Here is a 230,686-nt window from a genome sequence, read left to right as displayed (position 1 = left end):
TTCATTCAGGTTCACGCCAAGATAATCAGTCAAGGCATCGTTAAAATATTGCAGATGTTTTTTGTTGCTGACCCACAAGGGTTGCGGTAAGGCATCGATCAGATTTTTTAACAAAACCGATTCAGACAAGTGAACGTGGGGTGCAATCAGTGATGATGACGTCAGTGGCTTAGACCGACTCACAGCTCCCTGTTCAAATTTATCATGCTTCATGCATTCACCACTACAACCCAAAAGTGCCCAAGGGGCGAGATAAGTTTCTTTTAATTAGAATAAACAATATGAAAATTACACTGTAATTAATTCACAATTAATCATGTTCAAATTATTCGCTTTTATAGAGATTAATTCATTCAGAATTAAAAAAATAGAGGATATCTACATAAATTAATTTTTTATGCTTGATGTTTGCATTCTTGGAATCAAAACTGCTGATGTTAGAATGAGATCAGAATTTAGTTTGAGCCAATAATAACATGTCAGATAGTCATATCCCGCTTCCAGAACGCTTACGGCCACGCGACCTTACACAGATTATCGGGCAGGAACATTTGCTGGGAGAACATGCGCCCTTACGCCAGATGATTGATCAGGGGCATCTGCCTTCGATCATTTTTTGGGGACCTCCCGGGGTCGGCAAAACTACCATTGCCTTATTATTGGCTCAAGCGGTAGACCGGCCTTTTATCAGTCTGTCTGCCCTGAATACCGGCGTGAAAGAGCTACGTGAAATCATTGCCGAAGGTGGCGATTTGCTGACGCCAGTGGTGTTTATTGACGAAATTCACCGTTTTAATAAATCCCAGCAGGATGCATTATTAAATGCGGTCGAGAAAGGCAAAATTACCCTGATTGGCGCCACCACCGAAAACCCGTCTTTCGAAGTGAATAGTGCTTTGTTATCACGTTGTCAGGTGTATAGCCTGAATGCATTGAGTGCTGAATCGATTCAGACTTTGTTGACGCAAGCCTTGCAAAATGACTCTTTCTTACAGGAAAGACATATCCTGATTGAAGAATTTGATGCCCTGATCCAGTTCGCGGCAGGAGATGCCCGCAAGGCGCTGAATTTACTGGATCTGATTGCCAGTACCTTTGAAGCGGATATGGAAAATATCATTACCAATGCGGTGGTGGTGAAAGTGGCACAGCAAAATATTGCCCGCTATGACAAGTCTGGTGAGCAGCACTATGATTTAGTTTCGGCCTTTATTAAATCAATTCGCGGCAGTGACCCAGATGCGGCCCTGTACTGGATGGCACGCATGCTCAAAGGCGGTGAAGATCCGGTATTCATTGCACGGCGCATGTTGATTGCCGCATCCGAAGATATCGGCAACTCCAATCCAAATGCTTTGCTATTGGCTGGTGAATGTTTCCGTTCTGTGCAAGCCGTAGGCATGCCGGAATGCAGGATTATTTTGGGACAATGTACGGTTTATCTAGCGACCAGTGCCAAAAGTAATAGTACCTATCTGGCGATTAACAAGGCGATGGAACTCGCAGATAAAACCTCAAATCTGCCAGTGCCTTTGCACTTAAGGAATGCACCGACCAAACTGATGAAAGAACAGGGCTATGGCGTGGATTATCTGTATCCGCATAATTATCCTGAGCATTTTGTGCTGCAAGAATATATGCCGCCAGAATTGAAAAATACCAAACTGTATGAATCAGCACGTAATAAACGTGAAGTTGAAGGGGAGCGTTTACAGCAACGCCGTTGGCAACAGCAACAACAGTAGCAATAAAGCTGGGTATCTCAACTAATTGAACAGAGTAAAAAAAGCCCAATTCAAGGTGAATTGGGCTGAAAGTAGGATGTTTTTTGAGGGAGATAACATCCTAGAGGGTAGAGGAAAAATCTGGTCGGCAAATATGGAGCTAAGTGCATCAATTCACTGATTTGCCTGGTATGAGATAATATTAATGCAGATAGTTTTTGATGTAAAAACGATCATTTTAATAATAAAAATTTATTTTTCCGATTAAAAACCGGAAATAAAAAAACCGAGCTAAAAAGCTCGGTTTTTTCGAATCTGCGCATTTCCAGATTAGATGTTGTCCAGGTTGATACCTAAACGGCCAGCCACTTCTTCATAGGCTTCAACCACGCCGCCTAAACCTTGACGGAAACGGTCTTTATCCAGTTTTTTCTTGGTGTCTTTGTCCCATAGACGGCAACCGTCTGGAGAGAATTCATCACCAAGTACGATACGGTCGTGGAACACACCAAATTCAAGTTTGAAATCGACCAGAATCATGTTACCTGCGTCAAACAATGCTTTAAGCACGTCGTTCACTTGGTAAGTCAATTCTTTCATTTTCGCCAATTGTTCAGCAGTTGCCCAACCTAAAGCAATGGCTTGTGATTCATTGACCATTGGATCGCCAAGCGCATCATCTTTAAAGAACAATTCAAATGTTGGAGGAGTCAGTTCCTTGCCTTCTTCCACACCCAGGCGGCGGCATAAAGAACCTGCTGCATAGTTACGGATCACACATTCAACCGGGATCATATCCAGTTTTTTCACCAGCACTTCATTTGGAGTCAGTAGCTTTTCAAAGTGGGTCTCAATTCCCGCTTCTGCCAGTTTTTCCATGATGAAGGCGTTAAAACGGTTGTTCACCTTGCCTTTACGATCTAGTTGCTCAATTTTTTCGCCATTGAATGCTGAGGCATCATCGCGAAAGACTAAAATCAGATGGTCTGAACTGTCTGTGGTGTAGACAGATTTCGCTTTACCAGTATAGAGCAAGGTTTGTTTTAACATGAGGGAACCTTTTACAAAAAAAAATGCCTAGAAATGTCTAGGCTGGCCAATTTTGGTAAATCTGGTTGAGCAGTTCTGCAGCTTTTTCACGGTCGGCAAAACTGTTATCGGCATTGAACACAGCAAGGTTATTACTCGAACCGACAGAAGATAATCTTAATACATAGGTCTGCTGGTCGACCTTAATCGTGACTTCGTAACGATTTTTGCTCTGCGCAACGATGCTATGATTCAGACTGCTGAGGGTGGCAAGTGTATATTGCCAAATTGTAGCAGAATTTCCCTCAATTTTAAGCAGCGGATTAAGATTTCCGTCAGTGACCAACTGTGGTTGACCCACTGTATTGGTTTCGGTTAGATCAGCTGTATTTGAGTTTTCAGTCTGGGCTTGTGGGCGTGGCAAGGCAAAACGGTTGCCACGCTGGTTTTCAAGCTTCGGTGCATGTTCAATTGCAAGCGGATCAACTGTTGGAGCAGGATACAATGGCGTTGCAGGACGAACCATGGCGCCTTCAGGATATTGTAAAGCTTCCAGGGTAGTAGTCTCTTTATAGTCTAAAGTGCCGTTATTAAAGGCCATTGAACTACAACCTGCCAAACTGAATACTGAAAGTGTAAGGCTAAGTCCTAAACGTAATTGCATAATCTTGTGCTCTTTTATTTAATAACGCCCGCTTCGACCAGTGCTTCATGAAGCGGAGCGCGATATTGTTCTGCAAGTGGTGTTAATGGAAGGCGAATACCCGTACCAATTAAGCCCATGTCATGGAGTGCCCATTTCACAGGAATTGGGTTCGATTCGCAAAATAAAATATTGTGTAAATTTGCAACCTGAGCATTTAACTGTTCAGCTGTGGTTGCATCACCGGCAATGGCGGCAGCACACACTTCGCTCATAGCTTTCGGAGCCACATTCGCTGTGACCGAGATATTACCTTTGGCACCATGACCGATCAGCTGATATGCAGTGGCATCATCACCCGAATAAACAGTCATGTCTTTGCCTACAAGACCTTGTAGCAGTTCAGCACCGCGCGGTACATCGCCAGTCGCATCTTTAATACCGATAATTTGTGGAATATCCGCCAGGCGAATCACGGTTTCATTGGCCATATCCACACCGGTACGGCCTGGAACATTATAAAGAATCTGTGGCAGGTCAACAGCTTCAGCAATAGCTTTATAATGCTGATACAAGCCTTCCTGAGTCGGTTTGTTATAATATGGCGTTACCAGTAAAGCGGCATCTGCCCCTAGCTCTTTGGCTTCGCGGGTCAGTTCGATCGCTTCACGGGTCGAGTTCGCACCTGTGCCGGCAATAATAGGAATACGTTTGTTGGCCACACGAATGATTTCTTTGATCACCTGGGTGTGTTCACTCATACTGAGAGTAGAGGCTTCGCCTGTTGTTCCAACGGCGACAATACTGTTGGTGCCCTCTGCAATGTGCCATTCAACCAGCTTCTCGAGACCCTTCCAATCTACGCTGCCATCTTCAAACATAGGGGTGACGATTGCGACTATGGAACCTTGAATGGTCTGTGCTTGCTGAGTCATTTTAAAAAACTATCCTATTTGTCCATCCGAAAGGAATGAGAAAACATAAATTGGGATGGATTTGTATTTTGATTTATAGCAAATTCAATAGATTTGCATTGAATTGAATATTGCTTATGCAAATTATGACTGATCAAACGCATAAGAACAATATGCTTTAGTAAAAGCTACTGAATTCTTTATACAAAGCCTTTTGGAAACAATCAAGTAATAAATAAGATGATTTATAAAGCAAAATCCTGAGACCAAAGTTATGTCTCCAGTCTAGACAATGGAGGAGATTACCCCAAATGAACCCAATAATGATAAGGCTTGTGCAAAAAGATCAGCTGAAAACTGCCATTTTTATGCCTTTTAATTTTTGATTAATAGGGTCTGTTGACATTTACTGTTCAAAAAAATAGCGAGAAAGTAAAATTTAATCGCCAAACTAAATTTACTTCTCGCTATGCCTCGTACAATGCTGAATGATCAACACTGGTCTAAGTTACTTTCTATTTTCCGAAATTTTGATATCTATTTCAAATCTAATTTGAGAAATTTTGTCGAAGCAATACTTTATAGAATAAGAACAGGCTGCCCATGGCGTGATTTGCCTAAAGAATTTGGTTCGTATAACTCAATCTTTAAAAAATATAATCGTTGGTGTAAAAATGATAAGTTAATGAAAATATTTAAATTAATTTCTTCAAGTGCTGATATGGAATGGGTTTTTATTGATGGTAGTCATGTTCGGGCACACCAACATTCTGCTGGAATAAAAGATCAGGATATTTCTAAAAGCATTGGTGGAAATAGTTCTAAAATACACTTAGCTGTTGATGCGGATGGCAATCCAATCGAAATTATTATCTCCGATGGAACGATACATGATGTCAAGATTGCTCCCAAAATGATTGAAAAACTTGATTTGAGTGAAACGGAAGTATGTTGTGCAGACAAAGGATATGACTCTGAATCATTAAGAGAACAAATATCTGCGAAAAAAACTAAAGCGAATATTCCAAGAAAATCAAATACTCAGTCAAATAATGATCATATGGATTGGTATTTATATAAAATCAGACACTTAGTTGAGAATGCATTTTGTAGGTTAAAGCAGTTCAGAGGAATAGCAACACGATATGATAAGCTAAAGTGTAGCTATGAGGGGGCAGTTGCATTAGCTTGTATATTTATTTGGCTACCTTTATCGGGTAAATTCTATACTTGAAATGTCAACAGACCCTAGTTATATTGGATAAATTGAGACCTCGTACATCTTGATCGTACTCTCGTACCAAAACAAATAAAGCCAAAAACGACTAAGACTAATCTTTTTTAAATATCAATAAATTGAGAATTTTTTTTCTTATCGGTTAATTTTTTAACTTGATGTATAAGCTTTAAACTCTAAGTCTTGAACTTTATGATGTTCTGATTAAGTGTTTTTGCGACTTTATCAGTCAGCATCTTCAATTCATCTACTTCAGCTCCTTATGGAATATCCAAGCAAAACGTTCAACTTATTGATAGTTATTTCTGCAATCAGGCTCATAGATGATGGCTGTCTTTTGTAACGCTGATTGAACAAGGATAATCCAATGGAAAAATCAGACAATAAGCATGCTATCGTCACGGTCGCGATCTGTTTTCTGATTGCGGTGATTGAAGGCTTAGATATTCAGGCAGCCGGAATTGCTGCTGCAGGTATTCGTGAGCATTTTGGTCTCGATAGTTCCCAGTTGGGTGTGTTTTTTAGTGCAGGGATTCTGGGTTTATTACCGGGTGCACTGGTTGGTGGTCGATTTGCGGACCGCATTGGCCGTAAGAAAGTCTTGATCTGGTCAACAGCAATATTTGCTGTATTTACCTTATGTACGGTTTGGGTCAATAGCTTTAACAGCTTGCTGGCAATGCGTTTCCTGGCTGGAGCAGGTCTGGGCGGCGCGATGCCAATTCTGATCACGCTTGCTTCTGAAGCAGTCTCTCCACAAAACCGTGGCCGTGCAGTGGGCTTGATGTACTGCGGCATGCCAGTCGGCGCAGCGATTTTGTCTTTGATTGCGGCGACTGAATTTGGTGCCAACTGGAAAAATGTTTTCTATCTCGGTGGTCTGTTACCGATTTTTGCCATTCCGCTGATGATGCTATTTTTGCCTGAATCGCAGGAATACCTGAAAGCACAGAACAAAACGGCTGCAGAACTTGCCGTTACACCGAAGGGTTCATTTAAGGATCTGTTTAATTCGGACAACCTGTTGCGTACGCTGTGTATCTGGGTGAGCTACTTCTTTACCTTGATGGTGGTTTACATCATGTTGAGCTGGTTGCCATCATTGTTTATGGAACTTGGCTTTACCCGTAAAGATGGTTCAACTGCACAATTCTACTTCATGGTTACAGCGACGATTGGTACGATTATTTTGGGTATGCTGACCGACCGCTGGAAGAAAGCCTATGTGATCCTGTTGATGTACGGCGGTATTCTGGCAGGTCTACTGGCGCTGAATGGTGCAAGCTCGCTGAACCAGATGTATATGGCAGCAGCATTGGCCGGTGCCTTCGTGATTGGCTGTCAGGGTGTACTGTATGCCTTCGGTAGTATCGTTTATCCGACAGAAGTGCGTGGTACTGGTGTTGGTGTTGCATCTGCAGTTGGCCGTATCGGTGCCATGCTGGGGCCAGTCATTGCCGGTCAGTTATTGACAGCAGGTTTCGGTGCTGCGGGGGTCATTACTGCTGCGATCCCATGTATCATCATCTCTGCATTATGTATGCTGTTCCTGGTGAACCGCACTAAAGTGTAAGGTTCAACGATTTAAAAAAGCCTGCTCTTGCAGGCTTTTTTATTTTCTGAATTTAAGAATTAAATACACTGTTTTATTATTAAAAAGACTCATCACTTTATCTTAAAACTTATTTTTTTTGCAGAGATCTAGCTTGATACAAGCCCGGAACTCATCTCATATTTGTCAAAAACAATGAATCTATTGATCTGCTCATATACACATGCCGAGAATACACAGTCATGCCATTTTTAACCGTAGAGCTAAAAATCCTGAGGTATTTTGCGCTATGCTTGGGCATAAATCGAGATTTCAATGGATGAAAACAGATGCAGAATAATGTTGCTTTACTGGTCGTAGACGTACAAAGAGGATTTACCCCGGGAGGCAATCTGGCTGTAGCCAATGCTGACCAGATTATTCCAAATATTAATCTATTGGGGCAGCATTTTAAGCATATTATCCTGACCCAAGACTGGCATCCGGACAACCATATTTCCTTTGTAGACAACCATCCCGGCAAAGTAGCCTATGACAGTATTCAGCTGGATTATGGTACTCAGGTTTTATGGCCAAAGCATTGTGTGCAAGGGACACTCGATGCCGAACTGCATCCGGATTTAAATTTACCGCAAGCACAACTCATCATTCGCAAGGGTTTTCATTCCCAGATCGACAGTTACTCGGCCTTTATGGAAGCTGACCAGAAAACCACGACGGGTCTTGCTGGCTATCTGCGTGAACGTGGGATTGATACCGTATTTGTGGTCGGGATTGCTACGGACTTTTGTGTGGCCTGGACTGCAATCGATGCCTGCAAACTGGGCTTTAAAACCTATGTGATTGCCGATGCCACCAAGGGCATTGACCTGAATGGTTCCTTGCAACATGCCTGGCAGGATATGCTGTCGCATGGCGTGAAACGTATCTATGTGAAAGATATTGTTCAAGCAGCTTAACACTGGATAGGGATAGAACTTAATATCCCTTTGATCTTATTTATATTTGAATATAAAAATTCAGGCATCAACGGGTGCCTGTTTTATCTTGCTTTTTCTCCCTTAATGTCACCTGGATGAAACCCATGTCAGCCTTGCTCCAGTTTAGCCAATTTGTCCAAAAAACCTTTGCTTTATGGGTGCTGCTTTTTTCCGGCATTGCCTTGATGATCCCTGAAACTTTTGTCTGGTTACGGGCTTATATTCCGTGGATGTTGGGCATCATTATGTTTGGCATGGGTATGACCATGACGGTAGGCGATTTTAAAAGTGTCCTGCAAAGTCCGAAAGCAGTAGCGATTGGCGTGGTGGCCCAGTTTGTGGTGATGCCAGGTTTGGCTTTTCTACTGTGCAAGCTGTTTCAGCTGCCACCAGAGATTGCCATCGGGGTAATCTTGGTGGGTTGCTGTCCGGGTGGAACCGCATCCAATGTGATTACCTATATGGCCAAGGGCAATACCGCCTTGTCTGTTGCCTGTACCTCGGTTTCGACTTTACTGGCGCCCATTTTAACTCCGGCCATTTTCTATGTGTTGGCCAGTCAGTGGATCGAGATCAATGCCTGGTCGATGCTGGTGTCGATCTTACAGGTGGTGTTATTCCCAATTATTCTGGGCTTAATCGTACGGGCGCTACTCAAGCAAAAAGTCACGGCCTATATTCAGGTGATGCCGTTGATTTCTGTAATAGCGATTGTGGCAATTGTCGCGGCGATTATTGCCGGCAGCAAAACCCAGATTCTGGAATCCGGTTTAATGATTTTAGGAATCGTGGCCTTACACAATGGTATGGGCTATTTACTGGGTTATTGGACCAGTCGTATATTTCACTTGGCAGAAATAGACTGTCGTGCAGTATCCATTGAAGTCGGGATGCAGAATTCTGGTCTGGGTGTGGCCTTGGCGGCAACCCATTTTGCCGCATCACCACTTACCGCTTTACCAAGTGCCATTTTCAGTCTGTGGCATAATATTTCAGGGCCAGCTTTAGCCACTTATTGGGCTGCCAGACAAACTGAAAAAACAGACACCTAATTGCAGTTTGATGACAGCGCACAACAAGCCAGAGCATGATGTTTTATAATTTTAAAAATTAAAATATTAATTTATATCGATTTATCGGGCTTTGTAACATAAGTGTCATGAAGTCTGCCTAAGATCGCCCCTCAATGATGTGAAACAACAGACTGTAATCAGCAGCATTGAGAGGGCATGGAACAATTTCAGCATTCGTCAGCGACCTATTTTAATCGGGAACTTTCCTTATTTGAATTTCAGCGTCGTGTCTTGGCACAAGCACTCGATCCGAATTTACCGATTTTAGAGCGCTTAAACTTCCTGATTATTTTTTCCCGTAACCTGGATGAGTTCTTTGAAATCAGGATTGCCGGGCTGATGAAACAGCAAGACCTGAATGCGACTACCCGGACGCCTGATGCTGTACCCACCGAGCTGATTCTACAAGAACTGTCCCAGTCCATTCATGCCACAGTTAACAAGCAGTATGAGGTGCTGAATCATGCGATTTTGCCTGAACTTCAGGCGCAGGGTATCCAGTTTCTTCAATATCAGGATCTTCTGGAAAAACACAAGGCGTGGATTGCAGCCTTTTTTGCCAAAGAAGTACAACCGGTACTGACCCCGATCAGCCTGGATCCTTCACATCCTTTTCCACGTTTGGTGAATAAAAGTCTGAACTTTATTATCAGCCTAGAAGGTAAAGATGCCTTTGGCCGTGAAATCGAGATGGCAATTGTGCCGGCACCACGTTCCTTACCCTGCCTGATTAAAATTCCGGAAGATGTCACCGGAAACAATACCACCCAGATCTTTCTGACTGCGATCATCCAGCAGCATATCAGTGATTTGTTCCCGGGCATGAAAGCGACCGGCTGTTATGCCTTTCGGGTCACCCGCAATGCCGATCTGGTACTATCGGAAGATGTCGATGATCTGGCGGTGGCTTTAAAAGACGAACTATGTTCGCGCCGCTTTGGTCGTGCAGTACGTCTGGAAATTGAAAATGACTCTCCACAGAACATCATCGACTATTTGCTAGATGAATTTGATCTGACGGAACAGGAACTGTACCGGATTGATGGACCGATCAATTTGTCCCGCCTGAGTACCAGTTTTGAGCGTCCGGAATTAAAGTATCCGCATTTTAGTCCGGTCATTCCGAAAATTTTCCGTAAACAGAAAAGCATTTTTGAAATTTTGAAGGCGCAGGATGTGCTGCTGCATCATCCTTTTGATTCATTCCAGCCGGTGATTACTTTACTGCGGGAAGCGGCCAAGGACCCGGCGGTGCTGGCGATCAAGCAGACGCTGTATCGTAGTGGTCCGGACTCGGAAATAGTCCAGGTGCTGGCAGAAGCCGCACGGAATGGCAAAGAAGTCACGGCCGTGATTGAACTGCGGGCGCGTTTCGATGAGGAATCTAACATCATGGTGGCCAATATCCTGCAAGAAGCCGGCGCGGTCGTGGTCTATGGCATTGTCGGTTATAAAACCCATGCCAAAATGATTCTGATTGTCCGGCGTGAAAATCAGGAATTACTGCGTTATGCGCATCTGGGTACCGGAAACTATCATGCCGGTAATGCCCGCATGTACACCGATTATGGCCTGATGACCACACAGCCGGATATCTGTGAAGATGTGCACCGCATGTTCCAGGAACTGACTGGTATGGGGAAAATGGCCAAACTGAAAGCCTTGCTGCATGCACCGTTTACCCTGCATAGCGAATTGCTGAAACTGATTGAACAGGAAAAGGCATTTGCCCTGGCCGGCAGAGCCGCGCATATCATCATCAAAATGAATGCACTTACCGAACCGCAATTGATTGCTGCCCTGTATCAGGCTTCGCAGGCTGGGGTAAAAATTGACCTGATTGTGCGTTCAATCTGCTGTCTGATTCCACAAGTTACCGGTATGTCTGAAAATATCCAGGTCCGTTCAATCGTAGGACGTTTCCTGGAACATACCCGGGTTTATTATTTTGAACATGGCGGTGCCAAGAAACTGTATTGTGCCAGTGCCGACTGGATGGGCCGTAACCTGTTTTCCCGGGTGGAAACCTGTTTCCCGGTGCTGGATCCAGAGCTGAAAAAACGGATTTATAAAGATGGCCTGATCAGCTATTTAAAAGATTGTCACAATGCATGGGAGTTAGATGCCGAGGGTCAGTGGCATAAAGTCCCCTGTCAGGATCCGGCCCAGCCTTATAATGCCCAGCAATATCTGCTGGAACAAAAACAGTTAAAAATTTAAGAGATAGGCCAAGACACACTGGCGTATTTGTTTTGTACCCATAAAAAAGCCGGATGTTGGATCCGGCTTTTTTAATTAAAACATTCAAGGATATTTATGAGGCTTTGGACTGTTTGGATTTTAGAATTTCAGTTCTAAAAGTCTGTGCCAGCTCGGCGCTTTCAGCATCCATCCCATTCACCACAAAAGCGTGACGGGTCAGGACATTGGTTGGATTCGGCATGCTGACCAGCTGGAAGTGATCACTCACATCTTTCAGCAAGGTGTTCGGTACATGTAAGGCACTTTCTTTCGCGACCAGATGCTGAGTCAGGCGCTCAGCGGCCTGTACCGAGCTGAGCTGCATCTCCTCGACTTTAGAGGCAATCGCGCTACGGGTTTGTAGCACAAAACGTTTTTCTTCACGATAGCGTTTATACAGCACTTCCGAAAGCAGCTGGAACACGGCACTGATCATGGTCAGGCAGGCCAGGGCATTCGGTTTGTCTGCCGCGATACTAATGGTGGCACCTTTTTCATCAAATTTATGTACGGTACAAATATCAGAACTATTCAATTTATAGCGTTGCACACAGAGTTCGGTGGCTTTATTCAGGAAAATCTGGCAGAGATTGAAATAAGGCACTGAAACGGTTTTATTCACGCTATCCAGTAATTGTTTTGGATCGTAGAACTGGATGTTTAAGCTCAGGCTATCGCTCTCCAGTACCGCCGGCTTATGTTCTTTTTCTTTGGCTTTATTTTTCACTGCCTGTTGGGCTTGGGCAATCGCCAGTGCCGCATTATGCTTTTCCTGTTCCAATGCCTGGGTCAGGGTCTGAATCTCGAATTTCAGCCGCGATTCGTTATTGATGCGCGCCAGATATTCAGTCCGGCTTGGACGGGCAATGGCACGGTAAGCCACCCAGATTAACGCGTGAATAATGAACGAGAACAGAATCGCCAGCCATTGCGTGCGCAGAATTTCACCAATACTTGGTTCAATCAGGGTGATTTCAATCACACCGACTTTTTTCTCGTTTTGCAGCGCATCACGGACAAAAACTTCACCCTCGCGAGTTTTGGTCAATCCACCAGTGGCTAAAACCTGAGCTTTCGCATCCAGAATTCGAATGGAAGCTACACTTGGATTGGTGGCATAACGATTTGCCAGCAAAGCCAGAGAAACGCGGTTGGGCGGTTCAAGCTCAGACAGGCTGTCTGTCACCAGTTGACTGGTGATCAGCTGTCCCTGATTGGCACGGTTTTCATTCAGTTGGTGAGTGGTTGCCAATACCAGTAAAAAGGTATGCAGAGCAAAACTTACAATCAATAGGCTAGCAAATAGCCCTTGTCTAGGCGCATTCAACGTAAACTTCCAAGGCAATTCTGTTCAATTTCGATTATGATTCTAACAATAGTTGTAGCTCAGACCCGAGTCAATTCATGCGAGAAATCATTCTTATATCATTCTTAGGACCTGACCAGCCTAATCAATTTACACGATTAATGCAGGTTTTGTCCGCTCATTCCCTACAGATTTTAGATGTAGGGCAAGCGGTTATTCATAATCAGCTAACCTTAGGTATTGTTGTTGCCTCTGAAGACCAGACTGCAACCGCATTAGCCATGAAGGAGATCCTGATTCTAGCACATGATATCGGGTTAACCGTGCGCTTTAAACCGATCTCTGCAACTGAATATGAGCAGTGGGTCAAAGAGGGTGGACGCACACGTTATATCGTAACGGCATTGGCCCCTGAATTAAATGCCTCTCATCTGCAAGCCGTGACCCAGATTGTCTCGGGCCAGGGTTTTAATATTGAAACCGTGACCCGTCTGTCTGGTCGCCCCGTTTTAGATGGTCAGAGTGCCGGTCCAAAACGTGCCTGTGTCCAGTTTGGCCTCAGTGGACAAATGCTGGATGCAGCTGCCATGCGTGCGGCCTGTCTCAGCCTGTCGAATGAACTGAATGTCGATGTCGCGGTTCAGGAAGACAATGCCTATCGCCGTAACCGCCGTCTGGTCTGCTTTGATATGGACTCGACCCTGATCGAGCAGGAAGTGATTGACGAATTGGCAATTGAAGCCGGTGTTGGTGAGCAGGTTGCAGAAATTACCGAACGTGCCATGCAAGGCGAGCTAGACTTCCAGCAAAGCTTCCGTGCCCGTGTTGCCTTGTTAAAAGGTATGGACGCATCGGTACTGCCGAAAATTGCCGAGCGCCTGACCATTACTGAAGGGGCTGAACGCCTGATTTCGACTTTGAAAGCATTGGGTTACCGTACTGCAATTCTTTCTGGAGGTTTTCAGTATTTTGCGGAATATCTGCAAACTAAACTGGATATTGATGAAGTACATGCCAATGCGCTTGATGTGCAGGATGGTGTGGTTACCGGTGAAGTCAAAGGCCATATTGTCGATGGCGCGCGTAAAGCCTTCTTGCTCGGTGAAATCGCCCAGGAGATGGGAATTTCCCTGGAACAAACCATTGCAGTCGGTGATGGCGCCAATGACTTGCCTATGTTATCCATTGCAGGACTGGGGGTGGCTTTCCGTGCCAAACCTCTGGTACGCCAAAATGCCAATCAGGCGATTTCTAGCGTCGGTCTGGACGGTGTGCTGTATCTGCTCGGCGTACATGATAAAGACCTGAACCGTGCATAAGTACAGGCTTTGCTTGATTTTAAACGCGACCTTTGGGTCGCGTTTTTTTATCAAATGGAGCGTAAAACTCTGTTCTTCAGGTCAGAGATATAAGCGACACGACATGAAATGTCGTTTATTTTTTAAGAATCAATAATTTTAATTCAACATGAGCTAATATAAGCCCATGAAAACACTTAAATTACGCATAAAAGACAAACATTGCAAGGTGCTAGACCAATTAGCATCTGAGGTGAACTTTGTTTGGAATTATGTCAATGATTTAAGTTTCAAACACCTAAAAAGAACAGGTGATTTTTTCTCAGCATTCGATATGGCTAAATACACAAAAGGGACTTCAAAATTGTGTGGTCTGCATAGCCAAACGGTGGATGCAATTAGGGAAGAATATGCTGCTAAAAGAAAACAGTTTAGAAAAGCAAAATTAAAATGGCGTGTAAGTAACAAGAAGTCAGCAAGAAGATCGCTTGGTTGGATACCATTCAAAAAATCAGGACTGAAATATGCTGAGGGATGGGTTGAGTATGGAAAAACCAAATTTGGCTTATGGGATAGCTACGGTTTAAACAAATATGCCGTTAGAACAGGCTCATTTGTTGAGGACAGTCGTGGGCGTTGGTATGTGTGCCTGGTCGTGGATTCACCTAAGTTAGATAAACCAACTGCAACTAAAGCTATTGGCATTGATCTAGGCTTAAAAGATATAGCCACCTGTTCTGATGGTACTGTGATTTCAAATCCAAAGTTCTATCGAAAATATGAACAAAAACTAGGTACTGCTCAACGAGCGAAGAATAAAAAGCGTGTTCGTGCATTACACGCCAAGATTGCAAATTGTCGTAAAGATCATTTGCACAAAGCAAGCACCATGCTTGTAAAAGAAAATGCACTGATTATTGTTGGCAACCTGAGTGCTAAAAAACTTGTGAAAACTAAAATGGCTAAATCGGTTTTAGATACAGGATTTTCAGAACTCAAAACAATGCTCAAGTATAAATGCGAGAACGCAAGTGTATTGTTTGAGGAAGTCAACGAAAGTTTCACAACCCAAATCTGCTCGTGCTGTGGTGAGATCACCGCAAGCAGTCCGAAAGGTAGAGCAGATTTGCGAATAAGAGTATGGGAATGTGAAAACTGCTCAAGTGTCCTGGATCGGGATTTGAACAGTGCTAAGAACATACTTGCGCTTGGGCATAAGCGTCTAGCAGTAGGAATCACCCTCCTTTCAGGTGGGTGAGGATGTCAATGCTTATGATGTGAGTTATATAAGGAAGAGTTGAAATATGGCTACAAAAACATCGATCATCTTAAACGGAAAAATAATTTTTTCACTTAAAAAAACTACTGATAATTTTGTAATGACACGCCAACATTGGCGCAGTCATTGATCCACAAAAATGTGAAAAGCAAAAAATGTAATGACAATATAATATCGCGACAAAGTATGTCGTTAGGCTGGATGACAGGACTTTTTTTATGCAAAAAACTCAGCATAATGCAGGCATAGAGATACAAATCAACAGATTCCATTTTATTGATTTAACGAAATTCAATAGATAGAAGCGTTGCAATATCAAGCGGAAACTATCTATCTGGATGGAGGGGGTTATATGGTAACAGCGAATTTAGCAACGATTGTGGGCTTCAGTTTAGTCGCTGTAGCTGTGCTTGCTGTGTTCTTCTCGCCTTATCGTCGCTGGTTAAGCTTTATGGCGGCCGGGATGCTGGTATGGGGCCTGATCGAGGTGATTCGTGTAGGAACTCAAACTTGGTTTGAGCTACCAATGACGTATAGTTATCTGAGTGCGTTAACTGCGGTCATGATGGTCGTGACTGGCCTGTTGTTGCGTGAAGATCGTCGTGCTGAGCGTGCTTTGGCAAAACGCCGTTGCATCGAACATACGCCAGTGTATGAAGACGACCAGCAGCAGCTTTCAAGCCGTTAATTCTACAAGTTGCAATGAAAAAAATGCACCCACGGGTGCATTTTTCAGTTTGGAAATATGATACAAACTGCATAATCCACCTAGCTCAGAACTATGCTAGGATATTTGTCAATTTTCGTACAATTAGAATAGGCATCCTCCATGAAACTGTCGTCCATTCCTGTGTTAAAACTTCCTCTTATTGATATGAGTACAGATCCGCTGGACTTACTGGTCGCAGGTTTAGCTTTACGTATGAAGCAGTTGGCACGTACCAGCCCAAAATTCATTGAACTGGTACATGGACGTCAATTCCGTATCCAGATTGGTACGGATGAAGGCATGGCACGTCAGATTATTGTGGATAACGGTCATATCGATACGGTTTCGGGTGATGCTGAAAAAGCTGATTTTGTGTTGCAGTTTGCCGACAGTGAGCAGGGCGTGAAGACCTTGGTCAAAGGTGACCCGACGGCATTTATGACCGGGATGCAAAGCGGCACGATTAAGATGGAAGGCGACTTTGGCCTGCTGGTCTGGTTTAACCAGGTGGCAAAAATGATTCCACCAAAACTGCCAAAGCCAGTCAAAGAAAAAGTGAAAATGGTACGTCAGTTTATTAAAGAGAAAACTGGTAAGTAGTCTAAAGACTTATTGAATAATCATTTTTCTATTGTAAAGTACCCCCTTTATTTTGAGGGGGTATTTTTTATGAAAAAATTAATTACAGCAAGTTTAATCGCTGCATCAGTAACGATGACAGGATGTGCCAGTATTATTTCAGGATCAACACAAACACTGACATTTAAATCAGTTCCTGAGCAAGCATCTATTTCTATTACAAATAAAGCTGGCGAAAAAGTACATACTGGAGTTACGCCTGCAACAGTGACTCTTAAGCGTGGTAATGGATTTTTTCAACCCGCTGCTTATGATGTAACTTTTAAAAAAGAAGGTTTTCAAACCAAAACAGTTCAAGTAACTGGTACTGTTAATGGTTGGTATGTGGCAAATATCATTTTTGGCGGTCTAATTGGTTTGCTTATCGTTGATCCTGCTACTGGAGCAATGTATACATTAAACCCTAGTGATATCAATGCTGTATTGGATGAAAATCAAACTGCATCACAAAAAGGTCAACAATCACTCACTGTAATGTTGGTTCAAGATATTCCTGAAAACCTTATGAGCCGTGCAAAATATATTACAACGCTCTAAGTTCAAAAATAAGAAGCCCTCAATTCGAGGGCTTTTTTACTGAATCATTCAACTTCTAAATTAAACGTCACCGGTCCATCATTGACCAGATGCACTTTCATGTCAGCGGCAAAAATACCGGTTTGCACATGTTCAAACTGGCTTTGGGCATATTTTACCAGCTGCTCATAAAGTGCTTTAGCCTCGGCAGGCGGCATAGCTGGGCCAAAGTCTGGACGTAAACCTTTTTGGGTTTGCGCCATCAGGGTAAATTGTGAAACCAGCAATAAACCACCGCCGGCCTGGGCAACGTTCCAGCCCATTTTGCCCTGTTCATCATCAAAGAAGCGGTATTTCAATATCTTATCAATCAGCTTTTTGCCTTTTTCCAGATTGTCATCTTTACCTAAACCTAGAAAAACCAGAATTCCTTTTTCAATTTCCCCGGTGGTTTCACCCTCGACCACAACTTTAGCTTCTAAAACTCTTTGTAATAAGGCACGCATTTTACATATGGACTGCTAACAATAGATGGGGGTGATTGTAGCAAGAATAAAATCTGGAGCAGTATGAGATGCTGTTTTTATGAACTTTAAATATCTGAAAATCAATTGCTTAATTTTTATAAATTCATTAAAGCGATTGAATTTATAAAAATAATCTGTTTTATCTATTTATTGTGTTGGCGTATCTTAGCCCATGCAGGAAAGGTAATAAATTGAGAGATTTAGCAATGTTTAAGCGTTCATTACTGGTTGCAATGCTTGCAACTGTCACAGCTGCACAAGCTGCTCCTTTAACGAAAGACAATGGCGCACCAGTCGGTGATAACCAGAACTCGATCACTGCGGGTCCAAATGGTTCTGTACTCCTTCAGGACGTTCAACTGGTACAAAAATTACAACGTTTTGGTCGTGAGCGTATTCCTGAGCGTGTCGTACATGCGCGTGGTACTGGGGCATATGGTGAATTCGTTGCAACCAAAGATCTATCTGATCTTACCCTCGCTTCATTGTTCAAAGCGGGGACTAAAACTCCAGTTTTCCTACGTTTCTCTACCGTAATTCATGGTAAAGGTTCACCAGAAACTCTACGTGACCCACACGGCTTTGCATTGAAATTCTACACTAAAGAAGGTAACTGGGACTTGGTCGGTAACCAGACACCGGTATTCTTCATCCGTGATGCAATCAAGTTCCCGGACTTCATTCATGCCATGAAGCCAAGCCCAGTGACAAATGTTCAAGATGCCAACCGTGTGTTTGACTTCCTGTCGAGCCAGCCATGGGCAACCAACATGCTGACTTATGTGTATGGCAAGCAAGGTGTTCCAACCAGCTACCGCGAACAGGACGGTTTCGGAGTACATGCCTACAAGCTGTATAACGACAAGGGCGAATACAAATACGTGAAATTCAACTTCCGCTCTAAACAAGGCGTGAAGGGCTTGAACGTGAAAGAAGCGGCTGAGCAGCAAGGTAAAGATTTCAACCACTTGACCAATGATCTGTATAACAACATCTATGCGGGTAATTTCCCGAAATGGGATCTGTATATTCAGGTGCTTGATCCTAAAGATCTAAACAGCTTTGATTTTGATCCGTTAGATCCAACCAAAATCTGGCCAACCGAGCTGGTTCCAGAAACCAAAGTGGGTACTTTGACCCTGAACCGTATGCCGAAGAATTTCTTCAACGAGACTGAACAGTCGGCATTTGCGCCAGGTAACCTGGTTCCAGGTATCGAGCCATCAGAAGACCGTCTGCTACAAGGCCGTATCTTTTCTTATTCGGATACCCAAATGTACCGTTTAGGCGCGAATCACCAGCAAATTCCGGTGAACCGTCCCGTAGTGAATGTGAACAACAATAATCAGGATGGCTACATGAATATCTCTGAGCGTGACTCGGATGTGAACTATGAGCCAAGCCGTAAAGAGCCAAAAGCTGCAACTGAAAAAGCGCGTGCGGTACAAACGCCATTATCTGGTCATGTACAGCAAATTGGCGTGAAAGAGCAGAACTTCAAGCAGGCAGGTGAGCTGTACCGTTCATACACAGCTAAAGAGAAAGATGACCTGATCATGAACCTTGCTGCTGACTTAGGTGCAGTGAAAGATTCAGAAACCAAGCACATCATGTTGTCTTATTTCTACAAGGCAGATGCAGACTACGGTACGCGTATGACCAAAGCGGTCAATGGGAACCTGGCGACTGTTAAAGCCAAAGCTGCAAAATTAAAAGACTAATCCCGATTGGTCTTGAGGAACTGGTGACTAGGGCATAGCGCATCACCTCCAAAAAGTCCTGTAATACTCCAAACCTTTCCTGCACCCTAGGGGGAGTCTTACAGGCACTCCGTTTTTCATCTCATCTCAGGATAATTCAGTCTTTCAAGACTTAAATTCCCCTTCGATTTCTGCTGGAGTTCATCATGAAAGTTATGTCATCTGTGTTTTTAGCCAGTATTCTCACGATAGGTTCCGCATTCGCAAACGCGACTGTCGCGAAGGATATCTCCCCCGCTAAAAGCGTGGACAATGTTCAGATGAACTCACAAGAGGAATTGGCCGACCTGTTCTTTGCTGCGGCTAAAATTGGCAATAGCGAAGTCATTCATGAATTTTTAAAACACGGCTTTCCGGTCGATGTACGCAATAAAGACGGTTATACACCACTGATGATGGCGACTTATTATGGCCATCAGGATATTGTCGCCAGCTTGCTTAAACATGGTGCCGACCGCTGTGCTCGAGATAATCGAGGCAATACAGCCTTGATGGGGGCTTTATTCAAGATGGAATTTGCGATTGCCAAGCAGCTGCGTCAGGTGGATTGTGATGCCCAGGCGCAAAAAAACGGACAAAAGACCACAGCCGAATTTGCCAAGGTGATTGGTCAGGAAAAACAGTTGCAGAAACTGATTCAGGAACAGGAAAAAGCTCAGGTCAAATCACAGAAATAAACCGGGTTATGCTTCTGATACTTTTGTCGCAAATACAGCCAGCTGTACGTAAATCCTGCATTATTGCATGACTTTTTATGCTTTAATGCAGAGATAAGCACAGCGATATTCCCTTAGTTATGGCTCCAATTATCCATTCTCTGTTAGATACTGACTTGTACAAATTCACCATGTTACAAGTGGTCTTACACAAGTTTCCGCAAACGCATAGTGTCTACCATTTCCGTTGTCGTAATCTGGAAGATACAGTCTATCCACTGACGGATATTCTGGATGACCTGAATCATCAACTGGACCTGCTGTGTCAGCTCAAATTCAAAGAAGATGAACTGCAATATTTAAGAAGCTTACGTTTTATCAAAAGCGATTTTGTGGATTATCTGGAACTGTTCCAGCTCAAGCGCCGTTTCATCAAGGCCAGTATCGACAGTCAAGGCCGTCTGGATATTGTGGTGGAAGGTCCGATGGTTCAGGCGATGATGTTTGAGATCTTCGTTCTCGCCATTGTCAATGAACTGTATTTCAGCCGGATTCGTACCCCTGAAGTGCTGGCTGAAGGCGAGCGCCGTTTAAAAGCCAAAATCGAGCTATTAAAACAGTATGATGCTGCGCAAAACCCAAATGATCCACCATTTTTGGTGTCAGATTTTGGTACACGTCGCCGTTACAGTTTCGATTGGCAAAAGCATGTGGTCGAAGAATTTCACAAAGCTGCACCGCATGTGTTCCGTGGTACCAGTAATGTACTGTTGGCCAAAGAGCTGGGGATTACCCCGATTGGCACTATGGCGCATGAATTCCTGCAAGCTTTTCAGGCGCTGGACGTACGTTTACGTAATTTCCAGAAATCTGCACTGGAAAGCTGGGTACAGGAATATCGTGGTGACCTGGGCATTGCCTTGACCGATGTGGTGGGGATGGATGCGTTTCTGCGCGACTTTGACCTGTACTTTGCCAAGCTATTTGATGGCTTGCGTCATGACAGTGGCGATCCCTATGAATGGGGTGACAAGGCCTATGCACATTATAAAAAGCTGAAAATAGACAGCAAAACCAAGATGTTGACTTTTAGTGATGGCCTGAATCTGGAAAAAGCCTGGAAACTGCATCAATACTTTAAAGACCGTTTCCAGGTCAGTTTTGGCATTGGCACCAACCTGACCAATGATATGGGGCAAACCCCACTCAATATTGTGCTGAAACTGGTGGAATGTAACCGTCAGTCAGTGGCCAAAATCTCGGATAGTCCGGGCAAGACCATGACCGATAATGATACCTTCCTGGCCTATTTACGTCAGGTTTTTGAGATCAATGAACCTGCTTAAGTCAGTTTGAACAATTCATAATTTTTAAGAACCGTTTCTAGATAGAGGCGGTTTTTTTATGCAAGCTTATTTAAGACCAAGGTTTAGCTAAAATCTTGCTAATCATCTGCAAAGAAAGCACATCAGTGTAAAAACCAGCTGTGCTAAGATCAACAGGATTTGACCAATAATAGCCATGATAACGATGACCGCTGCAGCTTTTAATTTTGGCCTGCTGATTGAGGCAGAAGATTTAGTTCCCTATTTGGGCCATGAAAAACTTCGTATTGTCGACCTGAGCCGTGCCTCTGTGTATGAGCAGCTGCATATTCCGCACGCCTTGCATTTAAAGCCTAAACTTCTGGTGCGTCAGGAAGAAACGGCGATGGGACTGTTGCCGGACGCGGAAGGCTTGCAGGCTCTCATTGATTATCTGAATATTTCTTCTGAGCATCATGTGGTGGCTTATGATGATGAGGGCGGGGCATGGGCAGGGCGTTTGCTCTGGAACCTGCATTGTCTGGGTTTTGAAAATACCAGTCTGTTGAATGGCGGGATTCATGCTTGGCTCGGTGCCGGTTTGCCGACTTCTTCCAGTCAGGAACAGTTTGCACCAGTGAAGGATGTATTTCAGGTCAATCTTGACCATCAGGCAAATTTTCAGATTGGCTATGATGAACTGCGCCAACAGGTTGAAAATCAACAGGTTCAAATTTGGGATTGCCGTACGCAAGATGAATATACCGGTTTACGTTTAGCGGCTCGACGCGGCGGTCACATTCCGGGAGCACGTCATTTTGAATGGAGTACTGCCCTTAATCGCGAAAATCATTTAAAATTACAGCCTTTACCACGTACTCAGCAGCGCCTGGAACAACTGGGCTTTGATTTGAATCAACCCGTTGTGGTGTACTGCCAGTCCCATCACCGCTCAGGTTTGGCCTATATTTTGGGTCGTTTACTGGGCTGGAAAATTCGAGCCTATGATGGTGCGTGGAGTGAATGGGGCAACCGCCTCGATAGTCCAATCGCTACAGGGGAGCTGCCATCTTGAGCATCACGTCACGTTTAAAACAACAGTTTTTTATTAAAGCTCAACGATTAGTACCGCAACATCGCTTGTCTCGGGTGGTGGGTAAAATTGCCGCCAGCGAAAACCCGATTATCAAAACTGCTGCAATTACTGCCTTTAAGGCGCAGTATGGTATTGATATGTCGATTGCTGAACAGGCCAATGCCCTGAAATTCAAGTCATTTAATGAATTTTTTACGCGTGCCCTAAAAGAAGGTATCCGTGCAATTGATCCAGATGCTACGAGCATTGTTTCGCCTGCAGATGGTGCGATTTCCCAGCTGGGTAAAATTGAAAATGGCGATGTGTTCCAGGCTAAAGGCCAGAAATTTACCGTTGAAGCCCTGATTGCTGATCCGCAACTGGCCGAGCCATTCAAAAATGGTGAATTCGCGACCGTGTATTTGTCGCCACGTGATTATCATCGGGTGCATATGCCATTTGCCGGAACATTAACTGAAACGCTATATGTTCCAGGCGAGCTGTTCTCGGTAAACCAGGTGACCGCAGAAAACATTCCGGGCCTGTTTGCACGCAATGAACGTATGGTCTGTCTGTTTGATACTGAAATCGGCCGTATGGCGGTGGTATTGGTCGGTGCGATGATTGTGGCGGGTATTGAAACCGTGGCAACCGGCAAAGTGAAGCCTTCAGGCCGGATCGAACTTAATCAGCATGACCTATTCCTGGAAAAAGGGGCAGAACTGGGTCGTTTCTACCTCGGTTCAACAGCAGTGATTTTATTCGAAGAAAATAAAATGCAGTGGGATGCCGCATTCAAGGCCAATTCTTTGGTGAATATGGGTGAAGCGCTGGGGCATACAGTTTAAAAATTTTAGCCTCCCTTTATTAAAGGGAGGTTGGAGGGATTAAATATTTTCTCGTTTAAAATAAATAAAAATCCCCCTCAGTCCCTTTAAAAAAAGGGGGGCCTCTCCTATTCAGGAGAAGGTTAGAGAGATCCAAATAAAAAAAGCGCCATCAGGCGCTTTTTTTATTTCTAGAAAATTATCGTTTCACGACGATGGAATCGATTCCGCTATTTTGCAAGGTTTGCTGCGCGATAATCGCTGCTTCTGCAGAATCGTAAGGGCCTGAAACCACGCGATACCAGACTTTACCATTTTCTACACTGCGTACCACATCGGCAGATAAACCATTGAGAATAATTTCGGCACGGCGGGCATCGGCCTGATCCGGATCATCAAAACTACGGACTTGCAGAATATAACTGGCCGGTGTGGCAACAGGCGTTTCACTGGCTTCTAAGCCAGGTTCAGTCGTCGTCGCTTCAGGTGGAGCTACTTCAGGTCGAGGTGCTTCTACAATCACTACTGTATCCTGATTTTTGTTTTCAGGGACGGCCTGTTCAGGAATCGGCGTCACTTGTTGCTGTGGTAACAGATCATAAAAACGGTAATCTTTATTGGTATCTTCTTCTTGGACAGATTCAGCACTTGTTTGAGTTTTCGGTTTAACCGGTTCCCATGGCTTCCAGAGCATCAGTGCCATTAAAAAACTTAACACGATTAAAATGATCACGAGTGTGCCGAGCCAGGTTGGAATAAGTGGCTTTTTAGGCTTATTCGGTCTTTCAGATACACCGCGTTGCGTTTTTCCAAACACTTGGGAATTTCCTCTTATTAATCGGGACATATAGAAAAGGCATAACAGCAGTTATGCCCTTACTATCACTTCATCCTATGTGATCAGGATACAAAAGTCATCCTCTAGATCACAAATCACACAGAATTTTAATTTATCTGTATCTTCAAGCACATAGCTAAAGTTACAAAATGTCTGCTCAGCAGATAAACGGCAATACGTGGCATGTTCTCAAGCTAAACTCTAAACATGCCAAGTTGTTTGCATGCTCACTTCGAGCATAGCTCTCGTCTTGCGAGCATGCAAAACAGTGTTTTGACTATTTACCTTCTTGCATCAATGTAAAAGCAGTGCTTTACATTGATTCAGGAGCTGACACACCTAAAAGTTCTAAACCGTTACGCAGTACCTGACGTACGTTCACTGATAACAATAAACGTGCCTGAGTTAATTCAGCATCATCACCGAGTACTTTATTGTCGTTGTACCAGCCGTGGAACAATGCTGCCAGCTCTTTTAGGTAGTTACCGATTTGATGCGGCTCATAGCTGTTTGCAGCACGGACCAGAATTTCTGGATAGGCCGCTAGTTTGGCCAGGATTTCAGTTTCAGCATCAAGCTCCAGCTTAGCCGCCAAATTACGTGCCGCTGTAGCATCAAAGTTGACATTGGTAGACGCTGCTTTTTCTAACATACGACAGATACGGGCGTGTGCATACTGGATGTAATACACGGCGTTGTCCTTGCTTTGTGACACAGCAAGATCTAGGTCAAAATCAATGTGCTGTTCAGACTTGCGCATTACGTAGTAGAAACGAGCGGCATCATTGCCGACTTCTTTACGCAAATCACGCAAGGTCACAAACTGGCCTGAACGGGATGACATTTGTACCATCTCGCCGCCACGCCATAGGCTCACGAACTGAACCAGAAGAACCGTTAATTTTTTCGAATCATAGCCCAGCGCATCAATGGCCGCTTTTACACGTGCGATATAACCGTGGTGATCTGAACCCCAGATATCGATGATATCGGTATAGCCACGTTGTAATTTGTTCAGGTGGTAAGCGATGTCAGACGCGAAGTAAGTGGTCTGGCCATTACGGCGTTTCACGACACGGTCTTTTTCATCACCGAATGCAGTGGATTTAAACCAGATGTTGCCATCTAGTTCATACAGGAAACCACGCTGATCTAAGGTCTGTAAGGCTTCTTCAATTTTGTCTGTCAATGATTCTTCGCTGAACCACTGATTGAAGGTTACACCGAACTCGCCCAAGTCATCTTTAATATCATCCAGAATCGCTTTAAGCGCGGCTTGCAAGAATACGCGGTAGCCTGTGCCAATTAACGCTTGTGAGTTAAAGATCAAACCATCAATGTGTTTTTCTTTATCACCAGACAATACGACTTTATTGCCATCAGCATCTAATTCAGCAGCAAATTGCACATCTTCAGGCACATCTTTATACACGTCAGCCACAGGGCGTACATAGGTGTCGCCATCCTGGTCAATAATGCTTTGCGCGATTTCTTTAACGTAGTCGCCTTGGTAGGCATTTTTTGGGAACACCAGTTCCTGACCCGTTAATTCTAGGTAGCGCAGATAAGTCGAAGTCGCCAGAATGTCCATTTGACGGCCAGCATCATTGACATAGTATTCGCGGTCGACTTTGGCACCAGTCGCTTCAAGCAGGTTCGCAACCGTCATACCATACGCAGCACCACGACCATGACCCACATGCAGGCTGGAGGTCGGGTTGGCAGACACGAATTCAACCTGGATACGTTTGTCGGCATTGACCTGGGTACGACCATAAGTCGCCTGTTGTGCCTGAATCTGATCGAGGACTGCAAAGCGCTGGTCGGCATTCAGGAAGAAGTTAATAAAACCAGGACCGGCAATTTCTGCCTTGCTGATATCCGCCACTTCAGGCAGGGCAGCAAGAATTTTTTCCGCTAAATCACGTGGCTTCATACCCGCAGCTTTCGACGCGATCATGGCAATATTCGACGCAAAGTCACCATGGCTTCGGTCTTTGGTACGCGTCAAATTACTTGTATTGTTCCAGTCAGATGGGAGTACGCCTTGTGCCTGTAAAGTGTGCACTGCATGATCGAGAGCTGCTTGTATTGCCGTATTCATAATCAGTCGAAAATAGAGATCGCAGAAAAACAGCAAATATAGCAAATTTCAGGCTGTTTAGGTAAAAGCATTTCTAGGGAATAAAAAGTAGAGGATCACTTCGTTAGAAGTTTTTGACTAAAGAAAGGGAAAATCAACGGATTAATCCCGTGAAAATAAAACCAGTTTAAGCTCAATGATTCAGATGAAAAAAACAATGCTCCACCGTATAGAATTTGGCTTATATTAGTCATCTGAAAACAGTAAAAAGAGCATGTCGTGGCTGCATCACAACGTCCGACCATTATCGGTCATATTCCTAAACTCCCTGCAAAATGGGCATTGATTATTGTGCCTTTTATCCTGTCCTGTCTGATGAGTGGCATTATTTCCATGATCAATATGCTGCGTAATCTTGGCTGGATTGATGGATTTATGGCACTCTGGTTTCATAACTGGATGATTTCCTGGGCGATTGCTTTTCCGATTGTGGTGACCTTATTGCCGTTCGTACGCAAATTCACGGGGCTATTGGTCGATATGTCCGGACCTCAGCCACCCAAGTGATCATTTTTTAAATCTTAAATTTGATCTGGCTGGAGTCAATTCTTGGATATTTTAAAAGTCGGGATGTATGGGACGAATAGCGTCATCTTTAAATTAAATGCTCTACCGCCGCCCGGATAATCCCAAGTACCAGACCGATACAGGCACCGACCACGACTCCATTGACCCGGATCATATGCAGGTCGCCGCCGACTTCATTTTCAATCTTGTCGATCATCTCGCTTGAATCCCATTCGTGAATGCGCTCGCTGATAAAACGAATCACTTTTTCACTGTACTGGTCACTCAGGTCAACCGCGATTCCGCTGAGACGTTTATTCAGCAGCTCACGTACCGAGGCATTCGAGATGATATTTTCACCGACCTGTTGAATAGCAATTCTGAGATTTTCCGCAATCCCCGAATCCGGTTTTTGCAAGTCAGCCTTGATCGCATCACATAAAATCACCACCGCACCGCTGATAAAATTCAGCACTTGTGGGCTATCCAGTAAGGCATCCTTGGTTTCATTCAGGCGTTGGCTGGCTTCACTGTCATTATCCGCCAGCTGTAACATCCAGCTATGTCCCATGCTCTCAATTTTAAGTCGCCATGGATGATCTGGATCGGCCAGCATGGCTTCAACGCGCCCGATCACGGAATCAATACTGCGTTGCTGCACGTCAATCCCGATCCAGCTGGCGCCTTTGGCCAGTTTCCACACGCCCATTTCCTTAAACAGGTTACGGGTCAGCTCACGGGTTTGTTCAGGATGTGAGGTCATCCAGGCATGCACCACATCCAGTCCGCGCTGTAGTACATCCTGATGGAAATCATTGTCCAGAACGGCATGCAGCATTTCGCTGGCCAGGGTATTGATCTGGGTATTTTTGACCCATTGCACGCTGTTGCTCTGGATAAATCCGGCAATCTGTTCCTGTCCCACAAATTCAAAGATTTTAGGCACCGTCTGCTGAATGACCTGAGTCACTTGGGCATTGTTTTGTGGATTAGCCAGCCAGCGTCCTGCAGCCAGACTCAGGTCGGTACTGTCCAGACTGCGCTGTACAATTTGCGGAGAAAGAAAATTTTCCTGCACAAAACGGCCCATCGACTCTGCAATACGGGCCTTGTTACGTGGAATGATTTCGGTATGGTCACGTAAAAACTTGGGAATGGGCAATCTGCCAAAAGGGTTACGAAACAGTACGGTAATCGCATACCAGTCCGCCAGACCACCGACCACACCCGCTTCTGCCGAGAGCATCAGAATATGAATGAGCCAGATATATTCGGGTAGCAGTTTGGCTGCAACCATCAATGCCAACCAGATCAGTACGGCGACCACCAGGGCGATGGTCGCGAAACGTTTACTGCGTTGTAAGCTCGGGGAGATACGCTCTGTCTGCATAGATCATCCTGTCAGGAGGGATTGGCCGGTTGCGGTTGCAGCACTGCACCGGATGGACTTAAACCATATTTAGCCCCAAGTGACTGTAAAATCAAGCGGGCATCAAAGGCATCTTGAGGCGCCTGATTGGCCTTGAAGCATTCAATGGTATAGGCCACCTGGGCAGGATCCAGAGTCACGGTATAGGGACGGTCATAGAATGGGTCTGGCCAGAACCCCGGATATCGGCGGTAATACCCGTACGGATAAAAGCTCGGTGCCGGATAGACGATGGCCTGCCGTGGAGGTTGTTGAGTACGGTTACTTGGATCATTCAGTACCCTGAAGAACTGAAAGCCATTTTGTACGGTAGTCTGTGCGGCTTTGAGCAGGGTAATTTCTTCAGCTGTGCCAAAGCTCATATTGGGACGGGCCTGAAAGCTGATACGGTAAGTGTTGCTATTGAGGGGAGTGGTACTGTAGCGACCTAACTGATCAAATGTTAAGGGCTTTGAGGGTGTGGTTGCACAGCCAGTCAGGCTGATGGCAGCAATCATACTCAATCCCAGTAGCATGTTTTTCATGTTCGATCTCCTGATGCAATGATCCAGTTCAGACAGCCGGTCTTAAAAAATCTTAAAAACTGCTATCGGGCTGGGTCAGGAAAGTAAGTTCTTCATTGGTCGATTCACGACCCAGGATTTGGTTCCGATGCGGGTAACGTCCAAAGCGGTCAATAATGACTTTATGCTTTTTCTCGAATTCCAGATTGGTCGGATTGCCCAGACGCTGAAACAGTTTTAAGGCGAATTCATGAATTAGTTTGGATTCGCTGTGCATAAATGGCATATACAGAAAGGCACGTTGTTCTGGACTGAGCTGTTGATCCAGGTTCAGGCTGATGGCTTCCTGAGCCAAGGCCAGTGCCAAACTGTCTTGGGCAAAAGCTTGGGGAGAATCACGGAATAAATTTCGTGAAAATTGATCTAGCACAATAATTTCGGCCAGCCGACCTTCTGCTGTTTCACGCCAGCCCCAAAGTTCAGCCCGGGCTGCCTGCTGATGAGTGCTCATGAACTGCTGCGCAATACTTTGGTCGAATTCATGACTTTGGCTAAACCATAAGGGCTGGCTGTCCGCATGAAACCAGAAGTCTAAAATATCTTGATAATTCATAATATTTACAATTCATTAGCATCTATTTGTTAATAAAATCACAAATTTTCCATGTCTTATAGAGGAAGTTTGTGTTAAAAATTTGCCAAATTAAAAATCAATAGTTTGCCTGAAAACTAGGCAGCCTGTCATGTGCCGGCACGAAATCACGTTATACTGATTAAACCGATGATTTTAATTTAATAATTTAGCCCCCTTAAGCGAGATTGTAATGAGTCAACCTGAATCGACTTCCCAAAATGTGTTACCGACCTGGGTCGAGTCGTCACTCATCAAAGGCATGCTGCGTGGTATCGAGCGTGAAAGCTTACGTATGCAAAGTGATGGTTTCCTGTCACAGGCAGCGCATCCTCGTGCCTTGGGTTCAGCCTTGACTCATCCACATATCACCACGGACTATTCTGAAGCATTGATGGAGTTTATTACTCCGCCACAAGACAGTATTAAAAAGGCGCTGGACTATCTCAGCGATATTCATGCAATTGTACATCGCCATCTGGAAAATGATGAAAAGCTCTGGCCTTTGTCGATGCCGTGTATGCTGGACAGCCGCGATGACAGTATTCCGCTGGCACAGTATGGCAGCTCGAATATCGGTTTATTTAAAACCTTGTATCGTCATGGTCTAGGTGTGCGTTATGGCCGCCGTATGCAGACGATTTCAGGTGTGCATTACAACCTGTCTTTCCCGGACCATCTCTTCGAGGCACTGCAACAGCAGGAACAGGACGAAGCGCTGAAAGCATTGAGCTTGCAGGATTATCGCAGCCATCGCTATATGGGCCTGATCCGTAACTTTATTCGTCTGACCCCACTGGTGATGTTCCTGATCGGGGCCAGTCCGGCAGTCTGCCAGTGCTTTATGACTGGCCGTGATCATTTCTTGCTGCCATTGGTGAAAGGCACTTTGTATTCGCCTTATGCGACCGCGCTGCGTATGGGACGTTTTGGCTATCAAAACTCTGCGCAGAAACAGCTCGGTATTCACTACAATAATTTGCAGGACTATCTGGACGGACTGCAAAAAGCCGTTAAAACGCCGTATAAACCGTTTAGTCGTCTGGGACTAGATGATGCCAATGGCCAGCCGATCCAGATCAATGATCATGTGTTGCAAATCGAAAATGAATATTACAGCTTAGTGCGCCCGAAACAGGTGCCACTCGCGGGTGAAACCCCGTCACAGGCCCTTGAAAATCGCGGGATTGCCTATGTCGAGTTACGTGCCGTCGATGTCAATCCCTATAGCCCGATTGGGATTAATGAAGATACGGCCGGCTTCCTCGAAGTCGTAGCTTTGTACTGTTTATTGCAGGACAGTCCGGCGCTCCTCAGCGATGAACAGGATATCATTGAGCAGAATCAGGCCGAGGTCGTGAATCGTGGCCGTGCGCCAAATGCCGCAATTATGGAAAATGGTCAGTCTTATCCGATTGAAGACTGGTGTGCCATGCATTTGCAACATATGCATCCCCTGGCCAAGCTGTTAAATTCGGCCTATGACACCACCTTATATACTGATGCTCTAAAAACCATGAGGATCCGGGTCGATGAAGTCGATGCCACCTTGTCTGCCCTAGTGGTCGGGGATACGCGTGAACAGGGCAGTATGTGGCATTTTGGCCAACATCTGGCCCAGCAACACAGCAGTGTCTATGAAGCGCATCAGCTCAGCCCGGAAACCCTGGCTTATTTTGAAGAAATGTCACAAAAGTCATTGCAGCAGCAACAGCAACTCGAGCAAGATAGCAGCGTCAGTTTTGCTGATTATTTAGCCCAATATCGATAAAAAATAAGAGGATTCACCATGCAATGGGGTTATCGCTTCGTGAGTGGTATGTTGTTTCTGGCTGCTGTCATCGGCATGGCATTTGCCTTATATCTTGAGCATGTACAAGGTCTGGCGCCTTGTCCGCTCTGTGTGTTTCAGCGTGTTGGATTAATCGGACTCGGGATCATCTCACTGATCGCATTCCTGCATAATCCCGCATCTAATCTCATGAAGCGGCTGTATGCCTTGCTGGGTTCGCTCAGTATTTTGTGGTCTGTGGGCGTGGCTGCGCGTCATGTCTGGTTACAGAACCTGCCACCGGATCAGGTGCCGAGCTGCGGTCCCGGTCTGGAATACTGGCTGGAAACCCTGCCGATGCAGTCTGTACTGCAACAGGTCTTAAATGGTTCAGGGGAATGTGCCGCGATTGACTGGACCTTCTTGGGTCAATCCTTGCCTGTCTGGTCTTTGATCTTTTTCAGTATTTTATTGCTGATTAGCCTGTGGCAACTACTGCGTAAATATAAAAAGGCACCGGTTAAACGACTCAGAGATAAATATTAATTCCGTATTTAATAAAAAAGCCCTCAATCGAGGGCTTTTTTATTTGCTTCAGTTTAGGTCAGGGCTATGCCTTCCAGACTGTCCAGATCCATCACATATTCATGAATCTGATCAAAGGCTTCATCTTCTACACTTGGATAGAACCAGCGCGCCACCTGCTCGGCCACTAGCGGATGATACTGAATTTCAAAATGGTTCAGGCCGTAAAAAATCGCCTTGTTTGCATCGGGGACTTTGAGCTGGAAACGCGGATTGGGATGCTCGCCCAAAGCACTTTTAATACTGACCAGATAATCGCCAATCACATGTAAGGTCTTGTTTTTTCGGTTTTCAAACTCGATGGTACCGGCGACCAGATAGGTATCGATATGCGAGGGAATTGGGGCAGGTTTACGGTGATCATCCATAAAGCCGATCCGAAGTGGATTATGCTCCCAGTCATCATCCCGGACGCTGCCATGGCGCAAATCCAGAATACCGTTACTGCGAATATTGACCAGATGGCCAAGCAGCCGGATCAGTGGAAAATGTCCAAGTTTGTCCTGCAAGCTAAAGCCAAAACGTTCCAGTACTGCACCATGATGCGGTGAACCCAGACAGACCAGATTTTCCACCATATTGACCCAGCTATAGACATTCTGCTTGCCATAAAACAGCGCACTACGAGAGACCAGACCACCCATGCTATGCCCGATCAGGTCAATACTGGTAATTCTCGGATTGCGAGCAATCAGATCCTGTAAGGTATTCGCCAGACTTCGACCATTGGCAGAAATCCGGCGTCCAGTATTGTAATTCAGGTAGAGCATGGTATTGCGGTCGCGCTGCGCCAGTAATTTTGCCCCAATGCCTTCATATTTGCGATTTGACCAGTCTAAATGGTTCATGCATAAGCCATGTACAAACAAAGTAATACGACCGCTTAGCTCACCTTTTTGCAGCGAGCCATAATGGTCATAGATCACCATCGGCAGGGCTAGAGGGTTTTGATATTTCAGCAGATAATCCCCGATAATGCCATTTAAGACACTGACCAGAAAATGCAAGGAAGGTGTCAGCGGTTTATTATGCAGTTTAGGAAAGCGTTCAATAATCTGGCGCAAAGCAGGGGCAATCAGGGTATTGCCATAATGAAACAGCATGTCATAAGACATTTGATAGAGCCGCACAATCGACGGAATATTCTGAATTTTTTCAGAATTATTTTCACTTAAACCGAAAATACTCATTAAAATTTCGCGTTGAATACTCTTGATCAGCTCCTGGATCACATCGTTAAAGCGCATCGTTACCAGCTGCGCCAGACCTTCCAGTACATCGGCCTGACTCGGCGGGGTTCGATCCCATCGACAATAGGTTTCATGTAACGGTGTCAAACTTGGCATCTGATCCTGTCCTTTCAATGAGCCGCATGTGGTGCCATCTTTCTTTTTAAAGAACTTCGCGGTATAAATTCTTTTTCTTGTTGAGTTTCCTGATTTTGAGGGCCTCAGCTTAAAATAACGAGAATGAGAAAAGATTTTGAGCTTTTTTGTCAGACAATTTAAGCAATTAACTGGTCTTATAACGTAGTGTACTTCACATTATTTAAATTAAATTTTGATGATTGATGGGTTTTTTGTTGGTAGTTCATGAATATCATTTATTTGCATGGTTTTAAGAGTAATTCGAACTCGATCAAGGGGAAATTGCTGCAACATTACTGTGCAAAGTATCCTGAAATTCAGGTACATTTACCCGATTTAAACATGTCACCGAACGCTGCCATTGCGTATGTTTCTGGCCTGATTGAATCGATGCATGATGTGGCGTTACTGGGCAGCAGTCTCGGCGGATTTTATGCGACACATCTGGTCGCACAGCATGCTGTGCCTGCTGTACTGATCAATCCGGCAATGCGACCATGGCAACTGTTTCGTGAACTATTTGATGAGCAACTACCTTATCAGGTTCATCCGAAATGGTGTCTGGATGAAGCAGATCTGGTACAACTCCAGCAATTGGCCCTGCCTGTTGCACAAGATGCAGACAAAATACTGGTTCTGCTGCAACAAGGCGATGAAGTTTTGGATTATCGTGAAGCACATCGTTATTATAGTGCTGCGCATCCCCCTGCAATACTGATGACTGAAGCGCATGGCAGTCACGGGATGGATGATTTTGCGGAAAAAATTCCGTTCGTCTTACAGTTTTTATTGGACTGCATAAAAAAGGAAACCGAATAACGTGTCTCAATATACGGCTCAATCTCTTGAAGTTTTATCTGGTCTGGATCCGGTCCGTCGTCGTCCGGGCATGTATACCGATACTTCTCGTCCCAACCATTTGGCACAGGAAGTGATTGATAATGCTGTCGATGAGGCACTGGCAGGACATGCCAACAAGATTACCGTCACGGTCTATAAAGATGGTTCTTTATCAGTTGAAGACAATGGCCGTGGTATGCCGGTGGATATTCACCCTGAATACGGCCAGAGCGGTATTGAAATTATCATGACCAAACTGCATGCCGGCGGTAAGTTCAGCACCGATAATTACCAGTTTTCCGGTGGTTTGCATGGCGTTGGGATTTCAGTGGTCAATGCGCTTTCGACCCGGGTAGAAGTTGAAGTTCAGCGTCAGGGCAATCTGTATAAAATGGCCTTTGAAAATGGCGAACCGGTTGCACCGCTTGAAGTACTGGCAGGTAAGGCACCGAAACGGGTATCAGGAACTACTGTACAATTCTGGCCTGAAGCCAAATATTTTGATTCACCTAAATTTGCCCTCAAAGCGTTAAAACATAATCTCAAAGCCAAAGCTGTTTTGGCGGCGGGCTTACAGATCAACTATGTTGATCAGATCAATGATGAAAAGATCACCTGGCAGTTTGAAAATGGTCTGGTTGATTATTTGATGGATGAGCTGGAAGACCGTGAAATTATTCCGGCACCGGCTTTTGTCGCCACAGGCGATGCAGAACGCGCCAGCGCAGAATTTGCGATTTGCTGGAATGTCGAAGGTGGAGAAAGTGTTCAGGAATCTTATGTCAACCTGATTCCGACCGCACAAGGGGGAACGCATGTGAATGGTCTGCGTTCAGGCGTCACCGATGCGATGCGTGAATTCTGTGAACTGCGTAATTTGCTGCCGCGGAATATGAAACTCTCTGCCGAAGATGTCTGGGACGGCGTCAATTATATCCTGTCGCTGAAATTTCAGGAGCCGCAATTCTCAGGTCAGACTAAAGAACGTCTATCGAGCCGTGAAGCAGCTGGAATTGTGCAGAATATTGCCAAAGATGCCTTTGCATTATGGTTGAACCAGAATTCTGACATCGCCATGCAACTGGCAGAAATGGCCATTTCCAAAGCCGGTCGCCGTCTCAAAGCAGCGAAAAAAGTAGAACGTAAGAAAATTGTCGCGGGTCCAACCTTGCCGGGGAAACTGTCGGACTGTGTAGGCCATGATCTGGATCAGTCAGAACTGTTTATTGTGGAAGGGGATTCTGCGGGTGGTTCGGCCAAGCAGGCGCGTGATAAGAACTTCCAGGCGATTATGCCAATTCGTGGAAAAATCCTGAATACTTGGGAAGTCTCTTCTGACGAAGTTCTAGCATCGCAGGAAGTACACAATATTGCGATTGCCATTGGCGTTGATCCGGGTTCGGATGACTTGTCTGAACTGCGTTATGGCAAGGTCTGTATCCTGGCGGATGCCGACTCGGATGGTTTGCATATCGCGACTTTGCTGTGTGCCTTGTTTGTGAAGCATTTCCCGACTCTGGTAGAAGAGGGGCATTTGTATGTCGCAATGCCACCATTATTCCGTATTGATGACAACAAAGATGTGCATTACGCTTTGGATGAAGATGAGCTGAATAGCATCCTGAAAAAATGCAAAACCAAGAATCCGCAAATTACCCGATTCAAGGGGCTGGGCGAGATGAATGCCAGCCAGTTACGTGAAACCACACTTGATCCAAACACGCGCCGTCTGGTGCAACTAGATCTGGATGATGCTCATCATACTGCAGGTTTATTGGATAAACTTTTGGCGAAAAAACGTGCCAGTGACCGTAAAGACTGGTTAGAACAAAAAGGTAATCTGGCAGATTTGGTGGTTTAAACTATCGAATTTAAGCAATAAAAAATCCCGCAAGCGCGGGATTTTTTTGTTTTAAAACAGTGCAAAAATTACTCAAGATGCTGCACTTTATTTGTACATCATCTTCTATCTCACTTCTGCTATGTTTTCATTGCTCTTTGCGCGACCTACTTAGAGTTAAGCTCGGATACAGCATTTAAATACAGGTTTAATTCTTTTTAGTATTACTAAATTCATGATTCATAATACGAATAATGAGATCAGTTAAATTAATTTTTTTTATTTTTTGAAGCCTTGGCACAGAAATTGAATCACTCCATCCAGATGTACAACAAGACAAGCATGAAAAATGCACCATTATAAAGTTTGGAGAAAAATCTGATGTTCCAACGCAATTTATTTTCAAAAAGTATTTTAGCCGCAACCATGGCAGGGGCTGTTGCATTAACGGGATGTTCAAAATCTGCTGAAAAAGCAGAAGCCCCGGCCGCAGAAAGCAAAGTCGCAGACAGCGGCGACACGATTAAAGTCGGGATCCTGCATTCATTGTCAGGCACGATGGCAATTTCTGAGACCTCACTGAAAGACACGGCCTTAATGGCGATTAAGGAAATCAATGACAAGGGTGGGGTACTGGGTAAGAAACTGGAACCGGTGGTGGTCGATCCGGCATCAGACTGGCCACTCTTTGCAGAGCAAGCACGGCAGTTGATTACCCAAGACAAAGTTGCGGTAATTTTTGGTGCATGGACATCGGTATCGCGTAAATCTGTTTTGCCCGTTGTTGAAGAACTCAATAGTTTATTGTTCTATCCAGTACAGTATGAAGGCCAGGAACAATCAAAAAATATTTTTTATACCGGTGCTGCACCAAACCAACAAGCCATTCCTGCGGTGGAATACTTGATGAGTGAGGAAGGGGGTAAGGCTGAGCGTTTTGTATTGCTCGGTACGGACTATGTGTACCCACGGACCACCAACCAGATTTTACGTGCTTTCTTAAAGTCTAAAGGTGTGGCTGATGCGGACATCATGGAAGAGTACACTCCATTTGGTCACAGCAACTATCAAACCATTGTCGGCAATGTGAAGAAATTTGCAGCGGGTAAAAAGACCGCGGTGATCTCGACCATCAATGGCGACTCGAATGTGCCGTTCTACCGTGAACTGGGTAATCAGGGCATTAAAGCTTCTGATATTCCAGTGATGGCGTTCTCGGTGGGTGAAGAAGAACTGCGTGGTATTGATACCAAGCCATTGGTCGGTCATTTGGCGTCATGGAACTATTTCATGTCAGTGAAGAATCCGGTCAATACTGAATTCACCAAAAAGATGAAGCAATACGCGGTTGAATTTAAATTACCGAATGTCGATAAGCTAGTCACCAATGATCCAATGGAAGCGACCTATGTCGGTATCAACATGTGGAAGCAAGCCGTTGAAAAAGCAGGTTCTACAGAGGTCGATAAAGTCCGTGAAGCGATGGCAGGTCAGGAATTCAAAGCACCATCGGGCTATACCCTAAAAATGGATGCAAGTAACCATCACTTACACAAGCCAGTCATGATTGGCCAGATTCGTGGTGATGGTCAGTTTGATGTGGTCTACAAAACATCTCAAACTATTCAAGCAGAGCCTTGGAGCCCGTACATTCCTAAATAATACCTATCTTTTGCCTGCTACAGCCGTAGCAGGCATCCTCTGATTTTTTTCTTACTCTCCACGGAAAACTTCCAATGGAATAGGGGTGTATATAATGAATATTCGTGTGAATATCGCCACTATTTTTCTGTTGTGTATACAAATATTTTGTATGCAAATGGCAACAGCAGAAACCTCTTTACAACACAATAATTCAACCATAGCGATACAACCACAAGATGCGATTCAGCAATTTGTGCAAGGTGATTTTGCTCAACGTCGTGCTTTACTCAATCAATGGCCAGGCAGTATTGAACAGTTAGATCAGCTTGCAGAATATGTTGAAAACGACCAGCTTTATAGCGATTCTCAAGGACAAACCTATATTTTAGAAGCCGATGATCAGTTGCTCAGTTATCCAAGTTTAGATGCTGTTGCAGATTGGCCAAGCGACCTTGCACAAGTCACTTTGGTGAATACCTTGCGTAAAGCATTGACCTTTGGTTTGGCACAAAGCAAGTTGAAGTCGGATGATGCCTCTGAGCGTTTAGAAGCGATTGATATTTATGAAAGCAATCTTGCGGAACTTGATATAGCACATATCAATGCGCTGTATTTAAAAGAACAAAACAATAAAGTCAAAGCCCGTTTGGCACAACTGAAAGCGCGTCTGGATTATGAAAACTCAGATGTGCTCGTCAAAATTCAAGCCGCAAAAATTTTACAAGATTCTAATCGTCCTGATGTCTTGGCGATGATCGACAATGAGTTGTCACAGCCGACTATCCATCCTGAGCTGAAAGCGGCTTTGCTTGAAGCGAAAAACAGTATTAAAACCCGGATTCAAGCCAGTGAATGGACTGGGCATTTATTTTCAGGGCTGAGTACCGCCAGTATTTTGTTGCTTGCTGCACTGGGTCTTGCGATTACCTACGGTTTGCTCGGTGTGATTAATATGGCGCATGGTGAGCTCATTATGATTGGCGCCTATACCACTTATGTAGTGCAAAGCCTGTTTAAAAGCTATTTGGGCAGCTATGTCGATTGGTACTTAATCGCCGCGATTCCTGCGGCATTCTTGGTAAGTGGGCTGATCGGCATGTTGATTGAACGTACCGTGATTCGTCCGCTATATGGTCGCCAGTTGGAAACCTTGCTTGCCACTTTTGGTGTCAGCCTGATTCTGATGCAATTGGTACGCATGACTTTTGGTGCGCAAAATGTCGAAGTTTCTAACATTTCCTGGCTGTCAGGCGGGATCTCGATTACTCCAAGCTTGATGCTGCCCTATAACCGTATTGCGATTATTGTCTTTACCATTGCAGTGCTTTTGTTGTTGGTTTACCTACTGAATAAAACCCGTTTTGGTCTCTTCGTTCGTGCGGTGACACAAAACCGTCAAATGGCGCGAGCAGTCGGTATTCGTTCTAGTCGTATCGATATGACGGCCTTTGGTTTAGGTTCAGGTCTTGCAGGGTTAGCCGGATGTGCTTTGGCACAAGTGGGTAACGTCGGGCCGGATTTAGGGCAAAACTACATTATTGATGCCTTCTTGGTGGTGGTTGTCGGTGGTGTAGGTCAGGTGTGGGGTGCAGTCCTTGCAGCGCTTGGTCTGGGTATTAGCGGTACCGCCTTGGAAATTGGCATTGGTGCAGTACTGGCAAAAATTGTTCTCTTGGTGCTTGTGATTTTGTTTATTCAAAAACGTCCACAAGGTTTGTTTGCCATCAAAGGCCGTTTTGTGGAGTAAGCACATGAAGATCATACAATTATTATCCGACAAACCGCATAGTGGCATTGCGATTGCCGTGTGCTTTGCCATTTTATTGGCATTGCCATGGTTACACCTGTTACCTGCCGATTCAACCCTGCATTTATCTGCGTATTGGGTCACCCTGATTGGCAAAATCATGTGCTTGGCCTTGGTCGCTTTGGCACTCGATTTGGTGTGGGGTTATGCCGGCATTTTAAGTTTGGGGCATGGTTTGTACTTTGCCCTTGGCGGTTATGCCTTTGGCATGTACCTGATGCGCCAGTCTGCAGGGGATGGTATTCCTGACTTTATGCGCTTCCTGAGTTGGACGGAAGTGCCATGGTTTTGGGTGGGGACTGAATACTTCCTTTGGTCATTGGTATTGGTGGTATTAGTACCGGGCATCATTGCCTTTATTTTTGGCTTCTTTGCCTTCCGTTCCAAAATTAAAGGCGTGTATTTCTCGATTATTACCCAAGCTATGACTTTTGCTGCTGCATTACTTTTCTTCCGTAATGAAACCGGCTTTGGTGGCAACAACGGCTTTACCGGTTTTAAAACCATTTTAGGCCTGGACATTACCTCGGCATCGATGCGGGCAAGTTTGTGCTTTATCACCGCTTTGGTATTGTTGCTGTGCTTTATTGGTTTACGTCATTTAATGAATAAACCTTATGGCCGTGTACTCGGTGCAATTCGTGACAGCGAAAACCGTCTGCAATATTTGGGCTACCGTACCTTGTGGTACAAGCTCTCGGCATGGGTGCTATCTGCGGTGATTGCAGGCATTGCAGGGGCACTGTATGTGCCACAAGCCGGCATTATTAACCCAAGTGAAATGAACCCGGTGAACTCGATTGAAATGGCAGTCTGGGTGGCAGCGGGTGGACGTGGCACGCTGATTGGTCCATTGATTGGGGCAGGCTTAATCAATGGAGTAAAAACCTATTTTACTTCGGCTTATCCTGAAGCATGGCTGTTGATTTTGGGTACGTTATTTATTGTAGTGACCATCTTCCTGCCAAAAGGCATTATTGGTCTGTTTGACCGTTTTAAAAAGGAGCGTAGCGAATGAGCGAGATCCTACAACCGCATGGTGGTCATGCCACTGAAGGCTATGGTCGTCCTAAAGAACAAGGCGCGGACTTTACCCACGGTATTGCGCTGTATTTAGAAAAAGTCAGCGTCTGGTTTGATGCTTTTCGTGCCTTAAATGATTTGTCGCTCTACATTGAAGAAGGGGAATTACGCTGCATCATCGGGCCGAACGGGGCAGGTAAAACCACCCTCATGGATGTGATTACCGGTAAAACGCGACCAACCGAAGGCACAGCATTTTTTGGGCAAAACTACGATTTAGCCAAAATGAGCACTGAACAAATTGCCGAAGCAGGCATTGGGCGTAAGTTCCAAAAACCGACCGTGTTTGAAAATTTCACCGTCATGGAAAATCTGTTACTTGCTGCACCCAAAGACAAGCGCGTGAAAAAGAGTTTCTTTAGCAAACTCGATCCCGATGCCCAAAATGCCCTGGATGAATCACTTGCGCAAATTCGTCTGCAAGAGTTCATTAATAAACCTGCTGGCTTGCTGTCGCATGGTCAAAAGCAATGGTTAGAAATCGGCATGTTGTTGATGCAACGTCCAAAACTGATTTTACTGGATGAACCTGTAGCAGGCATGACCGATGCCGAAACCGAGCGCACGGCGGAGCTGTGTTTAGAACTCAAGAAAAATCACACCCTCGTTGTGGTTGAGCATGACATGAGCTTTATCGATACTATTAGTGAAAAAGTCACGGTATTGGCACAAGGCGCAATTTTAGCAGAAGGCACATTGGCAGAAGTACAAGCCAATGAAGATGTCATTGAAAAGTATTTAGGACGTTAAGGAGACCGTGATGTTAGAAGTCAAAGACGTCAATCAATTTTATGGTGGCAGTCATATTTTACGTGATGTGTCGTTGACTGCACCTGTGGGTGAGTGTTCGGTGGTGCTTGGGCGCAATGGTGTAGGGAAAACCACGCTCCTTAAATGTCTGATGGGTATTTTACCGATTAAATCCGGACAGATTTTGTTGGATGGCAAGGACATTTCGAAACTCAGTCCTGAACAGCGTGTCCGTGCAGGTCTGGCTTATGTGCCCCAAGGTCGAGATATTTTTTCAACTTTAACCGTGGAGGAAAACATCCTCATTGGTATGGCGAAATTTAAAGGCGCAAAGACACGCAAAGTGCCTGAGCATCTCTATGAAATTTTCCCTGTGTTGGATGAAATGAAGCATCGCCGTGGCGGAGATTTGTCTGGTGGTCAGCAGCAGCAGCTTGCCATTGCACGAGCACTTGCTTCTGAACCGCGTGTGCTGATTTTGGATGAACCGACTGAAGGTATTCAGCCATCCATTATTAAAGACATTGGACGGGTGATTCTTAAACTTGCTGATGGTGGTGAGATGGCGATTGTGTTGGTAGAGCAATTCTATGATTTTGCTGAAGAACTTGCTGATGCTTATACCGTGATGGCACGTGGGCAGGTTGTGGCGCAAGGTGTGGGCAGTGAAATGCCTGAGAAAGGTATTCGGGAGTTGGTGGCGATTTAAGGCTTTTAGCTCCTTCTCCTATGGGAGAAGGCGGGGGATGAGGGTTTATCTTTATTTACCTCTCCCTAATCCTCTCCTAGAAGGAGAGGGAAAAAGCCTCCCTAAGCAAGATATAAGCACTGCTTTATATCGAAGCGTAAGAAAGGGAGGTTTGGAGGGATTAAATTTTAAATCTCCTCTTACGAAGCAGAGCTTCTCATCTCTTAAAGAGAGGGGAATTTTCTTTTTTGAATAATGGAGGGATTAGATCTCCGTATTTTCATTCCATAAAAAATAGCCGCCGTACTGACTTGGACGGTATTCACCACCGATGGATTTGCCTTGGTCAGTTAAAAAATGTTTACCCGTGTCATTCAGCTTTAAAAAGCCTTTATCCACTAACTTTTCAAGTAAATCTGCTGTTTTAATTTTATATTTGGCAGCCAGTTTGGAGGTGGTCAATTTACTAAAGGCATTAGCTTCTTCATCAGTTTGACCTAAATCCTCAGTGTTCGGATTAGCTTTGACTTCATCTAAGCTGATCCGGACTTCTTCGCTAATCCGAATAATACGCTGCGCTTCTTCATACGCATCTTTAAAAACCTCATCATCTTCATACTTACGAACTGAAATGCCCATTTCATTGTTATTGACCTGGCTAAATTCATATAAATTCAAACTCGAAATAATACATTCCGATTCATTGAGATAGCACTTTGCATGCAGGTTTTTGCAGAAACTCAAACGCACATAGTCCAGTTTTTGAATCCATTTGATTTCTTCAGGATGCAAATCACTTTTGCCATAGACAATGCGAACATCAATTTTTAACCGGTCTTTGTCTTCTAATAATTCTTTAATACGGTCATTGAGACGTAAATACGGACTGATTAAAATTAGACGTTCTTTGGCATTTTTAATGAGTTCTTCTAAGAAAAAATTGGTTGCACTGGTATTTAGAAATTTAGCCATATTTTCCCTGTAATATTTTGAATATTATGTTTGTTATAGGGGAATAAGATATCGCTGAATCAGCAATCACTCAACCTTTAAATACATGCCATCCGCTGAGACATTATGGCCAAAACCGCAAGACATTGGATTGTTGCTATTCACCACAATCTGTTGTCCAATTTGAGCGTTAAACTGAAATTTCAAATCAATTTTGCAATCTTCTACGCTGTAATTGGCCTGAGCTTTATTCAGCGACATACGGGTTAAAAATTCTCCCATATTTGGTCCATAAATCAGACTGCGTAAACCCATATAGAGTCCATTAAACTCAATCTGGTAGGCATTCGAAGCCCGTTTAACTTCCATCGTATTCCACTGACCAAAACCTGCATAGCGGACATATTTTCCTGCAAAATTCTTCGGTTTTTCTGGTGCAGGTAACTGTTTTAGATTGAACTGGCTGGCTTTAGTATTCGGAAAAACGGAAAACCAGGCGCGTGCCCATTGCGGTTTTCCAAGCTTGGCATAACTTAAACCGACATTATTAAATGCCGTGGTGATATCACGCTCAGAAAAAGCTGTAACGCCGTCTTCTACATTCATCGCACAAAAAGATGACCAAGCGGCTTGTTGCTCAAATTGCGCTATAGCCTTTTGATATTGTTTTTGGTCGTAGAATTTCTTGCCATTATTTGCATAGCTTTGCACTTTGCTACAGCCTGAGCGGAGCTCTTTTTCAAAATCTGAATCAGCAAAAGTGTGCGCGCTTAAACCTAAAAGACCGATAGACAATAGAGATTTATACATAGTGTTATTCAGTATGATTTTGAGCTGAATAATACATAGCCGCTAGTATAAGTAAATAGAACTTGTGCTTATTAAACTGGATAACAACCAAATATCGTGATGACCAAATATTAAAAAGCTGAAAAGGAGTGTCCAGAAAGCAGTTCTGGAATAGCTTTAAACTAAGAATGAATCAAGCTCGATCCAGATTCAGTTGCAAGAGGACCAAATCACGCCATTGCCCAAACTTCTGTCCGACTTGCGGCATATAGGCAGTTTGAACGAAACCCAGTTTTTCATGCAGACGAATCGATGAGGTGTTTTCTGAATCAATCGCTGCGACCATGATATGCAATTTCTGTACTTGAGCCTGTTCAATTAAATACTGTAATAATTTAGAACCCAAACCTTGCCCTGCATAATCTGGATTTAAAAAGATGGAATGTTCTACCGTCTGTTGAAAGCCCTGAATACTACGAAACTGATCATAACAAGCATAGCCAGCAACGACTTGATTTCGCGTATCTTCAACCACAAAAACCGGGAAATTCTGATTTTTAAGCTGTTTAAACCAGATTTTGAAATAGTTCAGATCAAAGGCTGTTCTGTTCCAGGTCGCAGTACCATAAAGTACTTCCTGATTATAAATCTTGAGGATGGTTTCAAGATCATGTTCGGTCGCAGGTCGAATATCAAAATCAGGCATATTCTTGTTCTAGTAGAGGTGAGCTGAAATCACAGTTTAAAAAAAGCAGAACCGGAGTTCTGCTTTCGATCATACATCAATTAGAAATGATATTTCACAAGTGCGCTGACATTGTTTTCATCTTGATTTTTAAGACCAAACTTATTGTTCCACACTGAATGTTCAACACCGAGGTATAAACGGGTATCTGGAGAAATGTGTTTGCCCGCATTCCATTTCCACTGTGTAGTCCAGTTTAACTCGCTTGCTTGAGCGTCTTTTTCAGCAGTTGACCAATCAAGGAAGCCATCTACAAGAAAATCTTCAGCACCCAGTTTAAATGGCACACCATAGGTAAGCGTCATTTGATAATCGTCTTTATTGCCAAACACTTTTTCATTGTTTGCACGATAAAGATTTAAGCTTGCATATTGAAAGTATGGGATATCAAGGTCAAAGCCCACGCCATATAGGAAGTTATCAGCATTATCTGAACCTTCCCACGTTGTTGAAATAAGCACATCTTTCACTGGACCAAAGGCAAGTTTTTGGCCTGTAACTTCGCTTAAGCTTAAACGTGGTGATAACTCAAAGTACGTACTTTTAACATCATCGCCACCGCGCAGACGATCCATAAAGAAGAATACATCTGCATATTTAACTTTTGCAGCATATTCAACAGTTAAAGTAGTTTGCTGATCGTCTACAACTTCATAGTTTTCGCCATAAAGACCTGTAACGCTAAAGTCCTGCCAAACTGGTTTTGCTTGAGCAAATGCTGCAGTTGAAGCCAATGCACAAAGTGCCGTAAGTTGTGTAAATTTCATTTAAATCTATCCCCCCGAGAAAGCAGAATAAGCATACAGATTAATAAGTAAAAATAAAGTTAAAAGTGATCGCTGACTTAAATATATTTCAGCCCCCATGAGTTGAATGAAGACGATCATCTTCCTCAGTTTTCATTGCCTTTCGCTGATACTTCTCTAAATTATTATTTTTTAAATAAAGTTGAATATGTAGTGCCTTAAAAGACTGAATGTATAACTAAAAATATAAAATCACTTCAATTTACGATGATTAACTTACAAAATCAGTAAAAAATAGGGGGGGATATACAGATTGTTTAGTAATTAATTTGGGCCTGAGGCTGAACAGCTTTGTTCTGTTTGTGTAATGAGGTTAGTTTGAAAATCTCAAATGACCGTCGTTTTATAAGCCTGTTCTCAGCCTCTTCAAGTGAGATTGAACGGTCTTATATTTCAATAAAAAATTATTTTGCAGGTTGTTATTTTAAAATGACGAAAGAGTATTTTTCCCGGTTATGCAAAAGCAACTAAATAATGATAAAGCAAATGATCTATTCAGGACTGTAAGGCTGACTAGGCGCTGATCTTATAAGATAAATTATTAGGTAAAAGTGAGCTAATTTCGATAAAAAATACTTTTAATTCCTCCTTTTTTAGGTTTTCTGGTCGAGTGTTATTTAAGCGATTTATCGGTCTGGCTAAAAAATTATTTCAAATTAAATCATGTGAAAGGTTGTGAAATTTCCGTTTGAAAAATCCTGTATTTTTGAGCTGAGTAAGCAGTTGTCACAATGGATTATTCTTTTGCTAAAAAACCAAAATATCACTTGCATATTTCCAAGATACAGCCGATATTCAAGATATAAGGACACGATTCTGCAGACTCAAAAATGTGTTCATCATTCAAAATGGAGGGTGTGATTCCAATCATTTGAAGAAGTGAAATGCGATGCGAAACAGCAAGCTACAAACGTGCCAAGATAAAAAATTTTGCACTCAAAAGTTACAAAGATTGAGGATGGTAATATATGAATATTGAACTTCGTACCGATAACCACATTCAGAATAGTGATCGTTTAATTACTTATGTACGGGAAGAATTAAATCAAGAATTCCAGCGCCACAGCGAACGTATTACCCATTTTTCAGTCCATCTTAGTGATGAAAATGGCGCCAAAGGCGGCGATGACGATATTCGTTGTATGATTGAAGCGCGTCCTGCAGGCTTGAAACCTGTCGTAGTCAATCATCGTGGCCATAATGTCGATACTGCGATCCATGGTGCAATTGACCGACTAAAACGTAGTCTGGAACATGTGATCGAGAAAAAAGACAATGTTCGTCCTGGCGCTCTCGAACTAGCAGACACAGATACTGCGGATATCGAAGACTAAGCCGAACCGATTTGAAAAAGCCCTGCGGGGCTTTTTTCGTATTAAACAAAAATATAGTTATGAGAAGCACAACAAATCCTGCTTTATTCGGCATAATAGTCGAAAACGAATCAAAGTGAGCTCCATCATGTTAACTGCGCAACAACAACTTTTTGTGCAAGCACTCGAAGAATTAAATCTGGACCAGGTCAAACAGCTGCTGGCAGATGGACTCAACCCGAATTTTATTGATCATGACAAAGGCCCGGTGATTTCGGTCTGGTCAGATGGCCTGTTTAAATGGTGGGAAGAAGTGTGTGAGCTGTATGAAGCCGGAACACCACTTTCAGAAGAGGAGAAACAGGCACGTTTGGCGGTACATTTACAGATTCTGGAAGAACTGATCCAGGCCAAAGTGAATCTGCATTTGTGGGATGCAGAAGAAATTTATGGTCCACTCTGGGATGCCGCAAGTGCCGCATGCGCGCCAGCTGTACAGCGTTTACTGGATGAAAAAGTCGATCCAAATAGCAAAGATGAAGATGGCATGACTATTTTATCTTCAATTAGTGATCTATTCTTTGATTGTGATTTTGATGAAATCAACTGGTCAGAAGCCTTGGATGAAGAAAAACAGACGCTAGAACTGCTTCGCAAGCATGGCGCAAAAATGACCAAAGAACTCAGTTAAATTTTAATAAAGAGCTCCAACATGACAACATTAAAAACCTTGGGTTTGATTGCACTGGCCGGTTGTAGTGCACAGCTTTTCGCAGCAGATTTTGAATTTGATCGACCAGGTGAGGGTCTCAGTACTGGAATTACTCCAGTCGGAAATGTCGCTTGGGAGCAAGGCTTGCCTACAGCGCGTTATAGCAAGTCGGGCGATCAGACCGCGACCACACTCAGTGCAGATATGTTGTTACGTACCGGACTCAGTGATGATCTGGAATTGCGTTTAGGTTGGGCTGGCCCGACCTGGACCCAAGTGAAATCCAATGGCCAGACCGAAGAAGATGATGGTCTGGGCGATGTTAGTATTGGTCTGAAAAAGGCCATTGATTTGGATGATGACAAACTCAGTATGGCTTTGCTGGCCGAAGCCATCATTGCAACAGGCAATGCCGGTTTCACTAATGAAGAAGATATTTACAGCTTGGGTTCTGTCGTGTCGTATCAATATAATGACTTGGTCAGTACCGCATTGACCATGCGTTATGAATGGCAGGACAGCAACTGGGCAGTGTCTGCGATTCCTTCTCTAGGCTACCGCATTACTGATCGCTGGTCAGGTTATTCTGAACTGATTTACCGTAAAGCGGAAAGTGTCGATAATCAATACGCACTCGGTACCGGGGTCATGTATGCTTTAAACGATCGTGTCCAGTTAGATGCGAATGTCGGTGTAGATCTGGATGGTGCAGATCGAAGCTACTTCTCAGGCCTAGGTTTCTCTGTGCTGTTCTAAGATACTCATTCATAGAAGATGAAATACTCGCAGTTCCCGACCTGGGGGAAAATGCTTGCCCCGGTTATTTTGGGAAGCACCTTGTTCAGCAGTCCTGCTCAGGCGGAAACTGCATTGTTGTCTGCCGAGCAGGCCTTTCCTGTGAGCGTGATCTCCACCAGTCAGCAGCAGGCTGAACTGAGCTGGCAGATTCCGGACAACTATTATCTGTATCAGCATAAAATTGAAGTCCGGCAGGGCAACCAGCCGGTGACGTTTGAGTTGCCACCCGCTGAAGATTTATATGATGACAACTATGGGCATACCCAGGTTTATTATCAGCAGTTAAAGTTTCAGATCCCGACTCAGGCGGGGCGATCCTATCAGGTCAGCTGGCAGGGTTGTGCCAAAGACCGGATCTGTTATCCGCCACAAACCATTCAGTTCAAGACCGATTTGTCCGGTCTGGTGCAATTTGAAGCTGCCGGATCAGGAACAAAGCGTTTACTTGATCTGAATACTTCATCACTGCAACACAATACCCTGTTTAATACAGCAGATTCTTCAGAATCTACAGCAGATGAAATCTCTGCATCAGCCAACACACAAACCGAACCCTATGCAGCACAAGACCAGAAATGGTCAGCCCAACTGCTTGAACGCTCTTTGGGCTATGGGCTTTTGCTGTTTTTCGGCCTGGGAATTTTACTGGCGTTTACGCCGTGTTCCTTGCCGATGCTGCCGATTCTGACCTCACTGATTGTACGTGACAGTAAAGGCCTGAAAGCCTGGATGATTGCACTGACTTTTGTCAGCAGTATGGCTGCTGTCTATGCAGTACTTGGCCTAATTGCATCTTCGGCCGGCCTGAATTTTCAGCGCTGGTTGCAGCAACCTGGGACTTTAATTGCTTTTAGTGTGCTATTTGTCCTGTTTGCCCTGAATCTGTTTGGCCTGTTTGAAATCAAACTGCCGCAACGTCTGGTTCATCGTCTGGACCGGGCACAAGCCATGCAACAGGGAGGTAGTCTGGTCAGTGCGGGCGTTATGGGCATGATTTCGGCGCTTCTGGTAGGACCATGCATGACCGCACCACTGGCAGGTGCATTGTTGTTTATTTCCCAGACACAAAGTCAGTGGCAGGGGGCTCTGTTGCTGTTTACTCTGGGTTTTGGGATGGGCACGCCTTTATTGCTGGCCAGTATTCTGGGGGCACGGATTCTGCCTAAAGCTGGGCACTGGATGAATCAGATCAAAGTGCTCTTTGCCTTTATCATGCTGGCACTGGCGCTGTATTTTATTCGCCCACTCATTTCAGAAGCGGCTTTACAATGGTTATCCTTAGCTTTGGGTATGACCTTCGTGGCTTATGTGCTGTTCCGGATTTTCTGGCATCGTACCGGTTTGAGATGGCTATATATCCTGTGTCTAGTACTGGCCGTGCCTTATATTGCTTATAGTCAATATCAGCACAGTCAGCGTTTTTTTGTGGAGCAGGCGAGTACAGAAACCAAGTGGCATGTAGCACGCAGTGCAGCAGAATTTCAGCAGATTTTGGCCAAGGCACCGCAAGGGCAAAAGATCATTATTGATGTCTACGCCGACTGGTGTGTCGCCTGTCAGCCGATCGAACATCGTATTTTAAAATCTGCAGCGGTGCAGCAGGCTCTGGCGCCATATTTCCTGATCAAGCTGGATTTAAGCCAATATAATGCCTCTCATCAAGCGCTGTTAAACCAATGGAAAATTCTCGGGCCGCCAACGTATTTATTTTTGAATGCACAGCAGCAGGAAATTCGTGGCTTGCGTTTGACCGGTGCCTTTAGCGAGGTAGAATTGCTGGCACAACTGCAAGCGTTGGCTCAAAGTGAAAATCCATAATCTAGTTCTTAAAAAAAGCTGAACCCGTTTAAGAAACCTGCATCTGTGCTGGCACCGGTTCAGCATAGGCTTTGACCAGATTACGTCCGCCGGCTTTGGCCTGATAAAGCGCCTGATCGGCCTGACTTAATAACTATTGCGGGCGTAATTCCGCGCTAGAAATGGCAATCCCGAAACTGGCGGTCACCGGAATCAGCTCACCCTCATCACTGAAAATCTGCAATTGCTGAATGGCAATGCGGCAGCGTTCAGCCACTTGTTCGGCTTTTTCCAGACTGGTATTTTTAAGCACGAGAATAAATTCTTCCCCACCAAAACGGCCGACCACATCACTTTCGCGTAATTGCTGGTTCAGCACGGCACTCACTTCGACTAAGGTTTCATCGCCCTTATGATGGCCATAGTGATCATTAATTTTCTTGAAATGATCCAGATCTAATAGCACTAAAGCATAATTGGGAGTGGCTGCGGCATTCAGTTTATCCAGACATTGGTTGATGCTACGGCGGTTAAACAGGTTGGTGAGCGGATCAATCTGACTCAGCTGTTTGATCAGCTGCTCGCGATGACGCCATTGGCTCAGCAGAATCTCGAATAACACCATGCAGACGGCCAGAATTGGCAAAATGAAATACAGCATCGATAACAGCCAGAAACCATTATAGAAAAGCTTGTCATCGATATTAAATAGCGGTGAATAAGGCAATTGATGACCGAAACTTAAATAGGCACATCCGCCCAGAAAAATGGAGGCAGGAATCAGCATGCTATAGACTAGCGTGCGATGAAACAGTACCAGACCGACCATAATTAAGCAGACGTAAGCGGTGGTAGCCACCGGACTGATCACGCCGACGATATAGGCATCCCGACATAACGAAACCACAAAGGTGCCAACTGCTAGATAGGGTAGATAACGTTACACCAGACGGTTGCCCTGAAATTTATAACAGGGATAAATTAGCAAGGCTAAAATCAATAAAAAACTGCCGTTCAGCACGACTTGTGAATAAACCCGTTCAATATGTACATATTGCCAATACTCAGGATTGAATAAAACAAACAGGTCCCAGCCGAGCCAGGTCAGATGTACACCGCATCCCAAGGTCAGCATCAGGATGCATTTCTTCAGGATACGCCAGTTCATCACGACTTCATCTTCGACCAGATATTTCTTGATTCTGTGTCTTAGCACTTTTTCTAATACAGGCGATATTCGCTTCATGGTCCCGGTCTGACTTTAATTGTTATGGCAGATTTTTTAAGACTTATTGGATATTTATAGCTTTATTTACACAAGATAACATAAGTTTGAATGCTTGATAAACAACAATATTTAAAACATTTTTGTGATTTAGTTGATATCTGATCTGCTCATTCTTTGCCTATAGCATAAGTGATCTAGGCTATACCAAAGGGTTCTAATCAAAATTAAAGAGGTTAAGAGGCATACAGTTTTGTTCTAAATTCAGGATGATGTGTTTTATTTGTGCTAATTATTTCAATATGGTCAATCGTTAAAATGGCTGCATTGTTAGAAACAACCAAAGATAAAGAGCGAAGCCATGAAAGTTTTACAGATTGATTCCAGTATTTTAGGAGATGCTTCTATTTCGCGTCAGTTGACTCAGGCCGTGGTGGAACAATTGCAGCAAAAATATGCTGAGGCCATTGAAGTTGAGTACCTGGATCTGGCAGCACAGCCTATTCCCCATCTTACTGCCGAAATTTTAATGGGCCAGAATGCAGAACAGACGGCATTGGGCGAGGAAATTTTAGATCAATATTTACAGGCTGATGTCGTGGTGATTGGTGCAGCGATGTATAACTTCGGTTTGCCATCAACCCTAAAAGCCTGGATTGACCGGATCTGTGTCGCGGGACGTACTTTTAAATATACCGAACAAGGTCCTGTGGGTTTGGCGGGCAATAAGAAAGTGTATATTGCCAGCAGCCGTGGTGGTGTCTATGGCGAGCAAAGCCCGGCTGATTTTCAGGAGGCTTTCCTGAAAACCGTGTTTAACTTTACCGGTGTGAATGATATCGAAGTGATTCGTGCTGAAGGAGTGAACATGGGCGAAGCGGTTAAAGCCCAAGCATTGCAAACTGCATTGCAGCAAGTTCAGGCCATTTAAAACCTAAAGCCTCTTTTCAAAGGGTCAGCTACGGCTGACCTTTTTTATATGCTAAATCATGCTTAATCTCGGTCCAGACGATGGGCAAATTCTGCAAGATCGGTCAGCGCCTGTTTGGCTTCATCGAACCAGGCACTGAACATCTGGAAGTTGTGCCACATGCCGGTATAGAGTTTAAATTCGACCTCGACACCCGCCTGTTCCGCTTTTTCTTTAAAACGACTAGCATCATCCAGCAGAATTTCCTTGGAACCTACCTGAATATGAATCGGTGGCAAGCCGGCTAAATCGGCAAAAAAAGGAGAAACTTCCGGATCACCACGATCAATCGAACGCGGCACATAATATTCAATCCCGGTTAGAACCGTTTCCAGAGACAGCAGGGCATCATGCTTCTGGTTATAACGTAAAGATTCACTGGTCAACGTTAAATCCAGCAGTGGAGACAGCAGAATCAGACCGCTGACCTGTGGCAGACTTTCCTGCTGTATTTTGAGTGCCAGCGCCAAGGCCAGATTGGCACCGCAAGAATCGCCGGACAGAATAATATCTTTGGCCTGAACACCTTGATCCAGTAGCAGATTATAGACATCAAACAAGGCTTCCAACGCTTCTGGATAGGCAGATTCGGGTGATAGCGGATAATCGACATGCAGCACCTGCATCTGGGTTCGAGCCGCAATTTGAGTCATAAAGGCACGATGGGTATTTAAAGAACCTAAGTAAAATGCGCCGCCATGAATATGAAAAATCAGCTGGGTCGATTCCTGCTGCGGCTTAATTTCTTCCGCGCGCAGTCCGGCCAATCGAAGCGAGCGAATCTGTACCGTTTTATCCTGAGGGAAAAGTTTGCACATCTGTTCCAGAGCAATGCGCATTGAACTCGGTGGAAGACTGAATCTGCTCGGGGCACGAATGGCCGTTTTTAAAAAGCTTTCTGTAATTAATTGTTTCGTTAGCGGGCTTATCTTCATCTTCCTTCCATCTTTTTGTGCTTTTATTGATCGTGTAGATTATTTACCAACCATATTTACAAGGTTACACTAAATAGTCACACCTAAAAATTGAAAAATTGTTGTGACTTTTTAATACTACATGGGTCTATTTTCAGACTAAGGAAATGAAGAAAAATGAAAAAAATAGCGCTTACGTTAGGACTACTAGGCTTATCTGCACTGGCGAATGCTGCGGATCCTTTAAACGGCACGGTATGGAAAACCATTGATGATAAAACCAAGCAACCTAAGGCCCTGGTTAAGTTTACTGAACAAAAGAATGGCACCTTGACGGCAAGTATTCAGTCGGTGTTAACCAAAGGTGAAGAAAATGCTTGTACCAAATGTGAAGGTCCATATCACAACAAATCTCTGAAAGGCCTGACCATTGTCAAAGGGCTTAAAAATGCCGGTGGCACCAGCTATGAAAGTGGTTCGATTCTGGACCCACAATCAGGCAAAACGTATAAGTTGAAAGGCCAGCTGGCAGACGGTGGCAAGAAACTTGAATTACGTGGTTTTATTGGTGTAGCGGCATTGGGTCGTAACCAGACCTGGATTCGTGCTAACTAATCCATTGAAGTTGAAATGCAAAAGCCTGACTGATGTCAGGCTTTTTTGTAGATGGAATGCAAGGTACAGCTTAGTCGTTCAATGCACGATAAGCACTTTCATCAAAACCAGCAATAAATCCTGTCGCGGTCGCCAAGATCGGACGTTTAATTAAGCTGGTATGTGTGGTTAATGCGCTAATTAAGGCATCTTCACTGGATAGCGCCGTTTGCTGTTCTGCTTCACTGAGTTTGCGCCAGGTTGTACCTTTTTTATTCAAGACCACATCCTGACCCAAGGCATTCAGCCAGGTTTTGACGGTTTCAGTATCGATTCCCTGTTTTTTATAATCATGAAATTCATAACTCAGGCCTTGCTCAGTCAGCAGGTCAAAGGCTTTTTTCATCGAACTGCAATTTTTAATTCCGTAAATTTTTAACATAGCTGCCATCTAAAAAATTTAATGATGGGTTAGCTTAACCAAATTGACCGCAGCAGACCATGAAAAAATCACATGAAAAAATTTAAAATATCAAGACAGGCATGTCATCAAAATGACATTAAGCCGCTTTAAACTGGGCAGCAAGAACAAGAAGAACCAGAACTAGTAGAGCTCTTGCATAAACGAATAATAAGCATGCTATTTATATTTAAAATAGATGTTGGAAATCCCTTCATCCTTTTGGGATGAGAAATACGACTTCGCAAGAGGATGAGGGGAATTTTCTTTATTTTAAAATAATTAAACATGATTTTTATAAGAACCTGCATCATCGCAGACAGTAGAAATAGAAAACCCGCATTTAATCATCCTGATCATGCGGGTCTCAATCCAACGTCCAATGTCACATCCATGCAAAACAAGCTACATCTATAGTCTGTTTTATTTTCGTCCTACGGCGTCCTGTCCTTATATTGTCATCCTGACATGTCCCTGTGCCGTGTCGCTATAATGCTATGTTATTACATTGAGATAAACCCAAAAAATACGTCATGTCTTGTAAGACATAAACCTTAATTGAGTGAACAGTCGTTCACTCAATTAAATCATCAGGCTCTTTATAGTTTGTAGTCAATAATCACCGGGGCATGATCACTAAACCATTGTTCTTTATAGACCCAGGCATTGACGGTACGCTCTTTCCAGTCTGGAGAGCAGGCTTGATAGTCAATGCGCCAACCGACGTTCTTTGCGCGGGCTTGGCCACGGTTTGACCACCAGGAATATAATTCGGCTTCTTTACGCACTTCACGGAAAGTATCGACATAACCGAGTTCATCATAGATATGATCCAGCCAGGCACGCTCATGCGGTAAACAGCCTGAGGCTTTCTGGTTACCCGACCAGTTTTTAATATCAATCCGTTTATGCACGATGTTGTAATCCCCACAAACAATCACCGATTTATTTTCATCGCGCCACTGTTTCAGGATTTTTTTATATTCATCCAGGAAATGATCCTTGCGTGCCTGTGCCTCATCACCCGATGAACCGGATGGCAGATAGAGCGAACAAATATGTGCAGTCTGATCCAGACCCAGATCAAACTCGGCAGAAATGAAGCGACCTTGTGAATCGGCCAATTCAAAGCCCAGACCATCGGTCAAGGATACAAAAGGCAGGCGGCTATAAATGGCCGTACCGGCATAACCTGGGCGTTCGGCAGGAAACAGGTGCGTATACCAGCCTTCTGGTTTGAATTTATCGGTCCACTGCGCATGGGTGATCCGGCTTTCCTGCATGCAAATTACATCGGCATCGGACTGTTCCATCCATTCCAATAACCCTTTGGTGACGGATGAGCGTAAACCGTTGACATTAATTGAAACGACACGAAGAATTTTTTGATCACCTGGATAGCTACTCTTTGGTATCATGCGCAAGTCTTACCTTAATTAATGGATTTAGGAGCACCTCATGTCAACGCCAGCTCAGTTTAACCCGCAAGCTTTTATCGAACTCGCATTATCACGCGGTGTGCTTAAATTTGGTGAGTTTACTTTAAAATCGGGGCGTGTGAGTCCTTATTTTTTTAATGCGGGTCTGTTGAATGATGGTGAAGCCTTGACACTGCTGGCTTCTGGCTATGCTGCAAAACTGACTGAATGTGACCATGTTGAAGTGATTTTTGGCCCTGCATATAAAGGCATTCCTTTTGTGGCAGCAACTGCTGTGGCTCTGTCGCAAAATCATGGGGTAAGTGTGCCGTGGGGTTTTAATCGCAAGGAAGCCAAAGACCATGGCGAGGGTGGCGTATTGGTCGGTGCTTCTGTAGAAGGTAAAAAAGTCTGGATCATTGATGATGTGATCACCGCAGGCACAGCGATTCGTGAAGTCGTCACCATCCTGAAAAATGCCGGTGCGCAGATTGCGGGTGTGCTAGTTGCATTAGACCGTCAGGAAAAAGGTCAGGGCGAACTGTCTGCGATTCAGGAAGTGCAGCAAGAGCTTGAGATTCCTGTACATGCCTTAATTACCATGAAAGATTTAATGGACTATCTGGAAGCGAAAGGCGACCTAGCAGCTTTGGCGAAAATGGAAGATTACCGTGTTAAATATGGGATCTAAGCCTAGATTGGCATAGAAAAGGAAGCTTGAGCTTCCTTTTTTTGTAGATGTTCAATTTGCTAAACATTTGAAATTTATTATCTCTGTCTATTCTTGTAAGCATTGGCTTACATCAATTCCAGCACTTTGCGGCTGTTTTGAATAGTGGAAATTTCCTATGATAGCTTTAACAGGAACAGGAGGTTCCACACAAGAATAACAATAGATAAATACAAGGAAAGTAAGGTACGACAGGAGTTATACCAAGCGAACCCATACGGAAAGCCCCTGGCAGGATGCTAGGGGTTTTTCATTTTTATCTTTTATAAAGTCCCACTGAGCAGCAGTGATTCAGAAACATGATTCTTAAAAATTCATTGTTAATGAGCTAAATAGAGGAGCAGAAAACCTTTCACCAAAATTATGAATCTTCAGAGCTAAAAAAAGCACCTGAAGGTGCTTTTTCTTATTGCTGGGCTAAATTATAGCGCAACGATATTGATCGCATTTGGACCTTTTTGACCATCAACCACGCTAAAAGAAACGCGTTGACCTTCAAACAAAGTTTTGAAACCAGAACTGCTGATTTCTTTGAAATGAGCAAAAACGTCAGGACCTGATTCTTGTTGAATAAAACCAAAACCTTTAGTTTCGTTAAACCATTTTACTGTACCGGTAACTGTAGTAGACATAATATAACCTGTTAAATTTTAATAATTTTAGTCATAGAAATGACTATGGATAACTTGGAAAAACAATAAGAATTGAAATAAAGATCTGAAAAAACTGAGGATTATAAATAATACTGCGGCACTTAAAGAAGCTTAACTAAACAACGCTTTTTTCTAGTTAAACACAGCATAGCCTAAATCAGAAAATATTCAAGTTTTTTATATTTATTATTTATTTTTCTTATAAAAGTGGCTCAGTTCTTCTTTTTTTTAAAATTTCAAGCTGGTTTTGCCTTGAGCTTTATCGGTTGAATTTGAGCTCTAACGAAGCTAAACAATGAAATACACGTTGTGTTTGTGTTACTTTATGTTAATCAGAATCGTTCAGTACTCAGCAAGATTTTACTAAGTCAGTGTATTTTATAACTTTGGGTAAATTAATATCTGTAGCTTTAAGATAGTTATCGTCATTGCTCATGTATAAAAATCCACCTATATTAAAATTCAATTGGAAAAATTAACTATAAGAATTTCTTGATTTTAATTTAAAACCAAATACGAGTGAGTCTCATGGATTACTGGAACAGTGTGTTACTTATATCCATCATCACCATGGTTGGACTGGCCATGATCATCCTGTTCGTCGGATGTAAAATGTGGAAGAACTTGGTGGTCACTTTACTGATTGCCACCTTGATTGGTTTTCTGATTGTATGTGCAATCAATTTTGTTTTTGGCGATCGTCTTCAATTTCTATGGGGTGCCCCTGAGACTGGTGATAGTAATTTTATGCTGGAAATAGGGCTGCTGAGCCTGTTAATTGGCGGTGTAAGTACCTTTATCATTATGTTAGGCACTTTGGTTGCTAAAAGTAACAGTGGAAATCAAGGCGATGAAGACTAGTTTTTCGCAAAATAACAAGTGTCTTAATGAGCGGGAAAGTACAGAAAAGCATTGCATGTACAGTTCATAGGCTTAAAAAATCTTTCTCAGTCAAATGTATAGTGCCATAGCGCTACGGGACATGAATGGCGTTTCACATCCCGTAGCTGCATAATTTTCTGTATCAAAAATTTAGAACATCATTCTTAGACCTGCACCATAGATCCAGCCTTTTTCTGAATCAGAACTTTGCTGCCAGGCTGTCTGTTGGTTGCCTTTACTATATTCATAACCCACTTCCAAATAAGGCATGAGCTTTTTGCTCAGTTCATAGCGTGTTTCCAGGCCCAAGGTGGCATGACTAAGGCCGGTTTTTTTCGCATTAGCTGCCTGATCATTCAGGATGACATCCAGTTCGACAAAGGGTTGCATAATCAGTTTCTGAGTCAGTAACAGGTCACGCTCTGTTTTCAGTTTTAATCCGACAAAGTCATCTTCACCAACATAGACATGAGCATCCGTTTCGAAAAAGTAGGGAGCCAGGCCATGTAACCCAAATACTGCATCGAAGCGCTCGTTCTGCTGGTTTATAGAAGGCTCGGCTAAATTTTCCTGTCGATAGCGCACCCCGGTCTGCACATCCCAGAAATCAGAAATATTTCGGCTATACAACACTTTGGCATCATATTCGGCCTGATGCGATTCATGTTTGTCGGCTTCTAGCTTGAGGAAGATTTTATTTTCATCCGTGCCAATTCTGACTTGGTTCTTGGACTTGAATGCCCCATTTCCCTCTGAACTATGCTGCCATTTCTGGTCCAGAATAATCTGGCTATAAATCTGTGCACCATGTTCTTTACGATGATCATGTTCGCTGGCAGAACTGACTGAATTTTGTGGTGTGCTCAGCGCCTGCTGTTGATGTGATAACTTTGGTGGTTGATAGGATGTGGCATCTGCAGTTTCAGTATGCTGTGCGTGGTCATCAGCCATGTTTTGCATGGCATGATGCCCGCTATGATGCTGATGTTCATTATGACCCGTATGCTCGCTAGAAGCTGCCGCAAAAATACTCAGACTGCTTAGGGTAAGCGCACTGCTGAGTACTGACTTTAGAAAAAGATTAGTGATGTGCATGGCTTTCTCCTTGAGCAGCTGCTGGTTTTGACGGCATTTTTTGTGAAGAAGGGTGAGATACTTGATCTTCGTCAACCTGTGCCACAATCAGCTTGTTCATCATGCCGGCACTCATGTGATAGAGCAGATGGCAGTGAATCGCCCATTCTCCCAGTTCGTCAGCCGTGAGCAGGGTAGTCACCGTTTTCCCAGGCGGCACAATCACGGTGTGTTTATTTGGCATATTTGCAGCAGACTGACCATTTTCCAGCTGCATAAACATGCCATGCAAATGCATCGGATGGGCCATCATGCTGTCATTGATAAATTTCAGCCGGATCCGCTCGCCATATTTCACTTGAAGTGGCTCGGCATCACTGAATTTTTTACCATTAATGGTCCAGATGTAGCGCTCCATGGTTCCACCCAGACGAATTACCAGTTCACGTTCTGCTGCACGGGTATCAGGTTGCGGTGTCAGGGCTTTGAGGTCTTGATATTGCAAGGCTTTGTGCCCTGCAGGCGTAGACATATTGGCCCAGCCCTCAACCGGCTGATGAGGCTGATTGGTTCCGGATATGGCATTATGACTTGCATGCATGTCGTGCTGGGCATGTTGATCATGTTCACTTGTGGCAGTCTGCATGGTCTGACTGCTGTGTGTGTCATGTGACATGTCATGTTGTTCGCCATGTCCCATATCTTCCATGGTCAATAAGGCACGAGGGCGCGGTGTTGGTAATTGAACCGGAGCCGGGGCTTTACTTGAATCAGTTGCCTGATGCAGACTGCCAATGGCAAAGCCTGAGCGGTCGATCGATTCCGCTTCAATCTGGTAATGCGCTGCAGTGGGTTCCACAATCACATCATAGGTTTCAGCGGTTCCGATACGGAATTCATCTACATTGACCGGCTGCACCGGTTGTCCATCGGCACTGACCACGGTCATTTTCAGCTGGGGAATACGTACATCGAAAAACGACATGGCAGAAGCATTGATGAAACGCAGGCGGACTTTTTCATTGGGCTGGAACTGGCCACTCCAGTTTTGTTGCGGCGTTTTTCCATTGACCAGAAAGGTATAACCGGTAACATCAGATAGGTCGGTTTTCAGCATACGCATCTGGTTCCACATCTTGCGGTCTGACCAGGTGGCCTTCAGGCCATCACGTTTCACCTGCTGGAGTACATCGCCCAAGGTTTCACGCTGGTTCTGATAATATTCGGCCGATTTTTTTAAATTGTTCTGAATCTGCTGGCTGCCCTGTTCGTGAAAATCCGACAGCATCACCACATAATCCCGCTCGGTTTGTTCATGTGCAGGTAGCGATGTCTGGGCTTTGGGGCGAATCACCAAGGCGCCATAGAGGCCATCCTGTTCCTGACCTTTGGAATGTGCGTGATACCAGTAGGTGCCGTTTTGACGAACCTTGAAGCGATAAGTAAAAGACTGTTTCGGTTTGATGCCCTGAAAACCGTTAAATCCGGGGACACCATCCATCAGCCCGGGCAGGAGCAGGCCATGCCAGTGCAGTGAGGTATCCTGATTGTTCAGGTTGTTTTGTACATGAATGACTGCATCATCACCTTCTTCGAATTCCAGCAAGGGTGCAGGGAATTTTCCGTTTACAGTGATACGCTTGACCGTCTTTCCGGTGAGATTGATCGGGCTTTCATCAATGACCAGATGATATTCTTTTACGGCTGCAAACAAGGCAGACGACGAGATGAGACCGAAGCCCAGACACAGGCTTTGACTGATTTTAAGCAACATAACTTAATCCTTAATGAATAAAAAAATTTAAAAATTCAGGATCAAGCTTTGGGTGGGCGCAGGATTTCTTGCCAGTAACCGACAAGGTGCTGGGCATGGTAAGCAGGGAGGAGGGTTTTTTCCGGATAACCGTGATCAGGCACGCTTAACTCGGGCGTTGTAATGGGCAGGCTGGTGACCAAGTTCTGGCAGGCCATAGTGCCACAATCCAGACAATCTGATGACTGCTGGGTGCTGTCACTGACACAGTCCGGCTGAATCAGTTCCTGATCTTGATGAGGATCAGTCTTATGCAGCGAGTGAGAAGCAGAGGGTTTTGTCATTTCCAGACAATGAGGATTCGTTTTTTCAGACGGCATAACCAGATGCATGGTGTTTGCAGATGCGACAGACACACTGCTCCAGCCTATGGCAAAAACCACAAGCATCACCAACCAGATCTGTTTGACGAGCCGTATGAGCAAAAGTACACCCTGAAAAAATGCGCTGCATGTTTGAGCAATAAAAGCATAAACGCAGTAACTCAAATTAGCAAATTCTGGACAAGATTATTTTTTAGGTCACCTACATACTACTTTTTTCATAGGTTCAGGTTTCAGTTTCGCACTTTTCGCATTTTTTACAGTCTAGCAGCATCCCGAGTTTTTCTTTACGTCCTTGCTCGGTCATCACCCATGGGCGATTTTGCCAGGGCGGGGTATGCCGCACATGCTGGCCATGTCCGCAGGCCAGCTCTGCAACCCAATGCTGTTCCTCATCCAAGTGAAAACCGATAATGGCCTGTTGCATGGCAAACCTCCTGTGGGCTCAATCTGTCTCAGTACCTATATAAAATAAGTTATGCAAAATCACCATAAACAAAAGAATCGACACAAGCTATACTCCTTGCCAAGTCATTTTTTGAAAAAGAGCAGAGACACATGCGCGTACTTGTTGTGATGGATCCCATTGAAAATGTAAACCTGAAGAAAGACTCAACCATGGCCATGCTATGGGCAGCCGCACGTCGTGGGCATGAACTCGGTTATGCATTGCAGCAAGATTTATATATCGATCAGGGCAAGGCCTTTGGTCTGATCGCGCCGCTACAGGTATTTGAAGACTACGACCATTATTATGAACTTGGCGAAAAACAAAAAGAGTCGATCGCTGCTTATGACGCTGTCTTGATGCGTAAAGATCCGCCTTTTGATATGAACTTCGTCTATACCACTTATATTCTGGAGCAGGCAGAGCGCGAAGGGGCATGGATCATCAACAAACCGCAAAGCCTGCGTGACTGTAATGAAAAACTGTTCGCGACCCAGTTCCCGCATCTGCAAGTTCCGACCTTGGTGACTTCGCAGCAAAGCCTGATCCGTGAATTTCTCAAAGAACAGGTCGATGTGATTGTAAAACCGCTGGATGGCATGGGCGGCACCGGGATTTTCCGCCTGTATCAGGATGGCATCAACATCGGTTCAACCATTGAAATGCTGACCAATAATGGTACCCAGCCGATCATGGCGCAGCGTTATATTCCGGAAATTGTCGAAGGCGATAAACGCATCCTGATGATTAATGGCGAGCCAGTGCCGTATTGTCTGGCCCGTATTCCGCAAAATGGTGAAGTGCGCGGTAATCTGGCCGCGGGTGGTCTGGGCGAGGCGCGCCCACTGACTGAAACTGATAAGGCCATTGCAGCAAAAGTAGGGCCGTATCTCAGAGAAAAAGGTCTGGTCTTTGTAGGGCTGGATGTGATCGGAAATTATGTCACTGAAATTAATGTAACCAGTCCAACCTGTATCCGTGAAATTGATGCCCAGTTTGGTACTTCGATTGCGGATGATCTGTTTGCTGTGCTGGAAGCAGGTCAGGCCAATCAGGTTTAAAGGCAGCATTAGGTGAAAGAAGAGTCTGCTTGCAGGCTCTTTTTATCTTTTTATTTAGGGTAACGCTTAAATAAAAATGCCGTCATTACCATGCCCAGCATCGAAAGGCAGACAGTGATAATGGCAAGATTGGCCCAATATTGGGTGGCAGATATCAGCGCAGCGCTCAGGGTCGGTATAAAAAACTGTGCGCAGGCTGAAATTTGTAAAACCACACCCACACTGGCTGCTGCTGCATAGGCACGTGGTGCATAGTGCAGGGTAATCGCAAAAAACAGTGGTTGGGATCATCCCGCCAATCAGTGAAAACAGCAAGGCACTGACAACCTGCAATTCAAATGAGAGCCAGGCATTTGCAGCAAACACCAGACCACTGCTGCAGAGCATTGCTACAAATCCGGTACTCAATAAGGTGGGCGGTCTATAACCCTGTTGCAGCAACATGCCTGCGCCAAAAGTGCCCCCCAGATTGGCCAGCACGACTATCGAGACCAGCATCCCTGCGCGTTTTAAGTCCAGCCCCTGTTCGACATACAGCGTAGGCAGGAAGCCCGTGACAGTAATCCATTGACTGGTATAACAGGCAAAAATAATCGCCAGACAGATAATGGGAGGATGGGTCAGGGTAATTTGAACAATCTGCCAGAATGAGGTGTTTTCCGTAGCTGGCTGAGAAGAGTCTGGCTGTGTTACCAAGACAGGTTCAATATTTAAATATTGTTTAATCATGCCAGCAATGACAAGGCACAGGCAGCCCAAAATGGCCCAGATCATTTGCCAGTCCAGATATTCAAGCAGGAGAGGAATCGTCAATACGGCCAGACTGACACCGATGCCCATATAGGAACTCCAGAGTCCCATCTTGAAATTCAGTGTCTCAGCGCGGCTGGTACGTTTTAAAATTGCTGGCGCACACAAGGAAATGGTTAAAAACCCGATTCCTTCCATAAAGCGCAATACATATAAAGTGGCAGGCTGCGTAATCCAAAGCCCGGCAAAACTGCTCAGCCCTAAAATGATTAAGGCCATGATCAGGCAGCGCTTTAATCCCATTTTTTCCGAGAAGGCGCCAATGCATAGCGCAAACAGCGTTCCGGCAGCCTGCACCAATGCTAATGAAAAACCAGCCTGAGTAAAACTCAGGTTTAAATCCTGCTGCAACACAGGAATCACGGCCGAAAGTTTGCCGACATGGATCGCAGCCAGATAACCGGCCAAGATAATCCATACATCACGACATGAGATTTTTGACATCTATCCGAACTGAGTCCATTTAAAGCATCTGCTTGTACATCAAGCATCATTCATATATAGATATGAATAGCATGAAACTTTTATAAAATTGATAGGATTTAAGCCTAAGATTATCGGCCAATGATAAGAGAGGAGGTGAACGGGAGAAAACGGAAGACCGCTGTAAATAAAGCGCTCTTCGTGGCAAAGTTATTGATAATATAATGAGAAAACTATTTAAAATTGATATGATATGTCACTTAAGTCGAAGGAAAAGTGCAGACCTTATAAATAAAACGAGTCTAAACTTGAAGTTTGCGTGAAAAAAACAATTAAAGCCTTGTTGAAATAAAGTAAATAAACTTTCATGGCCTGAGGTTTGTGATTACAATTGATTACTTAAATCAGATTTCCTGCTCCATTTTTTGAATTGAAGAATTAAACCGTGACCGAAGCTCAGCAAAAACAGCCTAAACATGTCATGATGATGGCCGCAGGTACAGGTGGACATGTGTTTCCAGCGTTAGCTGTTGCCAAAGATTTACAACAAAAAGGTATACAGGTTTCATGGTTGGCCACGCCCGTAGGCATGGAAAACCGCCTGTTAAAAAACCAGAATATTCCCATTTATCAGATCGATATTCAAGGTGTGCGTGGCAATGGTTTTGTGCGTAAAGCCTTGGCGCCTTTTAAAATTATGAAAGCCACCTTAAGTGCCATGAAATTCATGAAACAGCTTCAGGTCGATGCCGTGGCAGGCTTTGGTGGTTATGTGGCAGGCCCGGGTGGTTTGGCTGCGCGTATCTTAGGTATTCCGGTGCTGATCCATGAACAGAATGCAGTTGCCGGTTTTACCAATACCCAATTGTCGCGTGTGGCAAAGACGGTGTGCCAGGCTTTTCCAAATACCTTTCCGGCCCAAGATAAAGTCGTGACTACGGGTAATCCGGTACGACAGGAAATTAGCGAAATTTTAAATCCATCCTGGCGTTATCAGGAGCGTGACAAGGCAGGATTGCCCTTACGTATTCTGATCGTTGGTGGGTCTTTGGGGGCGCAAGCCTTAAATGAACGGGTTCCGGAAGCTTTAAAGCAACTCAATGTGCGATTAAGCGTCTATCATCAGTGTGGGCAAAACCATGCCGAGGCGACCCGGGCACGTTATGAAAATGCACCGGCCAGTCTACAAGTTGAAGTACAGCCTTTTATTGAGGATATGGCCAAAGCCTATTCTGATGCCGATCTGGTGATTTGCCGTGCCGGGGCTTTGACCGTCACTGAAATTGCCACTGCCGGGGTGGCTGCGATTTTTGTGCCGCTTCCAAGCGCAGTGGATGATCACCAGACGGCCAATGCCGGTTTCCTGGCCAATATCAATGCGGCAAAGATTTGCCCGCAGGCCACGATGACCCCGGAAAGTTTAACAACATTATTAGAGCCGATGCTGAATCGCCAGCTGTTAATGGAAATGGCCGTGAAAGCACGCCGACAGGCTCAACCCGATGCGACTCAACATGTGGTCCGTTTAATTCAAGAATTGTAATCCGAGTAAACTATGTCTCCAACAACCCCAGCTGAACAAGCGAAAAAGTTAATCAAAGTGCCGGAAATGCGCCGTATCAAACACATTCATTTTGTGGGGATCGGTGGCGCAGGCATGTGTGGTATTGCGGAAGTGCTGAAAAACCAGGGCTATAAAGTTTCCGGTTCAGATATCAAGGCATCCAATACCACCGCACAGCTGGAAGCGAATGGCATTAAAGTCTATATCGGACATACTGCAAATAATATTAAGGGCGCCAACGTGATCGTGGTCTCTACCGCGATTGATAAAGAAAATCCGGAAATTAAAACCGCGATTGAAAACCGTATTCCTGTGGTTCGCCGTGCGGAAATGCTGGGTGAACTGATGCGTTACCGTCATGGAATTGCCGTTGCCGGCACGCATGGCAAAACCACGACCACCAGTCTGATCACCTGTATGCTGGCTGAAGAAAACATGGATCCAACCTATGTGATCGGTGGTTTGCTGAACCGTACCGGTATGAACGCAGCCTTGGGCGCCAGCCGCTATATCGTGGCCGAAGCCGATGAGTCAGATGCTTCTTTCCTGCACCTGGAACCGATGGCTGCTGTGGTAACCAATATTGATGCCGATCATATGGATACCTATGGCGGTAGCTTCGATGTCCTGAAAGATACTTTTATCCAGTTCCTGCAAAAACTGCCATTTTACGGCTTGGCTGTAGTCTGTGGTGATGATGCCAATATCCGTGAAATCATGCCGCGGATTGCACGTCCGTTACTGACTTATGGCTTCAATGAGGACAATGACATCCGCGCAGTAGATGTTGATCAGGATGGCATGCAAACCCACTTTACCGTATTGCGTAAAGAGCGTGAGCCATTGCGTGTAACGGTCAACCAGCCAGGTTTGCATAATGTGCTGAATGCCTTGGCCGCAATTGGTATAGCAACCGATGAAGGTGTGTCTGATGCTTCAATCTGCCGTGCACTGGAAGGTTTCAGTGGTGTGGGTCGTCGCTTTGAGGTTCAGGGTGAGTTTGCGATTGAGGGCGGTGACGTGAAACTGGTGGATGACTATGGTCATCATCCAAAAGAAGTCGAAGCGACGATTAAAGCTGCGCGTCAGAGTCATCCGGACCGTCGTCTGGTAATGATGTTCCAGCCACACCGTTATAGCCGTACCCGTGACTGTTTTGATGATTTTGTGGAAGTGCTTTCTACTGTAGACCAGTTATTGTTGCTGGATGTTTATCCTGCCGGTGAAAAACCGATTGTCGGGGCGGACAGCCGTACTTTGGCCCGCAGCATTCGCTTACGTGGTGAAGTCGAGCCGATTCTGGTTGATGCGACGGACGGCAACCTGAATCAGATCATGAGAAAAGTATTGCAAGCAAATGACTTGTTATTAACCCAGGGCGCAGGTAATGTTGGAGCAATCTCAGTCGAACTTGCACAAAATCACTTATATATAAAATAGTCATCTTGTGTGACTGAATTGAATTGACCAGATTGAAAAAAGTTTAAGGATATAAACGTGTCAAATGCTTCAAAATTCGGAAAAGTTGCCGTGTTGCTTGGTGGTAAATCTGCAGAGCGTGAGGTTTCTCTAGACAGTGGTACGGCGGTACTTGAGGCATTAGTGCGTTCAGGGGTCAATGCGGAAGCGTTTGATCCTCAGGAGCGTAGTGTCACAGAACTGGTAAATTATGATCGTGCTTTTATTGTATTGCATGGACGTGGCGGGGAAGATGGCCAGATCCAGGGCGCACTGGAATGGTTAAACGTGCCGTATACCGGTACCGGTGTACAAGGTTCTGCGATCGGCATGGACAAGGTCAAGACCAAGCAGGTCTGGCAGGGTTCGGAATTGCCGACAGCACCGTATCGCATTGTCACCAAAGACTCTGATGCGAACGACATTGTTAATGCTTTAGGCTTGCCTTTGATTATCAAGCCGGTACATGAAGGTTCCAGTATCGGCATGAGTAAGGTTGAGAAAATTGAAGATTTTGCAGAAGCAATTACCAAGGCAACTGAACATGATGCTGTGGTGATGGCAGAAAAATGGATTACCGGTCGTGAATATACCATTGTGGTTTTAAATGGTCAGGCGCTGCCGGTGATTCGTCTTGAACCGCCTCAAGATGTTGCCTTCTATGACTATGAAGCGAAATATCAGCGTAATGATGTGCAATATGGCATTCCATGTGGTTTAAGCGAAGCTGAAGAGCAACAGTTAAAAGCCTTGAGTTTGCGCGCATTCCAAGCAGTCGGTGCCAGTGGTTGGGGCCGGATTGATGCCATGCAGGATGAACAGGGCAACTTCTGGTTGCTTGAAGTCAATACCGTACCGGGCATGACCAGTCACTCACTGGTGCCAAAAGCGGCAGCTGCAGTCGGATACAGTTTTGATGAGCTGTGTGTCGCGATTCTGGAACAGACCTTGACTGGTTCGGCACACTAAATATGGCTCAACTTCCTGTTTCCATGCGCCGTAAACGTGCTGCGATTACTTCAATTCACGACAAGCCGCCGACACGCAAAGAAAAGCTGACCAATTTTGGTGGCTGGTTATTGTTGTGTATTGCGGTATTGGTGCTGGCCTTTGGAATATTGGGCTTATATAAAGTCATGACCAATAGTGACGTGGCAGAGCTGGGCGTGATAGGTACGCGCTCGGCTGCTGAACAGCGTCAGGTTATGCAATATGTGTCACCGATTGTGACCGAAAACTATTTTACTTCAGATCTGGAAGCGATCCGCGATCGTACTCTGGAATTATCCTGGGTGGATCGGGTCGTGGTGTCCCGAGCCTGGCCAAATGGCATTCGGGTGCGGGTGATGCCGCATCATGCAATTGCACGTTGGGGAACAGGGCGTTTATTGAGTGACAGTGGTGTTATTTTCACTGAAGTCATACCCAAGAATTATCAGGCATTACCGTTGCTACATGGGCCAGCGAGCCATGCAGAAACCATGATGCGTCGTTATAATGAAATTAATCAGTTATTTTTGCCACAAGGCATTCGTCTAAAAGAATTATATCTCACCGAGCGAATGACCTGGTTTATGCAGTTTGATTCGGGTTTAAGAATAATTGTGGATAAAGACCAGACTATGAGCAAATTACAACGCCTGAGCCATCTGTCTCAGAGCGATTTAAAGCCGGTCTGGTCTAAAATTTCGGCCATCGACCTGCGTTATCGCAATGGATTGTCGATACAGTGGAAAAATTCAATTCCGCCTAAAATTGTAAATGGACATTTTATTGTAACCATTGATGACACGGGCGTTGAGAATAAGGTAACAGTAAAGCCATAATGACCGGCTTTAAAAAATAGAGGCATTTAAAGCCATAAATCTAACAAACACGTAATGGTAGTAGTGAATAATGAGTGAAGCTGTTCCCTCGGTTGTGGCGATTGACATTGGGACACACAAAGTTTCAGTTTTGATTGGCAAGGTACACGCGCCAGACAATATCCAAGTGATTGGTATGGCCACCGCTCGTAACCGAGGCATGAGTAAAGGGAAAATTGTCAGTCTCGATAAAGTTATTACTGCAATTAAAAATGCCGTTCAAGAAGCAGAAGATATGGCGGAATGTCGTGTACATTCTGCCTGGGTCTCTATTCCAAGTGCCGAATTAAAAAGCTTTTATGCTTCAGGTCGCACCTCGATCGACAATAGCGAGCATGCGATTACCACCAGTGAAGTGGTGCGTGCACTGGAATTGGCTAAAGCTAGTCATTTGACTTCAGATCATTATCTGGTCAGTGCTGTGCCTCTGGGTTTTGAGCTGGACGACTCACCGGAATGGGTGTTAAACCCGATTCGGATGTCGGCACATAGCATGACCGGACACTATCATTTGATGATGCTGCCGATCAGTACCATGCAGAATATTGATCGCGCCCTGAAAGGTGCCAATATTGGTGTAGAAAAAATGGTGGTGTCGAGCTTGGCTACTGCTGAAGCCAGCCTGCTGAAAGACGAAAAAGAATATGGCGTATGCTTAGTAGATATCGGTGCCGGCACGACCAATGTTGCAGTGTATGTGGATGGTCGTTTGGCCTTAACCCATACCTTCCAACGTGGCGGTGAACATGTGACCCGTGATATTGCAGCAGTATTGCAAACCACGACCGAAGAAGCTGAACGTCTGAAATTATTGTATGGCTGTGTCGACCTGAAAGTGGTCAAGCCTGACCATATGATTCAGTTCCAGGGGATTGATGGGCCACAAACCATCAGCCGGATTGAACTGACTGAAATTATTATGGCTCGTTATGAAGAAATTCTGGGTCTGGTACGTGATGAGCTGGTGAAAAATGGTGCCATCCAGGGCTTGTATCATGGTGTGGTATTGACCGGTGATGCCAGTCATATCGAAGGGATGGTGAGTTTTGTTCGCCGTACCATGGGGGTCTCGGCGCATTTAGGTAATCCGCCGACTCAGGTGTATGCAGACGAACAACATCAGGCTGCTTTACGTCGCTCGCAATATAGTACGGTGGCTGGCTTGCTGATGTTTAGTCAGAGTGATACCCAGGACACGATTGTGGAACAGGATGATGTAGAGCGGTTGTCATTGGCTAAGCGGGTCAAAAGAGCCTTGTTTGGCTTTAATGACACCCTGAAATCAATCTTTTAAGTCGATTTTTATTGTGAATATTGTTGGGAAGATGTAGTTAATCGGGCTTGTACTTGACAAGTGAACGCATGAGCAGCATTCTTAAAAACAATTTTATTAAGATTAAGGCAGTATACGGGCTTAGTGACTGCCAATTATGAATTAGGAATTTTATAGGTCATGGCCTCATTTGAATTTTTCGAAGACGATCATAGCGATAGCAATGGTCAAGCCCGTTTCACTGTATTTGGTGTAGGTGGTGCGGGTGGTAATGCGGTACAACATATGTTGCAGTCCGATATCCAGGGCGTAAAATTTGTTTGTGCCAATACGGACAAACAGGCATTGGATCGTATGGAAGCCGAATTTAAAATTCAGCTGGGCGAGCAAAGTACCCGTGGTCTGGGTGCAGGTGCAAATCCGCAAGTCGGCCAGACCGCAGCAGAAGAAAGCCGTGAACTGATTCGCCAACAGCTTGAAGGGACCGATATGGTCTTTGTAACTGCGGGTATGGGCGGTGGTACCGGTACCGGTGCAGCGCCAGTGGTTGCTGAAATTGCGAAAGAAATGGGTATTCTGACCGTTGGTGTCGTGACCACGCCATTTAACTTTGAAGGCAAACGCCGTCTACAGTCTGCTGAAAAAGGGATTGAAGCGCTAGAGCAGCATGTAGACTCATTAATCATCATTCCAAACCAGCGTCTATTGAAAGTCTTCCGTGATATTTCAATGAAAGATGCCTATAAAAAAGCGGATGATGTATTGTTGAATGCAGTACGCAGTATTTTTGATTTGGTAGTCCGTCCTGGCCATATCAACCTTGACTTTGCTGACTTAAAAACAGCCATGAGCACTCGTGGTTATGCCATGATGGGTGTCGGTCTGGGTCGTGGTGAGAACCGTGCACGTCAGGCTGCTGAGCAGGCAATCCGTAGTCCATTACTCGACAACGTGACTATCATGAATGCCAAAGGCATTCTGATCAACGTGACTGGTGGCGATGACGTGACTTTCGGTGAAATTGAAGAAATTACTGATGTCGTGAACCAGATTGTCGATTTAGATGAGGGTCAAGTGTTCTACGGTACCGTTTTTGATCCGGATGCGCGTGATGAAATCAGCGTGACTGTGATTGCAACAGGTCTCACCCGTCATGCAGCGGATTCAGTTGAACCGACCAAACGTACTAATGTACAGGCAACTCGTCCAGCAGCAGCTGCACAGGCTGTGGTGGAAGATGATGATGTACCGGCAATTCAGCGTCAGCAGCATGAAACAGGTGCAGCAGCGAATCCAGCGGCGGCTTCAGTTTCTAGCCCGCGCCCAACGCCAATGAGCATTCAGGATTATCTTAAGAATCAACAGCGTAAATAACATGTAACATCATGTGTTTAGCTAGATTAGACAGGAAAGGTGGCTTTTAAGCCACCTTTTTGTTTTTTATCAATAGCCAAATATGCTAACGTATAGCGGTTTTATAGATGAACAGATGATAAAAGCATGTTGAAACAACGTACCCTGAAACGTGTCGTGAAAGCGAGCGGAATCGGTCTTCACAGTGGGCAAAAAGTCATGATTAACTTTGTGCCGCACCATGCCGATGGGGGAATTGTGTTTCGTCGTATTGACCTGAATCCGCCAGTCGACATTCCTGCCGATGCCATGCTGATTCAAGAAGCCTTCATGTGCTCGAACCTGGTTCAGGAAAATGCCAAAGTAGGCACCATTGAACATGTCATGAGTGCGATTGCTGGTCTAGGCATTGATAACCTGATTATTGAAGTGTCGGCCTCTGAAGTCCCGATTATGGATGGCAGTGCAGGTCCGTTTATTTACCTGCTCATGCAGGGCGGTTTGCAAGAGCTGGATGCCGCTAAAAAATTCGTCAAGATTATTAAACCGGTTGAAGCACTCATTGATGACAAACGTGCCATTTTTAGCCCACATGAGGGCTTTCAGCTGAATTTCACCATCGATTTTGATCATCCTGCCTTTAAAAAAGAACATCAGTCCGCCAGTATCGATTTTTCTACTGAAACCTTCGTTTATGAAGTCAGTGAAGCGCGTACCTTTGGGTTTATGAAAGATCTGGATTATCTCAAAGCCAATAATCTGGCGCTGGGTGCCAGCCTGGAAAATGCCATTGGTGTAGATGAAACCGGGGTCGTTAATGAAGAAGGTTTACGTTTCTCGGACGAATTTGTACGTCATAAAATTCTGGATGCCGTGGGTGATTTATACCTGCTCGGGCATCAGATTATTGCCAAATTTGATGGTTATAAATCTGGACATGCCTTGAATAATCAACTTTTACGCAATGTGAAAAGTGATCCAAGCTGCTATGAAATTGTAACATTTGATGACGAAGCCAATTGTCCAATCATGTATGTGAATGTGACATAAGTCATTGTGTTTGTGTCTTTATGTTTTTGTTATTGCTTTAATACTGTGATACACATCACATAATGTTTGCTTTTTAATTTATTACATTTGATTGCTATGTTACTTTTTATTGCTTGCCAAACGTAGTAAAGCTTGGCTAAGCTTAGGGTCGCTTATAAAGTCAGCAGCACTACGAAGTAATTCCTGTGTTTCTGCATTTAAGGCTCTTTCAGGTGTTGCTGAAACAGGTGATGTTTGCGAAGGATTCCGCAAGCAAACTTGAAGTTTAGTGAGATCTGTTAATTCATTTATTTGAGAGAGTTGTGAAATGTATTGCTTTTGAAGATAGGCCAATTGACTGATCATGGCCTGGTTTTCACCGGTAATCGTTAACACACCATTTTGATAGCAGACAACTTGCCAGCGTTCCGGTTGGGGCAATAGCGGTTGTACGAGTTTCGTAAGTTTCTGCCAGGCAGCGACTTGTGATGAGAGAAACGAAAAGTTTCCTGTTTTTATCTGTTTTCTTGTTTGTTGAAAAACGTTGACAGGTTCCGACATACATGATTCCTACATATTTATGTCTTAATCTTATGCGCTTCTTTTAGTGGATATCAAGGATAGAGATCTTCAAGGAACTCGATTAAAGCAGTTTAGAGAGGTTTTTTATGCATATGCGACGTATTTTGTTGGCATTTTCTTTATCAGTTTCAGCGGCTTCGGTTGCGTTCGCAGATTTAGTCAATCTAAATCAAGAAAATGGTTCAACAGATCGTATCGAGCAATTGACGCGTACTCTGGCACAGGGTGCATATACTCATCCAGATGATATCGATATTCCAGCACAGACTAAATTGAATGTTCAACTTCGTGAGAAACCAGTTGAACTGAACAATCGAACGCTTGCTCAGAAGTATGCCAATACTTCATCCAATAAAGCGGCAGCAAACAGTGCTTATTCTTGGCTAATTTCTCATCCTTTACCTAATTCTCGCGTAAGTTCAAATTACGGTGGCCGTACCATGAGTGGCCGTGCTGAAAATCATTCAGGCCTTGATCTTGCAGCGCCAAGTGGTACACCAATCTATGCAACAGGTCCAGGAATTGTGACCAAATCAGGTTGGGGCACAGGTTATGGTCAATACGTTGAAATCAATCATGGCAATGGCTATTTAACGCGCTATGCCCATGCTTCACGTCTTATTGCACGTGTGGGAGAGCAGGTGCAAGCAGGTGATCATATTGCCAACGTTGGCTGTACTGGTCGCTGTACCGGTCCACACTTACATTATGAAGTAGTAAAAGACGGTCAACGTAAAAACCCATCTACTTATTTGGCCATGTTACCTTAAGTATAGACCTGAATAACAAGAAGCATCTCTATACATAAAAACCTCCAATAAGCATTTTAAAGCGTTTAAACTGCAGGCTCTTCAAGTCAACTTGAAGGGCTTTTTGTTTTATCACTTTTAAGTCTCATATTATCACCAACTATTATAATGATTGTATAATAAATCGCCTTTATTGACTATTTTTTGTTATGTAGTGTAATTATACGTCACCCATCATTTAGTTCCTAAATAGTACTGCTAAATCGCATTCAGCTAAGGCCATACCTGCAGAGGTCTTAAATATGGTACATATAAGACATTAGATTAGGCTTTTAGGAACTGTAGATTATGGCGTTTTATGGCGATACAGACGCGCAAGAAACCCAAGAATGGCAAGATGCATTTGACTCTGTTTTGCAGCACATGGGCACTGAGCGTGCAGCATTTTTGTTAGAAAAACTTTATCAACGCGCAATTGCAAAGCATGTTCCTATTCAGCGTTTAAATACTCCCTACTTAAATACGATTTCTGTTGAAGAACAACCTGCAATGCCAGGCGATCAGGATATGGAGCGTCGTATTCGCGCGCTGATCCGTTGGAATGCCTTGGCAATGGTATTACGCGCGAATAAAACCGGTGATGATCTCGGTGGTCACCTGGCGAGTTTTGCTTCTTCTGCAACCCTTTATGATGTGGGCTTTAACCACTTCTTCCGTGCCAACAGCGATAGCTTCGGCGGCGACATGATCTATTACCAAGGTCACTGTGCACCAGGTATTTACGCGCGTTCATTTTTAGAAGGTCGTTTGACTGAAGAGCATCTAAATAATTTCCGTCGTGAAGTCGGTGGTAAAGGTCTGCCATCTTATCCGCATCCTTATTTGATGCCGGACTACTGGCAGTTCCCAACCGTATCGATGGGTTTGGGTCCAATCATGTCGATTTATCAGGCACATATTCAAAAGTACCTCATGAACCGTGGCCTGATCAAAGAAGAAGATCGTAAGGTTTGGGCGTATTTGGGCGATGGCGAGATGGATGAGCCGGAAAGCCTGGGTGCAATTTCTCTGGCAGGTCGCGAAAAGCTCGACAACCTGATTTGGGTAGTAAACTGTAACTTACAACGTCTGGATGGTCCGGTACGTGGTAATGGCAAGATCATTCAGGAACTTGAGTCACTATTCCGCGGCGCAGGCTGGCGTGTGATTAAAGTCGTGTGGGGCCGTCATTGGGATCCACTACTGGATAAAGATAAATCCGGCGCACTGAAAGCAGTGATGGAAGAAGCTGTCGATGGCGATTTTCAGCGTTACCAGGTAAAAGGTGGTGCTTACGCGCGTGAAAAGTTCTTCGGCAAATATCCAGAAGCAGCTGAGTTGGTTAAAGATTTAAGCGATGAAGATATTGATAATCTGAACCGCGGTGGTCACGACCCGTACAAAGTCTTTGCTGCTTATGCCGAAGCATGTACAGCCAAAGGTCAGCCGACTGTAATTCTGGCGAAAACCGTGAAAGGTTATGGTTTGTCCGAGGAAATTGAAGCAGTCAATAAAACTCACCAAATCAAGAAGATGCAAATCAATTCTTTGAAATACGTGCGTGACCGTTTCAATCTTCCTTTCACTGATGAACAGCTTGAAGAAGTACCATTCTACCGTCCAAGCGAAAATTCGCCTGAATTGAAATATATGAAGGCACGTCGTGAAGCATTGGGTGGTTATCTGCCTGCACGTCGTAAGGAAAGCGAACAGCTGGCGATTCCTGGACTTTCAGTATTTGATTCGGTCTTGGCCGGTTCAAATGGTAAAGAACAATCCACCACAATGGTAATGGTACGTTTAATCTCTGCACTTCTTAAGGAGAAAGCGATTAAAGACCGTGTTGTTCCAATCGTGCCTGATGAAGCACGTACTTTCGGTCTGGAAGGCATGTTCCGTCAGCTCGGTATTTATGCCGCGCATGGCCAGAAATATACCCCGGAAGACCAAGAACAGCTGATGCATTACCGTGAAGCCAAAGACGGTCACATGTTGCAGGAAGGGATTAACGAAGCCGGTGCGATGAGTGCATGGGCAGCATTGGCGACCAGTTATTCAACCAATAACCTGCCAATGATTCCGATGTATATGTACTACTCGATGTTTGGTTTCCAGCGTATTGGTGATATTGCCTGGGCAGCCGGCGATGCACAGGCACAAGGCTTCTTGCTGGGTGCAACTGCGGGTCGTACGACACTGAACGGTGAAGGCTTACAGCATCAGGATGGTCACTCACACATCTTGGCCAATACCATTCCAAACTGTGTCTCTTATGACCCATGTTTCGGTTATGAATTGGCAGTGATGGTGCATGACGGTTTACAGCGTATGTATGTGAACCAGGAACGTGTGTTCTATTACCTGACTGTGATGAACGAAAACTACGAGCATCCGGAAATGCCAAAAGGTGTTGAAGAAGGTATCAAGCGCGGTATGTACTTGCTTGAAGAAGACGAGAAAGCCACCGTTCAGTTACTGGGTTCAGGTGTGATTCTGCGTGAAGTGATCAAGGCGGCGAAGATTCTTCGTGAGGAATATCAAATTCATTCAAATGTCTACAGCGTAACCAGCTTCAATGAACTGGCACGTGACGGCATGGCATGTGAAGAATACAACCGCTTGCATCCGCTGGCTGAAGACGTGAAAGAAGCATGGGTATCGAAACAGCTCCGCGGTACTGAAGGTATTGTGGTGTCTGCAACCGATCATATGCGTGCTTATAGCGAACAGATCCGTGCTTATCTTCCAGATGGTCGTCCATTCGTAGCGCTGGGTACTGACGGTTATGGTCGTTCAGATACACGTGCCAACTTGCGTAGTTACTTTGGTGTTGATGCTGCCCATATTGTGGTGGCAACTTTGAAAAAACTGGCAGATGAAGGTGAAGTTGATGCGCGCCTGGTAAAAGATGCGATTTCGACTTTCGAGCTTGATACAGATCGTCCAGTAGCTTGGGCACCGCAAGAAACCCCATCTGTACATGCTGTTGCTGACTACAAAGAGGAGAACTAAGCATGCAAATTACGACTCCTGATATTGGTGTAGATAAGGCAACAGTGGCCGAAATTCTGGTCAAAGTCGGTGATACGATTGCGATTGATGACAGCATTGTCTTACTTGAATCTGATAAAGCCTCTGTTGAAGTGCCTAGCACTTCAGCAGGCGTGGTAAAAAGCATTCTGGTCAGCCAGGGTGATGAAGTCACTGAAGGCGCGGTACTGATTGAGCTACAGGCTGAAGACGGCAGCACGGATGTAGTAGAGTCACAGCGAGCAGATGCATCTGAAAAAACTTCAGAAAATACCCCGACCTCATTGCCGGATCAGGAAATCATGCAGGAAATCGCTTCACATCAGCCTAAAGCTTCTGCTGCTCCTGAGGCTCAAGCAAGCTCACAAGTGGTTGATGTTCAAATCCCTGATATTGGTGTAGAAAAAGCCACTGTCGGTGAAATTCTGGTTTCTGTCGGTGATGAAATCGAGGTAGATCAAAGTATCGTAGTGGTGGAATCAGACAAGGCGACTGTTGAAGTGCCAAGTACGGTTTCAGGCACGGTAGAGTCCATCGAGATTAAAGAAGGCGACACGATCAAAGAAGGTGTGGTCATTCTGAAAGTGAAAACGGCTGTTTCGGCAGCACAAGTACAGACAGAAGCACCTCAAGCACCAGTTGCTCAAGCGGCAACCCAAGAGAAAGCAGTTGAAGCGCCACAAACGCCAGCAGCACCTGCAGGTGATGTTGAAGTGAAGGTGCCTGATCTAGGCGTAGACAAGGCGGCTGTGGCTGAAATTCTGGTTCAGGTCGGTGATACGGTTGAAAAAGACCAGAGCATCATCGTGGTGGAATCAGATAAAGCGACTGTTGAAGTGCCAAGCACTACAGCCGGCGTGATTAAAGCCATTCATGTGGAACTGGGTCAAAATGTCTCTCAAGGCATTGCACTGATGACAATTGAAGCTGAAGCGCAAGCAGCTGCTGCACCTGTTGCAGCCAAAGCAGAAGCGCCGAAAGCGCCTGCTGCAAAAGCAGCACCGGCACCTGCTGCATCTTCTACTCAAACAGTCGCGGCGTCGGATAATGCCGATAAGCTGACCAAAGAGCAGAATGTCGCTAACTCGAAAGTCTATGCTGGTCCTGCTGTGCGTAAACTGGCACGTGAACTGGGCGTTGTGCTGGCAGACGTCAAAGCATCTGGCCCACACGCGCGCGTCATGAAAGAAGATCTGAAAGCGTATGTCAAAACGCGTCTTACTACGCCACAGGCGGCTCCTGTAGCCGCTGCTGCTCAAGTCGCAGGTCTGCCAAAACTGCCAGACTTTAGCGCTTTTGGTGGTGTGGAAGAGAAAGCCTTGACGCGTTTGCAACAAGTATCTATTCCACAATTGTCGCTGAATAATTTCATTCCGCAAGTGACCCAGTTTGATGCAGCAGATATTACGGAACTGGAAGCATGGCGTAATGAACTGAAAGGCAATTTCAAGAAAGAAGGCCTGAGCCTGACCATTATGGCGTTCATCATCAAAGCAGTTGCGCACTTGTTAAAAGAAGAGCGTGAGTTTGCTGGTCACTTGGCCGATGATGGTAAGTCAGTCTTGCTACGTAACGAGATCCATATGGGTATCGCGGTCGCAACGCCAGATGGTTTGACCGTGCCTGTGCTGCGTCATCCAGATCAGAAGTCAATTAAACAGATTGCCACTGAGCTAGGAACCTTGGGTCAAAAAGCGCGTGACAAGAAATTGTCGCCGAAAGATCTGCAAGGTGCGAACTTCACTATCACTAGCTTGGGTTCAATCGGTGGTACGGCATTTACGCCATTGGTGAACTGGCCGCAAGTGGCAATTCTGGGTATTTCACCTGCAACCATGCAACCGGTCTGGAATGGTGAAGGCTTTGATCCACGCTTGATGCTGCCGCTTTCATTGTCCTACGATCACCGTGTGATCAATGGTGCAGATGCTGCTCGTTTCACCAACAAGCTGACCAAGCTGCTTAAAGATATCCGTACTTTATTGATCTAAAAAATCATGTATATGCCTTCTATTTTCTTCCTCTGGGAGAAATATAAAGAGGGTGTAAAGAGAAAAACCCTGCTTCGGCAGGGTTTTTTGCTGTTGCATTGAAAAATAATCTATTTGATTCTATACTTGACGCACTTCATTGGGGAGTAGCCGCCTTTTGCGCAAAGCAGAAGGGTGATGGTCAACATATTTGCTCAAACGAGCATGGTCATCATAGCAAAGAACCAAGTTAGCTTTTCCAAGCTTTCTTTTGTTGGCAAGACCTTTGATTTACCACTCTGCAGATTTTGGCTAGCAGGAGCGGTGAGTCATTGGTATTGGATGCTAGCCAGAGAAAGACCTCATGTATGAATTCTTACTGTCGACTGCAATCGTAGCACTGGCTGAAATGGGTGATAAGACCCAACTGCTGGCATTGCTGCTTGCCGCACGTTTTCGCAAACCTGTTCCTATTTTAGTTGCCATTTTATTGGCGACGCTGATTAACCACGGCCTTTCTGCAGTATTGGGACAATGGGTAACCACAGTGATTGGGCCGGAAGTACTGCTGTGGATCGTTTCGATTGGCTTTATCGCGATGGCAGTCTGGATGCTGATTCCGGATGAACTGGGTGATGAAAATGCCAGTATCAATAAATGGCAAAAATTCGGGGTATTTGGTGCAACCTTCATTTTGTTTTTTCTGGCAGAAATTGGTGACAAAACCCAGATTGCCACAGTGGCACTGGCGGCACGTTTCGACAGCGTCTTCTGGGTGATGTTGGGTACTACGCTAGGCATGATGCTGGCCAATGCGCCTGCGGTATTTTTGGGTGATAAACTGGCGAACAAACTACCGATCAGCCTGATCCATAAAATTGGCGCGGCCATTTTCCTGGTCATAGGTGTCGCGACCCTGGTTCAATATTATTTCTTTTAAATTATAAAATAACAAATTGCATGAATCCTGAGCTAAAAACTCAGGATTTTTTATGCTTAAATCCTCTGAAAAGCTTGATAAAGCTCGTGATATGGTCGGTTTTATGGATTGTAAATTCTATTAAATCCTTATATGTTGTATGGGTATAAAACAGCAGTTTTAACTATAAATTGGGGAATTTACATGGTTTTTGAGCGCACCACATCGCAAGTCCTGTTTGATAATGGGACACATAAATGCATTAGTTTTACCAGTCTGGTCAAAGGTGAAGGCGTTCAGGCAAACCAGTTTTTGATTATTGATCATGAGCGCGCAGCGGTACTCGATCCGGGTGGTGATTTAACCTATGTGCCGCTGACCATGGAACTGAATAAATACACCCGCTTGACCCATCTGGACTATGTCATGGCTTCACATCAAGACCCGGACATTATCACTTCCATGCCGCGCTGGCTGGTATATACCGATGCCAAAGTGGTGGCATCCAAGCTGTGGGCGCGTTTCTTGCCGCACTTAAACTCGGCCTTTATGAGCGACCGGATGAAAGGCAACTGGCTGGACCGTCTGGTGGAGCTTCCGGATCATGGTCAAATCATTCCACTGGGCCAATCTCATATTGTGGCGGTACCGGCGCATTTTCTGCATTCGGTAGGGAATTTCCAGTTTTATGATCCGATTGCCAAAATTTTATTTTCAGGTGATATGGGTGCGTCCATGGTTGAAGATGCCGCCAAGCCACTGGAAAACTTTGCCGCGCATATCCCAAAAATGAAAAGCTTCCATCAACGCTATATGTGCAATAACAAGGTGATTCGTCTCTGGGTGAAAATGGTACGCAGCATGGAAACCGAGATGATTGTGCCGCAGCATGGCACACCATTTATCGGCAAAGAGCAGATTACCCAGTTTCTGGACTGGATTGAAACGCTGGAATGCGGCACTGACCTGATGGATGAAACGGTTTTTACCTGTCCTGAATAGTTCACACAAAAAATAATTTTTTTCTTGTGTGGAAAAACAACATTTTTTATATTTCTTCTCCAAAAAACTTTTTTTTGATAATGAGAACTTATAAGAAATGTTGTCTCAAGTTCCAAAACCGGATGCGTGTTTAAGCTGCGGGGCGTGCTGCGCCTATTTCAGGGTTTCGTTTTATTGGGCTGAAGGAATTCATATGCCTGAGCACTATACCGAACCTGTGACAGCAGTCTATTCATGTATGGCTGGAACCAATCAAAAAAATCCACGCTGTATTGCACTTGATGGCACCATCGGCCAGCAGGTCAGCTGTGGTATGTATGAGCAGCGCAGTTCATCCTGCAAAGAAGTGCAGATTGCCGATGAGCAATGCAATAAGGCACGTATTGCACACAATATGTTGCCCTTTGTCCAGATTGAAACTGATGAAGCCGACAATGATGACAGTTTTGAATATGTCAGCTAAATCCATCCAAAGCAGAGCTTAGGCTCTGCTTTTCACTTCATTAAAATGATCGGGGTATATTTTAAAATAGGGAACTTCATGATCGGACGTATTATTGATACTGTTTTAGCACCCACATAGATCTGCGTGTACGAAGCTTGAATAAAAAAATAATTTTGCAATTGCAATGAAATTTAAGCCGATATTTGTTTATAATAGTGCACGGAAATTACCAGTGAGACTGTTATGTTGACCATCGTTCAAGACGCGTTAACCTTCGATGATGTCCTATTACTCCCTGCCTATTCTACTGTTCTTCCAAAAGATGTCTCCCTAAAGACACGTTTAACTCGTGGCATTAACCTGAATATTCCTCTTGTGTCTGCAGCAATGGATACGGTGACTGAGTCCCGTATGGCAATTGCAATGGCGCAAAATGGTGGTATCGGTATTTTGCACAAGAACATGGATATCGCGGTTCAGGCTGCAGAAGTGCGCCGTGTGAAAAAATTCGAAGCGGGTATGGTTAAAGACCCGATTACAGTGACTCCTGAGACCACAGTACGTGAATTGATTGCGCTGACTCAAGCCAATAATATCAGTGGTGTGCCTGTTGTGAAAGACGGCAAAGTGGTGGGTATCGTGACAGGTCGTGATACACGCTTTGAAACCAATCTTGAGCAGCCAGTCAGCAATATCATGACTGGTCAGGATCGTCTGGTGACTGTTCGTGAAGGCGAATCGAAAGAAAATATCCAAGCCTTATTGCAACAGCATCGTATTGAAAAAGTATTGGTGGTCAACGATCAGCAAGAGCTGAAAGGCTTAATTACGGTAACCGATTTCCGTAAAGCTGAATTGTATCCAAACAGCTGTAAAGATGACCTGGGTCGTCTGCGTGTTGGTGCTGCTGTCGGTACCGGTGCAGAAACGCCAAGCCGTGTAGAAGCCTTGGTGGACGCAGGTGTGGACGTGATTGTAGTCGATACTGCACATGGCCATTCTGCAGGTGTAATCGAGCGTGTACGTTGGGTTAAGGCCAACTATCCACAAGTTCAGGTGATTGGCGGTAACATCGCAACAGGTGATGCTGCGCTGGCGTTGCTTGATGCAGGTGCGGATGCAGTTAAAGTTGGGATTGGTCCTGGTTCAATCTGCACCACGCGTATTGTGGCGGGTATTGGTATGCCACAGATCTCTGCAATTGATTCTGTTGCCAATGCACTGAAAGATCAGATTCCTTTAATCGCAGATGGCGGTATCCGTTTCTCTGGCGATATGGCTAAAGCGATTGGTGCGGGCGCAAGCACGATTATGGTTGGTTCATTGATGGCTGGTACTGAAGAAGCACCAGGCGAAGTTGAATTCTTCCAGGGCCGTTACTACAAGGCTTATCGCGGTATGGGTTCATTGGGCGCGATGGCGGGTGCGACAGGTTCTGCTGACCGTTACTTCCAGGACTCCAAGGCCGGTGCCGAGAAGCTGGTTCCTGAAGGTATTGAAGGTCGTGTACCGTACAAAGGCCCAATGGGTAATATCGTACATCAGATGATGGGCGGCCTACGTTCTTCAATGGGTTATACCGGTTCTGCGACGATTGAAGACCTGCGTCAGAATGCTAAGTTTGTGAAAATCACTTCTGCCGGTATGTCTGAGTCGCATGTACATGATGTGACCATTACCAAAGAAGCACCAAACTATCGCGTAGGTTAATTTCCTGTGATTTAAAATTTTAAAAAGCCGTCATGCAAATGACGGCTTTTTTATTTTGGTGTAAAGTGTGACTCAAGGAAAAAAATGGGTGATATCAATCATCCGCTAAGAAGTGAGATAAAGATGAGTTATTTTGGTACGGATGGTATTCGTGGAAAGTTTGGCGAATTGCCGATTACCCCTGAGTTTGCCCTGAAACTGGGATTTGCGGCTGGTAAAGTTTTAAAACGTCATAGTAAAAAATCCAAACCATTGGTGGTTCTGGGTAAAGATACCCGTTTGTCTGGTTATATCCTGGAAGCAGCCTTGCAAGCAGGTTTGAATGCCGCTGGCGTTTATGTTCATCTTTTAGGTCCACTACCGACACCGGCGATTGCTCACTTGACCCGTGCCTTACATGCCAGCTTGGGTATTGTCATTTCCGCTTCGCATAACCCGTATTTTGATAACGGCATTAAGTTCTTCTCTGCGGAAGGTAAAAAATTGCCAGATGCTTTACAAGACGAAATTAATCAGGAACTTGAAAAAGATTTTGTGATTGAAGATACGGCGAATCTGGGTAAAAGTATCCGGGTTAAAGATGCCAACGGTCGCTATATTGAATTCTGTAAATCGACGTTCCCGTATCATCTGGATCTGAATGAACTCACCATTGTGGTGGATTGTGCCAATGGTGCAGCCTATAACGTGGGACCTGCAGTGTTCCGTGAACTGGGCGCACGTGTAATTGCGATTCACAATGAGCCGAGCGGTTTAAATATTAATGAGGGCTGTGGTTCAACGCATCCGGAAAGCTTGCAACAAGCCGTGATTCAACATCAAGCGGATTTGGGTATTGCCTTTGATGGGGATGCTGACCGTGTGGTTCTCGTAGATAAAGCCGGTAATCTGATTGATGGCGACCATATTCTTTATATTCTTGCGACTCAAAGCTCGAAAAAACCGGCAGGTATCGTCGGTACCTTAATGAGCAATATGGCGCTGGAACTGGCGCTGGAAAAAGCACAAGTGCCGTTATTACGTGCCAAAGTCGGCGACCGTTATGTATTGCAAGGTCTGGAAGAAAATGGCTGGGTAATTGGCGGTGAGCCTTCTGGTCATATTCTGACTTTAGACAAGAGCACCACAGGCGACGCCATTATTGCAGCCCTGCAAGTTTTAACCGTGATGGTTGAGCAGAAAAAAGCTCTGCATGAACTTGTGGCTGACTTTAAACTGTTGCCCAATGTCTTGGTCAATGTACGTTTAAATGCCATGTTTGATCCTTATTCAGTGCCTGCACTGGCAGCTGAATTTGAAAAAGCCGAACAGCAGCTTAAAGGTCGTGGCCGTTTATTGATTCGTAAATCTGGCACAGAACCTGTCATTCGTGTGATGGTCGAAGGCGATGATCTGGCTGAAGTTACCACACTTGCAAACAGCCTGGCAGATGCTGTGCGTGCCAATGCCGCTTAACAGGAACATAGATGATGAGTGATCTGATCAAGGATCTGAGTGAACTACGCCTGAATTATGAAAAAGGCGAGTTACAGGAACAGCAAGTCAATCCGAATCCACATATGCAGTTCCTGCAATGGTTTAACCATGCACTGGAAGCAAAATTGCATGAACCCTATGCCATGTCTTTGGCAACAGCCAATGCACAAGGTCGTCCGCACGTGCGTACGGTATTGCTACGTGGAGCGACTGAAGCGGGCTATGACTTTTATACCAACTATGATAGTCAAAAAGGTCTGGATCTGGCTGAAAATCCTTATGCCGAACTGTTGTTGTACTGGCAGGATCAGGAGCGCCAGATTCGTATTTCAGGTCGTGTAAAGAAAATATCGGAAGAAGAATCGACCGATTATTATCATAAACGTCCACGAGAAAGCCAGATTGCTGCACATATCAGTACCCCGCAAAGTGGCGTCGTGGCCAGTCGTGAGGAATTGCAGCAACGTTTTTGGGATTTGCATACCCAGGTCGCGAATCAGCAACAGTTGGACAAGCCGGTATTCTGGGGCGGTTATCGTCTAGAACCCGATTATTATGAATTCTGGCAGGGTCGTCCCAACCGTTTGCATGACCGTTTAAGTTATCGCAAAACCGATGCCGGCTGGACTTTAGAGCGCTTAATGCCATAACCATGCAAAAACTGGAAATCAAACAACGTCCATTGCTGACACGCCCTGAAAATTTACCGGGCGTCCCTGCATTTGTGGCCGAGATTCTGGCTCGTCGTGGGGTGGAATCCGAGCAGGAACTTGAGCTCAAGCTGAAGCATTTGCTGGCACCGACCATGAAAGGCTTGCCTGAAGCCATTCAATTGATGGATCAGGCGATTGATCATGGCCAGAAAATCGTGATTGTCGGCGATTATGATGCCGATGGCGCGACCAGTACTGCACTCATGGTGCTGGCACTGCGCGATATGGGCGCCAATGTTGAATATCTGGTACCAGACCGTTTTAAATATGGGTATGGATTGACGCCCGCAATTGCAGATCTGGCCTTTGTCAATTTCACGCCTGATTTACTGCTTACCGTGGACAATGGCATTTCCAGCCATGACGGAGTCAAACAGGCACAAGATCATGGCATGCAGGTGATCATTACCGATCATCATCTAACGACCAAGCCGACACCAAAAGCCGAAGCGGTGGTTAATCCGAATCAGCTCGGTTGCGATTTCCCGAGCAAGGCCTTGGCCGGGGTGGGGGTGGCATTTTATGTGCTGGCCAATCTGTCGACCCATCGCAAGAAACTGGGGAAATCCTGTACGGTAATTACCAATTATCTTGATCTGGTAGCGCTCGGTACCTATGCCGATGTCGCCAGTCTGGACTATAACAACCGGATTCTGGTTGATGCAGGTCTGAAACGCATTCAGCAAGGGCAGTGCCGTGCAGGAATCAGTGCACTGCTGGATATTGCCAAACGTGACCCTGCTGGTCTAAAAGCCCAAGATCTCGGTTTTGTTCTGGGCCCTCGAATTAATGCGGCTGGACGGATGGAAACCATGGACATCGGCATCGAATGTCTGCTGGCTCCTGATCTAGCAATGGCCTATCCACTGGCTGAACAGCTGAATCAGCTTAATGTCGAGCGCCGTCAGGTGGAAGGCAAAATCAAGCAGGACGCTTTAAACGAACTTGAGAAAATCCAGTTAGATGCGACGGCATTACCTGCTGCGCTGATCATGTTCGAACCACATTGGCATCAGGGAGTGATCGGGATTGTAGCAGGGCGTTTAAAAGAGCAGTTCCATCGTCCGAGTATTGTTTTTGCCGCGGATCAGGATGGGATTCATATCAAAGGTTCGGCGCGTTCGATTGAAGGTATTCATATTCGTGATGCGATTGAACAGGTGGCAGAGCAATATCCTCATTTAGTCAGTCATTTTGGTGGCCATGCAGCAGCAGCCGGTTTAACCCTGAAAAAAGAAAATTTCGCCGAGTTTAAGCAGGTCTTTGAAGTACTGATTGGTGCGATGGATGAGGATTTATTCACTGCGACTTTATGGACGGATGGAGAGCTGCCAGCTTCTGCTTTTCACATTGAAACAGTCGATTTATTACAGAATTTAAGTCCATGGGGGCAAAAATTCCCCCAACCGATTTTTGATGGTGTGTTCAAAATCATGGACTATCGCTGGCTTAAAGATGTGCATCTTAAGTTACGTGTGGCGTTGGAGAATGGGCAGGTCGTGGATGCGATCGCTTTCAATGCAGCGGATAAATATGACTTTGACCCGATGAAAGATACACGATTGGTCTATGAGCTGGATAAAAATGTATTTAATGGCAATATCAGCTTGCAAATGCGGATTATCCATTTAGAACAATAGGCCATAAAAAACCGCTCGAGTGAGCGGTTTTTTTTGCTTTTAATCGGAGAGATTAGAAGCGGAAAGTACCGTTAATACCGAAAGAGTCAGCACCGTCAGTAGTTGTATAGTTCACGCCAGCTGCAATTGCAGGTGTAAAGAATTTTTGTGCGCGTAAACCAAATACTGTATCTGAATCATCTTCTGTAGAATCCGCGATTGATACACCCACACTTAAAGTTGGATCGATATAAAGATCAGCGCCTAAACGATAAGTTGTTTCATCACCGAAATAAGTTAAACCTTCAAAATTGGCAAAATGATTACCAATCTGAGTCACATATTTTGCACGTAAAGATAGTGCAGTATCATCACCTACAGTAACAGCATTTAAGAGGTTAGGGACAAAACCATAATTTGCTACCTGAACTGGATCAACGCTTTCATTAGCTGCACCAGCTGCTAATAGTAGGCCATTAACTGGTAAGTAACCAACTTCAAAAGCATAGCCAGTATTGTCTTCACCAGCAAAGTCAACCTGGTTAATAGTGCCGCTTACATAAAATTGAGTATTTGGAATATAAAACTCGCCACTTACACCAAATACATCAATATCCTCATCGCCATCACCGCTTGCATTTGCATAACCTAAGCCAATATTGCTTGCTTTATTTAGGAAAGCCGCTTCTGCAAGTGGAGAGTTCTTAACTTGAACAGTGTTTAAGTAATATTTTCCATTGATGAAAAATGTATCTAGATCCCCAACATTATCAATATCTGTATTTTCATACCCGACATTAAGTTCAGCTTGGTAAGCATGTGCAGTTCCCAGGCCAGCAAGAAGCGCTGTAGCAAGAGCAAGTTTCTTAAGCATTTAGATTTCTCTCTTTGTTATAAAAATATGACTGTTTGATGAACAGTTGTAACAAATTGTACAGTTTATATTCGCCCCGTCAATGTGCAAAAAATACCTAAATGCTTGTTAAGAGTGCAATAAAAAAACCCATCCGAGGATGGGTTTCTATGCATGACTAATTTTTGGTTTTAGATTAGAAGCGGTACTTCGCTGCTACACCAAAGGTATTGTAGTCATTGTTAAACTGTTCGCCAAAGCCGACACGGCCTTCTAAGCTCACTTGCTGGTTAATGAACTTACGTGCATTGATACCAAATTCGCTCTTGTCGGTAATATCATTATTGTGATAATCAGCACCGACACTCAAGGTTTTGTCGATGAAATAATCTGCTGCCAGATTGTATTCATCTAAATCACCAAATGCTGCACCTGCTTCCAGGTTGATGTCTTTACCGTTGCTTAATGTCGTTACATATTTAGCACGCAATGTTGGATCTACGCCATCATCATTGTCGTTATCCCAACCTTTCACACCCGCCGCAATCAATAGACCTGGCGCTGGCAGATAACCGACTTCAGCTGCATAGGTGGTTAAATCATTTTCTAGATCATCATTGTCTTGCAGATCATGGCCATTGACGTTACCGCTTAAGTAGAAGTCAGAATTCGGTACGAAGTACTCTGCACCTACGCCATAACGATGCGCTTCAGAATCACCAATTTCATTATATTGATATTGCGCACTCACGTTGCTAGCACGATCAAGGAATGCTGCTTCTGCTAATGGTGCATTACGTGTTTGAACTGGATTGAAGTAATATGTACCATCAACGCCGAAAGAACCGCTAGTTCCACCGTTGTCAGGATCAACCACTCCTGCTGATGCACCAATTTCTGCTTGGTAAGCATGTGCTGCTGTACCAGTCATTGCTATTGCTGAAAGTAGTGCCGAAGCAATCGCTAATTTTTTCATGGTTACTACCCCTCAAATCGTGAGTTAAAAACATTACACTTTTTGTTACAACTTTCAGTCTAGAGCAATTCCAAAGATCGTCAATCAAAGGAAAGTTACAGTAATGTGAATAGCGTAATCTTGTGTAATTTTTGCTGAACAAGTGACTGAATAATAAAATTAAATTTATAATGTAGTGTTTTATTAAAAGTGTGTAGATATTGTGGAATCTATTGAATTCGCTGATTTTTTATACAGACCAATAAGAAATCCTAAATTATAAAATCAATTGCAAAATTATATTTCGGTCATAAAACGGGGCTAAAAAGCCGATAAAAATTTCGGATAAAAAGACGCAAAAGAGTCTATGAGATGTTGAAAATTGGATGAGGGAAATACAGGTCTAAATGCTCAAGACATTCGAGCCTTAGACTGAATGGATCGTTAAAATAGCGGAAATAGACTGTGCTATAATATCGGGCTAAGAATTTTGTGCCTAATTTTGATTGAGAGTAATTCACGTGGAAATTAATCCGTATCTAAACCAATTAAAAGACTTAAACGAACGTGGTCAAACACTACGGGGGTATCTTTGACTACGATCTGAAAAAAGAGCGTTTAGAAGAAGTCCTGCGTGAATTAGAAGATCCAACTATCTGGAATGACCAGAGTCGTGCCCAAGCGATGGCCAAAGAGAAAGGCGAGCTTGAAAATGTATTAAATGTGCTGGATCGCTTAAGTACCCAGCTTGAAGATGCACAGGCTTTGCTTGATCTGGCGGTTGAAGCGGATGATGAAAGCTTGCTAGAAGATGTACAGGCTGAACTGAGCACGGCTGAAGAAGAACTGGCCAAGCTTGAATTCCGCCGTATGTTCAATAATCCGATGGATCCAAATCCTTGCTATCTGGAAATTCAAGCTGGTTCAGGCGGTACAGAAGCACAGGACTGGGCGTCTATGTTGCTACGTATGTATCTACGCTGGATTGAACGTCATGGCTTTAAAGCAGAAGTGATGGAAGAATCTGATGGGGATGTTGCCGGGATTAAATCTGCGACGATTCGTGTGGAAGGTGAGTACGCCTATGGCTGGTTACGTACCGAATCTGGTGTACACCGTTTAGTGCGTAAGTCGCCCTTTGACTCGGGCAACCGTCGTCATACCTCGTTCTCTGCCGTGTTTGTGTCACCGGAAGTTGATGACAATATCGAAATTGAAATCAATCCGTCCGATGTTCGTACCGATACTTATCGTGCATCAGGGGCGGGTGGTCAGCATATTAACAAAACAGATTCTGCCGTGCGTTTAACCCATGCACCGACCGGAATTGTGGTGGCCTGTCAGAACCAGCGTTCACAACATGCCAACCGTGACCACGCCTGGAAGCAGTTACGTGCCAAACTTTATGAGCTCGAGATGAGCAAACGTAACGAAGCGGCACAAGCACTGGAAGATTCCAAGTCTGACATTGGGTGGGGTAGTCAGATCCGTTCTTATGTCCTGGATGATTCACGTATTAAGGATTTGCGTACAGGTGTGGAAAATTCCAATACTGGCGCAGTTCTGGACGGTGATCTGGACAAATTTATCGAAGCAAGCCTGAAACAGGGCCTGTAAGAAATCGTTTAAAAGCTGGCGTAACAAAGCTTGTGCAGATTGTGATTATTATATCTAAAATTTTCGATATATAAATCGAAAAAATACGATATAATGGTCGCAGATGCTGAATAAAGTTTCGTTGCGCCACTGATTGTGATGTGCCTATGGACCTTGATCTAATTTTTAAAGCCTTAGCCAATCCGACCCGTCGACAAATTCTGGAGTGGTTAAAATCTCCGGAGCAATATCTGTCTGCGGAAGAGTGTGGTGGCTTTCAACGTGGGGTCTGTGCAGGTCAAATTGAACGTTTGGGCCAGGTTTCCCAGTCCACCATGTCCAATCATTTGTCTGTATTACAGCAGACTGGCCTGATCACTGCGACCAAGCATGGACAGTGGTCATATTTCTCCCGCAATGAAACTTTGATTCAACAATTTATCGAACACCTACAACAACACCTTTAACAGGTGGGAGTAACGATGGCTGAATTAAATTCTCCTTTAACGCTCGGTGCGTTAGAGCTTAAAAACCGTGTCATCATGGCGCCGCTTACCCGTAACCGCGCAACTGCTGATCGCGTTCCAACCCCAATGATGGTTGAGTACTATGCGCAACGTGCAAGTGCTGGCCTGATTATTTCTGAAGCCACAGTGATTTCTGAAGAAGCCAATGGCTATTTAAATACTCCAGGATTGTTTACCGATGCTCAGGTCGAAGGCTGGAAAAAGGTTACTCAAGCGGTTCATGAGAAGGGCGGTCTGATTGTTGCCCAGCTTTGGCATGTTGGTCGTGTATCGCATCCGGATCTGTTAAATGGTGAAACACCAGTCTCTGCAAGTGCAGTACAACAGGCGGGTCATGTCAGCTTGTTACGTCCAAAACGTCCTTATGTGTTGCCGCGTCCGCTGGAAATTTCGGAAATTCATGCCATTATCGAGCAATATAAGCAAGCCGCGATTCGTGCTAAAGAAGCCGGTTTTGATGGTGTTGAATTACATGCTGCCAATGGTTATCTGATTGACCAGTTCTTGCAAAGCAAAACCAATCAGCGTGAAGATGAATACGGCGGTTCAGTGGAAAATCGTACACGTTTCCTGCTAGAAGCAACTGATGCACTGATTGAAGTATGGGGCGCAGATCGTGTAGGGGTGCATTTAGCGCCGCGTTGTGATGACCATGACATGGGCGACAATGATCCACGTGAAACATTTGGCTATGCCATGGAGCAGCTGGGTAAGCGCAAGATTGCCTTCTTCTTTACCCGTGAATATCTGGCTGAAGACAGTATTTCTGAATATATGAAAGAGCGTTCAGGTGGAGTGCCTTATATTGCGAATATGCAACTAAGTCGTGAAGATGCGATTGAGCTGTTGGCATCAGGCAAGGCTGATGCGGTGGCTTTTGGTAGGGCGTATATTGCCAATCCAGACTTGTATGAGCGTTTATTGGTAGATGCACCTTTAAATGAACTCAAACTAGAAAACATGATCGGAACCAATGTCGCGGAAGGCTATATTGATTATCCGACATTGGCTGAAGCAGAAGCTTTAACTACAGTAGAATAATCTAAAAATGAGCCACATTGATTAACATGTTGATGTGGCTCTGCTATATTCTGCTCATTGAATCTTTGGACAGGGGCGCAATGTGGCCACTCCATTTTGGTATAACGCAGCCTTGGCGCTGGTTAAACCCTTATATCAATCGCGTATCCGTAAACGTGCGACCGATCCTGAACAATTACAACAAGAACTGACAGAACGTTTCGGCCCGTTTCAGCCACCCAAAAACCTGCATGCCATCTGGTTTCATGTGGTGTCGGTGGGTGAAACCAATGCTGCCCAACCGTTAATTGAACATTATTTAAAACTTGGCCATCCGGTGCTGGTCACCAATACCACCAAAACCGGTCAGGCACGCGCTAAATCACTTTTTTTAAAAGCGCCTTATCTCGATTTGTTTCAAGCCGTGTATTTGCCTGCTGACCAGAAAACTTTAATTCGTGAATTTTATCAAAAGTATCAGCCGAAACTTTTATTGCTGATGGAAACTGAGCTTTGGCCTAATCTGCTGGATCAGGCACCCCAGTTTAATGTGCCAAGTGTATTATTGAATGCGCGTCTGTCCGAAAAATCCGCCAAAGGCTATGCCAAGGTCAAAGGTTTGACCCGTGGCATGCTCAAGAATTTAACTGGTCTTTTGGCACAGGATACAGCCACCCAGCAACGTTATATCCAGTTGGGAATCGCAGCTGAAAAAACCCAAGTTTTGGGCAATATCAAATTTGATATTACTGCGCCCGAGCGCTTTATTCATCAGGCAGATCAATTGAAACAGGAGTGGCAGTTAGGGGGGCGAAAGATCGTCACGTTAGCTAGTACTCATGCTCCTGAAGAAAAAGAAATTCTGAGTGTTTTAAAAGCTGCTTTAGAAGCTGATCCATATTTGGTCTGTATTGTGGTACCGCGCCATCCGGAACGTTTTGATGAGGTGTTCCAAGCTGCACAGTCTTTGGGATTGAAAATCCAGCGTCGAAGTCTAGGGCAACATATTAAAGCAGATACCCAGGTTTATTTGGCCGATTCGATGGGTGAAATGTGGCTTTGGTATGCTTTGAGTCAGGCATGTTATGTGGGTGGTTCTTTAAATGAACCAGGTGGTGGACATAATATTTTGGAGCCGATTGCGCTGAATGTGCCGACTGTTTTAGGCAAAAACTATTTTAATTTTCAGACTATCGTGGATGAGTTCGTTCAGGCAGACGCAGTCGCAGTGGTGCAGGATGCCCAGCAGGCTGCAGAGGTATTACTGGAACTTTTGCAAGATCAGGTTAAGGCGGAAATCTTGAATGCGGCAGCGCAGCAAATTATGCAGTTAAATACGGGATCGCTTGCCAAGCATATTCAGGTGATTGATCAGTATCTCTAAGTGTGTGCTAGTCATATTCTCAATCTACCTTTCTGAGACAACTGGTCATTCGTAGAAGATTTCTACTTTTAAGGGATTAAAAGTAGCAAAAATCCTTTGCGGTACTGAAGGTACTTCCTGTACCTCAGTACCGCGGGCAACATCCATGTCGCCACACACGATTTCAAATTTGGCGATAATACCTAATTTGAATATTTTGCATGTTAATGTTTTGGTTTTATCTTCCTTATGAATATCGTCCTGCTTGACCCACGTCAAACCGAAACTGAACTTTGGTCCATTACCTCAACTCGGCAACTGGAACATTTACAGCAACATCTACAGATTCAGGTGGGAGATACGTTAAAAGTCGGAATTCGGGAAGGTCAGCGTTACCTGACAGAAATTGTCGAAATCTCTGAAAAAGCAGTGCGCTTGAAACCACTGCAAGAAGAAGCTGTTCCAGAAAAATTGCCAGTGACTTTAATTGTGGCTTTGCCACGTCCGAAAGTGCTGCGCCGTCTGATCATGGACAGTGTCACCTTGGGCGTTGAAAAAATCATTTTACTACATAGCTACCGTGTCGATAAAAGCTATTGGCAAACTCCATTTTTACAGCAGTTAAATCATTATATCGAATTGGGGCTAGAACAGGCAGGGGATACGGTTGCTCCAAAAATCGAGCTGTATAAACGTTTTAAACCCTTTGTTGAAGATATCTTGCCGGGTTTGATTAGTACAGATTGCCCGGCTTATGTGGCACATCCTTATGCAGAGCAAGCGATGCCGTTTGCGATTGAGCATCCCTGTACGATTGTTATTGGTCCGGAGGGTGGATTTATTCCTTATGAAGTCGATTTACTCATCAAAAACGGTTGCCAGGCTGTGAGTCTGGGCAACCGTATTATCCGCACAGAAACCGTGATTCCTTATGTTTTAGGTCGACTGTTTAGCGCGGGCTGAGGCATCATCATTGCCTTCACCACGATAGACTTTGACTTCCTGTACCGGATACGGAATCGAAATATTATGCTCGGCAAAAGCCTGAATCACCCGTTCCTGCACCGCACTGATTGAAGTTCCGGTGCCTGTTTCAGTGGTATCGACCCACCAGAAAGCTTTTAGGGTAATGGAAAAGTCAGCCAACGCGGTGACATTGACACTAAAGCCAGGCTGGCTCAGGATGGTGGGGTCTTTATCTAAAATAGCGGTAATCAGGTCTTTGGCTTTCTGGATATCATCCTCATAGCCGATCCCCACCACGAATTCGCAGCGGCGACGGGTATAGGCGGTATTGACTGTGACCGCACTGGTGTAGACGGTCGCGTTTGGAATGACGATACGGCGGCCATCGGGTGAACGTAAAAAGGTTGCACGAATCTGGATATCTTCAACGGTACCTTCCATGCCATTCACGATAATATCGTCGCCAATCTTGAACGGTTCACTGAGAAGAATCAGCACACCAGAGAGCAGGTTCTGGAAAATATCCTTAAAGGCAAAACCGATCGCGACCGAACCAATTCCGAGGGCACTCATCAGCTGACCCGGGGTAAAGCCAGGAACCGCAATCACCAGTCCAATCAGAATACCAAAGAAAATAATAAAGGTACTGCCGACACGGTTGAGGACCAATACCAGATTCTGGCGGGTATAAGAACGGTTTTCCAAAGTTTTACGTACGAAAAACTTGAAGACTTTGGAGAGTAACCAGAAAATCGTAATCACGATCAGTGCGATACAGAAATAAGGCACACGCTCCCAGAAGCCCTCCATGATTTTGTCAATGGTGCTGTAGGCATCATTATACTTGGCGGTATGTTCAATCACGGTCTTGGTCGTTTTTTCAGTTGCCTGATGTAACAACTCCGTGGTGCCCTCAGTTACCTGGCTTAAGGTATTGTTTTGCTCTGCCACAAAAATTCCACAATTCAAATTTTGCCTATTTTGCCTGATGTTCAGCAAAAAATTAATAAGGGCTCGAAGTCACCATTGGATAATTTTAAAAATAACGGCGCTGTTGTTAAAAGTATTTGGTGGTTTTTTGCATCATTTCCGTGGGGGTAGGGGTTTGTTCTTCACCGCTCATATAACTGAATAAAGCGATAGATCCCAACAAGCTAAGCAGGGTCAGGATAATCATCAGCCAGGCCAGAATTTTTTCCCAGAGCAAGGTCATCCGTGCCGGACCATATTGATTACTGCCTCGATCGCCCGAACCAAAAACGATATAAAGCCATACAAAAATGTTTACTACCGGCAGTAAAAATAATAGCGCCCACCAGCCACTGCGGTTCATATCATGCAAACGGCGAACGGTCACCACTAAAGCGAAATACACATAGGCCAGAACCATGACCAGTACACCGATACTGGCCAAGCCTTGCAGTGAAATCAGCCAGTTGGGATCTAGAGAATGGGTAGAAATATTCACAATATCAATACTGAGACCCAGTGCAATACTGCCAAATAAAAAAATGAAATACAGAAATGCCGACCAGGCAATAAAGCTCAAGCGTCCGAAGCGGCCTTTCATCGACAGGGGATGATCCGATGCAGGCAGCGCAGGCGGGCTAAAGTAGGGAGATTCAGGCGATTTCATAAAGCGTATCCTGCTAAATCAGATGAAATAACCACAAGCGGTCAATTTTATTTTTAAGGGCTGTGCTACAGATCATACACATTTGCGCAGAAGATTCTGTACTGTAAGTTGTGGTTTATTTTGATTGAATTTGTATAAATAATCTACGACGAAAGCATGATTGCCGGATTTGAAATAAGTAGGCCATACTGCCATTATGCATAAAAAACAATCAACAACGCCGCATTAACCTCTCGTGATGAGATAGAACAAAATCAAGGAAGTGACCTATGCAAGAGATCTATCCAGTACCCGAAGAATTTAAAAAAACAGCACGTACGCTCGAAGACCAGTACTTTGAACGTTATCAATATTCTATAGAACAGCCAGATAAATTTTGGGCAGAACAGGCGCAACGTCTGGACTGGATCAAGCCCTTCACCCAAGTCAAAAATACCAGCTTTAACAAAGACGATTTTAAAATCGAATGGTTTGCCGATGGTCAGCTCAATGTCAGTGCCAACTGTCTGGATCGGCACCTGAAAGAACATCCTTATAAACCGGCCATCATCTGGGAAGGGGATCATCCTTCGCGGCACAAGATTATTTCCTTTGCCGAGCTGCATGATGAAACCTGCCGTTTTGCCAATGTGCTGAAGAAAAATGGCATTCAGAAAGGCGACCGGGTCATGCTGTATATGCCGATGGTTTCTGAAGCTGCGATTGCCATGCTGGCCTGTGCCCGGATCGGGGCGGTGCATTGCGTGGTATTTGGTGGTTTCTCGCCAGATTCTTTGGCCAGCCGGATTGAAGACTGTCAGGCGAAAATGGTGATTACTGCGGATTCCGGCATGCGCGGCGGTAAGGCCATTCCACTGAAAGCCAATGTCGATGAAGCACTGAAACTGGCGGGTACAGACTCGATTCAAAATGTAATGGTGGTACACCGCACCGGTAACCCAATTGAAATGCAGGAAGGACGTGATCTGTGGTATCACACGGAAATTATGTCAGTGAATGACATCTGTCCACCCGAACCGATGAATGCCGAAGATCCGCTGTTTATCCTGTATACCTCAGGTTCCACCGGCAAGCCCAAGGGCGTGATGCATACCACTGGCGGTTATCTGACCTATGTGAATTGCACCTTCCGTGAAGCATTTGATATCAAGCAGGATGATGTATTCTGGTGTACCGCAGATGTGGGCTGGATCACCGGGCATTCCTATGTACTGTATGGGCCACTTTCGAATGGTACCACCACCGTGATGTTTGAAGGTGTGCCGCAATATCCAAGCTGGGCGCGTACTGGACATATTGTTGATAAGCATAACGTGACCATTCTCTATACTGCACCGACCGCGATCCGCGCCATGATGCGTGAGGGCGATGCTTTTGTACGGGAAAGTGACCGTAGCAGCCTGAGAATTTTAGGATCGGTCGGTGAGCCAATTAATCCGGAAGCCTGGAACTGGTACTACACCGTGGTCGGTGAAAGCCGCTGTCCCGTCATCGATACCTGGTGGCAAACCGAAACTGGTGGTTTTATGATTACGCCATTGCCGGGTGCGACTGATTTAAAACCAGGTTCTGCGACACGGCCTTTCTTCGGGGTACAACCGGCTATTGTCGATGCCGATGGCAAGGAACTGGAGGGTGAAGCTGAGGGAAATCTGGTGATTAAGGATTCCTGGCCGGGTCAGATGCGTACCATTTGGGGAGACCCGGAGCGTTTTATTGAAGCTTATTTCTCTACCTATCCCGGTACTTATTTTACCGGAGATGGGGCGCGTCGCGATAAAGATGGTTATTACTGGATTACCGGTCGTGTCGATGATGTCCTGAATGTATCCGGACACCGTTTAGGTACTGCAGAAATTGAAAGTGCACTGGTGGCGCATGAATCGGTGGCTGAGGCCGCTGTAGTGGGTATGCCGCATGACATTAAAGGTCAGGGCATTTGTGCCTTTGTGACTTTGCAGGCTGATGTTGCCAGTTCAGATCAATTACGTGGAGAACTGGTCAGCTGGGTACGCAAGATTCTTGGTCCAGTGGCTACACCAGACGCCTTGCACTGGGCACCGGCCTTGCCAAAAACCCGCTCCGGCAAAATCATGCGGCGGATCCTGCGAAAAATTGCAGCCGATGAGCTGGATAGTCTCGGAGATACTTCAACCCTGGCTGAACCGCAGGTGGTGGATCATTTGATCGCAGAGGTACAGCGTAATAAAGTTTAAATTCAAGCGGTTCCAATACCGGCATTCTGCCGGTATTTTTATATCAGTCATAAGCTCTGCATGCTTTCGGATACAGGTCAGTACCCTGATCTGCTAAGCTGTTTCCATGCTGAACATGAGTTAAAATAATGAATGCACAATCCCCATATTTAAATCAGTCTCCTGTCGATATTGCCCAGAAACTTGCTGAAATTTTTGCTTTGACTGCAGCAGAGCGGGATCGGCAAGGTGGGAATCCTAAAGCCGAACGTGACCTGATTCGCCAGAGTGGCTTGCTGGGCCTGTCCATTCCAAAACAGTATGGCGGTCAGGAGACAGATTGGCAGACCATTTTTAAAACTATTCAAATTGTAGCCCAAGTCGACAGTTCATTGGCGCATGTCTATGGCTTTCATCATTTGCTGATTGCGACCGTGCAATTATTTTCCCAATCGGAACAATATGGCCCGTGGTTTGAACAGACTGCCCAAAATAATCTATTCTGGGGTAATACTCTAAATCCGCTGGACCATCGCACCACAGTTACAAAAGTTTCAGAAAACGAATATATTTTCCATGGTGATAAAAGCTTCTGCTCAGGTTCGATTGATTCGGATATGTTGCTGTGTTCAGGTTATGACGAAGCAGGAAAATTACTGATAGGAGTGATTCCTACCTGGCGAGAGGGCGTGAGCTTTCTGGGCGACTGGAACAATATGGGCCAACGCCAGACCGACAGTGGTACCAGCCATTTTGAGCAGGTCAACATTCATGAAGATGAATTGCTGTTAAATCCCGGTCCACTGAGTACGCCATATTCCAGTCTACGGCCTTTGATTGCCCAGCTGATTTTTGTGCATCTGTTTTTGGGCGTGGCAGAAGGGGCATTTGACGTCGCCAAGCAGACCGTACAAACCCAAAAAGCCTGGTCCAAATCACTGGCAGACGATGCAGTGAATGATCCTTTTATCCAGAAGCATTTTGCCGAGTTTTATGTACAACTGGAAAGTGTACGCTTACTGGCAGATAAAGCGGTTCAGACTTTACAGGCAGCCTGGGAGCTTGGGAATGATTTAACAGCTGAGCAGCGCGGTGAAGTCTCAGTTGCCATTGCCACAGCCAAAATTGCCGCAACCAATACCTCTCTCTATATTACCCAGAATATTTTCCAGGTGATGGGTGCGCGGGCCACCACGGCCAAGCTCAATCTTGACCGTTTCTGGCGCAATGTCCGCACCCAGACCTTGCATGACCCGATCGATTATAAATATCAGGAAGTGGGGGAATGGGTGCTGACTGGAAAAGTGCCTGATCCGAGTTTTTATTCCTGATCTAAAAATAAAACAGCCTCTTTATCGGAGGCTGTTTTATTCGGGATGAAAAAGTTTGGTTTTAAATTTGCTTAAACGCTTCAATCGCTCTTACACGAGAGGCTTTTAAATCCACAATCGGTTTTGGATAATCCAGTGCAAGATCCGGATTTTTAGCATAGGGTTCATGAATAGATTTAGCATTCAGATGTGTCAGTTCTGGCACCCATTGACGGATGTAATCCCCATTCGGGTCAAACTTCTGTGACTGGCTGACCGGGTTAAAAATCCGGAAATAGGGTACGGCATCCATGCCGGTCGAAGCACACCATTGCCAACCGCCATTGTTCGCCGCCAGATCACCATCAATCAGATACTGCATAAACCAGCGTTCTCCCAAGCGCCAGTCTATCAGCAGGTTTTTACACAGGAACATTGCAGTAATCATGCGTACCCGGTTATGCATCCAGCCAATGGCTCGCATTTGCCGCATGCCAGCATCGACAATCGGAATCCCGGTTTGTCCTTGTTGCCAGGCAGCCAAATCATCTGGTGCATTGCGCCACTGGATTTTATCGGTATTTTCCTTAAAAGGCCGATGTCTGGATACACGGGGAAAATCAAACAGGGTATGCAGATAAAATTCGCGCCAGAGCAGTTCATCTAGCCAAGTCTGCTGACCGATATTATCAATCTGGAAATATCCGTCCTTAAACAGGGTCTGCATACATTGACGGATCGAGAGAATACCGATATTCAGATACGGTGACAGGCGGCTGGTACCATCGACTGCAGGTAGATCTCGCTCAGTTTTATAGTGAGCCATTTTCTCCCCGATAAAATCATCGAGCAGCTCAAAGGCAGCTTGATCCTGCGCAGGCCAGAACTGGGCAATATGATCGACCTTATAATCAACTGCAAATTTTCCCAGATCAAAGCTGGTCAACTGAGCGGGTAATTCAAGCGGATCTTGAAGCTGAATGGCAGGATAGCAGCCCGGTATATTCTGAATCAGTCGTTCATAGCACTTTTTCTTGAATGCGCTATAGATCTGATAGGGCTGATTGGACTGATTGCGGATACTGGTCAGTGGAAACAGGCTGCGATCATGATACAGCTCGACCCGGATCTGCTGCTGTTCCAGCACCTGCTGTACCTGTGCATCACGTTGCAGTTCATTCACGCCCACTTCAATATTGGCATGTAGCATATCAATCTGCAGTTTTTGGCACAGGCTTCGCATTTCAGCAGGCAGGTCTTGCCATAAGGGAACATTTAAAATGATTAATGGAATATTCAGCTGCGCTAACTGCTGCTTTAAGACGTCGAGGCGGCGCAGATAAAAATCGATTTTAATCCGGGCATCCTGATGCCGCTTCCATTGTTCAGGAGAGAGCACCACCAGTGCTATACAGCTGCCTTGCTGGGTGGCATGCCAGAGCGCAGCATGATCATGAATGCGGAGGTCTTGACGAAACCAGATCAGTTGCATTGTTAAAATTCTTGGAAAGTCGTTAGTGCAGAATTTTAAGGAATTGCTGGTCTTAAGCCTAGCCAGACAACAATTTTATCACATAAAAAAATCCCCCAAGCCGAGCCTTGAGGGGGGAGTGAATCTGCTGAGATTTATTGGAAGGATTATACGGGCTCAGCTTCTTCTTGCTGTACAGGCGTTGCCTGTTGTGCTTCAAGCTCACGGACCAAAGGCAGCACCTTCTGGCCAAAATATTCGACTTCTTCAATAAAGTGCAAAAAGCCTGACAGAATCAGATCTACGCCCACTTTTTTTAGTTCGATAATCCGTTCAGCAATCTGCTGCGGTGTTCCGATCAGATTGGTGCGGAAACCATCATTGTATTGCACCAGATCTTCAAAGGTGGATTTGGCCCAGTTGCCTTCACCTTCCTGACTTGCTGCGCCGGCTTCACGGGTCGCTTCACCAAAAGATTTCACTGCCTGCACATTGGCCTTGCTAATAATTTCCTGCAATACAGCCTGAGCTTCTTCTTCGCTATCCCGTGCAATCACAAAGGCATTTACGCCGATTTTCACCGAGTGATGATTTGCCTTGGCTTTTTCACGAATATCATCGATCTGTTTTTTCAGCTCTTCCGGGGTATTGCCATTGGTGAAGTACCAGTCAGATACGCGAGAAGCCATATCACGTGCTGCCCGGGAACTGCCGCCCTGAAAGATTTCAATATGCGGTTTTTGTAGCGGTTTTGGACTCAGGGTATAGTCTTTGAATTGATAATATTTACCTTCAAAATTAAAGTTATTCTGGCTCCAGACCCCTTTCAGGCTACGGATAAACTCTCCCGAACGGGCATAACGCTCGTCATGTTCCGGCCATTCTTCACCAATGGCATCAAACTCACCGCGGAACCAGCCACTGACCACATTGATCGCGATCCGGCCATTGCTCAGATGGTCAATCGTCGCCAGTTGTTTTGCAGCCAGTGCCGGCTTCCATGGACCCGGCAGAATCGCGGCAATGACTTTCAGGCGTTCAGTTTTGGCCAGAATGCCATGACTGAAGCTGACCGATTCATGCTGGTTTTCTGCGTTATAGCCGGCAGTAAAACGGATCTGGGTCAGGGCATAATCAAAGCCTGCCTGTTCAGCGGTTTGTGCCAGACGCACGTTATAGTCATAGCTCCAGTCGGTGCGCTGCTCGATATTACTAACCACCAGGCCACCACTGACATTCGGCACCCAATAGGCAAATACGATATTTTTATCATTCGACATATTCATCGCCCTCTGCAATGCTGTGTTCAAGCCACTTGAGTCTTTGGTGCTTTCTTGCTGTGCAAGCGCGATTCTGCGGCATCCAGGCTCGGCACGGCTGCTGAAGGCAGCACTTCTTCCTGTTCGATCTGCTTGTTAATGCCCAGATTTTGACTCGCTTGAATGGTTTTTTCTTTGATGACTTCAGCACGTTGTCCCTTGGCTGGTGCCCATTCAAGAATCGGCAATGCACGCGCCACAGCCAGGGTAATCCGGTCGCGGAGCAATTCACTGTGAATGGTATATTCAGGGGTGAAATCGCGGTCGGTGGCATAGACCCCAATCGGTAAAGTCTGTGCCTGAAAGAAGCTGAATAAAGGACGCAGTTGATGTTCAAGCACTAGCGCATGACGGTCACTGCCACCAGAAGCTGCCAGTAATACCGGAACATCGACCAGCGCCGTTTGCTCAACAAAGTCAAAGAAATGCTTGAACAGGCCGGTAAATGAAGCGCGGTACACAGGAGTGCCAACAATCAGCGCATCTGCGGCTTCTACTGCTGCCAGATCATTCTGAACGCGTTGCGGCAACTGATTGCGATAAATCGCGCCGCCCAAGAGCGAACCAATTTCACTAAATTTAATGAAATGCACATTGATTGGTGTCGCTTCCCCAAGCTCATCCAGAATGGCCTGAACCAAGGCTTCGGTTTTTGAGGGGTGATTTAAACCGCCAGATACGGCAACAATATTTAAGGGTTTTTGCGCATTAAAATTAGACATATTTAGAACCTGAAAATAGGGTTAATCTCGGAATGACCCTATTAATCCCGATTCAGCGAAGGGCTGTAAAATAACGAAAAGCTGAAAAGTTATCTGATTTTGCGATATACGACAAAGGCCTGATTTTTAAGGAAGTTTTTGTGGGTAAGTGAATGATATTTATATTTATATTGAATAAAGATAAGCTTTTTCAGTGAGGAATAAGTGATATATAAAAAAGTGATGAGAATTAAACAATTATTGCAATAGTGCAAAAATGGGCAATTTTGAAGAAAAACTGCATATTATTTTAAAAATTGTAGTGTCTTGCATATCCTTAACCGGGTTGTATGGTTAGAATAGGGACTACCGTGCCAAGATCTCTCTCACGTTGCCTATGAATATTTTAATCGTTGATGATCATCCACTATTTCGTCATGCCTTGATTCAAGCTGTACGTTATAGCCTGCCACAAGCCCAGATTCATGAAACTGCGGCAGTCAATGAATTTTATGAACGTCTAGAAAATGGCCCTGAGCCTGATCTTGTGCTGCTGGATTTAAACCTGCCGGGCGCTTCCGGCTTTTCTGCCCTGGTGCATGTCCGCGCACAGTATCCGTCTTTACCGATTATTGTTGTGTCTGCACATGAAGAAGTCAGCATCATCCAGCGTGCGATCGCGCATGGTGCGATGGGCTATATTCCTAAATCTGCTCACCCAAGCCATATCGGTGAAGCGATTCGTGAAGTGCTGGAAGGTGAAATCTGGTTACCGCCAAATCTGCCAGCCAATATGAATTTTGATCCGCGTGCTGCCGATGAAACGGCTTTGGCAGAACGGATCCAGTCTTTGACGCCGCAACAGTTCCGGGTATTGATGATGGTGGCTGAAGGTTTATTAAACAAGCAGATTGCTTATGAACTGGATGTATCAGAAGCGACGATTAAAGCGCATGTGACTGCAATCTTCCGTAAGCTTGGCGTACAAAACCGGACACAAGCGGTATTGGCCATTAATGCACTGAATATTGAAGACCGCAAAATGTAAATTCTGCATATACGAATTGAAAAAGACCTCCTTGGAGGTCTTTTTTATGGGCAAAATCTGCAAAATTGAGTGCAAAGGCCTGAATCAGCTAGGCGATATAATCCTGCTTGCGGGTGAAATCATCACAAAACAATGGATTTAAGGCACATTGCAATTCGTCAATCTGCTCTTCGGTGACATAACCTTTCGATTTCAGATATTCCGCCACGCGATCATCACGCAGACTCAGGAAAGTCGCATCATAAACACCGAGATCGACAAATAGTGCTGCAGTTTCCAGACTGTTAAAACGATCCAGATAAACTTCATTGTCATACATCAGGAAGACATGTTCGTCGCGCGTATTCGGATCGACATGTAAACGTTGTGCCAGTTCATGTGGGCAGGTTTTGATAAATAACAGATCAGACAGCTCATCAAACTGGCTGGTGTCCAGACAATCTTCTTCATTTTTGACTTTACCCAGCCAGGCCTTAAAGACCAGTACCGCGCCACCACGCAGCAACATGCTCCAGATCTGATGACGGGTCTTTGCCGGAAGATCCTCTGTTTCAGCTTCTAAAGACTGAATCAGCTTGTCTTCCTGTTCAGCAATCTTTTCAAATAGACCCAGACCTTGCGGCTTGTAGGCATAAGGTTCAAAGACATCAAAATGTAATTCATCAAAGACTTGCAGTGCCAGAGGGACTGCACTCTGATACAGCGTTTCCAGTGCCTGATACTGGGCATCATTCAGCTTGCTGTATTTAAAGATCTGTGCCCAGTCAATGCTTGGCAATAAGGCATTGGCGCCATATTGACGGTGAAACTGCTGGGTCTGATTCAGGCCATGGTTTTGATCTATGTTCATGTGAAGAACTCCGATATGCAGAAATAGATCAGCGACCAAAAAATTAAGGCTGCATGAGATGGGAACTGATCGTTTCTTATTCCTCTATTTTTAGAGCCAAGTACAAGGGATAAAAATACGACTAAAGTTATAGTAGTGGAAAATTACTCTTTAATTTTTATTAAAAACAATAAGATAATTAATTGTAACTAAGTGTACACATGTACATTAATACATTCGTCAGTTTTTGCCATAGTGAATTAAAAAATGAGCATTTTGGTCAATTTATTCAGCTGTATTTTCGGCATATTTGCTGCTTTTAGCACATTAGAATAAATTTTATGCAAGCTAGGTAAGTTTATGTGGCAGTTGAGTATAAAAAATGCCCATTTCAGGGTGTGAAATGGGCATTGATCAGATCGTTATCTACTTAGGAGTCGGAAATTTTCAGTCCAGATAACCATGAACGTAATGAGGCCGGTTTCAGCGGTTTTTTCAGCAGAACAATGTTTAGCTCTTTTAGACGTTGCGGCAATTCCGGATCGGAATCGGCGGTAATCAATGCGACCGGAATATCCTTCGAACGATGTTCCAGAATGAAATCCAGACCGATCTTGTCCTGATTCAGATGTTGATCCACCAGCCAGACCTGAATATTTTCCTGCTGAATCAGCATGGCTGCTTGTTCAGGTTCAGTGGCTTTAAACACCTGATAACCCCATTTGGTCAATAAGGTCGACATGCCTTCCAGAATGGTTTCATCATTATCCAGACATAGAATCTTAAAGGCTTTGCTCTTTAAAGGTACGGCCTGAACCGGTGCTGCGACCACTTTCGGTGCTTCGATCACAGGCACTTCAATCATAAAGCAGGAACCTTTACCCAGCGCAGAAGACACATGTACCGGATAGTCCAGCATGCTGGTCATGCGTTGTACGATCGCCAAACCTAGGCCCAGACCCTGTTCACCCCAAGGCGAGGTGTGGCCGCAACGTTCAAATTCCTGAAACAGTTTGATGCGCTGTTCTTCGGCAATGCCCGGGCCAGTATCCCAGACGCCAATACGGATATGATTCGGTCTGCTGCTCGAACGTAATACACCGACCACCACTTTACCTCTGGCAGTATAACGCAACGCATTGCTGACAAAGTTCTGGATAATGCGGCGAATCCATTGTGGATCGGTATCAATCCAGAACTGTGCATCATGCACACTGAACTTGATACCACGCTGTGCAGCGATGGATTTGAACTGGAGTTCCAGATCGCTGAGCAGGTCATGCAGCGGATAAGCCTGACGTTTCGGCTGAATGGTGCCGCCTTCCAGTCGGGCAATATCCAGCAGGGCAGACAACATGCTTTCTGCACCATGCAAAGCACGATCCAGTTGTTGTAAGGTCTTGCGGTCTTCATCATTCTGCACACTTTGTTCGAGTGCGGTACTGAACAGGCGCGCGGCATGCATTGGCTGCAACAGGTCATGACTGGCGGCTGCAATGAAGCGGCTTTTTGACATATTGGCCTTATCGGCCTGTTCACGCGCCAGTTGCTGCTCGGACAATGCATCGGCCAGCTGCTGGGTACGGTCCTGAACGCGGGCTTCAAGCACGGCTTCATTTTCACGGAAGGCAGTAATATCGGCGAAAGTGGTAACGAACCCGCCGCCTTCGATCGGATTGCCGCGCATCTGAATGACGCGGCCATCTTTACGAATCCGTTCAAATTCATGGGCACTGCCGACCTGCATCCAGTGAATCCGTTTCCGTACATGTTCTTCAACCGAGCCCGGGCCACATTCACCACGTTCAGCGTTATAACGGATCAGGTCTGCGATTGGACAACCGACATAGACAATATCGGTCGGATAATCGAACAGTTTCAGATATTGATTGTTCCAGGCTACCAGGCACATATTTTCATCAACTACGCTGACCCCTTGGGTCATGTGATCAATCATGGTCATGATCAGGTTCTGATTAAAGCGTTGCCATTGCGAGGCCTGATCGAGAATATTGGCGACCTGACCCAATGCCAAACCATTATTAACCATAGCTGTGGTCAACAGGGTACGTGCCGAGGCTGCCCCGATAGTCCCCGCCAGATACTGTTCGGTGAAACGCCACCACATGCCATTGGCACTGCTGTTTTCATTCAGCTCAACACTGTTTTGGGTGCAGAACTGCTGGAAAGCGCGTGTGGTTGGGCCTTCGCCGGTAATGCGTTTAGCCAGGGTAATCAGATCACCGACTTTTAAACGGGCGACATCCTGATGCGAATAGCTGACCTCGTTAGAAGGACTCTGCGAGGGTAGTGGCTTGGTTTCATAATAGAAGAAACTTTCGGCTTGAATCTGTTCGGCAATACTCGGACGGAAAATACGGGAAATCCAGATATACAGCAGGGTATTTAAGCCCAGTGCCCAAACTACGCCATGCGTCAGTGGATCAAAAGACTCAAAACCGATCAGGGCTTCCGGTCTTAACCAGTTCCAGCCAAAAGGCCCTTGATTCAGCAAGCTTTGGCTAAAGCTGCTATAGGCTTCTGGCAGGCTTCGCAAAATGGTTGGAAACAGCAGGGTATAAGCCCACAAGGCAAAACCGGTCAGGAGTCCAGCATAGACACCCTGTTTACTACCGCCACGCCAGTACAGGCCACCGATCAGGGCAGGGGCGAATTGTGCCACCGCACTAAATGCCAACAGACCAAAAACCGACAACTGGTCAATATCATTAAAGAAATTGAAGAACAGGAAGCCCATCAACATCACGCCCAGAATACAGACCCGGCGGGTAAATTTCAGCACCAGCGGCAAGCGTTTGTCATGCCGGGAAATCAGCTTTAAGCGCCACAACGCCGGCATGATCAGGTCATTACTGAGCATGATTGACAGTGCCACGGAAGACACCAGCAGCATCCCGGTAGAGGCAGAGAAACCACCCAAGAAGGCTAATAAAGTGAGCCAGTCCTGATTATAGCTGAGTGGCAAAGAGAGTACCGCCACATCCGGAATGGCCAGGTATTGTGGTGCAGCATGTAGCGCCCAGCTGGCAATGGGAATAATCGCCAGGGTAGTCAGAATCAAATAGACCGCAAACCAGCGCCGCGCACCGCGGATATGTTTTTCATCGCGCAGCTCAACCACCGCTACATGGAACTGGCGCGGCAGGCAGATAATGGCCAGTGCCGCCAGCAAGGTCTGAATCCAGAAACTTTGTGGTACGCCAAACAGTTGCACATCATGAAAAGTGGTACTGATATCGCTACTGATCTGTGCCAGATTTTCTGGTGCTTCAAACATAAAGAAACAGGCAACTGCCAACAGGGCAAAAAGTTTAACAAAAGACTCAAATGCCACGGCCAGCATCAACCCGCCATGCTGTTCAGTATTGGCAATCTGCCGGGTACCAAACATCATCGCCAGTATCGCCAGAACCCCAGTCAGAAACAGCACGCCATTGGTCGTGCCGGTTACACCTGCGGAAGGTTCCAGGATGACGGCGGCACTTAAGGCAATCGCACGTAACTGCAAGGCCAGATAAGGCACAATCGCTACCACCGCCAGAATGGTTACCAGCGAGGCGAGGGGACCACTTTTACCATAGCGTGCTGCGACAAAGTCAGCGATCGAAGAAATGGCATGATGCTGTCTCACCCGTCCCAGACGGCGCCAGATGTCATAGCCGACAGCAACAAAGAGTAGCGGACCCAGATAGATCGGCAGGAAAATAATCCCTTCACGTACCGCAGCACCCGTGGCGCCGTAAAAGGTCCAGGAGGAGCAGTACACTCCTAAAGTTAAACTAAACAATAGCATACGCCCACGGGTACTCAGCCGGCTGGCATGTTTTTCCCCGTAGAAAGCGCAGATAAAGAGTAATGCGATATAGAGGGCGAGTACCCCTATGATGAGCCAACTGTTCATATAGCCTGATGTGTACTGAGCATGCCGCTATGATAACGCATCGTGAACGCTACAGTTTAAATTGATCATTTTTTAACGACCAAAGTCTAAATTACAAGCACCTACGATTATTGTTAACTTGCAACAGTGATAATTCGAATTAAAAAATAGGCAGCCCAAGGTTGGGCTACAGGAGTAGTAATTATGGATGAGGTACAAGTAGATCGTATTCTACAAAATCCAAAATTCAAGGAAATGGTCCGCAAGAAAAGTATGCTCAGCTGGACGTTGACCGGCATTATGCTATTTGTCTATGTGGGTTTCATGTTGCTGGTTGGTTACAACAAAGAATTTCTATTGTCTTCAATTTCAGGTGGTGTGACTACGTGGGGTATTCCACTCGGTCTGGGTATCATTGTCCTGTCGTTTATCTTGTGTGGTGTGTATTCCTACATTGCCAATAACAAACTTGATCAATTGACTGAAGAAGCAATCCGTGAAGTCGAAGCGATTGCTCATGAAAAAGGACACCACTAAGATGAAATGGAATTCTCTTATTGCTCTTGCTGCAACTGCAATGGCCTCAGGTATGGCTTTCGCTGGTCCTGATCTGGGTGCAGCAGAACAGCAGGCGACCAACTGGCACGCGATTATCATGTTTGTGATTTTCGTCGGTGCAACACTGTTCATTACCAAATGGGCAGCGAAACAAACCACCAGCACCACAGATTTCTATACGGCCGGTGGCGGTATTTCTGGTTTCCAGAATGGCCTGGCGATTGCCGGTGACTATATGTCAGCAGCATCATTCCTGGGTATTTCCGCGATGGTGTTCCTGTCAGGCTTTGATGGCTTGCTGTATTCACTGGGCTTTATGGTCGGTTGGCCGATCGTATTGTTCCTGGTGGCAGAACGTCTGCGTAACTTGGGTAAATACAACCTGTCAGACGTAGTGTCTTTCCGTCTACAGGAAAAACCGGTACGTACCTTAGCTGCTTTAAGTTCACTGGTTGTGGTCGCGTTCTATCTGATTGCACAGATGGTGGGTGCAGGTCAGCTGATCAAACTTCTATTCGGTCTGAACTATAACATTGCAGTCGTGATCGTTGGCTTGTTGATGATGGCCTACGTGATGTTCGGCGGTATGTTGGCAACCACTTGGGTACAGATCATCAAGGCGGTGATGTTGCTGTCTGGTGCAACCTTTATGGCATTCATGGTTATGAAAGGTGTGGGCTTCAGCTTTACCAACATGTTTGAACAGGCGATTGGTGTCTACTCAAAAGTACATGACTTGAGCCTGACAGATGCGACCAAAATCATGGGTCCGGGTAGTCTGGCATCTAATCCGATTGATGCGATTTCTTTAGGTCTGGCATTGATGTTTGGTACCGCAGGTCTGCCACATATCCTGATGCGTTTCTTCACGGTAAAAGATGCCAAAGAAGCGCGTAAATCAGTCGTAGTTGCTACAGGTTTTATTGGTTATTTCTACCTATTAACCTTCATCATTGGTTTTGGTGCGATTCTATATGTATCGAACAACCCGCAATTCCTTGATGTTGCGAAAATGGCTGTGACTGGCAAGCTGGAGCTGGTGGGTGGTAATAACATGGCGGCGGTGCACCTGTCTGATGCAGTGGGCGGCGACCTGTTCATGGGCTTCATTTCTGCAGTTGCATTTGCCACGATTCTTGCGGTCGTTGCTGGTTTGACCCTGTCAGGTGCTTCAGCAATTTCGCATGACTTGTATGCCAACGTTTTGAAGAAAGGCCAAACCACGCCTGAATCTGAACTACGTATGTCTAAAATCGCGACTTTAGGTCTTGCGATCTTCGCAATGATTCTCGGGATTCTGTTCGAGAAACAAAACGTAGCCTTCATGGTCGGCCTGGCATTCTCGGTTGCGGCATGTGCCAACTTCCCGGTACTGGTATTGTCTATGTTCTGGAAAGGCTTGACGACACGTGGTGCAGTTATTGGTGGTGTTGCCGGTCTGGTAACCGCAGTAACCTTGATTGTGCTGTCTAAAGCAGTATGGGTCGATACTTTGGGTATTTCTGATACGCCAGTGAACCCGTTCAATGGTCCTGCAATCTTCGCGATGCCATTGTCATTCTTGTGCTGCTGGTTGTTCTCTGTGACGGATAATTCGGCACAGGCTCAGGCAGAACGCAAAGCCTTTGATGCCCAGTTTGTACGTTCACAAACCGGTATTGGTATCTCAGGCGCATCGGATCACTAAGATCTGCGCTACGCTAAGAAAGCCCCGTCAGGGGCTTTTTTTATGGAGATATAATCAAGCTTTCTCTTTAGCATAAGCGCCGTATTGAATTGAGATGGCTGCATTTGTGCAGCGTTATTTCAGTAATTTTCATACAAATCGCATATCTGCAAGCGGATTTAAGCATGCTATGTTAAAAGCTGCTAACAATAACAATGTGTTCCCTACATGACGATAGTAACAAGAAGAGCAACAAGAAGGGCATTATGAAGCAATCTCTGCAACAGTTCTGGAACAGCTTTACCCATTTGCCTTCGGCATGGCTGTTGTGCCTGCAATTGCTGATCCTGATCTTGTCGGTATTGAGTTATGAAAGCGTGTCTTATCGGGCGGGAACCTGGGTGCTGGGTGTTCTGGTTTTGCTGGTGATTGCCAGAGTCATTCGCCAGACTCCAATGTTTACCATTTTAGGACTTAGCTTTGTCGCCGGTGCGATTTTCTTTTCCTCTCTGATTGTGCTGGGACTGCGTTATACCTGGATCCATGTCACCGCCAACCTGTTTGAAGCTGGTGCTTATTTCAGTGCAGCCTATGGCCTGCTGCGTTATATGTTTCATGACCGTTATCTGACCAAGGATGAACTGTTTGCCGCTGGGGCGGTATTTACCTTGCTGGCCTGGGGCTTTGCCTTTCTTTACAGTACTTGCCAGCTCTTGGTGCCATACAGCTTTTCAGATCCCGATCTGCAAGCCTATCAACCCTGGCTGGATCTGATTTTTCTTAGTTTCAGTGTGCAATCTGCAACAGGACTGTCTGATATCATGCCGGTCAGTCCGGTCGCACGGATGCTAGCCATTATCCAGATGTTTGTCGGGGTGATGTATCTGGCGCTGATTGTATCCCGCTTAATTGCCTTGCAATATATCGCACGTCTACCGCATAAAAAGAACGTGAAAAATAGAGAAAACCCGCCTGGGCAATGAGACTCATCCTTTTATTGTATTTGTTACAGTAACTTAACGGCTTTATTTTGTGTCACATCCTAAAATAGCAGGAGATCTAGCTCCCATAGACTGAATCTGTCTGATCATTTTGACCTTACCAATAATTATTTGACGCTGTTTGTCGATCCAATTTTTAAAAAATGGAGGATGTATGCCTTCCACAAAACCATCCTGTTTTGCCAATATCAATCCAAATGTTTTTATCAGTACTGTCGCCATTATTGCGATATTTTTAGCGTTGGTCGTATTTGCACCCGATGCTTTTTCAGTTTTTACCCAGCAACTGAACCAGTGGATTACCACGTCCTTTAGCTGGTTCTATGTATTGTCGGTGGCGATATTTATCATCCTTCTGGCTTATATTGCCCTGTCGGATATGGGCAAAATCAAACTGGGGCCCGAGCATAGTCAACCGAAATATAGCAGTGCCTCCTGGTTTGCGATGTTATTCACCGCAGGCATGGGGATTGGCCTGATGTTCTTTGGTGTGGCCGAACCGGTGATGCATTATGTTACGCCACCTGCCGGTGAACCGGAAACTGTACTGGCTGCACAACAATCTATGCGGGTCACCTTTTTCCACTGGGGCTTACATGCCTGGGCCATTTATACGCTGGTTGGCCTATCGCTAGCTTATTTTGCTTACCGGCATCAATTGCCTTTAAAAATTCGTTCGGCCTTATATCCGCTGATTGGTCAAAAGATCTATGGTCCGATTGGAGATGGCGTAGATACCTTTGCCACTATTGGTACGGTATTTGGTGTGGCCACCACACTGGGTTTTGGGGTCACACAGATCAATTCAGGCTTGAATTACCTGTTTGGTGTTGAACAGGCACCTAGCACTCAGGTGATTCTGATCATTGTCGTGAGTACCATGGCAGCGACTTCCGTATTTTTTGGATTAGATAAAGGAATTAAACGTTTATCTGAACTAAATTTGGTGCTTGCACTGCTGTTGCTGATCTTTGTCTTTGTGGCAGGTCCGAGTATTTATCTGTTACAGACGACTATTCAGAATGCCGGCCAGTATGTCTCTAATCTGTTTAGCATGACCTTTAATCTGTATGCCTATCAGCCAAGTGGCTGGATTGGCGGCTGGACCATCATGTACTGGGCCTGGTGGATTTCCTGGTCGCCATTTGTTGGGATGTTTATTGCCCGGGTCTCGGAAGGGCGCAGTATTCGTGAATTTATCGTGGGTGTATTGCTGATTCCGACTGGATTTACCCTGATCTGGATGGGCTTTATGGGCAATGCCGCACTGTACAGCATTATGCATGAAGCCAATACTGGCTTATTAGAGGCAGTTCAGCGTGATTCATCAGTGGCCCTATTTGAGTTTCTGAACAATCTGCCTTTCAGCTCAGTGACCAGCATCATTGCAACTTTACTGGTCATGCTGTTCTTTGTGACTTCTGCCGATTCAGGGGCATTGGTGACTGATTATCTGACAGCGAAAAGTGATAATTCACCGACTTGGCAGCGTCTGTTCTGGACCGTACTCATGGCTTTATTAGCCATCATCCTTTTGCTGGCCGGTGGCTTAGAGGCCTTGCAATCGGCCACGATTATGAGCGCTTTGCCATTTACATTTATTATGCTGCTGATGTGTTGGGGATTAATCAAAGCCCTACATCTGGATGTCACCAAAATGCATGCACTGCAAGCCGCACGGATTACCCCGCGTGCGATCCAGAATCCACGCAGCTGGCAACAGCGCTTAGGCCTGATCATGCATTATCCGCATACTCAGGAAGAGGTGCAGCAGTATATTCACAATACGGTGAATAACGCATTTCTCAGCTTTCAAAGTGAATTGAAACGGCGCCGATTACATGTAGCGATTAGCCCGCTAGAAGACGGTATACAGCTCCGTGTTGATCATCAGGATGAAATTAATTTTATCTATCAGGTCAATGCCACTCAGACTTTAAGTCCAAGCTTTATGGCTGAACTGGAGAATGCGGGAGTAGATTCCTATCAGGCAGAAGTCTTTTTAAGAGAAGGTGGGCAGGGTTATGATGTGATGGAATGGACGCAAGAAGATCTATTGCAGGATATCATTGATCAATATGAACGTCATTTGCACTTTTTAAGTCTGGTACGTACGCCTGAGTAAACAGAGTCATAAAACAATAAAAAAGGACGCAATATGCGTCCTTTTTTGATTCAGAATCTAATCAGAAATTAGAAACGGAATTTGGCATTTACGCCGATCGTTTGAGTATCACGAACTTGAGCAGTTTGCGCAAGATTTGCTTCGTAGTTAGCATTTACATAAGATGCGCCAACTGCAACAGCAGGAGTAATGAAGTAGTTTACGTTCGCGCCCCAAGCTTTGTCTGGAGAACCAGCAAAGCTAGATTCCATATAAGAAGCACCAACGCTTAACTGTGGGTTAAGGAAAAGAGTTGTACCTAAGTTGTAGGCAGTATCTTCACCATAAACTAAACCGCTTTCAAAACCAATTGACATGTTAGTACCGTCGATTGCACCAACGTATTTAGTACGTGCAGTGATCGCATCTGTCTTATCAGCAATTGTTGCAGATTCAAGAGCAGCTTTAGCAACGCCGTTAGACACAATATTGAATGCATCTAAAGAAGCTTGGTCAGCAACGCTGGTATAACCAACAGCAACTAAGAAGTTAGGAGCAACTAAAGCACCAAGTTCTAATGCATAACGGTCGCCTTGATCGTCAGTTGCGTTAGCAGTTTTGCTATCAGCAATGGTATGGCTATAAGAAGCGCTTGCATAAACAGGCACAACTGAAGTTGGAACGTAAGCTTCACCTTTTACGCCGTAAGTATGATTTACAGTACGTGAACGTCCAGCTTCTTCTTGACCGTTTTCGCCATAGCTATACGCTAGAGCAACATTAGAAGCTTGGTTCAGGAAAGCAGCTTCAGCTAAAGGACCTTTAGAAGCGTCTACATCTTTGAAGTAGTAAGTACCTTGAACAGCGCCAGTGAAGTCTTTGTCATTTGCAGTGTTGTCGATGTACTCTGACTGACCTTGAACTTCGAATTGATATGCTTGAGCACCGGTCATCGCTAATAATACAGCAGTGGCTAAACCTAGTTTTTTCATGATATTTACCATTTTGTTACAAAAGATGTACAACATAAAACGTATTGTATTGTAACAATTTATTAAGTCAATCCAATTCGAAATCGCTATTTTTTTAAGCTAAATCATTGTATTAATTTTGTGTAAAATTCAAGTATTAGGCTCCGAAGCTATTTTATATAAAAACTCTTGTATAACAAAAATCTAGACTTTAAATATAGAATCGGGACTAAAGATTAAGGAGAAATTATGTTGTTATTTTAATCAATTAATACGATTAATTATAATATATTTATCTATTAAAACAATTAATAATAGGTGAGTTAATTCATAAATGTGTCAAGAAGTGCAAAATGTCTGGCGCATCAGGTCTTTGATTGGATTGCTTGATCTTAGAGCATCATCAGCTTGGGCTTTAGAGTGGATGTCTGTTTTTTGAGCTAAATGGGCATGATTTATAATCTTGACTGAAGCAATCGACTTTACATTTTTAGGGGAATTTTACATAATATGAAAATCAAGTTAGAGTTCACACTTTCATAGTGATTTAGCCTGGTTCTCCACAATTTTTTGTTTTATCGCCCAGCTTTCCCCAAGGTTGGGCTTTTTTTTTGTTCCGCATTTTTTATTTCAGATCATCCTGTTTCTAAAAAAACCTTCAACTCAAAACAAGAGGAGGAGAAGAAATATTATAATAATTTTAAGCACCAAAATAGTGCATACTTAAAGGTGAAAATATCGACCTAAAATTTAATAGCTAAAAAAAACCCCGATTTTCATAGAAAATCGGGGTTTTTTCGCCAAAATTTGCGGGTAAACTAAAATATCTGCTGAGGAATAATTTAACTCGCCCTAATGCGGTGCATTATGCACCCAATTGTTGCATGTGTAAATAGTGCGGAAAGCAAGTTTTGATATTTTTTTTAATGCTTAAAAGTCCTGTATTTGTGTTGTATTTTTTGTAGGATAAAACCCATAAAACTTTAGCCTGAATTTAAAAAGTAGCGCTTTTAAAAATTAAAATCAAAAAAATATAGAAAAAACATTAACTAAGTTGAATTACCTACTTTAAGAGTATTTCATTTTATTTGTATAATAATCAATCTATTTAGCTTTGCTTGTCATATTGGGGCGTAATACAACAGCATGAATACCTTACGCTCTGAGTGGATCAGTAAACGTTTGTACTGGTCGATGTCGATTATTATTTTATGTTTACTTTGTATCTGTATTCCCTTAATTGTGAGTAGCAGTCAAAGTTATTTAAAATCCAGACAAACCTATCAACAATTGAATGCATTGCAGCAGGTCGCTGACCTGGCAAATAAGATTTCGCGTGAGCGTGCGCCTGCCAATAAGGCCATGTCCAGTTCGGTGCAGGAATTTGCCCAGCATCAGCAAGAGTTAATCAGCTACCGTCAACAGGTGGATCGGCAGCTCTCCCAGACGGCTGATGTCTTGACGGAGGTCGGTTTTAACAACCTGAGTCAGCAACTTTCACAGCTTGAGAATAGTTTGAAAAAAGGGCGTGCACAGGTTGATGCTTATACCCAGATGCCGCGTCAGCTGCGCAGTGCTCAGGAACTTGATCAGGCGATTCTGGCGATGTTTGCTGCCTGGGAAAGTTGCCGTGAACTTTTGCGTGACGTGGCGGTGGCTTCAGATAGCTCATCGACCCCTCTGAATAACTATATTAGCCAGATTCTATTTTTATCAGATTTACGTGATCAGGCCGGTCGTGTGGCCTCGTCTATCATGGCACATGTGACTTTTGAAGCTCCGCTTCCCACTGAAAATATTACCCGCTCTTTACAGACCCAACATCAGGTGCGTTATTTGTGGGCCTTGATTGATACCATTCAACCTGTTCAAGATAAGACTGAGGAATTCATCCGTTTACATCGGCGGGTAGAAACCGAGTTTATTCAGCAAGGCTTACCGATTGTGAGTGAGCTGATCAGTGACAGTCTGGAGCAACGTGACTACCGTTTGAGCGGAACAGAGCTGACTGAAGCGATCGTAGATAAATTTGCGACTGTGGTAGACCTGCAAACTTATCTGCTGCAATACAGCAGAGATGCCGCTATTCAGGAAATGAACAGCAATATGCAGCGTTTGATCTGGAGCGTGTTGGTATCGTTGATTTCATTACTGACCGCGATTTCCACCATGATCTTTGCACGCAAACAAGTATTTTTGCCACTTATTCAGGCACGCCGCATGTTGTTGAGTTTGTCTAAAAACTCGGGTCGTCAGAAAATTGATATGCGGCTGCGTGAAGTGAATCATTCTGATTCCTTATTCGCTGCCATTCAGAAATTGCAACAAATGTTGCAAGAACGCGATGCGCTAGAATTCCGTTTAAAAAATATTGCTCATTCCGATTCTTTGACCGGGCTGGCCAACCGTTTTGCGTTGGAAGAATATATCCGCTTTATGGAAAATCAGCCGGGTCAATTGAGCCAGACCTGTTTGATGATTATTGATATTGATCATTTTAAACAGGTGAATGATCAATATGGGCATATTGTGGGTGATCAGGTGATTCAACTGGTGGCCGAGCGTTTAAAGGCCAATGTTCGGGCGACGGATTTGCTGGTGCGCTATGGCGGCGATGAATTTCTGGTACTGATTGAAAATATCCAGATGCAACAGGCACTGATCGTTGCAGATAAAATTCGGGCTGAAGTGGTTGAGCGCTATATTCTGACTGCGCTAGGAGATCAGATCCAGATTTCGGTCAGTATCGGGGTGGCGATTGGGGCTGTTTCCTGGATGACTTTGTTGTCAAATGCCGATGATGCTTTGTTTAAAGCCAAAGCGAAGGGACGGAATGTGGTGGCTGAGGTTTAGTCTAAAAGATTCCTTCTCTACTTTTGAACTGCACAAAAGTAGCAAAATGCATTTGTTCGACTGATGCTAAGTCCCTTTAGCACAGTCGAACGGGCGACATCCATGTCGCCAGTCATGTGATCTAATTTGGATGATCTCTGGTTTTGTCGATCAGATAGTTAATAAAATTTGTGCAGGCAACAAGCATAAATTTTGCATCGATATAAGAAAGATTTGATTCGTCTAACATTGCATGGCGAATACCATCTGCATCGGATGTATAACCATATAAAGATTTAATACTGGCTTTTAATGCAGGATGTATTGGATATTGTTTTTCAATTTGACCAATTGCATCACCTAAAGTTACTTTGTCCTTCTTTAATATTTTTTGACACATACCTTCTAATGCCGAAACAGATTCTTTAATCGAATTTCGATAGTCAGGCTTTTGACGATCTGACATCAGTTTTAAAGCTTGATTTAAATGTTGTTGAACACCTAAATATTGATTTGTATTTTCTAAAGCAGTTTCGATGGATTGAATTTCTTGTTCGGAAGTTATTGGAATGATTTCGTCATTTATAATTCGGTAAGCACTATTTTCACGCTCTAGCATATTGTTGATATTAGTTATAAATGAATCTTTATTACTTACTCTTTGATAGGGGTAGTGCTCAATTGTTTCTTCAATCAAGCTATAAATTTCGTGCCATGCACAATTAAAAAAGTAATCTCTAATTATTTTTAAAGAATCAGATGTCCATTGAGGGATGGTATCTGTAGGGTTTTTAAAAAGATTAAGCCAATAAGATTCTACTAACGAGTATATATTTGAATTACGGGTAAAAGAGCTTTGATTATGTCCATGTTCAATCCGATTCCAAATATAGCTATGAAAAACACTCCACAAACCATTTTTTAAAGCATCATCTATACTTTCTTTTTGAATAATGTCACGTACGGGCTTATAACCATATCTTTCAGAAAATCGCATTTTGTTCCCCCTCAAACAAATTTAAGAATAGATTTATTTTTTTAATCCACCCTAACCCTCCTTTGCGAAAGGAGGGAATGCCTCCTCTTTATCAAAGAGGAGGCTAGGAGGAGATTTTTATTTCAACAACGGCTTCAAGAATTTACCCGTATGTGAAGCTTTGACTTTCGCGACCTGTTCAGGCGTACCTTCTGCGACAATCATACCGCCACCAGAACCACCTTCAGGGCCTAAGTCCACCACCCAGTCGGCGGTTTTAATCACGTCCAGATTATGTTCAATCACCACGATGGTATTACCCTTGTCACGCAGCTGATGCAGAATATCCAGCAGTTTGGCAATATCATGGAAATGCAGACCTGTGGTCGGTTCATCCAGAATATACAGGGTTTGACCAGTATCGCGTTTGGCCAGCTCACGCGCCAGTTTGACCCGCTGCGCTTCACCACCAGAAAGAGTGGTCGCAGACTGACCCAGACGAATATAACCCAGACCCACCTGATGCAATGTTTCTAGACGGCGGTGAATCACCGGAATGGCATCAAAGAAATGCATCGCATCTTCAACAGTCATCTGCAAGACATCGGAAATATTCTTGCCCTTATAGTTCACTTCCAACGTTTCACGGTTATAGCGTTTGCCATGACAGGCATCACATGGCACATACATATCCGGCAGGAAGTGCATCGCCACCTTGATCATGCCGTCACCTTCACAGGCTTCACAGCGGCCACCTTTCACGTTAAACGAGAAACGACCGGCAGCATAACCGCGTGCCTTGGCTTCTTGCGTCTGTGAAAACAGTTCACGAATCGGGGTAAATAGGCCGGTATAAGTCGCCGGATTGGAACGCGGGGTACGTCCAATCGGGCTCTGGTCAATATCCACCACTTTGTCGAGGAACTGTAAACCATCAATCGATTCAAACCTTTCCGAAGTTAAAGTGGTGGCACCATTGAGCTGGGTCGCCGCCAAAGGTAACAAAGTCCGGTTAATCAAGGTCGATTTACCTGAACCGGACACCCCGGTAACACAGGTCATAATACCTAAAGGAATGGTCAGATCGACTTTTTTCAGGTTATGCCCGGATGCTCCCATCAGCTTGATCTGTTCTTTAGGCTTAGGCGGTTGAATCCGTTTTTTCGGCACTTCAATTTTTAATTTTCCGGATAAATATTTTCCGGTCAGCGAGTCCGGATTGGCCAGAATTTCATCATACGTTCCTTCGGCAATCACATGCCCACCATGCACACCGGCACCCGGACCGATATCAATAATATGATCGGCGGCACGAATCGCATCTTCATCATGCTCGACCACCAAGACGGTATTGCCCAGATCACGCAGACGGATCAGGGTCTGTAACAGACGGTCGTTATCACGTTGATGCAAACCAATTGATGGTTCATCCAGGACATACATGACGCCCATCAAACCGGCACCAATCTGTGAGGCCAGACGAATTCGCTGCGCTTCACCACCAGACAGAGTTTCAGCTGAACGTGACAGACTCAGATAATTCAGGCCGACCGAAACCAGAAAGTGCAGACGTTCACGGATTTCCTTGAAAATCTTGTCGGCGATTTCACCCCGTGCACCTTCCAAATGAATACCTTGATAATAGCTTTCAGCATCGCCAATCGACATGCGGGTAATGTCAGCAATGGTCTTGTCCAGAATTTTCACATTACGCGAAATTTCATTCAGACGTGAACCATCACAGGCATCACAGGCAGCATTGGATAAATACTGCGCCAGATCATCACGTACATAATTACTTTCAGTTTCACGATAACGGCGTTCCAGATGCGGCAAAATTCCTTCAAAGGGAATGACCCGATTATGACGTCGGCCACGTTCATCGATATAACTCAGATCAATTTTTTCTTTGCCAGTGCCATACAGAAATTTCTTCTTGGTATCGGCATCCAGTTCATTCCACGGAGTTTCCAGAGAAAAACCAAAATGCTCGGCGACTTTCTGGATCATGCTGTAATAGTAAGGACGCTGACGGTCCCAGCCACGAATAGCGCCTTGGCTAACGCTGACCTCAGGATTGGGAATCAGCTTATCGGCACTGAAATGGCTACGGGTTCCCAAACCATCACAGACCGGACAAGCGCCAAAGGGATTGTTGAACGAAAATAAACGCGGTTCCAGTTCAGCCACAGCGCGGTCACATTGCGGGCAGGAATGCTTGGCAGAAAACACGCGATCGTTATGCTCGCCCTTCATCCAGGACAAAATGGCGATATCGCCACCAAGACGCAGCGCGGTTTCAAAACTTTCTGCAATACGGTTGCCCAGATCATCACGTACTTTAAAGCGGTCAACTACGACTTCAATGGTATGTTTTTTCTTTTTGTCCAGTTCTGGTGGTGGATCAATTTCCATGATCTCGCCATCCACACGGGCACGGACGAAACCCTGGCTTTGTAGCTGTTCAAACAGTGCCGTATATTCGCCCTTACGTTCGCGCACGACTGGTGCTAACAATAACAGTGCAGTGCCTTCTTCCAGTGCTTTAACGGCATCGACCATTTCAGTGACCGTTTGTGCCACCATCGGCAAGTCATGTTCAGGACAGAACGGTGTACCGACACGCGCATACAGTAGACGTAAATAGTCATAAATTTCGGTAATGGTTCCTACGGTAGAGCGTGGGTTATGACTGGTCGATTTCTGCTCGATGGCGATGGCTGGACTCAAGCCCTCAATCGAATCGACTTCCGGCTTTTCCATCTGGGAGAGGAACTGACGGGCATATGCAGACAGCGATTCCACATAACGGCGCTGACCTTCGGCATATAAGGTGTCAAAGGCAAGTGAGGACTTACCTGAACCAGACAGTCCCGTAATCACCACAAACTTGTCGCGTGGTATATCAAGGTTCACATTTTTCAGGTTATGGGTACGTGCGCCTCGAATACGGATGTGGCTTTGGCTCATGCAAGGATCCTAGAATATTCATCAAAAACCCTTATATGATACCGGATGAAAAATGTTCAAGTGCAAATAAAAGTATTTTAAACGTCAAGTTATGTCGGTGATTGGTCAATTCATCACAAAATTAAGAAACACAACAGCAGATCATTTAAATATTCACAATCATCATGTACAAGGTAAATACTTAACAAGCCGCTGCATAACGGCGTTCAAAGATAGACTCAATCTCTTCAAAACAGCGGTCACGTAGCACATCATGATGCAGACGTGCATAAAAATTGACTTCATTTTCCAGAATGTGCAGAAAGTCCTCATAGTCTTTTCGGAAAAAATCCAGGTCGAGCAAATCGTTACGGCGTGCCTGATGACAGCGATACTTTTCAATAAATTTCAGCAGATGTTTCTGGATATGCGTGTTGGTATGGTAAATCAGATAAGTGGCTGCCGAACCACAATCTAGACAGCCTTGTTCCAGATAGATTTCTTCATTGTTGAACCAGCAACATTGCAGGGTAAAAAATGCCCGAATAGCTTCGGTGCCTAAAGTGTCCATATTGTCTGCCTCTTTCCGGGATTGAATTTATTAATTGATAATTATTCTCAATTATTGTGCGGCAATTTTGGGCTTATAGCTAGGTCTAGCGTAGTGGCCCGTTCTATCCTTGTTTTTTTCAGACTAAGCCGTTTTTATGATCGGTTTATGACAGTAGAAATTTTTTTAAACGGCTATAACCAAAAAGCCCTGTCTTAAACAGTAATGCCAGTCAGTTAAGCAAAAAAAGTTAAAATGCTGTAAAAAGAGCGTATGTAAATACGCTCTTTTTTTATGAATTTATCTCAGAATCTAGATTTAACATTAAAACAAACCCTACCTTCACTTTCACAATTCAGTGAATTGATTGATTTAAACTGGATTGAAGATTGCTTAGACCAAACAGGTAAAGCATCAATTCGAAAAAGAAAACTGCCTGCTGAACATGTTGTTTGGCTGGTAATCGGACTTGCTCTATTTCGAAATCAACCGATTTGGTATGTGGTTCAACAATTGCAACTTGTTTTCGGTACGGCAGAATACTGTGTACCGAGTGCATCCGTACAAGCAAGACAACGCTTAGGCTTAGAACCCATGAGTGCTTTATTTTCGACATTAAGTCAGGCATGGTTTAAAGACTCACAACAACAATATAGCAACTTTCACGGTCTATGCGTTTGTGCTGTAGATGGTGTGGTTTGGTCTATGCCTCATACAGAAGAAAACTTTAAGCACTTTGGTTCATCCAAAGGCAAAACAGCAGCTGCACCTTACCCACAAGTTAGAGCGACTTGCCTGGTGAATACCAATACCCATGAAATGATTGATGCCCAAATGGGTAGTATGGATCAAGGTGAATTAACCTTAGCCAGTCAATTAAAAGCACCAGTTCGCAGTATTACCCTATTTGATCGTGCTTACTTCTCTGCTGATTTTTTAGTGAGCTGGCAATCTCAGGCAGAAGAGAGTCATTGGTTGATGCGAGCAAAGGACAACCTGCGTTATGAAGTGATTCATCATAATGCGGCCCATGACTTTCAGATCAAAATGCCTGTTTCAGCAAGAGCAAAAAAGATAAATCCGTCATTGGGTGACTATTGGGAAGCACGTTTAATTGAAGTTGAATATGCAGGAAAAATAAGACGTTACATTACATCATTAACAGATTCTAAAGTTTATCCATTCAAAGACCTTGCAATGCTTTATATCCAGCGTTGGGAAATAGAAATGTGTTATCGGGAAATTAAAAGTGATTTACAGGATGCAAGGATTTTAAGAAGCAAACAACCTGATTTGGTCTATCAAGAATTGTGGGGGGTATTTATTGCATATAATATCTTAAGAAGACAGATGAGGTTTATCGCTGAACATGCAAAGGTGAGTCCTTTAAGGATCAGTTTCCATATTGCATCTATGAGTATTATCAATATCTTAAGGCACACACCTTTAGAATCAGCAGGAAACCTACCCAAACATTTAGCGCAATTATTTGAACAATCTAAAATATTTGTATTACCTGAAAAAAGGCAAAGGCAATGTCCGCGAGTAGTGAAAATTAAAGCACAAAAATATCCAAGAAAATGCCAGTCAATTTCTTAACTGACTGGCATTACTGTCTTAAACAGGGCTTTTTTTATTCGTCCGTCTTATTCATCCAGACCAGGCCACTGGCGTTGCTCAAAGGCACTATGCCAGAATAACCATTCCAGACGGGCAGCATGCGTATAAGCTGCATGCATTTTTTCCAGTGTATCTGCATCGACACGCGCCGCAACACGGTCAACGGTCGCAATCACATTCCGTACCGCAGTGTGGAATTCCTCTCCTGAATAGGTATCTACCCAGGCTTGATACGGATTATTCGGCGCAGAGTTGTCGACAATATCTTTACCAACTTCGGCATAAATCCAGAAACAAGGCAGCAACGAGGCCAGTACCACCGGGTAGCTTTCTGACCAGGCGGTCGAAGTCAGATAAGAGGTATAGTGATGACACGCCAGAGTCAGCGGGGTATTTTCAAACTGCTCTTTGCTAATGCCGAAATCCTGCATAAAGCCATCATGCAGGCTACGTTCCACCACAATCGCAATTTTGGCTGCCTCGGCAAACTGAATTACATCGTCCGCTTCAAAAGCTTTGGCGGCACACACGGCCAGTGCACGGCCATAGGCCAGTAAATAATGCGCATCCTGAATCACATAATGACTAAAGGCTTCACGGCTTAAAGTACCTTGCGCCAGTTGCTGATTAAAGGGCAGGGCCAGGGTCTTCTGATAAAGTCCGAGATTACGTTGCCATACCTCTTGTGAAAAACTCATGCTGAAAATCCTTCGCAGTTCAAGTTAAACCATGCGGCACTATAGCAAAGATCGGGCTGTTTAAAAGATCGGCAAATTTTAAAAACAGAAAATAAGATAAAACAGCTCAGGAAGTGCTTTGGTTTATGCGCTAAAAGTTTCATAATTAGCTTAACTTTTCCTATTCGTATTGCTGCTCTCTCGCAGCCATACATTTATTTAATTTATCCAAGGTCGTTGTGTATGTTGAAACATTTTGGTTTCTCGATTGCATTTTCGATCGTGTGTCTTGGTTTGTCTGCATATTGGGGTTATACCCATGGTCCTGACGCAGGCCTGCAAACCATGCTCACAGCGCTGACCATTACCGCTATTCTGGCGATTATGGAAGTGTCGTTGTCTTTTGATAACGCGGTTGTCAATGCCTCAGTCCTACGGGGTTGGGATCATTTCTGGAAAATGCTGTTCCTGACAGTCGGTATTCTTATTGCAGTCTTCGGGATGCGTTTGATCTTCCCGGTGGTTATTGTTGCAGTGACTGCAGATCTGGGCTTTATGGAAGTGGTACGTCTGGCCTTGAATGATCCGAAAGAATATTCAGCACGTTTAATGGCACATCATCCTGAAATTGCTGCTTTTGGTGGTGCTTTCCTGTTGATGGTATTCCTGAACTTCTTCCTGGATGAAGAAAAAGACACGCACTGGTTTAGACGCGTAGAACGCCGTCTGTCCAATTTGGCCAATGTGCCGGCAATGTCGGTGTTTATTGCACTGGTGGCTTTGTTAATCATGGCAGCCAATGTCGATGAAGCCAAGCGTCTGGCAGTGACTATGGCGGGGATCTGGGGCATCGTGATTTATATCGGGGTGCAGGTTCTGAGCCATATGCTCGGTGGTGAACCGGAAGTCGATGAAGAAGGTAATGCCATTCGTCATGATGAAAATGGCGTACCGACCGGTGTAGTGAAAGCCGGTATTGGTGGTTTCCTCTATCTAGAAGTCCTGGATGCCTCTTTCAGTTTTGATGGCGTGATCGGTGCCTTTGCGATTACCTCAGACGTGGTCATCATCATGCTGGGTCTGGCAATTGGTGCGATCTTTGTCCGTTCAATGACGATTTATCTGGTTGAGCAGGGCACATTGGATGCCTATATCTACCTGGAACATGGTGCGCATTATGCCATCGGTGCACTGGCTTTCATTATGATTGCCAGCGGAACCGGTCTGCATGTACCAGAAGTGGTGACCGGTCTGATCGGTGTGGCTTTTATTGTCTGGGCAGTATTCGCCTCGATTCAGTACAAGAAACGTCAGGCGGCTTTAGACAAATAAAGCGCTGTCCCTGAATGAAAAGCGTAGCTCCGGCTGCGCTTTTTTGTTTTTAGATCGGCATCATCTTTATTTCAAATAAAATTCATATCTTATTAATGAGCTGAATGTCCTATAATCTGGGCTCCAGATTAATTAACCCAATCGCCATAATTTATGATGAATGCTTTAGAACGTCGTTCAACCTTTGCCCTGAGCAGTATTTTTGCACTGCGCATGCTGGGGTTGTTTATGATTATCCCGGTATTTTCTGTGGCAGGGCAGGCATATCAATATGCGACGCCTGCACTGATCGGTTTGGCGGTCGGGGTCTATGGTCTGACCCAGGCACTGTTACAGATTCCATTCAGCCTGATTGCGGACCGTTATAGCCGTAAGCCACTGGTGGTTTTAGGGCTGCTACTATTTGCGCTGGGCGGTGCAATTGCGGCCATGTCGGACACCATTTATGGCGTGATTATCGGCCGTGCGATTGCTGGTGGTGGTGCGGTATCTGCTGTGGTGATGGCACTGCTGGCAGATGTCACCCGTGAAGAAAACCGCATGAAAGCCATGGCAATGATGGGCATGAGTATCGGCCTGTCTTTTGTGGTGGCTTTTAGTTTGGGGCCTTGGCTAACGGGTCTGGTGGGCATCTCTGGGTTGTTCTGGGTCACCACGGTGATGGGCCTGGCGGCGATTGCCATGCTGTTGATGGTGCCGAAAGTCACGCGGCATCATAAAAACTTTCAGCAGGGCTATCTGGCACAGTTGAAACAGGTAATCAAAATCGGGGATCTGAATCGTCTGCATGTGTCGGTCTTTACCCTGCATTTATTGCTCACCGCCATGTTTATCTATGTGCCTTCACAGCTGATCGAATTTGCTGATCTGCCACTGTCCAGTCATGGCTGGGTATATTTGCCGCTGTTGGTACTGAGCCTGTTTTTTGCTTTTCCGAGTATTATCCTGGCAGAAAAATACCACAAAATGCGGGCGATTTTTCTGGTGGCCATTACTGGCATTATTCTGGGTCTAATGGTGATGGCATTTGGTTTTGAATCCAAATATGTCTTGCTGATTGGTTTAGGGTTGTTCTTCATTGCCTTTAATGTGATGGAAGCCCTGTTGCCGTCTTGGTTGTCGAAAGCGGCACCGATCCAGTCCAAAGCGACGGCAATGGGCGTAAATGCCAGCAGCCAGTTTTTAGGGGCTTTCTTTGGCGGTATGATTGGCGGACAATTGCTGCTGCTAAACAATACCTCGATGGGCTGGACTATCCTGACAGGAATCGCGATCATCTGGCTGCTGATGAGTTTTGGCCTGGCTCAGCCACGCTATCTGTCATCGCTGGTACTGCGATTGCCGGAAAGCAGACAAACTGACGAATGGACTTCTCAGCTTTTGGCGATTCGTGGTATTGAAGAGGTCGTGGTGATGTCTGAACAGCAAGTTGCCTATGTAAAAGTCGATAAACAGCAGATTGATGATGCTTCGCGACAACAATTAACGCACTTGTTGGGTAAAGAGGTAGCCATTTAAGCATAACTCTTATAAAGTAAAATACAGAAATATATAGGAAGTAAACGGCAAATGCGTGGTGTAAATAAAGTTATTTTAGTGGGTACTTTGGGTAAAGATCCGGAAACCAAAACTTTTGCAAATGGTGGCTCTCTCACTCAATTTTCGATCGCAACCAGCGATTCGTGGACAGATAAAAGTACCGGTGAACGTAAAGAACAAACGGAATGGCACCGTATCGTGTTGCATAACCGTTTAGGTGAAATTGCGCAGCAATATCTTCGTAAAGGCTCAAAAGTATATATTGAAGGTTCATTACGTACCCGTCAGTGGACTGACCAGAATGGTCAGGAACGCTATACGACGGAAATTCGTGGTGAGCAAATGCAGATGCTAGACTCTAGCCGTCCTCAAAATGATCAGGGCGAGAGCAGCTTTAACCAGCCACGCTTTAATAACAATAATCAGGCGAACAACAACCAGGGCGGTTATGGTAATAACCCGCAATCGGGTTATGGTTCAGCACCACAGCAAGGCGGTTTTAACAACAACCAGGGCGGCGGTTATGGCAATAATAACCCGAGTGGTTTTGCGCCGAAATCTGCACCTGCTCCAACAGCAGCGCCTGCAGTAGATCTAGATGATGACTTACCTTTTTAATTTATTAGAACGGTAAATCATCATTAAAACCCACCTGAATACGGTGGGTTTTTTATGTCTTGAATATTTGTATTGAGTTTGCATAAAGCCCGACTTATTAAAAGAATCATAAATCTTAAAACATCAGGTTGCTTTTGATCGGAACAACTCTGCATCGAGAAAATAAATAAGATGAACAATACTCATAGAAATTTATGATCTAAAAAAGCGATCATTTTTATAAAAACTTGCGGTTTTACCTATTTCGAAATTTTTCGTATTCTAGCTTCACAAGATAAGCAATCCCAGAAATAAGCCAGAGGAAATATCTCATGAGTTTAATCAATACTGAAATCCAACCATTCAATGCAACTGCTTACCACAATGGTCAGTTCATTGAAGTTTCTGAGCAAGACCTGAAAGGTAAATGGTCAGTGGTGTTTTTCTATCCTGCAGATTTTACCTTTGTTTGTCCAACTGAATTAGGCGATCTTGCTGATCAGTATGCTGAATTCCAGAAAATGGGTGTAGAAATCTATGGCGTGTCTACCGATACTCATTTCACTCATAAAGCTTGGCATGATACCTCTGACGTGATTGGTAAAATCCAGTATCCATTGATTGGTGATCCAACCTGGACTTTGTCTAAAAACTTCGAAGTACTGATTGAAGCTGAGGGTTTGGCAGATCGTGGTACTTTCGTGATTGATCCAGAAGGTAAAATCCAGATCATTGAAATCAACGCGGGTGGTATTGGCCGTGATGCACAAGAGCTTCTGCGTAAAGTGAAAGCTGCACAATATGTACATGCGCACCCAGGTGAAGTTTGTCCGGCAAAATGGAAAGAAGGTGAAGCAACACTTGCTCCATCAATCGACCTGGTGGGTAAAATCTAATTCAAACCTAGTTCTTTGAAGCAAAAAATCCAGCACAAGTTGCTGGATTTTTTATTTTTTTAGTTTAGAGATTTATGAATTCTAGACAAAAACATCATGCCATTTGATTTCTATTTGAGAACAAAATGAGAATTGAGGAATTGCACTCTATGCTTTTTAAGCGGCTTATGAGAGGCAATCAAGTAAGCGCAATACCCTGCTGCATGATTGACTAGGCATGAAAACAAAGAAGCCTCTGCTTTCGCAGAGGCTTTTATTTTATAAGGCGCTGTAGTTTCTTGTCGTTTTAAACAATTTTCGCATAAACGCATCTGAATGGAACCGGATGAATTTATGGTTTTCTTATACTGCGAATCATAGGTATTTAAAAAGTATTTGTCAACCAAGGATTATAAAAATGGTTAATTAAATTATTTGTTTTTAAAGCGAATTTTCAAGTTTTTAGATAAAAATATGAATAAAATCTTAGATTTGATGGAATTTTAACTAAGGCAGAAAAATGAATAAAAAGCAGGTGAAATTGAACAAAAAGGCCTTTACGAAAAACATATATTCTGGAAGATTTTAATAACCTGTTTGATTGGCGCATGGTACATAATTTCTGTAGTTTTTCAATGACGGATGATCAGTTTGGATATCGCAGTAATTGGTAGTGGCATGGCCGGACTGGCTACAGCCAGAATTCTCCAGGACGCAGGGCATCACATCACGATTTTTGAAGCACTTCCAGGTCGCGGCATGGACAGTCATAGCCTTGAATTTGAAGGGGGCCTGATTGACGCACCTTTACGTGTGATGAACCCCTATCTGTGGAAAAACACCCTGAGTCTAGCCACACATCTGGGCATTAAAACTTATCCGGTGCGGACCTATATGGCCTGCAGCTGGTTATTTGAAGATAAAACTGAAACCTGGCTGACCACATCGCGTAGCCGAATTGGCAATATCCCGATCATCAATAACCGGAAAGGCCTGCAACAATATGGCTGGCGTCTGGTCAAAGGCCTGTTGCAGTTAAAAGTTGCATTGACCAAATTCTTTAAATCGAAAAATCAGGACATCAGCCTGGCAGAATTTATCAATCGTAACGAGATTGAAGAAGTGTTCTGGCACGGTGCGGTGATGCCGGTGCTATATACCATCTGTACCTGCAATCCGAAAACCATTGGTGAATGGCCAGCTAAACCGTTGTTAATTTTTCTGCGTCAATTAACCGATGGCGATGCGTTACTGCGTCTGCAAGGCGGTACACCAGCGTTGGTCGATAAGCTGATTGAAGGCATTCAGATTGAAGACGGTTCAGCAATTACACTGGTACAAGAGCAGGGCGATCAGGTCAAAGTTGAAAATGCGGCCGGTTATTCAAAACTGTTTGACCGGGTGATTGTCGCGACACCGACCACCAAAATTGAGGAGTTCCTGGATCCGGTACAATTCGCCAGTGAAATTGAATTATTGAAGAAATTCAAATTCGAACAAGGCGAACTGGTGATTCATACCGATGCCAGCGTAATGCCGCCAAAACGTAAAGACTGGGCCGTACTCAGCTATATGATGGACCGTAAATTTACTCGTCAGCAATTTACCGTGTGGCTTAACTCGATTGAACCTTCTTTGGTTGGCAAGTCGGCCGTGTTTCAGACCTGGCGTCCGGTAACCGAGATTGATCCGAAGAAAGTGATCAAATCGGTAATGCTGACACGTGCAGTCGTCGATGCTAATACGGTGGCACTGAATAAGGAATTGCAGCAACGTCATCTGGATGCCAACCGTAAGGTCTTCTTCTGCGGTTCATGGTCATGTGACGGTTTGCCGATTCTGGAATCGGCAGTGACCTCAGCGATGAAGATTGCAGAAATCTTTGGTGCGCCTTTACCATTTCAGGGTTTAAAACCTGTGGTTGAGGTTGCTCCGCAACTGGGTTATTAATCCATGCAATGGCTTCAGGCACTGCGTCAGCATCTTCCCCAGCACAAGTATGCAATTGATGCCGCTGTGTTGGGCGATCACGCGCAATTGCCCTGGAGCAATTTAGGGTATTGGCAAGCCGGTCAGCAGGATTATGCGGCTGCCTGTCGTATGCTGGCCGATCACCTTGCGCAAACTGTAAATTTAAATTCAAAAGATAAATTGCTGGATTTGGGCTGCGGTCAGGGCGCCAGTTTGCTGTACTGGCAACAAGACTATCAGGTGCAATATCTGGCTGGTGTCGAGCTACAGGCTGCCTGCGTGGCGAATATTCAGCAATATTTACCAGAACTGAATGCCATTTATCAGGCGTCATTTTTGCGTTTAAAAGAATTGCCATTTTCCCAGCGTTTTGATGTGGTGCTATGCCTGGATGCAGCTTATCACAGTCCTGTGCCTGTATTCTTAGAGCAGGTCCGCAGTATTTTAAATTCAAATGCGCGGATTGGTTTTCATCATCTAGTTTTGTCCGAGCGCTGGGAAAATTTAAATGCCTTGCAACGGCGTAAATATCAGTTTTTATTGAAATCTGCCGATGTGAATTTAAAAGATTTAATGACAGTGGGGGCACTATATGCCTGTCTGGATCGCTTTGAATTTAAAAATATTCAGATTCAGGATCTGTCCGAGCCGGTATTTTCCGGCTTCGCTGATTACGTGCAAAAAACTTTGAATTCAAAAGCATCAAATGATCAGGTTCAAGGCTCAAAACTGGATCATTTTAAAATTCAGATGACAGCGAAACTATGCCGAAAATTATATCAGGAAGGGATCATGAGATATGTGCAAGTGACGGCACAATCGAAGCACTAGAAAGTGTAAGAAGACTCAGCTGAAAATACCAAAACCCAGAAACATCAAAGCCTCACTAAAAAGCGAGGCTAAGATATGGTGCCGGCACACGGATTCGAACTGTGGACCTACTGATTACAAGTCAGTTGCTCTACCAACTGAGCTATGCCGGCATGGTGGAGTGCATTTTACAGATTTTTTTTGGCCACGCAAGCCAAAAAATAACCGTTCAATCAGTTTCGGCAGGATTTGTTTATTTTGACCAGATGGATGAAAAGTTCTGTTTTTGACTATGTGCAAAGAAATGGCCCATATGTGAAGATATGGGCGAGGGTGAAAGCACAGGAATGGTTATGGATATGAGTCGGTTATACGGTTTATCTGTTTTTCAGGATGCGATCTAATTCTTGTGCACATTCCTCTAAAGTAAAGGCCATATCAAACTGCATTTGAGGTTTGAGTTCTTGAGCGAGGCTTCTCCACTGTTCGATGAGTCTCAAGGCTTTTTGAATTTTATGTTTATTGATGTCCTTGGCAATGGTTGGGGTATAACCGCCACGTTTTGCATTTTTAATCTGTTTGGCATAGTTTGCGCTGTTATTCATGTTCACTCTCCGAATAGCAGTGTATCTATTTTTAACTTCAAATTTGAATGGCTCGGTTTACTTGGTTATTTCTTTCTATCCTGTGGTTTTTATTCTCCTTTTAGTTAATTTATAAGCAACATAACATAGCTTTGATGACAATAAAATTAAGCTATTTCTGTGCCAGTTTTTTGTTTGAACACATAAATAAAAACCTGAAATGAATGGCGTACAGAAACTACACAATTCATCAGTTTTTTGGTTGATGAAAAATGAAGATTTTTAAAAATAGAATTGAGCGTAAGTGTTGTGTTGCAAAAGATTTTTATGAACGAGGACTGGTATTAATTCAATGCCTTTGCCTAAGGCGATAGATAATAATATTTTAAGATCTAAGCAGATAATTTTTTTTACTGATGGGATGATGGATAAAATTAAATATAAAAAAACCCGAATCATGTGATTCGGGTTTTTAAATTCTGGCGGTGAGAGAGGGATTCGAACCCTCGAAACGCTATAAACGTTTACACACTTTCCAGGCGTGCTCCTTCAGCCACTCGGACACCTCACCATAGGCCGAGGATAATAGCGAAAAAAACCAGCTGTGCCAAGCTGAAACAATTGATTTGCGGAAAAACTTTTAATGCGGTGCTATGATTCGCAAAAATGCTTGTTAAAAACGAAGACAATATATGCAAAGCACTGCACAAAAGGCGGCTCTCCCGGTGATTACACTGGCTGCGCTTGGGGTCGTTTTCGGAGATATTGGTACCAGTCCGCTCTATGCACTGCGCCAATGTTTCCTCACCGCACATCTTGCCATTAGCGAAGCTTCTGTACTCGGCATCCTGTCCCTGATTTTCTGGTGCATGATGCTTACCATCAGCTTTAAATACGTCATGGTGATCATGCGTGCCGATAACAACGGCGAAGGTGGGATCATGTCACTACTGGCATTAAACCTGCGTACCACACGAATCTCTGATCAAAAGAAAATATTCCTGATTGCTTTGGGCTTTGTTGGTGCCTCACTATTTTTCGGTGACGGGATTATTACCCCAGCAATCTCCGTGCTATCAGCCATTGAAGGCCTGAGTATTGCCACGCCCATTTTCAATCAGTGGTTGGTGCCTTTATCGATAGGGATTCTGGCCGGACTGTTTATGGTACAGCGACACGGCACAGCCACGATGGGCAAATTTTTTGGGCCTTTAACCATGCTCTGGTTTTTGTCCATTGGCGGTTTTGGTTTGTGGAGCATTATCCAGACCCCATTTGTACTCTGGATGGTGAATCCCTACTGGGCCTATCATTTTGTAGTTGACCAGCCTTATGTGGCTTTTCTGACCATGGGGGCGGTGATTCTGACCATGACTGGGGGTGAAGCGATTTATGCCGATATGGGGCATTTTGGCCGTCTGCCGATTCGTCTGGCCTGGTTCATTATTGTCTTGCCCTGTTTATTATTGAATTATGCCGGGCAAGGCGCCTTGTTACTGCGTAGTCCTGAAGCACTGGCGAATCCTTTCTATATGCTGCTGCCAGACTGGGCTTTGTTCCCGATGATTGGACTGGCGACTGCGGCGGCGGTGATTGCCTCACAGGCGGTCATTACTGGCGTATTTTCTATGGTCAATCAGGCCATTCAATTGCGTTATTTGCCGCGCCTGTCAGTCAAGCATACCTCTGCATTGGAGCGTGGTCAGATTTATCTGCCTTTCATTAACTGGATGCTGTTTATCTCGGTGCTGATCCTGATTTTACTGTTTGAAAATAGTGCCAATCTGGCCAGTGCTTATGGTGTTGCGGTGACCATGACCATGCTCTGCGGCACCATTCTGATCTCGATTCTGGCTTATGGATTCTGGCGTTGGCCGGTCTGGAAAGTAGCTTTATTTGCTGTGCCATTCCTGGCACTGGATTTAGTCTTTGTGGCTTCAACGTCCTTGAAAATTACTTCGGGTGGCTGGGTGCCAATTCTGATTGGTGCGGTACTATTTACGATTCTCATGACCTGGAAAGACGGGCGTGCGTTGGTGCTGAATCGTCTGGAACAGGATGCCTTGCCGATTGATCTGTTTATTAAAAGTATTTCGATGGGCGAAGGTACCAAATTTGTGCCAGGCGATGCCATTTTCCTGACAGGCACACCAAATATTGTTCCGCATGCCATGCTGCATAATATTAAACACAATAAGGTCTTGCATGAACGCAATATCATGCTGACGGTGATTACCCGGGATATTCCTTTTGTCGACAGACAGGAGCGGATTGAACTGGAAAAACTGAGTGAGCACTTTTACCGGGTGTTTATCTATTATGGTTTTAAGGATCAGCCGAATATTCCGGAAGCTTTACAACAGGCCTATGAGCAATGGAATTTTGAATATGACCTGATGCAGATCAGTTTCTTTATTTCACGTGAACGGATTATGCATACTGTGGGTGAGGGCATGGCACCGTGGCGGGAAAAGCTGTTTATTTCTATGCAGCGCAATACCAGTCCGGTCAGTGATTTCTATCAAATTCCACCCAACCGTGTGGTCGAGCTGGGCACCCAGATTCAGATGTAAATAAAATAAAAAGCATAAAAAAAACCAGAGGCACACTCTGGTTTTTTTATGAGAGAAACAATAAATAAATGAGTTTCAGATTATTGTTCGAGTTCTACCGCAGCCGGCACTTCAGGTGCAGCATTCAAAGGTTCTTCCATCAGTACTGGCTCTGCATCAGATTGAGCTGCAATTTCAGTTTGTTCATTGCTCACATCTGCTTCAGTCACAGCCGCTTGTTGCTGTGCTTCAGGCATCGGTTGTTCTGAAGCAATAGCTGCTTGCTGTTGCTCTTCAGACATTGCTGGTACAGCTGCTTGTTGTTCTTCCAGTGTTGGTTGTTGTTGAGGCGTCGTCATAGACGTGCTGGCTTCTACTTCTGATTCAGTGGCTGGTTCAACCAGATTGGCCGGCACCTCTGCTTCATTCATACCTGGTTCTGTGACAGGTGGTTGAGGAGAAACAGTACCTGAATTTGGTGCCTGAGTCATTGCTGGATCATTGGGCATTGGTGCCTGTGTGTTTGGCATGGCTGGTTGCGGTGCTGCTGCACGCGGATCGACCAGACGAATCTGACCAGAGTTCACCAAGCTTTCTAAAGAGGCTTCCTGACCATTCACCTTGGTACTAATTTTAGCTTTAGACAAGCTTTCAAGTGTTTCACCTGGTTGAACCGGTGGCTCAGCAAATGCAGCTACGCTGATCACACTTGTGAATAATCCTAAACCTAATGCTTTAGAGAGTTTGGAATTCATGATTGACACCATTGCTAATAATTGTACGAATTGAGATAGGCCGTTAGCTTTACACACTCAATCTACTGAGCCAAACAAAGCTACGCAAACACCGAGAAACCTCATTTAAAAAGAAATAAAATTAGACAGTTTGTTACAACTGCCCGGGATTTTGGATACTTATTGTTTATTTAGTAAACGAATGGTAGAGCCAAGATATACTTCACTTATACAGCTTGTTAAGCTCGGTCAAAATCTGTATTGATCTAAAAAGTACGTGTAAGAATGGCCAAGAAGCAGCGTAAACCCAAGAACTCTTTTTTTCAGTTTTTAAATGATAATAGTATTAAAGTCATTCTGGGCGTGGTGGCTTCGAGCAGCTTCGCCATCGCTTTTGGTCAGGAAAAAATCAGTCAGTGGGTGTCACTATCCTCTTCCAGTGATTCTGCCTGTCTGAACCAGTTTTATCGTGATGTACCGCCATATTTGATGAAAGACAGCCTGAAAAAAGACAGCTATTCGCTGTGTTTTAATGGCTTTAATGTCGGTTATTCCGGGGTATCTAAAACGCCACTTTGGGTTGCAGAAGCCTTAACGCCAGCACGCTTAAGCCAGAAAATTCCCCGTGAAGATAATTTTCATGAAGAAGATCGGGTCAGTGCGAAGCATCGTGCCACATTGGCGGATTATCGTGGTTCAGGTTATGACCGCGGTCATATGGCGCCGAATGCGGATATGCCTAACAAGGCTGCGCAGTCTGACAGTTTTTCATTGGCCAATATGGTGCCGCAAGCGCCCAAGAATAATCAGCAAGTCTGGCGTGAGCTGGAAGAAGCCACTCGTGCCATTGTGACCAAGCAGAAACAGGATGTTTATGTGGTAACCGGGCCGGTCTTTGCCGGGAAGAAGCTGAAAACCATTGGCAATGGCGTGATTGTGCCAACCGCGGTCTATAAGGCGGTTTATATGCCGAAAACCGGTGCTATTGGTGCTTACTATGCACCGAATGACAATTCACTGAAAGTGCGTATTGTCAGTGTCTGCTATCTGGAAGAACAGCTTGGAATTAACCTGTTCCCGCAGCTTACCGAAGAACAGAAACGCAATACCTATAAGCTGCCACTGACTGGAAATGCCGTAAAAGCCAACCAGAAAATTGAATACTCTAATTGGGATGCAGAAAGCCAGTGTGCCGAAGAGGTTTCTGAAGAAAACCTGCAGGCATTACAACGCGAGTTTAAGTCTTCTGGTTCAGGCAGCTCGACCTCCTCAGCGACTGGTGGCGCGATAGACAACGCGACACAAGATGCCATCGTAAAACAGCTGATTGATGCCTTGTTGCAATATATTTTGCAGCTGTTGAAATAAGCTTGCTGAAAAAACCAGGATTCGGGTAGCATCGACATCAGACGTTCATGGAAAAATAACAAAGACAGGTGAAGAGGATATGTTTAAAGCATTTGAAAATGGCAGTGAATCCCATGCCATTCATGATCTGACTTTGGAAAATGATCTAGACTGCGTCAGCCTGTATGGCAACTTGCAAATCACCAAGGATCAGCAGGGACTGAAAGTGGCCAAAGCCTTGCAGGCTTTTCTGAATGATGTGGTACAACAACTAGAAAACACGCCGGACTTGCCAGAAAAAATTCAGCGTGATGATCTGGATGAAATTGAAAATCCATTTTTATAAGCATTTTTAAGCGCGATGATCTGCATGCTCCATGTGAAACATGCAGAAAAATGGTATTTAGAAATCCTGACTTTTTAGAAGGCTTTTATTGAAAAGCTTAATTTCTCTGCTCCCGTAATATCTCCAAACACCAGCCAGAATGTGCCGAGCAATTCGCCAAGATATTTATCAATTTTTTAAGTCCTTATTTTTATATTTATCATCAGGTGATAGGGGACAGGGATTAAAATCGTCAACCCTGCTTGAAGCCCGTATATCAAACGAACATGCTGGTAGTTTAAGCAGCTGGCATATTCTGTTGGCGCCACTGCTGCGGTGTCAGCTGGGTCCATTGCTTAAAGGCACGCTGAAACGCACTTTGTTCGGAATAACCGAGTAACATGGCGGTTTCCTGCAAACTCAAGTGCGGATCTTTCAGATATTGCATAGCCAGCATGCAGCGAATCTCCTGCATACATTGCTGATAAGTTTTGCCCTGTTTTTGTAAATGGCGTTGTAACTGACGCACGGAAAAATTCATCTGCTCGGCAATATGTTTGATCTGGAACAGGTTTTTTTGCAGGCCAATTAGAATCGCCTGTTGCAGCTGCTGATCTACCAGAGTGGAGTACGGGAATTTTTCTAATAATGCTTTGGCCTGTTGCATCAGCAGTTTTTGCAAGGTCTGGTCGCCCTGTTTCAGTGGTCTGGACAGTTCACTGACATGCATCAATACCTGATTTCTGGCTTGAGAAAAGCGGACTTTACATCCGAAATACTGCTCATAGAGTGCAATATTTTTAGGTATTGCATGCTGGAAATGCACTTCATATAACTGAACACCGTGCGGGTTCTTAACATTGGCTTTTACGAATTCCGTCATTAGCGCAATCGCGATTTCATCGGTCAATTGGGTATTTAGATGAAACGGAACTTCAACCCAGCCAATCGACACATAATCACCTTCCCACTGCAGCTGAAGTGGGCCGCCATCATAAATCAGACGATGATAATCATGATAGCGCATAAAGGCTTCACCCAAGGTCTCACTTGAGAGCGCCAGATAGCCAATAATACCGAGGTGTTTAGCTTCAACCAGTTGGGCGATTTCCAGACCTAAAGCCGGTCGTTGCAGCTGTTGATCAAGTGTTGTTAACAGATCACGCCACAAGGCGAAATCAAAGCGTTCCAGATTTTGAATGGCCAATAATTTCTCAGGGACTTCAAGCTGTTTCAACTGATAATAGTCCAAAAGTAAATGTCCTAAACCACCGTATACTGAACCTACGTAGTTTTTTAGAACCAGCATTTTTAATTCTTTTATTTTGTCGTATTTTGTCAATCATATTGAATATTTTGGTCAATATCTAGTTTTTTATTTAGCCTATATTAAAAATAGACCAAGAGGTAAAAGATCATGTGGAAAGGTTTTCTGGCAGGACTTGTCGTCGCAAATGGATTTGAATGGTTTGCGCATAAATATGTATTGCATGGTGTTCATCGTCCGGGAAAAAGCCGTTATAGTCCGGTACCCGAGAGTATGCGCTCACACTGGGAGCATCACCGGATTGTGCGAAAAACGGAATTTTCCGATTTCGGCTATGTAGAAGGACTGGACAACTGGCGTACCCGCAATGAAATTGCATCACTGGCAGTGGTCGCGACCGTTTTTGGACTCAGTTTTTATCCATTCTCCAAAGGCATGTCACTGGCTGCCTTATATAGTACAGGCAACTATTATTATTTACATCGCCGGGCTCATCTGGAACCGGAATGGGCCAAAAAGAAATTGCCCTGGCATTATGATCATCATATGAATAGTAATCAGGATGCCAACTGGTGCGTCACCAAGCCCTGGTTTGACTATCTGCTGGGAACCCGGGTGATTTCCTCGGCAGATTTGCAGGAACAGAATCCTTTAGGTCTGAGCTTGCCCGCACCGATCTCGAAAAAACTGAACCGTTGGGCAGAGCAATATTTTCCGGTTAAATCGGCCGATGCTTCCTCTAAAATGAGGAAAAATACTGCAAAAAATACGGTAATGAAGCAGTTAAATACGCAGGTTATGGAGTAAAGCAGGGCTTTGTCGTGATTTGTCAATAAAATACGATTGTATTGTCAATATTGTCCTGTGAATTTCACTTATATTTGCTCCTGTCGGTGAGCAGAGCCTCATACTGATAATGTTTCTGGGTGTAATGAGTTATTTTGAATACCAAGTGCTGTAGTCTTATCTTGGTTTTATAAGGAGTCGAAAGACTCCTTTTTTTTGTCCCGTATTTGCTGTGTTATTTTATTTAAGGCATAAAAAAAGAGTGTTTATAAAAACACTCTTTAATTAAATCATCATCTAAAACGGCTTAGAGGCGCATTTCAATGCCTTGGGCTGCCATATAGGCTTTCGCTTCCGGAATGGTGTGCTGGCCAAAATGGAAAATTGAAGCTGCCAGTACTGCATCAGCACCACCATGGATAATGCCGTCCGCCAAATGCTGTAAATTACCCACACCACCAGAAGCAATCGTCGGTACCGTGACGCGGTCATTGATGGCACGCATCAGGGCAATGTCGTAACCGGCTTTGGTGCCATCGGCATCCATCGAAGTAATCAGTAATTCACCTGCGCCGAAGTCAGCCATTTTCACAGCCCATTCAATCGCATCAATCCCGGTTTCTTTACGGCCACCGTGGGTGAAAATTTCCCATTTGTGGTCGCCAGTTTTTTTGGCATCAATTGCAACAACGATACACTGTGCGCCAAAGCGTTGAGACGCTTCCTGCACAAACTCGGGATTATAAATCGCAGCCGAGTTGATGCTGACTTTGTCTGCACCGGCATTGAGTAATAGACGGATATCTTCGACTTTACGTACACCGCCACCGACAGTCAGGGGTACAAAAACCGATTCGGCCATGCGTTCTACTGTACGATAAGTGGTATCGCGTCCATGATGTGTAGCGGTAATATCAAGGAAAGTAATTTCATCGGCACCTTGTTCATTATAACGGCGCGCCACTTCGACCGGGTCACCCGCATCACGAATATCAAGGAACTGGACACCCTTGACCACGCGGCCGTTATCCACGTCCAGACAAGGAATAATACGTTTAGCTAGCATAAATTTTTCCAATTATTACAGCCGATTATGAAACTCACCCACGCAAGCGCTACACCTTGGCAGATGGAAACGGTATTCTAGCAAAATTATGTAAGTTTTTTCGCAGGTTTTCTATGTCGGTTTATACCACTTTGACTTTAAAGGAAGTTCAGGATTTTGCGGCGCCTTATGGTTTAAAGGTGATTGATCTGATTCCCATTCAAGGCGGTATTCAAAATACCAACTACTTTTTAGTCTGCGAAGACCAGCAATATGTGCTGACCGTATTTGAAGATATGGATGAACAGGCAGCAGGTGAGCTGGTTCCTGTTTTAGAACATCTGGGTCACGCCGGGTTGGCCGTTCCAGTGCCTTTATCCCATTCAGGCAAAGCCATTCACAGTATTAAAGATAAACCGGCACAGATTGCACCACGCCTGATGGGTGAACATCCGATGCCATCTACCGTCGCGCAGGTTGAAGCGATTGCAGTGGCTCAGGCGAAAATGCATGTGGCACTCAAAGACTTTAAATTAGAACGTAATTTTGTGCGTGATCATGCCTATTGGCTGGCCGTTTCTCAAGAGATTAAACCAAGTTTAAGTCCGGCAGATAAAGTCTTGCTCGGTAAATTATTAGGTTTATATGAGGCGTTGACGGCGGTATATCCGGATCGTCCACGTGGTTTCATTCATTCGGATCTGTTCCGGGATAATACCTTATTTGATGGCGATCAGCTGAATGGCATTCTGGATTTTTATGAGCTGAATAAAGATGAGTGGTTGTTTGATATCGCCATTACGTTAAATGACTTCTGTACCGAATATCCTGACGTAATCTTAAACGAAGAAAAAGCGATTGCCTTTTTAAATGCCTATGAAACGATTCGTTCTTTAACCAGTGATGAACGCGCTTGTCTGGAATTGTATCTGGCTATGGCAGCAGGACGGTTCTGGATGATGCGTCTGCAGGTGGCTCAGCGTAATGCAGCATTAGGCCGTACCGGCGAAGATATTTTGCAAAAAAATCCGGATGAAATGCGTAATATGCTGATTGAACGCTTAAAATTCGTCACCGCTTAAACAATCAAATCAACAGGGATAGGGAATATGCGCGATCAGGGACGCTTAGTGGAATGGTTTGATGACCAAGGCTATGGTTTTATCCAGCCCAGTGATCCGGCCAAAGATCGCGTATTTCTGCATATCAAGGACTTTGCCAAGCCTGGGCCACGTCCAATCGTGGGCTGTGCGCTGGATTATCTGGTCATTCTGGATGAACGCGGCCGTTATCGTGCGCAGCAGGTGATGTACCTGAAAGCAGTACAAGCCAAAAGTCTGCAAGCAAAATTCAAACCCTCCAAGCCACAGCAGACACAGAAATTACAGCCGATGCAGATTGCCTGTGTGGCCTATATTCTTTTACTGGTGGCTTTGACCTTGGGTGGTTTACTGAGTGGACTGGTGTTGTTGCTGGTCAGCCTGATGAATGCGCTCAGCTACTGGCTTTATGCCCAAGACAAAGAAGCAGCCCAGTTGGGCAACCGTCGTATTCCGGAAAATACTCTGCATCTGGTGGCTTTCTTGGGCGGCTGGCCAGCAGCATGGCTGGCACAGCAGAAATTACGGCATAAAACACAAAAACAACCTTTCCGGCAGATATATTTTTGTACCATAGTCTTTAACATCATTTTGATTATATGGCTAATTTCCCCATTGAATAGTTTAAATATCTAGGGGGAAGTACTAGGAGGGGACGTGAACTATTCCATTGATAAAGATTCAAACCGCACACTGACTTTTGCACTGTACATTTTATATATTGTGGCCATTTTTAGTGCTGGCCTGCTGGCTCTTGTGGCGTTGATCATTAACTATGTGAAACGGCACGATGTGCGCGGTTCCATCTTTGAAAGCCATTTTACCTGGCAGATCCGCAGTTTCTGGTGGTATCTGTTCTGGAATATCGTCGCCTTTATTCCATTTTTCTTTTTGTTCTTTACCGGTGAAGATCCTAACCTGTTTGCAGGGGTCGCATTTGGTGCATCCGCGTTCTGTTTAGTGGTGGTGGTTTTGGCCTGGATCTGGATTGTGTATCGGGCGATTCGCGGCATCATGCGCTTAAATGACAATAGACCGATGTATAGCAAATAATTTTAGCCGTATTTCCCTAGAGAAAAAAATCCCTCTTTTTCAGGGGGATTTAGCGGAATTAAGAAAGATCTTGCTTTAATTCTTCTGTTGGTTGTTTTCTTAAAAACTTCGGTTTCCATTCACTGGCAATCACGCCCAGTACCACCAGCAATCCGCCTAATAAAGCCAGTGACGGTAAACGTTCTCCGGCCAGACGGCCAAACAGGGCTGCCCATACCGGTTCGCCGGCATAGATAATCGCTGCCTGTGATGGGTCGACCATGCGCTGCGCCCAGTTCATCACCAGTTGAATCAAGGCACTGGCAATGCCCAAACCGACTAAAATTCCTGCCAGATGCCAGTGGAATTCAGGTAGCTGAGATTCACCTAAAACAGGTGCGATCATAAAGCAGAACAGGGACGCAAAAATCAGTTGCAGCACGGTGACCCGGCGTACATTCACCTGCTCGGCAAAATGGCTGATAAAAATAATCTCCAGTGCAATCGCAATCGAACCGAGCAAAGTCAGGGTTTGCCCGAAACTGAGCTGAATCGCAGCAAAGCCATTTCCTGTCAAAAACACCAGACCGATAAAGGCAAACAGTGCTCCGATCCAGGTCATGACATGCGGTTTTTTACGGAACATTAACCAGAGCAGGACTGGAACCAGTGGAACATACAAGGCGGTTAAAAAAGCCGATTCGCTGCTGCTGATGGTCTGCAAGCCCACAGTTTGAGTGCCGTAGCCAATGGCGATCATGATGCCAATCACCGCGCCAGCGAACACTTCTTTCAGGTTCATGCCTTTTAGCGACTTCAGTGAAATCAGGGTGACAGCAAGCGCTGCCGCAGCAAAGCGCAGGCCGACAAACATAATCGGACTGCTAAAATTTAGCCCGTATTGCACAGTAATAAAACTGCCGCCCCAGATAATGGTGATCAGGATCAGGGCGAGTTGCGGTGCTTTTACCATCCAGCCGGAGTGATTTTTGGAAATAAGTGTAGACATGCCAGGAGATCAGAAAATTAAAAAAATAAAAAAGAGGTCCGAAGACCTCTTTTACAGCAGACTTAATTATAGCGCCTGTTGCTCATCTAGCAACAACTGTGCTTCACGCAAGCTTAATGTACCTTCGTAAATCGCACGGCCGGTAATTGCACCTAAAATACCCGGTTGGTCTTTCAGGTTACGCACGTCATCCAGATTGGTCACGCCGCCTGAAGCAATCACAGGCAAACCTGAGTATTGCGCCAGATTCACGGTTTGCTCAATATTCACACCCTGCATCATGCCATCACGCGCGATATCCGTGTAGACAATGCTTGACACGCCAGCATCGGCAAAACGTTTCGCCAGGTCAGTAGCCTTGACATCAGTCACATTGGCCCAGCCATCTGTTGCTACCATGCCATTCATGGCATCAATCCCAACAATAATATGACCAGCAAATTTTCGACATGCTTCTTCAACAAATTCAGGATCCTGAACTGCTTTGGTGCCAATGATCACAAAAGAAACACCGGCTTGCAGATAATGCTCAATGGTTTCCAGAGAACGGATACCACCACCAATCTGGATCGGCAAATCAGGTTGAGATCGGACAATGGCTTCAACCACTGGCTTATGGATTGGTGTACCTGCGAAAGCACCGTTTAAATCTACTAAATGTAAGCGGCGAGCGCCTTCATTTACCCAATGCTGTGCTGTTGCGACCGGATCGTCTGAAAATACGGTATCGTCTTCCATACGACCTTGCTTTAAACGGACACATTTGCCATCTTTCAGGTCAATTGCAGGGATGATCAGCATGCTTTCGCTCCTTGCTTAATCTTTAGAATGAATTTGAGTGTATTCATCTTAGCAAATAAAGTCGAAATTTCTAACTCTTAAACGGTATGAATAAAGAAAACCTGTCCATAGATAGGTAGCAGTGAGGTAATTTATTTTGCTCGTTTTAATGATTTTAATGATCCGTCTCTTGAATGGAGATCAGATTTTCCATAACGGATCGTGTACTGAGCTGGTCGATAACCGAAGCTGTAAGACCTGTTAAAGTCACAGCTCTCTCATCGAACGCGTTCATCACAGCTTTCATGCGTACATCAAGTTGCCAGTACCAGCAGGCCATGCAAGCACTTAAGCCGTCGATGAAGGACGGATTCTTAATTTCAGTGAAGTATTGGGAATCTCTTTGGGTAAGAGACCCCGCCGCAACAATTCTTCAAATACCAGCACGGGCGCATAGGCATCTGCTGCTGCATAATCAATTTGTGCCGGGCTGAGCTTCTTGCTGGCCCAGTTCGAGGTACTAATCCGTTTGGATTTAGGAAAATTTACTTGAAATAGCAAAGCCATGGCATTTTTTAATCCGATCGGATTGTTTAAACCAAAAGCTTTAAAACATTTGGACAGTTCAATCACACTATTCAGTTCAATGCCTTTTTTACGGAACAGGTGCGCATCATTTTTCAGGCCAAAACCGGCCTTGATCTGCTCGCGACTGGCAAAGATCGGTTTAAGAAAATCCCAGATCGAATCATTCATTTGAAATAAATAGGCTTTATCTAAAGTGGCCAGCTGAATCAGATGTGGCCCGGTAGAAACCTCACCAACTTTAAAGGTCGGTTTGGATTCAGAATCGAAACCCAGGACTGCATGGCTTTTTAGCTCCTGTGCAAGGGCATGACACTGTTCCAGACGATTAATCACCTGAATCTGTTGCATCGGAAGATTTTTAAATACAGGAAAGGTCTGAATTTGTTCCTTGCTTGGTAAAGTATCCAGCAGCTGTTGCATAAGCTTCAATCATGAAATGAATGCGTTCAGCTTAATCACTTTTCCTGTTCTAGGCAAAAATAAAGCCCATGAAGAATGGGCTTTATGCAGAATTTAAATAGGTTTAATCAGTGTGATAGCTACTCTGTTCGATCTGCGCCTGTTGAGCACGTTCAACATAATTCTGATAAGCAGGGACAGCAAAGGCGGCCAAAATAACCGCGAGTACCAGATACAGCACCACCAAAAGCGTTTCCCAGCCACGTGTCGTGCGTGGAGGGCCATATTCATTACTTTCGTTGTGACTGGGTGCCAATAACAGGTAAAGTGTAAAGACAAGGTTTACGACCGGCACAAAAATCAGTAAAGAAAGCCAGCCATTATGATTACGGTCATGTAAACGACGAATTAAAAAAATCACGCTAAAATAAATCGCAACGCCGTAGATCAAAACCAACAGCACCATTAAAGGCATGGACATTTTACCATCTAAAGTCTCTGGACTCATTCCAGGTAAAATGAAAGCAGCAATGATCCCGATGATCATAAAGCAAAAACCCAGCAGCATATTCCATGCGATATACGAACGTCGCCCAAAACGTCCTGATGCATTCCACCCCGAATCCTGAATTGTATTACTCATTATTTTTCCTTTGTTTTCATTAGATTTTTTATAAGTAAGTCTATGATAAAGGGATTTTTTATAAATGAAAAGTGTAAAAAATAATCAACAAAAAAGCCCGCAATTTGCGAGCTTTTTAGGCGAAAGGAAAATCAGATTTTCCAATCCACAAAGTTTTTCAATAACTGTAAACCGGCGGTATGGCTCTTTTCCGGATGGAACTGGGTCGCAAACAGGTTTTCCTTATGAATCGCTGTGCAGAACTCAATTCCATAGGTACAAGTAGCTGCCACCAATTCTGAATCTTGTGGTTCTACATAGTAACTGTGCACAAAGTAGAAACGCGCGTCCTGTTCGATATTGTTCCACATCGGATGATCAGGCTCGACCTGATGCACCTGGTTCCAGCCCATATGCGGCACTTTTAAGCCCGCCATTTCTGGGAAATGCTTAACCGCACCTTCGAAAATACCCAGTGCATCGGTACCACCATTCTCTTCAGAATGCTGCATCAAGGCTTGCATGCCGACACAAATGGCCAATACCGGTTTGTTAAATACGGCATTGCGTACCACTTCATCAATCCCGGCTTCGTGCATGCCTTGCATACAGTCACGCATCGCGCCTACGCCCGGAAAAACAATCTTGTCTGCTTGTGCAATCAGTTTTGGATCATTGGTCACATCAACCGTGGCACCGACATGTTCTAATGCTTTTGCCGCAGAGTGCAAATTTCCCATGCCATAATCAAGAAGGGCAATACGGGTCATTACAGTGTACCTTTGGTTGAAGCTACCGTATTGGCAGCACGTGGATCTACTTCACAGGCCATACGCAGCGCACGCGCAAATGCTTTAAATACGCTTTCGATCTGGTGATGGCTGTTTTTGCCTTTCAGGTTGTCGATATGCACCGTCATCAAGGAATGGTTTACAAAGCCCTGGAAAAACTCAGAGAATAAATCCACATCAAAACGGCCGATCATGGCACGGGTAAATGGAATATCCATAAACAGACCCGGACGACCAGACAGATCCACCACGACACGGCTTAAAGACTCATCGAGTGGCGCATAGAAATGACCATAGCGTTTCAGGCCTTTTTTATCGCCTAATGCCTGTGCAAATGCCTGACCCAGCGTAATACCGCAGTCTTCCACAGTATGATGGTCGTCAATTTCCAGGTCGCCATCACAATAAATATCAATATCAAACAGGCCATGACGCTTGATTTGATCAATCATATGATCTAAAAAGGGAATACCCGTGTTTAAGGTGCCTTGACCAGTACCGTCGAGATTCAAACGAACTCGAATTTTGGTTTCGTTGGTATTTCTTACCACTTCACTGATACGATCTGTCATAGACACGTTCCTCAAATACGTCAAAATGATTGATGTAGAAAATATTTTCGCCGTGACGAAGTCACCGCATATTAGATTGCTCAGGAGGGTTTATCAATGCCTATCACCGTACATGCTTATACTTCTTTAGAAAATGACGAAGTGCGCAGCCAGCTTGAGCGACTGTATGACACGAGCCCGGAATTTAGCGACGGGGCAGATGCCATGGAACAACTAGAGCAAAACCTTGCACAGTATACCTCAGTTTATAGCGCAGAATTTAATAGCAAAATTATTGGGGCAATCTGGTGCACTGGACAGGGCGAAAGCCGGATTCTGGAAAATATCGTGGTACATCCGGCCAACCGTGGTCGTGGCGTGGCAGAAAGGCTGGTCAGCGAAGTCTGCCGCATGGAAGAAGAAAAAGGTGTAAAAAACTTCGTGCCAGGCTGTGGGGCCATTCATCGTTGTCTGGCCAATCTGGAAAAAATCTGAAGATAGAGCAATATCAAGCAGCCGTTAGGCTGCTTTTTTATGTAAATAAGCGCTTAAATCTGTTTTATTGCTGAGGTCTTTGGTAAACACTGTTCGATTTATGACTCAAATTGACGCGAGTTGATGGAAAAGTAAACATTTGACGAAAATTATTCTCTCTGCTCTTGACGATTTACAGCTGAAACTGTTTAATACGCGACATCGGCGTGATAGCTCAGTAGGTAGAGCAACGGATTGAAAATCCGTGTGTCCCCAGTTCGATCCTGGGTCTCGCCACCATATTTTAAAACGATTTCAAAGTTTTCAATCCCTGATCCCATCAGGGATTTTTTTTAGGCCAAAAATCAGTCACTCAAATATTTTTTTCATAATTTTGATTGACTAATGAGGCCAGATACGGCTTAATACACCGCATCGGCGTGATAGCTCAGTAGGTAGAGCAACGGATTGAAAATCCGTGTGTCCCCAGTTCGATCCTGGGTCTCGCCACCATATTCAAAAAATCCTCAAACTTGGTTTGGGGATTTTTTTTGCCTACACCAAAGCCAGATCAGCACTCTTTTCTATTTTTCAGTTGTTTCAACTTGTTCTTTTTCTAGGTTTCCTGCCTTTTTATGCATCATTGACCGTTTATCAAACTTAACAATAGGCACTGGCATTATTTGTAAGATTTAGCTTTGACGCTTTCCCTTTTCCAAACGAGGGTAAAAATGATGAATCTCCTAACACCAATTAAACTCGGCTTTCTTACGGCCTGTACTGCTTTTAGCCTACCGATATTAAGCCATGCTGCGCCTGCTGCTGATTCCGTCGTCTTGCCGACCCTGACCGTCATGGCGGAACCGGAACTGCGCGCCGTGACTGAAAAAATGTTGCCTTATCAGGAGCAGAACAGCCAGCGTAAGGCCCTGCAAATGCGCCTGATGAAAATTGAACGTGAAATTCAGGCCTATAGCGTGGATGGTGACGTAGTGGCGAATATTGATGTGATGCGTGCACCTGCCGACCCTGATCTGGATAGTCTGCCTGTGGTGTTCCGTGAATATGTATTGGCCATCGCACAGGGCTTGCAGTCTTCAGACCCAAGAAATGGGGTGTATGTATTGCTGCAACCTTTTGGAATTAACCACGATGCCACCAATGTGAATATTGTTCGGGAACAATTCGATCCGAACCGGCTGAATCTGAGCCTGCCGTTTAATTCCCCATAATGTGCGCCTGTCGATCTAGATAACTTTGTTTAACGAGCTTGTCAAAGCTAACATGCAATGAGATCGACAAAATAGTGTTCTGGGAAAGGGTAGCTTTGTGAGAGGAGCAATTTCTGTCTAAGCTAGACGTATTATTGGAAAAATCAAATGCCTTGAATTGTGTTTAAAAAATAAGCATAGTGGATGTAAATCAACAAGATCTGACTGACAGAGCTGGAGCGTATACATGTCGCGTGTTTTTATGATTGTAGCCGCTGTGACACTGGCAATTTTTATTGGGCTGTTTTATCAGAATTCGGTCCAGCAAAAACATCAGGCCGAGCTGCTCGAATATGAAACTGTGCTTGAAGAAAAAACCGAGAGTATTGCGCAGCAGGCACAGGACTGGTCTAAACCAATTCAGATTGAACTTGAGGATGACCGTCTGGATGGTGACTATGCCATCATGGCTGAATTTATGTTGGGGCAATTGCGCGACAGTGCCGAGGAACGAAATCAGTATCTACGCGACTTAAAAGCCGCCAACTGGCAGAATTTTCTGAATATCGACCGCTTGGCCAAGGATCAGGCACAAGGCTATAAAGAAACTGAAGCGATGCTCAAGCAAGTGCATCAAATTGTGAATAGCTATCAGCAGAAAATCCAGCAGCGTGATGCCGAGCTGATCGACAAGGCGCAGCAACTGGATATTAAAAACCGTTATCGCCAGCAACTAAGCCTGACCCTGAAAGACAGTCAGCAAAATAGTAATGCACATGTCATTTTTGAAATTGAAAAACAGACTCTGGCCAAGGCTGATGCCTTATTTGCAGTACTGAAAAAGCATAAATGGCAAAAGAAAAATAACACCTTTATGTTCTATGATGATAAAGCCGTGCAAGAGTTTAATGCGCTGTATAAAGAAATGCTGTTCCTCAATAAGCAGATGGAACGAGTTGCGAGCGCTAACCAGAAAGCGGTTGAAAACAAGTTGTAGCCTGATTTAGATGACAGGATTGCCATAGGACTGTCATCTGCTGTTCAAACTCACTTGCTAAATTGAAAGGGTCGCACAGATCACGACATAACATTTAAGCAGGTGAGTCATGCAAACAATTCAGGTTTTTGCTGATATTCAGCAGGTGTACGGTGAGTTTGTCGCAAATAAAACATGTCCAAAATTACAAAGGATGAATAACGGGGACAAGAACCGGTTGTTCTTGAATCAATATTTCACGCTGATCGAGGACTGGCACTATACCGAACAGATTGTGATTCAGTTCAATCAGCAGTATTTCAGTCTGGATCTGGGGAGCGCACCGGATTTTATGGATCAGGATAAATATATCAACTGGCTAAAGTCGGAACTGCTGCATTAATCGAATCGTCATATTCCTCGTTGATAGATAACCGAGCTGTCTCAAGAGAGGCAGCTTTTTTATTTTGATAGAAAACTGGTATTGATCTTGCTGTTGCATCGGCACAGCGCGAACAGGTGCTGATTCCAATTCCGATTTGAACAGGCTATGCTGAATTAATTACCGCTGCCAAAAGAATAACAGGCGGAGCATGGATGATATGGAGGGCAAAAATTATGCAACAGTTGATATGTTATAAGGAACTTCCAGTCTGGAACCAGCAGAGTATTCCTCAGGGCTTTAAGAATCAGCACAATACCAAAGCCGGCACCTGGGCGAAACTGACAGTATTAAAAGGTGAGCTGCATTTTGCCATGCTGGAAGAATCTGGCGCAGTGCAATCCGAGCATGTGTTTACACCAGAGCAGCAGCCGCCATTTATTGAGCCTGAGGCCTGGCACAAAATTGTTTCTGCCAGTGAAGATGTTGAATGTCAGCTACGTTTTTACTGCCGGCCTGAGGATTACTTCATCAAGAAATATCAGTTAAATCCTACCCATTCTGAAGTGCTGGCAGCGATGCCCTATTTAAAAGGTGGCTGTGCGCTGGACGTCGGCTGTGGTACAGGCCGTAATGCGCTTTATTTGAGTCAGAACGGCTTTAATGTCGATGCCTGGGATGTTAACGAAAACAGTTTGCAGACTTTAAGACAGATTGTGCAGACCGAGCAGATTGATCATATGCAGGTACAGCGCCGCGACCTTAACACGGATACCAGCATTGCAGGCCAATATGACTTTATCTACTGTACTGTAGTGATGATGTTCCTTGAGGCGAAAACCATTCCACCGCTCATTGCACAGATGCAGCAGGCGACCGTGCCGGGTGGCTATAACCTGATTGTCTGTGCCATGGATACGCCAGATATTCCGGCACAAGCCGATTTTCCATTTGCTTTTCAGCCGGGGGAGTTGCGAGGGTATTATGAGGGCTGGAATATCGTGAAATACAATGAAGATATCGGTGAGCTGTATCGTGTCGATGAGCAGGGCCAGCGGATTAAACAGCACTTTGCCACCATGTTGGCGCAAAAGGTTTAAATAAGATTAAGTCTTTTAATTTCTGAAAATAAATTAAATCATCCAAAACAAAAAAAGATGTCAGAATGACATCTTTTTTTTATGCTTAAAAAATTTTAAGCTGCTTTTTTAAACCAAGAGAACCAGCCTTTTTTCTCAGCTTTTACTTCTGCTTTTTCAGCAGCAGCGTCTTTGGTTTCTACTGCTTCAGTTTTCGCAGCTTCAATGTGTTGTTCTGCTGTAGCTTGAGCCGTTTCTACTTGAGTCGTCGCTTCTGTTTTTACTGCTTCAGCTTTAGTTTCAGCCGCTTGTTGAGTTGCAGCAACAGTCGCTTGAGTCGCTTCAACTTTCGCTTGTACAGGTGCAGCAGTTTCTTTAGCAACAGTTTGGGTTGTTTGGGTTGTTTGGGTTACAACAGTTGCTGGCGCAACTTGAACTTCAGTTGCCATTGCAGATGCAGAAGTCGCTACGATTGCAGTCGCGATCATTGTTTTAAGCATGTTCATATAAACCCTTTTAAGGAAATAAGAAAAAAGAGGCTTGATCATACATTTATAAAATTTAAGTGCTTCATAAATAGGATTTTATTGGTTGAATTTTCCACTAATTTTACAAAGGGATAACACTCACTGTTTTTTTACTTCTAATTCCATAATTCAATAAAAAATTCACATAGCTAAAACTGCTTATTAAATTGTTTAAATATTGATTAATATAGTGCCTAACTTACTAAAAATTTAAAATTTATGAGCACCCGACTAATCCAACATCTAAAAAATAAATGTGAAGCTGACGCCAACGTAGCCATCCTATATGCACAGTGGGAATTTGACCAAAAATTGGTTGGAAAAGCATTAGAAAATATTGGTGGTTTTTACCCACATTTTAGTAATCACAATGCTTCACACTCTCAGCAAATTTTGGTCAATATTGAACGAATTTTGGGAGATGATGTTGATTTATTAAGTGCTACAGATACTTGGTTAATCCTTGAAGCTGCTTATTGGCACGATGTAGGCATGTTAGTTGATGCCAAAAATGCTAAAGAAGTGCATACCAATCCTGACTTTAAGTTCATGATACAAACAATTGCGAATGGAAAAGGGCATGACTTACAAAAATTTTGCCAAGCATATGTAGAACATAATTGGTTGTCAGCAATTGGAACTTTAGATCACCCTTTTGATGGAGTCGAAAAATATCGCCAATTGATTGCTGAGTGGTTTAGACAAGGGCACGATAAAAGAGTTGGAAAGTTAGTTGAAGACCCATTTAAAGACTTAGGAATCACGTCACCTAGAACAGAGCTTCTTCCAAATCGAATCTATCGTTATTTAGGGCAAATTTGTGTTTCTCATGGTATGAACTTTAGTACTTTGATGGAGACAATTCCTTATAAACAAACAGGTTTGGGAACAGAAAATTGTCATCCAAGATTTATAGGCTGTTTGCTTCGTTTAGGGGATTTATTTGATTTAGATGACAATCGTTTTTGTCCCGTCATGGCAAAGCATGTCAGCAATATGCCTTCTGTCAGCAAACACCATCATGACAAGCATTTATCATTACGAGAGTTTCAACTTGATACACGAACAGTCAAGCTTGTTGCTGAGTGTCCAGATGAAATGTCTTATGTGGAAACTCAAAACTGGTTTGGTTGGATACGTGAAGAATTTCAAAATCAAATGTCACAATGGAATTTGATTGTTCCTGATTTAAAATTTGGTTCACTACCTACTATTGAACAACTAGATGTGCGTATGCAAGGTAATAGAGTTCTATTGAGTAATAAACCAATGAAATTTTCAATTGATGAAAGTAATGCATTGGAGATACTAGAGGGAAGTGGTTTATATAAGGATGATACAAATATTTATAGGGAGTTAATTCAAAATGCTATTGATGCCACCCTAATAAGGGTTTGGAATGATTCCGAAAAAGGAAAAATTAAATTTCCTAAAAATGCACATCCTTATGATGAAAATACACAAAATATTTTTAAAAATTATCCAATTAAATTGTCTTTTGAAAGATTAGAAATTATCGATGATAGTGATGATGCTTGGTGGGAATTTAAAATTGAAGATAAGGGGACAGGAATTAGTTTGCAAGACTTGAAATATATGCAAAAAGTAGCAGGTTCAAGTAAGAATATTGAGAAGCAAAAAATAATAAATAAGATGCCAAAGTGGATGAGACCTTCTGGACAGTTTGGTATTGGTTTACATAGTGCTTTCTTATTATTAAAAGAACTCAATGAAGATGATCAGAAAATAACTATTATTACAACAAATTCAATTGATTATAAAACTTATAAGATAGAGTTAAATTCTCCTCTGAACTCAAAAAAAGGATATTGTTTTATAGAAGAGATAAAAGAATCAAATGGTGATAGTGGTACAACTTTAAAACTAAAATTAAAAATTAAAAGGAGAGCTAGAAGCTATAGTTTTAATCACTCCAAATTATATAAATTTTTATATTCTAATCATGATCCGATAAGAGAGGAAATGTTTGATGTTTTTACGATCGCCACTCAAATCGAGAATATTAAAGAGAAAGTGTTGGAAAAAGTATGTTTTCCTTATGAATTTAATGATTTTTGGAAAATTAAAATAGATAATGTTTTTCCTTTACGTGAAATTGATTTAAAAAATTGTATATGGGTAGAAAAATATAATCTTTATTTTTGTATCAATAATTCACACGAAGATGGTCTTAATGAGTTACGTAGTGATCTGAGAGGTGGTTTTAAAGGTCAAGATGTTGGACATATAAGATATTATGTAAAACCATTTGATATTTATCTAATGTTATATGGTTTTGATGCTAAGAATACATTACAGACAAACAGAAATGCTTGGAGTAATAACTTTGAAAAGAAGTTTATTGACGACAGATTTTTACATAAGATTTCTAAACATATAGTTGATAAATATAGATATGAATTAAAAAATATTTTGAATGATAATGAATTATTTGATTTGTTCGAGTTTTTTTTAAATGATGATGAGAGTAAAGTTTCTTGGAAAAATAGAAAAATTTTTGGGTCGGAATCTTTGTTAAATTATAAATATAAGAATGAGAAATGTAAGCTTTATGATAAAAGCTTTAATGAGCTTTTAAATTTAAATAAATTTAATATATATCATGTGGATAGTTTTATTAATTCTAGTTTTGACACATCTAAATTGTCAAAACATGATTTAGTCTTTCCTAGTAGCTTTAATAGTTTATTTAAAGCTGTTTTTGATCAAAATTGGATTGAGAAGGGAGGATTTGTATCGAATGAAAAAATTAATGGTTACGAAATTATTCGATATACAAAGGAAGAGTATGAGGGATTTACTGAAAATGAAATTAAAATAATAAACCAAATTAAAAATGCTATTCAATCTAATCGAAAGAGAATTAATTTTAATGAAGAATGTTTGGATGAAAAGTTCTTCGATGAGTTCAAGCCATTATTTACTAAATCAATTTTGGTTGAGAGATTAGTTGGACTGGAAAATTTAAAATTTAATCACTTAATTTTACCATTTTATATATGTTCCAATAATTTGGAAGCAGGTGAAAATATTAAAGTTGATTATTTAAATAATAATGAACTAACTAAATATACTTGGAAGGCAAGACATGAGAAATATGAAAATTTAAAATTTGAGGATTTTGTAGAATTATACAAAAAGTTGGAAGAAAAAATTAGAAAATTATTAGAAACGTTTCATCCAGATTGGATTCAGAAATAAAAAGAAACCCCGCATAAAGCGGGGTTTCTTTTTTATCTAGGTATTTAAAAATTAAACACGTTCGATCACTGTTGCAATACCTTGACCAAGGCCAATACACATCGTCGCAAGACCGATTTGTGTATCTTGCTGTTCCATTACATTCAACAATGTTGTTGTGATACGCGCACCAGAACAACCCAATGGGTGACCCAATGCAATCGCGCCACCGTTATGGTTCACGATGTCTTGCTTGTCATAAATACCTAAGCCTTTAAGAACAGACAGACCTTGTGCAGCAAAGGCTTCGTTCAATTCAAAGGTTTGGATATCAGAAATCGCTAGACCAGCGCGTTTCAACGCTTTTTGTGTTGCCGGAACCGGACCATAACCCATGATCGCAGCATCACAGCCCGCAACCGCCATAGAGCGAATTACAGCACGTGGCTTAAGACCTAAAGCTTGAGCACGTTCAGCAGACATCAACAACATTGCAGAAGCACCATCAGACAAAGCTGAAGATGTTGCCGCAGTTACTGTACCGCCTTTCGGATCGAATACTGGACGCAAAGATTTGAACGATTCAAGGTTCGCATCTGGACGGATCACTTCATCGATATCACACAAGATTTTGTAGCCATCTGCATTATGACCTTCAATGCCCACAATCTCGTTCTGGAACAGGCCATTTTCAGTCGCAGCCCAGGCACGGCGATGTGATTCCACACCGAACGCATCCTGTTCTTCACGGCTAATACCGTTCATGCGACCCAACATTTCAGCAGTTAAGCCCATCATGTTCGACGCTTTGGCATAATGCTTAGACGCTTCAGGATTCAGGTCGATGCCGTGCATCATGCCCACATGGCCCATGTGCTCAACACCACCGATGATGAAGATATCACCCTGGTTCGTCGCAATTTGCGCAGCCGCAGTGTGAATCGCCTGCATAGACGAACCACAAAGACGGTTCACCGTTTGGCCTGCAACAGTTTTCGGCAGGTCTGCCAGTAATGCGATATTACGGGCAATGTTCATACCTTGTTCTAGGGTTTGATTCACACAGCCCCAGATTACGTCTTCAACTTCATGCGGGTCGAATTCGTTACGTACCAAGAGGGCACGGACAAGCTCAGCAGACATCGAGTCGGCACGTACATTGCGGAACATACCGTTTTTGGTTTTACCCATTGCTGAACGTACGCCATCAACGATGACAACGTCACGTGGATTTAAAGTAGCCATTCACGTTGCTCCTTAACCGTAGAATTTTTTGTTGTTAGCAGCCATGTCACGCAACATTTCTGGCGCTTCATAAGCTTTACCAAGGTGCGCATACTTATTGCAAAGCGCAACATACTCAGCTACACCGGTTTGATCGATGTAACGGCATGGACCACCACGGAATGGAGGGAAACCAACACCCATGATCATGGCCATATCTGCTTCAGCAGCAGTGGCTACAATGTTGTCTTCCAGGCAACGAACAGTTTCGTTACAGAAAGCCAGCATCATGCGATCAATGATTTCCTGAGCGTCAAATTCACGTTTTTCCGCAGTTGCAACAGAGGCCACAAGCTCATACGCAGTTGGATCAACCACTTTGGCTTTTTTGCCTTTACGGTCAAGTTCATACTTGTAGAAACCAACGTCGTTCTTTTGACCCAGACGTTTGTTTTCGTACATCACCTGAATCGAACCTTTGAAATCAGGTTTCATACGATCCGGGAAGCCTTCAGCCATCACTTCTGCACCGTGTACGCCAGTGTCGATACCGACAACGTCTATCAGGTAAGCAGGGCCCATTGGCCAGCCGAATTTTTCCATGACTTTATCGATTTGCTGGAAGTCAGCGCCATCTTTAAGCAACAGGTCAAATGCACCGAAGTAAGGGAACAGTACGCGGTTGACCAGGAAGCCCGGGCAGTCATTGACCACGATTGGTGTTTTACCCATTTTCTGAGCAAGCACCACAGTCGTTGCAATCGCTTCGTCAGAAGTCTTCGCACCGCGAATCACTTCAACCAGTGGCATCATGTGTACCGGGTTAAAGAAGTGCATACCGACGAAGTTTTCAGGACGTTCCAGGTTTTCAGCCAGACGCGTGATTGAAATCGTAGAAGTATTAGATGCAATGATCGTGTTTTCACGAACTTTTGCTTCAGTTTCTTTCAGTACGATACCTTTGACTTTTGGATTTTCAGTCACGGCTTCGATCACGATGTCCACTTCTTTAAACTCGTCATAGCTTAAAGTTGGACGGATGCGCGCAAGAGTTTCACCCATTTGAGCAGGCTTCATCTTCTTACGTTCAACTTGTTTGGTCAGTAAACCATTGGCTTCTTTCATACCCAAAGCAAGTTGCTGGTTACCGATGTCTTTCATGATGATCGGTGTGCCTTTGCTTGCCGCCTGGTAAGCAATACCACCACCCATGATACCTGCGCCTAGAACAGCCGCCTGGTTCACTGGATGCGCACCTTTTTCATAGCGCTTCGAGGTTTTTTTCACGATCTGGTCATTCAGGAACAAACCGATCAAGGCACCTGCTTGTGGTGTGACTGCTGCTTTAGCAAAACCTTCAGCTTCCGCTTTCAGCGCGTCATCACGATGCAGGCTCGCACCCGCTTGAAGAGAATCAAGCAGTAATTTTGGTGCAGGGTATTGAGCTGGATTAGCTTTTGCCAGAACCATGCCTTTCGATGAGTTAAACGCCATCATCTGTTCGATCGGGCTGAGTTTAACTGGATCGAGTTTTTCCTGACGCTTGGTTTTCCAGTCTAAACGGCCATGAATCGCCTGTTTTACCAGATCAAGTGCAGCATCTTGTAGCTTGTCAGCAGGAACGACAGCATCGACTGCGCCGTCTTTCAGTGCAGCAGCTGGCTTCTTAGGATTGGCCATTGCCATCCATTCTACCGCGTTGTCGATACCGATTAGACGGCTTAAACGCACTGTACCACCGAAGCCCGGGAAGATACCCAGCTTGATTTCAGGTAGGCCCACTTGTGCCTGTTCTGACATGACACGGTAGTCACACACCAGGCACATTTCGAAACCGCCACCCAGTGCCATGCCATTAATTGCAGCCACTTTAGGAATGTCGAGGTCTTCGAAGCTGTTAAAAATTTCATGTACTGGCATTGCCCAGTCAACAATCGCTTGTTCACCCTGAGCAAAGTTGTCGCCGAATTCAGTGATATCAGCACCTACAATAAATGTAGATTTGCCTGAAGTCACAATCAGACCTTGAATATCGGCATGGGAGACGGCTTCGATAGCAGCCTTGAAATCTTCAATCGTTGCACGGTTGAATTTGTTAACGGACTCACCTTGTAAGTCAAAGCGGAATTCTGCAATCCCGTCCTCAAGCATTTGGACGGTAATGGCATTGCCAGCGTGGATCATGCCCTGATCTCCTTTATTTTGGAGGACTTCTAAGTTGATGTTGTGAAGCAAGTGCGCATGTCCCGCGCACTTTTTGACTTCGCTAATCTTACGATAACTATATCCAAAAAGAACATAACAAGTTGTATCAAGCCGTGACGCAATGGTCATCAATTTCTGCCGGATTGGTTCGAACCGCTATGACTTTTCCTTTCAGTTTTCTAAAAGCAGATGAACCAAAGATTTTGTTTCAATTCATTATTTTTTATCAATCAGCCTGATAGATATGGAGCAGGGTGACTGATTTTCAAGGTTCATTTCTAGCGGAGTTTTGTCAATTCAGTCAATTTCTGTCCTTGAATGTGCCATTTTTAGCCTTGAAGCATACTGAGTGCAGGGCTTTCAGGTCTTTGCTGATAGTGTTCAAGCAGTACAAATAAAAGCGCAGTAGCTCATTTCGGTTGCTGAACTTTTCTGATGAGATCGAAAATGAGAACGATCCTGTCGATGTGTGATTTGAAATAATTTCTATCCTGCCGGGTTGAATCCCTGTCATCTGCTATGGAATTGTTTATGATGATCATGCACCAAGATATGGGGGATATCGATGCACGTATTTCGTTCTAAAAAAGACTGGTGGCTGCTGGCTTTTGTGATTTGTATGAGTGGCCTGTTGCTGCAACTACTGCTGACCATGCAGGCCAAAGGCACTATGCAGCAATATCCGCTGCACACTGCGGTTTATGTCCTGACTATTATCATTTTATGGTGGCCGCTGTGGAGTACGCGCTATGTGGTAGACAATGGGGTGTTGACCATAAAAAGCCTGTGGTTAAGCTGGAAGATTCCGTTAAGTGAAATCCAATCCATTCAGCCCACAGACCACTCTATCATTGCGCCAGCCTTATCCTTAAAGCGTCTGCGAATTGACTATACAGATGCGGGCATGCAGAAATTTATATTGGTTTCACCCAAAGATCAGACTGCTTTTATACAGGCGCTTCAGCCGAATAAAAACTGATATCGAGTCTGCCTTAGTTAAGCTTTTGCTTGCTCAGGCAGAACCACCAGCTGTCCATCGACACAGTCCAGATGCAGACTGAACTGCTCAGGCTGGTTTAAAAAATACAGCGCCAGAATCGGCTCCAGTTCGGTACGCATCTTGCGGCCCAAATGTCGGGCGCCGTAACGAATATCATGGTCCTGATAGAAATAGGCTTTGGCTGAAGCGCTTAAATGCACGCTGCGTTGCTGATGTTGCAAGCGCTTGTTCAGTTTATCCAGTTCAATTTCGACCAGACGTGGCAGGGCATCATGCTGTACCGCCTGATAATGCAGGCTGCGGTCAATCCGGTTCAGAAATTCAGGGTCGAATTTACGCTGCATGACTTTTTCAATGATGCGCTGGGTGGGAACGCGCTTCAGACACAGCGCCTGCATTTTCTCAGGCAGATAGCTGAGTTTGTCCAGATATTGCTGCGCCGCCTGTGCCCCGACATTGCTGGTCATAAAGATCATGCAGTTGCGAAAATCGATAGTTTTAGTGCCCGCTGTCAAGGTCAGCCGGCCAGTATCCAGCACGTTCATCAAGCCGCGAATCACTTCGTTACTGGCTTTTTCTAGCTCATCAAACAGGCTGTGGCCTTCTTTAGAGCCAACATAACCGGGCGGTGCGCCGGTCAAAGCCGCGGCATAATGTTCCTGTGCCAGAGTATTCATATCAATCCGGCAAAAGGCGTCCGGGCGACCATAGATCGCTTCGGCAATCAGACGCACGGTTTCAGTTTTACCGACGCCAGTAGGGGCCAGCATCAAGGTAACCGACAAAGAGCGATCCGGGCTGGAAAAATCTGCCTTGACCACATGCAGCATTTTTTCAATTTCATTCAGGGCTGCATCCTGTCCAATAATCCGTTCACGTAGCAGCTGCATTACATTATTTGGCTCGAAATGAAAACGCGGTTTGCCAATCAGGCGATCACGTTCAGACGGGTGATGGGTGAGGTAGAGGGTTGAACAATATGAATGCCCGATTGCTGCACGGTCATATGAAACATCTCAAAACTAGACTTTTTGAGCATAACAAAGTTAAAGGTTGAAATTTATAGCTTTTAACAATCAGTTTATGCCGTAAGGATTATAGATTGGGGGATAACCCGACAGGAACTTTAAGATTGAATGGCAACTTCAGGGGAATTTTGTGTTTTTGCTTGAAAATGACGCAAAAATCATCACATATATCTGCAGATTGTAGATGAAAAATAGGCTTTAGGTGAACGAAAACGCACGCCCCCATATTGAAAAAATCCTGGCGAATATGACCAGCCTGCCCGGGGTCTACCGGATGTATGGCAAAGACGGCGAATTATTGTATGTGGGTAAAGCCAAAAACCTGAAAAACCGGGTCTCCAGCTATTTTGTCAAAACGCTGGATCATCCCAAAACCCAGGCCTTGGTGGCACGGATTTATGATATCCAGACCCTGGTGGTACGTTCTGAAACTGAAGCCTTGTTGCTGGAACAGAACCTGATCAAGCTGCATCATCCGCCCTATAACATCATGCTGCGTGATGACAAATCTTATGTCTATATTTTTGTTTCGGCAGATAAACCCTATCCGCGTTTAGCCAGTGGGCGCGGCAAGGGCAAGCACCAGGTGGGCAAGTTTTTTGGACCTTATCCGAGTGCGTATACCGCCCGGGATACTCTGGTGGTGCTACAAAAACTGTTCAATGTGCGTTCCTGTGAAAACAGTTTTTTTGCCAACCGGACCCGGCCATGTCTGCAATACCAGATCAAACGCTGCTCTGCGCCCTGTGTCGGATTTATTTCTCCAGAAGACTATAAGGCAGATGTCGATAACTCGATCCGATTTTTGCAGGGCGATACCAAGGAGCTGAATCAGGAACTGATCGCAAAAATGGAAGCGGCCGCTGAAGCGCTGGAATTTGAAAAAGCGGTGTTCTATCGTGACCGGATGGCATTGTTAAGAGACGTACAGTCGCAGCAGGCGATCTATAAGCTCAAAGGCGAAGCCGATATCCTGTCGATTGCCTATCAGGCCGGGGTGACCTGTGTGCAGATCATGCATGTGCGCAACGGCAAAATGCTGGGTGGAAAAAGTTATTTCCCAGATATGCTCAGTGATGACCTGGGGCAGATGCTGGCCGATTTTATTGCCAATTTTTATTTTCAGGTGGCCGATGAAATCCCGGCTGAACTGATTGTTAATCTGGAAGTGGCTGATCGTAAAGAACTGGAAGCAGCACTCTCGCAGCATTTTGGCAAGAAAATCCAGATCAAGTCCAAAGTCCGCGAAACCCGGGCCGAATGGCTGGAACTGGCGCAGATGAATGTACAGCACGCGATTCAGGGCAAGCTGGCCAATCATATAGAATTAAATGAGCGTTTTCATCAGCTGGAGCAGGTGGTCGGCCGTCCGGTAGACCGGATCGAGTGCTTCGACATTTCACATACCATGGGCGAAGATACCGTGGCATCCTGTGTGGTCTTTGATAGTGGCGGCGCGCGCAAGCGTGATTATCGCCAGTTCTCCATTCATGATATTCAGGCGGGTGATGACTATGCCGCCATGCGTCAGGCGCTGACCCGTCGTTATAAAAAAGCCCTGTTGCCAGACTTGCTGCTGATTGATGGTGGCAAGGGGCAATTGCACATGGCAATGGAAGTCATGCAGGAACTGGGACTGGATGCCTTTATGGTCGGTGTGTCCAAAGGTGAGGGACGTAAGCCTGGTCTGGAAACCCTGCACTTTACCGATGGCAGTAAAATTCAATTACCGGAGGATCATAAGGCACTGCATCTAATTCAGCAGGTACGTGATGAAGCACACCGCTTTGCGATTACCAAGCATCGTGCCAAACGCGATAAAAAGCGTGGTTCATCAGTGCTGGAAGTGATTCCGGGGCTCGGACCAAAACGCCGTCGGGATTTGCTGACCCATTTTGGCGGGATTCAGGGCGTACTGAAAGCCTCAGAAAGAGATCTGCAACTGGTACCGGGACTGGGTTCAGTCATGGCCCGGATGATTTATAAAGTGCTGCATGAATGACGCGTGGCTTAAATGCAAGGGCCAAAGTGCGCATTGACGCTTGGGTCACGTGACATTCACAACCTGAAGAATTTTGCCGAATATACTGAGCATCAAGACTTACTGAGGGATCAACATGTCTTTGCATGCACTTTATGCACAAATTGCCGAACAGGAATGGGTAGAGTTTCCACAGGGATGGTTACAGGGTCGTACTCTGTATGGTGGTCTGGCTGCCGCGATGATGATGCAAAAAGCCGTCACTCACATCAATGATCCGGCCAAGCATTTGCTGAGTTGCAGTGTGACCTTTGTCGGCCCGATTCAGCAAGCCAAAGTACGACTGAGTGCCGAAATCCTGCGGCAGGGCAAGTCGGTGACCACGATTGAAGTGCGCTTATGGCAGGACGACGCGGTGCAAAGTATTCTGATTGCCAGTTTTGGTATTTCCCGTGATTCAGAGATTCAGGTTCAGCAACAAGCTCAGGCACCCGACTATGCTGCGCCAGAGCAGCTGTTTCAGATTCCTGCTGGCTATGGCATGCCAGACTGTTATGATCATTTCGAAGTGGCCTGGGCGGATGTCAATCTGCCTTGTAGTGCCAGTTCTCGTCCGGACTTTGGCGGCTGGTGCCGTTTCCATCCCGAAAAGCATTGCAACCGTGAATTTCTGGTCGCCGACTTGATGGCCATCTTTGATATCTGGCCACCCGGGGTGTTACCGATGTTTAAAAACATGGCGCCTGCGAGTAGTCTGACCTGGACAGTGACCTATGTGCATCCGGTTCAACATCAATTGCATGATTGGTTTAAATATAAAGTATTTACCGACTATGCTGCGGATGGTTATACGACGGAGCATGCCTATCTCTGGGATGCCGAAAATCGCCTGATTGCAATGGCAAGACAAACAGTGACGGTGTTTGCCTAGTGACACTGCAAGTCAATTCGTATAAAGTGAAGCCTATTAATGATGGATCAAACCTCTAAAAAAGTGTGCATTTTCATCGTACATGAGGGGAACAATTGGCGGTGTCTATGACTACAGGTCGTATCCTGAATATTCCAAATATCTTGACCTTGGCGCGTATCGCTCTTATTCCGGTATTTCTATTGGTGGCTTACTGGCCGCCTGCAATGGGCTTTGATGCTCATAACCCCGACATGACGCGGCATATAATTTTAACCACGATCTTTGTGGTGGCTGCGGTCACGGACTGGTTTGATGGCTATCTGGCACGTACATTAAACCAGACTTCTGCTTTTGGACGTTTTCTCGACCCAGTTGCAGATAAATTGATGGTCGCAGCTGCACTGATTGTGCTGGTGCAATGGCAGCCTTCCATGTCGATGGCTTTTGCTGCGATTGTGATTATTTCGCGTGAAATTACTGTGTCAGCCTTACGTGAGTGGATGGCAGAGTTGGGTGCACGGACCAATGTTGCGGTTTCAACGGTGGGGAAATACAAAACTGCTTTCCAGATGATCGCCATCACCGTATTTCTGTTAAATTGGCCACCGCTGGAAATGCTGGCGTATGCCTTGCTATACACCGCAGTGGTACTCACTTTATGGTCGATGTTCATTTATCTGAAAGCGGCTTGGCCATATCTGAAACAGCCTTAATCGAAATGAAAAGAGAAGCTCCTTGAAAGGGGGCTTTTTTTATGCGCTTAAATTATCAAGCCAATCGGCAAATTGCAGGCAAAAAAATACCCAGTCTTTGGGGGAAGAACTGGGATGAAATCGGGGTATTTGTTGCTTATTATTATAGTTATTCAAAGATATCTCATCTTCTTAGGGCTCATTATAGAGAGATAGTTTTTTTTAATCATGTGGCTTCTTGTAGCAGAATGTTGTGTTTTGTGAATACTCTGTATATTGCTTTTACAATCCATTATTTTGATACAAATCTAAATGTTTTTCAGTAGGATAGTGACTGACTCGATAGACGAAATAGGATAAGTGAAAATCTGTTTTTTGTGCCCTAAATATTGGTTAGTAAGATTTGCTAGATTTAGTCAAAAAATCCCTTGAGATAGGGGATAGATTTATGCCTACGCGGACTTTATCTTTGTCTCGTGTAACAAAAGAAAAGTAGGGCTTTAATGTGAAAAGCTTCTGTATGGGGAGCTCTTTACATTCAAAACTACGTGCTTAGCTGGTCTTGAGTAATGTTTAGAACAACACATAAAAAAGAATCTCCAAAGTTGGAGATTCTTTTAGATTAAAGTCTACGCGGACTTCGTCCTTGTCTTACGTAAAAAAGAAAAGCAGTGCTTTCTTTTTTACTCAGGCTTCAGCCCTTCGGCTTTTTCTAGGGATGCATCATTGTTAAAGAACTTTTCACGCTGTTCTTCAAGAAACTTTTTCGCATCTGCTTCAAACACGTTCAAACGCTTTTCATTAATTAGCGTAGTCTGGTGTTTTAGCCATTCTTGCCAAGCCTGTTTAGACACGGTGTCAAACAATTCCTGACCCTTTGGCCCCGGGAATGGAGCAAAGTCTAAACCTTCCATGTCCGCCTGATACTTACGGCAAAAAACTTGTCGAGACATATCCATACTCCAAAATTATGCGTAAAGTTGTTCCAAACGCGCATGTGCACGCTCAATGGCTGCTTTCACTTGAGCAGGCGCGGTGCCACCAATGTGATTACGGGCATTCACCGAAGCTTCAAGAGTTAGGGCTTTTTCAAATACGTCTGCTTGAATCAGGTCAGAGAACTGTTGCAGTTGTTCGAGTGTCAATTCAGACAGGTCTTTAGATTCTTGTACACCGAGTGCAACCGCTTTACCTACAATCTCGTGCGCATCACGGAATGCAACGCCGTTTTTTACCAAGTAATCAGCCAGGTCAGTCGCAGTTGAGAAACCACGCAGCGCTGCTTCGCGCATTTCAGCAATGTTTGGAACCAGTGCAGGAATCATGTCAGCAAATGCCATGAGTGAACCACGAACTGTATCGATCGCATCGAACAATGGCTCTTTATCTTCCTGATTGTCTTTGTTATAGGCTAGAGGCTGGCCTTTCATTAAAGTCAGCAGGCTCATCAAATCGCCATAGACACGGCCGGTTTTACCACGTACCAGTTCAGGCACATCCGGATTTTTCTTCTGCGGCATGATTGAAGAGCCAGTACAGAAGCGATCTGGAATATTCACGAATTTGAACTGTGCAGATGTCCATAGAATCAGTTCTTCAGACATACGTGATAAATGCATCATAATTAAAGATGCAGCGGCATTAAATTCAATCGCAAAGTCACGATCCGATACTGCATCCAGCGAGTTTTCAGCAACAGCTTCAAAACCTAGCAGTTCAGCAGTATAAGCACGGTCGATTGGATAAGTAGTACCTGCAAGTGCAGCAGAACCAAGCGGCATACGGTTGACACGCTTACGGCAATCAATCAGACGTTCTGAATCGCGTACCAGCATTTCAAACCAAGCCATTAGATGATGACCAAAAGTCACTGGCTGAGCGGTTTGCAAGTGGGTGAAGCCTGGCATGATGGTGTCGGTGTTTTTAGCCGCTAAGCTTAAAATACCTTTTTCTAGTTTTTTCAGTAATTCCAGGATGCTATCGATTTCATCGCGTACATAAAGACGGATATCTGTCGCCACCTGGTCATTACGGCTACGACCGGTATGCAGTTTCTTGCCAGTAATGCCGATACGTTGAGTCAGGCGTGACTCAATGTTCATGTGGACATCTTCTAAATCAATGCGCCATTCAAAGTTGCCTGCTTCAATATCGGCTTGAATCGCTGTCAGACCTTCAATAATGTCATCGCGTTCTTGCGTGGTCAGTACGCCCACTTTTGCCAGCATGGTTGCATGGGCAATCGAGCCTGCAATATCTTGTTTATAAAAACGTTGGTCAAATTGAACAGATGCTGTAAATTCAGCAACAAAAGCATCAGTCGCTTCAGAGAAACGACCGCCCCACATACCCGAAGTCTGGGCGTGTGATGGATTAGAGGAATTAGAAGATGTGGTCATGTCGGCTCAATCAGATTAAAAGCAGTAGAACGAAAAAGAGTATAACAAATTCAAAGCCCATTGCCGAAGTCACATCTGCTCAATCTTTTACATCGATAAACGAACAGACGCAAAATTCCTATTTTTTTAGCCAGATCGGCAATCTACGCTATTTGCTGGAACTGTTTGCTGGCGGCAATATTCTGGCCATGATTCTGGCGCTTGCAGAAGCGCAATCCTGGCAGGCTTTGAATGGAATGCACCTGCTGCAATATATCCTGTATATCAACTGGGTACTGTTATGTTTTGCAGCACTGGTCGAGCTGTTCCATCAAGCCTTTCAACGTATGGGAATCAAACTGGCTTTGATTTCTGGATTTCTGCTGTTACAGGCAATTGTACTGCTCACTACGGTGAACCTGAATATCTTGATATATTTTGGACAGAATTTTAATTTTCAGGATTTAAACCTGGCGATTGCGCTGGATCGGGTCGGACTCCATTTAAGTCTGGGAATTTTGCTGGGAACTTTCTGTTTTCGCTATCTTTATTTGCGTGAGCAATGGGAGCAGCAGCAGCATAGTGAGTTGAATGCTAGGATTCAGGCCATGCAGGCACGGATTCAGCCGCATTTTTTGTTTAACAGCATGAACAGTGTGATCAGCCTGATCAGTATCAATCCGGATAAAGCCGAGCACATGCTGCTGAATTTGTCACGGTTATTTCGTGCCAGTTTTCAGGAATTAAAACTGGTCAACCTGCAGGAGGAAATTGATCTGTGCCAGCGCTATCTGGAGATTGAGCAGATCCGTCTAGGTGAGCGTTTGCAGGTCGAATGGAAGTTAGAAAACAAAGACTTATACTCACAAGTTCAAATTCCATTATTAACTTTACAACCCTTGCTAGAAAATAGTATTTTCCATGGAGTTGAAAAAATTCTTACAAAGAGTACCATAAGCATATTGGTTGAAATATTGCAAAATCAAATTAATATCATCATAACGAACCCTTATGCACAGGATAATAAAACTTTAAAAAAGGGACATGGTATTGCAATAGAAAATGTCAGACAGCGTCTGCAAGCTTATTATGGACCCAGTGTGACTTTTCAAACCTTTGCCGGCGAAGGGATGTTTACGACGGTAGTGCGATATCAATATAAATAAAAATAAATCAAAGAAATCGCAGTTAGCTTTATCATTCATCTGATGATGTTAACTGGGTAAGGAGGAGAAATGGACATCCTGATTTGTGATGATGAGCCTTTGGCCGTCGAGCGTTTATCACGTTTGGTCTCTCAACTGGGGCATGATGTGGTGGCGACAGCAAGCCATGGCCGTCAAGCGATTGATCTGGCTCACCAATACGAACCCGATGTCATCCTATTAGATATTCAAATGCCTGAAATGAACGGACTGGCTTGTGCGCAACATTTGCGTCAACTGGATCCAATGCCGGCCATTGTCTTTTGTACGGCCTATGACCAACATGCGCTGGATGCATTTAAATCAAATGCCGAAGGCTACTTGCTTAAACCGGTGATGCAACAGGAATTGGCACAGGTTTTAGAGCACTTAACTAAACTTACCCAAGCTCAAATGAGCCAACTAAAACAAAAAGAAAATATGGACGAAATCAATATCAGCCGCCAGCAGATTGCGGCAAAGACCTATCGTGGTGTCGAATTGGTGCCAGTTGAAAATATCTATTATTTTCTGGCGGATCAGAAATATGTCACTGTGCGTCATAAAAACGGCAGTGTATTGATTGATGAAACCTTAAAGGAGTTAGAGCAGGAGTTTGGGAACCAGTTTATCCGGATTCATCGTAATGCCTTGATCTCGGTGCATTATCTGGATGGTCTGGAAGTGGTGAGTTCTGGTCAGTATCAGGTACGTTGTCGTGAGCTGGACGATCGTTTGGCGGTTAGTCGGCGACATTTACCGTTTTTACGAGATCGGATTCAAAAGCTTTAGCGGGGGATGAATGAGAGCATTCAGTTGAAACTTGTATAAATTCACTTGCATTTTCAAGTGAGCAGGTTAAGTTTAGACTATTGTTCTCATTTACTGTTATTGAAATTTATGAAGACCCTAAAAATTGCAACTCGACAAAGTCCACTTGCGCTTTGGCAAGCGGAACACATCCGTGCGCGCCTACAAGATTTGCACGCTGGTTTGCAGGTCGAGTTAGTCACTTTTGTTACACAGGGCGATAAAATTCTAGATACACCACTGGCTAAAATTGGTGGAAAAGGACTGTTTGTAAAAGAATTAGAAGCCGCTTTACTGGATGGTCGTGCAGATCTGGCTGTGCATTCCATGAAAGATGTCCCGATGGCCTTGCCCGAAGGTCTGAGTCTGGCAGTGATCTGTGAACGTGAAGATCCCTTAGATGCCTTTGTGTCGAATACCTACACTAGTTTTGAAGAATTGCCACAAGGCGCCAAAGTCGGAACCTCAAGCTTGCGCCGTAAAACCCAGATTTTAAAACAGCGTCCAGATCTGGACATTATCGATTTACGCGGTAATGTCGGCACACGTTTATCTAAACTGGATGCAGGCCAGTATGATGCGATTATTCTGGCCAGTGCCGGTTTAAAACGCTTGGGTCTGGCAGAACGTATTCGTCATACTCTGACGCCTGAAGTCAGTCTGCCGGCCGTGGGTCAAGGGGCATTGGGACTGGAATGCCGTACTCATGATCAGACGGTGCTGGACTTGATTCAGCCACTCCTGCATGCGGATACAGATGCGTGTGTACGTGCCGAACGTGCCTTTAATGCCTATCTAGAAGGCGGCTGTCAGGTGCCGATTGCCGGTTATGCCACGCTCAAAGAGGGTGTGATTTCAATCGAAGGTCGTGTAGGCAGTATCGATGGAGCAGTTTTGCTCCGGGCACAGCAGACTGGAAAAACGGCAGATGCAGAGCAATTGGGTGTGAAGCTGGCAAAAGACTTGCTTGATCAAGGTGCTGGCGAGTTGCTGAAAGCACTCTATTCACACTGATGTTATTGATTAATACCCGCCCCAGTGATCGTGCTGCAGGTTTGACCCAGCAGTTACAGGCAGCGCAAGTGTCTGTTTTAGAATTGCCTTTGCTCGAACTGCATGCAATGCCTTATTCCGATGAGCTGTCGAGTTTGTATCAGCAGCTGGAGCAGGCACAGATTATTGTGGTGGTTAGCCCGACGGCTGCCCAGATTGGTATGCAATATTTGCAACAGGCTGGAGTCGCGCTCTCGACTTTGGCACAGGTGCATTGGGTGGCAGTGGGTAAAGCCACTGAACAGGCATTGGCGAGCTATGGCATTCATAGTCATGTGCCTGAGGTCGAAACTTCGGAAGGCATGCTGCAATTGCCTGTGTTGAAGCAACTGGCTTCTGGTTCAGGTGTAGCCTTCTGGCGCGGAGAAGGTGGTCGTCAATTTATGATGGATCATTTACGTGCCAGCAATATTAAAGTTTTAAACTTTATTTTGTACCGGCGGCAATGTCCTGAAACGACAGCAACGATTTTGGCAAAGAACCTGGGGCTGCTTAAGACGCAGCAGCGTTTTGCAGTTCTGATCACCAGTGAAGCAAGCTGGTTAAACTGGCTGGCACTTATGCAGGATGATGCAGAGTTCATGCAGCACGTCTGTTATTTGGTTTTGGGGCCACGTTTGGCTACTATTCTTGGGGAATATCAACAGCAGCATCAGGCAAGTTTTCAATTCGTAGAAATCGATGATTTAGACGCAAACACGATCTTGCAGAAAATGAGGCTGATATTAGGGAACGCATGAAGAAACTATTCATTGTATTGTTCATCTTGAGTATGGCGTGGCTAGTTAAGCTCAGCTACGACTTACATGTTCTGAATACAGCACAGACTGAATTCAATCAAAGCATCAATCAGTTACAGCAGCAAAATGCCAATCTCAATGATCAGTTCGTGGCTTTAAAACGCCAGATTTCTGCTCAGCAGGAAAATGCTGGAACCACTTCATCTAAAGCGTCAGGACGTGAAGTGACAATTGATGCAACGCAAAATGATATTGCCTTGGTACAGCAACATCTGGATCTGATCGAATTTGCACTGCAACAGCAACAATACGCCACTGCAATAGAAAAATTAACTCAGTTATCCAATGAGCTGGATGATTATGTTTTAGCGCCTGCCTTGGTCAGTAGTTTGCAGCAAGTAATTGCGAAAGATCAGGACATGCTGAAAAAATTCGTGAACAGCCGATTAGTGCAGCAAAATAAAGTAAAAGAACTCTTGGTGCAGATGGATGCTGAAATTGAAAAAGAAATTCAGACACCACATCGTCAGCGTCCAGAAACTCAACGCTCTTTCTGGCAGCGCTGGATTCAGGTTGAATCCGCAGATCAGCCAAGCACAGTCTTGATGCAACGGCATCTGGTACTGAAAGAGGCCCAGTTGCGCTTGCTCATCGCACAGAATACCTTACAAAAAGACCAATCTGTCGCTTTTCAGCAGGCACTGAATGCCGTGATTGAAGTCTTGGAACAATTGCCGGATGCACAGAGCCAAAAATGGATTCAGCAATTGTATCAAATCAAGGCCACCCCGATTACTCCGATTCCATTATTAAACACACGCACCCTAGTGGGCTAATTGCTTATGAAACAGATTCTGCTAGCCTATTTATTTGTCTGCCTGCTTGGTATTGCGGGGCTGAGTATCCTGAGTTATGGACATGGGGCTGGCTATGTCTATCTGTATTGGCGCGAGTGGCAGTTACAAACCACCCTCTGGTTTTTGGCCGCATCCTTGGTGAGCGTGAGTTTTCTGATGCATTGCATCTGGTATGCGATCAAGCAGTATCGCAGCCGTGAACAACGTAAAACTCAAACGGTCTTTAGTTTTTCCCGCTTACATCCTTATGAACAACTGGCAGTCATCTGGTTATTAAACGCTGCGCAGGATCAGCGGGATTTTATTCACCAGTCTTTTACCAAGTCGGGTTTACTTAAACATATTATTGATGCACGTTTATCTTGGGGGCAACAGCAATATACCCATGCATTAACTGCTTTAAATCAGTCCAATCCCATGGCATTTGAATTGGCAGAATTACAGCGGATTGAAATTTATTTATCACAACAGCAAGGTGAACAAGCACTTACCCATTTAGAGTTTTTAAATCAGCATGAATTATCACCTTGGTTAATACAGGTTAAAACAGCCTATGAGCAGCGCCTTGTCGCCTTATGGGGGGTATTTGCCATGCAGTTTCCTTGGTTATATTTACGTTCGACCCAATATGGGCATTTAGACCAAGAAGTAAAAAAAACATGGCTTGAACAATTATTATTAGCCTATGACCAAGCCACACAGGACGATTTATTTTATTTACAGCAACGTTATTTAGATTTAAAACCGCAAATATTTGATCGTGACTATTCGGTCAAATTATTATGGTTGAAATTATTATTTAGAATACCAGAAATGAGTGCCGAGCATGAAGTGCTTGCGATTCATTTAATGGAACAGCAATTTAATCAGGATGTATTTTATTTGTGGTTCCAACAACAGTTATTGCGTCAAAACCCGGATTATGATGCGATTGCACAACAGATTTCGCACTGGGAAACCAAGTATCCGGCATTACCGGTTTTAAGCTTTGCGAAATGGCATGTGTTGCAAGCCACAGGCTATACAGATCAAGCCCAGCAACTACTTGACTTGTATCCGGATGATATTCGTATGAGTTATTTAAGAATTAAAGCTGCCTTACAAGATCGGGAGGACTTGCTACAGCAGTTAAATGCAGTATTTGAATCGAATGTAAACTTTATAGAAATTAAGACTTGAGAATAATAATGTCAGAATTAAAACAATATCCAGTTATTTATGAACAAACAGTCGCATGGGGTGATATGGATGCCTTTGGACATGTCAATAATGCCATGTATTACCGTTATGTCGAAAGTGCGCGTCTGGCTTATCTAGGGATATTAGATATACATAATGAACCGGTATTTACGGTAGTGTCTTCAAATCAGTGCCGTTATTTAAAACCTGTGGTTTTTCCTGATCATTTAAAAGTAGCAGCACGTATTGAAGAAATTCGAAATAGTGCAGTTAGAATGCAATATCTATTATGGAGTGAAAAACAGCAAAGTATTGTGGCTACTTCAGAAGCAGTGATTGTCTGTGTCGATAAAAAGACCATGCAGAAAACAGAAATTCCGGAACATATTCGCGAAAAAATCAAAGCGCTTGAATTAAGTGTTCAACATGAAATTTAAAAATGAATGAAGCATTTTATTTTGTAATTTTTTTTAAACTTTATTGTTATTGCTTTAAGTTTTTATATTGAATGTTTTATTTAATATAAATATGATGGGGCTATTATTTAACAAAACGAATAATATTATTTTTCGGAGAGCATTATGCCAGATATTACGCATTTATCAGTAGAAGAGTTAAAACGTTTACAAGCAGAAGCAGAGTCACTGATTGCTTCAAAAAAAGATCAAGAGATTGAAGATGCTTATCAGCAAATTTTGGCAGTTGCTGAGAAAGTTGGTATGACAGTTGAACAGTTACTTGAATTTGGTGCGTCTAAACGTAAGAAATCGTCACGTAAGTCGGTTGAACCGCGTTACCGTAGCAAAAGCAATCCGGACGATACCTGGACTGGCCGTGGTAAACAGCCGCGCTGGTTGGTGGCTGAATTGGAAAAAGGCGCAAAGCTGGACGATTTCCTGATCTAAGCTGCCATTTGATCTAGTCATTAGGCTGTCATACAGACAGTCTATGATCATTAAACCAAGCATACCTGCTTGGTTTTTTTATATCTATGAATTGGCGTTGGCAGAAAAGTGTGCATAATGTGTGGGTATAAGGGGAAAATTATAAATGGGGATTTGGACTTGAGCGATTGGTCGTGGTGGGGATGAGCAGTAAACCGAAAACTTTAAGATGGTTGATCCTTGCTCTTGTTGCATTTTTTATTTTTGTCGTATTACAAGTGCCAGCAGCCTGGTTAATTTCAAAATTTTATAAAAATAACCAGACTTTGCATAATGTAAACGGAAATATCTGGCAGGGAAGTGCGGACTGGAAAAAAGGCAATCTTCGGGGCAGTCTGAACTGGAAAGTACGGCCGCTGGATTTGCTGTTGCTGCGAGTTGGAGCACATGTGGATTTGCATAGTGGCAATACCCAGTTGTCCGGAATTATGGCCTATGGTCTGAATAAATCTTTAATTGTCAAAAATCTTGAAGGGCAGGTCGCGCCTGAAACTCTAAAAAAACTTGCAGACTGGCAATGGCCGAGTACTGCGATTCAGTTTAAAGATCTGGATTTTAAATATAAAAAAGAACAGGGCTTCAGTCAGGTGGCCGGACAAATGCAATGGGCGGGTGGTGAGCTGGTTTATACCTTTGCTCAGCGTCAGGAACGCATGAATGTACCCGCCATGACTGGAAAACTCGCAGATGAAAGCGGACAGCTGTTACTTGATGTTCGGGATAGTCGCGATCAACGTATGCTGAATATCAAGCTTGATCCGAGTCTGATGCTGGATATCCAGCTCACCCAGCGCTTTTTAATGAATGCGCCTTCTTATGAAGGTAAAGCCGGATTAGATACCTATGTGATCAGTACCCGCCAACCCTTAATGGGAGGCTTGAACTGATGGCAGTTTCTCTGAATGATTTAAAAAATATTGAACTGAAACAGATCGATCGTGCTGCACCTGTGGTTTTGTTACTGCTCATTCTGTATCTATGCTGGAAGCTGGCGGCTTTTTTCTGGTTGCTGATAGCTCCACCCCAAGCCATGCAGCTGGATCGGGTAGAACTGGGTTCGCAACAGGCACAAATTCCGAATATCGGTGCATTTTCACTGTTTCAGGAAGTTGGGCAGTCTGTGGGTGCTATTGAAACTACCAATATCATTTTACAAGGGGTGGTGGTTGCCAGTCCAAGTTATAACTCTTCTGCGGTACTGAAAATTAATGATCAGGTCGATCGTTACCGTGTCGGGGAAATGCTGGCCAATAGCGGTTTTGAGTTGGCTGAAGTGCATTGGGATCGGGTTATTTTGCGTCGATCCACAGGTGCTACTCAAGAAATCTTATTCAAAGGTCTGGAAAATGGCTTGAATCAGCCGATTGTGCCGGAAACATCAGCATCTTCAAGTTCAATGCCTGCTATGCCTTCTAATAGTGGTATGCCTGAGCAGCCTTCGCCACAGAATGAAATTGGTCGGGCCATCCAGCAGATGCAGGAAAACAAGGACCAGTATTTACAGAATATGGGGGTTAGTGCAGCAGATGGTAGTTATGAAGTAACTTCACGGACGCCGGCTGCATTGCGTAATCGCCTGGGTTTAAGACCAGGCGACCGGATTTTGTCTTTAAATGGCCAGACGCTGAGCCAGGGACAGACCGAAGCACAATTACTGGAACAGGCCCGGCGTGAAGGTCAGGTCAAACTCGAAATAAAACGTGGTGATCAGGTGATGACCATACAACAAGATTTGAAGTGATGTGTCATCACGCATAGGGTTAGGAAACACGAAAGTTTATGGCTTTATTTAATAATAATCGATCAGCATGGGCATTCTGTGTGGCCGCACCGTTAATGGCCATGGTCAGTACGGCGAGTTATGCACAAACCTGGAAAATTAACCTTCGAGATGCTGACTTAACTGCATTCATTAATGAAGTGGCCGATATTACCGGCAAAAACTTTGCAGTCGATCCGCGGGTACGTGGCAACGTAACAGTCATTTCCAATAAAGCCCTGAATAAAAATGAAGTCTATGACCTGTTTTTAGGCGTGCTAAATGTGAATGGTGTGGTGGCAATTCCTTCGGGGAATACCATCAAGCTGGTTCCGGACAGTAATGTCAAAAGCTTAGGCATTCCCTATGATGCCAGAAGTCGTGCCAGTGGTGACCAGATTGTGACCCGGGTGTTGTGGCTGGAAAATACTAATCCGAATGATCTAATTCCTGCATTACGTCCTTTAATGCCGCAGTTTGCCCATCTGGCGGCGGTGCCCGGGACGAATGCCTTAATTGTGTCGGATCGCGCCAGCAATATTTACCAGCTGGAAACCATCATTCGCAATCTGGATGGCACCGGTCAAAATGACATTGAGGCGGTAAGCTTACAATCCAGTCAGGCTGAGGAAATGATTGGACTGATCGAGTCCATGACTGCCACCGGTGGAGCTAAAGATGTCCGCGGTTCACGGGTACGGGTGATTGCAGATACTCGTACCAACCGGATCATCATCAAAGGTGATCCCACGACGCGCAAACGGGTGCGTCAAGTGATCGAAACTCTGGATGTGCCGGCTGCGGATCGTTTGGGCGGTTTAAAAGTTTTTCGTCTGAAATATGCCAGTGCCAAAAATCTTGCGGAAATCTTGCAGGGGCTGGTGAGCGGGCAGGCAGTGAACAGTAGTAATTCAAATTCAGGTAGCACAACCTCGATCTCGTCTTCACTCAGTTCCAGCAGCAATTTAAATAACAACAATACCAGTACGGGTTCGAGTAGCAACACCTCTTCAGGCATTCAGCTGAATACCGGCATGAATAATGAGCAGGGCGGAATTACCAGTTTTAATGGTAATGGCGTCAGTATTATTGCCGATACCACGCAAAATTCTCTGGTGGTGAAAGCGGATCCACAACTAATGCGAGAAATTGAATCAGCAATTGACCAGCTGGATATCCGTCGTCAACAGGTGCTGATCGAAGCCGCGATTATTGAAGTGGAAGGAACCGATGCGGATCAACTCGGTGTGCAATGGGCCTTGGGTGATATCAGCAGTGGGATTGGGCTGGTGAACTTCGATAATTTTGGGACTAGTCTGAAAAATATTGCGGCCGGTTATCTCACCGGTGGTGGTGCAGGTGCTGCAAGTGCCGTGGGCGCGGGCAGTTCACTGGTACTCGGTGATTATCGTGAAGGGAGTGATGGTTCCCGTCGTCTGTATGGTGCGATGATTCAGGCACTCAAAGAAACCACTAAATCCAACCTGTTGTCTACGCCGTCGATTGTGACCATGGACAATGAAGAAGCCTATATTGTGGTGGGTGAAAACGTACCCTTTGTGACAGGCTCAGTGTCTACAGGCGCTGCTGGAGTTGCTAATCCCTATACCACCATTGAACGTAAGGATGTCGGGGTCACTTTAAAGGTGGTTCCACATATTGGCGAAGATGGTACCGTACGCCTGGAAGTGGAACAGGAAGTTTCTGATGTCAAAGCCAGTAAAGGGCAGGCGCAGGATCTGGTTACCAGCAAGCGAGCGATCAAAACCTCAATTCTGGCCGAACATGGACAAACCATTGTGCTTGGTGGTCTGATTTCGGATAACACCAGTTATGGACGCCAAGCAGTGCCGGGTCTGGGTGCGATTCCAGGCTTGGGACGTTTATTCCGTTCTGAAGGTAAATCCAATCAGAAGCGTAACCTGCTGATTTTTATCCATCCAACCATTGTAGGCGATAAAAATGCAGTGCGTAAACTGACCCAACAACGCTATAGTCAGCTATATAGTCTGCAACTCGCACTCGATTCGGACGGGAACTTTGCCAAGCTGCCAGAAAGTGTTGAAGATGTGTATCAACAGCGAATTCCGGTATCCAGAACACCATTGCAAAACTCGACTTATCAAACTGTGCCGACCGCACCCGTTCAGGCGCAGCCAGCCAATGTAGTTGTTACGCCGGTAGCGATAGAACCAGTGATTCAGCGACAAGTGGTAGAACCCGTCCAACAGGTAGAAAAAAGTAAAAATACCGTTACAACAACCACACTTAGACCCAAAAGCTAAGTCATTCGCATTTGCAGACAGCATGTTATGATAATGTCAAAGAGAACAGAGAAGTAACTTTCATGACTTGGAAAATACACGCGATTACAGGCGACTTAACAGGACAGGAAATTAGCATTGACCGTGACATGCTGGTGGGGCGTCATCAGGCGGCAGATATCGTGTTACAGGCTGCGGAAATCTCCCGTAAACATGCGGCATTTTTACTAAAGGATGATGCGCTCTGGGTGCAGGATTTGGGTTCATCGAATGGCACTTTCGTCAATGATGTGCAGATTGCGCAAGAAACCTTATTAAAGCAGGATGACATTGTTCAGTTTGCCAGCTTGAAATTTTCAGTAATGGCGCCTGCGGCTACAGTAGAGGTTCCAGCAGAAATTGAAGCAACGGCAGAAAAAGTCGTGGAACAGGTCGAAGTCGCTGAGCCTACACCTGCACAGCAAATGAATGATCAGGGAATGCCGGAACTGAAACATCGTGATGCTACGGTACAATTAACCCGTGATGGCATGCCAACCAATGTCGGTATTCCAAAACCGGCACCTATTCCGGAAGGCGTGGACATTAATGCGGTAAAACCAGAGCCTACCCCAATTCCGGTTGAGCAGCCTGTATCACGTGTAGAACAGGAAAAAGAAACCCAGAAAAATGTATCTGTAGGTTTGATTTCAGTGATTGTGCTGATTATTTTGGCAATTATGGCTTGGTTGTTGTTCAAATAAGCTGATGATTGGTTACAATCAAGGCATGCATAGCGCATGCCTTTTTTGTGGCTGCGAATATTATAAAAGAGGGTCGGGATGTCTATTGCACAATTAGAAAAGCGCGAACTGATCTTATTCGATCTGGATGGTACCTTGGTGGATTCAGCACATGATCTGTATCGCGCCATGAATATGAGCCTGAATGTGCTGCAATTGCCTCTGGTGACCGAAGAACAGGTACGGACCTGGGTAGGCAAGGGCACGTCGATATTCTGTGAAAGTGTACTCCAGCATCTGGTCGGTGAAGTCACACCGGTACAGCATCAAGAGCTCTTAAACACTTTTCTGGATATTTATAATGTCGATCCCTGTGTTGATACCGTTCCTTTTCCGGGAATCCTGAAATTTCTGGACTGGGCCAAAGCTCAAGGTAAAACCCTGATTTGTGTGACCAATAAGCCTGAACTTCCTGCCCGCAGTATCTTAGATACCTTGGATATGGCTCATTATTTTGCCGATACCATTGGTGGTGACCGTTTTACTGAACGTAAACCGCACCCACGCCAGTTGCTGCACTGTGTTGAACATTATGGCGTAAGTAAAGAACAGGTTTTGCTTATTGGAGATTCTTCCAATGATGTCGAAGCTGCGCGCCGCGCCGGGATTGATTGTGTTGTAGTCAGCTATGGCTATAATCATGGTGAAAATATTGCAGATTGTCAGCCACAGCAGATTGTGGATGATCTTAGAGAATTACTTGCCTAATACGCGTACTAAGGAAAGAAAATGAATAGTTGTAAGGTTTTTCGATGGCGTCGCTCAGTTCAATTCTATTTACATACTGAGTAACCCTAATTTAAAGAGAAAAACCGCATGACCACTCAAGCACAATTCCAGCAACTTGCTGCGCAAGGCTATAACCTCATTCCTGTTTATCGTCAGCGTCTGGCAGATACCGATACACCACTTTCTATTTTTGCTCGGCTTAAACAGCATCAGCAGGCTTATTTATTCGAGTCTGTAGAAGGTGGTGAGAACTGGGCACGCTATTCGATTATTGGACTAGGTGAATCCACGGTATTTTCCTGCAATGCAGGCGAGTTGACGGTACAGCACGCAGATGATTCGATTGAAAAGCAGCACTGTGCGGACCCATTTCAATATATTCGCGACTTTCAGGCGCAATTTAAGGTGCCAACCCAGGCAGAATTACCGGACCTACCGAGTTTTACTGGTGGATTAGTCGGTTACTTTGGTTATGACGCGGTGCGTTATATCGAACCGAAATTAAAAAATGTGCCGGAAGCGGATCCGGTCGGCTTGCCAGATATCTGGATGATGCTCTCTAAAACAGTGATTGTCTTTGATAACCTGAAAGATACCTTGTTCTTAATTGTACATGCGGATGCCACTGCCCCGGGTTCTTATGAAAAAGCACATGAACAATTAAATGAATTGGAAAATATTCTGGCCACGCCCATCAGCCTTAAAGCTGAAAAACATACGCCGCCACATTTTGAGTCCCTCACCGGACATGACAACTTCATTGCTTCGGTCGAAAAGGTCAAAGAGTATATTCGTGCCGGTGATGTAATGCAGGTGGTGCCGGGGCACCGGATGGTCTCTGATTTCGATGGTGATCCGCTACAAGTGTATCGTGCGCTGCGTCATCTCAATCCATCACCGTATTTGTTTCTTGTGCAAGGGCAGACCTTGGAAAACAATACGCCATTCCATATTGTCGGCTCTTCTCCTGAAATTCTGTCCCGTCTGGAAAATGGTATTGCTACCGTACGACCGCTTGCGGGAACACGCCCACGCGGTAAAACCAAAGAAGAGGATCTGGCGCTTGAGGAAGACCTATTATCCGATGAAAAAGAAATTGCCGAACATGTCATGCTGATTGACTTGGGACGTAATGATGTAGGGCGTATCGCAAAAATTGGCAAAGTGCAGGTGACTGATCAAATGGTGATCGAACGTTATTCGCATGTGATGCATATTGTCTCCAATGTGCAGGGTGAAGTGCGTGATGATGTCGATGCTCTGGATGTTTTTAAAGCAACTTTCCCTGCTGGTACACTTTCAGGTGCGCCAAAAATCCGTGCCATGGAAATTATTGACGAAGTTGAGCCGGTAAAACGTGGAATTTTTGGTGGTGCTGTTGGTTATTTAGGCTGGCATGGCGAAATGGACATGTCGATTGCGATTCGTACCTGTATCATTCGCGAAAATAAGGTCTATGTGCAGGCCGGAGCAGGGCTAGTTGCCGACTCAAATCCTGAATCTGAGTGGAATGAAACCCAAATAAAAGCTCGCGCAGTGATCAAAGCGGTTGAATTATCATCAAATGGTTTGATTTTATGAGTTTTTGACGTTTTTTTTGAAAAAAACACTTGCAAGGATTCTGAGTTTTGCTAAACTGCACACCGTTCCGATACGAAACGTACGAAACACTAAGAAACGCCGGCATAGCTCAGTTGGTAGAGCAACTGACTTGTAATCAGTAGGTCCACAGTTCGAATCCGTGTGCCGGCACCATCTTAGAGGTTTGGTAGTGTGAAGTAAAGAACAGCACTGATGTAAGTGTAAAAAATGGTGAGGTTCCCGAGCGGTCAAAGGGGGCGGACTGTAACTCCGCTACGAAAGTTTCGAAGGTTCGAATCCTTCCCTCACCACCAATTTTAAGACTTCAATAAGTGGTTTGTACCAACATCGTGCGGGAGTAGCTCAGTTGGTAGAGCGGTAGCCTTCCAAGCTACATGTCGCGAGTTCGACCCTCGTCTCCCGCTCCATTGAAGTACTAATATTTGCTCTTATAGCTCAGTGGTAGAGCACTCCCTTGGTAAGGGAGAGGTCTCGAGTTCAAATCTCGATAAGAGCTCCAGATTACAGTTTAGCAACTTTGTTGCAAAGAAATTCCAAAAGCAGGCTATTTAGTCTGCTTTTCAAGTATTTGGTGTTCGGTTTTTTTTAAACGATATGTCGGAGCTGGGTTTTACTCAGAATTGTGTTCGACGTAAACGAGGAAGATTAACATGGCTAAGGCTAAGTTTGAACGTAATAAGCCACACGTTAACGTGGGCACAATTGGTCACGTTGACCATGGTAAAACAACTTTAACAGCTGCAATTGCAACTGTATGTGCGAAGAAATTCGGTGGCGAAGCGAAAGACTACGCTGCAATCGACTCTGCACCAGAAGAAAAAGCACGTGGTATTACAATTAATACTTCACACGTAGAATACGATTCTCCAACTCGTCACTACGCTCACGTGGATTGCCCGGGCCACGCCGATTATGTTAAAAACATGATTACTGGTGCTGCTCAGATGGATGGCGCGATCCTTGTATGTGCTGCGACTGATGGTCCTATGCCACAGACTCGTGAACACATCCTGCTTTCTCGTCAGGTAGGTGTACCTTACATCGTTGTATTCTTGAACAAATGCGACCTTGTAGACGATGAAGAGCTTCTTGAGCTAGTTGAAATGGAAGTTCGTGAACTTCTTTCTACTTACGACTTCCCGGGTGATGACACTCCAGTGATCCGTGGTTCTGCTCTTCTTGCGCTTAACGGTGATGACAGCCAATACGGCGAGCCAGCGGTAGTTGCGCTTGTTGAAGCACTTGACTCTTACATTCCAGAGCCAGAGCGTGCAATTGACCTTCCATTCCTTATGCCAATTGAAGACGTATTCTCAATCTCTGGTCGTGGTACAGTAGTAACTGGCCGTGTAGAGACTGGTATCGTTAAAGTAGGTGAGTCTGTAGAAATCGTTGGTATCCGTGATACTCAAACTACTACAGTAACCGGCGTAGAAATGTTCCGTAAGCTTCTTGACGAAGGTCGTGCGGGCGAGAACTGTGGCGTTCTTCTTCGTGGTACTAAGCGTGAAGACGTACAACGTGGTCAAGTATTGACTAAACCAGGTGCGATCAAGCCACACACTAAATTCGATGCGGAAGTATACGTACTTTCTAAAGAAGAAGGTGGTCGTCACACTCCATTCCTTAACGGTTACCGTCCACAGTTCTACTTCCGTACTACGGACGTAACTGGTGCGATCGCGCTTAAAGAAGGCGTGGAAATGGTTATGCCTGGTGACAACGTTGAGATGTCAGTAGAGCTAATCCACCCGATCGCAATGGACCCAGGTCTACGTTTTGCGATCCGTGAAGGTGGTCGTACAGTTGGTGCTGGTGTGGTTGCTAAAGTAACTGCATAATCATAGAATAAGACAAGCAGGTTGGAGCTTAGGCTCCAACTTGTTGTTTTGCAGGTCAGTAGTTCAATTGGTAGAGCGTCGGTCTCCAAAACCGAATGTTGGGGGTTCGAGTCCCTCCTGACCTGCCAAGTTTCTAAAAAGACGCTTGATGTCGGCAAAATTGGTCATATAATAAGTCGCGAAACCTACGACGAGTACAAAAATGTCGAATGAAAAATCACGCGACGCATTAGGCGAAGCGGCAATTCCTCAAAGAAATAATCCTGCAGTAGATGTAAGTTCTGGTTCTCCATTAGACATGGTTCTATGGGTTATCGCCTTGATTTTATTGGTTGGTGCAATGATGGTAAACCAATATTTACCAGCGTACTGGGCACCTGCGAATGATATTTGGGTGCGCGTTGGGGTGATTTTGGCTTGTATCGTTGCAGCATTCGGTTTATTATACGCCACCCATCAAGGCAAAGGCTTTATTCGTCTGCTAAAAGATGCACGAATTGAGTTGCGTCGAGTGACCTGGCCTACCAAGCAAGAGACGATGTCCACATCTTGGCAAGTTCTTGTTGTAGTCGTAATTGCATCCATCTTATTGTGGTGTTTTGACTATATTTTAGGCTGGTTAATGAAGTTTATTATCGGGTAAGAGAGCTATGAAACGTTGGTACATTATTCATGCCTATTCAGGTTATGAAAAACAAGTGATGCGTTCGCTTAATGATCGAATCCAGCGTAGCGCTGTTGCCGATAGCTTTGGTGAAGTCCTTGTTCCTACCGAAGAAGTGGTAGAAATGAAGGATGGCAAGAAGCGTAAATCAGAGCGTAAGTTCTTTCCTGGCTATGTCCTAGTCGAAATGGAAATGAACGATGATACTTGGCACATTGTTAAAGAATGTCCAAAAGTTTTAGGTTTTATTGGTGGTACGGCTGAAAAACCGGCACCGATTACGCAAAAAGAAGCAGATGCGATTCTTGCGCGTGTACGTAATACTGGTGAAGCGCCTCGTCCTAAGACGATGTTTGAACCAGGCGAAGAATTACTCGTGGTTGACGGTCCATTCACTGACTTTAAAGGTGTGGTGGAAGAAGTTCAATACGAAAAGTCACGTTTAACGCTGACCATTAATGTATTTAACCGACCAACTCAAGTTGAATTGGAATTTCGTCAAGTCGAAAAATCAGTCTAATTTGTATGGGTTGAAAACGCCTGACTTATTTATAAGTCAGGCATTGTTGTTGTAACGGTATCGTTACTTGAAATCATTGGGGAGCCTTCACCGGCGTTTGCACCCAGAGGTAATTTGAAATGGCTAAGAAGATTGACGGCTATATCAAGCTGCAAGTTCCAGCTGGTAAAGCGAATCCATCTCCACCGATTGGTCCTGCACTAGGTCAACGTGGTGTGAACATCATGGCATTCTGTAAAGAATTCAATGCTGCTACACAAAAAGTTGAAGCTGGTCTGCCAATTCCAGTCGTGATCACTGTGTACAACGACAAGTCGTTCACATTCATCATGAAAACTCCACCTGCTGCTGTTCTTCTTAAGAAAGCTGCTGGTATCCAGAAGGGTTCAGCTGTACCTAACAAAACTAAAGTTGGTAAGTTGACTCGTGCTCAAATCGAAGAAATCGCGACTACTAAAGAACCAGATTTGACTGGTGCTGATTTAGACGCACGTGTACGTACCATTGCTGGTTCTGCGCGTTCTATGGGCTTGGAAGTGGAGCTTTAAGACATGGCTAAATTAACTAAACGTCAAAAAGCGATTGTAGCTGCTGTAGAAGCACACAAAGTTTACACGCTAGAAGAAGCTGTTGCAGTTTTAGAGAGCCTTCCAGCTCCTAAATTCAAAGAATCTCTAGATATCGCGGTAAACCTAGGTGTTGATCCTCGTAAATCTGACCAGGTTGTTCGTGGTGCGACTACACTTCCTGCAGGTACTGGTAAAACTGTACGTGTAGCTGTATTCGCTCAAGGCGCTGCTGCTGAAGCTGCTAAAGCTGAAGGCGCAGACGTTGTTGGTTTCGACGATCTTGCTGAAAGCATCCAAGCGGGTAACCTTGACTTTGACGTAGTAATTGCTGCTCCAGATGCAATGCGCGTTGTAGGTAAACTTGGTACGATCCTTGGTCCACGTGGCTTAATGCCAAACCCTAAAGTGGGTACTGTAACTCCTGACGTTGCTACTGCAGTTAAAAATGCAAAAGCTGGTCAAGCACGTTACCGCGTAGACAAAGCTGGTATTATCCACGCTGCGATCGGTCAAGTAGGTTTTGAGGCTGCTGCTGTTCGTCAAAACGTTGAAGCACTTGTTGCTGACTTGAAGCGTTTGAAACCTGCTACGTCTAAAGGCGTATACATTCAAAAGATCACTTTGAGCTCAACTATGGGTCCTGGTTTGATCGTTGATGTAGCAAACGTTTCTAAATAAGTCTCGACTTATTACAGAATTTTAAAGCCCTGAGTAAAATTTGAAGCAGTGCTTCAAATTTTACGCAAGAAACGCTCCGTCGTATTTTGCAAACTTAGGCAAACTTTGAATTGATAAATGAAAATTTATCAGCGTCAAAGACCGCGGGCGAGGGGAGTTTTATGCTTCTCTCTTAATAGTCCAGCCTGCGTAGACGCGGTGGTGTGATTTGTTCATCCTCCGCGTGTGAGTCCAGTGATGGTCTTGCGAATTGGGAGTGTACTTCGCGTAAGTACATAAATCACCGTTAGGAGGTTTTACAATGGCTCTTCTTATCGAAGGCAAAAAACAGATCGTAGCTGAAGTAGCTGAAGTTGCTTCTACTGCATTTGCTGCTGTTGTTGCTGACTACCAAGGTTTGACTGTAGAGCAGTTAACTACTCTACGTGTTGAAGCGCGTAAACTTGGTGTTACTACACGTATCGTTCGTAACACTTTGGCTAAACGTGCTCTTCAAGATACTCAATTCAATATCTTGAACGACAACCTTGTTGGCCCAACAATCTTAGCTTTCTCGAATTCTGAAGACGACATGGGTGCTGCTGCACGTTTGTTCGAAGAATTCGCTAAAACTAATAAAGCATTTGAACTTAAAGCTGCTGCATTTGATGGCAAACTTTATCAAGGTGCAGAAGTTAGCGTAATCGCGAATCTTCCGAACCAAGAGAAAGCGCTTACTATGCTTGCAAACGTTCTTCAAGCTCCTATTTCGAAATTGGGCCGCTTACTTACAGCGCTTCAAGAGAAAAACGAGTCAGAAGCTGCTTAAGCTCAAACTTAAACACACATCATTCAATACCCATTTGGAGTTAATCTCATGGCTTTAACAAACGAAGAAATCCTAAACGCAGTTGCTGAAAAAACTGTTCTTGAACTTGTTGAACTTATCTCTGCTTTCGAAGAGAAATTCAATGTATCTGCTGCTGCTGTAGCTGTTGCTGCTGGTCCAGCTGCTGCTGCTGCTGAAGAACAAACTGAATTCAATGTTGAATTGACTTCTTTCGGCGCGAACAAAGTTGCTGTAATTAAAGCAGTTCGTGAAGCGACTGGCCTTGGCTTGAAAGAAGCTAAAGACATGGTTGAAGGCGCTCCTGCAGTTCTTAAAGAAGGCGTTTCGAAAGAAGAAGGCGAAGAGCTTAAGAAGAAACTTGAAGAAGCTGGTGCTACAGTTACTCTTAAGTAATTTCTTAAGGGAGCCGGTTTTTTATAATCGGCTCCAAAAATTGGCTGATGGCTCTTGGGTCATCAGCCTTTTTGCGTTACAATAATCGGCTCGATTTTTGTTTGCATGATATAAAAATCATACAAATTGAAAATAAACATAATGAACAAACGTTTACCAATATTTTTCATTAAAAAATATTGATAAGCGTTTTAATACCACTAAAAATTGCAGCATTTGTAAAGAGTGGTGGCCATATCGGCCAGCGTAATTCCTTCTGAGCCCGTTCTGCAGGCGGGCTTGGTTTACACTTTCCGAGGACTCCAGATGGCATACTCATATACCGAAAAGAAACGGATCCGTAAGAATTTTGGTAAATTGCCTAGCGTCATGGATGCTCCGTACTTGCTCGCGATTCAAGTCGACTCGTACAGAACATTCTTACAAGATGGCAAATCACCAAAAAACCGCGAAGATATCGGTCTCCAAGCCGCATTTCGTTCAGTTTTTCCTATTGAAAGTTATTCTGGCAATGCTGCTTTAGAATTTGTTGAGTATAGTCTTGGTAAGCCTGAGTTTGATGTACGCGAATGTATCCTTCGTGGCTCAACTTATGCAGCACCAATGCGTGTAAAAATTCGTTTGATCCTGAAAGATCGTGAAACGAAGTCAATTAAAGACGTACGTGAACAAGAAGTCTATATGGGCGAAATGCCATTGATGACGGATAACGGTACCTTTGTAATTAACGGTACCGAGCGTGTGATCGTGTCACAATTACACCGTTCACCAGGCGTATTCTTTGACCACGATAAAGGCAAGACTCACTCAAGTGGTAAAGTCCTTTATTCAGCGCGTATCATTCCTTACCGTGGTTCATGGTTAGACTTTGAATTCGATGCCAAAGACTTAGTCTATGTACGTATTGACCGTCGTCGTAAATTGCTTGCGACTGTGGTACTTCGTGCCTTGGGTTACAGCAACGAAAACATTCTCAACATGTTCTACGAGAAAGTACCTGTGTATCTTGACATGGGTAGCTACCAGATTGACCTGGTGCCTGAACGTCTGCGTGGCGAAATGGCACAATTTGACATCCTGGACAAGGATGGCAAAGCAATTGTTGAGCAAGGTAAACGTATCAATGCGCGTCATGTACGTCAAATGGAAGCTTCAGGTCTTGAAAAACTTGCAGTGCCAGATGAGTACCTGTATGAGCGTATCACTGCTGAAGACATCCCATTAAAAGATGGTGATGTGATTGCAGCCAATACTGTATTAAGCCATGAAATCATGGTGAAAATTGCAGAAGGCGGCGTGAAGCAGTTCAATATCCTGTTCACTAATGATATCGACCGCGGTTCATTCGTTGCAGATTCTCTACGTGCAGATACGACGAGCAATCGTGAAGAAGCATTGGTAGAAATCTACAAAGTGATGCGTCCGGGCGAGCCACCAACAAAAGAAGCTGCTGAAAACTTATTCAACAACTTGTTCTTCTCTTCTGAACGTTATGACTTGTCTCCAGTGGGTCGTATGAAGTTCAACCGTCGTTTGGGTCGTCCTTACGAAGTCGGTACAGACCAGAAGTCACGTGAGGTTGAAGGCATTCTCTCGAACGAAGATATCACTGATGTATTAAAAACATTAGTTGAAATCCGTAACGGTAAAGGTGAAGTCGACGATATCGATCACTTGGGTAACCGTCGTGTTCGTTCTGTGGGTGAAATGACAGAAAACCAATTCCGTGTAGGTCTGGTTCGTGTAGAACGTGCTGTTAAAGAACGTCTATCTCAAGCTGAAACTGACAACCTGTCTCCGCAAGATTTGATCAATGCGAAACCTGTTGCTGCTGCAATCAAAGAATTCTTTGGTTCAAGCCAGTTGTCTCAGTTTATGGATCAAAACAACCCGTTATCTGAGATTACGCACAAACGTCGTGTTTCTGCGCTTGGTCCTGGCGGTTTGACGCGTGAACGTGCAGGCTTTGAAGTACGTGACGTACATCAAACTCACTACGGTCGTGTATGTCCAATTGAAACGCCTGAAGGTCCAAACATTGGTTTGATCAACTCGCTTTCTGTTTATGCGAAATGTAACAACTTTGGTTTCCTGGAAACCCCATACCGTAAGGTTGTTGATGGTCGTGTAACAGATGAAGTTGAATACCTGTCTGCGATTGAAGAAGTAGGCACTGTGATTGCACAGGCCGATTCTGCAATGGATAAAGACGGTAACTTAACAGAAGAGTTTGTATCTGTTCGTCATCAGGGTGACTTCGTACGTATTCCTCCTGAAAAAGTAACGCATATGGATGTATCTGCTCAGCAGGTCGTATCTGTAGCAGCATCACTGATTCCATTCCTAGAACACGATGATGCCAACCGTGCATTAATGGGTTCGAACATGCAACGTCAGGCAGTTCCGACGTTGATTGCTGACAAGCCGCTTGTTGGTACCGGTATGGAAGCGAACGTAGCACATGACTCAGGTGTATGTGTGATCGCTCAGCGTGGTGGTCGTATCGAGTTTGTTGATGCGTCTCGTGTGGTTATTCGTGTGAATGAAGACGAAATGATCGCAGGTGAAGCAGGTGTAGATATCTACAACCTGATCAAATACACCCGTTCGAACCAGAACACTTGTATCAACCAGAAAGTTCTTGTGAACCTGGGCGATAAAGTAGGTCGTGGTGATGTACTGGCTGATGGTCCATCAACAGATGGCGGTGAGCTGGCATTGGGTCAAAACATGCGCGTTGCGTTTATGACCTGGAATGGTTACAACTACGAAGACTCGATCTTGTTATCTGAGCGTGTACTTCAGGAAGACCGTTTAACGTCTATTCATATCCAGGAATTGTCATGTGTTGCACGTGATACCAAACTGGGTGCGGAAGAAATCACTGCTGATATTCCGAACGTAGGTGAAGCTGCTCTGTCTAAACTGGACGAGTCAGGTATTGTTTACATCGGTGCTGAAGTAACTGCTGGGGACATCCTTGTAGGTAAAGTAACCCCTAAAGGTGAAACACAGCTTACTCCAGAAGAAAAATTGCTACGTGCAATCTTCGGTGAAAAAGCAGCTGACGTAAAAGATTCATCTTTACGCGTTCCATCAGGTACTAAAGGTACAGTCATTGACGTTCAAGTGTTTACACGTGACGGTCTTGAAAAAGACGAACGTGCTCAAGCAATTGAAAAAGCGCAATTGGATGCATACCGTAAAGACTTGAAAGAAGAATTCAAAATCTTCGAAGAAGCTGCACGTGAACGTGTAATCCGTCTACTGAATGGCCAAGAGTCGAATGGTGGCGGTACAACTAAACGTGGCGACAAACTGTCTGAAGACGTGTTGTCTGGTTTAGAGCTTGTTGATCTTCTTGAAATTCAACCAGTTGATGAAGCAATTGCTGAACGTTTAACTCAAATTCAAGTGTTCTTGAAAGAGAAGAGCTTCGAAATTGACGAGAAATTTGCTGAGAAAAAACGCAAACTTTCTACAGGCGATGAACTGACGACTGGCGTATTGAAAGTAGTTAAAGTTTATCTTGCTGTAAAACGTCGCATCCAACCGGGTGATAAGATGGCGGGTCGTCACGGTAACAAAGGTGTTGTATCAAACATCTTGCCGGTAGAAGACATGCCACATGATGCCAACGGTGTACCTGTTGATATCGTATTGAACCCGCTTGGCGTACCATCGCGTATGAACGTGGGTCAGATTCTTGAAACTCACTTGGGTATGGCGGCGAAAGGTCTTGGCGATCAAATCGACAAGATGATGAAAGAGCAACGTACTGTACTTGAGCTTCGTGATTTCCTGGACAAGATTTACAACAAAGTTGGTGGCGAACAAGAAGATCTTGATAGCTTGACTGATGAAGAAATCTTGAAACTTTCTGGCAACTTGCGTGCTGGTGTACCTTTGGCTACTCCTGTATTCGATGGTGCTGAAGAAGGTCAGATCAAAGAGTTGTTACAACTTGCAGGCCTGTCTAGTACTGGTCAGACCGTATTATATGATGGTCGTACTGGTGAGCGTTTCGATCGTCCGGTAACTGTCGGTTACATGTACATGCTGAAACTGAACCACTTGGTTGATGACAAGATGCATGCGCGTTCAACTGGTTCTTACTCTCTAGTTACGCAACAGCCGCTTGGTGGTAAAGCACAATTCGGTGGTCAGCGTTTCGGTGAGATGGAAGTCTGGGCACTAGAAGCTTACGGTGCAGCATATACGCTACAAGAAATGCTGACTGTGAAATCGGATGACGTTGAAGGCCGTACCCGTATCTACAAGAACATTGTAGATGGCAACCATTATATGGATCCGGGCATGCCTGAATCGTTCAACGTATTGACCAAAGAGATCCGTTCTTTAGGTATCAACATTGAACTGAAAAATGGTGACTAATTAGTTCCATTGAATCTCCCTAAACCCCTCTTTGATAAAGAGGGGCTTCCCCCTTAACAAAGGGGGGACTGAGGGGGATTAAAATTCAGTTAAAAAACAATATTTGTGACCCAGTTGTTGAGTGAAAATCTCCACAACACACGGAGAAAAAAATTGAAAGACTTGCTCGATATCATGCGCAAAAAGACGGATTCAGACGGTCATGCTCCTGTAGAGTTTGACCGCATCCGTATTGGTCTTGCGTCACCAGAAATGATTAAGTCATGGTCTCACGGTGAAGTTAAAAAGCCAGAAACCATTAACTATCGTACGTTCAAGCCTGAACGTGATGGTTTGTTCTGTGCCAAAATCTTTGGTCCAGTGAAAGATTACGAATGCTTGTGTGGTAAATACAAGCGTATGAAATACAAAGGCGTCATTTGTGAAAAATGTGGCGTTGAAGTAACAACTGCGAAAGTTCGTCGTGAACGTATGGGTCATATCGAGCTGGCATCTCCAGTTGCACACATCTGGTTCTTGAAATCATTGCCTAGCCGTATCGGTCTATTATTAGACATGACGCTACGTGATATCGAACGCGTATTGTATTTCGAATCTTATGTCGTTACTGATCCGGGTATGACTCCATTTGAGAAATACCAACTTCTAAACGATGAAGAATACTTCAATGCCTTAGAAGAACACGGTGATGAATTCACAGCGAAAATGGGTGCTGAAGCGGTTCAAGACTTGTTGAAAGACATCGATCTTGAAGCTGAAATTGCGCGTCTTCGTGAAGAAATTCCTGTTACAACTTCAGAAACCAAGCTGAAAAAAGCGTCTAAGCGTTTGAAGTTGATGGAAGCATTCAACGATTCGAACAACAAGCCAGAATGGATGGTGTTAACTGTACTTCCAGTTCTTCCACCAGACCTTCGTCCGCTTGTACCACTTGAAGGTGGTCGTTTCGCGACTTCTGACCTGAACGATCTTTATCGTCGTGTGATCAACCGTAACAACCGTTTGAAGCGTCTTCTTGACCTTGCAGCGCCAGACATCATCGTACGTAACGAAAAACGTATGTTGCAAGAGTCTGTAGATGCATTGCTGGATAACGGTCGTCGCGGTCGTGCAATTACCGGTTCGAACAAGCGTCCGCTTAAATCTTTGGCAGACATGATCAAAGGTAAGCAAGGTCGTTTCCGTCAAAACTTACTTGGTAAGCGTGTTGACTACTCTGGTCGTTCGGTAATTACTGTTGGTCCAAACCTTCGTTTGCACCAATGTGGTCTTCCGAAGAAAATGGCACTTGAACTGTTCAAACCATTCATTTTCGCGAAACTACAAGCTTCTGGTCAAGCAACCACCATTAAAGCTGCGAAGAAAATGGTTGAGCGTGAAACTCCAGAAGTTTGGGATGTTCTTGCTCACGTGATTCGTCAACATCCAGTGATGTTGAACCGTGCGCCAACTCTTCACCGTTTGGGTCTTCAAGCATTTGAACCGATCCTGATCGAAGGTAAAGCGATCCGTCTACACCCACTCGTATGTGCTGCGTTTAACGCCGACTTCGATGGTGACCAAATGGCGGTACACGTACCATTAACACTTGAAGCTCAGCTTGAAGCTCGTGCGTTAATGATGTCGACTAACAACATTCTGTCTCCAGCAAACGGTGAGCCAATCATCGTGCCGTCTCAGGACGTTGTCTTGGGCTTGTATTACATCACGCGTGATGCAATCAATGCCAAAGGTGAAGGCATGGTGTTCGCGGATACTCACGAAGTAAACCGTGCACTGGCAACAGGTCAGGTTGATCTACACGCTCGAGTTAAAGCACGTGTACACCAGACTGTGATCGATGAAGATGGTAACCGTGAACAGCAAACCATTATTGTAGATACGACGCCTGGTCGTTGCCTGCTTTGGGAAGTTGTGCCTGAAGGTATGGATTTCCAGCAAATTAACGTTGAGATGACCAAGAAAAACATCTCTAAGCTAATTAACTCTTGCTACCGTAAATTGGGTCTGAAAGATACTGTTATCTTCGCTGACCAGTTGATGTACTTGGGCTTCCGTCAAGCGACGCGTTCAGGTGTATCTGTCGGTATGGAAGACATGGTTATTCCACCGCAAAAACAAGCAATTATTGGTAAAGCGGAAGCTGAAGTTCGTGAAATCGAACAACAGTTCGAACAAGGTTTCGTAACTGCCGGCGAACGTTATAACAAAGTGGTCGATATTTGGGCGCGTACCAATGACCAGGTTGCTAAAGCGATGATGGACAACTTGTCTTTTACCACTGTGAAGAACAAACAGGGTGAAGACGAGAAGCAAAAATCATTCAACTCGATCTACATGATGTCTGACTCGGGTGCCCGTGGTTCGGCAGCTCAGATTCGTCAGTTGGCGGGTATGCGTGGTTTGATGGCGAAGCCGGATGGCTCGATCATTGAAACGCCGATTAAAGCGAACTTCCGTGAAGGTTTGACCGTACTTCAGTACTTCATCTCGACACACGGTGCGCGTAAAGGTTTGGCCGATACAGCACTGAAAACTGCGAACTCTGGTTACTTGACTCGTCGTCTAGTAGACGTTGCGCAGGACTTGGTCATTACCGAGCCAGATTGTGGTACTTATGACGGTCTGGTAATGACTCCGTTCATTCAAGGTGGCGATGTCATCGAAAACCTGGGTGCACGAGTATTGGGTCGTGTGGTTGCTGAAGATGTGAAACGTGTAGGTACAGATGAAGTTCTACTTCCTCGTAATACGTTAATTGACGAGAAATTGGCGACGTTTATCGAAAGCCAAGGTGTCGACGAAATTAAAGTACGTTCAGTCGTGAACTGTGCGTCTACCTTCGGTGTATGTGCGAAATGTTACGGTCGTGACCTAGCACGTGGTCATCAGGTGAACCCGGGTGAGTCTGTTGGTGTAATGGCAGCTCAATCGATTGGTGAGCCAGGTACACAGTTAACGATGCGTACCTTCCACGTCGGTGGTGCTGCAAGCCGAACTTCTGCTGCAAACAGCGTACAAGTTCGTAACCAAGGTACAGTACGTTTCCACAACGTGAAAACAGTACAACATGCCAAAGGTCACTTGGTATCGACTTCACGTTCAGGTGAAATCGGTATTGCGGATGATTTAGGTCGTGAGCGCGAGCGCTATAAACTTCCTTACGGTGCGTCTATCTTGCTGAAAGATGGCGAAGCTGTAGAAGCAGGCGGTATTGTGGCGACTTGGGATCCGCATACACATCCATTAGTAACAGAAGTTGCAGGTAAAGTACGTTTCAGCCAGATTGCTGATGGCGTAACCGTAACTTCTAAAACTGATGATGCAACAGGTATGTCAACCATTGAAATCTTGCCAGTGACTTCACGTCCTGCGTCAGGTAAAGATTTGCGTCCTGCTGTTGTGTTAGATACCGTTGATGGTGGCGAACAGTTCTACTTCCTGCCACAGAACACGATTCTTTCTGTTCGTGATGGCGAAACGATTGGTGTCGGTGATGTCATCGGTCGTGTACCACAAGAAACTTCACGTACCCGTGATATTACCGGTGGTCTGCCGCGTGTAGCTGACTTGTTCGAAGCACGTAAGCCAAAAGAGCATGCAATCCTTGCAGAAGTGTCGGGTGTTGTAAGCTTTGGTAAAGAGACCAAAGGTAAGAACCGTCTGGTGATTACGCCGGATGATGGCTCTGAGATTTATGAAGAGCTGATTCCGAAATGGCGTACGATTAACGTGTTCGAAGGCGAACATGTGAACCGTGGTGAAACTATTTCTGATGGTCCACAGAACCCGCACGATATCTTACGTTTGAAAGGCGAAGTTGCGCTTACAAACTACATCGTGAACGAAGTTCAGGACGTATATCGTCTGCAAGGTGTAAAAATCAACGACAAGCATATTGAAGTCATCGTACGTCAAATGCTGCGTAAAGTTGATATCACTGATGGCGGCGATACCAGCTTTATCAAAGGCGAACAAGTGGATTACATCCGCGTTGTTCAAGAAAACCAAGCAGTTCTTGCACAAAACAAGTTCCCTGCGAAGTTTGAACGTCAATTGATGGGTATTACCAAAGCATCGCTTTCTACTGACTCGTTCATCTCTGCTGCATCGTTCCAAGAAACCACGCGTGTGTTAACTGAAGCGGCTGTAACAGGTAAAGAAGATGACTTACGTGGCTTGAAAGAGAACGTGGTTGTAGGTCGCCTGATCCCAGCGGGTACAGGTTTGGCTTACCACCTGGAGCGTCGTCGTCAAGAAGCAGAAGCTGCAGAATTTGAACTGCACAATGACTTCTCTGATGTAGACCAAGCTCTAAGCCAGGCATTTAACGAAGAATTCTAATTCGAGTTAAAGCTGAGAAAAGAGACGCCTTCGGGCGTCTTTTTTTTGTCTGAAATTTATAAATAAGACATCTTGAACAGAAGAATAATCCATTGATATTTACAAAACTCAGCAGGAATACCGAGAGAAGTAACACGCTACAGATTTTAGTTTCATAAAATGAAGATAAGCTTAAATAAAGCAAGACAGGAAGGCCAAGGTCATGAAAAAATTAATGGGTGTTATGGCAGTTGCCACTCTTTCCATCTTTATGTTGGCGGGTTGTGAAAGTATGTCTGCCAATGAGCAACGGATCGGTGCTGCAGCCCTTGGTGGTGCAGTGGGTGGTGGTGTCGGTAATAAAGTCGGCGGTGGCGTTGGTGCAGCTGTGGGTGGTGGTGCCGGTGCGGCAGTGGGTAGTAAATCCCAAGGCGGTTCAAACCGTAATGCGACCTATAGTGGTGTAGGTGGTGCTGTTGGTTCAGCAGTCGGTAAAAGCATCTTCGGTGGTAATGCGGGTGCTGCAATTGGTGGTGCAATCGGTGGTGGTGCCGGTGCTGCGATTGAACAGGATAACCGTCGTCGTTAAGTCGAAAGTTACTTCAGATTCATCTAGATTTAAAAGCGCCAATGTGGCGCTTTTATCTTATTTAGGAGCGTTAATTTTCCCTTTGCTCTGTTTCCGCCGGATATAGACCGTTTTCTCTACCTCAGCAATTCTGACCCCGGCTTCATCATAAATATTCAGCTGATAATGTCGATACACTGGCGCATTATCGGCCGCCAGATTGATAATCGTGGTAATTTCTTCAGCAGAAATCCGAATATCCGCCACCACTGTGCCGCGACCCGGTGCCAAAAACTGAATGCTGGCGCCTTTATCCCAGACCAGATATTTCGGCCCCAAATGATGCATCAGCAATAACATGTAAAAGGGATCGACCATCGAATACAGGCTGCCACCAAAATGCACACCGACAATATTTTGGTTCTTACGGGTCAGCGGCATTTTGACCCGAACGTGATAATTATTAAAATCAATCTTATTAATTTCAATGCCTGCACCACGATAAGGGGCATAGCGGTTCAGAATAAATTTTGAAACCAGAGGCAGTTTTTGAATTTTCTGGAATAGGCTCATACTGACATTCTTTTTGCGGCTGTGATTATGCATACTAGAGCAACAAAAATGCGCTGGCATTGATCAATCATGCCGATTTATAAACTAAGTGGTCAATAATAAAAACAGGATCAAAAGATGGAAACACAAGTGCAATGGGTCGATACCACGGATCAGCAGTGTCTCTGTGTCAAAACTTATGGACAACCCGAACAAACAGCCTTGGTACTGGTTCATGGCTATCCTGATCATCAAGCAGTTTGGGAGCCAGTCATTGCTCATTTGAGTCAGGATTATTTTGTGGTGACTTATGATGTCCGGGGCGCAGGGGAGTCCAGTATTCCCAAAAAAATCTCCGATTACCGCTTGGCCCGTTTAAGTCAGGATCTGGAAGAGGTGGTGAATAAGGTATTGCCGAATCGAGCTTTTCATCTGGCTGCGCATGACTGGGGCTCAATTCAGTCCTGGGAATCTGTCACCGATCCACGCTTTAAAGGGCGAATTCTGTCTTATAGCACCTTATCTGGGCCATGTCTGGATCATGCCGCTTTCTGGATGCGTGAACAGTTCCAGCAAAACAAAGCAAAATTTTTAAAGCAAATGAGCAAATCTTGGTATATCGCGATGTTTCAGTTGCCTTTAGTGGCGCCGTTGGCCTGGAATTTTTTTAATCCGCAGCGTTGGGGCAAGATCGTGCAGCAACTGGAAAGACACGATGATCTGCCACTCAACCCGCATATTGTCAAAGATGGCAAATATGGTGTGAACCTGTATCGGGCCAATTTTTTGCCACGCTTAGCTCAACCACGGCAGCGTTTTGCCATCTGTCCGGTACAGGCGATTGTGCTGAAATATGACCAGTTTGTCGGGCCAGATCTGGTTGATGAAATGTCAAAATGGGTGGATGATTTCTCGAAAGTAGAACTGGCTGCCAATCACTGGGCGATCCTGAGTCAACCGGAGCAAGTGGCTCAATTGATTGATGAGTTTATTCAGCGTAAATCTGCTGACATTCATTGACAGGCCACTCCGCGAAACATGACCCGACCAGAAAAAAGTGGCGGAATTTTTATCCGCATTTTCTGATAAAATAGCCGCTTTCTCTCTATTCCGATTCATTATGTTCGCAATTCTTGCTGCTATTGGAGTCATGTTCGGACTCTCGTTGGCACGTGTACCTGTGGTTTTTGCCCTGGTCATTGGTGCTGTTACAGGTGGTTTATTGGCAGGTCTGGGCCTGCAGGGAACCTTGGACGCGTTTAACAATGGTTTGGGTGGTGGTGCCAAAATTGCCTTGGCTTACGGTATTTTAGGTGCATTTGCTTTGGCTCTGGCGCGTTCGGGTTTACCGGATTTACTGGCTTATAAAATGATCAGCACCTTAAAAGGTGAGGCCGATTTTAAAGCGCAAAACCGGGTGAAATATCTGATCTTCTTCACGGTTGCTATTGCAGCCGTGTTCTCGCAGAACGTCATTCCCGTGCATATTGCCTTCATTCCGGTACTGATTCCGCCGCTATTGATTGTATTTAACCATTTACAACTGGATCGCCGTTTGGTGGCCTGTTTGCTGACCTTTGGTCTGGTTGCCACCTATATGCTCATTCCAGTCGGTTTTGGCGCGATCTTCCTGAATGATATTCTGGGGCATAACATCAATACCTTTGGTAAGCCTTATGGTTTTGAAATTACTTATGATCAGATTCCATCTGCAATGGTCATTCCGGTCATTGGCATGCTGGTCGGGTTGTTGATTGCCATTTTCTTCTCTTACCGTAAACCACGTCTCTATAAAGATATTCATATCGAAGAGCAGCAAAGTATTTCTGCTGAACTTGGAGTAGAGCAAAACCTTAAACCTGAAATTTCGAAATTTACCATCTGGATGGCCGGTCTTGCAGTTGTAGCCACATTGGCTGTACAGCTGTATTCAGATTCAATGATTCTGGCAGGTTTAGTCGGTGTCGCGATTCTCAGCTGTGCTGGCATTTTCAAATGGAAAGAAGCGGATGATGTGATCATTACCGGTATGCGCATGATGGCGCTGGTCGGCTTTATCATGATTGCAGCACAAGGTTTTGCCGCCGTGATTGAAGCGACCAATCAGGTACCTGCACTGGTCGAAGCATCGGTCAACTGGATTGGTGACAGTCAGGCACTGGCAGCGTTCCTGATGTTGCTGATCGGCCTGTTGATTACCCTAGGCATTGGTTCATCATTTTCAACCGTGCCGATTCTGGCGATTATCTATGTACCGCTCTGTATCCAGTTCGGTTTTAGCCCGGCTGCGACCATTGCGATTATCGGGACTGCAGCAGCTTTGGGAGATGCCGGTTCTCCAGCTTCGGATTCAACTTTGGGCCCAACTTCGGGTTTAAATATGGATGGTCAGCATGACCATATGAAGGACAGTGTGATTCCAACCTTCATTCACTTCAATATTCCGTTGATGATTTTTGGCTGGATTGCAGCCATGGTTCTGTAAGTCAATTTCAATCTGCTCTGATATCTATTGGAGCAGATTTATCTGGATTTAAAATAAATAATAAGATGTATTTAAAATATATGTTTAAATAAAAATTAATATAAACCTGATTATTTTACTCTGAATAAAGCCATATTTATCTGATTAATATACTTGGTATTTAAAACCAACTAATTCAGTCAATTTAAAATAAATAACTTTTTAAATCAGTAGTTTAAATAATAATTAAAAATTAGTTTTATAATGCTTATTGCATATTATTTTCCCTCGTGTTTATTATTAATTAAGATTTATTTTCTTAATAATTATTCTTCCTGTGGGGTATTTTAAAATGTTAAAGCAAGCTGCTATAATTGCATTAATGGGTCTTTCTGCATCTGCGATGGCAGGTCAATGGCAGGTGAAAGTCGGTGCCAGTTCTTTAGCACCATCAAGTGACACTGAAATTGCACCAGGTTTAGTCGTAGAAGCCGATCAGGAATATGGTTTTACGCCATCGGTTGAATACTTCTTTAATGACAATATCTCGGCAGAATTATTATTGGCTACCCCGTTTAACCATGACATTTCTCTTCAAGGTGTAGGTAAGGTGGCTAAGATCAAACATCTGCCACCCACAATTACCGCTAAATATAACTTTAAAAATGCAACACGCTTTACACCATATATTGGCGTAGGTGGCACAGCTTTTATTGCTTGGGATGAAGAAGGTCTGGCTAAAGACGTGAAAGAAGAGTTTGGTTTGGCAGGTCAAGTCGGCTTTAATTATCAGCCAGCCGATGCCAAAAACTGGGGAGTATTTGCTGACGTGCGCTATGCAGATTTGAGTCCTGAAGTGACTTTAGATGATGCTGATAATACTAAATTCGACTTGAATATTGATCCTTGGGTTTATACGATCGGTTATAGCTACAAGTTCTAAATTCTAGCCTTGCTCAACAAAAAAGCCTCATCTTGAATGAGGCCTTTTTTTTCAAAATAACAACGATTTATAACTTATTGAAATTGAGCAGATTGGCAATGTTCAACTATATTAAAACGAATAAAGTAAATATTAATTGAATACGACCTAATAATTGAATAATAAGGAAGATCAGCATGAAGTTTTTAAGCCAAGGTATTGTGATCTTCTTCAGCCTGCTGGCAGGGTCTGCCTATGCGGCAAGTTTTGATTGTCAGAAAGCTGAAACCGTGACAGAGAAAGCGATTTGTGAACATCGTCTGCTCAATGATGCCGATGTCAAGATGAGCACCAGCTATCATATTTTGCGCCGTATGGTGCCTATGGGAACCCGCTCGGTGATCCAGCGCGATCAGGTGAAATGGCTACAGTTTCGTGACCGCTGTCAGGAATCTGTGTCTTGTCTGAGTCAGGTTTATAATATGCGCCAGCAGCAAATAGACCTGCAATTTCAACGTATTTATAAGCTTGGGCCTTATTAGGACTTAAACCTAAGCCTTTACAAATCCAAGTCATTTTAGATCAAGAGATCCTTTATAAAATATCTTGAGAAAAAATATACAACTGGCTATTGAAAATTTAGTAACTCACTCCATTCATATAGGCAACAGTATTGACCTGTATTTAAAATAAAAGGAGTGATTAATGAGCGAGTCTAGCGCACAAAAACATAGTTTCCAGGCTGAAGTGGCTCAGTTACTACATCTCGTGACCCATTCGCTTTATTCAAACCCTGAAATTTTCCTACGCGAATTGATCTCGAATGCCTCAGATGCATGCGACAAATTACGTTTTGAAGGGATTAACCATCCCGAATTTTATGAAAATGATCCGGATCTGCGCGTTCGTGTCAGTCTGGATGCAGACAATAAAACCATTACCATTTCAGATAACGGGATCGGCTTAAGCGAACAGGAAGCTATTGATAATTTAGGGACTATTGCCAAATCAGGCACCAAAGACTTTATGTCCAAACTGACCGGCGATCAAAAGGCTGATGCCCAGCTAATTGGCCAGTTTGGTGTCGGTTTCTATTCCGGTTTTATTGTGGCTGACAAGATCACGGTAGAGTCGCGTCGTGCTGGCACAGATGTCTCTGAAGGGGTGCGCTGGATCAGTGGCGGAACCGGTGAGTTCGAAGTTGAACAGATCACGAAACAAGGACGTGGTACCGATATTATTCTGCACTTACGTGACGATGCGCTGGATTATCTGCAAAGCTATAAAGTGAAGCAGATTATCAATAAATATTCAGACCACATCAGCCTGCCAATCCAGATGCAAAAAGAAGTCTGGCAGGAAGAAGAAGCGGCTGAAGGTGAAACATCTAAAGGTGGCCAGTATGTCAAAACCGATGAGTGGGAAGCCATTAACTCGGCCAGCGCATTATGGACTCGTAACAAGTCTGAAATCACTGAAGAGCAGTATGTCGAGTTCTACAAGAACTTAAGCCATGATTTCGCAGCGCCATTGGCCTGGGCGCATAACCGGGTTGAGGGCAGCACTGAATATACCCAGTTGTTATATATTCCAAGCAAAGCGCCACATGATATTTTCACCCGTGAATCCAAAGCGGGTATCAAACTGTATGTGAAACGTGTGTTCATTATGGATGATGCAGATAACCTGATTCCAAACTACCTGCGCTTTGTGCAAGGTGTGGTGGACAGTGCCGATCTGCCATTGAACGTCAGTCGCGAGTTATTACAAGAAAGCCGTGATGTAAAAACCATCCGTGAAGGCAATACCCGCCGTATCCTGACCATTTTGGATAATCTGGCTAAATCTGAAGATGAAAAAGATCAGGCAAACTTCAAAACCTTCTATCAGGAATTTGCTTCAGTATTGAAAGAAGGTCTGGGTGAAGATTTCAGTAACCGTGAACGTATCTTGAAACTGCTGCGTTATGCAACATCAAACAATGACGAGGTCAGCACGTCATTGGCAGACTATAAAGCACGCATGAAAGACGGCCAGAAAGCCATTTATTATGTGACTGCAGATAGTCTGAATGCTGCGAAAAATTCACCGCAACTGGAACTGTTCAAGAAAAAAGGCATTGAAGTTCTGTTGATGACTGAACGCGTGGATGAATGGGCGATGAACTTCGTGAATGAGTTCGATGGTACGCCTTTGCAAAACGTGTCTAAGGGTGCAGTTGACTTAGGTGACCTTCAGGATGCCGAAGAGAAGAAAGCCCTTGAAGAAGCCGCAGCCCAGTTTAAACCGGTGGTGGATAAGCTGACGGATTCATTAAAAGACAAAACCAAAGAAGTGCGGGTGACGACGCGTCTGGTCGATTCTCCGGCTTGTCTGGTAACTGGAGAAGGTGAGTTGTCTCCACAACTGATTCGTATGCTGAAAGATGCAGGTCAGCCTGTGCCGGATATCAAGCCGATTCTGGAAATTAACCCAGAACATCCGTTGGTGAAAAAACTGGATGGCTCGGCGCAGTTTGATGATCTGGCCAATGTGATCTTCGACCAAGCGGTGATTGCAGAAGGTGGATTACCAGAAAATCCTGCTGAATATGTCAAGCGAATTAATAGCTTGTTGCTTGCTTAACTGCTGATGTGTTGAATGAGAAAATCCCTCTTCGGAGGGATTTTTTATGCCTGCTTCATTTTTCATTTCTAGAAATGATCTGGAAAAACGATAGAGAGAATAAAAAAATACCTTCGAATCATAAATCTATATTTTAGATTATTAATTAATTTTTAATTTATAATTGCGATCATTAAGCAAAGAGAGAGAATGTTATGAAATCTAAGCTGATGATCAGTATGGGCGCTGTAATCCTGATGTCGATGAGCCAGTTTAGTCTAGCGGCACCTGCTGCAGAAAAAGTGGTACGCACAGATCGCATCAGTTTTTATAAAGTTGCGAAAGTAGAGGCAGCAAAACCACAACGTGTGCAACGTAGCGATCGTATTCGCTTCAATATGCCAGTGATGGAGCAACCCTCATTGCAGCAAAAACGTGTGCTACGCAGTGATCGTATTATCCTGAATAAAACCAGCTAATACTTACCGCGCTGATTGCCTCAGTAATATTGAAAAAAGCCCATGAATGATGGGCTTTTATTATTTTCTAGTATCAGTCAGTTTAAAACAACGCTTCTAAACGTACCAAAGCCCCGACATAGTGGTCACGATCCTCGCGATGATCATTCAGATAGTTCAGGTCGGTCTGGACAAAAAACCATTCACGTAAAAAAGGTTGTCTCCACGACACATAGGGGCCCCAGCGGTTGAGACGCAGATCCTTGTCATTTAGATAACCACCGGTATAAATGCCGTAACTGAAACGGTTGTCCTGAAAAAACTGATGTTGCCTGAAGGTGTAGTTGTCCCAGGTCAGATCATCGTCTTGATCATCTGCATAAGTCAGACTAAGCTGATTGGAGAAAAAGGCCTGATTGGGACGGGCATGGATTAGCTCCAGATTGGTCCGTAAATAGTTTTCGCTTTGAATGCCGTAGCGATAAATCTGTTCGGCATGAAAAGAGTAGTCATTTTCCAGCGTCCAATCTTTACTGGCTTTGACACGCAGGTAAATATCATCTCCAGAACGCAAGCCCAGATCCAGATCGGTTTCGAAAGGAATGCGATCTGACCATTCAGACCAACGTAAGGCAAAAGAGCTGTTATCTTCACGTGCACGTTTAGTATCCAGACGTTTATCTCCGGAAGTGGCAGGATTTTCATTGGTAATCGCGACATTACTGTCTAATTCATTGTCCAGACTGTCATCACCAAAAACCACACTCAGCTTTTGTTCCAAGGTCGGAAGCTTGATCTTGCCGCGGATTCGGGGCTTAATCTCATAGCCTTCATATTCATCCCAGCGATTATCTAGAATGATCCGTAATGTGGCTGCAGCTGGCTGATCCGGATCGGTTTCACCAAACCAGTTATCAATTTTATGTGCAGTACGATCAGCCCATTCGCGGATGCCTTTCTGTTTTTGATCCGCCCATGAATAATTTTCTGTCTCTAGCGTGGATGGAACGATGGCGACACTTGATTGCTCTGGCAGAACCGTTGGTGTTGCATCGATCAAACGTGGAATCTGATCCAGTAAGCCTGATCGGCTGGGCTCTGTATTTGTTGAACTGGCAGGAGCAGCTGTGACTGAATTTGCCCAGGACATGCTACCGCTCATTCCTAGGCCCAGAGAGAGCAGTAAAGTTTGAGTAATCCTGTTTATTTGCATGAGATATTTGTTGCTCTTGTATGCTTATATTTAGCTGTAGTTTTCTAAAAAATCGCCTTAAAAAGCAAGTTAAAGCTACAAAATAACAGCAATTATTCAGTCATTTGAGCCTGAATTTCCCGATAAAGTTCCAGCACATGAATCGGTTGCGGCATTGTTAAAATAATATTGTGAATATTCTGCCAATTTAGCCGTTTGTCGCGTTGCAGCAAGATGTGTGGATAGGCCAGCTCCTTCTCTGCCATAGACATGCGTTTTTCACCATGAATCACTCGGATTTTTTGATGTTCCTGCAGTAAGAGTACAGGAGTAGAAAAATTCGCAGCAGCTTCTTGAAACGAGATAAATTTTTGCTTCTGAATAAACTGGGCGGGTATAAAAGGATGGTAATCTGGCTTTGTCCAGACTGTTTCAGCCTGCTGCAAGTAAGCCGTTGAAAAAAGCTCGAGTTGCATGAACCTGATGCTTATAACAGACCAGGCCAGTGATTTAATCGCAGCAGCCTGGCGTTGATGGTGGGTAAGCCAATGTTGAATACAATAGTGAGCCTGCAACTGACTCGGTACCCCTAAGAGCATCAGATATTTAACAAACTGGCCTTGCAGATTCAGTTGTTCAACCAAATAAACCTGACGTGCCTGCCAATTATCTTCTGCTGCATAATACAGTGCGATATCCAAATAGGCAGGATGTTCGATCTTCTCAGTCATTTCTAAAGCACAGAGCCGCTGGATATTGGTTTCTTCTAAGCCTAAAGGGTGTACATGGGCGTTTAGTTCGCCTAGTTGAATCTGTGCAGGGAATTGAATCAATTCGGAGGCTGTGATCTGTTCTTGCGGAATGGTCGTTTCAGTTTTTAACTGAGGATTTAACGCCTCGCGTTCAATTTGTATCTGATTGGTTGACTCATCTGAGCGATTTAATTCTAGTGCATGAATTCTTACGCGCGGCCGTCCCCGATGATATTTGGTTGTTTCCATAGAATTGCAGCTGGTTTCAGCTTCGTGTAAGGATAAGGCTGGAACGATCAAGGGTGGATCCTGTTTCAGGCAAGAAAATCGTTGCTGTTGTTGCAACAGCCAGATATAGCAGTGTTGCAATTCAGCCCATTGGCTGTGCAGGGCAGGAGATTGGGGAGCCGGAATCAGCCAAATTTGCCAGCCACGTTCAGGATGATGTAAAACTGCCCAGCCTGAATCCGGATGGGCAGACAGTGCTTGTTCCAGTGCTAAGATTTCGGTGAAATAGCCACGAAAGCTTAGATGATAAGACGTATTAGCAGAAAATTGGTAAGCAACAAGTTCAGGTTGAGTGCGGGCCTTAAATGCTGAAATCTGGGTCTTGAAAATAGGCTCATCACACAGATTAAAAATATCGCGTATCCTTTTTTTAGAACGGGCAATTTCATAGAAAGGCAGGACTTTATGCTCCAGTTGCTGCGCCAGTCCATGTAGTTCTTTAATTAAGTGTGCTTTTTCTAAAGCATTCATTTTTTGATCTCTAGAGATGTTTCAGTGCTTTATCCAGGGTTTGTGCCAGTACAATGTTAACCGCCAGCTCGACCAGTCTGTATTCAGCAGAATTCGAGTCTGTATAGCTTTCTGCCATTTCAATTAAATAATCAATAGAAACTGACTGAGGCGGAATTTTGCCCTGTACCAATGCCTGAAGTTCATGCATAAAATTTTCTTATCATTAATCTATTTATATTGCTGCAATTATAAGCAGAGATCACATAAAATAGTGATCTATTTTGAGTGTTTTATAAACAAATTTTTTAATTAAAAGTGATAAAAATCAATAGAAAAAATGAGAGTAGGAAATAGTTGATATTTTTGAGAGTTGTGCATCTTTTACACAGAATGTGTTCAATATGATAAAAAAAGCAGGCTGAATCAATCAGCCTGTTTTAATGCAAAACAGTTTTGCATTAAGCCGTTTTTTCAGTTGCTACAGTCGCAGCATCTGTATTTACTGTTTCAGCAGGTGCTTTAGTCGCTGGAAAGTCTGGCAGATGAACCACTTGCGCCATTTGTGCAGACGCTTGAACGGAAAAAGCCATAACGGTTGCAGCGAAAGCAAATTTAAGAGCATTCATAGGATGACCTTTAATATCAGAGTGTTCAATGACTTGAACAGAGGAGAATATTTAAACTTAATTCGGGTGAAATAATAGCAAATAAGACTTAATATAAAATGATAGATTCGGCAAATTCAGGCAGTAAATTTTAGATAAATTACTCTATAAAACAATAAATTAGTGTATTTACTCTAGTTTGATTTTTATGATTTTACAGGACTTTATGCTTTGTTTTGGCGATGAGAATCTGGACTTGATCGAGTGCCAAAACAAACGGCGATGTGTTTTTGATCTGCCAATTTAAGATTGAATTTCGAGCTTTGTTCAATCCATGTAAGTTTTTGCTATCGCTTGTTTACGGGCTGCTGCAATCTTCTGAGAATGGACTAAGATGGAATTCCATTCATTTTCATGCTGAGAGTTTTATTATGGCAATTGCAAAAGTGGTAGAAGTCAATTCAAGCAGCAATAAAAGCTTTGAAGATGCGATTCAAACGGGCATTCAAAAAGTCACAGAAACGGTCAAAAATGTACAAGGTGCTTGGATCAATGAACAGAAGGTTGTCATTAAAGAAAATAAAATCACGGAATATCGTGTCAATTTAAAAATTAGTTTTCTGGTTGATTAAGCGAATGCCATTCAATAACAAATAAAAAAACCCCATTTAAAATGGGGTTTTTTTATTGAACGTTGTTTTATTTAGCTTGGTCTGGCGTGTCACACGTTTCTGGTGAGCACTGTGCTGCCTGACTGTTGGTTGATGTATCGAGCGCTTTTTCAAATACTTGCAGGAAAACTTCTTTAGGCTGCGCGCCTGCCAATGCCACACGTTGATCAAAAACAAAGAAAGGTACACCGGTCACTTTGAGTTGTTCATGTGCGACTTCCTGATCGAATTTGACAAAATCAGCATATTCTTCCGAATCCAACAGGTCATCGACTTCGACCGGATTCAGGCCAATACGCGCTGCGACATCTTCCAGTGTTTCACGTTCTCCAATCGCCAGACCTTGGGTCATATAGCTATAGAAGAACGCTTCCTGTGCTTCATTGCCCAAACCTTTGCTTTGCGCCAGGTGAATCAGGCGATGCGCATTAAAGGTATTGCCTGAATTGGCACCTTCCCAGTTAAATTCAATACCTTCGGCTTTGGCCATTTCAGCAATATTGCGCTGCATCTCTTCGACTTCTGCCACGGTGCGGCCATATTTTTGCGCCAGACGCTCAGAGTTGGAGACTTCCTGACGTACCGGTGCTTCAGGATCGAGCTGGAAACTGTGCCAATGTACTTCTAGCTCAATACCTGCTTCTTGTGCAGCAGCTTCTAAACGTTTTTTACCAATATAGCAGAAGGGGCAAACCACATCTGACCAGATATCTACGCGCATGTCATGTCTCTAATTTTGCTCTTGTGTTCAAGTATGAGGGTGAAGAATCAGAATTTAAAGCCCTTGAGCATCAGAAGTGTATTTCTACAGCAGATCGGCAGGATAAATAAAAGAAGAAAGAGTAGGTGATAGCCAGATGGCTTCCTTAATATAATCAGGTTCTGACTATTCAAAAAAAATATAAAAATGCCATAAAAAAACGCCCCGTAGGGCGTTTTGTGAATGCAGTCAATTATGCAGTTTTTACTGCAGCTTCAACAGCAAGCATGTGACCATTTTCTTCGAAGTTTGAGTGCCAAGAAAGCGCTTCACGAAGAAGATGAGGGGTATGGCCGCCTTTTGCACATGCACGGTCAAAGTAATCATTCAACGCATCGCGGTACATTGGGTGCGCACAGTTATCAATTACTGCACGTGCACGCTCACGCGGAGCCAAACCACGAAGATCCGCAAGACCTTGTTCAGTCACTAGGATATCAACATCATGTTCTGCGTGGTCGATATGTGAAGCAAATGGCACTACAGAAGAGATGTCTCCACCTTTCGCGATTGATTTGGTTACGAAGATCGCCAAGTGGGCATTACGTGCGAAGTCACCTGAGCCACCAATACCGTTCATCATCTTGGTACCACATACGTGAGTTGAGTTCACGTTACCGTAAATATCAAACTCAAGTGCAGTGTTGATGCCGATAATACCTAAACGACGTACCAGTTCAGGATGGTTTGAAATTTCCTGTGGACGTAATACCAGTTTGTCTTTGTATTGTTCTAGGTTGTTAAATACTTTCTCGCCGTACTTAGCAGAAAGCGTAATAGAAGAACCTGAAGCAAACTTCATTTTACCGGCATCGATCAATTCAAACGTACAGTCTTGTAGTACTTCTGAGTACATGATCAAGTCTTCGAAGTTTGAATCTTTCAGACCCGTCAATACGGCGTTTGCAATTGAACCGATCCCTGCTTGAAGAGGTCCGAGGTTTTTCGGTAGACGGTCTTCAGCTACTTCTTTTTCAAAGAAAGCGATCAAATGGTTGGCAATGCTTTGAGTCTCATCATCTGGTGCGGTTACAGTAGATGGAGAGTCGTGCAATTCGCTGTTAAATACGATACCAACAATTTTAGATGGATCGATATTGATCGCATGCGTACCAATACGCTCATCAACTTGAGTCAATGGAATCGCTTGACGCGTTGGACGATACGTCGGGATGTAGATATCGTGCAAGCCTTCAAATGCCGGGCTTAAATTCGTATTGATTTCTACAATCACTTTTTCAGCAAAAATCGCAAAGCTTGCAGAGTTACCAACAGATGTTGTTGGAATGATGCCGCCATCTTCAGTAATTGCTACGGCTTCGATGATCGCAACGTCTGGTTTTTTCAACTGCAGGTTACGCATTTGCTCAACAGTTTCAGACAAGTGCTGGTCAATGAACATCACTTCGCCGTTGTTGATCGCTTTACGTAAAGTATTGTCTACCTGGAACGGTAAACGACGTGCCAATACACCAGCTTCAGTCAGTTGTTTGTCTAGATCGTTCCCTAGTGATGCACCAGTAATTAACGTGATCTTTAATGGATTTGCTTTTGCCTGTTGAACCAAAGCTAAAGGAACCGCCTTCGCTTCACCAGCGCGAGTAAAGCCACTCATACCCACAGTCATGCCATCTTGGATGAATTCAGCCGCTTGTTCAGGGCTGATGACTTTGTTGTGTAGGGAGGCTAAACGGATACGATCTAAAGACATTTTAACTCTCATTAATTCTTAAACTATGATACGGATTGTACCGCTCAAAAAATGTATTGTGCATAGGTGTTAGGCTAAGGTCTAATTTTTTAGCTAAATGTAAGTATAATAAAAAATGATGATTTTTAAATGATTGAATTCGTGAACTATAAAATGAATTGTATAGAAAAACTAAAAAGTCATTTGTTGAATTAATGATCACTTATTAAAAGTGATCAGTCAAAGTTTGGCGAATTTTATCGAGTGTAGTGGCTGGGGGAAGTGTCTCTGGGTTCTCTTGATTCACGGGTAGTGAAATGATAGCTTCAAGCCCACCTTCAGGACGATTATGGATACGCAATTGACCATGGTGAATATCGACAATCCGTTTCACAATGGCCAGTCCTAAGCCGCTGCCTTGTACCGTTCTTGCCGAATTGCCCCGAACAAAAGGCTGCATCAAGGCTTCGATCTGATCTTCCGGGATGCCTTCGCCATGGTCTGCCACACAAATCAACAGTTGATCTTCTTCAACATGGGCAGAAAGCTCAATTGGTTCGGAACCATAACGTTTCGAGTTATTGATCAGATTACCAATCAGTCTTTTCAGCGACATGCTGCGCGCCTGAATGGTCGGTATTTCTTGCGGAGTGAAACGGATATCTAGCGGTTTAAACTGCTTGACCAGTTCCTGTAATAGCACATTGACATTGGTGTCCTGCGGTTCTTCATCGGAACCGTCGCGCATATAGGAAATGAACTGATCCAGAATCGCGTCCATATCTTCGACATCATAAATCAGACCTTCTTTGAGAAAATCTTCATCTGGCATCATTTCGGCACTGAGGCGGATTCGGGTTAAGGGCGTGCGCAAGTCATGTGAAATGCCGGCCAGCATGATTCGGCGTTCCCGCTCGGTCTGGTCCAGCGTATAAATCATCTGATTAAAGGCATGATTGACCTGACGGATTTCCAGTGGACCATGATTGGTATCTAGATAGGGTGCTGAGCCGATTCGGCTATAACTGTTGGCGGCATTCTGCAAACGGCGTAAAGGACGGTTGAGCTGACGCACCAAGGTCAAAATAATGATGCCGACAATAATCGGCGTGCCAAGCAACCAGCCCAAAATCAGTTCATTGCTATAATTGGCATAAGTCTTTAAAGGTTCCTGTACCCAGTGACCATTCATTTCAGGAGTCTGGATCCAGATACGTGGACTCGGCTTAAACTGGAAATAGACTGTGGCTTGTTCGATGCGTAACTCTTTGGCGAGTTTGGTTTCGATCTGTCGGGTAAAAAATTCGGCAATCAGCTTTTCACGGACAGTGGGATATTCTGCCGGATTAGTAACGTATTCAATGCCGACCCGGTTTTTTAGCCAGTCATCGATATCGACTTCCTGCTGTTTATGATACAGGCGCAGATCGGGATTATTAAGAATTTCCAGTTCCATGGCCAGATAACGCGCATGTTGCTGGATTTCAGGTAAAAACAGGGTACGCCAAAAGAACCACAAGGACATGAACAGGCTAAAACAGACCACAAAAACCACCAGTACCGTGGTACGCATGGCAGCAGAACGCGGCTTGATCTTGTCGAGAAAGCGTTCCCCGCGGGTACGCTTTTTTTCCGAGTAGCTGACAAAATCGGTAAATTTTTGTGGATCGATGGGGTCGAGTTTCACACCAGCTCCCTGTTGGCATTTTCCAAATTGAGCAGTAATAATAATTTGTAATGGAATCTTACTGCTTGAACCTTCGATGGAAGGAGCTTGTTGTGTTACTTTTTTTGAAAAAGTAACCAAAAAACTTTGCCATTCGCTGAACTCGCGCATTTGTATACGAGCCTTTAAAGAAGGGGAGGCTCAGACAGCAGCGAATGGCTTTTAGGGACAATAAATTGGGGTAATCTTTTATCCTAATAAGTTTTTCTTTATTCAGCACCATCTGGAACAAAGACATAACCCACACCCCATACAGTCTGGATATAACGTGCACGCGCTGGGTTTTCTTCCACTAAACGGCGTAAACGTGACACCTGAACATCAATTGAACGTTCCATGGCACCCCATTCACGGCCACGCGCCAGATTCATCAGCTTGTCGCGGGTTAATGGTTCGCGTGGATGTTGAACCAGTGCTTTCAGTACCGCAAACTCACCAGTAGTGAGCGTTACCACTTGGCCTTCACGGGTCAGAGTGCGGGTAGAGAGATCTAGCGACCATGGGCCAAAAGAAACCACTTCCATCTGTTGGCTTGGTGCACCCGGCACTTCACGTACCTGACGGCGCAATACCGCACGAATACGTGCCAGCAGCTCATTCGGGTTAAACGGTTTAGGCAAGTAATCATCGGCACCTGCTTCTAAACCGGCAATACGATCCGAGTCGCTACCACGAGCGGTGAGCATAATGATAGGCGTATCGATATTGGATTGGCGTAAACGACGACAGATACTCAAGCCATCTTCGACCGGAAGCATAAAGTCGAGCACGATCAGAGAAAACAGTTCCCGCTGTAAAAGTCGATCCATCTGCGTGGCATCATGTGCAGTTTTAACCACAAAGCCTTTATCTTCGAGAAAACGCTGTAATAAGGTACGCAGACGAACATCATCATCAACCACCAGGATCCGTTCGACCCGGTCCGTTTCGGTATGTACGGCATCGGCTTTTTCAGCAGGTACAACTAAACTCATGAGATGCTCCTTTATTCTTTATTGTCGTCATAAACAAAAATCAAATAGGCTTTGAGTATACGATTCATTGATATTAATTGACTATGCTCTAAAGCACCAAATATTGCAGTTAAAATCAAGACATAGATACTAAATATATACATCTAAATGAGCAAAAAATACGATTTTAAGCTGGATAAAAAGCAAAGTTCATACAAACTTTATCGGGAAAAGCTGAAAACTGTGGCACTTCATAATATAAAGATGAGGTAAATTAATAAAAACAATGGTGGATTTTATAGACCCGGTCTTTATAATCATGCCATTTAGTACTTATCCTTGTGGGATCAAACACGATGACTGACTTAGTTCAGCAGTTGGCAAAAGAACTTGCCGTACGTCCAAATCAAGTTGAGGCTGCCATCAAGCTTATTGATGAAGGTGCCAGTGTTCCTTTTATTGCACGTTACCGTAAAGAAGTAACGCAAGGCTTAGACGATACGCAACTACGTCAACTCGATACGCGTTTATCATACTTGCGTGATTTGTATGAGCGCCGTGAAAAGGTGATTGAATCACTCAAAGAACAAGATAAATTATCTGATGATTTATTGGCGCGTGTGAATGCGGCCGAAACCAAAAATGCATTAGAAGAAATTTACGCGCCGTACCGCCCAAAACGTACCAGTAAATCATTCAAGGCCAAAGAAGCCGGTTTAGGCCCGATTGCCGAAAAAATCTTTAATGAAGCCGTTGATCCAGCTGAAGCTTTGGCGGGCTTTAGCCATGAAGATTATCCAGATACTGAAAGCCAGCTTGATGCGATCCAGCACATCCTGATTGATGACTGGGCACAAAATATCGCACTGACCACTGAACTTAAAGCGACATTTGCAAAAACTGCCGTGCTGAAAAGTTTAGTTGCAAGTGATGAGAAAAAAGAAGTCGGTAAAAAATTCCGTGATTATTTCGATTTCTCTGAAAACTTGAATAAAGTGCCTTCACATCGTTTATTGGCGATGCTGCGTGGCCGTCAGGAAAACGTTTTAGGCCTGAAAGTTGATGGCGAAGATGATGCTCCATTGGCGCGTATTGAAACTGAATACAATCTTGAAACTGTTCAGCCACAAGCTCGTCAGGATTTCTTGAAGCAAACTGCAAAATTGTTCTGGCTCGGTAAAGTTCGTCCAACGATTGAACATTCATTGCTGACTGAAAAACGTCTGGCTGCTGAAACAGAAGCGATGAACGTCTTTGCTGAAAACCTGCGTCATTTACTGCTGTCTGCACCTGCAGGCGCACGTACCACTTTGGGCGTGGACCCAGGTATCCGTACTGGTGTGAAACTGGCGGTGGTGAACGAGTCTGGTGATGTACTGGCACATAGTACGATTTATCCATTTGCGCCAAAAGATGATAAAGATGGTTCATTAACTGAACTTGCACGTTTATGCCGCGAGTTCAATGTTGACCTGATCGCGATTGGTAATGGTACTGCAAGCCGTGAAACTGAAGCTTTAGTTGCTGAAATGATGGCTGCGAACAGTGATCTGAAAATGACGCGTGTTTCTGTATCTGAAGGAGGTGCATCGGTGTATTCAGCATCTGAACTAGCTTCACAGGAACTGCCTGAACTAGATGTATCTATTCGTGGTGCGGTATCGATTGCACGCCGTTTACAAGATCCACTAGCAGAACTGGTGAAAATCGATCCGAAATCGATTGGTGTGGGTCAGTATCAACATGACGTGAACCAGACCGGTCTGGCGAAAACCTTGGAAGCGGTCGTTGAAGACTGTGTGAACTCAGTGGGTGTGGATGTAAATACTGCATCAGCAGCAATTCTGGGTTATATCGCGGGTCTGAATAAATCGATCGCACAGCAAATTGTGGAATTCCGTAAGGAAAATGGTCGTTTTGACAATCGTCAGTCTTTGAAAAAAGTACCACGTTTAGGCGAGCGTACTTTTGAGCAGGCTGCGGGCTTCTTGCGTATTCAAGATGGTACAGAACCACTGGATGCGTCTGCAGTTCACCCTGAGTCATATGCTTTGGTGAGCAAAATTGTTGAAGCAAAAGCAACGACTGTAAAAGACATCATTGGCAATACTGAAATCATTCGCCAAGTGAATGCAGAAGAATTTGCAGACGAGAAATTTGGTCTGCCGACGATTCAAGACGTATTGGCTGAACTGGAAAAACCGGGCCGTGACCCGCGTCCAGAATTCCGCACTGCTAAATTCCGTGATGACATTACTGAAGTTGCGCAATTGTCTGAAGGCATGCAGCTGGAAGGTGTAGTCACTAACGTGACTAACTTCGGTGCATTTGTCGATGTGGGTGTGCATCAAGACGGTTTGGTACATATTTCTGAACTTGCCAATGAATTTGTCGCTGATCCGCATAAAGTGGTGAAACCGGGTCAAATCGTACAAGTCCGTGTTTTGAATGTGGATGCTGAACGTAACCGCGTGAATCTGTCGATGCGTCCTGAAGGTTCTGAAGCGCCGGCGAAAGCACCACGTCAGCCACGTCGCGAGAACAATGAGCCACGTGGTGAACGTAAGCCTCAGGGTAAACGTCCACAGCAAGGACGTCCGCAAGGTGATCGCCCTGAGGGTAAGAAACCTCAAGCGGCTAAACCACAAGAGCAAAAAATTGGTGGTTTGGGTGCATTGCTATTGCAAGCAGGGATTAAAGGTTCTAAATAATTTTTAGATATCTTTAATTTAAAAAAACCTCCCGATCGGGAGGTTTTTTATTGGATCATTATGAGTTAATCATCGGAACAATCCAGCTAGTAACAATTAATAAAATACCGAGATGCCCCAGTTTTCGTGTCACATAGACCAGCTTAGACGGTGGCTGTTCCAGTCTTTTTGCATATTCTTCCATGCTAATGCCGGGCTTGCCTTTACTGGTAAATAAAAACACCGCCAGGTCGATACAGATCAGAATCGTACCGATATCAGCGACCAGTTCCATCAGGACAAAATCCTGGCTATACAGCGACATGCTGACGCTATAAATCAGATAAATGGCAAAGGCCAGACACAGGTATTGCAGGACAACTAAAAACTTCTGCATAAATCTCAACAGTTCACAAAATTAAAGCAATTATACAAATAATCGGGCAGCTACGGCCAATTACAAGGTCTGCATTACCTCAGCAAAATTCTGCTTCTCGACCAGTTCCAGAAATTCATCGCCCAGACGCTGACTTTCCGCAATACATTGCTTCCAGAGCTGAATGCGTTGGGCCTGGTCCAAACCTTTTAAGTTAAAGTCTTTACGGTCAGGCAAACGACCCAAAGGCAAACTTTGCAGATATTGCTGCGAGGGAGAAAGCAGCAAAGTTCGTGCCTGATTTTCCGGATTTGAGGTACGTTTAAATAACTTGTCAAACCAGCCGGGGGTAATGCTATCGGTAAAATGTGGATACAGCACAATACCTTTGCTCTGAAAGGGCAGGTCAATGTGATAGTCAATCAGGCCACCATCGCGATAATAACCCTGCGGCGCATCCGGAATATTGTTCACCGCTGCCATCACCCCGGGAATAGACGCTGAAGCCATCAACCAGGACAACACACTCTGTTCGGTTAGTGCATGATAATGCGTGGTAAATCCATCTTCAGCGATTTTAAACTGTTCACCGATATTGGGCTGGCTGATCACACGTTGCATGAAATAACGGCTGTGCCGGCGCGCGACTGCGGTCGTTCCAAGAATTCCAGCCACAGAAGCCAGCAACGGCAATGCCTTGTCACTCTGGAAAATATGTTGGGCTTTAATTGAAATGACTGCGAGATGATAATCTGGATGATTGACTAGATCGTTTTCTTTGCCTTGTACCAGATCCAGCAGCATGCCACGGCAAACTTCGCTGACATCCTGACGGGTCATTTTTTTATGAAAATAGAGGTTGGTATAGAGTTCAGCCAAGCGTTCGGTTCCCTGTTGAGCACCATGTGCAGCCATACTGGCAAAGCGCCAACTACCAATCGAAGAACCCACCAAAGTTCTACGCTGAGGTGCACGTGGAAAAAACTCACCAAAAATCGCCTGATCCAGTCCCTGGATACCGATACCTTTGGGGCCACCTGCAGCACCAGGTACAATATCGACTTGTTCGGGTTGCAAACCTTGTTGCAGAATCAGCTCACGTGCCAGATGGCCGGCACGAATCGTCAGAGCAGGCGCACGTTTTTGTAAAATCTGTACCATGGTTGAACCTATACTAGCCAAATGTGTGCTTATTTTAAGCGATAGGTCTTAGGACCCAATGGCAAGATATGTCCTAAGGTGACTTTGGAGTCATGCGATGCCCAGAAAATAAAAAACCTGAACAGTTTCAGGTTTTTTTAAAAGCTCATTTAGTTATTTCGCAATCCGCCAGACGGCCAGTACACTCGCCAGTACAATCAGAATCACCGACACAAACCACGGTGAAATAATCGCAATTGCCAGCAGAATGGCCATGACGCTGCCAAACATCCAGCTACGCTTCTGTTGATGTTCCATTTGCAGGCGCATGCTTTGTAATTCATTGAGCTGTTTGGCATGCCAGGCCGACTGATTTTTTAAACCGTTTAAGCTGTCGATCATCAGGGTCGGTAAATCCTGTGCCCCTAAAAGTAGATCCGGGATTTTCTGTCCTAGTTCTTTCAGGTTCTTTTGCGGATTCATCTGGGCCTTGATCCAGTCCGTCAGAATTGGTTTGGCCAGACTCCAGATATCCAGTTCCGGATAAAGATCGGTTCCCAGACCTTCGACATGGACTAATGTTTTTAGTAACAACATTAATTGAGGTGGAATTTCCAGATGGAAACGACGCGCGATATCCATGACTTCAATCAGAATGCCGGCAAAGTCCAGTTCATGCATCGGTTTTGAGACCATTGGCCCCACACTGCGGCGCATTTCACGAGCCAACGCATCCTGATCAGTTCCCGGTGGAATCCAGCCGGCCTGATGCACCACCTGAATCAGCTGCATAAAGTCGCTGTTCATGACCGCCAGTAGCATGCGTGCTACGGTCATCTGGTCATGCTTGGACAGCTCGCCCATAATCGCGCAGTCCAGCGCAATAAAACGCGGATTGGCCGGATTGATGGTTTCTACAAAGACGTTGCCCGGATGCATATCGGCATGGAAAAAATTATCGCGGAACACTTGAGTAAAGAAGATGGTCAGGCCTTTACGCGCCAGATCGGCACGATCCATGCCCAACCGGTCAAAGGTCGCGATATCTGAAATTGGTACCCCGGTAATACGCTCGGCCACCAGAACATCTTTGCTGTCCATGTAAATTTCCGGCACATACATCATGCTCGAGCCGGTAAAATGATGGCGCATGCGGCGGGTATTATCGGCTTCCAGCGTCAGATCCAGCTCATTCAGAATGATCTGTCGATAATCCTGAATGATTTCCGATAAATGTAGGGCACGTGCTGCTTCCAGACGTTTTTCCAGAAATTGACCGAGCCATTCCAGAATTTCAAAATCCTGCAAAATCTGCTGGCGAATATTCGGACGGGTGACTTTGACCACGACTTCACGGCCATCATGCAGGGCAGCCGTATGTACCTGTGCAATCGAAGCCGCTGCCAGTGGCTGGGTATCGAAACGCGCGAACAGGGTATTTACATCAGCTTTCAGGGATTCCTGAATGCGCATCTTGGCCACGTCATTATCAAATGGCTTGACCTGGTCTTGCAGCAACACCAGTTGCTGTAAAACTTCAGGTGGAATCAGGTCACGACGGGTCGAGAGTAGCTGGCCAAGCTTGATCGCTAACGGCCCCATTTCTTCTAAAGCCAGTTTCAGCTTGAGCGGATTTTTACGTTCACGACTGGACCAGGCGGCCGGATGCATCCGGATGAGGGACAGCACATGCCGGGATTTTTCTGGTAATTCTTCCGCAGGAAACAACGTGTCGAGTCGATAGTGCGCGGCGATGCGCCAAAGTTCGAGTAAACGTGAAACATGCGGAATCATAAAGTTGTGTACCTAGTCTTGAGTAGAATTGTTTGAGGCATCGATTTGAGCCTGAAGCTGCTGGATTTTTGCTTCAACCCGATCTAAATTTTGATTCAGGATACGGGTGTCCTGATTCAGGTCATCCATTTGCCAGCGGGGGGCAAACAGACCGCTGTCTTCTTTTAAGGCATCTTCGGCAAAAAATAATTGACTTTGCAGGGTGCGTTTTAGCTGCTTGGGCAGCAGTTGCAATTTACCAATTTCATGCGCCAGTGTCGGGCCAACCCAGGGGCTTAAATGCGCCGCCAGATCCAGTTCCGCCTGTTGCATGATGCGCTGGATTTCCTGCAATAATTTGTAGTCGCCTTGCAATGGAATATTGCCGACTTCATCGGAAAGCAGCAGCTTGAGTAATTCCACCACATTGCTGACCTGCAAGGTTGCTGTCGCTTCGGTGATTGTCGCGGAACTTGCGTCAAATGGACGTTGTTCAAAGACCGAAGGTGTTTCGGTATGACCGGTTGCCGTTGGTTCCAGACGAACTTTGCCTTCATCAAAAAACACATCAACCGAAAGCTGCGGCGAGGCAATCACCACCCGCAGCATTTTACCGGACAGGGCATTCAGCTGGATGCGAGTAATGGCGTCCAGATCAAGAACATGATGAATCACGCGTTCAACAGCACCGAGTGCCAGAATTGACCACATAGGCAAGGAACCTTAAAGTTTGAAACCGCGGTGAACCGCAACAATCCCGCCAGTCAGGTTGTGATAGTCACAATTCTGGAAGCCGGCATTTTCCATCATGCCTTTTAGGGTGCGCTGGTCCGGATGCATACGGATCGATTCAGCTAGGTATTTATAGCTTTCTGCATCATTGGCAATGATTTTACCCATGATTGGCAATGCCGTGAACGAATAAAGATCATACAGCTTAGAGAATGGCTCGAACACCGGTTTAGAGAATTCCAGCACCAGTAAACGGCCACCTGGCTTAAGGACACGATACATCGCAGCAAGTGCCGCATCTTTATCAGTCACGTTACGCAGACCGAAAGAAATCGTTAAAAGATCGAAGCTGTTGTCTGCAAATGGTTCTAAGGTTTCGGCATTGGCCAGAACGAAATCGACATTGGTACAGCCCGCATCAATCAGACGGTCACGACCGACATTCAGCATGGATTCGTTAATATCAGACAGTACCACATGACCCGTCGGGCCCACTTCGCGGCTAAAGACTTTAGCCAAGTCGCCAGTACCACCCGCGATATCCAGCACATGCTGGCCACGGCGTACACCTGACATATTGATTGCAAAACGCTTCCACAGGCGATGAATACCAAAAGACATCAGATCATTCATGATGTCGTATTTGCTCGCCACCGAGTGGAACACTTCTGCGACTTTCTGGGCTTTTTCTTCGCTGTTGACAGTTTGATAGCCAAAGTGCGTGGTTGAGCCGACGTTGCCTGTATTGGCACCGCGTGGCAGATTGTATTTAGGCACAGTACCCGTCACAGGCGTGTCAGTCAGACGTTGTTCTAAAGATTGTTGCTGACCTTGCGGGGTGCCTTGTGGAAGGGGTTCAGTTAAGAATGGGCTCACTTTGTCTGTCTGTTGTGCCGACTCGGGGGTAGGGGTAGGCGTTGTATTTTCATTCGACATTGGAGTCACTCCTAACATATCAATCGGGTTAATCTTGCATTGTCTGCATCATGACAGATTCTAAAGGCTTATTCAGCAATCATGATGCAATTGTTATGAATAATATACAGAAAAATTCACGCTTGGCAGAAATACTCATCGGGTATTTACTGAAACGGTAGCGGATCGCCAGAATGTACTTTCTCGATAATCTGGCGTTCGGTGGCAGTGAACGTGCGTACAAATTTTTCTGCCGATTTGAGTGGCTTCATGGCCAGAAAACCATCCTGCATAAATTCATACATCACCTGAAAGTTATATTTATTCGCCGCGCCCTTACACATTTTAAAGGCCGTATAGACCACAAATGAACGCATATATTTATCCAGACTCATACCGAGCTGATCCAGTAGGGCTAACTGTTTCAGGCGTGCTTCACCCTGATCCAGTTTCAAATAGGTCAGGCGCATCATCTCGTCAGTCAGCGGTTCATGTGGATGATAATCCTGTAATAACTGAATCGCGACCTGTTCATCCAGCTGTACCGCCAGAATAGCCAACTCTACGCCTGAGGTGCCGGTTTTAATGGCATTTTCCGGAATAACTTTTTCTGCTTTATGCGCATATTTCATCAGCCGGGCAATCTGTTCCGCCAGCGCATCAAAGTCAGCGCCGCCGTAGAGACGGTTCAGGAAATATTCGGACATCAACAGGTTTTGTTTTTCAGCAAAATGGGCGCGATGAGTGCGCTGCATGCGGACTTTTTGCCAGGCCTGCACATCCTGTAAACGGCTTAAAATGTCAGGCCGGGTGTGATAAGCCAATTGATAATAATGCGCTAACAGATCATCGAGTACGGCAAGTTTGGACATGAGGCTTCAATTATCATTGGAGGATGCAAGAATCTTAGAGGCTGCCGGACAATCCTGCTATGACAAATTGAACAGAGATCGGGCATTTGTATGTCAATCTGTTGTTTAAATAGCCAATTTAATCGTGTGAAAAACGTTGCCAGAGCTATTTTTGCGCTGAAACTCCTCGCTATACTGCAAACAGAATAAAAGATCAGGGTTGAAGATGCGTATGGAACAACCACAATTTCAGTTAATGGATGAAGATCAGCTGTCTGTCGAGCTGATTGATGCCCAATATAATTTAAAAAAGACCCGGGGCCAGAAAAATGCCAAAAGTCTGGTGATTCTGGTGAATGGCATTGAACTGGCCGGCAAGGGTGAAGCGGTTAAACAGTTACGTGAATGGGTCGATCCGCGCTATTTGCGTGTGAAAGCCGATAAGCCTCAGCTAGCCGGCCCGAAGCAGACCTTGTGGCAACCTTATGCACGTTTTATTCCTGCCGAAGGCCAGATCATGGTGCTGTTTGGTAACTGGTATAGCGATCTGCTCGGCAGTGCCATGCAAGCTGAAAGCCCGCTGAGTGATGCACAGTTTGATGAATATCTGCAAGAGATGCAGGCCTTTGAACAGGACCTGAAAAATAACCATGTCGATGTGATCAAGGTCTGGTTTGACCTGTCCTGGAAAGTCTTGCAAAAACGTCTGGATGCCATGGATCCGAGTGAAACTCACTGGCATCAACTGCATGGTCTGGACTGGCGCAATCGCAAAGAATATGACACCTTGCAGCGCCTGCGTCAGCGCTTTACCGAGGACTGGTTCATTATTGATGGCGAAGATGAGCAGCAGCGCGACCAGCAATTTGCCCAGTATATCCTGAGTGCCTTGAAACATTGTCCGGATCATCCCGCCAGAGCCAAGGGAAGATGGAAGCAGGCCAAGATTCCCGAGCAGTTAAAACATCCTTCCAAGACTCAAGCCCAGCCAGAAGATTACAAACCGGAACTAAAAAAATTAACCGCGAAGGTCGCCAAAGCCATGCGTTCCGATTCGCGTAATGTGGTGATTCTGTTCGAAGGCATGGATGCTGCCGGCAAGGGCGGCGCGATCAAGCGAATTGTCAAAAAACTGGATCCACGTGAATATGAAATTCATACCATTGCTGCACCAGAAAGATTTGAGCTGAGCCGTCCCTATTTATGGCGCTTCTGGACCAAGCTGCAAACCGATGATGATATCTGCATTTTTGACCGTTCCTGGTATGGTCGGGTATTGGTAGAACGGGTAGAAGGGTTTTCTAGTCCGGTAGAATGGCAGCGAGCTTATGCGGAAATTAACCGTTTTGAACAGAGCCTGGTCAAGCATCAAACGGTGATTGTGAAAATCTGGCTGGCCATTTCTAAAGAGGAACAGGCAGCACGGTTCAAGGCGCGTGAAGATACACCGCATAAGCGTTTTAAAATTACTGAAGAAGACTGGCGTAACCGGGAGCGCTGGGACGATTATCTGAAAGCGGCAGCCGATATGTTTGAACATACTTCGACTGAGGAAGCGCCTTGGCACATTATCGCGTCTGATGATAAACATACCGCACGGGTCGAAGTATTAAAGGCTATTTTAAAACAGCTTCAGGCAGAATAATCTGCCTGAAGTAAGAGTATCTAGAGGGCTGCAAAAATTCAGCTCACCCGGATTTTAACCTTGCGCCACCTGTTTTTGCTGGATATTTTTAGCTGCACGGTAGCATTCCTCTACATGTGCTTCAGCAATCTTTTTCATGACAAAATAGCCCAGACTTGCCGCCACCAGTTGGCCGCCCAGCGGAATGAATTTTGTGACTTGCTTTGTGATCACTTTCGCTGCAACATTGTTCAAAGATTTTTTAACTGCCGTACGTGCGACCACCAGACCAGAAAATTCTACGCCGCGTTTACGCAACTCATTCCAGTGCACCTGACGGGTTTTTGGATCATAGACACTGATCTGGTCAGGCGCCAGGCCGAAGCGGGCATTGATCTCGGGAATCAATTGCGACAAGATACCGATATCAATGACCACGTCCATAAACGGCACTGGAATAACCGCAGCACCGGCAGAATAATAGGCGCGTTTTTTGGTGAGTTCCAGGCACTCGGCGCGGATTTGTTCTAAATCTAGGCTCGGATCGAGACGTTCAGGAATTTTATCTAATTTCATGGGCACTACCTAAGCTCTATGTTGTTTTTTCTATTCAAGCATCTTTAAGATGCTTTTTTCAAAGAAATTTTTCGACTGAAGTGTGGTTTTAAAGTGTCATAGCGCGTTCGGGATGTATAGTAAATAATCTTTATCGTTTTGTAGTAAGAACCACATTCAGCAGTTCAGGGGAACCAATGGCCATCCATGTTATTCAGAGTCAACGTATTGATGTGCTTTTGGATAGTATGCTGCGTATTGTCAACCAGACTGCCCGGAATCCATTTGAGGTGTTACAAACCCGGCATTTTATTGTGCCATCTCCGGCTGTAGAAACTTGGCTGACCCAGAAAATTGCCGAGAAAAAAGGCATTAGCGCCAATACCCAGTTTCATCACCGGATTCGCGCCTTTCAATGGACCTCTTATCAGTGGGTATTGAATGCTCCCAAAGAAGTAGAGCAGGTCCGTGAAGCCAATATTCCGCGCATTATCATCAAATGGCGCGTGTTTCAGGCGCTGCGAAAATGCATTCTGCCTGAACAGATTCCTTTAGATGTCGATCATCCACTGTATTCCATTGTGAAGCGGATTTATGACAGTGCCGACCGGCTGGAACAGGGCACAGAAAAACAGCTGAAAAAACAGAGCATGCTATACTGGGTGGCGGAGCAGGTGTCACGTTTGTTCAGTCATTATATGGATTATCGCGGTTATTGCGCGCGTAACTGTCCTCCAAACAACTGCAGTTGTCCGAGTAACTGGCTCGAGGCCTGGGGACAGGATATTGCGCTTGATATCGAACAGATGATCTATAGCCCCAAAGATGAAAATGGCCATGAGATGCAGGTGGCGGATTTTGTCAAGATTCAGGCGCGTGAACTGGAAGCCTGGCAACGCTGGTTGTGGCAGCATGTATTTCAGGATGATTATGCCAAAATCCTGGAGATTGAACGCCTGTATTGGGAGCGGCTGGAGAATGCAGAAACCCGCGCTCAGGCTCTAAAACGACTGCCGGCCCAGATTGTGGTATTTAGCCTGCTGGAACTGCCACCCAGCCAGCTGGATTTTTTACGCCGTTTGGGGCAATACATTGATATCTATATTTTTCACTTCAACCCCTCGCAGGAATACTGGGCCGACAGTGTCGATCCGGACTGGAAAGCCAGATTTGATTTGCAGCGGGAAGAGCGCTTTATTCAGCGTTTTGAAAAAACCCGTCAACGTAAACCGAATGATGCGGAAATAAAAGACTTCAGGATCAAGCAGCTGAACTTTAATGCCGAAGACCGGGAATCGCGGCATCCGCTTCTGACCCGATTCGGCAAGCAGGCACGGGATCATTTTTCTCTACTCTCTAAACTGTCTTCGGGGGAAGAGGGTCTCTGGGCTGATGTCTTTGTCGATGAATATCAGGACAGGCTGCTGGCCAAAATCCAGTCGGATATCCTGTATTTACTCGAGCCTGAACAGCATCAATATGCTTTAAGCCCTGATGATGATTCGGTACAGATTCATGTCTGTCATTCTTCATTACGTCAGCTAGAAGTCCTCAAAGAACAGCTGATTCACTGGCTGGCTCAAGATACTCATGACGCGCCGCGTCAGCCGAGTGATATTCTGGTGTTGACGCCAAGTTTGAAAGAACTGGAACCGGCAATTCGCAGTGTCTTTGCGCCGCCACCACGTGAGCATGAGACTGGCAGCAAACGCCTGCAGAAAGATAACCTGTATTTACCGATCCAGATTGCCGGGGTGTCGCGTCTGGATGTCAGCAACGCCTGGCGCGCGGTACTGGGCCGGATTCAGTGGGTACGGCGCCGTTTCAGTATTGAGGACTTTGCCGACTGGCTTAGCCTGAATGCGACCCAACAGTATTATGGTCTGGACTATAGTCAGGTAGAGCGGATGTTGCAGTTGCTGACAGATGCTGGCTTTAAGCGTGGACTGGACCAGCAGCATTTACAGCAAAGCCTCAGCGCAGGCGATGAGGATTACCGGTTTAGCTTTAAATTCGCGCTGGACCGTCTGGCGTTGGGTCTGGCGATTCCTGAACATACCCTATTTCAGGATACCTTGAGTTATGCCAAGGTTCTGACCAGTGATTTTCCGTTGATATCGACCCTGATCCGGATTTATCAGGATCTGGTACAGCGCCGTGACTGGCTGACTTTACATGAAACCGGACAACGCACGCCAGTCAAAACTTGGCTGGAATATCTGCGCACCGACCTGAACGAGTTCCGTGATGCCGGGGTAGAATCACTCAAAACTGTTGCCGAGATTATCGACAAGCAAATGCGGATGCTGACCTTGGCCGATTATCATGACCAGGATGATCCGCATGCCAGTCAGGAACTGGTGGCACTCAGTCTGCCTCTGCCTTATGTGCTGGAAGAAATTCAGAATACCCTGGAGATGCAGCTGGATCAGGCCGAACCGACCGGACAGATTACTTTTAGCCAGATTGGTCAGATCCGGCCATTGCCTTATAAACTGGTGGTGATGCTGAATCTGGATAGCGGTAAATTTCCGAGCCGTAATCAACAGGTTCCGTTTGACCTGATGCGCAGCCTGAAGCCGCAACTCGGTGACCGTTCCCGTCTGGATGACGAGCAGGGCGCCTTTCTGGATGCCTTGCTGCTGGCACAGGAAAATCTATGGCTGTTCTATAATGGCTTTGATCTGGAGGATGGTGAGGCTCGCGATCCATCCACTGCCTTGCAGGAACTGGTTCAACATATCGCGCTGATCTGCCAGTCTGAACAGCCGGATGTCGAAGTCGATCCGATGGTGGATATTCATGGTCTATCGGTCGCTCAACATATCCAGCAGCTTTATCATGTACATCCCTTGCAGCCTTTTGATCCAGCCGGATTCGCAGATATGCAGACACCACGTTATCAGGATCAGTGGTTTGCAGTGGCAGAATATATCCGCAGCGCCGAAGGCAAACGCAGCAGCTGGATTAATGCACATTATCCGGCATTGGAACAAAAAGAAATCCGGGTACTCAAAGGTGATGAATGGATCCGCGATATGATTTTCCCGGCACGTCTATTCCTGAAAAGTGTCGGGGTTTCCACGATTCGCTATGCCGATTTGCCGAGTTCCCGGGAACCCTTATTATTGAACAAGCTGGAACAGTATCAGGTGCGGGATTTCCTGTTACAACAAGAGCAGGAGATTGAGCCAAACCTGATGCTAGACCGTTTGCCGGTGGGCAAAACCCAGCAAGCCACCTGGCTGGGCAGCCAGCAGGAACAGCAGTTATTGCAAGAACGTTTGCTACAGTTGGGCAAAGAACTGACGCCAGTCACCCAACAATCCCTGCAGTTCAGTCCTGAACTGATCATTCATATAAACGTGCCTCAGGTTCCACACAGCAGCTACTGGCTGAGTATGCAATCCTCTTCGGCCTCGGAAAAACGCCGTGCCCAGATCTGGCTGGAGTATCTGCTGTGGCTGGCTTACTTGAATGACGATGCACGCTCACCAGAACTGGAGCGCATTGTCATTTTCAGTAATAAAACCCTGAAGTTTTCTGGCTTGAGTTCGAGCAAGGCACATGAGTATTTGCAGCTCTGGTTAAAGGCGTGGGAAATTGGTCAACAGCAGCCGCTGGTCTTGCCGGCAGAATTACTGATGAAAAAAGAGTGGCAGTGGGCCGAGAATGAACAGGGTAAAATGACCATTGTGGAAATGCAGGAATTGTTGGAAGCCTGGAACAACAGTTATAGTCCTAAAACAGCTAAGCCATTGACTTCGAATGAATCTAGTGTCTTGCATCAGGATTGGCAATTTATTTTGCAAGATCAGGATCCGGATCTGGCCTTGCAAAACTGCTGTCATGATTTTGCCCATGGCCTGTATGCACCAATTCATCAACATCTGGAATGGGTGAAATAGCCGTATGACTTTCTTAAAGCAGCAGACGCAAACAGCCATTTCTACCAATCCGATTCAGGACATGAAGTTTCGGGGCCTACACTGGATTGAAGCCTCGGCAGGCACCGGCAAGACCTATACGCTATCCAGTCTGATGGTGCGGATTTTTCTGGACCAGTATTATCCGCATCAGGTGATTGCGACGACATTTACCCGTAAGGCCACGGCTGAACTGAAAAACCGGGTACGGCTTCGGGTCGAGGAAACGCTGGCTTATATCCAGCGTCATCAGCAGCTCAATTCAGTTGAAATTACAGCAAAAATCCAGAATGAAACCGATCCTTTATTTCAGCAGGTACTGAAAGATTATGGTTCACGACTGGATTATGCCCGTCGCCGTTTACGTCTGGTGTTGAACCAGCTGGATGAACTGTTTGTCGGCACCCTGGACAGCTTTAGCCAGAAACTGTTACGTGAATTTGCCTTTGAAAGTGGCAAGATTGAACGTGCAGAACTGACCGAAGATCAAGATCTGTATATCCAGCAGCTGATTCATGATGTGCTGCGTGACTGGATCCAGCAGCAGCCGCAATATATGGTCAATCATCTGTATGTCCAGAATCTGCTGAAACCGGTGGAGCATTATACCGGGCTGGTGCGTGATGCCCTGAATTTCAGCAAGCAGCATTTTCGGAAGATCGAACCGGCTGAATGTGACCTGAACAAATTGGAAGCCTGCATCAGTCAATTAGTGAATATTCAGGAGCATGATCTTGCCGTCATGCGGCGTTATTGTCAGGAAAGTCCGAAGTATTTTCACAAGAGTTTTTTGACCAAGTTAACCGAAATTTGTGAAAACTTTATGACCTGGAGCGCAGCCCTGAAAACTCAAGGAACAATGAGTTTCTTTGATGCTGAATTGCAGCCGATTTTACTGAATCTGTGCCATTTGCGCCGCAAGAAAACCGATTTCCAGCCGACCACTCAGGTCTTTAACAAAAGCTGTCCGGATGCAGAGCAGCAGCTGATTTTGCAACATAGTCTGATCGTGGCAATTGATGCGCTGTGTGAGGTCAAACAGTATCTGGATGAGCAGCTGCAACAGCTTACGACCTATCTGGAATTTCATATTATTCAAAGTGTGCAGACCCGTTTGCCACAAACCTTGCAGCAGCAGGGTGAAACCACTTTTTCCCAGCAAATTCGTACATTGGCGGAAGCATTGCAAGGCCAGCAGGGACAGCGTTTTGCCCAGTTTGTACAGGCACGTTATCCGCTGATTCTGGTCGATGAATTTCAGGACACCAATCAGGATCAGGATGATTTGCTGGCCAAGATCTGGCGTGATGCCAACCGGGTGCAGTCCGGCTGCATGATTATGGTCGGTGATCCGAAACAGGCAATTTACGGTTTCCGTGGCGGCGATATGCTCACCTATAACAAGGCACATGCCGATGTGCTGCATAAACAGGGCCGCGAATATACCCTGATGCAGAACCATCGGTCAGTCAAACCACTCGTAGAAGTAGTTGATGCGCTGTTCCAGCGGCAAATGGATTTTGGCGAACAGGTGCAGTACACCTTGATTCAGGCCGGTAGTCGCCCGCATCCAGATCTGGTCGATATGGGCAGGATCAACCCGCAGCCTTTACGATGGATTCAGCTAGGTGAATCGGACCTGGAGGCAGACCAGGTGGCCTGGAAAATCCGTGCATTGCTGAATCAGTCTGCCCAGCAGCAACTGTACTTTCAGCAGCAAGAGCATCAGCAAAGCCTGAGCGCAGATGATATTGCCGTGTTGGGATTTGGGCATTTTGCTCTGGAACAGGTGAAGCAGCGTCTGCAGCGTATGGGCATTCCCTCCTATAAAGAATCCAAACAGAGCGTGTTTGCCAGTCCCATCGCTCAGGATGTCGCGGCCGTATTGACGGCGATTATGGATCCTTTCAATGAGGCCAAGGTCAAGCGGGCTTTACTAACCCGTCTGCTGGGCTTCAATCTGAAAAAACTGATTGATTTGCAAAGCCAGAGTGAAGGCCTCAGTCGCTATATTGCGGATCTGGATATAATTCGGGAAATGTGGTTTGAGAAAGGCTTTTTGACCGCCTGGAATTATGCACTGAACCTGTTTCAGGTCTGGACCAATCTGGTGGCCAGTCAAAGTCTGGACAATGAGCGGGTGGTGGTCAATCTGCGCCATCTGACCGAGATGCTGAGCCAGCAGAGTGAATATTATCAGGGGGCGCAAAAACTCTATCACTGGTATTTGCGCCAGCTTCAGTCACCTTCAGGCAAGGACAGCGAAAAAGAACGCAAGCTGTCTGGGGATCATGGGGTGCAGCTGATGACCATTCATGCCTCCAAAGGGCTGGAATTTAAAGTGGTGTTTTTATTGGGAGCAGATGCTGCTTTTGATGTGAATAAAGGCAATCTGAATTTTTCCCTGTCTGCGCCTGAACAGGACAACATCCTGGAACAATCCCGGGTGATTGCAGTCAATCACAAGAATTTGCATGAGCAGGCGATTCTGCAGAATGCAGCGCGTAATGCTGCCGAAAACCACCGGCTCTGGTATGTGGCGCTGACCCGTGCCAGTCACCGGGTATATGCCATGCTGCAGGACCAGAACGCACAGTCCGATTCCGGGCTGGCCTTCTGGCGTGGTCAGGGAGATCAACTGTTTCAACATGCTTTAAGTCTGGTCGAGCAGCCGCTGTCTCAGGAACCACCGCGTCTGGTCGAGCAGTCGAGCCATCATCAGGTCGACATGCGGGCGCAACCTTTGCCAGAGCGGCAGTTTTATCCGCGAACCAAAACCAGTTTTACGGCTTTGTCACAGCATCAGCTACATGGACATATCTTGCAGGATGACCTAGTCATGGCTTCAGAACAGCCCGATAGTGCCGCCGATGAAATTCATTTTACCGGTCTGGAAGAACAGCCAGCAGCCGTGCCCTTAGACTGGATTAGGCTGAATTTTCCTAAAGGTACAGTGGCCGGAACTTTCTTGCACAGCATTTTTGAACATATCGATTTTCAGGACAGCAGTTACTGGAATCTGGAAATCCGGCGCCGTTTTAAAAATACCGCACCGCAAATCTGGCAGGAACTGAAAGAAAAATTTGAACAGGCTTTTCATATACGTAGTGTACTGGAACAGGCCTTTTCCCTGCATTATCAGGCCGCTGTGGTGAATCTGCGAACCCTGTTTCAGGCCACAGCTCAGGCAGATTTCAAAGCCGAGGAATTGCGTCATAGTATGCAGCGCGTATTGTCCAGCCTGAACTATAAGTTATTGACCGGAATTCGCCTGCATGACCAAAGCAAAGCTTATCGCCAGCAATGGCAGCAGCTGTTTCACTCGGCACAACAGCTCGATCGTTCGGGTCTGCTAGAATTTTTAGGTCAGTTTCAGGTGTATTTCGATGGGCTGGAGGATGACTCCTTTATCCAGTTTTTTGAACAGGAAGTGGCCCAGCTCACACGCTCTGCAAGCACTGAATCGCTGAATGTGGACAGTATTTTCCAGACTGCTTTTGATGGCTTGTTGGACGAGATTACAGAAGATATTTTGCTGAACCTGATGCATGACTGGGTACATGACATTCTGGCCACTCCGATTCAGGTAGATTTTGCTTTGGCGCAGCTGGAGGCTAAACAGTATCTGTCAGAATTTCCTTTTTATCTGTCCTTGACCGATGCCCCTTTGCAGATTCGGCAAATCCATCAGCTGTTTCTCGAACATAACATGGTCATGAGCGATTTTAATGAAGCCAAATCGGCGCGGTATCTGACCGGTTCCATCGATCTGGTGTATTTCGATGGTCAGCGCTACCATATTGCCGATTATAAAAGTAACTTCCTCGGACCTGATCAGCAGCACTATAGTGCTGAGGCAATTCAGCAGAATATGAGCCAGTCCAGTTACTGGTTGCAGGCCGCTTTGTATCTGGTGGCGCTGCATCGGTACCTGAGTGCCAATATGCAGGGTTATTCGATTCAGCAGCAATTGGGCGGCGCGACCTATCTGTATTTGCGCGGGATGAATGGACAGGCGCAGCAAGGGGCTTATCATTGGCAACCGAGCCTGGAATTCATAGAAAAACTGGATCAAATATTGGGCTATTTTGAGCAGAAAAAATCAGCATGATTTTGCAGTTTTATAAAATATATAAAGATTAAACAGAAAATTATCCTGTGGATAAATTTGAGGATAACTGTGTGGAAAATGAGCAGAATCACGTGTCGCAGCAAGATTCCAGTTTAATAGCCTGGATTGACTATTTGTGTCAGCCGCCGTTTAGTACGGCTACATTTGATCCGGCAGCAAAATTCTTGATTCAGCAACTGCTTGAGGCGATACAGGCAGGGGATAGCTGTATCGAAGTTGATCCTCAGCAGGTTGCCCTATTACATAATCTGGTTCTAGATCGCCGTCAGCAAAGTACAGGAATTGCACCATTTATTTGTGCAGATCAGCATTTATATCTGTACCGCTATTGGCAACTGGAACAGGCAGTAGCCTCACATATTGCTCGGATTAAAGCCCAACCGGTTGCCGCTATTGATTTATCCGAACGTGATCGCAATTTATTGTCAGATCCACAGCAAAAATTGGCACTGGAAATGGTTGCGCGGCAGGCGCTGAATATTATTAGCGGCGGTCCGGGTACCGGTAAAACCTATACCTTGGCGCATATGATTGCGGTCCTGCATGAAGCCTTGCCAAATATCCGGATTGCCATGGCAGCACCTACCGGAAAGGCCGCACAGCGCATGAAAGAAGCACTGCAAAAAGCCTTGCATAGTGAAGCTCTACAACAGTTTGAGCTAGAAGCATTAAAACAGTTACAACCGGTGACCCTGCATCGCTTATTGGGTCTGGGCACTCGCGGACAGCCACGCTTTCATGCCAAACAGCCTTTGCCCTATGATGTGATCGTGGTCGATGAAGCCTCAATGCTGGATTTGAATCTGTCACAGATGTTGCTGGCCGCCGTACCGTCTCATGCACGGCTGATTTTACTCGGTGATGCAGACCAGCTGGCCTCTGTGGATGTCGGAACGGTACTGGCAGATTTACAGCAAGTAGCGACTCTGGACGATAATCGGGTCAATTTAATCACCACACGACGTTTTGCGACTGGGGCCAAGATTGGCGCAATGGCGGAGTTTATCCAGCAGAATCATGAGCCTTCTCACGTCTTGCAGAAATTTGAGCAACAGATTCTAGCAGCCAGTGAGTTACAGGCGATCGATTTGGATCAGGTTGAGATCGACCATTTGCAGCTGCAGTACCTGCTCGCTGGCGCCGAACAGACCGCGCATAACTTGAATCAGTATTATGACCAGCTGATGTATGGTTATCAGGCTTATATACAGGCCATAAAAACAGAACGAAACTCAGCTGATTTTGAGCAGTATGTGCAACAGGTAGTCAAAACTTTTGATGATTACCGGATTTTAACAGCAATCCGTTCTGGTGATTTGGGTCTGATCAAGATCAACCTGCAGATTGAGCAACGCTTTTTAGCAGCCCAAGGGCAGTTGAAACAGGGCGACTGGTATGTCGGACGCCCCGTCATGATGAGTTATAACGACTATCAGTTGGGGCTGTCCAATGGTGATATTGGCATCTGTTTTTTACGT

General features: G+C 44.7%; 196 protein-coding genes, 9 tRNA genes, 3 pseudogenes and 1 riboswitch (2 of these 209 cut by a window edge). Of the genes and pseudogenes, 132 read left to right on the top strand and 76 right to left on the bottom strand.

What is annotated here, in order from left to right; all coding sequences use genetic code 11:
* Positions 1–213: the start of a putative bifunctional diguanylate cyclase/phosphodiesterase gene (locus PYW33_RS14890; protein ID WP_004647176.1), read on the bottom strand. Its footprint begins 1,926 nt before the window's first position; the window shows 213 of its 2,139 coding nt (coding positions 1–213); it begins with the start codon at positions 211–213; the stop codon falls past the left edge of the window.
* A 263-nt stretch (positions 214–476) separates the two neighbouring features.
* Between PYW33_RS14890 and PYW33_RS14885 the strand changes: the two genes are divergently transcribed.
* A complete protein-coding gene (locus tag PYW33_RS14885) occupies positions 477–1,745 on the top strand; it encodes a replication-associated recombination protein A (RefSeq protein ID WP_004647177.1) in 1,269 nt (422 codons plus the stop codon).
* Positions 1,746–2,054: 309 nt separating this feature from the next.
* Here the strand turns inward: PYW33_RS14885 and purC are convergent, their stop codons facing one another.
* From purC to dapA, 3 genes are read right to left on the bottom strand one after another with little or no spacing between them, the layout of a single operon-like run.
* Positions 2,055–2,774, bottom strand: a complete 720-nt coding sequence (gene purC / locus PYW33_RS14880) for a phosphoribosylaminoimidazolesuccinocarboxamide synthase (RefSeq protein ID WP_004281247.1) — start codon at positions 2,772–2,774, stop codon at positions 2,055–2,057.
* A gap of 37 nt (positions 2,775–2,811) precedes the next feature.
* Complete coding sequence (locus tag PYW33_RS14875; protein ID WP_004647178.1) at positions 2,812–3,417, bottom strand: hypothetical protein; 606 nt, start codon at positions 3,415–3,417, stop codon at positions 2,812–2,814.
* Positions 3,418–3,431: 14 nt separating this feature from the next.
* Complete coding sequence (gene dapA / locus PYW33_RS14870; RefSeq protein WP_004647179.1) at positions 3,432–4,331, bottom strand: 4-hydroxy-tetrahydrodipicolinate synthase; 900 nt, start codon at positions 4,329–4,331, stop codon at positions 3,432–3,434.
* Between the two features lie 448 nt (positions 4,332–4,779).
* Here dapA and PYW33_RS14865 point away from each other — a divergent pair, with 448 nt between their 5' ends.
* The 5 genes from PYW33_RS14865 (at position 4,780) to ppk1 (ending at position 11,372) form a co-directional block, all read left to right on the top strand.
* Positions 4,780–5,544, top strand: a complete 765-nt coding sequence (locus PYW33_RS14865) for an IS5 family transposase (RefSeq protein WP_004645258.1) — start codon at positions 4,780–4,782, stop codon at positions 5,542–5,544.
* 370 nt (positions 5,545–5,914) lie between these two features.
* Positions 5,915–7,120, top strand: coding sequence for a 3-(3-hydroxy-phenyl)propionate transporter MhpT (gene mhpT / locus PYW33_RS14860; RefSeq protein ID WP_004647180.1), 1,206 nt, complete (start codon positions 5,915–5,917; stop codon positions 7,118–7,120).
* Between the two features lie 308 nt (positions 7,121–7,428).
* Entirely contained in the window at positions 7,429–8,058 is a 630-nt protein-coding gene (gene pncA, locus PYW33_RS14855) for a bifunctional nicotinamidase/pyrazinamidase (protein WP_004647181.1), read from the top strand.
* 125 nt (positions 8,059–8,183) lie between these two features.
* Positions 8,184–9,131, top strand: a complete 948-nt coding sequence (locus tag PYW33_RS14850; protein ID WP_004647183.1) for a bile acid:sodium symporter family protein — start codon at positions 8,184–8,186, stop codon at positions 9,129–9,131.
* A gap of 177 nt (positions 9,132–9,308) precedes the next feature.
* Positions 9,309–11,372 (top strand): polyphosphate kinase 1, encoded by a 2,064-nt coding sequence (gene ppk1 / locus PYW33_RS14845; RefSeq protein ID WP_004647184.1) that lies wholly within the window; start codon positions 9,309–9,311, stop codon positions 11,370–11,372.
* A gap of 94 nt (positions 11,373–11,466) precedes the next feature.
* On the opposite strand, the gene PYW33_RS14840 is transcribed toward ppk1, so the two are convergent.
* Complete coding sequence (locus PYW33_RS14840; RefSeq protein WP_004647185.1) at positions 11,467–12,720, bottom strand: hypothetical protein; 1,254 nt, start codon at positions 12,718–12,720, stop codon at positions 11,467–11,469.
* Between the two features lie 77 nt (positions 12,721–12,797).
* Here PYW33_RS14840 and serB point away from each other — a divergent pair, with 77 nt between their 5' ends.
* From serB to PYW33_RS14815, 5 genes are all read left to right on the top strand, one after another.
* Complete coding sequence (gene serB / locus PYW33_RS14835; RefSeq protein WP_004647186.1) at positions 12,798–14,018, top strand: phosphoserine phosphatase SerB; 1,221 nt, start codon at positions 12,798–12,800, stop codon at positions 14,016–14,018.
* 166 nt (positions 14,019–14,184) lie between these two features.
* Entirely contained in the window at positions 14,185–15,255 is a 1,071-nt protein-coding gene (locus PYW33_RS14830) for an RNA-guided endonuclease InsQ/TnpB family protein (RefSeq protein ID WP_004647187.1), read from the top strand.
* Positions 15,256–15,628: 373 nt separating this feature from the next.
* Entirely contained in the window at positions 15,629–15,964 is a 336-nt protein-coding gene (aciT, locus tag PYW33_RS14825; RefSeq protein WP_004647188.1) for a ciprofloxacin tolerance protein AciT, read from the top strand.
* A gap of 141 nt (positions 15,965–16,105) precedes the next feature.
* Positions 16,106–16,585 (top strand): SCP2 sterol-binding domain-containing protein, encoded by a 480-nt coding sequence (locus PYW33_RS14820; protein ID WP_004647189.1) that lies wholly within the window; start codon positions 16,106–16,108, stop codon positions 16,583–16,585.
* Between the two features lie 69 nt (positions 16,586–16,654).
* Positions 16,655–17,161, top strand: a complete 507-nt coding sequence (locus tag PYW33_RS14815; protein ID WP_004647191.1) for a hypothetical protein — start codon at positions 16,655–16,657, stop codon at positions 17,159–17,161.
* A gap of 44 nt (positions 17,162–17,205) precedes the next feature.
* Here the strand turns inward: PYW33_RS14815 and dtd are convergent, their stop codons facing one another.
* Entirely contained in the window at positions 17,206–17,646 is a 441-nt protein-coding gene (dtd, locus tag PYW33_RS14810; protein ID WP_004647192.1) for a D-aminoacyl-tRNA deacylase, read from the bottom strand.
* A 227-nt stretch (positions 17,647–17,873) separates the two neighbouring features.
* Between dtd and PYW33_RS14805 the strand changes: the two genes are divergently transcribed.
* The 5 genes from PYW33_RS14805 (at position 17,874) to asd (ending at position 23,310) form a co-directional block, all read left to right on the top strand.
* Positions 17,874–19,388, top strand: a complete 1,515-nt coding sequence (locus tag PYW33_RS14805) for a catalase (protein ID WP_004647193.1) — start codon at positions 17,874–17,876, stop codon at positions 19,386–19,388.
* Positions 19,389–19,573: 185 nt separating this feature from the next.
* Positions 19,574–20,104: an ankyrin repeat domain-containing protein gene (locus tag PYW33_RS14800; protein WP_004647194.1), complete on the top strand. Its 531-nt coding sequence runs from the start codon at positions 19,574–19,576 to the stop codon at positions 20,102–20,104.
* Positions 20,105–20,223: 119 nt separating this feature from the next.
* Positions 20,224–21,429, top strand: a complete 1,206-nt coding sequence (gene pncB / locus PYW33_RS14795; protein ID WP_004281262.1) for a nicotinate phosphoribosyltransferase — start codon at positions 20,224–20,226, stop codon at positions 21,427–21,429.
* Positions 21,430–21,613: 184 nt separating this feature from the next.
* A complete protein-coding gene (locus tag PYW33_RS14790; RefSeq protein WP_004647196.1) occupies positions 21,614–22,462 on the top strand; it encodes a sulfurtransferase in 849 nt (282 codons plus the stop codon).
* Positions 22,459–23,310: an archaetidylserine decarboxylase gene (gene asd / locus PYW33_RS14785; RefSeq protein ID WP_004647197.1), complete on the top strand. Its 852-nt coding sequence runs from the start codon at positions 22,459–22,461 to the stop codon at positions 23,308–23,310. The genes PYW33_RS14790 and asd overlap by 4 nt, the downstream gene beginning before the upstream one ends.
* A 178-nt stretch (positions 23,311–23,488) precedes the next feature.
* Here asd and PYW33_RS14780 read toward each other — a convergent pair whose 3' ends face one another.
* Both PYW33_RS14780 and argS read right to left on the bottom strand, forming a co-directional pair.
* Complete coding sequence (locus PYW33_RS14780) at positions 23,489–24,106, bottom strand: SPOR domain-containing protein (protein WP_004647198.1); 618 nt, start codon at positions 24,104–24,106, stop codon at positions 23,489–23,491.
* Between the two features lie 334 nt (positions 24,107–24,440).
* Entirely contained in the window at positions 24,441–26,231 is a 1,791-nt protein-coding gene (argS, locus tag PYW33_RS14775; protein ID WP_004647199.1) for an arginine--tRNA ligase, read from the bottom strand.
* A gap of 258 nt (positions 26,232–26,489) precedes the next feature.
* Between argS and PYW33_RS14770 the strand changes: the two genes are divergently transcribed.
* Complete coding sequence (locus PYW33_RS14770) at positions 26,490–26,777, top strand: DUF2798 domain-containing protein (RefSeq protein WP_004647201.1); 288 nt, start codon at positions 26,490–26,492, stop codon at positions 26,775–26,777.
* An 88-nt stretch (positions 26,778–26,865) separates the two neighbouring features.
* Here the strand turns inward: PYW33_RS14770 and PYW33_RS14765 are convergent, their stop codons facing one another.
* Genes PYW33_RS14765 through PYW33_RS14755 form a run of 3 tightly spaced genes read right to left on the bottom strand, consistent with a single transcriptional unit; the run spans position 26,866 to position 29,322 of the window.
* Positions 26,866–28,167, bottom strand: a complete 1,302-nt coding sequence (locus PYW33_RS14765; RefSeq protein ID WP_004647202.1) for a DUF445 domain-containing protein — start codon at positions 28,165–28,167, stop codon at positions 26,866–26,868.
* Between the two features lie 11 nt (positions 28,168–28,178).
* On the bottom strand, positions 28,179–28,730 hold the full coding sequence (locus PYW33_RS14760) for a CC0125/CC1285 family lipoprotein (protein ID WP_004647203.1): 552 nt from the start codon (positions 28,728–28,730) through the stop codon (positions 28,179–28,181).
* Positions 28,731–28,782: 52 nt separating this feature from the next.
* Entirely contained in the window at positions 28,783–29,322 is a 540-nt protein-coding gene (locus PYW33_RS14755; RefSeq protein WP_004647204.1) for a DUF924 family protein, read from the bottom strand.
* 211 nt (positions 29,323–29,533) lie between these two features.
* Here PYW33_RS14755 and gshA point away from each other — a divergent pair, with 211 nt between their 5' ends.
* Positions 29,534–31,111: a glutamate--cysteine ligase gene (gshA, locus tag PYW33_RS14750; RefSeq protein ID WP_004647205.1), complete on the top strand. Its 1,578-nt coding sequence runs from the start codon at positions 29,534–29,536 to the stop codon at positions 31,109–31,111.
* A gap of 18 nt (positions 31,112–31,129) precedes the next feature.
* Positions 31,130–31,657, top strand: a complete 528-nt coding sequence (locus PYW33_RS14745) for a disulfide bond formation protein B (protein ID WP_004281272.1) — start codon at positions 31,130–31,132, stop codon at positions 31,655–31,657.
* A 53-nt stretch (positions 31,658–31,710) separates the two neighbouring features.
* Here the strand turns inward: PYW33_RS14745 and PYW33_RS14740 are convergent, their stop codons facing one another.
* Complete coding sequence (locus PYW33_RS14740) at positions 31,711–33,042, bottom strand: PGAP1-like alpha/beta domain-containing protein (protein WP_004647207.1); 1,332 nt, start codon at positions 33,040–33,042, stop codon at positions 31,711–31,713.
* A gap of 246 nt (positions 33,043–33,288) precedes the next feature.
* Between PYW33_RS14740 and PYW33_RS14735 the strand changes: the two genes are divergently transcribed.
* The 7 genes from PYW33_RS14735 to urtE all read left to right on the top strand — a co-directional run bounded on the left by PYW33_RS14735 (position 33,289) and on the right by urtE (position 41,736).
* Positions 33,289–33,882, top strand: a complete 594-nt coding sequence (locus tag PYW33_RS14735) for a YqiA/YcfP family alpha/beta fold hydrolase (protein WP_004647208.1) — start codon at positions 33,289–33,291, stop codon at positions 33,880–33,882.
* 1 nt (position 33,883) lies between these two features.
* On the top strand, positions 33,884–35,764 hold the full coding sequence (parE, locus tag PYW33_RS14730) for a DNA topoisomerase IV subunit B (protein WP_004647209.1): 1,881 nt from the start codon (positions 33,884–33,886) through the stop codon (positions 35,762–35,764).
* Between the two features lie 360 nt (positions 35,765–36,124).
* Positions 36,125–37,405, top strand: a complete 1,281-nt coding sequence (gene urtA, locus PYW33_RS14725) for an urea ABC transporter substrate-binding protein (RefSeq protein ID WP_004647210.1) — start codon at positions 36,125–36,127, stop codon at positions 37,403–37,405.
* Positions 37,406–37,499: 94 nt separating this feature from the next.
* Positions 37,500–39,134, top strand: coding sequence for an urea ABC transporter permease subunit UrtB (gene urtB, locus PYW33_RS14720; RefSeq protein WP_004647211.1), 1,635 nt, complete (start codon positions 37,500–37,502; stop codon positions 39,132–39,134).
* A 4-nt stretch (positions 39,135–39,138) separates the two neighbouring features.
* Entirely contained in the window at positions 39,139–40,212 is a 1,074-nt protein-coding gene (gene urtC / locus PYW33_RS14715) for an urea ABC transporter permease subunit UrtC (protein WP_004647212.1), read from the top strand.
* Positions 40,209–41,027 (top strand): urea ABC transporter ATP-binding protein UrtD, encoded by an 819-nt coding sequence (gene urtD, locus PYW33_RS14710; RefSeq protein WP_004647213.1) that lies wholly within the window; start codon positions 40,209–40,211, stop codon positions 41,025–41,027. The genes urtC and urtD overlap by 4 nt, the downstream gene beginning before the upstream one ends.
* 10 nt (positions 41,028–41,037) lie before the next feature.
* Positions 41,038–41,736, top strand: coding sequence for an urea ABC transporter ATP-binding subunit UrtE (gene urtE, locus PYW33_RS14705; protein ID WP_004647215.1), 699 nt, complete (start codon positions 41,038–41,040; stop codon positions 41,734–41,736).
* A gap of 243 nt (positions 41,737–41,979) precedes the next feature.
* On the opposite strand, the gene PYW33_RS14700 is transcribed toward urtE, so the two are convergent.
* The 4 genes from PYW33_RS14700 to PYW33_RS14685 form a co-directional block, all read right to left on the bottom strand.
* Positions 41,980–42,687, bottom strand: coding sequence for a phospholipase D family protein (locus tag PYW33_RS14700; protein WP_004281281.1), 708 nt, complete (start codon positions 42,685–42,687; stop codon positions 41,980–41,982).
* 66 nt (positions 42,688–42,753) lie between these two features.
* On the bottom strand, positions 42,754–43,476 hold the full coding sequence (locus tag PYW33_RS14695; RefSeq protein WP_004647217.1) for a hypothetical protein: 723 nt from the start codon (positions 43,474–43,476) through the stop codon (positions 42,754–42,756).
* A 172-nt stretch (positions 43,477–43,648) separates the two neighbouring features.
* On the bottom strand, positions 43,649–44,161 hold the full coding sequence (locus PYW33_RS14690; protein ID WP_004647218.1) for a GNAT family N-acetyltransferase: 513 nt from the start codon (positions 44,159–44,161) through the stop codon (positions 43,649–43,651).
* 80 nt (positions 44,162–44,241) lie between these two features.
* Positions 44,242–44,967, bottom strand: a complete 726-nt coding sequence (locus PYW33_RS14685; RefSeq protein ID WP_004647219.1) for an outer membrane protein OmpK — start codon at positions 44,965–44,967, stop codon at positions 44,242–44,244.
* Positions 44,968–45,974: 1,007 nt separating this feature from the next.
* Between PYW33_RS14685 and PYW33_RS14680 the strand changes: the two genes are divergently transcribed.
* From PYW33_RS14680 to dsbD, 4 genes are all read left to right on the top strand, one after another.
* Positions 45,975–46,340 (top strand): HPF/RaiA family ribosome-associated protein, encoded by a 366-nt coding sequence (locus tag PYW33_RS14680; RefSeq protein ID WP_004647220.1) that lies wholly within the window; start codon positions 45,975–45,977, stop codon positions 46,338–46,340.
* A 127-nt stretch (positions 46,341–46,467) separates the two neighbouring features.
* On the top strand, positions 46,468–47,010 hold the full coding sequence (locus PYW33_RS14675) for a hypothetical protein (RefSeq protein ID WP_004647221.1): 543 nt from the start codon (positions 46,468–46,470) through the stop codon (positions 47,008–47,010).
* Between the two features lie 21 nt (positions 47,011–47,031).
* Entirely contained in the window at positions 47,032–47,787 is a 756-nt protein-coding gene (locus PYW33_RS14670; RefSeq protein WP_004281287.1) for a transporter, read from the top strand.
* An 18-nt stretch (positions 47,788–47,805) separates the two neighbouring features.
* Positions 47,806–49,647 carry a protein-disulfide reductase DsbD gene (dsbD, locus tag PYW33_RS14665; protein WP_004647222.1) on the top strand — a complete coding sequence of 614 codons (1,842 nt, stop codon included), beginning with the start codon at positions 47,806–47,808 and terminating at the stop codon, positions 49,645–49,647.
* Positions 49,648–49,675: 28 nt separating this feature from the next.
* On the opposite strand, the pseudogene PYW33_RS16900 reads toward dsbD, so the two are convergent.
* A pseudogene (locus tag PYW33_RS16900) lies at positions 49,676–50,872 on the bottom strand (GGDEF domain-containing protein).
* Positions 50,873–51,212: 340 nt separating this feature from the next.
* Here PYW33_RS16900 and PYW33_RS14650 point away from each other — a divergent pair.
* Positions 51,213–51,782 carry an FMN-dependent NADH-azoreductase gene (locus PYW33_RS14650; protein ID WP_004281290.1) on the top strand — a complete coding sequence of 190 codons (570 nt, stop codon included), beginning with the start codon at positions 51,213–51,215 and terminating at the stop codon, positions 51,780–51,782.
* Between the two features lie 62 nt (positions 51,783–51,844).
* Here PYW33_RS14650 and PYW33_RS14645 read toward each other — a convergent pair whose 3' ends face one another.
* Positions 51,845–52,756 carry an alpha/beta hydrolase gene (locus PYW33_RS14645; protein WP_004647226.1) on the bottom strand — a complete coding sequence of 304 codons (912 nt, stop codon included), beginning with the start codon at positions 52,754–52,756 and terminating at the stop codon, positions 51,845–51,847.
* A gap of 156 nt (positions 52,757–52,912) precedes the next feature.
* Between PYW33_RS14645 and PYW33_RS14640 the strand changes: the two genes are divergently transcribed.
* The gene (locus PYW33_RS14640) at positions 52,913–53,350 is read left to right on the top strand and encodes a DUF2147 domain-containing protein (RefSeq protein WP_004281292.1); all 438 of its coding nucleotides are present in this window, start codon (positions 52,913–52,915) and stop codon (positions 53,348–53,350) included.
* Positions 53,351–53,420: 70 nt separating this feature from the next.
* On the opposite strand, the gene PYW33_RS14635 is transcribed toward PYW33_RS14640, so the two are convergent.
* Positions 53,421–53,771 (bottom strand): Spx/MgsR family RNA polymerase-binding regulatory protein, encoded by a 351-nt coding sequence (locus PYW33_RS14635; RefSeq protein ID WP_004281293.1) that lies wholly within the window; start codon positions 53,769–53,771, stop codon positions 53,421–53,423.
* 617 nt (positions 53,772–54,388) lie between these two features.
* A complete protein-coding gene (locus tag PYW33_RS14630; RefSeq protein ID WP_004647227.1) occupies positions 54,389–55,207 on the bottom strand; it encodes an exodeoxyribonuclease III in 819 nt (272 codons plus the stop codon).
* Between the two features lie 40 nt (positions 55,208–55,247).
* Here PYW33_RS14630 and pyrE point away from each other — a divergent pair, with 40 nt between their 5' ends.
* A complete protein-coding gene (gene pyrE / locus PYW33_RS14625) occupies positions 55,248–55,898 on the top strand; it encodes an orotate phosphoribosyltransferase (RefSeq protein WP_004647228.1) in 651 nt (216 codons plus the stop codon).
* Positions 55,899–56,359: 461 nt separating this feature from the next.
* On the opposite strand, the gene PYW33_RS14620 is transcribed toward pyrE, so the two are convergent.
* Positions 56,360–56,569 (bottom strand): cold-shock protein, encoded by a 210-nt coding sequence (locus PYW33_RS14620; RefSeq protein ID WP_004281299.1) that lies wholly within the window; start codon positions 56,567–56,569, stop codon positions 56,360–56,362.
* Between the two features lie 549 nt (positions 56,570–57,118).
* On the opposite strand from PYW33_RS14620, the gene PYW33_RS14615 reads away from it, so the two are divergent.
* Positions 57,119–57,451 (top strand): hypothetical protein, encoded by a 333-nt coding sequence (locus PYW33_RS14615; RefSeq protein WP_004647229.1) that lies wholly within the window; start codon positions 57,119–57,121, stop codon positions 57,449–57,451.
* 171 nt (positions 57,452–57,622) lie between these two features.
* Here the strand turns inward: PYW33_RS14615 and PYW33_RS14610 are convergent, their stop codons facing one another.
* The 4 genes from PYW33_RS14610 to PYW33_RS14595 form a co-directional block, all read right to left on the bottom strand.
* Positions 57,623–58,567 (bottom strand): copper resistance protein B, encoded by a 945-nt coding sequence (locus PYW33_RS14610; RefSeq protein WP_004647230.1) that lies wholly within the window; start codon positions 58,565–58,567, stop codon positions 57,623–57,625.
* Positions 58,554–60,320: a copper resistance system multicopper oxidase gene (locus PYW33_RS14605; RefSeq protein WP_004647231.1), complete on the bottom strand. Its 1,767-nt coding sequence runs from the start codon at positions 60,318–60,320 to the stop codon at positions 58,554–58,556. The genes PYW33_RS14610 and PYW33_RS14605 overlap by 14 nt, the downstream gene beginning before the upstream one ends.
* A 41-nt stretch (positions 60,321–60,361) precedes the next feature.
* A complete protein-coding gene (locus PYW33_RS14600) occupies positions 60,362–60,784 on the bottom strand; it encodes a hypothetical protein (RefSeq protein ID WP_005105349.1) in 423 nt (140 codons plus the stop codon).
* A gap of 124 nt (positions 60,785–60,908) precedes the next feature.
* Positions 60,909–61,109 carry a DUF3565 domain-containing protein gene (locus PYW33_RS14595; protein ID WP_004281307.1) on the bottom strand — a complete coding sequence of 67 codons (201 nt, stop codon included), beginning with the start codon at positions 61,107–61,109 and terminating at the stop codon, positions 60,909–60,911.
* Between the two features lie 131 nt (positions 61,110–61,240).
* Between PYW33_RS14595 and gshB the strand changes: the two genes are divergently transcribed.
* The gene (gene gshB, locus PYW33_RS14590; RefSeq protein ID WP_004647232.1) at positions 61,241–62,191 is read left to right on the top strand and encodes a glutathione synthase; all 951 of its coding nucleotides are present in this window, start codon (positions 61,241–61,243) and stop codon (positions 62,189–62,191) included.
* Between the two features lie 50 nt (positions 62,192–62,241).
* On the opposite strand, the pseudogene PYW33_RS14585 reads toward gshB, so the two are convergent.
* Positions 62,242–63,445 (bottom strand): annotated as a pseudogene (locus tag PYW33_RS14585) (MFS transporter).
* Positions 63,446–63,869: 424 nt separating this feature from the next.
* Between PYW33_RS14585 and murG the strand changes: the two are divergent.
* The 7 genes from murG to lpxC all read left to right on the top strand — a co-directional run bounded on the left by murG (position 63,870) and on the right by lpxC (position 71,987).
* Positions 63,870–64,967, top strand: a complete 1,098-nt coding sequence (murG, locus tag PYW33_RS14580; protein ID WP_004647235.1) for an undecaprenyldiphospho-muramoylpentapeptide beta-N-acetylglucosaminyltransferase — start codon at positions 63,870–63,872, stop codon at positions 64,965–64,967.
* Between the two features lie 12 nt (positions 64,968–64,979).
* Complete coding sequence (murC, locus tag PYW33_RS14575) at positions 64,980–66,428, top strand: UDP-N-acetylmuramate--L-alanine ligase (RefSeq protein ID WP_004647236.1); 1,449 nt, start codon at positions 64,980–64,982, stop codon at positions 66,426–66,428.
* A 57-nt stretch (positions 66,429–66,485) separates the two neighbouring features.
* Positions 66,486–67,415, top strand: a complete 930-nt coding sequence (locus PYW33_RS14570) for a D-alanine--D-alanine ligase (RefSeq protein ID WP_004647237.1) — start codon at positions 66,486–66,488, stop codon at positions 67,413–67,415.
* Between the two features lie 2 nt (positions 67,416–67,417).
* Positions 67,418–68,272 carry a cell division protein FtsQ/DivIB gene (locus PYW33_RS14565; RefSeq protein ID WP_004647238.1) on the top strand — a complete coding sequence of 285 codons (855 nt, stop codon included), beginning with the start codon at positions 67,418–67,420 and terminating at the stop codon, positions 68,270–68,272.
* Between the two features lie 70 nt (positions 68,273–68,342).
* Positions 68,343–69,605: a cell division protein FtsA gene (gene ftsA / locus PYW33_RS14560; RefSeq protein WP_004647239.1), complete on the top strand. Its 1,263-nt coding sequence runs from the start codon at positions 68,343–68,345 to the stop codon at positions 69,603–69,605.
* Between the two features lie 159 nt (positions 69,606–69,764).
* A complete protein-coding gene (ftsZ, locus tag PYW33_RS14555; RefSeq protein WP_004647240.1) occupies positions 69,765–70,958 on the top strand; it encodes a cell division protein FtsZ in 1,194 nt (397 codons plus the stop codon).
* Positions 70,959–71,084: 126 nt separating this feature from the next.
* Complete coding sequence (gene lpxC, locus PYW33_RS14550; RefSeq protein WP_004647241.1) at positions 71,085–71,987, top strand: UDP-3-O-acyl-N-acetylglucosamine deacetylase; 903 nt, start codon at positions 71,085–71,087, stop codon at positions 71,985–71,987.
* A gap of 99 nt (positions 71,988–72,086) precedes the next feature.
* Here the strand turns inward: lpxC and PYW33_RS14545 are convergent, their stop codons facing one another.
* On the bottom strand, positions 72,087–72,527 hold the full coding sequence (locus PYW33_RS14545) for a DciA family protein (protein ID WP_004647242.1): 441 nt from the start codon (positions 72,525–72,527) through the stop codon (positions 72,087–72,089).
* A 107-nt stretch (positions 72,528–72,634) separates the two neighbouring features.
* Here PYW33_RS14545 and PYW33_RS14540 point away from each other — a divergent pair, with 107 nt between their 5' ends.
* The 10 genes from PYW33_RS14540 (at position 72,635) to recJ (ending at position 86,241) form a co-directional block, all read left to right on the top strand.
* Positions 72,635–73,318: a M23 family metallopeptidase gene (locus tag PYW33_RS14540; protein WP_004281322.1), complete on the top strand. Its 684-nt coding sequence runs from the start codon at positions 72,635–72,637 to the stop codon at positions 73,316–73,318.
* A gap of 327 nt (positions 73,319–73,645) precedes the next feature.
* Positions 73,646–76,348: a pyruvate dehydrogenase (acetyl-transferring), homodimeric type gene (aceE, locus tag PYW33_RS14535; protein ID WP_004647243.1), complete on the top strand. Its 2,703-nt coding sequence runs from the start codon at positions 73,646–73,648 to the stop codon at positions 76,346–76,348.
* 2 nt (positions 76,349–76,350) lie between these two features.
* Positions 76,351–78,357, top strand: coding sequence for a 2-oxo acid dehydrogenase subunit E2 (locus tag PYW33_RS14530; protein ID WP_004647244.1), 2,007 nt, complete (start codon positions 76,351–76,353; stop codon positions 78,355–78,357).
* Between the two features lie 129 nt (positions 78,358–78,486).
* A riboswitch (yybP-ykoY riboswitch) is annotated at positions 78,487–78,628 on the top strand.
* Positions 78,629–78,700: 72 nt separating this feature from the next.
* Positions 78,701–79,276 carry a TMEM165/GDT1 family protein gene (locus tag PYW33_RS14525; protein WP_004281327.1) on the top strand — a complete coding sequence of 192 codons (576 nt, stop codon included), beginning with the start codon at positions 78,701–78,703 and terminating at the stop codon, positions 79,274–79,276.
* Between the two features lie 183 nt (positions 79,277–79,459).
* Positions 79,460–80,257, top strand: coding sequence for an oxygen-binding di-iron domain-containing protein (locus PYW33_RS14520; RefSeq protein WP_004647246.1), 798 nt, complete (start codon positions 79,460–79,462; stop codon positions 80,255–80,257).
* 97 nt (positions 80,258–80,354) lie between these two features.
* A complete protein-coding gene (locus PYW33_RS14515; protein WP_080591854.1) occupies positions 80,355–80,720 on the top strand; it encodes a YkgJ family cysteine cluster protein in 366 nt (121 codons plus the stop codon).
* A 225-nt stretch (positions 80,721–80,945) separates the two neighbouring features.
* Entirely contained in the window at positions 80,946–82,412 is a 1,467-nt protein-coding gene (gene guaB / locus PYW33_RS14510) for an IMP dehydrogenase (RefSeq protein WP_004281332.1), read from the top strand.
* 123 nt (positions 82,413–82,535) lie between these two features.
* Positions 82,536–83,867, top strand: coding sequence for a phosphoglucosamine mutase (gene glmM / locus PYW33_RS14505; protein ID WP_004281334.1), 1,332 nt, complete (start codon positions 82,536–82,538; stop codon positions 83,865–83,867).
* Between the two features lie 14 nt (positions 83,868–83,881).
* Complete coding sequence (gene pdxH / locus PYW33_RS14500; RefSeq protein WP_004647249.1) at positions 83,882–84,538, top strand: pyridoxamine 5'-phosphate oxidase; 657 nt, start codon at positions 83,882–83,884, stop codon at positions 84,536–84,538.
* A gap of 2 nt (positions 84,539–84,540) precedes the next feature.
* Positions 84,541–86,241: a single-stranded-DNA-specific exonuclease RecJ gene (recJ, locus tag PYW33_RS14495; RefSeq protein WP_004647250.1), complete on the top strand. Its 1,701-nt coding sequence runs from the start codon at positions 84,541–84,543 to the stop codon at positions 86,239–86,241.
* A 52-nt stretch (positions 86,242–86,293) separates the two neighbouring features.
* Here the strand turns inward: recJ and PYW33_RS14490 are convergent, their stop codons facing one another.
* A complete protein-coding gene (locus tag PYW33_RS14490) occupies positions 86,294–87,094 on the bottom strand; it encodes a putative porin (protein WP_004647251.1) in 801 nt (266 codons plus the stop codon).
* 175 nt (positions 87,095–87,269) lie between these two features.
* Entirely contained in the window at positions 87,270–88,049 is a 780-nt protein-coding gene (locus PYW33_RS14485) for a putative porin (protein WP_004647252.1), read from the bottom strand.
* 500 nt (positions 88,050–88,549) lie between these two features.
* Between PYW33_RS14485 and prfB the strand changes: the two genes are divergently transcribed.
* The 5 genes from prfB to PYW33_RS14460 all read left to right on the top strand — a co-directional run bounded on the left by prfB (position 88,550) and on the right by PYW33_RS14460 (position 93,497).
* Positions 88,550–89,645 (top strand): peptide chain release factor 2 gene (gene prfB / locus PYW33_RS14480; RefSeq protein ID WP_101627160.1). Its coding sequence is split into 2 segments (ribosomal slippage): positions 88,550–88,621 and positions 88,623–89,645, totalling 1,095 coding nucleotides; the frame shifts between segments, so codons are not numbered across the junction.
* Between the two features lie 146 nt (positions 89,646–89,791).
* Positions 89,792–90,091, top strand: a complete 300-nt coding sequence (locus tag PYW33_RS14475; RefSeq protein ID WP_004281346.1) for an ArsR/SmtB family transcription factor — start codon at positions 89,792–89,794, stop codon at positions 90,089–90,091.
* A 15-nt stretch (positions 90,092–90,106) separates the two neighbouring features.
* On the top strand, positions 90,107–91,192 hold the full coding sequence (locus PYW33_RS14470) for an alkene reductase (RefSeq protein ID WP_004647255.1): 1,086 nt from the start codon (positions 90,107–90,109) through the stop codon (positions 91,190–91,192).
* Positions 91,193–91,274: 82 nt separating this feature from the next.
* A complete protein-coding gene (locus PYW33_RS14465) occupies positions 91,275–92,555 on the top strand; it encodes a 3-deoxy-D-manno-octulosonic acid transferase (protein WP_004647256.1) in 1,281 nt (426 codons plus the stop codon).
* Between the two features lie 228 nt (positions 92,556–92,783).
* The gene (locus tag PYW33_RS14460; protein WP_004647257.1) at positions 92,784–93,497 is read left to right on the top strand and encodes a 16S rRNA (uracil(1498)-N(3))-methyltransferase; all 714 of its coding nucleotides are present in this window, start codon (positions 92,784–92,786) and stop codon (positions 93,495–93,497) included.
* Here the strand turns inward: PYW33_RS14460 and PYW33_RS14455 are convergent.
* Both PYW33_RS14455 and PYW33_RS14450 read right to left on the bottom strand, forming a co-directional pair.
* Complete coding sequence (locus tag PYW33_RS14455) at positions 93,471–94,451, bottom strand: mechanosensitive ion channel family protein (RefSeq protein WP_004647258.1); 981 nt, start codon at positions 94,449–94,451, stop codon at positions 93,471–93,473. The two genes, PYW33_RS14460 and PYW33_RS14455, sit on opposite strands and share 27 nt — an antisense overlap.
* Before the next feature lie 106 nt (positions 94,452–94,557).
* Entirely contained in the window at positions 94,558–95,136 is a 579-nt protein-coding gene (locus tag PYW33_RS14450) for a DUF805 domain-containing protein (protein WP_004647259.1), read from the bottom strand.
* A gap of 269 nt (positions 95,137–95,405) precedes the next feature.
* Between PYW33_RS14450 and acs the strand changes: the two genes are divergently transcribed.
* Positions 95,406–97,352: an acetate--CoA ligase gene (gene acs / locus PYW33_RS14445; RefSeq protein ID WP_004647260.1), complete on the top strand. Its 1,947-nt coding sequence runs from the start codon at positions 95,406–95,408 to the stop codon at positions 97,350–97,352.
* A gap of 128 nt (positions 97,353–97,480) precedes the next feature.
* The gene (locus PYW33_RS14440; protein ID WP_004647261.1) at positions 97,481–98,662 is read left to right on the top strand and encodes an acyl-CoA dehydrogenase family protein; all 1,182 of its coding nucleotides are present in this window, start codon (positions 97,481–97,483) and stop codon (positions 98,660–98,662) included.
* A gap of 61 nt (positions 98,663–98,723) precedes the next feature.
* Here the strand turns inward: PYW33_RS14440 and phrB are convergent, their stop codons facing one another.
* The 3 genes from phrB to msuE form a co-directional block, all read right to left on the bottom strand.
* A complete protein-coding gene (gene phrB, locus PYW33_RS14435; RefSeq protein ID WP_004647262.1) occupies positions 98,724–100,133 on the bottom strand; it encodes a deoxyribodipyrimidine photo-lyase in 1,410 nt (469 codons plus the stop codon).
* 146 nt (positions 100,134–100,279) lie between these two features.
* Positions 100,280–101,392 carry a dimethylsulfone monooxygenase SfnG gene (sfnG, locus tag PYW33_RS14430; protein ID WP_004647263.1) on the bottom strand — a complete coding sequence of 371 codons (1,113 nt, stop codon included), beginning with the start codon at positions 101,390–101,392 and terminating at the stop codon, positions 100,280–100,282.
* A gap of 26 nt (positions 101,393–101,418) precedes the next feature.
* Complete coding sequence (gene msuE / locus PYW33_RS14425; RefSeq protein WP_004647265.1) at positions 101,419–102,153, bottom strand: FMN reductase; 735 nt, start codon at positions 102,151–102,153, stop codon at positions 101,419–101,421.
* A gap of 376 nt (positions 102,154–102,529) precedes the next feature.
* Between msuE and PYW33_RS14420 the strand changes: the two genes are divergently transcribed.
* Positions 102,530–103,180 carry a response regulator gene (locus PYW33_RS14420; protein WP_004281370.1) on the top strand — a complete coding sequence of 217 codons (651 nt, stop codon included), beginning with the start codon at positions 102,530–102,532 and terminating at the stop codon, positions 103,178–103,180.
* 88 nt (positions 103,181–103,268) lie between these two features.
* Here PYW33_RS14420 and PYW33_RS14415 read toward each other — a convergent pair whose 3' ends face one another.
* Together PYW33_RS14415 and PYW33_RS14410 are read right to left on the bottom strand one after the other, a co-directional pair.
* Positions 103,269–104,030, bottom strand: coding sequence for a hypothetical protein (locus tag PYW33_RS14415; protein WP_004647267.1), 762 nt, complete (start codon positions 104,028–104,030; stop codon positions 103,269–103,271).
* Positions 104,031–104,439: 409 nt separating this feature from the next.
* Positions 104,440–107,931: a hybrid sensor histidine kinase/response regulator gene (locus PYW33_RS14410; RefSeq protein ID WP_004729193.1), complete on the bottom strand. Its 3,492-nt coding sequence runs from the start codon at positions 107,929–107,931 to the stop codon at positions 104,440–104,442.
* 183 nt (positions 107,932–108,114) lie between these two features.
* On the opposite strand from PYW33_RS14410, the gene PYW33_RS14405 reads away from it, so the two are divergent.
* The 4 genes from PYW33_RS14405 (at position 108,115) to PYW33_RS14390 (ending at position 113,260) form a co-directional block, all read left to right on the top strand.
* Entirely contained in the window at positions 108,115–108,447 is a 333-nt protein-coding gene (locus PYW33_RS14405) for a DUF485 domain-containing protein (protein ID WP_004281374.1), read from the top strand.
* 1 nt (position 108,448) lies between these two features.
* Positions 108,449–110,155, top strand: a complete 1,707-nt coding sequence (locus PYW33_RS14400; RefSeq protein ID WP_004647269.1) for a cation acetate symporter — start codon at positions 108,449–108,451, stop codon at positions 110,153–110,155.
* A gap of 245 nt (positions 110,156–110,400) precedes the next feature.
* Positions 110,401–111,117 (top strand): ion channel, encoded by a 717-nt coding sequence (locus PYW33_RS14395; RefSeq protein WP_004647270.1) that lies wholly within the window; start codon positions 110,401–110,403, stop codon positions 111,115–111,117.
* A gap of 172 nt (positions 111,118–111,289) precedes the next feature.
* Positions 111,290–113,260 (top strand): BCCT family transporter, encoded by a 1,971-nt coding sequence (locus PYW33_RS14390; protein ID WP_004647271.1) that lies wholly within the window; start codon positions 111,290–111,292, stop codon positions 113,258–113,260.
* A gap of 68 nt (positions 113,261–113,328) precedes the next feature.
* On the opposite strand, the gene omp33-36 is transcribed toward PYW33_RS14390, so the two are convergent.
* Complete coding sequence (omp33-36, locus tag PYW33_RS14385) at positions 113,329–114,231, bottom strand: porin Omp33-36 (RefSeq protein ID WP_016806719.1); 903 nt, start codon at positions 114,229–114,231, stop codon at positions 113,329–113,331.
* A gap of 1,125 nt (positions 114,232–115,356) precedes the next feature.
* Between omp33-36 and PYW33_RS14380 the strand changes: the two genes are divergently transcribed.
* Positions 115,357–117,063, top strand: a complete 1,707-nt coding sequence (locus tag PYW33_RS14380; protein WP_004647273.1) for a GGDEF domain-containing protein — start codon at positions 115,357–115,359, stop codon at positions 117,061–117,063.
* 121 nt (positions 117,064–117,184) lie between these two features.
* Here the strand turns inward: PYW33_RS14380 and PYW33_RS14375 are convergent, their stop codons facing one another.
* The 3 genes from PYW33_RS14375 to PYW33_RS14365 all read right to left on the bottom strand — a co-directional run bounded on the left by PYW33_RS14375 (position 117,185) and on the right by PYW33_RS14365 (position 121,538).
* The gene (locus tag PYW33_RS14375) at positions 117,185–118,039 is read right to left on the bottom strand and encodes an AbiJ-NTD4 domain-containing protein (protein WP_004281382.1); all 855 of its coding nucleotides are present in this window, start codon (positions 118,037–118,039) and stop codon (positions 117,185–117,187) included.
* A gap of 117 nt (positions 118,040–118,156) precedes the next feature.
* On the bottom strand, positions 118,157–120,988 hold the full coding sequence (gene uvrA / locus PYW33_RS14370) for an excinuclease ABC subunit UvrA (RefSeq protein WP_004281383.1): 2,832 nt from the start codon (positions 120,986–120,988) through the stop codon (positions 118,157–118,159).
* A gap of 181 nt (positions 120,989–121,169) precedes the next feature.
* A complete protein-coding gene (locus PYW33_RS14365; protein WP_004281385.1) occupies positions 121,170–121,538 on the bottom strand; it encodes a hypothetical protein in 369 nt (122 codons plus the stop codon).
* A gap of 273 nt (positions 121,539–121,811) precedes the next feature.
* On the opposite strand from PYW33_RS14365, the gene PYW33_RS14360 reads away from it, so the two are divergent.
* Positions 121,812–123,116, top strand: a complete 1,305-nt coding sequence (locus PYW33_RS14360; protein ID WP_004282307.1) for an IS4 family transposase — start codon at positions 121,812–121,814, stop codon at positions 123,114–123,116.
* Between the two features lie 47 nt (positions 123,117–123,163).
* On the opposite strand, the gene tenA is transcribed toward PYW33_RS14360, so the two are convergent.
* Entirely contained in the window at positions 123,164–123,835 is a 672-nt protein-coding gene (gene tenA, locus PYW33_RS14355) for a thiaminase II (protein ID WP_004281386.1), read from the bottom strand.
* A 222-nt stretch (positions 123,836–124,057) separates the two neighbouring features.
* Here tenA and PYW33_RS14350 point away from each other — a divergent pair, with 222 nt between their 5' ends.
* The 6 genes from PYW33_RS14350 (at position 124,058) to PYW33_RS14325 (ending at position 130,959) form a co-directional block, all read left to right on the top strand.
* Positions 124,058–125,146, top strand: coding sequence for a DUF475 domain-containing protein (locus tag PYW33_RS14350; protein WP_004647275.1), 1,089 nt, complete (start codon positions 124,058–124,060; stop codon positions 125,144–125,146).
* Positions 125,147–125,299: 153 nt separating this feature from the next.
* Positions 125,300–126,664 carry an MFS transporter gene (locus tag PYW33_RS14345; RefSeq protein WP_016807025.1) on the top strand — a complete coding sequence of 455 codons (1,365 nt, stop codon included), beginning with the start codon at positions 125,300–125,302 and terminating at the stop codon, positions 126,662–126,664.
* A gap of 51 nt (positions 126,665–126,715) precedes the next feature.
* Complete coding sequence (ssb, locus tag PYW33_RS14340; protein ID WP_004647277.1) at positions 126,716–127,303, top strand: single-stranded DNA-binding protein; 588 nt, start codon at positions 126,716–126,718, stop codon at positions 127,301–127,303.
* 311 nt (positions 127,304–127,614) lie between these two features.
* Positions 127,615–128,178, top strand: coding sequence for an alkyl hydroperoxide reductase subunit C (gene ahpC, locus PYW33_RS14335; protein WP_004647278.1), 564 nt, complete (start codon positions 127,615–127,617; stop codon positions 128,176–128,178).
* A gap of 621 nt (positions 128,179–128,799) precedes the next feature.
* Positions 128,800–130,107, top strand: coding sequence for an FAD-dependent oxidoreductase (locus PYW33_RS14330; protein WP_004647280.1), 1,308 nt, complete (start codon positions 128,800–128,802; stop codon positions 130,105–130,107).
* A gap of 3 nt (positions 130,108–130,110) precedes the next feature.
* Positions 130,111–130,959 carry an SAM-dependent methyltransferase gene (locus tag PYW33_RS14325; protein WP_004647281.1) on the top strand — a complete coding sequence of 283 codons (849 nt, stop codon included), beginning with the start codon at positions 130,111–130,113 and terminating at the stop codon, positions 130,957–130,959.
* Between the two features lie 76 nt (positions 130,960–131,035).
* Here the strand turns inward: PYW33_RS14325 and PYW33_RS14320 are convergent.
* From PYW33_RS14320 to PYW33_RS14310, 3 genes are all read right to left on the bottom strand, one after another.
* Positions 131,036–131,111, bottom strand: a tRNA-Thr gene (locus tag PYW33_RS14320).
* A 204-nt stretch (positions 131,112–131,315) separates the two neighbouring features.
* The gene (locus PYW33_RS14315) at positions 131,316–131,543 is read right to left on the bottom strand and encodes a hypothetical protein (protein WP_004647282.1); all 228 of its coding nucleotides are present in this window, start codon (positions 131,541–131,543) and stop codon (positions 131,316–131,318) included.
* A gap of 459 nt (positions 131,544–132,002) precedes the next feature.
* Positions 132,003–132,093 (bottom strand) — tRNA-Ser (locus PYW33_RS14310).
* Positions 132,094–132,214: 121 nt separating this feature from the next.
* On the opposite strand from PYW33_RS14310, the gene PYW33_RS14305 reads away from it, so the two are divergent.
* On the top strand, positions 132,215–134,095 hold the full coding sequence (locus PYW33_RS14305; RefSeq protein WP_004278669.1) for a potassium transporter Kup: 1,881 nt from the start codon (positions 132,215–132,217) through the stop codon (positions 134,093–134,095).
* A gap of 80 nt (positions 134,096–134,175) precedes the next feature.
* Here PYW33_RS14305 and PYW33_RS14300 read toward each other — a convergent pair whose 3' ends face one another.
* Positions 134,176–134,829 carry a hypothetical protein gene (locus PYW33_RS14300; RefSeq protein ID WP_004278668.1) on the bottom strand — a complete coding sequence of 218 codons (654 nt, stop codon included), beginning with the start codon at positions 134,827–134,829 and terminating at the stop codon, positions 134,176–134,178.
* A gap of 264 nt (positions 134,830–135,093) precedes the next feature.
* On the opposite strand from PYW33_RS14300, the gene PYW33_RS14295 reads away from it, so the two are divergent.
* Both PYW33_RS14295 and PYW33_RS14290 read left to right on the top strand, forming a co-directional pair.
* A complete protein-coding gene (locus PYW33_RS14295) occupies positions 135,094–136,176 on the top strand; it encodes a DNA/RNA non-specific endonuclease (RefSeq protein ID WP_004278667.1) in 1,083 nt (360 codons plus the stop codon).
* 79 nt (positions 136,177–136,255) lie between these two features.
* Positions 136,256–136,501 carry a hypothetical protein gene (locus PYW33_RS14290; RefSeq protein WP_004278666.1) on the top strand — a complete coding sequence of 82 codons (246 nt, stop codon included), beginning with the start codon at positions 136,256–136,258 and terminating at the stop codon, positions 136,499–136,501.
* Positions 136,502–136,778: 277 nt separating this feature from the next.
* On the opposite strand, the gene PYW33_RS14285 is transcribed toward PYW33_RS14290, so the two are convergent.
* Complete coding sequence (locus tag PYW33_RS14285; RefSeq protein WP_004647283.1) at positions 136,779–137,789, bottom strand: AraC family transcriptional regulator; 1,011 nt, start codon at positions 137,787–137,789, stop codon at positions 136,779–136,781.
* A 108-nt stretch (positions 137,790–137,897) separates the two neighbouring features.
* Here PYW33_RS14285 and PYW33_RS14280 point away from each other — a divergent pair, with 108 nt between their 5' ends.
* Positions 137,898–138,554, top strand: coding sequence for a sterol desaturase family protein (locus PYW33_RS14280; protein WP_004278664.1), 657 nt, complete (start codon positions 137,898–137,900; stop codon positions 138,552–138,554).
* 286 nt (positions 138,555–138,840) lie between these two features.
* Here the strand turns inward: PYW33_RS14280 and hisF are convergent, their stop codons facing one another.
* A complete protein-coding gene (hisF, locus tag PYW33_RS14275; RefSeq protein ID WP_004647284.1) occupies positions 138,841–139,599 on the bottom strand; it encodes an imidazole glycerol phosphate synthase subunit HisF in 759 nt (252 codons plus the stop codon).
* 113 nt (positions 139,600–139,712) lie between these two features.
* On the opposite strand from hisF, the gene PYW33_RS14270 reads away from it, so the two are divergent.
* The 3 genes from PYW33_RS14270 to PYW33_RS14260 are packed head-to-tail and all read left to right on the top strand — an operon-like array spanning position 139,713 to position 141,731.
* A complete protein-coding gene (locus PYW33_RS14270) occupies positions 139,713–140,660 on the top strand; it encodes a homoserine kinase (RefSeq protein ID WP_004647285.1) in 948 nt (315 codons plus the stop codon).
* A gap of 27 nt (positions 140,661–140,687) precedes the next feature.
* Positions 140,688–141,314 (top strand): DUF1294 domain-containing protein, encoded by a 627-nt coding sequence (locus PYW33_RS14265; RefSeq protein WP_004278661.1) that lies wholly within the window; start codon positions 140,688–140,690, stop codon positions 141,312–141,314.
* A 21-nt stretch (positions 141,315–141,335) separates the two neighbouring features.
* On the top strand, positions 141,336–141,731 hold the full coding sequence (locus PYW33_RS14260) for a DUF4870 family protein (protein ID WP_004278660.1): 396 nt from the start codon (positions 141,336–141,338) through the stop codon (positions 141,729–141,731).
* Between the two features lie 58 nt (positions 141,732–141,789).
* Here the strand turns inward: PYW33_RS14260 and PYW33_RS14255 are convergent, their stop codons facing one another.
* From PYW33_RS14255 to hisB, 7 genes are all read right to left on the bottom strand, one after another.
* A complete protein-coding gene (locus PYW33_RS14255) occupies positions 141,790–142,719 on the bottom strand; it encodes a DMT family transporter (protein ID WP_004647287.1) in 930 nt (309 codons plus the stop codon).
* A gap of 66 nt (positions 142,720–142,785) precedes the next feature.
* Entirely contained in the window at positions 142,786–143,520 is a 735-nt protein-coding gene (hisA, locus tag PYW33_RS14250) for a 1-(5-phosphoribosyl)-5-[(5-phosphoribosylamino)methylideneamino]imidazole-4-carboxamide isomerase (protein WP_004278658.1), read from the bottom strand.
* 154 nt (positions 143,521–143,674) lie between these two features.
* Entirely contained in the window at positions 143,675–143,839 is a 165-nt protein-coding gene (locus tag PYW33_RS14245; RefSeq protein WP_004278657.1) for a hypothetical protein, read from the bottom strand.
* An 8-nt stretch (positions 143,840–143,847) separates the two neighbouring features.
* A complete protein-coding gene (locus tag PYW33_RS14240) occupies positions 143,848–144,507 on the bottom strand; it encodes a 3'-5' exonuclease (protein WP_004647288.1) in 660 nt (219 codons plus the stop codon).
* A gap of 103 nt (positions 144,508–144,610) precedes the next feature.
* The gene (locus PYW33_RS14235) at positions 144,611–145,129 is read right to left on the bottom strand and encodes a DUF805 domain-containing protein (RefSeq protein ID WP_004647289.1); all 519 of its coding nucleotides are present in this window, start codon (positions 145,127–145,129) and stop codon (positions 144,611–144,613) included.
* A 131-nt stretch (positions 145,130–145,260) separates the two neighbouring features.
* Positions 145,261–145,878, bottom strand: coding sequence for an imidazole glycerol phosphate synthase subunit HisH (gene hisH / locus PYW33_RS14230; protein ID WP_004647290.1), 618 nt, complete (start codon positions 145,876–145,878; stop codon positions 145,261–145,263).
* On the bottom strand, positions 145,878–146,471 hold the full coding sequence (hisB, locus tag PYW33_RS14225) for an imidazoleglycerol-phosphate dehydratase HisB (protein WP_004647291.1): 594 nt from the start codon (positions 146,469–146,471) through the stop codon (positions 145,878–145,880). The genes hisH and hisB overlap by 1 nt, the downstream gene beginning before the upstream one ends.
* 96 nt (positions 146,472–146,567) lie before the next feature.
* On the opposite strand from hisB, the gene PYW33_RS14220 reads away from it, so the two are divergent.
* The 7 genes from PYW33_RS14220 to tehB all read left to right on the top strand — a co-directional run bounded on the left by PYW33_RS14220 (position 146,568) and on the right by tehB (position 150,593).
* Entirely contained in the window at positions 146,568–146,945 is a 378-nt protein-coding gene (locus PYW33_RS14220) for a GNAT family N-acetyltransferase (RefSeq protein ID WP_004278652.1), read from the top strand.
* Positions 146,946–147,148: 203 nt separating this feature from the next.
* Positions 147,149–147,224 (top strand) — tRNA-Phe (locus tag PYW33_RS14215).
* Between the two features lie 137 nt (positions 147,225–147,361).
* Positions 147,362–147,437 (top strand) — tRNA-Phe (locus tag PYW33_RS14210).
* Positions 147,438–147,658: 221 nt separating this feature from the next.
* Positions 147,659–148,156, top strand: coding sequence for a hypothetical protein (locus tag PYW33_RS14205; RefSeq protein ID WP_004647292.1), 498 nt, complete (start codon positions 147,659–147,661; stop codon positions 148,154–148,156).
* A 226-nt stretch (positions 148,157–148,382) separates the two neighbouring features.
* On the top strand, positions 148,383–149,132 hold the full coding sequence (locus tag PYW33_RS14200) for a hypothetical protein (protein ID WP_004647293.1): 750 nt from the start codon (positions 148,383–148,385) through the stop codon (positions 149,130–149,132).
* Positions 149,133–149,241: 109 nt separating this feature from the next.
* Positions 149,242–149,514: a hypothetical protein gene (locus PYW33_RS14195; RefSeq protein ID WP_004647294.1), complete on the top strand. Its 273-nt coding sequence runs from the start codon at positions 149,242–149,244 to the stop codon at positions 149,512–149,514.
* 215 nt (positions 149,515–149,729) lie between these two features.
* Positions 149,730–150,593, top strand: a complete 864-nt coding sequence (gene tehB, locus PYW33_RS14190) for an SAM-dependent methyltransferase TehB (protein WP_004647295.1) — start codon at positions 149,730–149,732, stop codon at positions 150,591–150,593.
* A 95-nt stretch (positions 150,594–150,688) separates the two neighbouring features.
* Here the strand turns inward: tehB and PYW33_RS14185 are convergent, their stop codons facing one another.
* On the bottom strand, positions 150,689–151,078 hold the full coding sequence (locus tag PYW33_RS14185; protein ID WP_004647296.1) for a hypothetical protein: 390 nt from the start codon (positions 151,076–151,078) through the stop codon (positions 150,689–150,691).
* A 240-nt stretch (positions 151,079–151,318) separates the two neighbouring features.
* Between PYW33_RS14185 and PYW33_RS14180 the strand changes: the two genes are divergently transcribed.
* On the top strand, positions 151,319–154,321 hold the full coding sequence (locus PYW33_RS14180; protein WP_004647297.1) for an HD domain-containing protein: 3,003 nt from the start codon (positions 151,319–151,321) through the stop codon (positions 154,319–154,321).
* A gap of 51 nt (positions 154,322–154,372) precedes the next feature.
* Here PYW33_RS14180 and fadA read toward each other — a convergent pair whose 3' ends face one another.
* Positions 154,373–155,545 (bottom strand): acetyl-CoA C-acyltransferase FadA, encoded by a 1,173-nt coding sequence (gene fadA, locus PYW33_RS14175; protein ID WP_004647298.1) that lies wholly within the window; start codon positions 155,543–155,545, stop codon positions 154,373–154,375.
* A 12-nt stretch (positions 155,546–155,557) separates the two neighbouring features.
* Positions 155,558–157,708, bottom strand: a complete 2,151-nt coding sequence (gene fadB, locus PYW33_RS14170; RefSeq protein ID WP_004278642.1) for a fatty acid oxidation complex subunit alpha FadB — start codon at positions 157,706–157,708, stop codon at positions 155,558–155,560.
* 586 nt (positions 157,709–158,294) lie between these two features.
* Between fadB and PYW33_RS14165 the strand changes: the two genes are divergently transcribed.
* Positions 158,295–158,708 carry a PH domain-containing protein gene (locus PYW33_RS14165; protein WP_004278641.1) on the top strand — a complete coding sequence of 138 codons (414 nt, stop codon included), beginning with the start codon at positions 158,295–158,297 and terminating at the stop codon, positions 158,706–158,708.
* A 17-nt stretch (positions 158,709–158,725) separates the two neighbouring features.
* On the opposite strand, the pseudogene PYW33_RS14160 reads toward PYW33_RS14165, so the two are convergent.
* Positions 158,726–159,735 (bottom strand): annotated as a pseudogene (locus tag PYW33_RS14160) (AAA family ATPase).
* Positions 159,736–159,959: 224 nt separating this feature from the next.
* On the opposite strand from PYW33_RS14160, the gene uvrC reads away from it, so the two are divergent.
* The 3 genes from uvrC (at position 159,960) to pgsA (ending at position 163,364) form a co-directional block, all read left to right on the top strand.
* Positions 159,960–161,759 (top strand): excinuclease ABC subunit UvrC, encoded by a 1,800-nt coding sequence (uvrC, locus tag PYW33_RS14155; protein ID WP_004647300.1) that lies wholly within the window; start codon positions 159,960–159,962, stop codon positions 161,757–161,759.
* Between the two features lie 115 nt (positions 161,760–161,874).
* Positions 161,875–162,669, top strand: a complete 795-nt coding sequence (locus PYW33_RS14150) for a thioesterase family protein (protein WP_004647301.1) — start codon at positions 161,875–161,877, stop codon at positions 162,667–162,669.
* 107 nt (positions 162,670–162,776) lie between these two features.
* Entirely contained in the window at positions 162,777–163,364 is a 588-nt protein-coding gene (pgsA, locus tag PYW33_RS14145) for a CDP-diacylglycerol--glycerol-3-phosphate 3-phosphatidyltransferase (RefSeq protein ID WP_016806864.1), read from the top strand.
* A 662-nt stretch (positions 163,365–164,026) separates the two neighbouring features.
* Here the strand turns inward: pgsA and PYW33_RS14140 are convergent.
* Both PYW33_RS14140 and argH read right to left on the bottom strand, forming a co-directional pair.
* The gene (locus PYW33_RS14140; RefSeq protein WP_004278636.1) at positions 164,027–164,296 is read right to left on the bottom strand and encodes an oxidative damage protection protein; all 270 of its coding nucleotides are present in this window, start codon (positions 164,294–164,296) and stop codon (positions 164,027–164,029) included.
* 15 nt (positions 164,297–164,311) lie between these two features.
* On the bottom strand, positions 164,312–165,742 hold the full coding sequence (gene argH / locus PYW33_RS14135) for an argininosuccinate lyase (protein WP_026055759.1): 1,431 nt from the start codon (positions 165,740–165,742) through the stop codon (positions 164,312–164,314).
* Between argH and PYW33_RS14130 the strand changes: the two genes are divergently transcribed.
* The 29 genes from PYW33_RS14130 to PYW33_RS13990 all read left to right on the top strand — a co-directional run bounded on the left by PYW33_RS14130 (position 165,733) and on the right by PYW33_RS13990 (position 194,425).
* Positions 165,733–166,887 (top strand): sensor histidine kinase, encoded by a 1,155-nt coding sequence (locus PYW33_RS14130; protein WP_004647305.1) that lies wholly within the window; start codon positions 165,733–165,735, stop codon positions 166,885–166,887. The two genes, argH and PYW33_RS14130, sit on opposite strands and share 10 nt — an antisense overlap.
* 69 nt (positions 166,888–166,956) lie before the next feature.
* Entirely contained in the window at positions 166,957–167,697 is a 741-nt protein-coding gene (locus tag PYW33_RS14125) for a LytR/AlgR family response regulator transcription factor (protein ID WP_004278633.1), read from the top strand.
* Positions 167,698–167,805: 108 nt separating this feature from the next.
* Positions 167,806–168,729: a hydroxymethylbilane synthase gene (gene hemC, locus PYW33_RS14120; protein WP_004647306.1), complete on the top strand. Its 924-nt coding sequence runs from the start codon at positions 167,806–167,808 to the stop codon at positions 168,727–168,729.
* Positions 168,729–169,508, top strand: coding sequence for a uroporphyrinogen-III synthase (locus PYW33_RS14115; protein WP_004278631.1), 780 nt, complete (start codon positions 168,729–168,731; stop codon positions 169,506–169,508). Before hemC ends, PYW33_RS14115 begins: the two co-directional genes overlap by 1 nt.
* Positions 169,505–170,344: a hypothetical protein gene (locus tag PYW33_RS14110; RefSeq protein ID WP_004647307.1), complete on the top strand. Its 840-nt coding sequence runs from the start codon at positions 169,505–169,507 to the stop codon at positions 170,342–170,344. Before PYW33_RS14115 ends, PYW33_RS14110 begins: the two co-directional genes overlap by 4 nt.
* A 6-nt stretch (positions 170,345–170,350) precedes the next feature.
* A complete protein-coding gene (locus PYW33_RS14105; RefSeq protein ID WP_004278629.1) occupies positions 170,351–171,544 on the top strand; it encodes a hypothetical protein in 1,194 nt (397 codons plus the stop codon).
* Between the two features lie 8 nt (positions 171,545–171,552).
* The gene (locus PYW33_RS14100) at positions 171,553–171,981 is read left to right on the top strand and encodes an acyl-CoA thioesterase (RefSeq protein WP_004278628.1); all 429 of its coding nucleotides are present in this window, start codon (positions 171,553–171,555) and stop codon (positions 171,979–171,981) included.
* Between the two features lie 141 nt (positions 171,982–172,122).
* Positions 172,123–172,449, top strand: coding sequence for an H-NS histone family protein (locus tag PYW33_RS14095; protein ID WP_026055760.1), 327 nt, complete (start codon positions 172,123–172,125; stop codon positions 172,447–172,449).
* A gap of 182 nt (positions 172,450–172,631) precedes the next feature.
* A complete protein-coding gene (gene gspN / locus PYW33_RS14090) occupies positions 172,632–173,375 on the top strand; it encodes a type II secretion system protein N (RefSeq protein ID WP_004647310.1) in 744 nt (247 codons plus the stop codon).
* Complete coding sequence (locus PYW33_RS14085; RefSeq protein ID WP_004647311.1) at positions 173,375–174,229, top strand: type II secretion system protein N; 855 nt, start codon at positions 173,375–173,377, stop codon at positions 174,227–174,229. The genes gspN and PYW33_RS14085 overlap by 1 nt, the downstream gene beginning before the upstream one ends.
* Before the next feature lie 38 nt (positions 174,230–174,267).
* A complete protein-coding gene (gene gspD, locus PYW33_RS14080; protein ID WP_004647312.1) occupies positions 174,268–176,532 on the top strand; it encodes a type II secretion system secretin GspD in 2,265 nt (754 codons plus the stop codon).
* A 62-nt stretch (positions 176,533–176,594) separates the two neighbouring features.
* Entirely contained in the window at positions 176,595–177,254 is a 660-nt protein-coding gene (locus PYW33_RS14075; RefSeq protein ID WP_004278623.1) for an FHA domain-containing protein, read from the top strand.
* Positions 177,255–177,332: 78 nt separating this feature from the next.
* Positions 177,333–178,001: a phosphoglycolate phosphatase gene (gene gph, locus PYW33_RS14070; RefSeq protein WP_004278622.1), complete on the top strand. Its 669-nt coding sequence runs from the start codon at positions 177,333–177,335 to the stop codon at positions 177,999–178,001.
* A 108-nt stretch (positions 178,002–178,109) separates the two neighbouring features.
* Entirely contained in the window at positions 178,110–179,603 is a 1,494-nt protein-coding gene (gene trpE, locus PYW33_RS14065; protein ID WP_004278621.1) for an anthranilate synthase component I, read from the top strand.
* A gap of 98 nt (positions 179,604–179,701) precedes the next feature.
* Positions 179,702–179,777 (top strand) — tRNA-Thr (locus PYW33_RS14060).
* A gap of 56 nt (positions 179,778–179,833) precedes the next feature.
* Positions 179,834–179,917: transfer RNA gene (locus tag PYW33_RS14055), tRNA-Tyr, on the top strand.
* 38 nt (positions 179,918–179,955) lie between these two features.
* A tRNA-Gly gene (locus PYW33_RS14050) sits at positions 179,956–180,031 on the top strand.
* Between the two features lie 17 nt (positions 180,032–180,048).
* Positions 180,049–180,123 (top strand) — tRNA-Thr (locus PYW33_RS14045).
* A 151-nt stretch (positions 180,124–180,274) separates the two neighbouring features.
* Complete coding sequence (gene tuf, locus PYW33_RS14040; protein WP_004646112.1) at positions 180,275–181,465, top strand: elongation factor Tu; 1,191 nt, start codon at positions 180,275–180,277, stop codon at positions 181,463–181,465.
* A gap of 52 nt (positions 181,466–181,517) precedes the next feature.
* Positions 181,518–181,593: transfer RNA gene (locus PYW33_RS14035), tRNA-Trp, on the top strand.
* A 74-nt stretch (positions 181,594–181,667) separates the two neighbouring features.
* On the top strand, positions 181,668–182,108 hold the full coding sequence (gene secE / locus PYW33_RS14030) for a preprotein translocase subunit SecE (protein WP_004278617.1): 441 nt from the start codon (positions 181,668–181,670) through the stop codon (positions 182,106–182,108).
* A 7-nt stretch (positions 182,109–182,115) separates the two neighbouring features.
* A complete protein-coding gene (nusG, locus tag PYW33_RS14025) occupies positions 182,116–182,649 on the top strand; it encodes a transcription termination/antitermination protein NusG (protein WP_004278615.1) in 534 nt (177 codons plus the stop codon).
* A 119-nt stretch (positions 182,650–182,768) separates the two neighbouring features.
* The gene (gene rplK, locus PYW33_RS14020; RefSeq protein ID WP_004278614.1) at positions 182,769–183,197 is read left to right on the top strand and encodes a 50S ribosomal protein L11; all 429 of its coding nucleotides are present in this window, start codon (positions 182,769–182,771) and stop codon (positions 183,195–183,197) included.
* A gap of 3 nt (positions 183,198–183,200) precedes the next feature.
* A complete protein-coding gene (gene rplA, locus PYW33_RS14015) occupies positions 183,201–183,896 on the top strand; it encodes a 50S ribosomal protein L1 (protein ID WP_004278613.1) in 696 nt (231 codons plus the stop codon).
* 301 nt (positions 183,897–184,197) lie between these two features.
* Positions 184,198–184,704 (top strand): 50S ribosomal protein L10, encoded by a 507-nt coding sequence (rplJ, locus tag PYW33_RS14010; protein ID WP_004278612.1) that lies wholly within the window; start codon positions 184,198–184,200, stop codon positions 184,702–184,704.
* A 48-nt stretch (positions 184,705–184,752) separates the two neighbouring features.
* Entirely contained in the window at positions 184,753–185,118 is a 366-nt protein-coding gene (rplL, locus tag PYW33_RS14005; RefSeq protein ID WP_004278611.1) for a 50S ribosomal protein L7/L12, read from the top strand.
* Positions 185,119–185,424: 306 nt separating this feature from the next.
* Positions 185,425–189,513, top strand: a complete 4,089-nt coding sequence (rpoB, locus tag PYW33_RS14000) for a DNA-directed RNA polymerase subunit beta (protein WP_004278610.1) — start codon at positions 185,425–185,427, stop codon at positions 189,511–189,513.
* A gap of 153 nt (positions 189,514–189,666) precedes the next feature.
* Positions 189,667–193,857: a DNA-directed RNA polymerase subunit beta' gene (gene rpoC / locus PYW33_RS13995; RefSeq protein ID WP_004278609.1), complete on the top strand. Its 4,191-nt coding sequence runs from the start codon at positions 189,667–189,669 to the stop codon at positions 193,855–193,857.
* Positions 193,858–194,059: 202 nt separating this feature from the next.
* A complete protein-coding gene (locus PYW33_RS13990) occupies positions 194,060–194,425 on the top strand; it encodes a glycine zipper domain-containing protein (protein ID WP_004278608.1) in 366 nt (121 codons plus the stop codon).
* Between the two features lie 57 nt (positions 194,426–194,482).
* Here PYW33_RS13990 and PYW33_RS13985 read toward each other — a convergent pair whose 3' ends face one another.
* A complete protein-coding gene (locus PYW33_RS13985; RefSeq protein WP_004278606.1) occupies positions 194,483–194,977 on the bottom strand; it encodes a DUF4442 domain-containing protein in 495 nt (164 codons plus the stop codon).
* A gap of 117 nt (positions 194,978–195,094) precedes the next feature.
* On the opposite strand from PYW33_RS13985, the gene PYW33_RS13980 reads away from it, so the two are divergent.
* The 6 genes from PYW33_RS13980 (at position 195,095) to PYW33_RS13955 (ending at position 201,425) form a co-directional block, all read left to right on the top strand.
* Positions 195,095–195,976: an alpha/beta fold hydrolase gene (locus tag PYW33_RS13980; RefSeq protein ID WP_004647314.1), complete on the top strand. Its 882-nt coding sequence runs from the start codon at positions 195,095–195,097 to the stop codon at positions 195,974–195,976.
* Positions 195,977–196,076: 100 nt separating this feature from the next.
* Entirely contained in the window at positions 196,077–197,441 is a 1,365-nt protein-coding gene (locus PYW33_RS13975; protein WP_004647315.1) for a Na+/H+ antiporter family protein, read from the top strand.
* A 331-nt stretch (positions 197,442–197,772) separates the two neighbouring features.
* Positions 197,773–198,363 (top strand): OmpW/AlkL family protein, encoded by a 591-nt coding sequence (locus PYW33_RS13970; RefSeq protein ID WP_004647316.1) that lies wholly within the window; start codon positions 197,773–197,775, stop codon positions 198,361–198,363.
* Positions 198,364–198,539: 176 nt separating this feature from the next.
* Positions 198,540–198,884 (top strand): lysozyme inhibitor LprI family protein, encoded by a 345-nt coding sequence (locus PYW33_RS13965; protein WP_004647317.1) that lies wholly within the window; start codon positions 198,540–198,542, stop codon positions 198,882–198,884.
* A 163-nt stretch (positions 198,885–199,047) separates the two neighbouring features.
* The gene (gene htpG / locus PYW33_RS13960; protein ID WP_004647318.1) at positions 199,048–200,967 is read left to right on the top strand and encodes a molecular chaperone HtpG; all 1,920 of its coding nucleotides are present in this window, start codon (positions 199,048–199,050) and stop codon (positions 200,965–200,967) included.
* A 194-nt stretch (positions 200,968–201,161) separates the two neighbouring features.
* Entirely contained in the window at positions 201,162–201,425 is a 264-nt protein-coding gene (locus tag PYW33_RS13955) for a hypothetical protein (RefSeq protein WP_004278599.1), read from the top strand.
* Positions 201,426–201,507: 82 nt separating this feature from the next.
* Here PYW33_RS13955 and PYW33_RS13950 read toward each other — a convergent pair whose 3' ends face one another.
* The 4 genes from PYW33_RS13950 to PYW33_RS13935 all read right to left on the bottom strand — a co-directional run bounded on the left by PYW33_RS13950 (position 201,508) and on the right by PYW33_RS13935 (position 204,715).
* On the bottom strand, positions 201,508–202,617 hold the full coding sequence (locus PYW33_RS13950; RefSeq protein ID WP_004647319.1) for a hypothetical protein: 1,110 nt from the start codon (positions 202,615–202,617) through the stop codon (positions 201,508–201,510).
* Between the two features lie 92 nt (positions 202,618–202,709).
* On the bottom strand, positions 202,710–204,107 hold the full coding sequence (locus PYW33_RS13945) for a hypothetical protein (RefSeq protein ID WP_004647320.1): 1,398 nt from the start codon (positions 204,105–204,107) through the stop codon (positions 202,710–202,712).
* 10 nt (positions 204,108–204,117) lie between these two features.
* Entirely contained in the window at positions 204,118–204,297 is a 180-nt protein-coding gene (locus PYW33_RS13940) for a hypothetical protein (RefSeq protein WP_004647321.1), read from the bottom strand.
* A gap of 250 nt (positions 204,298–204,547) precedes the next feature.
* Positions 204,548–204,715 (bottom strand): hypothetical protein, encoded by a 168-nt coding sequence (locus tag PYW33_RS13935; RefSeq protein ID WP_004647322.1) that lies wholly within the window; start codon positions 204,713–204,715, stop codon positions 204,548–204,550.
* Between the two features lie 410 nt (positions 204,716–205,125).
* Between PYW33_RS13935 and PYW33_RS13930 the strand changes: the two genes are divergently transcribed.
* Positions 205,126–205,326 (top strand): dodecin family protein, encoded by a 201-nt coding sequence (locus PYW33_RS13930; RefSeq protein WP_004278594.1) that lies wholly within the window; start codon positions 205,126–205,128, stop codon positions 205,324–205,326.
* A 67-nt stretch (positions 205,327–205,393) separates the two neighbouring features.
* Here PYW33_RS13930 and PYW33_RS13925 read toward each other — a convergent pair whose 3' ends face one another.
* From PYW33_RS13925 to ompR, 4 genes are all read right to left on the bottom strand, one after another.
* Positions 205,394–206,086, bottom strand: a complete 693-nt coding sequence (locus PYW33_RS13925; RefSeq protein WP_004647323.1) for a DsbA family oxidoreductase — start codon at positions 206,084–206,086, stop codon at positions 205,394–205,396.
* A gap of 232 nt (positions 206,087–206,318) precedes the next feature.
* Positions 206,319–207,836, bottom strand: coding sequence for an acetyl-CoA hydrolase/transferase family protein (locus PYW33_RS13920; protein ID WP_004647324.1), 1,518 nt, complete (start codon positions 207,834–207,836; stop codon positions 206,319–206,321).
* A 205-nt stretch (positions 207,837–208,041) separates the two neighbouring features.
* A complete protein-coding gene (locus tag PYW33_RS13915) occupies positions 208,042–209,502 on the bottom strand; it encodes an ATP-binding protein (protein WP_026055758.1) in 1,461 nt (486 codons plus the stop codon).
* Between the two features lie 248 nt (positions 209,503–209,750).
* The gene (gene ompR / locus PYW33_RS13910) at positions 209,751–210,515 is read right to left on the bottom strand and encodes an osmolarity response regulator transcription factor OmpR (RefSeq protein ID WP_004278590.1); all 765 of its coding nucleotides are present in this window, start codon (positions 210,513–210,515) and stop codon (positions 209,751–209,753) included.
* A gap of 335 nt (positions 210,516–210,850) precedes the next feature.
* On the opposite strand from ompR, the gene PYW33_RS13905 reads away from it, so the two are divergent.
* The gene (locus tag PYW33_RS13905) at positions 210,851–213,205 is read left to right on the top strand and encodes a Tex family protein (protein WP_004647327.1); all 2,355 of its coding nucleotides are present in this window, start codon (positions 210,851–210,853) and stop codon (positions 213,203–213,205) included.
* Positions 213,206–213,263: 58 nt separating this feature from the next.
* Here the strand turns inward: PYW33_RS13905 and PYW33_RS13900 are convergent, their stop codons facing one another.
* The 6 genes from PYW33_RS13900 to PYW33_RS13875 form a co-directional block, all read right to left on the bottom strand.
* Positions 213,264–213,581, bottom strand: coding sequence for a hypothetical protein (locus tag PYW33_RS13900; RefSeq protein ID WP_004647328.1), 318 nt, complete (start codon positions 213,579–213,581; stop codon positions 213,264–213,266).
* A gap of 60 nt (positions 213,582–213,641) precedes the next feature.
* Positions 213,642–214,721 carry a patatin-like phospholipase family protein gene (locus tag PYW33_RS13895; RefSeq protein WP_004647329.1) on the bottom strand — a complete coding sequence of 360 codons (1,080 nt, stop codon included), beginning with the start codon at positions 214,719–214,721 and terminating at the stop codon, positions 213,642–213,644.
* Between the two features lie 153 nt (positions 214,722–214,874).
* Positions 214,875–216,494 (bottom strand): ABC1 kinase family protein, encoded by a 1,620-nt coding sequence (locus tag PYW33_RS13890; protein ID WP_004647330.1) that lies wholly within the window; start codon positions 216,492–216,494, stop codon positions 214,875–214,877.
* A 12-nt stretch (positions 216,495–216,506) separates the two neighbouring features.
* Positions 216,507–217,184, bottom strand: a complete 678-nt coding sequence (locus PYW33_RS13885; RefSeq protein WP_004647331.1) for a ubiquinone biosynthesis accessory factor UbiJ — start codon at positions 217,182–217,184, stop codon at positions 216,507–216,509.
* A 12-nt stretch (positions 217,185–217,196) separates the two neighbouring features.
* Entirely contained in the window at positions 217,197–218,141 is a 945-nt protein-coding gene (gene ubiE, locus PYW33_RS13880; protein ID WP_004647333.1) for a bifunctional demethylmenaquinone methyltransferase/2-methoxy-6-polyprenyl-1,4-benzoquinol methylase UbiE, read from the bottom strand.
* Positions 218,142–218,287: 146 nt separating this feature from the next.
* The gene (locus tag PYW33_RS13875; protein WP_004647334.1) at positions 218,288–218,992 is read right to left on the bottom strand and encodes a DUF8198 family protein; all 705 of its coding nucleotides are present in this window, start codon (positions 218,990–218,992) and stop codon (positions 218,288–218,290) included.
* Between the two features lie 205 nt (positions 218,993–219,197).
* Here PYW33_RS13875 and pap point away from each other — a divergent pair, with 205 nt between their 5' ends.
* Positions 219,198–220,616, top strand: coding sequence for a polyphosphate:AMP phosphotransferase (pap, locus tag PYW33_RS13870; protein ID WP_004647335.1), 1,419 nt, complete (start codon positions 219,198–219,200; stop codon positions 220,614–220,616).
* 54 nt (positions 220,617–220,670) lie between these two features.
* Here the strand turns inward: pap and PYW33_RS13865 are convergent, their stop codons facing one another.
* A complete protein-coding gene (locus tag PYW33_RS13865) occupies positions 220,671–221,171 on the bottom strand; it encodes a hypothetical protein (protein WP_004278581.1) in 501 nt (166 codons plus the stop codon).
* A 176-nt stretch (positions 221,172–221,347) separates the two neighbouring features.
* On the opposite strand from PYW33_RS13865, the gene PYW33_RS13860 reads away from it, so the two are divergent.
* From PYW33_RS13860 to recD, 3 genes are all read left to right on the top strand, one after another.
* Complete coding sequence (locus PYW33_RS13860; protein WP_004647336.1) at positions 221,348–225,058, top strand: exodeoxyribonuclease V subunit gamma; 3,711 nt, start codon at positions 221,348–221,350, stop codon at positions 225,056–225,058.
* Positions 225,059–225,062: 4 nt separating this feature from the next.
* Positions 225,063–229,187, top strand: coding sequence for a UvrD-helicase domain-containing protein (locus tag PYW33_RS13855; RefSeq protein WP_004647338.1), 4,125 nt, complete (start codon positions 225,063–225,065; stop codon positions 229,185–229,187).
* Between the two features lie 71 nt (positions 229,188–229,258).
* Positions 229,259–230,686, top strand: partial view of an exodeoxyribonuclease V subunit alpha gene (gene recD / locus PYW33_RS13850; protein WP_004647339.1) — the 5' portion only. Its footprint extends 354 nt past the window's final position; only the first 1,428 of its 1,782 coding nucleotides appear in the window; the start codon lies at positions 229,259–229,261; its stop codon lies beyond the right edge, outside the window.

It is taken from the genome of Acinetobacter lwoffii, assembly GCF_029024105.1.
In the GTDB taxonomy this organism is placed as follows: Bacteria; Pseudomonadota; Gammaproteobacteria; order Pseudomonadales; family Moraxellaceae; genus Acinetobacter; species Acinetobacter lwoffii.
This window is presented reverse-complemented; position numbering and strand designations above follow the sequence as displayed.

Excerpts from the sequence above, each read along its gene's own strand:
- PYW33_RS14885 (WP_004647177.1), top strand. The coding sequence starts at position 477 with ATGTCAGATAGTCATATCCCGCTTCCAGAACGCTTACGGCCACGCGAC.
- purC (WP_004281247.1), bottom strand. The coding sequence starts at position 2,774 with ATGTTAAAACAAACCTTGCTCTATACTGGTAAAGCGAAATCTGTCTAC.
- PYW33_RS14875 (WP_004647178.1), bottom strand. The coding sequence starts at position 3,417 with ATGCAATTACGTTTAGGACTTAGCCTTACACTTTCAGTATTCAGTTTG.
- dapA (WP_004647179.1), bottom strand. The coding sequence starts at position 4,331 with ATGACTCAGCAAGCACAGACCATTCAAGGTTCCATAGTCGCAATCGTC.
- PYW33_RS14865 (WP_004645258.1), top strand. The coding sequence starts at position 4,780 with ATGCCTCGTACAATGCTGAATGATCAACACTGGTCTAAGTTACTTTCT.
- mhpT (WP_004647180.1), top strand. The coding sequence starts at position 5,915 with ATGGAAAAATCAGACAATAAGCATGCTATCGTCACGGTCGCGATCTGT.
- pncA (WP_004647181.1), top strand. The coding sequence starts at position 7,429 with ATGCAGAATAATGTTGCTTTACTGGTCGTAGACGTACAAAGAGGATTT.
- PYW33_RS14850 (WP_004647183.1), top strand. The coding sequence starts at position 8,184 with ATGTCAGCCTTGCTCCAGTTTAGCCAATTTGTCCAAAAAACCTTTGCT.
- ppk1 (WP_004647184.1), top strand. The coding sequence starts at position 9,309 with ATGGAACAATTTCAGCATTCGTCAGCGACCTATTTTAATCGGGAACTT.
- serB (WP_004647186.1), top strand. The coding sequence starts at position 12,798 with ATGCGAGAAATCATTCTTATATCATTCTTAGGACCTGACCAGCCTAAT.
- PYW33_RS14830 (WP_004647187.1), top strand. The coding sequence starts at position 14,185 with ATGAAAACACTTAAATTACGCATAAAAGACAAACATTGCAAGGTGCTA.
- aciT (WP_004647188.1), top strand. The coding sequence starts at position 15,629 with ATGGTAACAGCGAATTTAGCAACGATTGTGGGCTTCAGTTTAGTCGCT.
- PYW33_RS14820 (WP_004647189.1), top strand. The coding sequence starts at position 16,106 with ATGAAACTGTCGTCCATTCCTGTGTTAAAACTTCCTCTTATTGATATG.
- PYW33_RS14815 (WP_004647191.1), top strand. The coding sequence starts at position 16,655 with ATGAAAAAATTAATTACAGCAAGTTTAATCGCTGCATCAGTAACGATG.
- dtd (WP_004647192.1), bottom strand. The coding sequence starts at position 17,646 with ATGCGTGCCTTATTACAAAGAGTTTTAGAAGCTAAAGTTGTGGTCGAG.
- PYW33_RS14805 (WP_004647193.1), top strand. The coding sequence starts at position 17,874 with ATGTTTAAGCGTTCATTACTGGTTGCAATGCTTGCAACTGTCACAGCT.
- PYW33_RS14800 (WP_004647194.1), top strand. The coding sequence starts at position 19,574 with ATGAAAGTTATGTCATCTGTGTTTTTAGCCAGTATTCTCACGATAGGT.
- pncB (WP_004281262.1), top strand. The coding sequence starts at position 20,224 with ATGGCTCCAATTATCCATTCTCTGTTAGATACTGACTTGTACAAATTC.
- PYW33_RS14790 (WP_004647196.1), top strand. The coding sequence starts at position 21,614 with ATGACCGCTGCAGCTTTTAATTTTGGCCTGCTGATTGAGGCAGAAGAT.
- argS (WP_004647199.1), bottom strand. The coding sequence starts at position 26,231 with ATGAATACGGCAATACAAGCAGCTCTCGATCATGCAGTGCACACTTTA.
- PYW33_RS14765 (WP_004647202.1), bottom strand. The coding sequence starts at position 28,167 with ATGCAGACAGAGCGTATCTCCCCGAGCTTACAACGCAGTAAACGTTTC.
- PYW33_RS14760 (WP_004647203.1), bottom strand. The coding sequence starts at position 28,730 with ATGAAAAACATGCTACTGGGATTGAGTATGATTGCTGCCATCAGCCTG.
- PYW33_RS14755 (WP_004647204.1), bottom strand. The coding sequence starts at position 29,322 with ATGAATTATCAAGATATTTTAGACTTCTGGTTTCATGCGGACAGCCAG.
- gshA (WP_004647205.1), top strand. The coding sequence starts at position 29,534 with ATGAGTCAACCTGAATCGACTTCCCAAAATGTGTTACCGACCTGGGTC.
- PYW33_RS14745 (WP_004281272.1), top strand. The coding sequence starts at position 31,130 with ATGCAATGGGGTTATCGCTTCGTGAGTGGTATGTTGTTTCTGGCTGCT.
- PYW33_RS14740 (WP_004647207.1), bottom strand. The coding sequence starts at position 33,042 with ATGCCAAGTTTGACACCGTTACATGAAACCTATTGTCGATGGGATCGA.
- PYW33_RS14735 (WP_004647208.1), top strand. The coding sequence starts at position 33,289 with ATGAATATCATTTATTTGCATGGTTTTAAGAGTAATTCGAACTCGATC.
- urtA (WP_004647210.1), top strand. The coding sequence starts at position 36,125 with ATGTTCCAACGCAATTTATTTTCAAAAAGTATTTTAGCCGCAACCATG.
- urtB (WP_004647211.1), top strand. The coding sequence starts at position 37,500 with ATGAATATTCGTGTGAATATCGCCACTATTTTTCTGTTGTGTATACAA.
- urtC (WP_004647212.1), top strand. The coding sequence starts at position 39,139 with ATGAAGATCATACAATTATTATCCGACAAACCGCATAGTGGCATTGCG.
- urtD (WP_004647213.1), top strand. The coding sequence starts at position 40,209 with ATGAGCGAGATCCTACAACCGCATGGTGGTCATGCCACTGAAGGCTAT.
- urtE (WP_004647215.1), top strand. The coding sequence starts at position 41,038 with ATGTTAGAAGTCAAAGACGTCAATCAATTTTATGGTGGCAGTCATATT.
- PYW33_RS14700 (WP_004281281.1), bottom strand. The coding sequence starts at position 42,687 with ATGGCTAAATTTCTAAATACCAGTGCAACCAATTTTTTCTTAGAAGAA.
- PYW33_RS14695 (WP_004647217.1), bottom strand. The coding sequence starts at position 43,476 with ATGTATAAATCTCTATTGTCTATCGGTCTTTTAGGTTTAAGCGCGCAC.
- PYW33_RS14690 (WP_004647218.1), bottom strand. The coding sequence starts at position 44,161 with ATGCCTGATTTTGATATTCGACCTGCGACCGAACATGATCTTGAAACC.
- PYW33_RS14685 (WP_004647219.1), bottom strand. The coding sequence starts at position 44,967 with ATGAAATTTACACAACTTACGGCACTTTGTGCATTGGCTTCAACTGCA.
- PYW33_RS14680 (WP_004647220.1), top strand. The coding sequence starts at position 45,975 with ATGAATATTGAACTTCGTACCGATAACCACATTCAGAATAGTGATCGT.
- PYW33_RS14675 (WP_004647221.1), top strand. The coding sequence starts at position 46,468 with ATGTTAACTGCGCAACAACAACTTTTTGTGCAAGCACTCGAAGAATTA.
- PYW33_RS14670 (WP_004281287.1), top strand. The coding sequence starts at position 47,032 with ATGACAACATTAAAAACCTTGGGTTTGATTGCACTGGCCGGTTGTAGT.
- dsbD (WP_004647222.1), top strand. The coding sequence starts at position 47,806 with ATGAAATACTCGCAGTTCCCGACCTGGGGGAAAATGCTTGCCCCGGTT.
- PYW33_RS14650 (WP_004281290.1), top strand. The coding sequence starts at position 51,213 with ATGAAAGTTTTACAGATTGATTCCAGTATTTTAGGAGATGCTTCTATT.
- PYW33_RS14645 (WP_004647226.1), bottom strand. The coding sequence starts at position 52,756 with ATGAAGATAAGCCCGCTAACGAAACAATTAATTACAGAAAGCTTTTTA.
- PYW33_RS14640 (WP_004281292.1), top strand. The coding sequence starts at position 52,913 with ATGAAAAAAATAGCGCTTACGTTAGGACTACTAGGCTTATCTGCACTG.
- PYW33_RS14635 (WP_004281293.1), bottom strand. The coding sequence starts at position 53,771 with ATGTTAAAAATTTACGGAATTAAAAATTGCAGTTCGATGAAAAAAGCC.
- PYW33_RS14630 (WP_004647227.1), bottom strand. The coding sequence starts at position 55,207 with ATGATACCAAAGAGTAGCTATCCAGGTGATCAAAAAATTCTTCGTGTC.
- pyrE (WP_004647228.1), top strand. The coding sequence starts at position 55,248 with ATGTCAACGCCAGCTCAGTTTAACCCGCAAGCTTTTATCGAACTCGCA.
- PYW33_RS14620 (WP_004281299.1), bottom strand. The coding sequence starts at position 56,569 with ATGTCTACTACAGTTACCGGTACAGTAAAATGGTTTAACGAAACTAAA.
- PYW33_RS14615 (WP_004647229.1), top strand. The coding sequence starts at position 57,119 with ATGGATTACTGGAACAGTGTGTTACTTATATCCATCATCACCATGGTT.
- PYW33_RS14610 (WP_004647230.1), bottom strand. The coding sequence starts at position 58,567 with ATGCACATCACTAATCTTTTTCTAAAGTCAGTACTCAGCAGTGCGCTT.
- PYW33_RS14605 (WP_004647231.1), bottom strand. The coding sequence starts at position 60,320 with ATGTTGCTTAAAATCAGTCAAAGCCTGTGTCTGGGCTTCGGTCTCATC.
- PYW33_RS14595 (WP_004281307.1), bottom strand. The coding sequence starts at position 61,109 with ATGCAACAGGCCATTATCGGTTTTCACTTGGATGAGGAACAGCATTGG.
- gshB (WP_004647232.1), top strand. The coding sequence starts at position 61,241 with ATGCGCGTACTTGTTGTGATGGATCCCATTGAAAATGTAAACCTGAAG.
- murC (WP_004647236.1), top strand. The coding sequence starts at position 64,980 with ATGTCTCCAACAACCCCAGCTGAACAAGCGAAAAAGTTAATCAAAGTG.
- PYW33_RS14565 (WP_004647238.1), top strand. The coding sequence starts at position 67,418 with ATGGCTCAACTTCCTGTTTCCATGCGCCGTAAACGTGCTGCGATTACT.
- ftsA (WP_004647239.1), top strand. The coding sequence starts at position 68,343 with ATGAGTGAAGCTGTTCCCTCGGTTGTGGCGATTGACATTGGGACACAC.
- ftsZ (WP_004647240.1), top strand. The coding sequence starts at position 69,765 with ATGGCCTCATTTGAATTTTTCGAAGACGATCATAGCGATAGCAATGGT.
- lpxC (WP_004647241.1), top strand. The coding sequence starts at position 71,085 with ATGTTGAAACAACGTACCCTGAAACGTGTCGTGAAAGCGAGCGGAATC.
- PYW33_RS14545 (WP_004647242.1), bottom strand. The coding sequence starts at position 72,527 with ATGTCGGAACCTGTCAACGTTTTTCAACAAACAAGAAAACAGATAAAA.
- PYW33_RS14540 (WP_004281322.1), top strand. The coding sequence starts at position 72,635 with ATGCATATGCGACGTATTTTGTTGGCATTTTCTTTATCAGTTTCAGCG.
- aceE (WP_004647243.1), top strand. The coding sequence starts at position 73,646 with ATGGCGTTTTATGGCGATACAGACGCGCAAGAAACCCAAGAATGGCAA.
- PYW33_RS14530 (WP_004647244.1), top strand. The coding sequence starts at position 76,351 with ATGCAAATTACGACTCCTGATATTGGTGTAGATAAGGCAACAGTGGCC.
- PYW33_RS14525 (WP_004281327.1), top strand. The coding sequence starts at position 78,701 with ATGTATGAATTCTTACTGTCGACTGCAATCGTAGCACTGGCTGAAATG.
- PYW33_RS14520 (WP_004647246.1), top strand. The coding sequence starts at position 79,460 with ATGGTTTTTGAGCGCACCACATCGCAAGTCCTGTTTGATAATGGGACA.
- PYW33_RS14515 (WP_080591854.1), top strand. The coding sequence starts at position 80,355 with ATGTTGTCTCAAGTTCCAAAACCGGATGCGTGTTTAAGCTGCGGGGCG.
- guaB (WP_004281332.1), top strand. The coding sequence starts at position 80,946 with ATGTTGACCATCGTTCAAGACGCGTTAACCTTCGATGATGTCCTATTA.
- glmM (WP_004281334.1), top strand. The coding sequence starts at position 82,536 with ATGAGTTATTTTGGTACGGATGGTATTCGTGGAAAGTTTGGCGAATTG.
- pdxH (WP_004647249.1), top strand. The coding sequence starts at position 83,882 with ATGAGTGATCTGATCAAGGATCTGAGTGAACTACGCCTGAATTATGAA.
- recJ (WP_004647250.1), top strand. The coding sequence starts at position 84,541 with ATGCAAAAACTGGAAATCAAACAACGTCCATTGCTGACACGCCCTGAA.
- PYW33_RS14490 (WP_004647251.1), bottom strand. The coding sequence starts at position 87,094 with ATGCTTAAGAAACTTGCTCTTGCTACAGCGCTTCTTGCTGGCCTGGGA.
- PYW33_RS14485 (WP_004647252.1), bottom strand. The coding sequence starts at position 88,049 with ATGAAAAAATTAGCGATTGCTTCGGCACTACTTTCAGCAATAGCAATG.
- PYW33_RS14475 (WP_004281346.1), top strand. The coding sequence starts at position 89,792 with ATGGACCTTGATCTAATTTTTAAAGCCTTAGCCAATCCGACCCGTCGA.
- PYW33_RS14470 (WP_004647255.1), top strand. The coding sequence starts at position 90,107 with ATGGCTGAATTAAATTCTCCTTTAACGCTCGGTGCGTTAGAGCTTAAA.
- PYW33_RS14460 (WP_004647257.1), top strand. The coding sequence starts at position 92,784 with ATGAATATCGTCCTGCTTGACCCACGTCAAACCGAAACTGAACTTTGG.
- PYW33_RS14450 (WP_004647259.1), bottom strand. The coding sequence starts at position 95,136 with ATGAAATCGCCTGAATCTCCCTACTTTAGCCCGCCTGCGCTGCCTGCA.
- acs (WP_004647260.1), top strand. The coding sequence starts at position 95,406 with ATGCAAGAGATCTATCCAGTACCCGAAGAATTTAAAAAAACAGCACGT.
- PYW33_RS14440 (WP_004647261.1), top strand. The coding sequence starts at position 97,481 with ATGAATGCACAATCCCCATATTTAAATCAGTCTCCTGTCGATATTGCC.
- phrB (WP_004647262.1), bottom strand. The coding sequence starts at position 100,133 with ATGCAACTGATCTGGTTTCGTCAAGACCTCCGCATTCATGATCATGCT.
- sfnG (WP_004647263.1), bottom strand. The coding sequence starts at position 101,392 with ATGTCGAATGATAAAAATATCGTATTTGCCTATTGGGTGCCGAATGTC.
- msuE (WP_004647265.1), bottom strand. The coding sequence starts at position 102,153 with ATGTCTAATTTTAATGCGCAAAAACCCTTAAATATTGTTGCCGTATCT.
- PYW33_RS14420 (WP_004281370.1), top strand. The coding sequence starts at position 102,530 with ATGAATATTTTAATCGTTGATGATCATCCACTATTTCGTCATGCCTTG.
- PYW33_RS14415 (WP_004647267.1), bottom strand. The coding sequence starts at position 104,030 with ATGAACATAGATCAAAACCATGGCCTGAATCAGACCCAGCAGTTTCAC.
- PYW33_RS14410 (WP_004729193.1), bottom strand. The coding sequence starts at position 107,931 with ATGAACAGTTGGCTCATCATAGGGGTACTCGCCCTCTATATCGCATTA.
- PYW33_RS14405 (WP_004281374.1), top strand. The coding sequence starts at position 108,115 with ATGGATGAGGTACAAGTAGATCGTATTCTACAAAATCCAAAATTCAAG.
- PYW33_RS14400 (WP_004647269.1), top strand. The coding sequence starts at position 108,449 with ATGAAATGGAATTCTCTTATTGCTCTTGCTGCAACTGCAATGGCCTCA.
- PYW33_RS14395 (WP_004647270.1), top strand. The coding sequence starts at position 110,401 with ATGAAGCAATCTCTGCAACAGTTCTGGAACAGCTTTACCCATTTGCCT.
- PYW33_RS14390 (WP_004647271.1), top strand. The coding sequence starts at position 111,290 with ATGCCTTCCACAAAACCATCCTGTTTTGCCAATATCAATCCAAATGTT.
- omp33-36 (WP_016806719.1), bottom strand. The coding sequence starts at position 114,231 with ATGAAAAAACTAGGTTTAGCCACTGCTGTATTATTAGCGATGACCGGT.
- PYW33_RS14380 (WP_004647273.1), top strand. The coding sequence starts at position 115,357 with ATGAATACCTTACGCTCTGAGTGGATCAGTAAACGTTTGTACTGGTCG.
- PYW33_RS14375 (WP_004281382.1), bottom strand. The coding sequence starts at position 118,039 with ATGCGATTTTCTGAAAGATATGGTTATAAGCCCGTACGTGACATTATT.
- uvrA (WP_004281383.1), bottom strand. The coding sequence starts at position 120,988 with ATGAGCCAAAGCCACATCCGTATTCGAGGCGCACGTACCCATAACCTG.
- PYW33_RS14365 (WP_004281385.1), bottom strand. The coding sequence starts at position 121,538 with ATGGACACTTTAGGCACCGAAGCTATTCGGGCATTTTTTACCCTGCAA.
- PYW33_RS14360 (WP_004282307.1), top strand. The coding sequence starts at position 121,812 with ATGAATTTATCTCAGAATCTAGATTTAACATTAAAACAAACCCTACCT.
- tenA (WP_004281386.1), bottom strand. The coding sequence starts at position 123,835 with ATGAGTTTTTCACAAGAGGTATGGCAACGTAATCTCGGACTTTATCAG.
- PYW33_RS14350 (WP_004647275.1), top strand. The coding sequence starts at position 124,058 with ATGTTGAAACATTTTGGTTTCTCGATTGCATTTTCGATCGTGTGTCTT.
- PYW33_RS14345 (WP_016807025.1), top strand. The coding sequence starts at position 125,300 with ATGATGAATGCTTTAGAACGTCGTTCAACCTTTGCCCTGAGCAGTATT.
- ssb (WP_004647277.1), top strand. The coding sequence starts at position 126,716 with ATGCGTGGTGTAAATAAAGTTATTTTAGTGGGTACTTTGGGTAAAGAT.
- ahpC (WP_004647278.1), top strand. The coding sequence starts at position 127,615 with ATGAGTTTAATCAATACTGAAATCCAACCATTCAATGCAACTGCTTAC.
- PYW33_RS14330 (WP_004647280.1), top strand. The coding sequence starts at position 128,800 with ATGATCAGTTTGGATATCGCAGTAATTGGTAGTGGCATGGCCGGACTG.
- PYW33_RS14325 (WP_004647281.1), top strand. The coding sequence starts at position 130,111 with ATGCAATGGCTTCAGGCACTGCGTCAGCATCTTCCCCAGCACAAGTAT.
- PYW33_RS14315 (WP_004647282.1), bottom strand. The coding sequence starts at position 131,543 with ATGAATAACAGCGCAAACTATGCCAAACAGATTAAAAATGCAAAACGT.
- PYW33_RS14305 (WP_004278669.1), top strand. The coding sequence starts at position 132,215 with ATGCAAAGCACTGCACAAAAGGCGGCTCTCCCGGTGATTACACTGGCT.
- PYW33_RS14300 (WP_004278668.1), bottom strand. The coding sequence starts at position 134,829 with ATGAATTCCAAACTCTCTAAAGCATTAGGTTTAGGATTATTCACAAGT.
- PYW33_RS14295 (WP_004278667.1), top strand. The coding sequence starts at position 135,094 with ATGGCCAAGAAGCAGCGTAAACCCAAGAACTCTTTTTTTCAGTTTTTA.
- PYW33_RS14290 (WP_004278666.1), top strand. The coding sequence starts at position 136,256 with ATGTTTAAAGCATTTGAAAATGGCAGTGAATCCCATGCCATTCATGAT.
- PYW33_RS14285 (WP_004647283.1), bottom strand. The coding sequence starts at position 137,789 with ATGCTGGTTCTAAAAAACTACGTAGGTTCAGTATACGGTGGTTTAGGA.
- PYW33_RS14280 (WP_004278664.1), top strand. The coding sequence starts at position 137,898 with ATGTGGAAAGGTTTTCTGGCAGGACTTGTCGTCGCAAATGGATTTGAA.
- hisF (WP_004647284.1), bottom strand. The coding sequence starts at position 139,599 with ATGCTAGCTAAACGTATTATTCCTTGTCTGGACGTGGATAACGGCCGC.
- PYW33_RS14270 (WP_004647285.1), top strand. The coding sequence starts at position 139,713 with ATGTCGGTTTATACCACTTTGACTTTAAAGGAAGTTCAGGATTTTGCG.
- PYW33_RS14265 (WP_004278661.1), top strand. The coding sequence starts at position 140,688 with ATGCGCGATCAGGGACGCTTAGTGGAATGGTTTGATGACCAAGGCTAT.
- PYW33_RS14255 (WP_004647287.1), bottom strand. The coding sequence starts at position 142,719 with ATGTCTACACTTATTTCCAAAAATCACTCCGGCTGGATGGTAAAAGCA.
- hisA (WP_004278658.1), bottom strand. The coding sequence starts at position 143,520 with ATGCTGATCATCCCTGCAATTGACCTGAAAGATGGCAAATGTGTCCGT.
- PYW33_RS14245 (WP_004278657.1), bottom strand. The coding sequence starts at position 143,839 with ATGGCCTGCTGGTACTGGCAACTTGATGTACGCATGAAAGCTGTGATG.
- PYW33_RS14240 (WP_004647288.1), bottom strand. The coding sequence starts at position 144,507 with ATGCAACAGCTGCTGGATACTTTACCAAGCAAGGAACAAATTCAGACC.
- PYW33_RS14235 (WP_004647289.1), bottom strand. The coding sequence starts at position 145,129 with ATGAGTAATACAATTCAGGATTCGGGGTGGAATGCATCAGGACGTTTT.
- hisH (WP_004647290.1), bottom strand. The coding sequence starts at position 145,878 with ATGACCCGTATTGCCCTTCTTGATTATGGCATGGGAAATTTGCACTCT.
- hisB (WP_004647291.1), bottom strand. The coding sequence starts at position 146,471 with ATGACAGATCGTATCAGTGAAGTGGTAAGAAATACCAACGAAACCAAA.
- PYW33_RS14220 (WP_004278652.1), top strand. The coding sequence starts at position 146,568 with ATGCCTATCACCGTACATGCTTATACTTCTTTAGAAAATGACGAAGTG.
- PYW33_RS14205 (WP_004647292.1), top strand. The coding sequence starts at position 147,659 with ATGAATCTCCTAACACCAATTAAACTCGGCTTTCTTACGGCCTGTACT.
- PYW33_RS14200 (WP_004647293.1), top strand. The coding sequence starts at position 148,383 with ATGTCGCGTGTTTTTATGATTGTAGCCGCTGTGACACTGGCAATTTTT.
- PYW33_RS14195 (WP_004647294.1), top strand. The coding sequence starts at position 149,242 with ATGCAAACAATTCAGGTTTTTGCTGATATTCAGCAGGTGTACGGTGAG.
- tehB (WP_004647295.1), top strand. The coding sequence starts at position 149,730 with ATGCAACAGTTGATATGTTATAAGGAACTTCCAGTCTGGAACCAGCAG.
- PYW33_RS14185 (WP_004647296.1), bottom strand. The coding sequence starts at position 151,078 with ATGAACATGCTTAAAACAATGATCGCGACTGCAATCGTAGCGACTTCT.
- PYW33_RS14180 (WP_004647297.1), top strand. The coding sequence starts at position 151,319 with ATGAGCACCCGACTAATCCAACATCTAAAAAATAAATGTGAAGCTGAC.
- fadA (WP_004647298.1), bottom strand. The coding sequence starts at position 155,545 with ATGGCTACTTTAAATCCACGTGACGTTGTCATCGTTGATGGCGTACGT.
- fadB (WP_004278642.1), bottom strand. The coding sequence starts at position 157,708 with ATGATCCACGCTGGCAATGCCATTACCGTCCAAATGCTTGAGGACGGG.
- PYW33_RS14165 (WP_004278641.1), top strand. The coding sequence starts at position 158,295 with ATGCACGTATTTCGTTCTAAAAAAGACTGGTGGCTGCTGGCTTTTGTG.
- PYW33_RS14150 (WP_004647301.1), top strand. The coding sequence starts at position 161,875 with ATGTCTTTGCATGCACTTTATGCACAAATTGCCGAACAGGAATGGGTA.
- pgsA (WP_016806864.1), top strand. The coding sequence starts at position 162,777 with ATGACTACAGGTCGTATCCTGAATATTCCAAATATCTTGACCTTGGCG.
- PYW33_RS14140 (WP_004278636.1), bottom strand. The coding sequence starts at position 164,296 with ATGTCTCGACAAGTTTTTTGCCGTAAGTATCAGGCGGACATGGAAGGT.
- PYW33_RS14130 (WP_004647305.1), top strand. The coding sequence starts at position 165,733 with ATGTGGTCATGTCGGCTCAATCAGATTAAAAGCAGTAGAACGAAAAAG.
- argH (WP_026055759.1), bottom strand. The coding sequence starts at position 165,742 with ATGACCACATCTTCTAATTCCTCTAATCCATCACACGCCCAGACTTCG.
- PYW33_RS14125 (WP_004278633.1), top strand. The coding sequence starts at position 166,957 with ATGGACATCCTGATTTGTGATGATGAGCCTTTGGCCGTCGAGCGTTTA.
- hemC (WP_004647306.1), top strand. The coding sequence starts at position 167,806 with ATGAAGACCCTAAAAATTGCAACTCGACAAAGTCCACTTGCGCTTTGG.
- PYW33_RS14115 (WP_004278631.1), top strand. The coding sequence starts at position 168,729 with ATGTTATTGATTAATACCCGCCCCAGTGATCGTGCTGCAGGTTTGACC.
- PYW33_RS14110 (WP_004647307.1), top strand. The coding sequence starts at position 169,505 with ATGAAGAAACTATTCATTGTATTGTTCATCTTGAGTATGGCGTGGCTA.
- PYW33_RS14105 (WP_004278629.1), top strand. The coding sequence starts at position 170,351 with ATGAAACAGATTCTGCTAGCCTATTTATTTGTCTGCCTGCTTGGTATT.
- PYW33_RS14100 (WP_004278628.1), top strand. The coding sequence starts at position 171,553 with ATGTCAGAATTAAAACAATATCCAGTTATTTATGAACAAACAGTCGCA.
- gspN (WP_004647310.1), top strand. The coding sequence starts at position 172,632 with ATGAGCAGTAAACCGAAAACTTTAAGATGGTTGATCCTTGCTCTTGTT.
- PYW33_RS14085 (WP_004647311.1), top strand. The coding sequence starts at position 173,375 with ATGGCAGTTTCTCTGAATGATTTAAAAAATATTGAACTGAAACAGATC.
- gspD (WP_004647312.1), top strand. The coding sequence starts at position 174,268 with ATGGCTTTATTTAATAATAATCGATCAGCATGGGCATTCTGTGTGGCC.
- PYW33_RS14075 (WP_004278623.1), top strand. The coding sequence starts at position 176,595 with ATGACTTGGAAAATACACGCGATTACAGGCGACTTAACAGGACAGGAA.
- gph (WP_004278622.1), top strand. The coding sequence starts at position 177,333 with ATGTCTATTGCACAATTAGAAAAGCGCGAACTGATCTTATTCGATCTG.
- trpE (WP_004278621.1), top strand. The coding sequence starts at position 178,110 with ATGACCACTCAAGCACAATTCCAGCAACTTGCTGCGCAAGGCTATAAC.
- tuf (WP_004646112.1), top strand. The coding sequence starts at position 180,275 with ATGGCTAAGGCTAAGTTTGAACGTAATAAGCCACACGTTAACGTGGGC.
- secE (WP_004278617.1), top strand. The coding sequence starts at position 181,668 with ATGTCGAATGAAAAATCACGCGACGCATTAGGCGAAGCGGCAATTCCT.
- nusG (WP_004278615.1), top strand. The coding sequence starts at position 182,116 with ATGAAACGTTGGTACATTATTCATGCCTATTCAGGTTATGAAAAACAA.
- rplK (WP_004278614.1), top strand. The coding sequence starts at position 182,769 with ATGGCTAAGAAGATTGACGGCTATATCAAGCTGCAAGTTCCAGCTGGT.
- rplA (WP_004278613.1), top strand. The coding sequence starts at position 183,201 with ATGGCTAAATTAACTAAACGTCAAAAAGCGATTGTAGCTGCTGTAGAA.
- rplJ (WP_004278612.1), top strand. The coding sequence starts at position 184,198 with ATGGCTCTTCTTATCGAAGGCAAAAAACAGATCGTAGCTGAAGTAGCT.
- rplL (WP_004278611.1), top strand. The coding sequence starts at position 184,753 with ATGGCTTTAACAAACGAAGAAATCCTAAACGCAGTTGCTGAAAAAACT.
- rpoB (WP_004278610.1), top strand. The coding sequence starts at position 185,425 with ATGGCATACTCATATACCGAAAAGAAACGGATCCGTAAGAATTTTGGT.
- PYW33_RS13990 (WP_004278608.1), top strand. The coding sequence starts at position 194,060 with ATGAAAAAATTAATGGGTGTTATGGCAGTTGCCACTCTTTCCATCTTT.
- PYW33_RS13985 (WP_004278606.1), bottom strand. The coding sequence starts at position 194,977 with ATGAGCCTATTCCAGAAAATTCAAAAACTGCCTCTGGTTTCAAAATTT.
- PYW33_RS13980 (WP_004647314.1), top strand. The coding sequence starts at position 195,095 with ATGGAAACACAAGTGCAATGGGTCGATACCACGGATCAGCAGTGTCTC.
- PYW33_RS13975 (WP_004647315.1), top strand. The coding sequence starts at position 196,077 with ATGTTCGCAATTCTTGCTGCTATTGGAGTCATGTTCGGACTCTCGTTG.
- PYW33_RS13970 (WP_004647316.1), top strand. The coding sequence starts at position 197,773 with ATGTTAAAGCAAGCTGCTATAATTGCATTAATGGGTCTTTCTGCATCT.
- PYW33_RS13965 (WP_004647317.1), top strand. The coding sequence starts at position 198,540 with ATGAAGTTTTTAAGCCAAGGTATTGTGATCTTCTTCAGCCTGCTGGCA.
- htpG (WP_004647318.1), top strand. The coding sequence starts at position 199,048 with ATGAGCGAGTCTAGCGCACAAAAACATAGTTTCCAGGCTGAAGTGGCT.
- PYW33_RS13955 (WP_004278599.1), top strand. The coding sequence starts at position 201,162 with ATGAAATCTAAGCTGATGATCAGTATGGGCGCTGTAATCCTGATGTCG.
- PYW33_RS13950 (WP_004647319.1), bottom strand. The coding sequence starts at position 202,617 with ATGCAAATAAACAGGATTACTCAAACTTTACTGCTCTCTCTGGGCCTA.
- PYW33_RS13945 (WP_004647320.1), bottom strand. The coding sequence starts at position 204,107 with ATGAATGCTTTAGAAAAAGCACACTTAATTAAAGAACTACATGGACTG.
- PYW33_RS13940 (WP_004647321.1), bottom strand. The coding sequence starts at position 204,297 with ATGCATGAACTTCAGGCATTGGTACAGGGCAAAATTCCGCCTCAGTCA.
- PYW33_RS13935 (WP_004647322.1), bottom strand. The coding sequence starts at position 204,715 with ATGAATGCTCTTAAATTTGCTTTCGCTGCAACCGTTATGGCTTTTTCC.
- PYW33_RS13930 (WP_004278594.1), top strand. The coding sequence starts at position 205,126 with ATGGCAATTGCAAAAGTGGTAGAAGTCAATTCAAGCAGCAATAAAAGC.
- PYW33_RS13925 (WP_004647323.1), bottom strand. The coding sequence starts at position 206,086 with ATGCGCGTAGATATCTGGTCAGATGTGGTTTGCCCCTTCTGCTATATT.
- PYW33_RS13920 (WP_004647324.1), bottom strand. The coding sequence starts at position 207,836 with ATGTCTTTAGATCGTATCCGTTTAGCCTCCCTACACAACAAAGTCATC.
- ompR (WP_004278590.1), bottom strand. The coding sequence starts at position 210,515 with ATGAGTTTAGTTGTACCTGCTGAAAAAGCCGATGCCGTACATACCGAA.
- PYW33_RS13905 (WP_004647327.1), top strand. The coding sequence starts at position 210,851 with ATGACTGACTTAGTTCAGCAGTTGGCAAAAGAACTTGCCGTACGTCCA.
- PYW33_RS13900 (WP_004647328.1), bottom strand. The coding sequence starts at position 213,581 with ATGCAGAAGTTTTTAGTTGTCCTGCAATACCTGTGTCTGGCCTTTGCC.
- PYW33_RS13895 (WP_004647329.1), bottom strand. The coding sequence starts at position 214,721 with ATGGTACAGATTTTACAAAAACGTGCGCCTGCTCTGACGATTCGTGCC.
- PYW33_RS13890 (WP_004647330.1), bottom strand. The coding sequence starts at position 216,494 with ATGATTCCGCATGTTTCACGTTTACTCGAACTTTGGCGCATCGCCGCG.
- PYW33_RS13885 (WP_004647331.1), bottom strand. The coding sequence starts at position 217,184 with ATGTGGTCAATTCTGGCACTCGGTGCTGTTGAACGCGTGATTCATCAT.
- ubiE (WP_004647333.1), bottom strand. The coding sequence starts at position 218,141 with ATGTCGAATGAAAATACAACGCCTACCCCTACCCCCGAGTCGGCACAA.
- PYW33_RS13875 (WP_004647334.1), bottom strand. The coding sequence starts at position 218,992 with ATGTCCAAACTTGCCGTACTCGATGATCTGTTAGCGCATTATTATCAA.
- pap (WP_004647335.1), top strand. The coding sequence starts at position 219,198 with ATGCGTATGGAACAACCACAATTTCAGTTAATGGATGAAGATCAGCTG.
- PYW33_RS13865 (WP_004278581.1), bottom strand. The coding sequence starts at position 221,171 with ATGAAATTAGATAAAATTCCTGAACGTCTCGATCCGAGCCTAGATTTA.
- PYW33_RS13860 (WP_004647336.1), top strand. The coding sequence starts at position 221,348 with ATGGCCATCCATGTTATTCAGAGTCAACGTATTGATGTGCTTTTGGAT.
- PYW33_RS13855 (WP_004647338.1), top strand. The coding sequence starts at position 225,063 with ATGACTTTCTTAAAGCAGCAGACGCAAACAGCCATTTCTACCAATCCG.